At 45.0% G+C, this 230686-nt stretch carries 220 protein-coding genes, 4 tRNA genes, 12 pseudogenes, 4 riboswitches and 1 other annotated feature (2 of these 241 cut by a window edge); of the genes and pseudogenes, 82 read left to right on the forward strand and 154 right to left on the reverse strand.

Translation table 11 applies throughout. The features are described from left to right. Nucleotides 1–705, reverse strand: partial view of a PTS cellobiose transporter subunit IIC gene (celB, locus tag MKY10_RS20560; RefSeq protein WP_044052427.1) — the 5' portion only. Its footprint begins 618 nt before the window's first position; the window shows 705 of its 1323 coding nt (coding positions 1–705); it begins with the start codon at nucleotides 703–705; its stop codon lies beyond the left edge, outside the window. A 202-nt stretch (nucleotides 706–907) separates the two neighbouring features. Between celB and epr the strand changes: the two are divergent. The 3 genes and pseudogenes from epr to sacY all read left to right on the forward strand — a co-directional run bounded on the left by epr (nucleotide 908) and on the right by sacY (nucleotide 5554). Next, a pseudogene (gene epr / locus MKY10_RS20565) lies at nucleotides 908–2846 on the forward strand (minor protease Epr). 432 nt (nucleotides 2847–3278) lie between these two features. Further along, nucleotides 3279–4658 carry a SacY negative regulator SacX gene (sacX, locus tag MKY10_RS20570; RefSeq protein ID WP_015250926.1) on the forward strand — a complete coding sequence of 460 codons (1380 nt, stop codon included), beginning with the start codon at nucleotides 3279–3281 and terminating at the stop codon, nucleotides 4656–4658. Nucleotides 4659–4711: 53 nt separating this feature from the next. Further along, nucleotides 4712–5554, forward strand: a complete 843-nt coding sequence (sacY, locus tag MKY10_RS20575) for a transcription antiterminator SacY (protein WP_015250925.1) — start codon at nucleotides 4712–4714, stop codon at nucleotides 5552–5554. 52 nt (nucleotides 5555–5606) lie between these two features. Here the strand turns inward: sacY and MKY10_RS20580 are convergent, their stop codons facing one another. Both MKY10_RS20580 and MKY10_RS20585 read right to left on the reverse strand, forming a co-directional pair. Then, the gene (locus MKY10_RS20580; RefSeq protein ID WP_015250924.1) at nucleotides 5607–6467 is read right to left on the reverse strand and encodes a glycosyltransferase; all 861 of its coding nucleotides are present in this window, start codon (nucleotides 6465–6467) and stop codon (nucleotides 5607–5609) included. A gap of 109 nt (nucleotides 6468–6576) precedes the next feature. Then, nucleotides 6577–7290, reverse strand: a complete 714-nt coding sequence (locus MKY10_RS20585; protein WP_015250923.1) for a TIGR02206 family membrane protein — start codon at nucleotides 7288–7290, stop codon at nucleotides 6577–6579. Between the two features lie 150 nt (nucleotides 7291–7440). Here MKY10_RS20585 and ywaE point away from each other — a divergent pair, with 150 nt between their 5' ends. From ywaE to ywaD, 3 genes are all read left to right on the forward strand, one after another. Next, on the forward strand, nucleotides 7441–7956 hold the full coding sequence (gene ywaE / locus MKY10_RS20590; RefSeq protein ID WP_003227345.1) for a tyrZ transcriptional regulator YwaE: 516 nt from the start codon (nucleotides 7441–7443) through the stop codon (nucleotides 7954–7956). Next, nucleotides 7951–8165 (forward strand) — a binding site (T-box leader). Its footprint overlaps the gene before it by 6 nt. Nucleotides 8166–8206: 41 nt before the next feature. Then, nucleotides 8207–9448, forward strand: a complete 1242-nt coding sequence (tyrS, locus tag MKY10_RS20595; RefSeq protein ID WP_114523607.1) for a tyrosine--tRNA ligase — start codon at nucleotides 8207–8209, stop codon at nucleotides 9446–9448. 155 nt (nucleotides 9449–9603) lie between these two features. Beyond that, the gene (gene ywaD, locus MKY10_RS20600; protein WP_015250921.1) at nucleotides 9604–10971 is read left to right on the forward strand and encodes an aminopeptidase YwaD; all 1368 of its coding nucleotides are present in this window, start codon (nucleotides 9604–9606) and stop codon (nucleotides 10969–10971) included. A gap of 47 nt (nucleotides 10972–11018) precedes the next feature. Here the strand turns inward: ywaD and MKY10_RS20605 are convergent, their stop codons facing one another. The 6 genes from MKY10_RS20605 to MKY10_RS20630 all read right to left on the reverse strand — a co-directional run bounded on the left by MKY10_RS20605 (nucleotide 11019) and on the right by MKY10_RS20630 (nucleotide 15645). Then, nucleotides 11019–11858: a helix-turn-helix transcriptional regulator gene (locus tag MKY10_RS20605; RefSeq protein ID WP_048654805.1), complete on the reverse strand. Its 840-nt coding sequence runs from the start codon at nucleotides 11856–11858 to the stop codon at nucleotides 11019–11021. A gap of 67 nt (nucleotides 11859–11925) precedes the next feature. Continuing rightward, entirely contained in the window at nucleotides 11926–12309 is a 384-nt protein-coding gene (locus MKY10_RS20610) for a carboxymuconolactone decarboxylase family protein (RefSeq protein ID WP_019712843.1), read from the reverse strand. 6 nt (nucleotides 12310–12315) lie between these two features. Beyond that, nucleotides 12316–13509: an MFS transporter gene (locus MKY10_RS20615; protein ID WP_017697251.1), complete on the reverse strand. Its 1194-nt coding sequence runs from the start codon at nucleotides 13507–13509 to the stop codon at nucleotides 12316–12318. A 129-nt stretch (nucleotides 13510–13638) separates the two neighbouring features. Beyond that, on the reverse strand, nucleotides 13639–14271 hold the full coding sequence (gene ywaC, locus MKY10_RS20620; protein WP_003244564.1) for a GTP pyrophosphokinase YwaC: 633 nt from the start codon (nucleotides 14269–14271) through the stop codon (nucleotides 13639–13641). A gap of 141 nt (nucleotides 14272–14412) precedes the next feature. Next, nucleotides 14413–15348, reverse strand: coding sequence for a 1,4-dihydroxy-2-naphthoate polyprenyltransferase (locus tag MKY10_RS20625; protein ID WP_009968370.1), 936 nt, complete (start codon nucleotides 15346–15348; stop codon nucleotides 14413–14415). 162 nt (nucleotides 15349–15510) lie between these two features. After that, nucleotides 15511–15645, reverse strand: coding sequence for a hypothetical protein (locus MKY10_RS20630; RefSeq protein ID WP_003227332.1), 135 nt, complete (start codon nucleotides 15643–15645; stop codon nucleotides 15511–15513). Nucleotides 15646–15794: 149 nt separating this feature from the next. Here MKY10_RS20630 and MKY10_RS20635 point away from each other — a divergent pair, with 149 nt between their 5' ends. The 7 genes from MKY10_RS20635 (at nucleotide 15795) to MKY10_RS20665 (ending at nucleotide 22169) form a co-directional block, all read left to right on the forward strand. Continuing rightward, on the forward strand, nucleotides 15795–15944 hold the full coding sequence (locus MKY10_RS20635) for a teichoic acid D-Ala incorporation-associated protein DltX (RefSeq protein WP_003227330.1): 150 nt from the start codon (nucleotides 15795–15797) through the stop codon (nucleotides 15942–15944). Nucleotides 15945–15961: 17 nt separating this feature from the next. After that, complete coding sequence (gene dltA, locus MKY10_RS20640) at nucleotides 15962–17473, forward strand: D-alanine--poly(phosphoribitol) ligase subunit DltA (protein ID WP_003242511.1); 1512 nt, start codon at nucleotides 15962–15964, stop codon at nucleotides 17471–17473. Beyond that, nucleotides 17470–18657: a D-alanyl-lipoteichoic acid biosynthesis protein DltB gene (dltB, locus tag MKY10_RS20645; protein ID WP_003227327.1), complete on the forward strand. Its 1188-nt coding sequence runs from the start codon at nucleotides 17470–17472 to the stop codon at nucleotides 18655–18657. Before dltA ends, dltB begins: the two co-directional genes overlap by 4 nt. 16 nt (nucleotides 18658–18673) lie before the next feature. Beyond that, nucleotides 18674–18910 (forward strand): D-alanine--poly(phosphoribitol) ligase subunit DltC, encoded by a 237-nt coding sequence (gene dltC / locus MKY10_RS20650; RefSeq protein ID WP_003227325.1) that lies wholly within the window; start codon nucleotides 18674–18676, stop codon nucleotides 18908–18910. Beyond that, entirely contained in the window at nucleotides 18910–20088 is a 1179-nt protein-coding gene (gene dltD, locus MKY10_RS20655; protein ID WP_003227323.1) for a D-alanyl-lipoteichoic acid biosynthesis protein DltD, read from the forward strand. The genes dltC and dltD overlap by 1 nt, the downstream gene beginning before the upstream one ends. A gap of 90 nt (nucleotides 20089–20178) precedes the next feature. After that, nucleotides 20179–20937: an SDR family oxidoreductase gene (locus MKY10_RS20660; RefSeq protein ID WP_003242574.1), complete on the forward strand. Its 759-nt coding sequence runs from the start codon at nucleotides 20179–20181 to the stop codon at nucleotides 20935–20937. A gap of 140 nt (nucleotides 20938–21077) precedes the next feature. Next, the gene (locus MKY10_RS20665) at nucleotides 21078–22169 is read left to right on the forward strand and encodes a branched-chain amino acid aminotransferase (RefSeq protein WP_003244231.1); all 1092 of its coding nucleotides are present in this window, start codon (nucleotides 21078–21080) and stop codon (nucleotides 22167–22169) included. A 33-nt stretch (nucleotides 22170–22202) separates the two neighbouring features. On the opposite strand, the gene licH is transcribed toward MKY10_RS20665, so the two are convergent. The 7 genes from licH to MKY10_RS20700 all read right to left on the reverse strand — a co-directional run bounded on the left by licH (nucleotide 22203) and on the right by MKY10_RS20700 (nucleotide 28555). Beyond that, complete coding sequence (licH, locus tag MKY10_RS20670; RefSeq protein ID WP_003244285.1) at nucleotides 22203–23531, reverse strand: 6-phospho-beta-glucosidase LicH; 1329 nt, start codon at nucleotides 23529–23531, stop codon at nucleotides 22203–22205. Continuing rightward, a complete protein-coding gene (gene licA / locus MKY10_RS20675) occupies nucleotides 23528–23860 on the reverse strand; it encodes a PTS lichenan transporter subunit IIA (RefSeq protein WP_003227313.1) in 333 nt (110 codons plus the stop codon). The genes licH and licA overlap by 4 nt, the downstream gene beginning before the upstream one ends. 18 nt (nucleotides 23861–23878) lie before the next feature. After that, on the reverse strand, nucleotides 23879–25237 hold the full coding sequence (gene licC, locus MKY10_RS20680) for a PTS lichenan transporter subunit IIC (RefSeq protein ID WP_015250911.1): 1359 nt from the start codon (nucleotides 25235–25237) through the stop codon (nucleotides 23879–23881). 15 nt (nucleotides 25238–25252) lie between these two features. Further along, a complete protein-coding gene (licB, locus tag MKY10_RS20685) occupies nucleotides 25253–25561 on the reverse strand; it encodes a PTS lichenan transporter subunit IIB (RefSeq protein WP_339225988.1) in 309 nt (102 codons plus the stop codon). Between the two features lie 128 nt (nucleotides 25562–25689). Next, a complete protein-coding gene (gene licR, locus MKY10_RS20690; RefSeq protein ID WP_015250909.1) occupies nucleotides 25690–27615 on the reverse strand; it encodes a transcriptional regulator LicR in 1926 nt (641 codons plus the stop codon). Nucleotides 27616–27777: 162 nt separating this feature from the next. Continuing rightward, entirely contained in the window at nucleotides 27778–27936 is a 159-nt protein-coding gene (locus MKY10_RS20695; protein WP_009968374.1) for a hypothetical protein, read from the reverse strand. Nucleotides 27937–27964: 28 nt separating this feature from the next. Next, entirely contained in the window at nucleotides 27965–28555 is a 591-nt protein-coding gene (locus tag MKY10_RS20700) for a DNA-3-methyladenine glycosylase (RefSeq protein WP_003227303.1), read from the reverse strand. A 128-nt stretch (nucleotides 28556–28683) separates the two neighbouring features. Between MKY10_RS20700 and katX the strand changes: the two genes are divergently transcribed. After that, nucleotides 28684–30327, forward strand: a complete 1644-nt coding sequence (gene katX / locus MKY10_RS20705; protein ID WP_015250908.1) for a catalase KatX — start codon at nucleotides 28684–28686, stop codon at nucleotides 30325–30327. Between the two features lie 103 nt (nucleotides 30328–30430). Next, a pseudogene (locus MKY10_RS20710) lies at nucleotides 30431–31634 on the forward strand (MFS transporter). On the opposite strand, the gene MKY10_RS20715 reads toward MKY10_RS20710, so the two are convergent. From MKY10_RS20715 to sigY, 6 genes are read right to left on the reverse strand one after another with little or no spacing between them, the layout of a single operon-like run. Then, the gene (locus MKY10_RS20715) at nucleotides 31631–32407 is read right to left on the reverse strand and encodes an ABC transporter permease subunit (protein WP_339225989.1); all 777 of its coding nucleotides are present in this window, start codon (nucleotides 32405–32407) and stop codon (nucleotides 31631–31633) included. The pseudogene MKY10_RS20710 and the gene MKY10_RS20715 sit on opposite strands and share 4 nt — an antisense overlap. Then, nucleotides 32404–33291 (reverse strand): ABC transporter ATP-binding protein, encoded by an 888-nt coding sequence (locus MKY10_RS20720; RefSeq protein ID WP_015250906.1) that lies wholly within the window; start codon nucleotides 33289–33291, stop codon nucleotides 32404–32406. Before MKY10_RS20720 ends, MKY10_RS20715 begins: the two co-directional genes overlap by 4 nt. Before the next feature lie 6 nt (nucleotides 33292–33297). Continuing rightward, nucleotides 33298–33486, reverse strand: a complete 189-nt coding sequence (yxlE, locus tag MKY10_RS20725; protein ID WP_003227293.1) for a sigma Y negative regulator YxlE — start codon at nucleotides 33484–33486, stop codon at nucleotides 33298–33300. Next, nucleotides 33483–33689, reverse strand: a complete 207-nt coding sequence (gene yxlD, locus MKY10_RS20730) for a sigma Y negative regulator YxlD (RefSeq protein ID WP_003227291.1) — start codon at nucleotides 33687–33689, stop codon at nucleotides 33483–33485. The genes yxlE and yxlD overlap by 4 nt, the downstream gene beginning before the upstream one ends. Beyond that, on the reverse strand, nucleotides 33686–34006 hold the full coding sequence (locus MKY10_RS20735) for a YxlC family protein (protein WP_003227289.1): 321 nt from the start codon (nucleotides 34004–34006) through the stop codon (nucleotides 33686–33688). The genes yxlD and MKY10_RS20735 overlap by 4 nt, the downstream gene beginning before the upstream one ends. Beyond that, nucleotides 33999–34535 carry an RNA polymerase sigma factor SigY gene (sigY, locus tag MKY10_RS20740; RefSeq protein WP_015250905.1) on the reverse strand — a complete coding sequence of 179 codons (537 nt, stop codon included), beginning with the start codon at nucleotides 34533–34535 and terminating at the stop codon, nucleotides 33999–34001. Before sigY ends, MKY10_RS20735 begins: the two co-directional genes overlap by 8 nt. A 211-nt stretch (nucleotides 34536–34746) precedes the next feature. Between sigY and MKY10_RS20745 the strand changes: the two genes are divergently transcribed. Continuing rightward, complete coding sequence (locus MKY10_RS20745) at nucleotides 34747–36120, forward strand: cytosine permease (RefSeq protein WP_029726190.1); 1374 nt, start codon at nucleotides 34747–34749, stop codon at nucleotides 36118–36120. Between the two features lie 14 nt (nucleotides 36121–36134). Here MKY10_RS20745 and MKY10_RS20750 read toward each other — a convergent pair whose 3' ends face one another. From MKY10_RS20750 to cydA, 5 genes are all read right to left on the reverse strand, one after another. Beyond that, on the reverse strand, nucleotides 36135–36965 hold the full coding sequence (locus MKY10_RS20750) for an NAD(P)H-hydrate dehydratase (RefSeq protein ID WP_029726189.1): 831 nt from the start codon (nucleotides 36963–36965) through the stop codon (nucleotides 36135–36137). Nucleotides 36966–37050: 85 nt separating this feature from the next. Next, nucleotides 37051–38778, reverse strand: coding sequence for a thiol reductant ABC exporter subunit CydC (gene cydC, locus MKY10_RS20755; protein WP_041054180.1), 1728 nt, complete (start codon nucleotides 38776–38778; stop codon nucleotides 37051–37053). Further along, entirely contained in the window at nucleotides 38775–40478 is a 1704-nt protein-coding gene (gene cydD / locus MKY10_RS20760; protein ID WP_017697239.1) for a thiol reductant ABC exporter subunit CydD, read from the reverse strand. The genes cydC and cydD overlap by 4 nt, the downstream gene beginning before the upstream one ends. Next, nucleotides 40478–41494, reverse strand: coding sequence for a cytochrome d ubiquinol oxidase subunit II (cydB, locus tag MKY10_RS20765; RefSeq protein ID WP_003244559.1), 1017 nt, complete (start codon nucleotides 41492–41494; stop codon nucleotides 40478–40480). The genes cydD and cydB overlap by 1 nt, the downstream gene beginning before the upstream one ends. Further along, entirely contained in the window at nucleotides 41478–42884 is a 1407-nt protein-coding gene (gene cydA, locus MKY10_RS20770; protein WP_014481318.1) for a cytochrome ubiquinol oxidase subunit I, read from the reverse strand. The genes cydB and cydA overlap by 17 nt, the downstream gene beginning before the upstream one ends. 554 nt (nucleotides 42885–43438) lie before the next feature. Here cydA and cimH point away from each other — a divergent pair. The 3 genes from cimH (at nucleotide 43439) to MKY10_RS20785 (ending at nucleotide 46858) form a co-directional block, all read left to right on the forward strand. Then, complete coding sequence (gene cimH / locus MKY10_RS20775) at nucleotides 43439–44791, forward strand: citrate/malate transporter CimH (RefSeq protein ID WP_003227271.1); 1353 nt, start codon at nucleotides 43439–43441, stop codon at nucleotides 44789–44791. 123 nt (nucleotides 44792–44914) lie between these two features. Continuing rightward, entirely contained in the window at nucleotides 44915–46603 is a 1689-nt protein-coding gene (locus tag MKY10_RS20780; RefSeq protein WP_080348072.1) for a M56 family metallopeptidase, read from the forward strand. A 57-nt stretch (nucleotides 46604–46660) separates the two neighbouring features. After that, entirely contained in the window at nucleotides 46661–46858 is a 198-nt protein-coding gene (locus tag MKY10_RS20785; protein ID WP_029318634.1) for a hypothetical protein, read from the forward strand. A gap of 13 nt (nucleotides 46859–46871) precedes the next feature. Here the strand turns inward: MKY10_RS20785 and MKY10_RS20790 are convergent, their stop codons facing one another. The 3 genes from MKY10_RS20790 to MKY10_RS20800 form a co-directional block, all read right to left on the reverse strand. Beyond that, nucleotides 46872–47711 (reverse strand): polysaccharide deacetylase family protein, encoded by an 840-nt coding sequence (locus tag MKY10_RS20790; protein ID WP_003227265.1) that lies wholly within the window; start codon nucleotides 47709–47711, stop codon nucleotides 46872–46874. 106 nt (nucleotides 47712–47817) lie between these two features. After that, nucleotides 47818–48915, reverse strand: a complete 1098-nt coding sequence (msmX, locus tag MKY10_RS20795; protein ID WP_003227263.1) for a maltodextrin ABC transporter ATP-binding protein MsmX — start codon at nucleotides 48913–48915, stop codon at nucleotides 47818–47820. A 120-nt stretch (nucleotides 48916–49035) separates the two neighbouring features. Further along, complete coding sequence (locus MKY10_RS20800; RefSeq protein ID WP_003227261.1) at nucleotides 49036–49929, reverse strand: PucR family transcriptional regulator; 894 nt, start codon at nucleotides 49927–49929, stop codon at nucleotides 49036–49038. A gap of 183 nt (nucleotides 49930–50112) precedes the next feature. Here MKY10_RS20800 and MKY10_RS20805 point away from each other — a divergent pair, with 183 nt between their 5' ends. Further along, complete coding sequence (locus MKY10_RS20805; RefSeq protein ID WP_003227259.1) at nucleotides 50113–51570, forward strand: aldehyde dehydrogenase family protein; 1458 nt, start codon at nucleotides 50113–50115, stop codon at nucleotides 51568–51570. A 41-nt stretch (nucleotides 51571–51611) separates the two neighbouring features. On the opposite strand, the gene MKY10_RS20810 is transcribed toward MKY10_RS20805, so the two are convergent. Beyond that, complete coding sequence (locus MKY10_RS20810) at nucleotides 51612–52448, reverse strand: YitT family protein (RefSeq protein WP_003242615.1); 837 nt, start codon at nucleotides 52446–52448, stop codon at nucleotides 51612–51614. A gap of 76 nt (nucleotides 52449–52524) precedes the next feature. After that, a riboswitch (guanidine-I (ykkC/yxkD leader) is annotated at nucleotides 52525–52627 on the reverse strand. Between the two features lie 388 nt (nucleotides 52628–53015). Between MKY10_RS20810 and MKY10_RS20815 the strand changes: the two genes are divergently transcribed. Next, the gene (locus MKY10_RS20815) at nucleotides 53016–53558 is read left to right on the forward strand and encodes a DUF4352 domain-containing protein (protein ID WP_003227255.1); all 543 of its coding nucleotides are present in this window, start codon (nucleotides 53016–53018) and stop codon (nucleotides 53556–53558) included. A gap of 71 nt (nucleotides 53559–53629) precedes the next feature. Here MKY10_RS20815 and galE read toward each other — a convergent pair whose 3' ends face one another. Both galE and MKY10_RS20825 read right to left on the reverse strand, forming a co-directional pair. Continuing rightward, nucleotides 53630–54649, reverse strand: coding sequence for a UDP-glucose 4-epimerase GalE (gene galE / locus MKY10_RS20820; protein ID WP_003227253.1), 1020 nt, complete (start codon nucleotides 54647–54649; stop codon nucleotides 53630–53632). Between the two features lie 113 nt (nucleotides 54650–54762). Then, entirely contained in the window at nucleotides 54763–55269 is a 507-nt protein-coding gene (locus MKY10_RS20825) for a YbhB/YbcL family Raf kinase inhibitor-like protein (protein WP_003227251.1), read from the reverse strand. Nucleotides 55270–55398: 129 nt separating this feature from the next. On the opposite strand from MKY10_RS20825, the gene MKY10_RS20830 reads away from it, so the two are divergent. From MKY10_RS20830 to MKY10_RS20875, 10 genes are all read left to right on the forward strand, one after another. Then, nucleotides 55399–56274, forward strand: a complete 876-nt coding sequence (locus MKY10_RS20830) for a LysR family transcriptional regulator (protein WP_029726185.1) — start codon at nucleotides 55399–55401, stop codon at nucleotides 56272–56274. Nucleotides 56275–56352: 78 nt separating this feature from the next. Continuing rightward, the gene (locus tag MKY10_RS20835) at nucleotides 56353–56826 is read left to right on the forward strand and encodes a DUF1453 family protein (protein WP_029726184.1); all 474 of its coding nucleotides are present in this window, start codon (nucleotides 56353–56355) and stop codon (nucleotides 56824–56826) included. Nucleotides 56827–56843: 17 nt separating this feature from the next. Beyond that, on the forward strand, nucleotides 56844–58064 hold the full coding sequence (gene yxjM, locus MKY10_RS20840; RefSeq protein WP_003227246.1) for a two-component system sensor histidine kinase YxjM: 1221 nt from the start codon (nucleotides 56844–56846) through the stop codon (nucleotides 58062–58064). Then, nucleotides 58051–58707: a two-component system response regulator YxJL gene (gene yxjL / locus MKY10_RS20845; RefSeq protein ID WP_003227244.1), complete on the forward strand. Its 657-nt coding sequence runs from the start codon at nucleotides 58051–58053 to the stop codon at nucleotides 58705–58707. The genes yxjM and yxjL overlap by 14 nt, the downstream gene beginning before the upstream one ends. A gap of 49 nt (nucleotides 58708–58756) precedes the next feature. Beyond that, nucleotides 58757–59989, forward strand: coding sequence for a peptidase T (pepT, locus tag MKY10_RS20850; protein ID WP_003227243.1), 1233 nt, complete (start codon nucleotides 58757–58759; stop codon nucleotides 59987–59989). 104 nt (nucleotides 59990–60093) lie between these two features. Then, nucleotides 60094–60222: a hypothetical protein gene (locus tag MKY10_RS20855; RefSeq protein ID WP_003227241.1), complete on the forward strand. Its 129-nt coding sequence runs from the start codon at nucleotides 60094–60096 to the stop codon at nucleotides 60220–60222. 288 nt (nucleotides 60223–60510) lie between these two features. Further along, nucleotides 60511–60774: a hypothetical protein gene (locus tag MKY10_RS20860; RefSeq protein WP_010886640.1), complete on the forward strand. Its 264-nt coding sequence runs from the start codon at nucleotides 60511–60513 to the stop codon at nucleotides 60772–60774. A gap of 128 nt (nucleotides 60775–60902) precedes the next feature. Further along, nucleotides 60903–61391 (forward strand): LURP-one-related/scramblase family protein, encoded by a 489-nt coding sequence (locus tag MKY10_RS20865; protein ID WP_003227238.1) that lies wholly within the window; start codon nucleotides 60903–60905, stop codon nucleotides 61389–61391. Nucleotides 61392–61456: 65 nt separating this feature from the next. Next, nucleotides 61457–61563, forward strand: a riboswitch (SAM riboswitch). Between the two features lie 82 nt (nucleotides 61564–61645). Then, complete coding sequence (locus MKY10_RS20870; protein WP_003227237.1) at nucleotides 61646–62779, forward strand: 5-methyltetrahydropteroyltriglutamate--homocysteine S-methyltransferase; 1134 nt, start codon at nucleotides 61646–61648, stop codon at nucleotides 62777–62779. A 68-nt stretch (nucleotides 62780–62847) separates the two neighbouring features. Then, nucleotides 62848–62954, forward strand: a riboswitch (SAM riboswitch). Between the two features lie 77 nt (nucleotides 62955–63031). Then, nucleotides 63032–64168 (forward strand): 5-methyltetrahydropteroyltriglutamate--homocysteine S-methyltransferase, encoded by a 1137-nt coding sequence (locus MKY10_RS20875; protein WP_015250894.1) that lies wholly within the window; start codon nucleotides 63032–63034, stop codon nucleotides 64166–64168. 52 nt (nucleotides 64169–64220) lie between these two features. Here MKY10_RS20875 and MKY10_RS20880 read toward each other — a convergent pair whose 3' ends face one another. The 5 genes from MKY10_RS20880 to MKY10_RS20900 all read right to left on the reverse strand — a co-directional run bounded on the left by MKY10_RS20880 (nucleotide 64221) and on the right by MKY10_RS20900 (nucleotide 68812). Continuing rightward, nucleotides 64221–64994 carry a 3-hydroxybutyrate dehydrogenase gene (locus tag MKY10_RS20880; RefSeq protein ID WP_029318623.1) on the reverse strand — a complete coding sequence of 258 codons (774 nt, stop codon included), beginning with the start codon at nucleotides 64992–64994 and terminating at the stop codon, nucleotides 64221–64223. A 16-nt stretch (nucleotides 64995–65010) separates the two neighbouring features. Next, nucleotides 65011–65661, reverse strand: a complete 651-nt coding sequence (locus MKY10_RS20885) for a CoA transferase subunit B (protein ID WP_003227231.1) — start codon at nucleotides 65659–65661, stop codon at nucleotides 65011–65013. Then, nucleotides 65658–66374, reverse strand: coding sequence for a succinyl-CoA--3-ketoacid CoA transferase subunit A (locus MKY10_RS20890; protein ID WP_003227229.1), 717 nt, complete (start codon nucleotides 66372–66374; stop codon nucleotides 65658–65660). The genes MKY10_RS20885 and MKY10_RS20890 overlap by 4 nt, the downstream gene beginning before the upstream one ends. 23 nt (nucleotides 66375–66397) lie before the next feature. Next, nucleotides 66398–67810, reverse strand: coding sequence for a GntP family permease (locus MKY10_RS20895; protein ID WP_003227227.1), 1413 nt, complete (start codon nucleotides 67808–67810; stop codon nucleotides 66398–66400). Between the two features lie 153 nt (nucleotides 67811–67963). Next, a complete protein-coding gene (locus MKY10_RS20900) occupies nucleotides 67964–68812 on the reverse strand; it encodes a methyltransferase domain-containing protein (protein ID WP_015250893.1) in 849 nt (282 codons plus the stop codon). A gap of 386 nt (nucleotides 68813–69198) precedes the next feature. Next, a riboswitch (purine riboswitch) is annotated at nucleotides 69199–69300 on the forward strand. Between the two features lie 127 nt (nucleotides 69301–69427). On the opposite strand from MKY10_RS20900, the gene MKY10_RS20905 reads away from it, so the two are divergent. Further along, on the forward strand, nucleotides 69428–70621 hold the full coding sequence (locus MKY10_RS20905; protein ID WP_061890984.1) for a NupC/NupG family nucleoside CNT transporter: 1194 nt from the start codon (nucleotides 69428–69430) through the stop codon (nucleotides 70619–70621). Nucleotides 70622–70660: 39 nt separating this feature from the next. Here the strand turns inward: MKY10_RS20905 and MKY10_RS20910 are convergent, their stop codons facing one another. The 3 genes from MKY10_RS20910 to MKY10_RS20920 all read right to left on the reverse strand — a co-directional run bounded on the left by MKY10_RS20910 (nucleotide 70661) and on the right by MKY10_RS20920 (nucleotide 73876). Then, nucleotides 70661–71332 carry a DUF3298 and DUF4163 domain-containing protein gene (locus tag MKY10_RS20910; protein ID WP_017697295.1) on the reverse strand — a complete coding sequence of 224 codons (672 nt, stop codon included), beginning with the start codon at nucleotides 71330–71332 and terminating at the stop codon, nucleotides 70661–70663. A 143-nt stretch (nucleotides 71333–71475) separates the two neighbouring features. Continuing rightward, complete coding sequence (locus MKY10_RS20915) at nucleotides 71476–71766, reverse strand: hypothetical protein (RefSeq protein WP_014478421.1); 291 nt, start codon at nucleotides 71764–71766, stop codon at nucleotides 71476–71478. A gap of 49 nt (nucleotides 71767–71815) precedes the next feature. Next, nucleotides 71816–73876, reverse strand: a complete 2061-nt coding sequence (locus tag MKY10_RS20920; RefSeq protein WP_017697294.1) for a catalase — start codon at nucleotides 73874–73876, stop codon at nucleotides 71816–71818. 200 nt (nucleotides 73877–74076) lie between these two features. Between MKY10_RS20920 and citH the strand changes: the two genes are divergently transcribed. Further along, complete coding sequence (gene citH, locus MKY10_RS20925; RefSeq protein WP_003227205.1) at nucleotides 74077–75357, forward strand: citrate transporter CitH; 1281 nt, start codon at nucleotides 74077–74079, stop codon at nucleotides 75355–75357. 157 nt (nucleotides 75358–75514) lie between these two features. On the opposite strand, the gene bglS is transcribed toward citH, so the two are convergent. The 3 genes from bglS to MKY10_RS20940 all read right to left on the reverse strand — a co-directional run bounded on the left by bglS (nucleotide 75515) and on the right by MKY10_RS20940 (nucleotide 78148). After that, nucleotides 75515–76243 carry a beta-glucanase gene (bglS, locus tag MKY10_RS20930; RefSeq protein ID WP_339225990.1) on the reverse strand — a complete coding sequence of 243 codons (729 nt, stop codon included), beginning with the start codon at nucleotides 76241–76243 and terminating at the stop codon, nucleotides 75515–75517. 295 nt (nucleotides 76244–76538) lie between these two features. Next, nucleotides 76539–77372, reverse strand: coding sequence for a transcriptional antiterminator LicT (gene licT, locus MKY10_RS20935; protein ID WP_003242598.1), 834 nt, complete (start codon nucleotides 77370–77372; stop codon nucleotides 76539–76541). Nucleotides 77373–77467: 95 nt separating this feature from the next. Beyond that, on the reverse strand, nucleotides 77468–78148 hold the full coding sequence (locus MKY10_RS20940; protein WP_029726178.1) for a hypothetical protein: 681 nt from the start codon (nucleotides 78146–78148) through the stop codon (nucleotides 77468–77470). A gap of 206 nt (nucleotides 78149–78354) precedes the next feature. Here MKY10_RS20940 and MKY10_RS20945 point away from each other — a divergent pair, with 206 nt between their 5' ends. Further along, complete coding sequence (locus tag MKY10_RS20945; RefSeq protein ID WP_029726177.1) at nucleotides 78355–79641, forward strand: MFS transporter; 1287 nt, start codon at nucleotides 78355–78357, stop codon at nucleotides 79639–79641. An 18-nt stretch (nucleotides 79642–79659) separates the two neighbouring features. On the opposite strand, the gene dbpA is transcribed toward MKY10_RS20945, so the two are convergent. From dbpA to MKY10_RS20990, 9 genes and pseudogenes are all read right to left on the reverse strand, one after another. Further along, nucleotides 79660–81099, reverse strand: coding sequence for an ATP-dependent RNA helicase DbpA (gene dbpA / locus MKY10_RS20950; protein ID WP_029726176.1), 1440 nt, complete (start codon nucleotides 81097–81099; stop codon nucleotides 79660–79662). Between the two features lie 82 nt (nucleotides 81100–81181). Next, the gene (locus MKY10_RS20955) at nucleotides 81182–82330 is read right to left on the reverse strand and encodes a GDSL-type esterase/lipase family protein (protein WP_029726175.1); all 1149 of its coding nucleotides are present in this window, start codon (nucleotides 82328–82330) and stop codon (nucleotides 81182–81184) included. 371 nt (nucleotides 82331–82701) lie between these two features. Continuing rightward, nucleotides 82702–82830, reverse strand: a pseudogene (locus MKY10_RS20960) (hypothetical protein); the annotation flags it as partial. A 17-nt stretch (nucleotides 82831–82847) separates the two neighbouring features. Beyond that, nucleotides 82848–83300, reverse strand: coding sequence for a hypothetical protein (locus MKY10_RS20965; RefSeq protein WP_029726173.1), 453 nt, complete (start codon nucleotides 83298–83300; stop codon nucleotides 82848–82850). A gap of 15 nt (nucleotides 83301–83315) precedes the next feature. After that, nucleotides 83316–83613 (reverse strand): annotated as a pseudogene (locus tag MKY10_RS20970) (YxiJ family protein). 26 nt (nucleotides 83614–83639) lie between these two features. Further along, the gene (locus tag MKY10_RS20975) at nucleotides 83640–84128 is read right to left on the reverse strand and encodes a DUF2716 domain-containing protein (RefSeq protein ID WP_072692803.1); all 489 of its coding nucleotides are present in this window, start codon (nucleotides 84126–84128) and stop codon (nucleotides 83640–83642) included. Between the two features lie 17 nt (nucleotides 84129–84145). Further along, nucleotides 84146–84439, reverse strand: a pseudogene (locus MKY10_RS20980) (DNA-binding protein); the annotation flags it as partial. A gap of 327 nt (nucleotides 84440–84766) precedes the next feature. Further along, nucleotides 84767–85699, reverse strand: a complete 933-nt coding sequence (locus tag MKY10_RS20985; RefSeq protein ID WP_048654828.1) for a DMT family transporter — start codon at nucleotides 85697–85699, stop codon at nucleotides 84767–84769. 67 nt (nucleotides 85700–85766) lie between these two features. After that, a complete protein-coding gene (locus MKY10_RS20990; RefSeq protein ID WP_048654820.1) occupies nucleotides 85767–86510 on the reverse strand; it encodes an SDR family oxidoreductase in 744 nt (247 codons plus the stop codon). A gap of 167 nt (nucleotides 86511–86677) precedes the next feature. On the opposite strand from MKY10_RS20990, the gene MKY10_RS20995 reads away from it, so the two are divergent. After that, nucleotides 86678–87409: a 2OG-Fe dioxygenase family protein gene (locus tag MKY10_RS20995; protein WP_048654821.1), complete on the forward strand. Its 732-nt coding sequence runs from the start codon at nucleotides 86678–86680 to the stop codon at nucleotides 87407–87409. A gap of 33 nt (nucleotides 87410–87442) precedes the next feature. On the opposite strand, the gene MKY10_RS21000 is transcribed toward MKY10_RS20995, so the two are convergent. The 12 genes and pseudogenes from MKY10_RS21000 to deoA all read right to left on the reverse strand — a co-directional run. Beyond that, the gene (locus MKY10_RS21000; RefSeq protein ID WP_003227162.1) at nucleotides 87443–87889 is read right to left on the reverse strand and encodes a universal stress protein; all 447 of its coding nucleotides are present in this window, start codon (nucleotides 87887–87889) and stop codon (nucleotides 87443–87445) included. Between the two features lie 102 nt (nucleotides 87890–87991). Beyond that, nucleotides 87992–89401, reverse strand: a complete 1410-nt coding sequence (gene bglH / locus MKY10_RS21005; protein ID WP_048654829.1) for an aryl-phospho-beta-d-glucosidase — start codon at nucleotides 89399–89401, stop codon at nucleotides 87992–87994. A 22-nt stretch (nucleotides 89402–89423) separates the two neighbouring features. After that, nucleotides 89424–91253: a PTS beta-glucoside transporter subunit IIABC gene (gene bglP, locus MKY10_RS21010; protein ID WP_048654822.1), complete on the reverse strand. Its 1830-nt coding sequence runs from the start codon at nucleotides 91251–91253 to the stop codon at nucleotides 89424–89426. Nucleotides 91254–91676: 423 nt separating this feature from the next. Then, nucleotides 91677–92144 (reverse strand): annotated as a pseudogene (locus MKY10_RS21015) (T7SS effector LXG polymorphic toxin); the annotation flags it as partial. 183 nt (nucleotides 92145–92327) lie between these two features. Continuing rightward, on the reverse strand, nucleotides 92328–92645 hold the full coding sequence (locus MKY10_RS21020) for a hypothetical protein (protein ID WP_015250872.1): 318 nt from the start codon (nucleotides 92643–92645) through the stop codon (nucleotides 92328–92330). 21 nt (nucleotides 92646–92666) lie between these two features. Beyond that, nucleotides 92667–94295: a T7SS effector LXG polymorphic toxin gene (locus MKY10_RS21025; RefSeq protein ID WP_048654823.1), complete on the reverse strand. Its 1629-nt coding sequence runs from the start codon at nucleotides 94293–94295 to the stop codon at nucleotides 92667–92669. Between the two features lie 19 nt (nucleotides 94296–94314). After that, nucleotides 94315–94584 (reverse strand): YwqI/YxiC family protein, encoded by a 270-nt coding sequence (locus MKY10_RS21030; protein WP_003218942.1) that lies wholly within the window; start codon nucleotides 94582–94584, stop codon nucleotides 94315–94317. A gap of 11 nt (nucleotides 94585–94595) precedes the next feature. Further along, on the reverse strand, nucleotides 94596–94961 hold the full coding sequence (locus tag MKY10_RS21035; RefSeq protein ID WP_015714992.1) for a DUF5082 family protein: 366 nt from the start codon (nucleotides 94959–94961) through the stop codon (nucleotides 94596–94598). A 289-nt stretch (nucleotides 94962–95250) separates the two neighbouring features. Continuing rightward, the gene (abnB, locus tag MKY10_RS21040; RefSeq protein ID WP_339225991.1) at nucleotides 95251–96660 is read right to left on the reverse strand and encodes an arabinan endo-1,5-alpha-L-arabinosidase AbnB; all 1410 of its coding nucleotides are present in this window, start codon (nucleotides 96658–96660) and stop codon (nucleotides 95251–95253) included. Between the two features lie 70 nt (nucleotides 96661–96730). Then, nucleotides 96731–96919, reverse strand: a complete 189-nt coding sequence (locus tag MKY10_RS21045) for a hypothetical protein (protein WP_236833408.1) — start codon at nucleotides 96917–96919, stop codon at nucleotides 96731–96733. Nucleotides 96920–97032: 113 nt separating this feature from the next. Then, the gene (locus tag MKY10_RS21050; RefSeq protein ID WP_024572283.1) at nucleotides 97033–98163 is read right to left on the reverse strand and encodes a hypothetical protein; all 1131 of its coding nucleotides are present in this window, start codon (nucleotides 98161–98163) and stop codon (nucleotides 97033–97035) included. A gap of 103 nt (nucleotides 98164–98266) precedes the next feature. Beyond that, nucleotides 98267–98410: pseudogene (deoA, locus tag MKY10_RS21055) on the reverse strand (pyrimidine-nucleoside phosphorylase); the annotation flags it as partial. A gap of 387 nt (nucleotides 98411–98797) precedes the next feature. Here deoA and hutP point away from each other — a divergent pair. The 6 genes from hutP to MKY10_RS21085 all read left to right on the forward strand — a co-directional run bounded on the left by hutP (nucleotide 98798) and on the right by MKY10_RS21085 (nucleotide 106271). Further along, nucleotides 98798–99244, forward strand: a complete 447-nt coding sequence (gene hutP / locus MKY10_RS21060; RefSeq protein WP_048655061.1) for a hut operon transcriptional regulator HutP — start codon at nucleotides 98798–98800, stop codon at nucleotides 99242–99244. A gap of 112 nt (nucleotides 99245–99356) precedes the next feature. Continuing rightward, nucleotides 99357–100883 carry a histidine ammonia-lyase gene (gene hutH / locus MKY10_RS21065; protein ID WP_048655062.1) on the forward strand — a complete coding sequence of 509 codons (1527 nt, stop codon included), beginning with the start codon at nucleotides 99357–99359 and terminating at the stop codon, nucleotides 100881–100883. After that, nucleotides 100880–102538 (forward strand): urocanate hydratase, encoded by a 1659-nt coding sequence (gene hutU / locus MKY10_RS21070; protein WP_048655063.1) that lies wholly within the window; start codon nucleotides 100880–100882, stop codon nucleotides 102536–102538. The genes hutH and hutU overlap by 4 nt, the downstream gene beginning before the upstream one ends. Before the next feature lie 12 nt (nucleotides 102539–102550). Next, a complete protein-coding gene (hutI, locus tag MKY10_RS21075) occupies nucleotides 102551–103816 on the forward strand; it encodes an imidazolonepropionase (RefSeq protein ID WP_048655064.1) in 1266 nt (421 codons plus the stop codon). Next, complete coding sequence (gene hutG, locus MKY10_RS21080) at nucleotides 103809–104768, forward strand: formimidoylglutamase (RefSeq protein WP_048655066.1); 960 nt, start codon at nucleotides 103809–103811, stop codon at nucleotides 104766–104768. Before hutI ends, hutG begins: the two co-directional genes overlap by 8 nt. Before the next feature lie 75 nt (nucleotides 104769–104843). Beyond that, complete coding sequence (locus MKY10_RS21085) at nucleotides 104844–106271, forward strand: amino acid permease (protein WP_048655067.1); 1428 nt, start codon at nucleotides 104844–104846, stop codon at nucleotides 106269–106271. A 43-nt stretch (nucleotides 106272–106314) separates the two neighbouring features. Here the strand turns inward: MKY10_RS21085 and MKY10_RS21090 are convergent, their stop codons facing one another. The 18 genes and pseudogenes from MKY10_RS21090 to MKY10_RS21175 all read right to left on the reverse strand — a co-directional run bounded on the left by MKY10_RS21090 (nucleotide 106315) and on the right by MKY10_RS21175 (nucleotide 122823). Continuing rightward, on the reverse strand, nucleotides 106315–107616 hold the full coding sequence (locus MKY10_RS21090; RefSeq protein WP_048655068.1) for a pyrimidine-nucleoside phosphorylase: 1302 nt from the start codon (nucleotides 107614–107616) through the stop codon (nucleotides 106315–106317). Between the two features lie 29 nt (nucleotides 107617–107645). Further along, nucleotides 107646–108827, reverse strand: a complete 1182-nt coding sequence (gene nupC, locus MKY10_RS21095) for a nucleoside permease NupC (RefSeq protein WP_003244143.1) — start codon at nucleotides 108825–108827, stop codon at nucleotides 107646–107648. 80 nt (nucleotides 108828–108907) lie between these two features. Continuing rightward, a complete protein-coding gene (gene deoC / locus MKY10_RS21100) occupies nucleotides 108908–109579 on the reverse strand; it encodes a deoxyribose-phosphate aldolase (RefSeq protein ID WP_015385091.1) in 672 nt (223 codons plus the stop codon). A gap of 105 nt (nucleotides 109580–109684) precedes the next feature. Then, nucleotides 109685–110626, reverse strand: a complete 942-nt coding sequence (gene deoR / locus MKY10_RS21105) for a DNA-binding transcriptional repressor DeoR (RefSeq protein WP_014478458.1) — start codon at nucleotides 110624–110626, stop codon at nucleotides 109685–109687. Between the two features lie 133 nt (nucleotides 110627–110759). Further along, complete coding sequence (locus tag MKY10_RS21110; RefSeq protein ID WP_015385093.1) at nucleotides 110760–111587, reverse strand: DUF1206 domain-containing protein; 828 nt, start codon at nucleotides 111585–111587, stop codon at nucleotides 110760–110762. 72 nt (nucleotides 111588–111659) lie between these two features. Beyond that, nucleotides 111660–112772, reverse strand: a complete 1113-nt coding sequence (gene eutH / locus MKY10_RS21115) for an ethanolamine utilization protein EutH (protein ID WP_046161041.1) — start codon at nucleotides 112770–112772, stop codon at nucleotides 111660–111662. A gap of 69 nt (nucleotides 112773–112841) precedes the next feature. Beyond that, nucleotides 112842–114179: an MmgE/PrpD family protein gene (locus MKY10_RS21120; RefSeq protein WP_087614821.1), complete on the reverse strand. Its 1338-nt coding sequence runs from the start codon at nucleotides 114177–114179 to the stop codon at nucleotides 112842–112844. Next, entirely contained in the window at nucleotides 114176–115318 is a 1143-nt protein-coding gene (gene sndB, locus MKY10_RS21125; protein ID WP_021481016.1) for an N-acetyl-sulfur-metabolite deacetylase SndB, read from the reverse strand. The genes MKY10_RS21120 and sndB overlap by 4 nt, the downstream gene beginning before the upstream one ends. 16 nt (nucleotides 115319–115334) lie before the next feature. Then, nucleotides 115335–116084, reverse strand: a complete 750-nt coding sequence (locus tag MKY10_RS21130) for an amino acid ABC transporter ATP-binding protein (protein WP_049635769.1) — start codon at nucleotides 116082–116084, stop codon at nucleotides 115335–115337. Nucleotides 116085–116096: 12 nt separating this feature from the next. Beyond that, nucleotides 116097–116771: an amino acid ABC transporter permease gene (locus MKY10_RS21135; RefSeq protein ID WP_003227111.1), complete on the reverse strand. Its 675-nt coding sequence runs from the start codon at nucleotides 116769–116771 to the stop codon at nucleotides 116097–116099. A 22-nt stretch (nucleotides 116772–116793) separates the two neighbouring features. Then, nucleotides 116794–117588, reverse strand: coding sequence for an amino acid ABC transporter substrate-binding protein (locus tag MKY10_RS21140; protein WP_003227109.1), 795 nt, complete (start codon nucleotides 117586–117588; stop codon nucleotides 116794–116796). A gap of 24 nt (nucleotides 117589–117612) precedes the next feature. Next, nucleotides 117613–118110, reverse strand: a complete 498-nt coding sequence (gene snaB, locus MKY10_RS21145) for a sulfur-containing aminoacid acetyltransferase SnaB (protein ID WP_072175855.1) — start codon at nucleotides 118108–118110, stop codon at nucleotides 117613–117615. A 13-nt stretch (nucleotides 118111–118123) separates the two neighbouring features. Then, on the reverse strand, nucleotides 118124–119449 hold the full coding sequence (locus tag MKY10_RS21150) for an LLM class flavin-dependent oxidoreductase (RefSeq protein ID WP_003227105.1): 1326 nt from the start codon (nucleotides 119447–119449) through the stop codon (nucleotides 118124–118126). 185 nt (nucleotides 119450–119634) lie between these two features. Then, nucleotides 119635–119871, reverse strand: a pseudogene (locus MKY10_RS21155) (hypothetical protein). Continuing rightward, on the reverse strand, nucleotides 119858–120844 hold the full coding sequence (gene yxeI, locus MKY10_RS21160) for a penicillin V amidase (protein WP_339225992.1): 987 nt from the start codon (nucleotides 120842–120844) through the stop codon (nucleotides 119858–119860). The pseudogene MKY10_RS21155 and the gene yxeI overlap by 14 nt, the downstream one beginning before the upstream one ends. Before the next feature lie 154 nt (nucleotides 120845–120998). Further along, entirely contained in the window at nucleotides 120999–121811 is an 813-nt protein-coding gene (gene yidA, locus MKY10_RS21165) for a sugar-phosphatase (RefSeq protein WP_041850318.1), read from the reverse strand. A 39-nt stretch (nucleotides 121812–121850) separates the two neighbouring features. Continuing rightward, complete coding sequence (locus MKY10_RS21170) at nucleotides 121851–122408, reverse strand: hypothetical protein (protein WP_003242636.1); 558 nt, start codon at nucleotides 122406–122408, stop codon at nucleotides 121851–121853. After that, a complete protein-coding gene (locus tag MKY10_RS21175; RefSeq protein WP_064671732.1) occupies nucleotides 122389–122823 on the reverse strand; it encodes a DUF3255 family protein in 435 nt (144 codons plus the stop codon). Before MKY10_RS21175 ends, MKY10_RS21170 begins: the two co-directional genes overlap by 20 nt. 90 nt (nucleotides 122824–122913) lie before the next feature. Here MKY10_RS21175 and cotNE point away from each other — a divergent pair, with 90 nt between their 5' ends. Next, nucleotides 122914–123279, forward strand: a complete 366-nt coding sequence (gene cotNE / locus MKY10_RS21180) for an inner spore coat protein CotNE (RefSeq protein WP_003227093.1) — start codon at nucleotides 122914–122916, stop codon at nucleotides 123277–123279. 247 nt (nucleotides 123280–123526) lie between these two features. Then, nucleotides 123527–123879 (forward strand): annotated as a pseudogene (locus tag MKY10_RS21185) (hypothetical protein). A 43-nt stretch (nucleotides 123880–123922) separates the two neighbouring features. Here MKY10_RS21185 and MKY10_RS21190 read toward each other — a convergent pair. Next, complete coding sequence (locus MKY10_RS21190; protein WP_003227087.1) at nucleotides 123923–124321, reverse strand: hypothetical protein; 399 nt, start codon at nucleotides 124319–124321, stop codon at nucleotides 123923–123925. A gap of 177 nt (nucleotides 124322–124498) precedes the next feature. Here MKY10_RS21190 and MKY10_RS21195 point away from each other — a divergent pair, with 177 nt between their 5' ends. Next, nucleotides 124499–125464: an iron-hydroxamate ABC transporter substrate-binding protein gene (locus MKY10_RS21195; RefSeq protein WP_077670864.1), complete on the forward strand. Its 966-nt coding sequence runs from the start codon at nucleotides 124499–124501 to the stop codon at nucleotides 125462–125464. Between the two features lie 40 nt (nucleotides 125465–125504). On the opposite strand, the gene MKY10_RS21200 is transcribed toward MKY10_RS21195, so the two are convergent. The 15 genes from MKY10_RS21200 to iolA all read right to left on the reverse strand — a co-directional run bounded on the left by MKY10_RS21200 (nucleotide 125505) and on the right by iolA (nucleotide 141698). Further along, complete coding sequence (locus MKY10_RS21200; protein ID WP_003227084.1) at nucleotides 125505–125852, reverse strand: YxeA family protein; 348 nt, start codon at nucleotides 125850–125852, stop codon at nucleotides 125505–125507. A 13-nt stretch (nucleotides 125853–125865) separates the two neighbouring features. Beyond that, a complete protein-coding gene (gene yxdM / locus MKY10_RS21205; protein ID WP_114523594.1) occupies nucleotides 125866–127734 on the reverse strand; it encodes an ABC transporter permease YxdM in 1869 nt (622 codons plus the stop codon). Beyond that, nucleotides 127709–128482, reverse strand: coding sequence for an ABC transporter ATP-binding protein YxdL (gene yxdL / locus MKY10_RS21210; RefSeq protein WP_003243557.1), 774 nt, complete (start codon nucleotides 128480–128482; stop codon nucleotides 127709–127711). Before yxdL ends, yxdM begins: the two co-directional genes overlap by 26 nt. Before the next feature lie 143 nt (nucleotides 128483–128625). Continuing rightward, nucleotides 128626–129603, reverse strand: a complete 978-nt coding sequence (gene yxdK / locus MKY10_RS21215) for a two-component system sensor histidine kinase YxdK (RefSeq protein ID WP_024572300.1) — start codon at nucleotides 129601–129603, stop codon at nucleotides 128626–128628. After that, entirely contained in the window at nucleotides 129600–130289 is a 690-nt protein-coding gene (gene yxdJ, locus MKY10_RS21220) for a two-component system response regulator YxdJ (RefSeq protein ID WP_029318588.1), read from the reverse strand. The genes yxdK and yxdJ overlap by 4 nt, the downstream gene beginning before the upstream one ends. Nucleotides 130290–130396: 107 nt before the next feature. After that, the gene (gene iolJ / locus MKY10_RS21225; RefSeq protein ID WP_003242766.1) at nucleotides 130397–131269 is read right to left on the reverse strand and encodes a 6-phospho-5-dehydro-2-deoxy-D-gluconate aldolase; all 873 of its coding nucleotides are present in this window, start codon (nucleotides 131267–131269) and stop codon (nucleotides 130397–130399) included. A 20-nt stretch (nucleotides 131270–131289) separates the two neighbouring features. Then, entirely contained in the window at nucleotides 131290–132126 is an 837-nt protein-coding gene (iolI, locus tag MKY10_RS21230; RefSeq protein WP_015715014.1) for a 2-keto-myo-inositol isomerase, read from the reverse strand. A gap of 85 nt (nucleotides 132127–132211) precedes the next feature. Further along, on the reverse strand, nucleotides 132212–133081 hold the full coding sequence (locus MKY10_RS21235; protein ID WP_264240194.1) for a sugar phosphate isomerase/epimerase: 870 nt from the start codon (nucleotides 133079–133081) through the stop codon (nucleotides 132212–132214). A gap of 19 nt (nucleotides 133082–133100) precedes the next feature. Next, on the reverse strand, nucleotides 133101–134135 hold the full coding sequence (gene iolG / locus MKY10_RS21240) for a bifunctional inositol 2-dehydrogenase/D-chiro-inositol 1-dehydrogenase (RefSeq protein ID WP_003227066.1): 1035 nt from the start codon (nucleotides 134133–134135) through the stop codon (nucleotides 133101–133103). Nucleotides 134136–134157: 22 nt separating this feature from the next. Further along, a complete protein-coding gene (gene iolF, locus MKY10_RS21245; protein WP_032676943.1) occupies nucleotides 134158–135474 on the reverse strand; it encodes a myo-inositol transporter IolF in 1317 nt (438 codons plus the stop codon). Between the two features lie 14 nt (nucleotides 135475–135488). Continuing rightward, the gene (gene iolE, locus MKY10_RS21250; RefSeq protein ID WP_003227062.1) at nucleotides 135489–136382 is read right to left on the reverse strand and encodes a myo-inosose-2 dehydratase; all 894 of its coding nucleotides are present in this window, start codon (nucleotides 136380–136382) and stop codon (nucleotides 135489–135491) included. Nucleotides 136383–136397: 15 nt separating this feature from the next. Beyond that, entirely contained in the window at nucleotides 136398–138311 is a 1914-nt protein-coding gene (gene iolD / locus MKY10_RS21255; RefSeq protein WP_003227059.1) for a 3D-(3,5/4)-trihydroxycyclohexane-1,2-dione acylhydrolase (decyclizing), read from the reverse strand. Between the two features lie 32 nt (nucleotides 138312–138343). Then, nucleotides 138344–139321: a 5-dehydro-2-deoxygluconokinase gene (gene iolC / locus MKY10_RS21260; RefSeq protein ID WP_339225998.1), complete on the reverse strand. Its 978-nt coding sequence runs from the start codon at nucleotides 139319–139321 to the stop codon at nucleotides 138344–138346. Nucleotides 139322–139344: 23 nt separating this feature from the next. Continuing rightward, nucleotides 139345–140160 (reverse strand): 5-deoxy-glucuronate isomerase, encoded by an 816-nt coding sequence (iolB, locus tag MKY10_RS21265; RefSeq protein WP_003243247.1) that lies wholly within the window; start codon nucleotides 140158–140160, stop codon nucleotides 139345–139347. A 74-nt stretch (nucleotides 140161–140234) separates the two neighbouring features. Beyond that, nucleotides 140235–141698, reverse strand: coding sequence for a methylmalonate-semialdehyde dehydrogenase (gene iolA, locus MKY10_RS21270; RefSeq protein WP_032676940.1), 1464 nt, complete (start codon nucleotides 141696–141698; stop codon nucleotides 140235–140237). A gap of 416 nt (nucleotides 141699–142114) precedes the next feature. On the opposite strand from iolA, the gene iolR reads away from it, so the two are divergent. From iolR to MKY10_RS21295, 5 genes are all read left to right on the forward strand, one after another. After that, nucleotides 142115–142870, forward strand: coding sequence for a myo-inositol utilization transcriptional regulator IolR (iolR, locus tag MKY10_RS21275; protein ID WP_003227050.1), 756 nt, complete (start codon nucleotides 142115–142117; stop codon nucleotides 142868–142870). A gap of 53 nt (nucleotides 142871–142923) precedes the next feature. After that, entirely contained in the window at nucleotides 142924–143856 is a 933-nt protein-coding gene (locus MKY10_RS21280; RefSeq protein WP_003227049.1) for an aldo/keto reductase, read from the forward strand. 259 nt (nucleotides 143857–144115) lie between these two features. Beyond that, nucleotides 144116–144766, forward strand: coding sequence for a hypothetical protein (locus MKY10_RS21285; RefSeq protein WP_019712600.1), 651 nt, complete (start codon nucleotides 144116–144118; stop codon nucleotides 144764–144766). A gap of 3 nt (nucleotides 144767–144769) precedes the next feature. Continuing rightward, on the forward strand, nucleotides 144770–145078 hold the full coding sequence (locus MKY10_RS21290) for a DUF2653 family protein (protein WP_046161054.1): 309 nt from the start codon (nucleotides 144770–144772) through the stop codon (nucleotides 145076–145078). Nucleotides 145079–145319: 241 nt separating this feature from the next. Next, nucleotides 145320–146705, forward strand: coding sequence for a sugar porter family MFS transporter (locus MKY10_RS21295; RefSeq protein ID WP_046161055.1), 1386 nt, complete (start codon nucleotides 145320–145322; stop codon nucleotides 146703–146705). Between the two features lie 41 nt (nucleotides 146706–146746). Here the strand turns inward: MKY10_RS21295 and htpG are convergent, their stop codons facing one another. Beyond that, on the reverse strand, nucleotides 146747–148627 hold the full coding sequence (htpG, locus tag MKY10_RS21300; RefSeq protein ID WP_021481039.1) for a molecular chaperone HtpG: 1881 nt from the start codon (nucleotides 148625–148627) through the stop codon (nucleotides 146747–146749). Nucleotides 148628–148794: 167 nt separating this feature from the next. Then, nucleotides 148795–149046 carry a hypothetical protein gene (locus MKY10_RS21305; protein WP_014481429.1) on the reverse strand — a complete coding sequence of 84 codons (252 nt, stop codon included), beginning with the start codon at nucleotides 149044–149046 and terminating at the stop codon, nucleotides 148795–148797. A 116-nt stretch (nucleotides 149047–149162) separates the two neighbouring features. Here MKY10_RS21305 and MKY10_RS21310 point away from each other — a divergent pair, with 116 nt between their 5' ends. Beyond that, a complete protein-coding gene (locus tag MKY10_RS21310) occupies nucleotides 149163–149984 on the forward strand; it encodes an SDR family oxidoreductase (RefSeq protein ID WP_114523589.1) in 822 nt (273 codons plus the stop codon). Between the two features lie 29 nt (nucleotides 149985–150013). On the opposite strand, the gene MKY10_RS21315 is transcribed toward MKY10_RS21310, so the two are convergent. Beyond that, on the reverse strand, nucleotides 150014–151156 hold the full coding sequence (locus MKY10_RS21315) for a TetR/AcrR family transcriptional regulator (protein ID WP_114523588.1): 1143 nt from the start codon (nucleotides 151154–151156) through the stop codon (nucleotides 150014–150016). 142 nt (nucleotides 151157–151298) lie between these two features. Between MKY10_RS21315 and MKY10_RS21320 the strand changes: the two genes are divergently transcribed. Together MKY10_RS21320 and MKY10_RS21325 are read left to right on the forward strand one after the other, a co-directional pair. Continuing rightward, nucleotides 151299–152636: an aldehyde dehydrogenase family protein gene (locus tag MKY10_RS21320; RefSeq protein WP_114523587.1), complete on the forward strand. Its 1338-nt coding sequence runs from the start codon at nucleotides 151299–151301 to the stop codon at nucleotides 152634–152636. A gap of 188 nt (nucleotides 152637–152824) precedes the next feature. Then, a complete protein-coding gene (locus MKY10_RS21325; RefSeq protein WP_114523586.1) occupies nucleotides 152825–153292 on the forward strand; it encodes an RDD family protein in 468 nt (155 codons plus the stop codon). A gap of 42 nt (nucleotides 153293–153334) precedes the next feature. Here the strand turns inward: MKY10_RS21325 and MKY10_RS21330 are convergent, their stop codons facing one another. After that, on the reverse strand, nucleotides 153335–154567 hold the full coding sequence (locus tag MKY10_RS21330) for a PQQ-binding-like beta-propeller repeat protein (RefSeq protein ID WP_086344523.1): 1233 nt from the start codon (nucleotides 154565–154567) through the stop codon (nucleotides 153335–153337). 100 nt (nucleotides 154568–154667) lie between these two features. Next, on the reverse strand, nucleotides 154668–155093 hold the full coding sequence (locus MKY10_RS21335; RefSeq protein ID WP_024572867.1) for a DUF5391 family protein: 426 nt from the start codon (nucleotides 155091–155093) through the stop codon (nucleotides 154668–154670). 253 nt (nucleotides 155094–155346) lie between these two features. Between MKY10_RS21335 and MKY10_RS21340 the strand changes: the two genes are divergently transcribed. After that, nucleotides 155347–155802: an RDD family protein gene (locus MKY10_RS21340; RefSeq protein WP_015250840.1), complete on the forward strand. Its 456-nt coding sequence runs from the start codon at nucleotides 155347–155349 to the stop codon at nucleotides 155800–155802. A 29-nt stretch (nucleotides 155803–155831) separates the two neighbouring features. Here MKY10_RS21340 and MKY10_RS21345 read toward each other — a convergent pair whose 3' ends face one another. The 3 genes from MKY10_RS21345 to yxaF form a co-directional block, all read right to left on the reverse strand. Then, entirely contained in the window at nucleotides 155832–157040 is a 1209-nt protein-coding gene (locus tag MKY10_RS21345) for a DUF418 domain-containing protein (protein WP_024572866.1), read from the reverse strand. Between the two features lie 107 nt (nucleotides 157041–157147). Continuing rightward, complete coding sequence (gene qdoI / locus MKY10_RS21350; protein WP_003227025.1) at nucleotides 157148–158161, reverse strand: quercetin 2,3-dioxygenase; 1014 nt, start codon at nucleotides 158159–158161, stop codon at nucleotides 157148–157150. Nucleotides 158162–158254: 93 nt separating this feature from the next. Then, nucleotides 158255–158830, reverse strand: a complete 576-nt coding sequence (yxaF, locus tag MKY10_RS21355) for a transcriptional regulator YxaF (protein WP_024572864.1) — start codon at nucleotides 158828–158830, stop codon at nucleotides 158255–158257. 130 nt (nucleotides 158831–158960) lie between these two features. Between yxaF and MKY10_RS21360 the strand changes: the two genes are divergently transcribed. Then, complete coding sequence (locus MKY10_RS21360) at nucleotides 158961–160031, forward strand: SDR family oxidoreductase (RefSeq protein WP_086344524.1); 1071 nt, start codon at nucleotides 158961–158963, stop codon at nucleotides 160029–160031. Nucleotides 160032–160087: 56 nt separating this feature from the next. Here MKY10_RS21360 and MKY10_RS21365 read toward each other — a convergent pair whose 3' ends face one another. Then, on the reverse strand, nucleotides 160088–160519 hold the full coding sequence (locus MKY10_RS21365; RefSeq protein ID WP_003243994.1) for a MarR family transcriptional regulator: 432 nt from the start codon (nucleotides 160517–160519) through the stop codon (nucleotides 160088–160090). A gap of 226 nt (nucleotides 160520–160745) precedes the next feature. Here MKY10_RS21365 and MKY10_RS21370 point away from each other — a divergent pair, with 226 nt between their 5' ends. Then, entirely contained in the window at nucleotides 160746–161150 is a 405-nt protein-coding gene (locus tag MKY10_RS21370) for a CidA/LrgA family holin-like protein (protein ID WP_009968420.1), read from the forward strand. Further along, nucleotides 161120–161812, forward strand: a complete 693-nt coding sequence (locus tag MKY10_RS21375; RefSeq protein ID WP_014478506.1) for an LrgB family protein — start codon at nucleotides 161120–161122, stop codon at nucleotides 161810–161812. The genes MKY10_RS21370 and MKY10_RS21375 overlap by 31 nt, the downstream gene beginning before the upstream one ends. Nucleotides 161813–161851: 39 nt before the next feature. Here the strand turns inward: MKY10_RS21375 and MKY10_RS21380 are convergent, their stop codons facing one another. Together MKY10_RS21380 and MKY10_RS21385 are read right to left on the reverse strand one after the other, a co-directional pair. Next, nucleotides 161852–162883, reverse strand: a complete 1032-nt coding sequence (locus MKY10_RS21380; RefSeq protein ID WP_021481049.1) for a polysaccharide pyruvyl transferase family protein — start codon at nucleotides 162881–162883, stop codon at nucleotides 161852–161854. A 92-nt stretch (nucleotides 162884–162975) separates the two neighbouring features. Further along, nucleotides 162976–164124, reverse strand: coding sequence for a glycerate kinase (locus MKY10_RS21385; RefSeq protein WP_339226007.1), 1149 nt, complete (start codon nucleotides 164122–164124; stop codon nucleotides 162976–162978). 195 nt (nucleotides 164125–164319) lie between these two features. On the opposite strand from MKY10_RS21385, the gene gntR reads away from it, so the two are divergent. The 6 genes from gntR to ahpF all read left to right on the forward strand — a co-directional run bounded on the left by gntR (nucleotide 164320) and on the right by ahpF (nucleotide 171961). Continuing rightward, nucleotides 164320–165051 carry a gluconate operon transcriptional repressor GntR gene (gntR, locus tag MKY10_RS21390; RefSeq protein WP_014478509.1) on the forward strand — a complete coding sequence of 244 codons (732 nt, stop codon included), beginning with the start codon at nucleotides 164320–164322 and terminating at the stop codon, nucleotides 165049–165051. Then, nucleotides 165044–166585 carry a gluconokinase gene (gene gntK / locus MKY10_RS21395; protein ID WP_064671715.1) on the forward strand — a complete coding sequence of 514 codons (1542 nt, stop codon included), beginning with the start codon at nucleotides 165044–165046 and terminating at the stop codon, nucleotides 166583–166585. The genes gntR and gntK overlap by 8 nt, the downstream gene beginning before the upstream one ends. 28 nt (nucleotides 166586–166613) lie before the next feature. Next, nucleotides 166614–167960, forward strand: a complete 1347-nt coding sequence (gntP, locus tag MKY10_RS21400; RefSeq protein ID WP_003243139.1) for a gluconate permease GntP — start codon at nucleotides 166614–166616, stop codon at nucleotides 167958–167960. Between the two features lie 22 nt (nucleotides 167961–167982). Beyond that, nucleotides 167983–169389 (forward strand): decarboxylating NADP(+)-dependent phosphogluconate dehydrogenase, encoded by a 1407-nt coding sequence (gene gnd, locus MKY10_RS21405; protein WP_044052413.1) that lies wholly within the window; start codon nucleotides 167983–167985, stop codon nucleotides 169387–169389. A 465-nt stretch (nucleotides 169390–169854) separates the two neighbouring features. Then, entirely contained in the window at nucleotides 169855–170418 is a 564-nt protein-coding gene (gene ahpC / locus MKY10_RS21410; RefSeq protein WP_003243686.1) for an alkyl hydroperoxide reductase subunit C, read from the forward strand. Nucleotides 170419–170431: 13 nt separating this feature from the next. Then, nucleotides 170432–171961, forward strand: coding sequence for an alkyl hydroperoxide reductase subunit F (ahpF, locus tag MKY10_RS21415; protein ID WP_003226996.1), 1530 nt, complete (start codon nucleotides 170432–170434; stop codon nucleotides 171959–171961). A 111-nt stretch (nucleotides 171962–172072) separates the two neighbouring features. Here ahpF and MKY10_RS21420 read toward each other — a convergent pair whose 3' ends face one another. The 4 genes and pseudogenes from MKY10_RS21420 to MKY10_RS21435 form a co-directional block, all read right to left on the reverse strand. Beyond that, complete coding sequence (locus tag MKY10_RS21420) at nucleotides 172073–173425, reverse strand: polysaccharide pyruvyl transferase family protein (RefSeq protein WP_015385145.1); 1353 nt, start codon at nucleotides 173423–173425, stop codon at nucleotides 172073–172075. Nucleotides 173426–173713: 288 nt separating this feature from the next. After that, a complete protein-coding gene (gene bglA / locus MKY10_RS21425) occupies nucleotides 173714–175153 on the reverse strand; it encodes a 6-phospho-beta-glucosidase BglA (RefSeq protein ID WP_044052412.1) in 1440 nt (479 codons plus the stop codon). Nucleotides 175154–175238: 85 nt separating this feature from the next. After that, nucleotides 175239–175388, reverse strand: a complete 150-nt coding sequence (locus tag MKY10_RS21430) for a PTS glucose transporter subunit IIA (protein ID WP_224588604.1) — start codon at nucleotides 175386–175388, stop codon at nucleotides 175239–175241. Between the two features lie 23 nt (nucleotides 175389–175411). Further along, nucleotides 175412–175570, reverse strand: a pseudogene (locus MKY10_RS21435) (PTS transporter subunit EIIB); the annotation flags it as partial. Between the two features lie 157 nt (nucleotides 175571–175727). Here MKY10_RS21435 and MKY10_RS21440 point away from each other — a divergent pair. From MKY10_RS21440 to fbp, 3 genes are all read left to right on the forward strand, one after another. Beyond that, a complete protein-coding gene (locus MKY10_RS21440; protein ID WP_003226988.1) occupies nucleotides 175728–176438 on the forward strand; it encodes a GntR family transcriptional regulator in 711 nt (236 codons plus the stop codon). A 27-nt stretch (nucleotides 176439–176465) separates the two neighbouring features. Beyond that, the gene (locus MKY10_RS21445) at nucleotides 176466–176624 is read left to right on the forward strand and encodes a hypothetical protein (RefSeq protein WP_009968424.1); all 159 of its coding nucleotides are present in this window, start codon (nucleotides 176466–176468) and stop codon (nucleotides 176622–176624) included. A 206-nt stretch (nucleotides 176625–176830) separates the two neighbouring features. Continuing rightward, entirely contained in the window at nucleotides 176831–178756 is a 1926-nt protein-coding gene (gene fbp / locus MKY10_RS21450) for a fructose-1,6-bisphosphatase (RefSeq protein ID WP_142743350.1), read from the forward strand. Nucleotides 178757–179357: 601 nt separating this feature from the next. Here the strand turns inward: fbp and MKY10_RS21455 are convergent. Next, nucleotides 179358–180314 (reverse strand): type II restriction endonuclease, encoded by a 957-nt coding sequence (locus MKY10_RS21455; protein WP_114523579.1) that lies wholly within the window; start codon nucleotides 180312–180314, stop codon nucleotides 179358–179360. A 150-nt stretch (nucleotides 180315–180464) separates the two neighbouring features. Here MKY10_RS21455 and dcm point away from each other — a divergent pair, with 150 nt between their 5' ends. Then, complete coding sequence (dcm, locus tag MKY10_RS21460; protein ID WP_114523578.1) at nucleotides 180465–181667, forward strand: DNA (cytosine-5-)-methyltransferase; 1203 nt, start codon at nucleotides 180465–180467, stop codon at nucleotides 181665–181667. Between the two features lie 422 nt (nucleotides 181668–182089). On the opposite strand, the gene MKY10_RS21465 is transcribed toward dcm, so the two are convergent. The 4 genes from MKY10_RS21465 to MKY10_RS21480 form a co-directional block, all read right to left on the reverse strand. Beyond that, nucleotides 182090–182509, reverse strand: coding sequence for a very short patch repair endonuclease (locus tag MKY10_RS21465; RefSeq protein ID WP_339226011.1), 420 nt, complete (start codon nucleotides 182507–182509; stop codon nucleotides 182090–182092). A gap of 1600 nt (nucleotides 182510–184109) precedes the next feature. Continuing rightward, entirely contained in the window at nucleotides 184110–184475 is a 366-nt protein-coding gene (locus tag MKY10_RS21470; protein WP_114523575.1) for a hypothetical protein, read from the reverse strand. Nucleotides 184476–185333: 858 nt separating this feature from the next. Then, nucleotides 185334–185813: a 23S rRNA (pseudouridine(1915)-N(3))-methyltransferase RlmH gene (gene rlmH / locus MKY10_RS21475; RefSeq protein WP_003226975.1), complete on the reverse strand. Its 480-nt coding sequence runs from the start codon at nucleotides 185811–185813 to the stop codon at nucleotides 185334–185336. A gap of 80 nt (nucleotides 185814–185893) precedes the next feature. Next, on the reverse strand, nucleotides 185894–186064 hold the full coding sequence (locus MKY10_RS21480) for a CxxH/CxxC protein (RefSeq protein WP_003219122.1): 171 nt from the start codon (nucleotides 186062–186064) through the stop codon (nucleotides 185894–185896). Between the two features lie 184 nt (nucleotides 186065–186248). Here MKY10_RS21480 and MKY10_RS21485 point away from each other — a divergent pair, with 184 nt between their 5' ends. After that, the gene (locus MKY10_RS21485) at nucleotides 186249–186662 is read left to right on the forward strand and encodes a hypothetical protein (RefSeq protein WP_114523574.1); all 414 of its coding nucleotides are present in this window, start codon (nucleotides 186249–186251) and stop codon (nucleotides 186660–186662) included. Nucleotides 186663–186695: 33 nt separating this feature from the next. Here MKY10_RS21485 and fdhA read toward each other — a convergent pair whose 3' ends face one another. The 6 genes from fdhA to MKY10_RS21515 all read right to left on the reverse strand — a co-directional run bounded on the left by fdhA (nucleotide 186696) and on the right by MKY10_RS21515 (nucleotide 191046). Continuing rightward, nucleotides 186696–187922, reverse strand: coding sequence for a formaldehyde dehydrogenase, glutathione-independent (gene fdhA / locus MKY10_RS21490; protein WP_003226972.1), 1227 nt, complete (start codon nucleotides 187920–187922; stop codon nucleotides 186696–186698). A 62-nt stretch (nucleotides 187923–187984) separates the two neighbouring features. After that, nucleotides 187985–188155: a hypothetical protein gene (locus MKY10_RS21495; RefSeq protein ID WP_047183481.1), complete on the reverse strand. Its 171-nt coding sequence runs from the start codon at nucleotides 188153–188155 to the stop codon at nucleotides 187985–187987. Between the two features lie 103 nt (nucleotides 188156–188258). Next, complete coding sequence (locus MKY10_RS21500; RefSeq protein WP_029318550.1) at nucleotides 188259–188507, reverse strand: DUF2651 family protein; 249 nt, start codon at nucleotides 188505–188507, stop codon at nucleotides 188259–188261. Between the two features lie 15 nt (nucleotides 188508–188522). Then, nucleotides 188523–189686 (reverse strand): hypothetical protein, encoded by a 1164-nt coding sequence (locus MKY10_RS21505; RefSeq protein ID WP_029318549.1) that lies wholly within the window; start codon nucleotides 189684–189686, stop codon nucleotides 188523–188525. A gap of 10 nt (nucleotides 189687–189696) precedes the next feature. Continuing rightward, nucleotides 189697–190434, reverse strand: coding sequence for a YiiX/YebB-like N1pC/P60 family cysteine hydrolase (locus MKY10_RS21510; protein WP_003243470.1), 738 nt, complete (start codon nucleotides 190432–190434; stop codon nucleotides 189697–189699). 141 nt (nucleotides 190435–190575) lie between these two features. Beyond that, entirely contained in the window at nucleotides 190576–191046 is a 471-nt protein-coding gene (locus tag MKY10_RS21515; protein WP_029318548.1) for a GNAT family N-acetyltransferase, read from the reverse strand. Nucleotides 191047–191156: 110 nt separating this feature from the next. Here MKY10_RS21515 and rapG point away from each other — a divergent pair, with 110 nt between their 5' ends. Then, nucleotides 191157–192254, forward strand: coding sequence for a response regulator aspartate phosphatase RapG (gene rapG / locus MKY10_RS21520; protein WP_029318547.1), 1098 nt, complete (start codon nucleotides 191157–191159; stop codon nucleotides 192252–192254). Further along, the gene (locus MKY10_RS21525; RefSeq protein ID WP_003226961.1) at nucleotides 192255–192371 is read left to right on the forward strand and encodes a Phr family secreted Rap phosphatase inhibitor; all 117 of its coding nucleotides are present in this window, start codon (nucleotides 192255–192257) and stop codon (nucleotides 192369–192371) included. Nucleotides 192372–192607: 236 nt separating this feature from the next. On the opposite strand, the gene rocF is transcribed toward MKY10_RS21525, so the two are convergent. The 3 genes from rocF to rocD all read right to left on the reverse strand — a co-directional run bounded on the left by rocF (nucleotide 192608) and on the right by rocD (nucleotide 196402). Further along, nucleotides 192608–193498 carry an arginase gene (rocF, locus tag MKY10_RS21530; protein WP_003226959.1) on the reverse strand — a complete coding sequence of 297 codons (891 nt, stop codon included), beginning with the start codon at nucleotides 193496–193498 and terminating at the stop codon, nucleotides 192608–192610. Nucleotides 193499–193570: 72 nt separating this feature from the next. Then, nucleotides 193571–194974 carry an amino acid permease gene (locus MKY10_RS21535; protein WP_014481465.1) on the reverse strand — a complete coding sequence of 468 codons (1404 nt, stop codon included), beginning with the start codon at nucleotides 194972–194974 and terminating at the stop codon, nucleotides 193571–193573. Nucleotides 194975–195196: 222 nt separating this feature from the next. Next, nucleotides 195197–196402 carry an ornithine aminotransferase gene (gene rocD, locus MKY10_RS21540; protein ID WP_015250818.1) on the reverse strand — a complete coding sequence of 402 codons (1206 nt, stop codon included), beginning with the start codon at nucleotides 196400–196402 and terminating at the stop codon, nucleotides 195197–195199. 240 nt (nucleotides 196403–196642) lie between these two features. Here rocD and rocR point away from each other — a divergent pair, with 240 nt between their 5' ends. Next, nucleotides 196643–198028: an arginine utilization regulatory protein RocR gene (rocR, locus tag MKY10_RS21545; RefSeq protein WP_003244510.1), complete on the forward strand. Its 1386-nt coding sequence runs from the start codon at nucleotides 196643–196645 to the stop codon at nucleotides 198026–198028. On the opposite strand, the gene MKY10_RS21550 is transcribed toward rocR, so the two are convergent. After that, entirely contained in the window at nucleotides 198010–199476 is a 1467-nt protein-coding gene (locus MKY10_RS21550; protein ID WP_046381472.1) for a HAMP domain-containing sensor histidine kinase, read from the reverse strand. The genes rocR and MKY10_RS21550 overlap by 19 nt on opposite strands. Then, nucleotides 199473–200156, reverse strand: a complete 684-nt coding sequence (locus tag MKY10_RS21555) for a response regulator transcription factor (RefSeq protein ID WP_024573086.1) — start codon at nucleotides 200154–200156, stop codon at nucleotides 199473–199475. Before MKY10_RS21555 ends, MKY10_RS21550 begins: the two co-directional genes overlap by 4 nt. A gap of 211 nt (nucleotides 200157–200367) precedes the next feature. Here MKY10_RS21555 and MKY10_RS21560 point away from each other — a divergent pair, with 211 nt between their 5' ends. Both MKY10_RS21560 and MKY10_RS21565 read left to right on the forward strand, forming a co-directional pair. Next, entirely contained in the window at nucleotides 200368–201267 is a 900-nt protein-coding gene (locus MKY10_RS21560) for a PepSY domain-containing protein (protein WP_015250814.1), read from the forward strand. 160 nt (nucleotides 201268–201427) lie between these two features. Continuing rightward, a complete protein-coding gene (locus MKY10_RS21565; protein ID WP_015250813.1) occupies nucleotides 201428–201928 on the forward strand; it encodes a PepSY domain-containing protein in 501 nt (166 codons plus the stop codon). On the opposite strand, the pseudogene MKY10_RS21570 reads toward MKY10_RS21565, so the two are convergent. From MKY10_RS21570 to dnaB, 14 genes and pseudogenes are all read right to left on the reverse strand, one after another. After that, nucleotides 201925–202054, reverse strand: a pseudogene (locus MKY10_RS21570) (hypothetical protein). The gene MKY10_RS21565 and the pseudogene MKY10_RS21570 overlap by 4 nt on opposite strands. A gap of 20 nt (nucleotides 202055–202074) precedes the next feature. Beyond that, nucleotides 202075–203277 carry a serine protease HtrC gene (gene htrC / locus MKY10_RS21575; RefSeq protein WP_015250812.1) on the reverse strand — a complete coding sequence of 401 codons (1203 nt, stop codon included), beginning with the start codon at nucleotides 203275–203277 and terminating at the stop codon, nucleotides 202075–202077. An 81-nt stretch (nucleotides 203278–203358) separates the two neighbouring features. Further along, nucleotides 203359–204153 carry an MBL fold metallo-hydrolase gene (locus tag MKY10_RS21580; RefSeq protein ID WP_003226939.1) on the reverse strand — a complete coding sequence of 265 codons (795 nt, stop codon included), beginning with the start codon at nucleotides 204151–204153 and terminating at the stop codon, nucleotides 203359–203361. 21 nt (nucleotides 204154–204174) lie between these two features. Beyond that, on the reverse strand, nucleotides 204175–205017 hold the full coding sequence (gene walI, locus MKY10_RS21585) for a WalRK two-component regulatory system regulator WalI (protein WP_029318542.1): 843 nt from the start codon (nucleotides 205015–205017) through the stop codon (nucleotides 204175–204177). Next, nucleotides 205004–206371, reverse strand: coding sequence for a WalRK two-component regulatory system regulator WalH (gene walH, locus MKY10_RS21590; RefSeq protein ID WP_003226936.1), 1368 nt, complete (start codon nucleotides 206369–206371; stop codon nucleotides 205004–205006). Before walH ends, walI begins: the two co-directional genes overlap by 14 nt. Further along, complete coding sequence (walK, locus tag MKY10_RS21595; RefSeq protein ID WP_069703964.1) at nucleotides 206361–208196, reverse strand: cell wall metabolism sensor histidine kinase WalK; 1836 nt, start codon at nucleotides 208194–208196, stop codon at nucleotides 206361–206363. Before walK ends, walH begins: the two co-directional genes overlap by 11 nt. A 7-nt stretch (nucleotides 208197–208203) precedes the next feature. Next, the gene (gene walR, locus MKY10_RS21600) at nucleotides 208204–208911 is read right to left on the reverse strand and encodes a cell wall metabolism DNA-binding response regulator WalR (protein WP_003244363.1); all 708 of its coding nucleotides are present in this window, start codon (nucleotides 208909–208911) and stop codon (nucleotides 208204–208206) included. Between the two features lie 383 nt (nucleotides 208912–209294). Then, nucleotides 209295–209367, reverse strand: a tRNA-Phe gene (locus tag MKY10_RS21605). A gap of 35 nt (nucleotides 209368–209402) precedes the next feature. Beyond that, a tRNA-Asp gene (locus MKY10_RS21610) sits at nucleotides 209403–209479 on the reverse strand. Between the two features lie 81 nt (nucleotides 209480–209560). Then, nucleotides 209561–209632, reverse strand: a tRNA-Glu gene (locus MKY10_RS21615). 9 nt (nucleotides 209633–209641) lie between these two features. After that, a tRNA-Lys gene (locus MKY10_RS21620) sits at nucleotides 209642–209717 on the reverse strand. 224 nt (nucleotides 209718–209941) lie between these two features. Continuing rightward, entirely contained in the window at nucleotides 209942–211234 is a 1293-nt protein-coding gene (gene purA / locus MKY10_RS21625) for an adenylosuccinate synthase (protein WP_003226929.1), read from the reverse strand. 205 nt (nucleotides 211235–211439) lie between these two features. Next, nucleotides 211440–211859, reverse strand: a complete 420-nt coding sequence (locus MKY10_RS21630) for a VOC family protein (protein WP_061890971.1) — start codon at nucleotides 211857–211859, stop codon at nucleotides 211440–211442. A gap of 121 nt (nucleotides 211860–211980) precedes the next feature. Beyond that, nucleotides 211981–213345 (reverse strand): replicative DNA helicase, encoded by a 1365-nt coding sequence (dnaB, locus tag MKY10_RS21635; RefSeq protein ID WP_015715055.1) that lies wholly within the window; start codon nucleotides 213343–213345, stop codon nucleotides 211981–211983. Nucleotides 213346–213514: 169 nt separating this feature from the next. Between dnaB and MKY10_RS21640 the strand changes: the two genes are divergently transcribed. Beyond that, entirely contained in the window at nucleotides 213515–213715 is a 201-nt protein-coding gene (locus tag MKY10_RS21640; protein ID WP_003226922.1) for a DUF2188 domain-containing protein, read from the forward strand. A gap of 47 nt (nucleotides 213716–213762) precedes the next feature. Here MKY10_RS21640 and MKY10_RS21645 read toward each other — a convergent pair whose 3' ends face one another. Continuing rightward, nucleotides 213763–213966, reverse strand: coding sequence for a hypothetical protein (locus tag MKY10_RS21645; RefSeq protein WP_015250806.1), 204 nt, complete (start codon nucleotides 213964–213966; stop codon nucleotides 213763–213765). Between the two features lie 120 nt (nucleotides 213967–214086). On the opposite strand from MKY10_RS21645, the gene MKY10_RS21650 reads away from it, so the two are divergent. From MKY10_RS21650 to MKY10_RS21660, 3 genes are all read left to right on the forward strand, one after another. Further along, nucleotides 214087–214227, forward strand: coding sequence for a YycC family protein (locus MKY10_RS21650; protein ID WP_003242786.1), 141 nt, complete (start codon nucleotides 214087–214089; stop codon nucleotides 214225–214227). A 72-nt stretch (nucleotides 214228–214299) separates the two neighbouring features. Beyond that, nucleotides 214300–215508, forward strand: a complete 1209-nt coding sequence (locus tag MKY10_RS21655) for a CynX/NimT family MFS transporter (RefSeq protein WP_015250805.1) — start codon at nucleotides 214300–214302, stop codon at nucleotides 215506–215508. A 105-nt stretch (nucleotides 215509–215613) separates the two neighbouring features. Then, nucleotides 215614–217665, forward strand: a complete 2052-nt coding sequence (locus MKY10_RS21660) for a glycosyltransferase family 39 protein (protein ID WP_029318540.1) — start codon at nucleotides 215614–215616, stop codon at nucleotides 217663–217665. Nucleotides 217666–217700: 35 nt separating this feature from the next. Here the strand turns inward: MKY10_RS21660 and rplI are convergent, their stop codons facing one another. The 4 genes from rplI to MKY10_RS21680 all read right to left on the reverse strand — a co-directional run bounded on the left by rplI (nucleotide 217701) and on the right by MKY10_RS21680 (nucleotide 221466). Then, nucleotides 217701–218150 (reverse strand): 50S ribosomal protein L9, encoded by a 450-nt coding sequence (gene rplI / locus MKY10_RS21665; protein WP_003226915.1) that lies wholly within the window; start codon nucleotides 218148–218150, stop codon nucleotides 217701–217703. Continuing rightward, nucleotides 218147–220126 carry a cyclic-di-AMP phosphodiesterase GdpP gene (gene gdpP, locus MKY10_RS21670; protein ID WP_003242517.1) on the reverse strand — a complete coding sequence of 660 codons (1980 nt, stop codon included), beginning with the start codon at nucleotides 220124–220126 and terminating at the stop codon, nucleotides 218147–218149. The genes rplI and gdpP overlap by 4 nt, the downstream gene beginning before the upstream one ends. 36 nt (nucleotides 220127–220162) lie before the next feature. Beyond that, on the reverse strand, nucleotides 220163–221092 hold the full coding sequence (locus MKY10_RS21675; RefSeq protein ID WP_003226911.1) for a YybS family protein: 930 nt from the start codon (nucleotides 221090–221092) through the stop codon (nucleotides 220163–220165). 224 nt (nucleotides 221093–221316) lie between these two features. Continuing rightward, a complete protein-coding gene (locus MKY10_RS21680; protein ID WP_003226909.1) occupies nucleotides 221317–221466 on the reverse strand; it encodes a hypothetical protein in 150 nt (49 codons plus the stop codon). Nucleotides 221467–221611: 145 nt separating this feature from the next. On the opposite strand from MKY10_RS21680, the gene cotF reads away from it, so the two are divergent. Beyond that, entirely contained in the window at nucleotides 221612–222094 is a 483-nt protein-coding gene (gene cotF, locus MKY10_RS21685) for a spore coat protein CotF (protein WP_003226906.1), read from the forward strand. A gap of 31 nt (nucleotides 222095–222125) precedes the next feature. Here the strand turns inward: cotF and hypR are convergent, their stop codons facing one another. Continuing rightward, a complete protein-coding gene (hypR, locus tag MKY10_RS21690) occupies nucleotides 222126–222503 on the reverse strand; it encodes a transcriptional regulator HypR (RefSeq protein WP_014478546.1) in 378 nt (125 codons plus the stop codon). Between the two features lie 205 nt (nucleotides 222504–222708). Here hypR and MKY10_RS21695 point away from each other — a divergent pair, with 205 nt between their 5' ends. Beyond that, nucleotides 222709–223638, forward strand: coding sequence for a manganese-dependent inorganic pyrophosphatase (locus tag MKY10_RS21695; protein ID WP_061890970.1), 930 nt, complete (start codon nucleotides 222709–222711; stop codon nucleotides 223636–223638). A gap of 32 nt (nucleotides 223639–223670) precedes the next feature. Here MKY10_RS21695 and MKY10_RS21700 read toward each other — a convergent pair whose 3' ends face one another. Then, the gene (locus MKY10_RS21700; RefSeq protein WP_015250801.1) at nucleotides 223671–224117 is read right to left on the reverse strand and encodes a DUF6376 family protein; all 447 of its coding nucleotides are present in this window, start codon (nucleotides 224115–224117) and stop codon (nucleotides 223671–223673) included. A 433-nt stretch (nucleotides 224118–224550) separates the two neighbouring features. Between MKY10_RS21700 and MKY10_RS21705 the strand changes: the two genes are divergently transcribed. Both MKY10_RS21705 and MKY10_RS21710 read left to right on the forward strand, forming a co-directional pair. Beyond that, nucleotides 224551–225861 carry an MFS transporter gene (locus MKY10_RS21705; RefSeq protein ID WP_014478548.1) on the forward strand — a complete coding sequence of 437 codons (1311 nt, stop codon included), beginning with the start codon at nucleotides 224551–224553 and terminating at the stop codon, nucleotides 225859–225861. 159 nt (nucleotides 225862–226020) lie between these two features. Further along, nucleotides 226021–226758: a MerR family transcriptional regulator gene (locus tag MKY10_RS21710; RefSeq protein ID WP_029318538.1), complete on the forward strand. Its 738-nt coding sequence runs from the start codon at nucleotides 226021–226023 to the stop codon at nucleotides 226756–226758. A 37-nt stretch (nucleotides 226759–226795) separates the two neighbouring features. Here MKY10_RS21710 and MKY10_RS21715 read toward each other — a convergent pair whose 3' ends face one another. Together MKY10_RS21715 and MKY10_RS21720 are read right to left on the reverse strand one after the other, a co-directional pair. After that, complete coding sequence (locus MKY10_RS21715; protein ID WP_015250798.1) at nucleotides 226796–227584, reverse strand: hypothetical protein; 789 nt, start codon at nucleotides 227582–227584, stop codon at nucleotides 226796–226798. Between the two features lie 67 nt (nucleotides 227585–227651). Next, nucleotides 227652–228041, reverse strand: coding sequence for a nuclear transport factor 2 family protein (locus tag MKY10_RS21720; RefSeq protein ID WP_015250797.1), 390 nt, complete (start codon nucleotides 228039–228041; stop codon nucleotides 227652–227654). 145 nt (nucleotides 228042–228186) lie between these two features. Here MKY10_RS21720 and MKY10_RS21725 point away from each other — a divergent pair. After that, a pseudogene (locus MKY10_RS21725) lies at nucleotides 228187–229024 on the forward strand (pentapeptide repeat-containing protein). A gap of 32 nt (nucleotides 229025–229056) precedes the next feature. Here MKY10_RS21725 and MKY10_RS21730 read toward each other — a convergent pair. Then, complete coding sequence (locus MKY10_RS21730) at nucleotides 229057–230271, reverse strand: MFS transporter (RefSeq protein ID WP_339226019.1); 1215 nt, start codon at nucleotides 230269–230271, stop codon at nucleotides 229057–229059. Nucleotides 230272–230457: 186 nt separating this feature from the next. Between MKY10_RS21730 and MKY10_RS21735 the strand changes: the two genes are divergently transcribed. Then, on the forward strand, nucleotides 230458–230686 hold the 5' end (the start) of the coding sequence (locus MKY10_RS21735) for a LysR family transcriptional regulator (RefSeq protein WP_044052403.1). 650 nt of this gene lie beyond the right edge of the window; the window shows 229 of its 879 coding nt (coding positions 1–229); its start codon is at nucleotides 230458–230460; the stop codon falls past the right edge of the window.

Below are 230686 nucleotides of genomic sequence, written 5' to 3' on the forward strand. Positions count from 1 at the left end.
GCCGAGACTGCCGCCAAGGATGGAAAGCGGTGTGCCAAGCAGGTCTCCTACGACATTGTGCAGACTCTGAAAAGGTGTCATTTCAATCAGAAGACGCGCCAGCCACACGAGAAACACAATGATAAAGCCGGGAATCAGCGCGACAAACGATTTGCTTACCGCAGGCGGCACACCGTCTGGCATTTTGAAGACGATATTTTTTTGAATAATGTACCGATAGATTTCGGTTGAAAACAAGGCAATCAGCATGGCGACAAATAAGCCCTTGCTGCCAAGTAGCGTGATCGGGATTCCGCCCCCTACCATGATGGACTCCGTTGAGCCATCCGGTGTAAACGGCACCTCAAACGGCGTTGCCAATAGAAATGCGGCAATTGAAATCGCTCCGGCCGAAAGGGCATCAACACCATAGCTTTCCGCCAGCCGATAGGCGATCCCGAAAGCGGCGATCATCGCCATAATATCAAACGAAGCATTGACGGGATATCCGAGCTTATCAGCCCACTCCTTCCCAAACACACTCGCCATGAAATCAGCATACCCCGGAATCGGCAGGCTCGTTAAAATCAAGAAGACAGACCCGATAATAATCAGCGGCATGGTCAGGATAATTCCGTCACGCAAAGCGCTGAGGTGCCGCTGTCCGGCAATTTTCCCGGCGACAGGCATTATTTTTTCTTCCATTACCCGAGTGAATGCGCTCATCTTAAAAGCCCCCTTTTCACATTGCTTTGTGAACAACCTCCGCAATGTTTTCTTTATCTTATTTTGAAAACGCTTACAAATTCATTTGGAAAATTTCCTCTTCCTGCGGAAAAAATCTGCATTTTGCCAAACAATCCTAACTATTAATCTCTCTTTTTTCTCCGATATATATATCAAACATCATAGAAAAAGGAGATGAATCATGAAAAACATGTCTTGCAAACTTGTTGTATCACAGTCACTCTGTTTTTCAGTTTTCTCGCCGTAGGCCCTCTCGCTCATGCGCAAAACAGCAGCGAGAAAGAGGTTATTGTGGTTTATAAAAACAAGGCCGGAAAGGAAACCATCCTGGATAGTGATGCTGATGTTGAACAGCAGTATAAACATCTTCCCGCGGTAGCGGTCACAGCAGACCAGGAGACAGTAAAAGAATTAAAGCAGGATCCTGATATTTTGTATGTAGAAAACAACGTATCATTTACCGCAGCAGACAGCACGGATTTCAAAGTGCTGTCAGACGGCACTGACACCTCTGACAACTTTGAGCAATGGAACCTTGAGCCCATTCAGGTGAAACAGGCTTGGAAGGCAGGACTGACAGGAAAGAATATCAAAATTGCCGTCATTGACAGCGGGATCTCCCCCCACGATGACCTGTCGATTGCCGGCGGGTATTCAGCTGTCAGTTATACCTCTTCTTACAAAGATGATAACGGCCACGGAACACATGTCGCAGGGATTATCGGAGCCAAGCATAACGGCTACGGAATTGACGGCATCGCACCGGAAGCACAAATATACGCGGTTAAAGCGCTTGATCAGAACGGCTCGGGGGATCTTCAAAGTCTTCTCCAAGGAATTGACTGGTCGATCGCAAACGGGATGGACATCGTCAATATGAGCCTTGGCACGACGTCAGACAGCAAAATCCTTCATGAGGCCGTGAACAAAGCATATGAACAAGGTGTTCTGCTTGTTGCCGCAAGCGGTAACGACGGAAACGGCAAGCCAGTGAATTATCCGGCGGCATACAGCAGTGTCGTTGCTGTTTCAGCAACAAACGAAAAGAATCAGCTTGCCTCCTTCTCAACAACTGGAGATAAAGTTGAATTTTCAGCGCCGGGGACAAACATCACAAGCACTTACTTAAACCAGTATTATGCAACAGGAAGCGGAACATCCCAAGCGACACCGCACGCCGCTGCCATGTTTGCTTTGTTAAAACAGCGTGATCCTGCCGAGACAAACGTCCAGCTTCGCGAGGAAATGCGGAGAAATATCGTTGATCTTGGTACCGCAGGCCGCGATCAGCAATTTGGCTACGGCTTAATCCAATATAAAGCACAGGCAACAGATTCAGCGTACGCGGCAGCAGAGCAAGCGGTGAAAAAAGCGGAACAAACAAAAGCACAAACCGATATCAACAAAGCGCGAGAACTCGTCAGCCAGCTGCCGGGCTCCGACGCCAAAACTGTCCTGCACAAAAGACTGGATAAAGTACAGTCATACAGAAATGTAAAAGATGCGAAAGACAAAGTCGCAAAGGCAGAAAAATATAAAATACAGCAAACCGTTGATACAGCACAAACTGCCATCAACAAGCTGCCAAACGGAACAGACAAAAAGAACCTGCAAAAACGCTTAGACCAAGTAAAACGCTACATCACGTCAAAGCAAGCGAAAGACAAAGTTGCGAAAGCGGAAAAAAGCAAAAAGAAAACAGATGTGGACAGCGCACAATCAGCAATTGGCAAGCTGCCGGCAAGTTCAGAAAAAACGTTCCTGCAGAAGCGCCTTAACAAAGTGAAGAGCACCAATTTGAAGACGGCACAGCAATCCGTATCTGCGGCTGAAAAGAAATCAACTGATGCAAATGCGGCAAAAGCACAATCAGCCGTCAATCAGCTTCAAGCAGGCAAGGACAAAACGGCATTGCAAAAACGGTTAGACAAAGTGAAGAAAAAGTGGCGGCGGCTGAAGCAAAAAAAGTCGAAACTGCCAAGGCAAAAGTGAAGAAAGCGGAAAAAGACAAAACAAAGAAATCAAAGACATCCGCTCAGTCTGCAGTGAATCAATTAAAAGCATCCAATGAAAAAACAAAGCTGCAAAAACGGCTGAACGCCGTCAAACCGAAAAAGTAACCAAAAACCTTTAAGATTTGCATTCCAAGTCTTAAAGGTTTTTTACATTCTAAGAACACCACACACAACCTTTTTCCCATCCATTGTACAGGCTTTTCATACTATTGCTATACAGCCATGAACAGCATAAAATGAACGTTATTACAGTTATCACCACATATGGCGGGATTGTGACTGGGCAGGCAGGCAAGACCCAATGATGCAAAGGGAGTATTAATGCCTAAAAAGCAGGGCATTTTAACTCTTCTTTTCGTGTTGGGCTCATAACGGCGCCTTGGACAACCCCCTATTCTCATGCTCCGTCGTCGCGTCGACGCGGGCATTTTTGTCATTTTCAGCCGATATTTCTCACTTTTTTCATTTTGATTGTCAACTTTTCATTTGATACGATGAACAAGCCGACTTTTCTTCAGCAAAGGAGGTTTTGATTGCTTGCATAAAGAGATTGCAAAAGAATTACTGCTGCTCGCAGGAGGAAAAAACAATATTATCAGCATCAGCCATTGTACGACCCGTCTTCGTTTTGATGTAAAGGACGAGACGAAAATTGATATACATGCCATTGAGAACCTGCAAGGTGTGCAGGGCACCTTTTTCCGTTATGGGCTTTTCCAGATTATCTTCGGAGCAGGCGTCGTCAACAAAATATATAAAGAAGTCGTTCATGTATGGGAGAACGCGCCTTCTGAAGAACCTGTCCACCAGAAAAAAGCCAGCCGGAAGCTGAACCCTGCCGCAGCTTTTGCGAAAACACTGTCCGATATTTTTGTGCCGATTATTCCGGCAATAACAGCAAGCGGCCTGCTCATGGGGCTGATCGGCATGATTAAGGTGTTTCACTGGTTCGCTGCCGGCAGCCCATGGATTAAAATGCTCGACCTCGTGTCCAGCACAGCCTTTATTTTACTGCCAATTTTAGTCGGCTTCAGTGCCGCACGGCAATTTGGCAGCAACCCATACCTAGGGGCAGTGATCGCGGGGCTTTTGACGCATCCTGATCTGCTGGACCCGTCTATGCTCGGCAGCAAAACCCCGTCTTCTTTAGACATATGGGGGCTTCATATCCCGATGATGGGGTATCAGGGTTCCATTATACCGATTCTTCTCTCCGTTTTTGTCATGAGCAAAATTGAGAAGCTATTAAAATCGATTGTGCCGAAGTCACTTGATGTCGTGATTATTCCCTTTATTACGGTCATGGTGACAGGGTGCCTCGCGCTGATTGTGATGAATCCCGCCGCTTCTATCGTCGGCCAAATCATGACACAATCGATCGTCTATATTTATGATCACGCCGGCATTGCCGCCGGAGCTCTTTTCGGCGGCATCTACTCCACCATCGTCCTATCTGGATTGCATCATAGCTTTTATGCAATTGAGGCAACGCTGCTTGCTAATCCGCATGTCGGTGTCAACTTTTTAGTGCCGATATGGTCGATGGCGAATGTGGCCCAAGGCGGAGCGGGGCTTGCGGTATTCCTCAAAACGAAACAATCAAGCCTGAAAAAAATTGCGCTCCCCGCTTCTCTGACCGCGTTTTTAGGCATTGTTGAGCCGATTGTATTCGGGGTAAATCTCAAATTGATCCGTCCCTTTATCGGAGCAGCCATCGGCGGTGCTATTGGCGGAGCATACGTGGTTGCGGTACAAGTTGTGGCAAATTCCTACGGACTGACAGGCATTCCGATGATTTCAATCGTGCTGCCGTTTGGCGCCGCGAATTTTGTTCATTATATGATCGGTTTCTTGATCGCAGCCGTCTCTGCTTTTATAGCTACATTGTTTCTCGGGTTTAAAGAAGAGACAGAATAACTGGATTTATTCGTTTTCATTCATAAAACGGGGGATGAAAGGACAAAAAAGCTATGAAAATTAAAAGAATCTTAAATCATAATGCTATCGTCGTAAAGGATCAAAATGAAGAGAAGATTCTCTTGGGTGCAGGAATTGCGTTTAACAAAAAGAAGAATGATATTGTCGATCCGTCAAAAATAGAAAAAACCTTTATCAGAAAAGATACAGCTGACTATAAGCAGTTCGAAGAGATTTTAGAAACATTGCCTGAAGACCACATTCAGATTTCTGAGCAAATTATCTCTCATGCCGAAAAAGAGCTGAACATCAAAATCAACGAGCGCATTCATGTCGCTTTTTCAGACCATCTTTCTTTTGCAATTGAACGCCTGAGCAATGGGATGGTTATCAAAAATCCGCTGCTGAATGAAATCAAAGTCCTTTATCCAAAGGAGTTCCAGATCGGCTTATGGGCCAGAGCACTGATTAAAGATAAACTGGGGATTCACATTCCTGATGATGAAATCGGCAATATCGCCATGCATATCCACACAGCAAGAAACAATGCCGGCGATATGACACAAACGCTTGATATTACAACAATGATCCGTGATATTATCGAGATTATCGAAATTCAACTGTCTATTAATATCGTTGAAGATACCATCTCTTATGAACGGCTCGTGACCCATCTCCGCTTTGCCATTCAGCATATCAAAGCAGGCGAATCCATTTACGAGTTGGACGCAGAAATGATCGACATCATTAAAGAGAAGTTTAAGGATGCCTTCCTGTGTGCCCTAAGCATCGGCACCTTTGTGAAGAAGGAATACGGCTTTGAGTTTCCTGAAAAAGAATTGTGCTACATCGCCATGCATATTCAGCGGTTCTACCAACGGTCAGTCGCACGCTGAGACAAACAAAAAACGCTTTTGATCATCTCAAAAGCGTTTTTTTATATCTGTATTATTGGTTGATCGCCGGGTTGCTGATCGTATTCCACTTCGTATAAGACATGTAATGGAAATACTCATCGCGATACGGATGTTTTGTATTGGAGTTCCAAGGCTTTTCTCCGCCGCAGAAGTGCACGATTGCCGGGTTTTCTCTCGTTTCATTATATTGCTTCCGCCCTAACAGAGTCGATGGGGTTTTCAGCTTTAACATGATATAGGTTTGAGCGTTCCAGCGCGGATGAAGTTCATACCACTGATCATACAAGATCGCATTCAGTGCATCTTGGTCATGCAGCACAAGAAAGTCTTCGTCTGGGTGTTCATTGATAAAGTTGATGACTTTTTCTGTGATGTTTTGCTTTCTCCAAGACTCAAAATCAATAATCATGATACCTGAGTTAAAATACTTCCCTGTATCAGTGACGTTCATTTCTTTCAGGCGTTCATGCTGCCCCGCATCCTCAACAGCGGCTACGGTGTATGGCGCAATGTCTAAGTCCCATAGCTTAGAAATATCCTCTAGGACAAGCGCATCGCAATCGATGTAAATCATTCGTTTGATGCTTTCATCCTTAATTAAGTCGGGAATCGAAATGCGGTAATACGCGGCTTTTGTAATATGGCTGCTCTCTACCGCATGTTCATACATTTTGGTATCCACTTCTAAAAACTCAATCGGCACTCCGAATTTCAAAGTGGTTTCTTCCAGTCTTTTTTTGTTATCAGGCTTAATTCCGCCATCAATGACGTATAATTTTACCTCTCTCTCCTGATCCATGTTAGTCAATAAAGAAACGAACATCCCACCTAAATGACGAGCATAATTATCATCTGCGCATGATACGATATGCATGATTTCATCTTTCCTCAATGGTATTCATCTCCCTTTTTGTTGTACAAGTTACATACCCTTTTTCAAAAAAATAAACACGTTCTCCGACATTTTTTTAAACAGAATGTGTGATACAACAAAAAAGGTGTCATTTTTTGAAGATGCGATAAAGCAAATAAAGAATGAAAAAGCTGGCGATCGTGATGGCTTCAGCCGAGACGATATACCATGGCCATGGCCCGAGAACATCTAAGAGAGAGGATCCGCCCGGTTTTTTCGTCAAATACATATAATTCGCGCCAAGCCAGCGATCAATCAGGAAAATACAGACGCCGTACACATTAACAAGCAGGACTGTCACCCATAACGAGCGCTGGCCCATTCTGTAGGTGCCAATCACAGCCATCAGCAGACAGGATAAAAACACAGACCCGTGAGAAATAAAAAAGAGGATATATCGGATATGCGGAAATGAAAACATTCCGAGGTCAGGAGTGGCAAGAGCCTGAATCGAACTGCCGATGCCGACAAAAAACAAAAACACAAACAGCTTTCTGCTTTTTGTCACTAACATAATAGCTGACAAATACACCGACAGGTCACTAAGCTGGAGAGGCAATGAAGTGCGCACCGACCACCTGCCCGTGGCGACCATCCATATTTGATAGCCGATTTGCGAACCAAGCAAAAGAAACACAAACAGAGAACGTAAAAACCGGCTGGCCCTCGGCTGCTTGACCCCCTCTTGGAACAAAAACAACAGAATGGCCAAAAGGGCGATAATCGCTAACGTCACTACATGCTCTGTCGAAAACAGATGAAACGGATCATGCTTATAGACGGATTGAACATATTTTTGCAAAACTGCACCCCCGTTTGCGGGTTTTTGTTTATTTTGGCGTTGTTTGGGCTTTTTTTATTCAACCGATATATGGGCTTGAAGTTCACATCATCCTCTGTTACAATTCGTTTCATAGCTAATGATTCTGATAATTTAAGGCAGGCCTAAAAAATGGAACGTTCACATCAACATCAGCAGCTTCGGAAGGAAGAACACGATACACTTTCTAAGCTCAAACAAATGCCCGTCGAGTCACTCAACCTGGAAGCCATTTCGATCGCTACGAATCTGTATCGGTCTGCGCAAAGGCTCCGTGTCAAAATGGAGACTGAGGTTCTTTCTTCCTATAACCTTTCTTGGACCGCTTTCTCCATTCTTTATGATCTATGGGTATGGGGAGCGCTCGAAACGAGAAAAATCGCTGAGCTGTCAGGGATATCTACAGCTACAGCAAGCAACGTGATCAAAACGCTCGAAAAAAAGAGTTTTTGCCGTAAAAGCATCGACACAAGAGATCGGCGACTCGTGTTTGTCTCTATCACCGATTCCGGCAAACAAGCGATCGAAGAACTCTACCCGGAGTTTCACAAAGGGGAAACAGAGCTCATTGCGGGAATGACGAAGGACGAACAGAAAATATTGACAGGGCTGCTTAGAAAGGTAGCTGACAATCTTCATACAACATAAGCTTTGACGGGAATCCAGTAGCGGTTTGTCTCCCTGTTTCAGAGAGCCGGCGGAAGGTGCGAGCCGGCACACAGCAAACGTGAATTACCTCCCCGAGCTTTCTTTGTGAACCTTAAAGGTAGCAAAGAACGGGAAACCGTTATTCGAATGAGCGGAAGACGATGTCTTCAACCAGGGTGGTACCGCGTGCATTGAGCCACGTCCCTTATCGGGATGGGCTCTTTTTTGTGTTTGTAAAAAAGGAGGAAAAATGATGAGAACATTTGAGCAGCTCACAGCGTCACAGCAAAAAGAGGTAGAAAGACAGCTTCAGCTATACATGACAGGCGCCCACGAAGTCATACCGCCGGAGGAATTAAAGGCAAAGCTCGTGAAATCAATTTCCACGGGCACGCCGCTTAAAATTAAGCTCGGATTAGATCCGTCTGCACCGGATGTACATTTGGGCCATACGGTTGTGTTAAATAAGCTTCGCCAATTTCAAGAAAACGGCCACATTGTCCAGCTGTTAATTGGGGATTTCACAGGAAAAATTGGTGATCCGACCGGAAAATCGGCAGCCAGAAAGCAACTGACTGATGAAGAAGTTCAGCACAATGCCAAAACCTACTTTGAGCAATTCGGAAAAGTGCTTGATCCAGAAAAAGTCGAGCTTCACTATAACTCAAAATGGCTGAAAACATTGAATCTGGAAGATGTCATTGAATTAGCAGGGAAAATAACGGTAGCCCGCCTGATGGAGCGCGACGACTTTGAAGAACGCATCGCCATGCAAAAACCAATCTCACTGCATGAATTCTTTTACCCATTGATGCAGGGCTATGATTCTGTCGTTCTCGAAAGTGATATTGAATTAGGCGGAACGGATCAGCATTTCAATGTCCTCATGGGACGGCATTTCCAAGAAAGATACAACAAAGAAAAACAAGTCGTCATCCTTATGCCGCTCTTGGAAGGCTTGGATGGCGTCGAGAAAATGTCGAAGTCGAAACACAACTACATCGGCATTAACGAACATCCAAACGACATGTACGGAAAAACGATGTCACTGCCCGACAGCCTGATGAAAAAATACATCCACTTGGCGACAGACTTAGAGCTTGAAGAGAAAAAACAGCTCGTGAAAGACTTAGAAACCGGCGCCGTTCATCCGCGTGATGCCAAAATGCTTTTAGCCAAAACAATCGTCCGAATGTATCACGGAGAGAAAGCAGCAGAAGCTGCCGAACACTCGTTTAAAACAGTCTTTCAGGAAAACAGCCTTCCTGATGATATTCCGTCTGTCCAATGGGAAGGCGAGAAAACAATCGCGATTGTCGATCTGCTCGTTACATTGAAGCTCCTCTCTTCGAAGAGCGAGGCGCGCCGCATGATTCAAAACGGCGGTGTACGCATCGACGGAGAGAAAATAACAGATATTCACGCCAAAGCAGAGATAAGAGAGAATATGATCATCCAAGTCGGCAAACGCAAGTTTTTAAAGCTCCAATAGTTTGATATTCCGAAACGCTTATGACCCTTCATTCATAAGCGTTTTTTTGCAGGTATAAAGCACTGTCTTTTCAAAAACGCTCTTCATCTTGCAGGAAACTCCTTTAGCATCCCGAAATATTCCCCAACCATACATTTAGGGGAGGTTTATTTTTGATGAAAAAGCTTTTGACTGTCATGACGATGGCTGTTTTAACTGCCGGCACACTGCTCTTGCCGGCACAGAGTGTCACCCCTGCCGCGCACGCTTTACAAATATCAAATAGCGAGCGCGAGCTTCCATTCAAAGCAAAGCATGCGTACTCTACCATTTCTCAGCTAAGTGAAGCAATCGGCCCCAGAATAGCCGGAACTGCAGCTGAAAAAAAGAGCGCCCTATTGATCGCCTCATCCTTGAGAAAATTAAAGCTTGATGTGAAGGTTCAACGATTCAACATTCCTGACCGGCTTGAGGGAACACTGTCTTCAGCAGGACGCGATATTCTTCTCCAAGCGGCGTCCGGCTCAGCTCCGACTGAGGAACAAGGGCTGACGGCCCCGCTTTACAATGCGGGATTGGGCTATCAAAAGGACTTTACCGCTGACGTCAAGGGCAAAATCGCCTTGATTTCCAGAGGAGACCTGACTTATTACGAGAAAGCCAAAAATGCCGAAGCCGCCGGAGCAAAAGCTGTCATCATTTATAACAACAAAGAAAGCCTCGTGCCTATGACGCCAAACCTGTCGGGAAATAAAGTCGGCATTCCGGTCGTCGGCATTAAGAAAGAAGACGGCGAAGCACTTACCCAGCAAAAAGAAGCCACCTTAAAACTAAAAGCATTCACAAACCAAACCTCCCAGAATATCATCGGAATCAAAAAACCAAAGAACATCAAACATCCAGACATTGTGTACGTGACGGCCCATTACGACAGTGTTCCTTTTTCACCCGGGGCAAATGACAACGGCTCAGGAACCTCTGTTATGCTGGAGATGGCGCGTGTCTTAAAAAGCGTTCCATCTGATAAAGAAATCCGCTTTATCGCTTTCGGCGCCGAAGAGCTCGGCCTGCTCGGCTCCTCTCACTATGTAGATCATCTATCGGAAAAAGAGCTGAAACGAAGTGAAGTGAACTTCAACTTAGACATGGTAGGCACAAGCTGGGAAAAAGCGTCTGAGCTGTATGTCAACACATTGGATGGCCAATCTAACTATGTTTGGGAATCCAGTCATACGGCTGCTGAAAAAATTGGATTTGACAGCCTGTCTCTGACACAGGGAGGATCATCTGATCATGTGCCATTCCACGAAGCCGGCATTGATTCCGCCAACTTTATTTGGGGAGACCCGGAAACAGAAGAAGTTGAGCCGTGGTATCATACCCCTGAAGACTCGATCGAACATATCAGCAAAGAACGCCTCCAGCAAGCAGGCGATCTTGTGACAGCCGCTGTCTATGAGGCTGTGAAAAAAGAGAAGAAACCGAAAACCATTAAGAAACAAATGAAGGCGAAAGCATCTGACATTTTTGAAGATATCAAATAAAAAAAGACGGCACTTGGGTGCCGTCTTTTTTTATAATGATCAGCTGTTTAGCCGTCTATAAGTAAAGCTTTCAGTTTATCAACTGTATTTTCTTTTTCTAACGGGCGATAAATGGTCAGTTTCAAATCAGGAGAGTCATATATTTGTAATGTCATATGCTCCATCACCATTGTTCCGGCTGCCGGGTGATGAAGTACTTTTTCTCCTGCGTGTGTGCCTAATACTTCGTGGTGGTTCCACCATTTTTTAAATTCGGGGCTTCTTTCAGTTAACTCATCGATCAGCTCTTTTATCCATGCTTCCCCAAGAAAACGGCTGGCTGTCGATCGAAACTGTGCGATAAGTTTTTTGGCGTGGCTTTCCCAGTCGTCAAGCAGATTCCGATACTCCTTCGAGGTGAAACATCGCCATATGGCGTTCCTTTCCTTACTGCCCATTTGGCCAAAATTGCCGAACACAGCACAAGCTGCTGTGTTCCAAGCAATAACGTCCCACTTTTCGTCAGTCACATAAACAGGGCAATTGGTTAAATGATCAATAAAGTGCCGCACAGCCAGAGGAAGGCTCTTATTATCTTCATCCTGATCATCTAAAGGAACATGATGGCCAGCCAACAGAAAGACATGACGCTTTTCCTCATAATTCAATTTGAGCACTCTCGATATGCTTTCCAGTACCTGTGTCGATACCCGAATATCCCTTCCCTGCTCCAGCCATGTGTACCATGTGACACCTATACCGGACAGCTGGGCTAATTCCTCTCTTCTCAAGCCTGTTGTTTTCCTTCTGGTGCCCATAGGCAATCCAAACTCTTGCGGAGAAAGCTGTGCCCTTTTAAGTTTTAAAAACTCCCCTAGCTCTTTCCGTTTTTCTGCCATACTGTCCACATACACACTCTCCTTCTGCATAGAATTTCCTATTAGTATTCTACATAAAAAGGAGAAGGTTTTTATATTATTTGTTTCGTTCTGCAAATACTTCAGCGGCCACAGGAAGAATGGTATTCAGTGCATTCGGGAAACCTGAGTAAATAATCATCTGCATCATGACTTCTATGAGTTCTTCTTGTGTCCATCCGACATTCAGGGCTCCGTTAATATAGAATTTTAGCTGCTGGGTATTGCCCAATGCAGTCAATCCAGCAACGGTTGCTAATAATCTGGATTTCAGATCAAGACCTGGTCTTGAAAAAATCTGACCATAGTTAAACTCCACGGCAAGCACACCAAGGTCCGGAGCGATGGAATGTTTAAAATTGTCCACGATCGCTTCATAGTTCTCCTCATCAATTTGTTTCAGAATATCTAACCCTTTTTTATAACGTTCACTTGTTCGCACCAGCTTCTATCTCCCTTCCAATATCGTTTTTTTAGTAGTACGATTTATGGTAATCCTTGAACTGAAGGCAATACCGACCATGATCATCCCCAGAATACAAACACCGTTCCAATGAAACAGCATCCAGACTGCACCTCCTGCATACGATCCCAAGGCGCCGCCTAAAAACGTGCTGACCATAAAGAGGCCATTCAATCTGCTTCTCATTTCAGCCGACAATTGGAAAATCTCCGCCTGACACGCCACCTGATTCGCCTGAATGCCCATGGTGATGAATAAAGCGCCCAATACAATCACAATCAATGAAGTCTGGCCTGCCATTAATAAAACAAATGACAATAAGGTAAAAGACATACAAAGCTTGTTGGAAAAAGCAGCTCCTTTTTGATCAATAATCCGGCCGATCAGCGGAGTTGCAAAAGCCCCGCCAATTCCCACCAAACCGATTGTTCCGGCAGTCTGGCTGCCAAACGAGAATGGAGGTTCACTCACCATAAACACTAACGTCGTCCAAAATAAACTGAAGGCGCCGAACATGAAGCCTTGGTTTACACATGCTTTTCTTAACACTTTCTCCTTGATCAAAAGCGGAAATAATGAAGAAATGAGTTTTCCGTAATGAAATGCATGTGTCCCTTTGCTTTTCGGAAAGCAGAAGTGAATGATCAACATAATGATGACGGCTGCTGCACAGGCAATCCAATACATCACGCGCCAGCCATAATGGGCATCTATCGCCCCGCTGACCACTCTCGCCCCTAAAATTCCGCAAACCAAGCCGATGGCTACGTTTCCGAGTACTTTTCCTCTGTTCCTGTCATTTGCTAAACCTGCCGCAAACGGCACAAGGATTTGAGGAATAATCGTGAAGAATCCCAATAATAAATTTGTGATGACTAGCCATGGAAAGCTTACAGCTAACGCTGAAGCTGCCGAACAAACCCCCACTAAGAATAGCAGGCTCACAATTAAGCGGCGGCGTTCAAAAAGATCTCCCAATGGAACAAGCAGAAGGTTCCCCGCCGCATAGCCAATCTGCGCCAATGTAGCAATCATCCCAGCTTGTGCCGGCGTCACATGAAACGTGCCTGCCATGCTGACAAGCAATGTTTGATTGATATAGACATTAGCTACTGTAAACCCGCTAGTCACCGCGATAAGAAAAATCAAACCTCTCGATAATGAAATGGAATGGTTCATGTTTACCCCCTTTCTTCATGCATGATAAAGCAGGTTCAATCATGGAAACAGAAGTGAGTTTATACTGGTATAAAAAGTACTAGCAAGCAAAGCAAAAAAGCGAAACCCTGTCAGGCTTCGCTTTTGTTATCAATCCACTTCTTTCTTAATCCCCAGCATTTTCTCATCTAGGTAATGGGCAATCTCCGCGGCTTCTTTCAGCTCATCTGTTAATTGCTTAGGAACGTCATTGTTCAATTTATAATAAATTTTATGTTCAAGGCTCGCCCAGAAATCCATCGCGATTGTCCGGATTTGAATTTCTGCTTTGACGTATTCCACACGGTTCGTTAAATTCACAGGCATCTCAATGATCAAATGCAGGCTTCGATAGCCATTCGGTTTGGGTGTCTGGATATAATCCTTTACCTTTACGATTCTCAAATCTTCATGCTGCTTCAACACATTCACGACGTTATAAATGTCAGAAATAAAGGAACAGATGATGCGCACGCCGGCAATGTCGTGAATATGCTCCTTCATTTCCTTCGTCGTAATCTCACAGCCCTTTCTCATTAACTTATTCACGATGCTTTCAAAGCTTTTGACACGGGATTTTGTATGTTCAATCGGGTTGTGTCCGTGAATGAGGTTATATTCCTGGCTGATAATTGAGAACTTTGTATCGAGCGCATCTAGCGCAAATTTATAAACTAATAATTCATTTTTCCAATCTTCCATTACTGTTTTTAAATCGTCCATATGTGTTACAGATAAATCCATTTTCGTCATCTCCTTTAACGGAACTTTATCCGCTGTCCATGTACTAGACGTCCCTGTCTGCTGCAAGGTTCTATGAATTTTTTTACAAAATGCGGTCGATTGTAACAAAAAAAGACCGCACGAAACGAGCGGTCTTTTTTATTATCGGAAATAGCTGATCAATAATCCGATCGAGAGCAGGAATCCGAAAAATGTATTTGTTTGGGCTGTTGATTTCATTGCGACAATCATATTCATCGGCATTTCGTTCTGGACGAAGCCCTTCACTGCCTGAACCGGCTTAGGCACGCTCAAAAAGACGACAAACAGCCATGGGCTTGCGGCACCGGTAATAACCAAGCCGACAACCCAGATATAAGCGACGGCAAACGACGCAGCTAACAGAGTAACAGCTCCCTTATGCCCCATCAAAATCGCCAATGTTTTGCGTCCGCCTTTTTTGTCCTCTTCAATATCACGAATGTTGTTCGACAGGTTAATCGCGCCGACAAGAATCGCAATCGGGATGGAAATCAAAATGCTCTGCATATTGATCTTATCTGTCTGAATGAAAAACGAAATCAGCACAAACACCGAACCCATGCAAATGCCTGAGAATAATTCACCGAACGGCGTGTACGCAATCGGCAGCGGCCCGCCTGTATACAGGTAGCCGATCGCCATGCCGACAAGGCCGATCAGCGCAAGCCACCAGCTGCTGCTGGCACAAATATAGACACCGAGCAAAATGGCAATCCCGTATGAGGCAAGAGCTAATTGCAAAATCGTTTTAGGCTTCATTCCGTGGCGTACAATGGCCCCTCCGATTCCGACTGATTCTGCTGTATCTAATCCGCGTTTAAAATCATAGTATTCATTAAATAAGTTCGTCGCGATCTGGATCCATAGGCAAGAAAACAGCATAGCCAAAAACAGCAGCAGATCAACCTTCACATAAAACATCGCCAAAACGGTTCCGAGCAGCACAGGCACAAACGATGCGGTTAACGTATGAGGACGGGTTAACTGCCAAAGGATCTGCCCCATGCTTTCTTTTTGCGGCGCTGTCTGACCCTCACCCTTATTTGTTTGGTTCATCTTCCTCTTCCTTTCTATTAAAAAGCTTACTTTTTTTCAGCCGGCAGCTTAATAAAAAACTCCTTTTGCTTCCTTATCTATCATAATGACTTCTCCCTTATTTCACAAGATACCGCAAGAAGGCGTTTTCTTTCTTATTATACGCTTCTCGCCCTGATTTCATTAGGTTTCTGCTTTCACTTGAACGAACAGGTACAGAAAAATTTTTTTAAGTACATTACACTTTTTAAAAGTTAAAAAGATCTTTTGACTCCAGGTATCTTTTCCTTTATTATGAATCAGCTCGAAACATTCCATTCTTGCCCTTGCAGGTATAAAGATTCATTTTCAAAAACATACGCCGATATATTAATTTGAGGGAGATTAGGGAAAAAATGAAACTTTTTGAGCATCTGATCGTCAAATAATCATGTGATTGTCGAAAAAACGGGAAGGGAATTTTTGATATGCTGCAATTAATGAAACAGCTGTATGAAAAACCCGCTGTCAAGTGGACATGTCATACAGGCTTTTATTTGATGATACTGCTTGTTTTGTTTTTTATGTATGGTTTTCACACCGCGAATACCGGTTCATATATTTATAACGATTTCTAATTGGAGAGAGAATAACTATGAAACTTTTACATGCTATTCAAACACATGCGGAAACTTATCCGCAAACCGATGCCTTCCGCTCTCAAGGCCAGTCGCTCACGTATCAGGAATTATGGGAGCAGTCTGACCGCGCGGCTGCCGCGATCCAAAAACGCATTTCTGGGGAAAAGAAATCTCCTATCCTTGTGTACGGCCACATGGAGCCGCACATGATCGTTTCCTTCTTGGGAAGTGTCAAAGCGGGACATCCTTATATTCCGGTTGACCTGTCTATTCCGTCCGAACGGATTGCGAAAATTATCGAAAGCTCTGGAGCAGAATTGCTGATCCATGCAGCAGGACTCTCAATTGATGCAGTCGGCCAGCAGATTCAGACAGTTTCTGCGGAAGAACTGCTGGAAAACGAAGGCGGCTCTGTCAGCCAAGATCAATGGGTCAAAGAACACGAAACGTTTTATATCATTTACACTTCCGGGAGCACAGGAAATCCGAAAGGCGTGCAGATTTCCGCTGCGAACCTTCAAAGCTTCACAGACTGGATTTGTGCAGACTTTCCAGTCAGCGGAGGAAAAATATTTTTAAACCAAGCGCCGTTCTCATTTGATTTGTCTGTCATGGACCTATATCCGTGCCTTCAATCAGGCGGGACTTTACATTGCGTGACAAAGGATGCTGTGAATAAGCCGAAAGTCTTATTTGAAGAGCTGAAGAAGTCCGGGCTGAATGTGTGGACATCAACACCTTCCTTTGTGCAAATGTGCCTGATGGATCCGGGTTTTTCACAGGATCTGCTGCCTCATGCGGACACATTTATGTTTTGCGGAGAGGTTCTTCCGGTTTCTGTGGCCAAAGCGCTGCTTGAGCGTTTTCCGAAAGCGAAGATTTTTAATACGTACGGCCCGACTGAAGCGACAGTGGCTGTCACATCGGTTGAAATTACGAATGACGTCATCAGCCGCAGCGAATCGCTTCCAGTGGGCTTCGCCAAACCAGATATGAACATTTTCATTATGGATGAAGAGGGACAGCCGCTTCCTGAGGGAGAAAAAGGAGAAATCGTCATTGCAGGGCCGAGTGTAAGCCGAGGCTACCTTGGTGAGCCAGAGCTGACGGAAAAAGCGTTTTTCTCTCATGAAGGCCAGTGGGCATACCGAACTGGCGATGCCGGCTTTATTCAAGACGGTCAGATTTTCTGCCAAGGACGTTTGGATTTTCAGATTAAACTTCACGGCTATCGAATGGAGCTGGAGGAAATCGAGTTCCATGTCAGACAGTCACAGTACGTTCGTTCTGCTGTCGTGATTCCTTATCAGCCAAACGGAACAGTTGAGTATCTGATCGCTGCTATTGTGCCTGAGGAGCATGAGTTCGAGAAGGAATTCCAGCTGACAAGCGCTATTAAAAAAGAGCTTGCCGCTTCTCTTCCGGCATATATGATCCCGAGAAAATTTATCTATCAGGATCACATTCAAATGACGGCTAACGGCAAAATTGACCGAAAACGCATTGGCGAAGAGGTTCTTGTATGACGCCTTACAGCTCGTTTTTATTCTTTATACTGCTTGGCATTCTTCTTCTGCCGACGATCATTCTCGGCTTAAACGGAAAAAGATTTCAAGCATACAACATGTTCATATCTATCATTATATTGGCTTTAATTTTTTCGCACGACTTACACGGGGTCATCGCGCTGTGCCTGTTTACAATATGGCAGGTGCTCCTGATCAGCGGCTATCTGGCATACCGGCAGAAAGCGAACAGCGGCTTTGTCTTTTGCGGAGCTGTTATCGCGTCTATTCTGCCTTTATTTCTGTCAAAAATATGGCCGTTTCTTTCACACCCGCAGCCGCATCATCCGCCGCATAACCTGATCAGCTTTTTAGGGATTTCATATTTAACCTTTAAAGGCGTTCAGCTGATTATGGAAGCAAGAGACGGACTGCTGAAAGAACAGCTGCCATTGCACCGTCTGCTGTATTTCATCCTGTTTTTCCCGACGATTTCCTCCGGCCCGATCGACAGATACCGCCGGTTCGTCAAGGATGAACAGAAGGCTTGGACGAAAGAAGAATACGCCGACCTGCTGTATACGGGAATCCATAAAATCTTCATCGGTTTCCTGTATAAATTTATTATCGGCTACGCGATCAATACGTACTTCATCATGAATCTTCCCGCAATCACGCACAATAAGATTCTTGGGAACCTGCTGTACATGTACGGCTACAGCATGTATTTATTCTTTGATTTCGCCGGCTACACGATGTTTGCCGTCGGGGTCAGCTACATTATGGGCATTAAATCACCAGAAAACTTTAATAAACCGTTTATCAGTAAAAATATTAAAGATTTCTGGAATCGCTGGCATATGTCTCTGTCATTTTGGTTCAGAGATTATGTGTTTATGAGATTCGTATTTTGGATGACTAAGAAAAAGTGGATCAAAAACCGTATGGCCGTCTCAAACATCGGGTATTTCCTGCTGTTTATGCTGATGGGGGTTTGGCACGGGCTCGCGCCGCAATATATCATTTACGGCCTCTATCACGCCGTTCTGATGACGTGTTACAACTTTTTCGAGAAGTGGAATAAGAAATATAAATGGCTGCCGTCCAACCGCTGGACAACCATTCTCGCTATTGTGATCACATTCCATTTCGTTTGCTTCGGGTTTTATATTTTCTCAGGAAAACCATTTCATCACCACCATTAAAGGAGATTAGAAAGCTATGGATTTTAAACAAGAGGTATTAGACGTTTTAGCAGAGGTTTGCCAGGATGACATCGTAAAGGAAAATCCTGATATTGAAATTTTTGAAGAAGGTTTGCTTGATTCTTTTGGAACAGTAGAATTGCTGCTTGCGATTGAAAACCGTTTTGATATTTTAGTGCCGATCACTGAATTTGACCGGGACGTTTGGAATACACCTAACAACATTGTAAATCAGCTGTCTGAGTTGAAATAATGAAAAAGCGTTTTTTCGGTCCAATTATTTTGGCGTTTATTCTATTCGCAGGCGCCATCGCAATTCCATCTTCATGGCTGACAGGCTTCATCACCGATAAGCGTGTGAAAGAGTCAGCAACAGCCTTGAATCCGAGTATGTTTCAAGGGCTATATTTACAAGATCAGATGCTCAAAGATCCGACATATCTTCCGATTTACGGGTCTTCTGAGCTTTCTCGGCTGGACGAGTTCCACCCATCTAATTATTTTCAGGTAAACAATGAGGGATTCACGCCATACCTTGTCGGCAAAGGCGGATCCCAGTCATTGATTCATTCTTTAAACTTCGCTGCCCACATGGATCAGCTGAAGGGCAAAAAAATCGTATTCATCGTGTCTCCGCAATGGTTTATTAAGCGCGGGTCTGATGAACAGCATTTCGCGCCGAACTATTCTGCGCTGCAAGGGCTTGATTTGGCATTTAACGATCAGATCGATCCTGAAATTAAAAAGAAAATGATGAAACGCATGCTTCGCTTTAAGGCTGTGCAAAACGATGCCATTCTTTCTGAGCTGTACAAAGCAATGGTAAACGGTCAGACGTGGAAAGTGAACGCGCTGAAGCCGGCGGCGAAAGTGTATTACAGCATGCTGGAAAAGAAAGATCTGTATTATTCAACGACAGAATCATCCGGGCCAAAGCGCTATATCTCGCAGTCAGTAAAGGATAAGTCATGGTCTGAATTGAATAAACTAGCGGATCAATCGGGCAAACGCCACTCCGGTTCTAACGATTTTCACATCGACAACCCTGTCTATAAAAAGCTGAAGCCGAAAGTGCCTAAGCTGAAAGGGAAAAACAAAGGAAGATCGTATGCGGTGTCACCGGAATATGGCGACTTTGAAATGATGCTCGATATCCTGAAGGATGCGGGCGCAGAGCCTATGTTTGTCACCATTCCTGTTAACGGGAAATGGTACGATTACACGGGCTTCCCGAAAAAAGGACGCACTGACTATTACAAAAAGGTAAATAAACAAATCAGAGCGAAGGGCTTCCAGGTTGCTGATTTCTCAGGGCATGAATATGACCCGTATTTCATGAAAGACACCATTCACATCGGCTGGAAAGGCTGGGTGTATGTCGATAAAGCAATTGACGAATTTTATAAAACCGGAAAAGTCACTTCATCCTGAGCATCTCATAGGACGCGGCTGCATATTTCCTGCTAAGATTTGTAATAGTAAAGGAATCACAGCCAACTTAATTAAGAGGTGTTACATCCAATGAAGATGACAAATAATACGGTTTTAATCACAGGGGGTTCTGCTGGCATCGGGCTTGAACTGGCCAAGCGCCTGCTGGAACTTGGCAATGAAGTTATCATTTGCGGACGCAGCGAAGCACGTCTTGCAGAAGCGAAGCAGCAGCTCCCAAACATCCATACAAAGCAATGTGATGTTGCAGACCGTTCGCAGCGGGAAGCATTGTATGAATGGGCTTTAAAGGAATATCCGAACTTGAATGTTCTCGTCAACAACGCCGGCATTCAAAAGGAAATTGACTTTAAAAAAGGGACAGAGGAGCTTTTTGTGGACGGTGATGAAATTGAACTTAATTTCCAAGCGCCTGTCCATTTATCCGCCCTTTTCACACCTCATTTGATGAAGCAGCCCGAGGCGGCAATCGTTCAGGTCACATCCGGGCTTGCGTTTAACCCGTTAGCTGTTTATCCGGTGTACTGCGCAACAAAAGCGGCACTTCACTCGTTCTCGCTTACGCTCAGACACCAGCTCCGCGACACGAGCGTGGAAGTGATTGAAATGGCACCGCCTATGGTGGACACGGGCTTAAACCAAAAATCACGCGATAAACAAGGCCTGACGTACCGGGGCATTTCATCTGAAGAATATGTTCAATATTTCTTGGACGGCTTGAAGGAAGGCAAACAGGAGATTACAAATGAACGTGTTGAAGGTCTTCGGGATGCCACTCGCGCCGATTATGACAGGTTATTCGAGCAAATGAACACGCAGGAGAATTAATTTCTCCTGCTTTTTTCATATGAATTTCTTACAAATTTGAGCAAACCTATTGCGATTATTTGTTGAAGGTATACAATAGAATATAATTATTTTCAAATAAGTTTGATAATATAAACAATTTAACAGCAGGGAGATTGACCATGACTAAACAAACAATTCGCGTTGAATTGACATCAACAAAAAAACCGAAACCAGACCCAAATCAGCTTTCGTTCGGAAGAGTGTTTACAGACCACATGTTTGTAATGGACTATGCCGCAGATAAAGGTTGGTACGATCCAAGAATCATTCCTTATCAACCCTTATCAATGGATCCGGCTGCAATGGTCTATCACTACGGCCAAACCGTGTTTGAAGGGTTAAAGGCTTACGTGTCAGAGGATGACCATGTTCTGCTTTTCAGACCGGAAAAAAATATGGAACGCCTGAATCAATCAAACGACCGCCTCTGCATCCCGCAAATTGATGAAGAACAGGTTCTTGAAGGCTTAAAGCAGCTTGTCGCAATTGATAAAGACTGGATTCCAAATGCGGAGGGCACGTCCCTTTACATCCGTCCGTTCATCATCGCTACCGAGCCTTTCCTTGGTGTTGCGGCATCTCATACGTATAAGCTCTTGATCATTCTTTCTCCGGTCGGCTCTTATTACAAAGAAGGCATTAAGCCGGTCAAAATCGCTGTTGAAAGTGAATTTGTCCGTGCGGTAAAAGGCGGAACAGGAAATGCCAAAACCGCAGGAAACTATGCTTCAAGCTTAAAAGCGCAGCAGGTAGCCGAAGAGAAAGGATTTTCTCAAGTACTCTGGCTGGACGGCATTGAGAAGAAATACATCGAAGAAGTCGGAAGCATGAACATCTTCTTCAAAATCAACGGTGAAATCGTAACACCGATGCTGAACGGGAGCATCCTGGAAGGCATTACGCGCAATTCAGTCATCGCCTTGCTTAAGCATTGGGGCCTTCAAGTTTCAGAACGAAAAATTGCGATCGATGAGGTCATCCAAGCCCATAAAGACGGCATCCTGGAAGAAGCCTTCGGAACAGGTACAGCAGCTGTTATTTCCCCAGTCGGCGAGCTGATCTGGCAGGATGAAACACTTTCGATCAACAACGGTGAAACAGGAGAAATCGCAAAAAAACTATATGACACGATTACAGGCATTCAAAAAGGCGCTGTCGCAGACGAATTCGGATGGACGACCGAAGTCGCAGCGCTGACTGAAAGCAAGTAAGAAAAAAGCCGGCCCATTACAGGCCGGCTTTTTTTACGCTTCAATTTTGTTGAAAAACTGCGGCAGATACGCTTTGTGCGCCTCTAGCATTTCGTCTAAAATCTGTTTGGCCACAGTATCGGACGGGACAAGCGGGTTAATCGTCATGGCAAGGAGCGCAGTTTGATAGTCACCTGTAACTGCCGCTTCTGCCGCGACACGTTCAAAGGATTTGATTTGCTGGACAAGGCCGCGGACAGACACCGGCAAGTCGCCGACAGCAATTGGCTTAGGGCCGGTTTTCGTCATCACACAGTTCACTTCAACTGCGGAATCGTCTGGAATACTCGCTATTGCACCATTATTGATCGTGTTCACCGGCTGAATGTCATGTTTATCATTATAAATGGAGCTGATTAAGTTACATGCTGCATCACTGTAGTAAGCTCCGCCCCGTTTTTCCAGCTGCGGCGGTTTGATCGCAAGGTTTGGATCTTTATAAAGCTCGAACAGCTCTTTTTCGACCTTCTGTACGACTTCAGCGCGGGTGCCCTCCGTTTGTGATGCTTCCAGTTCGTGCTCCAGCATCTCTTTTGTTTTAAAATAGTAACGGTGATAGCCGCAAGGGATGACATTGAGCGCTTTTAAGAAATCCGGTTCCCATTCGGCGCCTGAGATATTTTTCATCGTCATCGCGTTTTTCGGGTCGCCCATCGCCTCGATGACTTGCTCCTTCACACTTACGCCGTCCAAGAAAACATCCAGCCCGAATACCATATGGTTCAGTCCGGCAAATTGGACTTCTACGCGGTCCACATCTACATCAAGCGCTTTGGCTACGCCCATTTTGATGCCGATTGGAACATTGCAAAGACCGACGACTTTCTTCAGGTTGGAGTAGCGAAGCAAGGCTTCTGTTACCATGCCGGCAGGGTTTGTGAAGTTAACAAGCCAAGCGTTCGGGCAAAGCTCTTCTATGTCCTTTGCGATCTCAAGGATGACCGGAATTGTGCGCAATCCTTTAAACAGACCTCCCGGGCCGTTTGTTTCCTGGCCTATCACTCCGTATTTTAGCGGAATGCGCTCATCCTTTGCTCTTGCCTGCAAAAGTCCGACGCGGAATTGGGTCGTGACAAAGTCTGCGTCTTTCAGCGCCTTTCTCCGGTCGAGCGTAAGATGAATGTCAATCGGGACGCCAGCTTTTTCAACCATCCGTTTGGCGAGTGTGCCGACAATATTCAGCTTTTCTTCGCCCTCGGGGATATCGACAAGCCATAATTCACGGACAGGCAGCTCATCATACCGTTTAATGAACCCCTCCACTAGCTCGGGCGTATAGCTTGAACCTCCGCCAATCGTTACAATCTTCAATCCTTTTGTCATATGCTTGCTCCCCTTTGCTCGGTGATTTTTTCATATAACTCAATGATCTCTGCAGCCATATCCTTCACTGTCATTGCATTCATTAAATGATCCTGTGCATGAACCATCAGAAGCGTCATTTCCGTCTTTTCTCCGCCCGCTTCATTTTGGATCAGCTCTGTCTGATAATGATGGGCTTTTGACAATTCTTCAGCAGCGTCTTGAAGCTTTTTCCGCGCTTCTTCTGCGTCACCGCTTTTCGCAGCGGCAATGGCCTCCATTGCGGAGCTCCTACCGTTTCCTCCGTGAAGGATGATTTGAAAAATGATTTGTTCCATTTCCTCATTCACGCGATTCACTTCCTTTCTCTACAGAGCCGCTTCTTTGTCATCTGATGCTGCAGGCGTTTGGACCAGCTCCAGATCGTTTTCTTCTTTCAGCTTCTGCTTATCCCACATTCTGAAGAATGGATAGTAGACAACAAAGGACACGGCAATATTAATGGCTTGCATGACCGCGCCTGAGACTTTTCCTCCTGTCGCCAAGTAGCCTGAAAAGATCGGCGGCATGGTCCACGGCACTGCGATACCCGCCGGTTTGGCGACAAGGCCGGTGCTCATTCCGATGTACGTGAGTGTCACTGTGACAAGCGGCGTGATGATAAACGGAAGTAAGAGCATTGGGTTCATGACGATCGGCATTCCGAATATAATCGGTTCGTTAATATTGAAGATGGCCGGGCCGACCGCAAGCTTCCCGAGCTGCTTCATTTGTTTGCTTCGGGCGCGCAGGAACATCGTGACAACCAGTGCCAATGTGGCGCCGCTTCCGCCAATATTGACCCAGATATCGAAAAATTGCTGGGTGAAAATCTTAGGAAGCTCCTCACCAGCTTGGAATGCGATCCGGTTGGCATCCATTGCGCCGTACCAAATCGGTGCCATGACGCCGCCAACAATGTTTGCACCGTGAAGGCCGCAGGCCCATAAAAGCATTTTGACGGCTTCGGCGACAAGGCTTCCTCCAAGGCTTCCTCCCAGAATGGAAAGCGGAGTCCCCAATAAAACGCTTACAATATTATGAAGGCTTTCAAACGGTGTCGCTTCAACAATCAGCCGGGCTGCCCAAATCAGGAAGATGACGGCAAAGCCGGGGATTAACGCGACAAATGACTTGCTTACCGCCGGCGGAACACCGTCCGGCATTTTGAAGACTAAATTGCGCTGGATAATGAGGCGGTAAATCTCTGTGGACACCATTGCGATAATCATGGCGACAAACAGGCCTTTGCTTCCCATGAGCGAAAGCGGAATCCCGCCGCCAACCATGATTTCTTTCGTCGCGCCATCCGGCATAAACGGCACTTGATAAGGTGTTGCTAATAAAAATGCCGCAAGGGAAATGGCTCCGGCCGACAAGGCATCAACGCCGTATTTCTCGGCGAGCCGGTAGGCGATGCCGAACGCGGCGACAAGACCCATAATTTCAAAGGTCGCGTCGACTGGGTAGGCCAGTTTTTCAGACCAGGAGCTGCCAAACGTTTTTGCCATAAACTCAGCGTATCCCGGGATCGGGAGGTTGCCAATGATGAGGAAAAAGGAACCGATGATAATCAGGGGCATCGTGAGGATGATACCATCACGCAGCGCCTGCAAATGACGCTGTCCCGCAATTCTTCCCGCTATAGGCATGACCTTTTCTTCTAAGATCTGATTGACTTTATTCACATAGCCCGCCCCTCTCTATAACACATGTCCAAGCTGTTCAGCTGATTTCAGCACTTCCGCCCCGTTGCACGTGCCATAATGGACGGTATTAATGACGTCTACCGGAACCCCCTTTGACTCTCCTAATTTTTTGAGCTGTGGAAGCATGTAACGGACTTGCGGACCGAGAAGCAATACATCCGCTTTATCGATATGATTTTGTACAGAATCGCCTGAAACTGCCCAAATGGTATAGTCTTTTCCCTGTTCCTGCACACTTTTTTCCATCTTGCTCACCAGTAAACTAGTAGACATGCCTGCTGCACAAACGAGTAATATATTCATGTAAAAGACCCCCTAAAGTTTGATCAATTTTGTAATGTCCTGCTGTTGCTATCATCATATTATGAAATCGCTTTCATAAACACTCAGGGTTTTTCCGCAGGCAACGGAAAAAAGGTATATACAGGCTGTCAGCTCAGCATTTTTTGGTCAAACACATTCGAAAGCTCTTGATACGAACGGCATTTGACCAGCTGGTTCACCGCCGCCGGGTCATCCAAAATGCTGCCAAGCAGTTTATACATGCTTTGCAAATCCGCTTTGTTCTCCTTTTCGACACAAAGCAGACAGACAAATTGAACTCGCTGACTCTCCCAATCGATCGGTTTTTTGAGCGTACAAATGGCCCAAAACGTTGTTTTCGTCTGCGGAACAAGCGGGTGCGGGATGGCAACAAGATTGCCAAAACACGTTGGCGACATGTCTTCTCTTTCAAAAATGGAATCTATGATTTCTTCATCGGCAAAGCCGCATTCGACCGCTTTCTGCCCTAAAAATTGAATCACTTCTTCTTTTGAGCGCAGATCCTCCTGAAAAAAAACGAGTTCTTTTTTTAGGTAGCGATTGGCTTTTTCCTTTTCATCACTCAGAATAGATTCTATTTTTGTAAAGTCAGTTCCGCCTAAGATGGTGTTAACCTTCAGTACTGGTACAGGGAGCTCTTTTTTAATCGGAATAGTGCTGATGACAAAATCAATTGATTCGTAGGACATTTGATCAAGACTATAATACTCAGCCGTTCCAAGAATATCGAGCCGCTTGCCGAAATGGGAACGCAGTTTTTCGCGCAGAAGCTGGGCGCTTCCGGCTCCCGATGCGCATACAATGATACAGCGTTTCGGCGGGCTTTCTGTTTTTTTTCGTTCAATCGCGGCGCCAAAGTGGAGAGCCAAATATCCAATTTCGTTTTCATGAATCTCAATACCCGTTTGTTCCTTTATCACGATTCCGGCAATGATCCCGGCTTCAAAAGCGAGTGGATAATGTTCCTTGATCGCTGCCAGCATCGGATTTCGAAGATTCATGCCGTATCGGTTGCGGCTGATCGCCGGCTTCATATGCAGTGCCAAGCCGATTTTCAGCTCTTTGTCATGCAGGATGCCAAGCTTCAGTTCACGATCAACAGCTTTGATCATGGCAAGTGTCAGCTGATCGGTTTCCTCTTCTATTGAAAATGTGTCCTCTCCGCATTGTGATTGTGTCATTCGTTTTGTGCCAAGGAGATGCATGGTGATGTAGGCCGTCTCGTCTTTCGGAAACGTAACGGCAAGCTTTGATTCCAGCTCTTTTACGATGGCTTCTGCAGCCTGGTACTCCTTTTGATGCAGGATATGATCCATATCTTTCGGGAAAAGAGAAACATAGTTTTCCGTTCTGATCCGTTTACAGGCGATAGCGATATGGATAATGAGGTTATTCAGTCCCATGTTGGACAGAGGGATGCGGTCGTTTTTCATTTTTTTCAAGATGGCGGAACGGATGATCTCAATTTCTTCTTTTGGCAAAATATCAGCCTTTTCATTTAAAACATCTATCTCCGTTTCTCTTTCATCAACAATGTACTCCGCCATGCAGTACCTCATCTGCACCTCGTCCCCGCGCAGCTTGAAGCCGTAATTCGGACGTGTTTCCATGACGATGCGGTAAGGCAGCAGACGTTTCTTGACTTCCTTTAAATCCGTTTGGAGTGTAGATTTTGAGATAAATAGTTCTTCAGCAAGTTCATCGAGCTTGAGATAATGGTCCGCCAGCAGCAGACGTTTCATAAGATAGGCCATTCTCTCCTCCGGCAATACCGGCAGGCCCTTTTTTTGCTGAAATACATCTTGCAGCAGTGTTCTGAATACTTGCTCGTCATCAATGCGGAGCTTGTAGCCGGAGCCTCTTACAGATTGTACAAAGGCACCGTGGCCGCTTAGCACACCTTGCAGTTCCTTTATATCATTGCGGACTGTCCGCGTCGTTACGTTTAATTGCGCGGCAAAAAACGAACTTGTCACCGGGGCTTCAGCCGCCATCAGCAAGCACAGAATATCACGAAGTCGCCCATGAAGCATGAGAAAAACCTCCTATCTAGTAGATGCAGGGATTCAGTGAATAGGCAGAAAGGATGATGAAGGGATGCGAAATGTATATAAATTCTATAATGGAGAGAATGGCAAGTCAATGAACATCCGGAGGACTAGAGGGAAAACTGACCTATAAAAAAACAGCCGGGATCAGCCGGCTGTTCTAGATGCGGACATATTCTTTTGTTTAGACGCCTTGCGGTCCTTCATGATTTTTCGAACAATCGGGTAAATGACCGGCGCCCATTTGATAACGGTTTTGATCATCTTTTTCAAAGCTCCGATTCTCCCTTCTTTTTTCTCAACCATTCCCCTGATTGCCTCTTCCTTAAACATGCTAACGCGACACGTACCTGTTTCCCGTCACCCAGAAACGCCATGGATAATCGCGTGCCTCCCCGCTGTTGTCAATGCCGATGCGCGGGCCGGTTGAAATTGCTTCCGGTGTGTACCCGCTTTCGATGTAAAGCGGCTGTTCCGTGATCCAGCGTCCGTAGTCATTCATCGTGACGCCAAGCGCTTTCGTCAGCTTTCCTGGTCCGTTTGTCCATTCCCTCGGACTCCTGCCCGGCCTTCTCTCCTCCATTAACAGCTGGCCTTCATGCGGCTCAATCGCCCTGATTAATACCGCTTGCGGGACATCCTCTTCCGCGGCAACGACATTCAGCAATGTATGGGTGTGCATCACGTATGTATATACCCGCCCAGCTTCTGCAAACATGATCTCAGTCCGCTTCGTCCGGCGGTTGTTAAAGCTGTGGGCCGCTCTGTCTCCAGCCCCCATATAGGCCTCTGTTTCCACAATATAGCCTGACGCTGTGCCTTCGTCTGTTTCTTTTACAAGAAGGCAGCCCAGAAGCGATGGGGCAAGCTCAAGAGCGGTTTTTTGATAAAACGTGATGGGCAGCGGATTTTTTTCTCTCGTCACGAATCGACCTCTCCTTTTACCGATTTTTGTACATTGTACCATTCCCGAAGCAGATCAAAAAAAACGGCTGTTTTAAAATCTTTCCATTCAGGGAATATTGTTACCGTTCAAAAAAGGAGGGCCAACCATTGAAAGATGATCATCAAAACAAGCAGCACCAAACAAATGCCCAAGGAAGCGAGGAAGCGCTTTCCCATAAGACATCCGGGAAAAACGAGTCAGAGGATACCTTAACGAATAGGCAGGGGCATCCTGTTACTGACAACCAGAATGTGAGAACCGTCGGGAATAGAGGGCCTACAACACTTGAGAACTATGATTTTCTCGAAAAGATCAGCCACTTCGACCGGGAACGCATCCCTGAGCGGGTTGTTCATGCCAGGGGAGCAGGTGCACACGGGTATTTTGAAGCGTACGGAAGCTTCGGAGACGAACCGATTTCAACATACACACGGGCCAAGCTCTTTCAGGAAAAAGGCAAGAAAACACCGGCATTTGTCCGTTTTTCAACTGTGAATCATGGAAAACACTCGCCTGAAACATTGAGAGACCCGCGCGGTTTTGCTGTAAAGCTATATACAGAAGACGGAAACTGGGATTTGGTCGGGAACAACCTAAAAATCTTTTTTATCCGCGACCCGCTGAAATTTCCGGATCTTGTACACGCATTTCAGCCTGATCCAGTGACAAACATCCAGGATGGTGAACGTATCTTCGATTTCATTTCTCAATCTCCTGAAGCGACACACATGATCACCTTCTTGTTTTCGCCTTGGGGCATTCCGGCCAACTACCGGCAAATGCAGGGTTCAGGCGTACATGCCTATAAATGGGTGAATGAGGAGGGCAAGGCCGTTCTCGTGAAATACCATTTTGAACCGAAGCAGGGCATCCGCAACCTGACACAGAAGGAAGCAGAAGAGATTCAAGGGAAAAACTTTAACCATGCCACACAGGATTTATATGACGCGATTGAAAATGGCGATTATCCAGAGTGGGAAGTGTATGCACAAATCATGAGCGATGATGAGCATCCTGAACTGGACTTTGATCCTCTTGATCCGACAAAACTGTGGTATAAAGACGATTTTCCATGGAAACCGATCGGCAAATTGGTTCTGAACAAAAATCCGGAAAACTACCATGCGGAAGTGGAGCAAGCTTCATTTGGAACGGGGGTGCTTGTCGACGGGCTTGATTTTTCAGACGACAAATTGCTCCAGGGGCGTACGTTTGCCTACTCTGATACGCAGCGCTACCGTGTAGGCGCAAATTACCTGCAGCTTCCGATCAACTCGCCGAAAAAGCATGTCGCCACCAACCAGGAAGGCGGGCAGATGCAATATCGGGTCGATAGAGCAGAAGGACAAAACCCGCACGTCAACTATGAGCCATCCATTATGGGCGGGCTGAAGGAAGCGAAGCAGGACGGAAAAGACCATACGCCGCATGTCGAAGGTGATGTAAAGCGTGAAGCGATTGACAGAACAAACAACTTCGGACAGGCTGGAGAAACGTACCGGAGATTTACTGAATTTGAGCGGAACGAATTGATTACGAATTTGGTGAATACGCTTTCTACGTGCCGAAAAGAAATTCAGGATCAAATGATTGAGAATTTCACAAAAGCTGATCCTGACTACGGAAAACGTGTAGCAGAAGGGCTAAAAAAGGTTTCCGAAAACAACAGCAACGGGCCGATCGGCACAACTGAAACGGAACAGGCTGCAAAGCAGGCTGAACAGGAGAGCCATCCATCTGATCCGTATTAACAAAAGCGAACAGGGCTTTTTTTGAAGCCCTGTTTTTTTATTTTTCTATTGAAACGTTTTCAACAATTGTGTTGTACTGGAAGGAAAGGGGTGGAGAGATACGATGGAATTACAGCAGGACTTGATTCCTCAGAAAAAAACAATCGGCGCCTTAGATCACGCCGTTTTTTTATGCATGGTATTTTGTTTCTGGTTTTCAGGCTATATTTACGTTCCTGTATTCAGTCTGTATTTGGAGGATCTGCACTTTTCATATGGCGCAATCGGCATCATTCTCGGCAGCTACGGGGTCACGCAAATCCTTCTGCGATTCCCGCTCGGCCTTTTGTCAGACATCCTGTTTTCCTTGCGCAAGCAATTGTTAATTGCCGGGTTCGGCCTTTTCCGTCCTCAGCAGCCTGCTTTTTCTGATGTTTGATTCTTTCTTCTTCGTGCTGGCCGCCCGGCTTTTCGCGGGAATCACTGCTTCTACGTGGGTGATGGCGACCATTTTATACGCACATTATTTCAACAATGGCAATGCATCAAAAGCAATGGGCATCATGCAGTTTTTTACCGTCATGCCTCAGTTTGCCAGCATTGTGTTCTGCGGGCTCGCCGCAGCCCATTTAGGGAGGCAGGTTCCTTTTTGGATGGCGCTGGCAGCTTCTGCCGCAGGTCTGGTGATCTGCTGCTTTATTCAGGATCCGTCTGCTCCTCCCGCAAACCGTGGCACCATTCGTGTCAATCAGTACATCAAAGATACATTGCGGCTGCCAAAGCTGAAGCTTTTCACCATCCTGTCTATGACGGCCCATGCCGTATTATTTATCACAGTGTTTGGTTTTACGCCGCTTTACATGAATCAGCTCGGAATGGGCGACGCGGAGCTTCTTTGGGTGATGAGCGCCTTTTTCCTCCCACACGCAGCCGCCACATTAAGCTTTGTGTTTCTGCGCTTTACAAGCCGTATCGCTTACTTCGTGATGCTCATTAGTTTCGCTGTCACCGGGGTCTGTTTGCTATACGTTCCTTTTTCAGCTGCATTGTTCACGGTTTGCATCACACACGCCTGTATCGGACTGGCGCTCGGCTTCGTTTTTCCTCTGCTGCTAAGCCATGTCGTCGAAATCAGTTCTGCCCGTTTAAAAATGTCAGTGATGGGGTTTTATCAATCATTTTATGCGCTAGGCATCTTCCTCGGGCCCCTTCTTGCCGGAAAAATCGCACAGCTTGTCGGGCTTGCGGGAGTTTTTTATGGAGCCGGGTCTCTGGCATTTGCCGCCTTTTTTGTGATGCTCGCGCAAAAACGTAACATGATCAATTAATAGCTTTCATACCGCCGGAAGCGCCACACAGAAAACACGGCCAGAAGCATGATGCACAGAATGGAGAAAGTGAGTGACCATCCGAAAAAATCTGCCCGCTCTCCATGAAGAAGGATATGCTCCGCCTGCTTGCAAATCTCAGCCGGAAGCCACTTCGCACCATCTGGAAATAATGAAACAGCAAAGGAAACGGCTGCTGTGAGCCCGATCCCGCAAGCCGCAGCTGCTCCGACAGACCGGAATATCGTACTTCCGGCAAGGCCGGCGGTCACAATAAATATCACCCAAAGCGCGTAAAGGCCAAGGCTTGCGGCAAAGCGGCTGAATGATGCGTCCTCAAACAGCAGCCGGACGTAATAGTAAGCAAGCCCGTATCCAGCTGCAAACGACATAATGCCGATCACGCTTTGGATGAGCCATTTACTCACGATATAATAGGCTGCCGTCACAGGCCGCGACATAATCAGCGCTGTTACCCCTTGATTTCTTTCATTGGCTACACTGCCCATCACGCTAAAGATGACCAAAGCCATGCCAAGCGTGTTGAATTGAGAAAGCGTGCTGACCATCACTTCAGACCCGGAGGGCATCGTAAAACTGATTTTCATGCCGTCAGGAAGGTTCCCTCCATGTGCGATGATTTCCGGCATATAATAAATGGTCAGCGGCTGTGTCAGCCCGACGATCATCATCGCAATCGGCAGCCAAATCAGCTTGCCGCTTTTCCATCCTTCCAGCCACTCCTTCTGCAATAGCGCCATCATCACCTTCATGCGTGCACCACCTTTAGATAGACGTCTTCTAGAGACTCCGTTTTCTGTTCAAAGCGGGTGACGGTCAATCCCTTTCGGATACAGTCACTTAATAATGACCGGCCAGCGTGTATATCAGGCAGCTCGAAAACCGCTTGGGACGGATTCTTATAGACAATAGCTGAGACGTAAGGCTTCTCTTCAAGCCAACCTTCCAGCTTCTCTTTCACTGAAAGGGTAAAAACGTTCGTTTGCTGCTGTTGTTTCAGCTCCTGTAACTCGCCTTTCCATGAAATTTCACCGTTTTTCATAATCACCACTTGATCACACACCTGCTCTGCATCGTGCAAAACATGTGTAGAAAACAGAACGGCCATATGCTTTTTCAGCTCCCGCATTATGTCCAGCACCTCGAACCGCCCTGTCGGATCAAGAGCAGACACCGGTTCATCCAATATCAAAAACTGCGGTTTATGGAGCAGTGCCTGTGCCAGACCGAGTCTTTGTTTCATGCCTCCTGAATAGCCCCCGATCCTTTTGTGCTCCGCTTCATGCAAACCCACAAATTCCAGCATCTCGCCGATTTCCTCTTGGCATTTTCTCTTCGAAAGGCCGGACAGTCTCCCCGCAAATGTCAAAAATTCATTTGCGGTCATCCAGGAATAAAAAGCTGGATACTGCGGGAGGTACCCAATCAAACGCCGATCCGGCTTTTTTTCTCCTAACAGCTTAATGTTTCCGGAGGTTGGCGAAAGCAGTCCGGCCAGCATTTGCAGAGTCGTGGTTTTGCCGGCTCCATTAGGTCCTAATAGTGCGACACACTCATTTTCATTCACGTGAAAACTGACATTCTTTACAGCTTCATGATGCCTGTACGATTTGCATAATGATTCAATAGACAGCATATCGGCTTACCTTTGCTTTCTGCCGACGGTAAAAAACAAAATCGGCCCAATAATATTGATACATACAATGATTGCAGCCCACATCCACTTTGGCCCGTTTGTCCGCTCTTCTTTTATACAGCTGATAAGGGCAAACACCGCCAAAGCCAGCTGTAATACAATCAGCGGCAAAATCATTTCCCAAGAAATATTCATTGCTTGATCCCCCTTTTCTTCCGATCCGGCCTAATGACAAAAAAGTAATAACAAATCAGAGGCATCGGTGCTTGAATCAATCCGACAATCCCCCAAACCCATGCCATGCGATTACGTTTTTTCGCATCAATAAATAAAAAGATTCCCTGCGCCAATACGATGAGACAAGCCGCAACCGTTATGATAATTTCTGTTTGTGTCATCCGCGTTTCACCTCGCATTCGCCGAGATGCCTTTTTTTCTCAGCCGCAATCAAAATCGGCAGCACCGCAAGCACACAAACCTGAAGCACAATAAACACAGCAGGAGCTTGAGTGAAAGCTAAGATTGCAGCACTCACAACCATCAGCGCGCAGAATACAAATAAAATGATCTCTTGAAGAAGTTTTTTTCTGTATTCAGCTTTCATTTGTGACAGCTGGTGAAGCAGTTCTTTTTGATTCGGTATAGAGGGATTGGCTGTTTGATCAATTTTTTTCCATTCTGACTTTAAATGATCAGAAAGCTTTTCTTTATTCATCATCCCACTCCTTTCTGATTTGCTGGAGCCCTTTATGAACTCTGGACTTTACAGTGCCTTCTTTGATTTGAAGCATCACCCCGATTTCAGCGTAGGTATAGCCGTAGTAATGCCTTAATAAAACCGGTGTGCGCAGTTTAGGGTCCAGCTTTGAAAACAGATCGAGCGTTTCGCTCCACTCTGCCCCTTTCGCCGACACGTCCCACTTGATCTTGCGGATTGTTTCCTCCGTAACTGTCTGATTCCGTTTCCATTCTCTCTTTCTCTTTTTCTGGTGATCGAGATAGAGCCGCGATGCAATGGAGATCAGCCATGTGGAGAATTTTGAACGGCCCTGAAAGCTTCTTAAATGGATGTACCCTTTCAGAAAGGTTTCCTGAACAAGTTCCTCGCTGAGATCGGGGTGAAGGGAAAGCTTTAACAAGTATTTATATAAGAAAGAATAGTGATAGTGGAAAAGGGCTGTAAACGCCTCGTCGTTTCCCTCTTTCGCCTGCTGGATCAGCCGCTGTTCTTCATGTGTATCCAATGACCGTGATCCCCCCTTTTTTGTTTTTCTGCCTTATGAGACGACACCGGATTCAAAAGCGTTCATCTTTTTTACAATTCTTTTCAGCCATTGACAGATCAGGCTTCCCGGCCGTTTGGCTGCATATCCTTATTTGTAAACCCCCTTATAGTCTGTTAAGCTATGACTTTATGTCGATTTCAAAAAAACATCCAATATGGAGGACGATGCATTGAAAGTAGAAAGGCGAACGATTGAATATATTCCGAATGAAGAAAGACATGGTAAAGCGAAAGATTTATTTCCCGTATGGTTCGGGGCTAATATGCATATCACCACGTTAGTGACCGGCACGATTCCCGTTGCAATGGGACTTAATCTGTTTTGGAGTGTTGCCGCTATTATTTGCGGAACCTTAATCGGTGCCATATTTATGGCGTCTCATTCCGCGCAAGGCCCTCAGCTAGGCATCCCGCAAATGATTCAAAGCCGTGCCCAATTCGGCGTAATCGGAGCGATTCTTCCCCTCTTCTTAGTCATGTTTATCTACCTTGGTTTCTTCGCAAGCAGCACGATTCTGGCGGCCGGAACCTTAAGCAGCTTTGTTCCCATCCCGGGATCATGGAGCATTATAGGCTTAAGCGCCTTATGTTTTTTACTCACCATTTTCGGCCATGATTTGATTCACAAAATGCAAAAAATCCTTTCTTGGACCTCTTTTGCTGTATTTTTTGCTGCAACGATTCTCATTTTTCAATTGCCGATTCCGGCAGGCAGCTGGATTCCCGGAGCGATTGATCTGCCAATTTTCTTGGTGGCAGTCAGCGCAGTTGCGACGTGGCAGCTTGCCTACGCGCCATATGTTGCCGATTATTCAAGATATCTGCCAGTTAAAACACCGGCTTCAAAAACATTTTGGTACAGCTATGCAGGTACATCTGTCAGCTCCATCTGGATGATGCTGCTCGGCGCATTGCTGACAACCTCACTTCCTGACTTTACGGCAAACTCAGGCAGCCAGATTGTCCAATTGTTCGGTCCCTTCTCGTTTATTATGCTGATCATTGTGTTATTTGGGCAAATGGCGATCAATGTTTTTAACCTGTATGGGGCTTTCATGTCCACGACAACAACGCTGGAGCCATTTCTGAAATTAAAAGTCACGCCCAAAGTCAGAATCATCATGATCCTGGGTGTCACGCTTGTCGGCACAGTCTTAAGCCTACTGGGACAGAGCAATTTTATGGAGCTGTTTTTGAATTTTATCTTTTTCATCAGTTATTTCTTAATTCCGTGGACGGCAATCAATTTAGTCGATTACTACTTCGTCCGCCACGGAAAGTATCAAGTCAAAGCCATGTTCGACGTAAACGGGCCTTATGGAAAGGTCAATTGGATCACCACAATTGCGTTCGTGCTGTCTATCTTGCTGGAAATTCCGTTTATCAATACAAGCTTTTACATCGGACCGCTTGCCAAAATGTTTGGCGGCGGAGACATCGCATGGATTATCGGCTTGGCCGTGCCTTCTGTGCTTTACTATGCATTAATGAAACCGCGTCTGAAAAAACGGGCGGGGTATCAAGAAAAGCTGTCTTCTCTCTGAAGACAGCTTTTTTATCATTCAAATCGTTTCCACACGCGGGGCAGGATGTCAGATAGCTCATGAGCGAGCAACGTATGAGCGGAGTGCTCGTCCGTCCAGAGCTCGGCGCACGCACCATGCAAATAGACCGCGTTTAATATGGCGTGCTTTGGATCTTCATGGCAGCAGAGCATCCCCAATATCATGCCCGTCAGCGTGTCACCGGTTCCGCCCTTGGCGAGCGCCCCGTTTCCAGTTGGATTGAGCCAGCAGTCTCCATCAGGAAACGCGATGACGGTTTGGTTTCCTTTTAACACAATGACAGTCTGCAGCTGAGCCGCCCATTCCTTTGCATATTCCGCTCTTTTTTTCTGCAATTCGTTCACGGGCACCCCTGTCATTCGGGAAAACTCGCCCGGGTGCGGCGTGAGGATGACGGGGGCCTCCCGTTTCGGATATGTGCGCTTCGCCAGCGCTCCGGCATCCAAAATAACAGGACAATCAGCCGTAAGCACATGATCGACTGCCTGCTGTACGCTTTCCGTTTGCGGAAGGCCCGGTCCGATGGCAATGGCCCGGTACGTCTCTTCAAGCTGAGCATCCGCCGCCTTTTTCCAGCCGTCACGCCAATAGGTCGCCTCGGGCAAAACAGGAACAATTAGCGGGATTACGCTTTCTGATGTACCGATGACAAGCTTGCCGAGACCGCTCCGCATGGCCCCAAGCCCTGCAAGCAGCGCTGCTCCCGGCATGTCGTCACTTCCAGCCAGCAGCAAAGCCGTACCGTACGTGCCTTTATGGCTCTCCGCATCTCTTTCAGGAAGCGTGGCCCTTACATGCTCTTCCGTCCAAAATGGAACATTCATCTCTATCCCTCCTCTGCTTTCTTTTCCTATTTTTCCTGTCCCTTTTCTTTTTCAAACAAAAAAGACAGCCTTTTAGGGCTGTCTTTTATTTTACAGGAACATCAAGGTGATACAGGCGGCGATATCGTTCGTTTGCCGCCAGCAGCTCCTCATGGGTTCCTTCCATTTCTGTTTTGCCGTTTTCGAGAAATACGATTTTATCGGCTGCTTCCACTCCCGCGAGATGGTGTGTAATCCATAAAATCGTTTTTCCTTTCAGCACCTCAAACACCGTTTCCATCAATTCACGTTCGGTAATAGGATCGAGGCCGACTGTTGGCTCATCGAGGATGATGATCGGTGTATCCTGCAGCAAAATCCTCGCAAGTGCGATCCGCTGGCGCTCTCCACCGGAAAAACGGATGCCGGTTTCTTGTACAGAGGTATGATATCCATCAGGCAATGACTCAATGTAGTCATGCAGCTTGACCTGCTTTGCGGCGCGGCGCACATCCTCGTCGCTTGCTTCTCCGTTTCCGAGCCTGATGTTGTTCAAAATGCTTGTATCAAACAGGTGCGGTTTTTGATTTAACACGGCCACCGCATCCGCAATCTGATCCTTTAACAGCGCTGTCTCCATTCCGTTTAACGTCACAGAACCGGAGTCCGGTTTCAAGGCGCCTTCGATTAATGCAAGCGATGTTGATTTCCCAGAGCCGCTTCGGCCGAGCAGCGCCATTTTTTCTCCTTGGCGCAGCGTAAAGGAAAAGTTGTGCAGCACTTGGCTGCTGTTGTCATAAGAAAACGTCACATCACGAAAGGCCAAGGTGACATCTTGAAGATCGAGAATTTGATCCCCTGATTCAGTTTGTGACGCCTCCGGCTGAGGAGCCACATTGTTCATGCGTCTGATAGAATCCTGATAGCCCGGCACTTCGCCTAAGGCATCCGAAAGCGGCAAAAAGGCTTCCGTCAACGGAAACACCACTAGCACAAAAGCGGCAATCATCGTTTTAGCGAGCTCGCCGTCCGCTTGCTGTCCCGCTGTCCAAAACAGCATCAGCAAAATAAGGCCAGCGACAAGGCATTGCGCAGCAAAGTCCCGCCATCTTGTAAAGCGTTGTTTTTTCCGTTCAAGCTCAAACCAATCACGTTCCTCTTTTTCATAAGCATCAATAAAAGCATGCCGGCGTCCGCTGAACATCCAGTCGCTGACACCCATCACAGCATCTGTCAGACGGCTGTACAGCACATTCCGTCCGCTTTTCAGCTTCGCATTCTTCGCTCTCGTCACGAGCAAAGACACAACCGGAAACAATACAACAAGAACAAACAAATAAAGCGCAAGCAATATGGCAAACGGCCAAGAGAAGAAGCCGAGCGCTATCACTGACACAGCATACAGGAGCAAGGCTGAGATCGCAGGAAAAATCGTTTTTAAGAAAGCATCCTGCAAATGCTCAATATCCTCAGACAAAATGCCGAGCATATCCCCCGTGCGAAAACGGGAACGCAGCATCAAAGCACCCGGCTCAAGCATATTGTAAAGGCGGACGCGCATGTCAGATACGATTTTCAAAATGATGTGATGGCCGACGAGCCGTTCCACATATCGCGACACAGAGCGCGCAATCCCAAAGGTGCGCACAGCGACAATCGGCACATAAATGAGCAGAATGTTTTCCGGCCTTGTCGCCGCTTTAGAAATCAAAAAACCTGAGGTGAACATGAGGAAAGCAGCAGAAAAAATCGTCACCGCACCCAAAAAGATAACCAGAACGAACAGGCGGGCATTTTGCTTGATATACGGCAAAATCCATTCTTCTTTCTTCATGCTCTTTCCCCCAGTTGTGCCTTCACGAGTTTGGTATACACACCGTTTTTCTCCAGCAGTTCATTGTGAGTCCCGATTTCCGCAACCCTGCCCCCGTCCAGCACGATAATTTCGTCCATATCGAGCATCCAGTGAAGGCGGTGAGTCGCGAGAAAGACAAGCTTATCCTCAAATAAATCCAGCATCGTTTCTTTTATTTCATATTCTGTTTCGATATCAAGATGGGCAGTCGGCTCATCCAGCAGCAGGATCGGACGGTTTCCCAAAAAGGCGCGGGCCAGCGCGACACGCTGTGCCTGGCCGCCGCTGAGCGCCCGGCCGCCTTCCCCGATCCGCCCCTCTAATCCTTCAGGAAGGCTATCCACCAGCTCCGCCAGTCCCGCCGCCGCAGCAGCACGGGCTGTATCCTCTGCCGAAGCGCTTGGGTGGTAGAAGCGAATGTTATTGCCAAGCGTATCATCAAAAATGTACGGATGCTGGGGGATGTACAGAAGGTTCTTCTGCCAGCTGCCGTCCTGCAAATGGGACCGGCTTGTACCATTAACCTCAATCATCCCGCCATCCGGCTCTAAAAATCCGCCGAGAATATCAATTAATGTTGATTTTCCGGCGCCGCTTGCACCGATAATGCCGATTTTTTTCTTGCCTTTGAATGAGAGATGAATATCAGACACCGAACGGCCGACTGACACGCCTGACAGCTTCAGCTCATCCTGATCGGACCAAGCTTCGAGCTGAAGCGGCGTCTCTTCTTTAAAACCAGGCTGCGACAAAATCTCTTGAATGGTTTTTCCTGCTTCCTGGCCGTTCAGCGTTGCATGATAATCATTCCCCACTTCCCGCACCGGCAAAAAATACTCAGGCGCCAGAATAAGCGCCGTTAAAGCAGGGCCAAGCAAAATATCGCCGTCAATGAGGCGCAGGCCCAGAAATACTGCGACTGTCGCCACCGACAGCATCGTGAAAAAATCGAGGGCGAATGATGACAAAAACGCCACCCGGAGTGTGCTCATCGTTGCCTTGCGATACCGCTCACTCACATAGAAAATATTTTTGCTGTGTGACTTGCTCAAACCTAGGAAACGCAATGTCTCCAGCCCGCGAAGAGAATCAACAAAATGATTGGAAAGTCTCTGATAGGATTTCCACTGACGATCCGCTTTTCTCTGCGCGACAAGGCCGAGGAGAATCATAAAGATGATCAGAATCGGCATAGCAGCGACTAAAATGATGGCTGATGTCCGATCCTGAAAAAACACATAAATGACAACTGCCGCAGGCACAATCGCCATGCTGACCATTTTCGGCAGAAACAGCTCCAGGTAGCGGCGGAACTGGCTGATGCCTTCCATCGCCAGCGTCACCATTTGCCCCGTCCCCTCTTTCTTTGCAAAGCGGGGGCCTAATCGGAACAGCTGATCAAGAAAACTTTTCCTCAAATCTGCTCCTGTCCGGGCGGCGTATTGATAGACGATTTTCTGTCGCGCCACCGTCACCCCGTGCCGGGCGATAAAAGCGATGAGGAAAAAGCTGATCATCGGAAAAAGGGAGGTAATGCCCTTCCCGTTGAACAGTCCGGTTACGGCCTCACTCAGCCACTCTGCCTGCATAATAATGGCGGCTGTCTGAATCAGCGTTAAACAAGTAATCAAGGTGAGAATCCGCTTCATTCCTTTATATCGAAACAGGTCTTTTCCCATTAATAAGTCATAGGCTCCTTATGGCTGACGCGCTTCCGGAAGACATAATAGCTCCAGATCTGGCTGCCGATGACGAACGGCAGTAGCGTTAATGCTGCAATTGACATGACTTTAAGCGAATAATCTCCGGAAGAAGCGTTAGCTACTGTTAAATCGTATGCGCTATGAAGCGAGCTGACCATTACGCGAGGGAATAGGGAAATAAAGATCATTCCCACGGTCAGCGCCAGACCAGCGCCTGTCATCCCAAATGTCCAGCCGTCTTTTTTCTTGCGAATAAATACAGCCGCGAGCATAAAGCAGATGACAATCAAAACAGCGAGCGGAATGGTAATCTCGCCGCGGCGTGTAAACATGTCTGTCTGATACGCAGAAAGGGCCGCGAAGGCAAGAACCGCTACAAAAACAACACCCATTATCTTTTGCGCCATTTTCCGGGCGCGGTTTTGCAAATCACCAATCGTACGCAGCGTGATAAACATTAATCCATGCTGGAAGCAAAGAAGTGTTACCGTCACACCGCCAAGTATAGAATATACATTGATATAATCAGATACATGTGCGTGAATGTTCATGTCGGCATCAATCGGCATCCCGCGGAATAATGTCGTGAACAGCACACCAAGCACAAACGGAGGAATCAGACTGCCGAAGAAAACGACCCAGTCCCAAACCTTTACCCATTTTAAATGATCCACCTTGCCGCGGAACTCAAACGCGACCCCGCGGCCCATTAACGCAAGCAGCACTATGACAAACGGAATGTAATAACCGCTCAGCATCGTTGCATACCAGTTTGGGAATGCCGCGAAAATGGCGCCTGCGCCAGTCAAAAGCCACACTTCATTCGCGTCCCAGAACGGCCCGATCGTGTTGATCAGCACTCTGCGTTCTAATTCATTATGGCCAAGAAAACGGGTCGCCATGCCGACCCCGAAATCAAAGCCCTCCAAAAAGAAGAATCCTACAAACAATACAGCAACGAGTATAAACCAAAGATCATGAAGAGATGCCATGGTATACCTCCTGACTAAATGGATCTGTTGATACAGGAACATCATGATGATCACTATGCTCCGCACCTTTTTTAATCTCACGGATAAACAAGAAGACAAGCAGTGCACCAAGAATCATGTACATCACACCGAATGCGATGATTGAGAATAACAAGGAGCCCGCTGTTACGTTAGGTGACACAGATTGAGCGGTTGTCATTAACCCCATAACCGTCCAAGGCTGACGTCCGATTTCTGTCATAATCCAGCCCGCGGAGTTCGCAAGAAACGGGAAGGAAATCAACGCGATCATGATGCGCAAATACCATTTGCTGTTTTCAAGCTTTTTGCGGCGGTTTAACCAAAGGCCGCCTAACGCAGCAAGAATCATGACAACACCTGCTCCTACCATGATGCGGAAGCTCCAGAATGTCGTTTTCACTGGCGGAATGTAGTCGCCTTTTCCGTATATTTTTTCGTACTCAGCCTGAAGGGTTTTCATCCCTTTGACACTTCCGCTGAATTTCTGATAAGCCAAGTAGCTCAAGGCATAAGGAACTTTGATTTCATTTGAGCTTTTTTCATTTTTTGTATCGATCGTCGCAAAAGCGGTCCAAGCAGCAGGGTCACCGCTGTCTTCCCATAGACCTTCACTGGCAGCCATTTTCATCGGCTGTGATTCCATCAAGTGCTCAGCCTGCATGTGTCCGCTAAGGCCGACGCCAAGACCGGCACAAAGGCCGACGATCATTGCGAGTTTAAAAGATTGCTTAAAGAACGGCACTTCTTTTTTCTTCAGCAGTTTAAAAGCACTCACTCCGGCAATAAAGAAAGCTCCAGTGGCAAGCGCACCAAAAATAACGTGCGGGAATTCAACCCAAAGCTGAGGGTTTGTAATCAACGCGCCAAAATCATTCATTTCCGCGCGGCCGTTTTTGATCGTAAAGCCGACCGGCTCCTGCATAAAGGAGTTTGCTGTTAAAATCCAGAAAGATGACATGATCGTTCCGAATGATACGAGCCATATGCAGAGCGCGTGAATTTTCTTCGGCAGGCGGTCCCAGCCAAAAATCCATAATCCGATAAAAATAGATTCCATGAAAAACGCCAATAATGCTTCAATCGCAAGCGGAGCGCCAAATACATCTCCGACAAAACGGGAGTAATCTGACCAGTTCAGTCCAAACTGGAATTCTTGCAAAATCCCCGTTACAACACCGACTGCGAAATTTATTAAGAATAAGTGTCCCCAAAACTTTGCCATTTTGAGATACAGCTCATTTTTCTTTACAAGATAAAGAGTCTCCATCAACGCAACCATAAACACAAGCCCGATAGACATCGGCACAAACAAGAAGTGAAACAACGTTGTTGATGCAAATTGTATGCGGGCTAATACCAATTCACTCATGCTTTCTCCTCCATTTCCGGTTAAAACTGTTAATTTGCTCACTACTTCACAAATAGAACCGAGACTTTGATCAGTGATTCACAAAATAGACGAAAAAAATATTGTTCAATATTTCACAAACGTGTCAAAAAGTCGTCCAATATGAGGCAAGATTGCCAGACTGACCAAATGACACAATCTCTGACTGGTTCATATTAAGTACTTTACAACGATTCATTTCAAAAATAAAGCCTAAAATACCTAAAAAGTCCCGCACTATGTGACGGATTTTTGTCTATTTTGTTGCTTATTTATGTCGGCTGCTAGGATAAATGACCCTTTATTATCGTACATCAACACATCGTTCCTTGCGAACAAAATGCTTGCCCTGCACCAGCACTCGTTTCTCCGCACTCCGTCATAAACAGATTTTAGGCAGGATGCCTCTTTTCATTTGAACCGGCAAGTGGAGAAAAGTTGAATAGTAAATTTTTAATATATTAATAATTTCAATTTTTTAGTATACTTAACATAGTGAACAATTTCACTGCATCAAGAATAGGGGAGGTTTTTCAATGGGAGAGCTTCAAACACACATGCAATTGCAAACGGATACAATTCACGAAGGGGTTCGAAAAGAGAATTGGTTTGCGAAAGCCATGAATATAAAAGTAGGCATCATACCGCTTCCTGTGTATGCCTTGCTGTTTATATTAATCACTGTTTTTGTTATGCATCACGATGTAAAAAGTGACATTTTGACATCCATTGCCGTCATGGCGTTTTTCGGATTTACCTTTGCCCAAATCGGCAAATCGATACCGATTGTTCGTTCTATCGGCGGCCCGGCCATCCTAGCTACTTTTATTCCGTCCGCTGTCGTGTACTATCACCTGCTGCCTAATGATATCGTCAAATCCACCACAGAATTTACAGAAAACTCAAACTTTCTATATTTGTTTATCGCCGGTATTGTCGTCGGAAGCATTCTCGGCATGAAAAGAGAAACACTCGTAAAAGCATTCATGAAAATCTTTATTCCGCTTATTGTCGGTTCTGTCACAGCCGCTATTGTCGGACTGGCTGTCGGGACATTGCTCGGACTCGGATTTCAGCATACCCTGCTGTACATTGTCATTCCGATTATGGCTGGAGGAGTCGGAGAAGGCGCTATCCCGCTGTCCATCGGATATTCTGACATCATGCCCATTTCTCAAGGGGAAGCGTTTGCACTTGTTCTGCCATCGATTATGCTGGGCAGCTTGTGCGCGATTATTCTAGCGGGATTGCTGAACCGAATCGGAAAGAAAAAACCGGAATGGACAGGCAACGGCAAAGTGGACCGCTCCGAAGAAGAGTCCCCTGCGCTGGAGGAATCACAAAGCGGGCAACAAATGTTCAACCTTTCTTTATTTGCGTCAGGCGGTATCCTTGCTGTTTCTTTATACTTAGTCGGCATGCTCGCTCATGATTTTTTCGGTTTTCCGGCACCCGTTGCCATGCTGTTACTGGCTGTTCTAATCAAGCTGTTCAGATTGGTGCCTGCCTCAATTGAAAATGGCGCGTTTGGAGTGTCCCGCTTTTTTTCAACAGCTGTGACCTACCCGCTTCTCTTTGCGATTGGGGTATCCATGACGCCGTGGGACAAGCTTGTCGCCGCTTTTAACCTCAGCAATATTATTACGATTCTGTCTGTCGTTGTGACCATGATGGCCGTTGGCTTCTTCACTGGAAAATGGCTGAACATGTATCCGATTGAAACCGCCATTATCAATGCGTGCCATTCTGGACAAGGCGGTACGGGTGACGTTGCCATTTTAAGCGCCGCTGAAAGGCTTGAGCTAATGCCTTTCGCCCAAGTGTCTACCCGCATCGGGGGCGCGATTACAGTATCCTTAACCTTATTGCTGCTGCACCAATTTTATTGATACACCTCGGAGCAAGTTCTTCGGAAAACGAAAGAGCTTGCTTTTTTGCATGTCCGTATTTTTGCAAGTTCCCATCCCATGCTATAGTAATAGTTGGAAATACTAGATAGAAAGGAATCTGGCATGCCTATGGGAACTCATCTATTTCTCTTTATGCTTCTCGGGCTTGGATTTTATTTGATATCAGCCCTGGCTGCAAAACTCATTCCGGCCATAGACTTCTGGATTGATATTGTTCTATGGGTCGGCGCTGCAGTTTACATCTTCTCTCATCTCTCATTCATGGACGGCATTGTCTCAATCGCGACAATGTTCTACTGCTATTGGACCGCAATGGATCTCATTGTTTCAGAGCGTGCGGAAAAACCTTCGGGAGACTGGCAGAAAATTGAGCTGGCCAGAAACAAAACACGTCTCCTGTCAGACATTACGCTGACCGCCATTGTGTTTGCGGGCGCTGTCATTTTTTTCATCTATGGACCTGACCCAAGCCCCCTCAAATATGTAATCCTTTTCGGCATGATCTCCGGCGGAGGGGCACTGGTGAAGCGTATACTGAATGTTTTCAGCGTAAAGGTTTTTTATTCAGCTGCCTTAGAAAAATTGCATATCAGCTCTCGCTATGAAACCCGTACATACCCGCTTTCCGATTTGAAGGACATTCAGCTTGAATCAACGGCAGATCTCTTAAAGCTCCATCCGCTTCTGACGATGTATTCATCCCGTTTAGATTTGACAACAAGCTTTCAGCAAGTCATTAAACTGTCTCTTCCCGGCGAAACACTGTTTCTGACGGTGAAGGAACCGCAAAAATGGAAAACAATTCTCCAGGAATACACAGATGCAGAAAACAATGTGGACAATGTGATTTCTGTTTTGCCGTTTTATCATAGAAAAAATGTGAAGCGGCTGCTCGGGAAGCTTTATTTTGCCGCCAGCGTAAAAGGGGTATCCGCTTACGCCTTATTGGTGCTCGCGTTATACGCATTACACGCCTCTCCATGGGTCATGGCTGTTGCCGTAATCCTATATTGGGTATTCAACATGTATATGTCAGACCGTGTGTTGCGGGCGGCAATGGACGCCAAGCCTTGTCATCATCCGCATGTACAGGCAGCGGCCGATAAGATTTTCCGATCGGCCGGCATTTCCCATGTCCGCATATACGAAACGGAGAGTGATGATTACAACGGAATGGCAGTAGGCATGAATGTCGGGAGGTCAATGGTCATCCTGACAAGCGCCACACTAACACTTCCACAGCGTGTCATCGAAGGCATTCTGGCCCATGAGGCAATTCATATCAAAAAACGTGACGTTCTGTCATCACAGCTTTTGCGTTTTCTATATCTTGGAGCTGTCGTTGGGATTTTCCTCTTGTTTGAGCAGCATATCACCCATCCCGAGGCCCACAAAATTGCGCTTTGGGCTTTCATTATGGCAATCATTATCCTATTCCAGCTCTATCAATCCTTTTGTTCACAATGGATGGAGGTGCGTGCTGACAACCTTGGCGCATCCTTGCTGGAGGGCGGTTACAAACAAATGGCTGAAGCCTTGAAAATCTTGGCGGTTCAGCAGGATGAGGACATACAGAAACAAAGTGCCTACAGCTCTGAAGCCGGTGAAGACGAGCTTCAAATTGACTCTCTCACCCGTGATAAAAGCTGGTTTTTCAGATTGATTGATTTTCAGTTCGCTCCTCATCCCCCTATGTATTGGCGTGTCGGCACTTTATTGTCAAACAAAGGACATGGGGTGCTAAAGCGCTGGCTCAGAGACCGCCTGAAAGAATCGATCACTTTGAAATGAAACCGGTCAGCGTTTCATCCGTATAACAGATATGGTGAAAAAAGGGAGTGACCAGAAGTGATAGTGATCTTATTGATAATAGCTATTATTGTTTTTCTTTCAGTCATTCAGCCGCAGCCATCGGATAATAAAATCCGCCAGCAGGCGGACAGCGGGTATTTCGGTTATTCAGATCATAGCTCGCACCATGATGGATTCGGCAGTGACGGAGGTTTCAGCGATTCCGGCTGTGGCGGCGGAGGGGGCGGCGATTAAACGCCGCCTTTTTTTATTTCATTGATTCGATGTACGCACCAAAAGCCGAGCCCGACATGCCTGGGGACACGCGCACACGATGGAGGGCATACATTCCCTGGTCTCTCGAAGCCGCGCCCGGTTCTGTCGTCACGCCCATTTGATAGCCTGTTTTTTCAGCGGCCTTCAGCGTCTCCTCATTGTAGCGCCCTACCGGATAGCTGATGATGGTGGTTTGCTGATGAAACATGTGGTCAAACAGCTTTTTCGAATCCGCCATCTCACTTTGCTGCTGTTGAGGCGTTAATCCGTTCAGCTCAAGGTGGTCAATCGTATGGCTTTCAATCGATATGCCGTGCTGTGCCATTTCCTTCATTTGTTCCTCTGTCAGATGATGCTTATGTCCGATCGATTTGCCGATCATAAAAATCGTTGCCTTCATCCCGTACTTTTTCAGCACCGGATACGCATCTTGATAATTGTCGGTGTACCCGTCATCAAATGTGATCAGCACGCACTTCTCACTCGGTTTTTTATCCTGCGTCAGCATGAGATATGCCTCTTTCGGCGTTAATGTCTGATAGCCGTTATCATGAAGCCACTTCATATGCGCCTCGAATTCTTTCTTTGGCACACGGAGGCTGTTTCCTGAAGAAATGCTGTGGTACATCAAAATCGGCAGCTTTGCCGGTTTCTCTGTTTTGATCCATGCGGATGTATCGTCTTCTTTTTTCTGAACTTGTACTGCCTTTTTTTCCGGTTTCTTTTGTTCCGCTTTTGGCATCGGCTGCTCTGCATTCGCCTCTTGATCAGCGCAAGCCGCAAGAGCCAAACAGCTGCCCAAAAGAAAGATGCTTAAAAACAATCGTTTCATCGTTCTCCTGCTTTCTGTCTATTTCTTCCTCCTTTTTCATCGGTTTGATTCTGAGATTTTCAATAGCAAAAAACCGGACATGTCTCCATGTCCGGTTTTTTTGATCCTATTGAATTCTCACTTCTGTCTCACTGTCAAAGAAATGGCCTTTATTCATATCAAATGCAACCGTCAGCTCATCGCCCGATTGAATATCGAGGCGGGCGTCGATCCGCGCAATAAAGTCTTGGTTGTCTATCTGCGAATAAATCATAATTTCAGAACCGAGCAGCTCTGCAACATTGATTTTCGCCTTAATCGAAGAGTTCTTATATGATTCCACGACAATCAATTCATCATGTATATCCTCAGGACGGATGCCGAAGATGACCTCTTTGCCGATGTAGCCTTTTTCACGCAGCACTTTCATTTTTCCTTCCGGGACGGTTAATGCCGCAGAACCGATTTTGATTAAGCCATCCGTGAGCTTTCCTTTGAAAAAATTCATCGCCGGTGATCCGATAAACCCGCCGACAAAGACGTTTTCAGGGAATTCATATACATCCTTCGGCGTCCCGATCTGCTGAATTTTCCCATCTTTCATGACTACAATCCGTGTCGCCATTGTCAGCGCTTCTGTCTGGTCATGCGTCACATAAATCGTTGTAGTCTGCAATCTCTGGTGGAGCTTAATGATTTCCGCCCGCATTTGCACCCTCAGCTTCGCGTCCAGGTTTGACAAAGGCTCATCCATCAGGAACACCTTTGCATCCCGCACGATTGCCCGGCCCAGCGCAACCCGCTGTCTCTGTCCGCCTGACAGCGCTTTCGGTTTACGGTGCAAATATTCCTCCAGCCCGAGAATTTTAGCAGCTTCCTCTACTCTTTTTTTGATTTCAGGCTTCGGCATTTTCCGAAGCTTGAGCCCGAACGCGATATTATCGTAGACCGTCATATGCGGATAGAGCGCGTAGTTCTGAAATACCATCGCGATATCCCTGTCCTTTGGCGCTACATCATTGACCCGTTTTCCTTCAATATAAAAATCGCCTTTCGAAATTTCTTCAAGTCCTGCGACCATTCGCAGCGTCGTTGATTTCCCGCAGCCGGACGGGCCGACGAATACGATAAATTCCTTATCGGCAATATGAAGGTTAAAGTCATCAACCGCCGGTTCCTTCTGATCATAAAATTTATAAATGTGCTCCATCCGCAATTCAGCCATCTAACATCCCCCTTTGTTATTGTAAACGCTTTCTTATATTGAGTGTAACAGCAATTCCCTCTCGCTAAAATGGGCAGCGTTCATAAAATCATCCAGCCATTTTTCGTGCATATTTCCAATTTATTCTGAACTTTCATTTTGCAGGCAGATAAAATAGGCAAGAAGCGCGCCTTTGTACGATTTGATATCTATCCCTGACCGCTCAATAAATTTATCAATCCGATATTGCAGGCTGTTGCGATGCAGATGCAGCTTTTTCGCTGTTAATGTGACGTTTGAGTTGTTTTCAATAAACAGCTTAATGGTCTTCCTTAGCTCAGCTTCACTTCCAAATAAAAGCTCAGCTTCTTCAGAGAGCAGCGTTTCCAGTTTTTCTTTTTCTGTTTCTAATAATAGAAAAGGAAAGATCATCTCAAAGGTCACACTCTGCACCTGAGGCAGCCGTTTTTCAGCAAACAGGAAATACGCCTGTTCACGAGTGTAATGTTTTCGCAGACACTCATCCGGCTCGTAAAATCTTCCGGCGTAAAAACGGACACTGAAGTAGAAATCACTTTCAAGAACTTTTGCGAGCGATTCCAGTTCGCCCTTCTTCGCCGCCGCTTCACTTTCCTGCTCGACAATCACGCCTCTGTCCTCATGAATCCACACAATCACAAAAGACACCGGCCAAAAATGGCGAACCGCTTCTGTAAAGGACGTCCTTTCTATTTTGCCGAATAAATGAAAGTGAACAAATCTCGTCCGTTTCTTTATGTACGCCGGCAATTCCCCTCTGGAAAAAAGGAACGAAAACCACTTGTTTTCCTCAGGTGATTTCATAGACAGTTGATTGCCCTCATCCGCAGGCGTCAAAAATGATTGCAGCACCAATACTTCTTTTTCACTGATCTCTGTTTTCGGAATGGAGATATACCTCTGATTGCTCTCATCAAAAAAACATAGACAGCCTTCCCTTATGCAAAGCTCCTCAGACACAATCGAACCGGGATAAATAGCCAGCAGCGATTTCATAGAGTCTCCTCTCTTATGTAAGGATCTGTATATTCAGTATAAGGCGAAACACACATGTTCTCCACTAAAAAAGAGTATATCCGGTATAGATAGACGAGAAACTGAAAGGGAAACCTCATTCGTTTACATATTGGCTTCAGCGGAAATAGAAGAGGATATGCAGGACCAAAGGAGGGCCATCTTATGAGTTTCGAAACGTTAAACAAAAGTTTTATCAATGGAAAATGGACTGAGGGAGAAAGCGGACGTACGGAGGACATTTTGAATCCGTATGACCAGTCTGTGATCACAACAGCATCTTTGGCAACGGGCAAACAGCTGGAGGATGCGTTTGGCATTGCACAGAAAGCCCAAAAAGAGTGGGCCAAGAGCACGACGGAAGACCGAAAAGCCGTCCTGCAAAAAGCGCGCGGCTATTTACAGGAAAACCGTGAAGACATCATTATGATGATCGCCCGCGAAACTGGCGGAACGATCATTAAATCAACAATCGAGCTGGAACAAACGATTGCGATTTTAGATGAAGCCATGACGTATACTGGTGAATTAGGCGGCGTCAAAGAGGTGCCATCCGACATTGAAGGGAAAACCAATAAGATTTACCGCCTTCCGCTAGGTGTCATTTCATCGATTTCTCCATTTAATTTCCCAATGAATCTATCCATGAGATCCATTGCGCCCGCAATTGCGCTGGGTAACAGTGTTGTTCACAAGCCTGATATCCAAACTGCTATTTCCGGCGGGACCATCATTGCGAAAGCGTTTGAACACGCCGGTCTTCCTGCCGGTGTCCTTAACGTCATGCTGACGGATGTAAAGGAAATCGGGGACGGCATGCTCACCAATCCAATCCCGAGATTAATCAGCTTTACAGGATCAACAGCAGTCGGGCGCCACATCGGTGAAATCGCCGGGCGTGCCTTCAAACGAATGGCACTTGAGCTCGGCGGCAACAATCCATTTGCCGTTCTTTCAGATGCGGATGTCGATCGTGCTGTGGATGCCGCGATTTTCGGAAAATTTATTCACCAGGGACAAATCTGTATGATTATCAACAGGATCATCGTTCATCAAGATGTGTACGATGAGTTTGTAGAAAAGTTCACCTCCCGTGTCAAACAGCTTCCGTACGGCGATCAAACCGATCCAAAAACCGTTGTCGGCCCGCTGATCAACGAGCGCCAAATCGAGAAAGCACTGGAGATCATTGAGCAGGCAAAGGCAGACGGCATAGAGCTTGCGGTTGAAGGAAAACGCGTCGGAAACGTGCTGACGCCGTACGTCTTTGTCGGTGCGGACAACAACAGCAAAATTGCCCAAACGGAGCTGTTTGCCCCAATCGCGACCATTATTAAAGCTGGCAGCGACCAGGAAGCGATTGACATGGCAAATGATACCGAATACGGCCTCAGCTCTGCGGTTTTCACTTCTGATTTAGAAAAAGGCGAAAAGTTCGCCCTGCAAATTGACAGCGGCATGACCCATGTCAACGACCAGTCCGTCAATGATTCGCCGAATATTGCCTTTGGCGGAAACAAAGCAAGCGGTGTCGGCCGCTTTGGCAACCCATGGGTAGTAGAGGAATTTACCGTGACGAAATGGATTTCGATACAGAAGCAATACCGCAAATATCCGTTCTAAATGAAAAAATCCCTCTGCTTCAAGTACAGAGGGATTTTTCTTTATTTAGATATATCCACAAACCCTTCGCCAAACACATCGCGTACGTCATGAACGATCACAAACGCTTTTTTGTCGCAGCTTCTAATGATTTTTTTCAGCATAGACAGCTCCTGTTTGTTAATGACGATATACAAAATCTCTTTTGATTGGCCCGTATAATTTCCCTTCCCTGATAAAATCGTCACGCCCCGATCCATCAAGGTATTTACCTGCTCTGCAATCTCACTCTTATTTTCTGAAATGACCGTAATGGCTTTTTTCGTATTCAAACCTTCAATAATGAAGTCCATCACTTTGGTACCGATATACAGCATCACGATCGTAAACATCATTTTTTCTGCACCAATAATAAAATAAGAGCTAAATACTACGATTAAATCAAAAAACAAGAGTGCATAGCTGATATTCCAGTCTAAATATTTATTAGCAATTCTGGCCAGAATCGCGGAACCAGCCGTCGTCCCGCCGACCCGGATAATCATGCCGATCCCGACTCCCGCAAATACACCTGCGAAAATCGTATTAATGATCAATTCATCAGACGGAATGCTCCACCCATGTGTCAGATGAAGAAAAAGCGAATTTGCCGCAACCGCAATGATCGTATAAACCGTTGTTTTTCCATCCAGAAACTTGTAGCCGATTAAAAGCAAAAACGCATTTAAGATAAAGTTCGTGACACCAGGAGACCATTGAAACAGATAATACAATATCAGCGTAATCCCAGTGACTCCGCCTTCCCCAAGATCATTGGGAATCGCAAATAAATTAACCGCAAGCGCGAAGAAAAAAGCGCCAATCACAAGCATAAGTACATCCAGCATTCTCTTTTTCATCACGAAAACACTCCTTCTCATTGTTCTGTTCTAGCAAATAAAAAAACCCAGGAGAACGCTCTCGAAAAAGAGCAGAAACTCCTGGGCTTTTATCCCACCGTGTCATAACAGCCAAGCTGCTATGTGTTTTCTCTCGGTCACAGTCCAATTTGCATTGCGGAACCCTAGAAAACCACTGTTTTTATCATATCCTTTTCACTTTCCAATATTAGCATTATAAGGGACGGTTCGAATTGGTTCAAGGGGTATTTGCGGAGTTTTCATCAGATAAGCTGGAAGAAAAAACGATTTATCTATTAAAAAAGAACAGATATAACCGATAAGAAAAAAAGCATATATTTTACAAGTAAATTTAACTATAAATGATAATAATTATGAGAAATTCATAATTTTATATTGACTAAGTGAAATAATATAGGCATTATAGTACATATGTTTCGTACATTTTATTACATAGGAGGAAATATAATGGCAGGAAAACTAGTACCCTGTAAAGCTTGCGGTCAAGAAATTGCAAAGGGTGTAAAAAAATGTCCTAACTGCGGTAAGGATCAACGTAACTTTTTTATGCGACATAAAATCATTACGTTTATTCTCGCAGTTGTTGTCATCATTATTATCGGTAATATGATTGGCGGCGGAGGCGGTTCAGAAGCCACTTCCAAAACATCAAGCGGAAGCAAAGCAGAAACTGAAAAAACATACAATATCGGTGATACTGTAAAAACTGAAAAAACTGAAGTGACAGTTACGAAGGTAGAGGACAGAGATACTGTCGGTACTCAATATGTTGAAAAGAAAGCATCTGATGGTGGTACAATTGTAGCTGTTCAATATACAATTAAAAACGTATCTAAAAAGCCAATAAGTTCTTTTTCAATTCCAACTGTTAAATTAGTTGATGCTGATGGTACTTCTTATGATTCTGATATTGATGCTTCTGTAAACTATGCAACTGAGACAAAAGTTGATAACTCTAAAATTTTGAGTGATCTAAATCCTAATATTAAAGTAACAGGTGTAAAAGCATTTGAAGTTGACAAGGAAGCTTATGCAAAAGGCACTTGGAAACTAAAATTCAGTAATGATGTTATTGTGAAAATCAAATAACAGCTAACAAGGGTGCCTGTTCAGGCACCCTTGTTCTTTAAAGGCCTTCTCTATTGAGAAGGCCTCCATTCTTATTCCGCACTCTTATACCCATTCACATTAGAAGACTGCCATCTCCAGGAATCAGCGCACATTTCCTCAAGGCCGCGTTTCGCTTCCCAGCCCAGTTCCCGCTTGGCTTTCGCAGGATCTGCAAAGCATGTGGCGATGTCTCCCGGACGGCGGTCCGCAAAACGGTACGGAACCTCTTTCCCTGACACTTTTTCAAAGGCTTTGACCATTTCAAGCACGCTGTAGCCTGTGCCTGTTCCAAGGTTGTATGCATCGGCTCCTGTAGAGTTCAATACTTTTTCCAACGCCTTAACGTGGCCTTCTGCGAGATCAACGACGTGAATATAATCGCGTACGCCTGTCCCGTCTTTTGTCGGATAGTCATTTCCGAATACGTTTAATTGCTCGAGCTTCCCGACTGCTACCTGTGCCACATACGGCATAAGGTTATTAGGGATTCCGTTCGGGTCTTCACCGATCCGTCCGCTTGGATGCGCGCCGAACGGGTTAAAGTAACGAAGCAGCGCAACGCTCCACTCATTGTCGGCTGTATGCAAATCACGCAATATTTGTTCAAGCATGAGCTTCGTCTGCCCATAAGGATTTGTCGCGCCTAATGGAAAGTCCTCCGTAATCGGCGATGTTTCCGGAACGCCGTACACTGTCGCAGATGAACTGAATACGATTTTCTTGACGCCGAATTTCTCCATGGCCTCGCATAAAATAAACGTTCCTGTCAGATTGTTATGATAATATTTGAGCGGAATCGCCACAGATTCACCGACTGCTTTTAACCCAGCAAAATGAATCACAGCTTCGATTTCATTTTCAGCAAAAACCGCATCTACCGCTTCCCGGTCCAATAAATCTGCTTCGTAGAACGTTAAATCTTTTCCCGTAATCTCCTTGACACGGTTCAGCGCCTCAGCCGAACTGTTGGACAGATTATCAAGAACAACAATCTCGTAGCCGCTGTTCAATAATTCAACACATGTGTGGCTGCCAATGTACCCGGCACCGCCAGTAACAAGTATTGCCATGATGTAACCCTCCTAAAAAATGACCTGTTTTCATTATATAGTGTTTAAAACCGGTCCACATCCATTTTTAAGAAGTTTAATCGTTTATTAATAGTTTTTTCATATTTTTTAGCTTAAACCCTTGCCAGCAATTCGATAGAGGCTTCAGCAAGAATGTGCTCTTTCATTTCTTGATAGAGCTCGTTCAAGTAAAAGCCCGGCTGAAGATTCAGCTCAGCATCTAAAGCATAGACCTTCAATGTATACGCATGATCCTTGTCAGGCGGTGTCGGCCCGCAATACTGGTGAATCACCTTTGGATCGTTGCTTCCCGCAAGCGGTGAAGCAAAGCTGTTTTGCCCTTGTATCATCAAGTCCTGTCTTTCCTCACTCGCATGTTCAGGAAGCTCTCCGATGTAAGCCGGAATGTTAGCCGCTGTCCAGTGAATCCAGCTGAATCCGCATACGGGAATGGCGTCATGATCGATGAAAGTAAGTGCGAGCGTCTTTGCTCCGGACGGGATGTCATCAAAATGAATCGGAAAGGAGACAAATGGGTTTCCTTCTCTCTTATATTTTTCATTCGCGTATTTTGAATACTTGTCATGTAAATATGGATTTGCTTCTACGTATATGTTCATATGAATCCCTCTCTCTATTTTCTCGTTCTATAGGTATACTAAACGAATGGATGTATAATCAGTGATAAACAAATGCGCATGTAAACTTAACAATTTGTTATGGATAACTTGCAGTGAAGGAGATATTTCATGGATTTAAAATGGCTGCAAACCTTTATTGCCGCAGCGGAATCAGAGAGCTTCAGGGAGGCGGCTGAGCATCTGTATCTCACACAGCCTGCCGTTTCTCAGCATATGAGGAAATTGGAAGATGAACTGGGCATGCGGCTGTTTTTGCATAGCGGAAGACGAGTCGTACTGACTGACGAAGGCAGGCTCTTTTTGCCTTATGCCAAAGAAATGATCCATGTTTACCAAGCTGGAAAGCAGAAAGTCAGCCAATGGAAACAGGGGTACAGCCGATCACTCACGCTGGCCGTACACCCCTACATTGCGTCCTATATCTTGCCTCGATTTCTGCCAGCCTATATCCAAAAACATCCGCATGTCGAGCTTTCAACTCATGTGGCTGGATCTGACGCTATTAAACAAGCGGTGGAACACAATGAAGCTGATATTGGTTTGTCGCGGAAAGACCCGAACACCAACACTCTTTATTATCAGCATATATGCGAAGGTACGCTTTGCCTGGCGGCTCCTTTCCAAGAAAGCAGGCCGGATGCTGCATCCGTCTTAACCCGCTATCGGCTGCTAACGCATGATCATCCGTCATATGGGGATGCCTTTTTAGATAACATCCGATCACATTACCCGTATCTTCAAATGATGGCTGTCGGGCAGACGGATACGGCTGTCCACATGATGAAAGCGGGAATGGGGGCATCTTTCCTCCCTACCTACATTATCAAACAGGAAGAAGCCGAAAAAAAGCTGATGGCTGTAAGCACGCCTGCACATCTAGAAATGCCTGCGTCCCAAACGTTTATGATGTGGAAAAGAAACAGCGAAGACATTCAGCATTTTCACGCCATGTTACATGACTTTATGCAGCGTGAACAAGTATAGCAGCTGAAAAATCAATCTGCCGGTTGACGTTTTTCTTTCCCTTTTTCGCTATGCTTAATGCAGAAAGGATTTGATGACATGGCGATGAGCCCATATATTTTTATTGTATTGATTCTTATTATTTTATCGATGTACCGAGAGAGAGCTGTCAGACCCGGGAAGTTGCTGATCATTCCGCTGCTGCTCTTATGGGGCGTATCAGCATCGTTTCAGCCGGCGTATTTTCATTCCGTATTACATGTGGCGATCAGCGGCATTTTATTATTAATCGGGCTGGCCTGCGGGTTTGGCATTGGAAAGATGGTAAACGTGCGGATTCACCCGGAAACCGGAAAGGTCACTTCACGCGGCTCCCTTGGAAGTGTTATTCTCATTCTAGTGATACTTTCTTTGCGCATGGCCGCGAGAACATGGCTGCCTGAGAGCAACGAGATGTTTATTGCCATTATTCATTCTATGTTCTTCATTCCCCTCGGCACCATCACAGCACGCAACATCATGCTTTACAAAGCATACCGACGGCTGACCGACGGCAAAGTATCCATTCAATAACCGAAAGAAGGATCAGCATGAACGGACAAACTCCGGCTCGGCACTACTACAAGAAGCTTGTGCCGAGCCTTATTCTCATTTTGAATTGCATACAATTTTTATCTCACCCAGCCAAAGCTGATCCCATTTTGTTAGCATTTGTATTTGCGGTATACTTAGCATTCATTTGGATCATTCCCTATGTGGCATCCACTGCTGTTAGTTTGTGCATATTCATCGGACTCTGGCTCCTGACCGATTTCTTTTGGGCTGTTTCCGGCCAAGAGCAGGGTGCCGCCTATTTTTTGATTGTATTTTTAATGATATATGCCGCCTTTAGACTCCCTTCACGGCTATCCTTGATCTTCACAGCATGTTTAATTGGAGGCAACATATTACTCCTATCCTCACAAGGGGGAAGCTTGAATACCATCATCAGCAACATCTCGATCATGCTCGGTCTGTACGTCCTCTTCTCCTCCATGCGTTTCAGACGAGAAGCGAGAAGGGAGGCTGAACGGAATCATGCTGAATTGGCAAAAATGCATGTGCAGCTGGAGCATGCTCATAAAGAACTCCAGAAAGCGCATGCAGAGCTGCAGGAGGCTTCTGTTCTTTCATTAAGGTACGCGGTCCTTGAGGAACGTACAAGAATTGCCCGCGACATTCATGACAGCATCGGTCACGAGCTGACTTCTGTGATTGTTCAGCTTCAATCCCTTCCCTATATCCTTAAAAGCAGCAAGGAGGATTCAGAAAAAGTCATTCAAAATGTACTGAGTGTCGCCAGGGAGTGTCTTCAAGAAGTGCGGTCTGTTGTTCACCAAATGGGCCGTAGTGAATCGATGGTGGGGCTTACCGCTTTGCGGGGGCTCATTCATCAAGTGGAGGAACGGAGCGGCTTGCACGTTTCTTTAGATACTGCCGGACTGTCAGAAGAGTCTTGGCCTCCAAACGTGAGCGAAACGATCTACCGCATCTTGCAGGAAGCGCTGACCAATATCATTCGTCACGCTGACGCTTCTCATGCGGCGGCCGTCATTTCTAATGACAAGTCCCATCTCTATGTCACAATCACCGACGACGGACAATTCACCGGCAGCCTTACTTATGGATTTGGCCTGACAGGAATGAAAGAGCGCGCAGAAAAAGCAGGCGGTTCCCTTACTTTCAGTGCCGTACAGCCGAGCGGCCTGAAAATTGAGCTGTCATTGCCGCTCATGACAACGCATAAGGAGCAAAAAGATGAACAAAGATAACATACGCGTCGCGCTTGCCGATGATCAGCCGCTTGTGCGTGAAGGCTTCCGCTACATCATCAACGCACAGCCGGATATGACGGTTTCTGGCGAGGCCGGCGACGGTCACGATATTATAGCACTCGCAAAACAAACAAAACCCGATGTCATCCTCATGGATGTCCAGATGCCGCATTGCTCAGGCATCGAAGCGGCGAAAGACATTATGTCCGCACTTCCAGATACAAAGATAGTCATTTTAACCACCTTTGACACGGAAGAATACGTATTTGAAGGCATCCGTGCGGGCGCAGTCGGCTATCTGCTGAAGGATACACTTCCTGAGGAGTTGATAGATGCGATTCGCGCTGCGGCGAGAGGCGAGGCGATTTTCCGTACAGTCACAGCTGCTAAAATTATCAGTGAGACATTTCGAGCGAAACAACAGCCTCATGCAGAAGAACTGGCAGAGCCGTTCACCAAAAGAGAGCTTGAGGTTCTTCAGCAAATGGCCTACGGACTGAGAAATGAGGATATTGCTGAAAAGCTTTTCGTCAGTGAAAGCACTGTGAAAACCCACGTGCACCGCATCCTGCAAAAATGCAATGCCCAAGACCGGACACAGGCAGTCGTTTTTGCCATTCGAAACGGTATTGTGCAATAGAAATCTCTCATCCCGCCATGCTAAAATAAGACAAAGGAGATGATTGGAAATGAAAGAAGAAATCATTGAACGGTTTACTACATATGTAAAAGTCGACACACAGTCCGATGAATCCGTTGACACTTGTCCTTCCACACCCGGCCAATTGACATTAGGAAACATGCTCGTTGATGAATTGAAGTCCATCGGCATGCAGGATGCAGCCATTGATGAAAACGGCTATGTCATGGCAACTCTTCCCTCCAATACTGAAAAAGACGTGCCGACAATCGGTTTTCTCGCTCACGTCGACACCGCTACAGACTTTACCGGCAAAAACGTGAATCCGCAAATCATCGAAAGCTATGATGGAAAAGACATCGTTCTTAACGAACAGCTGCAGGTCACCCTGTCACCTGATCAATTTCCTGAGCTGTCCGGCTATAAGGGCCATACACTCATCACCACAGACGGCACCACCCTTCTCGGCGCAGACAATAAGGCCGGTATCGCTGAAATCATGACAGCCATGGATTACCTCATCAAACACCCTGAAATCAAGCACGGCACAATCAGAGTCGCCTTTACGCCTGATGAAGAAATCGGAAGAGGGCCGCACAAATTTGATGTGAAACGGTTCAATGCTTCCTTTGCCTACACGGTTGACGGAGGGCCGCTCGGCGAGCTTGAATATGAAAGCTTCAATGCCGCTGCCGCAAAAATTACGATTAAAGGCAACAACGTACATCCCGGAACAGCTAAAGGAAAAATGATCAACTCTGCGAAAATCGCGATGAAGCTGAACAGCCTGCTGCCGGCAGACGAAGCGCCTGAATATACGGAAGGCTATGAAGGCTTCTACCACCTGCTGTCGATTCAAGGAGACGTAGAGGAAACAAAGCTCCACTACATTATTAGAGACTTTGACAAAGAGAATTTCCAAAACAGAAAAGAAACAATGAAACGTGTCGTTGAAGAACTTCAAAACGAATACGGGCAAGACCGGATTCTGCTGGATATGAACGACCAATACTACAACATGAGAGAGAAAATTGAACCTGTCATCGAAATCGTCAACATTGCCAAGCAAGCGATGGAAAACCTCGGCATCGAACCGAAGATTTCCCCCATCCGCGGCGGAACCGACGGATCACAGCTGTCCTACATGGGGCTTCCGACGCCAAACATCTTTACAGGCGGGGAAAACTTCCACGGCAAATTTGAATACATCTCAGTTGACAACATGGTCAAAGCCGTAAATGTCATCGTTGAGATTGCAAAGCAGTTTGAAGCGCAAGCATAACGCCAAAAGCCAGTCCAAAAAAGGACTGGCTTTTTTGTGTGAAAATGAAACATTTTAAACGCGTCCTCCGTAAAACAAGTATCAACAAATGAGGAGGAAAAACAATGACAAAACATGCAATCGCTGCAAAGAGTCTCTTGAAAAAATGGATCATTTCCAGGCCGCTTAACATGCAAAAGAAATCCAGCCCATTTCAAAAAATCAGAAAAATGTTCAAACGCTTCTTCAAATAAAACATTCAAATCCCTAAATACAATCCCTATTCACCCGTACCGCCCAAATGCTCCGTAATTTGGGTTTTTTGTGTTCAATTCCGCAAAATAGGGTATAAACCAAACAAGCAAGAATACAGCACCCAAAAACAGGCAATTCGAATTACGCAAACTTAGGTTAAAAGTTATATAAAGGAATTTATTTTATCGTCGATAGTAACTATAGAACCAATCATCAACGAGAGCAAACAGCGTAATTCAAGACTATTTTCAGGTCATCAGGTAATACTGTTTTAGAGGGACAGTTTCTTGTTATTTATTGATTTAGAATTTTTTGAATACTTTTTGGCATTTTATCCGTACAATAGAGAGTACCAAAACTTTTTTTGGGAGGTATGTAATATGATCCTATTTATTATCATCGCATTATGCGGCTATCTTCTTTTTTCTTTCAGCAAGGACAATCGCCGCAAACCGCAAAAGACAAGCCCTCTGCCAGCAGCCGCACCTCATCACAACAACCTAATCGACCTTGACGCCATCCGCCAAAAACGCCGGATGCATCTTTCCTAATTCTATATTTCAAACGAAAAGGCTGCTGAATCACGCAGCCTTTTAAAATTGTTTTGATTTAGAGCCTGAAACCTTTTCGCCACATATCCGTAATTTCATACAAGGCAAACCCAAAGGAGACTTCAGCAATGATCGAGTTATTTATGAAACAAAAAATGTTCTCATTTAAAGATGCATTTCACATTTATGACCGGGATGAACAAGAAACATTCAAGGTGGAGGGGCGTTTTTTCTCGTTAGGAGACTCATTACAAATGACAGATTCATCTGGGAAAACGCTCGTTTCCATAGAACAAAAACTAATGTCTTTATTGCCGCGCTATGAGATTTCAATTGGCGGGAAAACAGTTTGTGAGGTAACGAAGAAAGTAACGTTTTTCAAACCGAAATTTGTGATTTCCGGGCTTAACTGGGAAATTGATGGTGATTTATGGAGGGATGAATTCCAGCTGACGGACGGGGAAAATGTCCGGATGTCAGTGAGCAAAAAGTGGCTCAGTTGGGGTGATTCCTATCACTTGCAGATTGCAAACGAGGAAGATGTTCTGATTTGCACTGCCATCGCTATCGTGCTTGATATGGTTTTATATAACGATGAAGATGAAGGTATTTTCTAAAAAGCATTGACAATTGATCCAAAAGTAATAATATTAAGATAATTGAAATCTGAATATGAAGTTATACCTTATCAAGAGAGGTGGAGGGACTGGCCCTATGATACCCGGCAACCGCTGTTTCAAACAGAATGGTGCTAAATCCTTAAGAACATTGTGTTCTTGCAGATGAGGCGGAGATTTGATCGTTCAAGCTCTTCCTTACACAAAGGAAGAGCTTTTTACATGCTCAATATTTCAGAAAAGAGGCGAATAACATGGCTCAACAAACGAATGTTGCAGGACAAAAAACAGAAAAACAACGCAAAGCACCTTTCCGCGCCGATCATGTCGGCAGCTTGCTTCGTTCCGTTCCGGTAAAGGAAGCCCGGCAAAAAAAAGCGGCTGGTGAGATGACAGCGGAACAGCTTCGTGATATCGAAAATCAAGAGATCACCCGCATCGTGGAAAAACAAAAAGAAATCGGTCTCGATGTGGTAACAGACGGGGAATTCCGGCGTTCCTGGTGGCATTATGACTTCCTGGAAGGGCTTGACGGTGTGGAACCGTTCATTCCGGCTGAGGGGATTCAGTTCCATAACACAAAAACGAAAGCGCGCAGCATCAAAGTGACGGGAAAACTCGATTTTACGAGCCACCCAGCGCTTGCTGATTATCAATTTTTACATGAGATTGCCGGTAACGCGACGCCAAAATTGACCATTCCCAGCCCAAATATGCTGTTTTTTGGCGAAAAGGCGGATAAAGGGATTTATGACGATCAAGAGGAATACTTTCATGATCTGGCCCAAGCGTACAAAAAAGCAATCAAAGCCTTCTATGATGCTGGCTGCCGTTATCTCCAGCTCGATGATACGTCATGGTCTCTCTTCTTTGAGGAAAAAGGCAGAGAGGTTGTCCGGGCGCTCGGCGGCGATCCAGAAACATTGCCAGCCATATTTGCCAAAACAATTAACGATGCCGTCGCAGACCGGCCTGACGATTTAACGATCACAATGCACATTTGCCGCGGCAACTTCCGCTCAACCTGGGCGGCATCAGGAGGGTACGACGCTGTAGCGGAAACGATTTTGGACGGCTTAAACCTTGACGGCCTTTTCTTGGAGTACGATGATGACCGCTCCGGAAACTTTGATCCGCTCCGTTTTGCGAAGCGCAAGGATCTGCAAATTGTGCTCGGCTTGATCACATCGAAATACGGCGAGCTTGAAAATCCTGAGGATGTGAAACGCCGTATCAATGAAGCCGCGCGTTTTGTCAGCTTGGACCAGCTATGCCTGAGCCCGCAGTGCGGTTTCGCCTCTACAGAAGAAGGCAACCTTCTGACAGAGGAGCAGCAATGGGCAAAGCTTCGCCATGTCATCGACATTGCCAACGATGTGTGGAGATAATCTATCATTGACAGAAATAGAAAATGTGTGAATAATAGATACTATCAGAAAATTTCATAAAAAGGTTTTCCTTATCAAGAGAGGTGGAGGGACTGGCCCTGCGATACCCGGCAACCGCTGTTCAACAGAATGGTGCTAAATCCTTTAGAGCAATGATTGCTCTTGAAGATAAGGTTGAGATTGTCACGCAAGCTCTTCCTTATCCAAAGGAAGAGCTTTTTTATATTTGAATGGAAAGAAGGAATGGACAACATGTCACAACAAACAACACCCGCAGAACAAAAATCACTTCAAAGAAAAAAACCGCCGTTTCGCGCGGATCAAGTCGGAAGCTTGCTGAGATCTGAGCCCGTCAAAAAAGCGCGGCTGCAAAAAGCGGCCGGCGAAATTACGGCTGCGCAGCTTCGCCAAATCGAAAACGATGAAATCATCCGCATTGTGGAAAAACAGAAGGAAACCGGCCTGAACGTCGTGACAGACGGTGAATTCCGCAGAGCATGGTGGCACTTTGATTTCCTGGAAAACTTAGATGGCGTTGAGCCGTTTACTCCTGAGCAAGGCATTCAATTCCATAACGTACAGACAAAAGCACGCGGCATTAAAGTCACAGGCGATATCGACTTTTCAACTCACCCAATGCTTGAAGATTACTCATTTCTCCATAGCATTGCCGGTGACGCGACGCCAAAGATGACCATTCCAAGCCCGAATATGCTGTTTTTCCGCGGAAAACTGGAAAAGGATGCGTATAAAAAAGATTATCACCTTTTCCAGCATGATGTATCCAAAGCATATAAAAAAGCGATTCAAGCGTTTTATGACAGAGGCTGCCGCTACCTCCAGCTTGATGATACAGCGTGGGCCGTTTTCTTATCTGAAAAAGGCTTAAAACAAATCGAAGCGTTCGGAACAACGCCTGACGAGCTTCGCCAGCTGTTTGCGAAATCCATTAACGACGCGATTGCAGACCGCCCTGATGACTTGACGGTAACCATGCATATTTGCCGCGGCAACTTCCAGTCCACTTGGACAGCGGAAGGCGGCTATGACGCAGCAGCCGAAACCATTTTTGACGGCTTGAATCTTGACGGACTTTTCTTAGAGTATGATGATTCACGCTCAGGCGGATTTGAGCCGCTCCGTTATGTAAAACGGTCTGATCTTCAGCTTGTTCTTGGCTTAGTGACATCTAAATTCGGTGAGCTTGAAAATCCGGATGACGTGAAACGCCGTATCGAAGAAGCATCCCGTTATGTAAGCTTAGACCAGCTTTGCCTCAGCCCTCAATGCGGATTTGCTTCAACTGAGGAAGGCAACAAGCTGACTGAAGAACAGCAATGGGCGAAGCTCCGCCATGTGGTTGAGATCGCTAATGATGTTTGGAAATAAGCAAAGAAAAAAACACACTTGATTCCCTAGCGGAGCAAGTGTGTTTTTTATGTCATTGTGCGGTGTAGCCCCCATCAAGGACGACAGCCTGCCCAGTGACGCCCTTCGCCTTCTCGCTTGCCAAAAACACGGCATAATCCGCAATTTCCTTGACGGAAAGCAGTCGCTTTTGCGGCACAAGCGGAAAAATGACTTGTTCAAGTACAGAGTCGTAAGGGACATTTCTAGTTTTCGATAGATCGCTAAGCTGATTGCGTACAAGCTGGGTATCGACATAACCCGGACAGAGCGCATTGACTGTTATGCCGTGGGGCGCGCCTTCCAGCGCCCCTACTTTTGTGAGTCCAATGACGCCGTGCTTGGCGCTATTATAAGCGGATTTCCCTGCAAAGCCCACTAATCCATTAACAGACGCAATATTAATGATTCTGCCAAACTGCTGTTTTTTCATGATCGGAAAAACATGCTTCATTGCAATAAAGGGAGCCGTCAGCATGACCTTGATCAGCTGTTCAAAGGTGTCTGTCGGAAACTCTTCAATCGGAGCGACGTGCTGAATACCGGCATTGTTCACCAGAATATCCAAGCGGCCGTATCGTTTTTGGATGACGTTTACCGTATCAGCAACTTGCGCTTCCTTTGTCACATCATACGGAATGGCCGCCGCGTCAAAGCCTTCTTCTGCAAGCTTGGAGGCTGCTTGTTCACATGCTTCCGGACGGAGGTCTGAAACGATGACGCTAGCGCCTTCACGGGCGAATTCTCTTGCCATTTCGAATCCGATTCCGCCGGCAGCCCCTGTCACCAAAGCGACTTGTTTTCTCATGTCAAACACCTTCCCATTAAGAATTGAGTACAGACTGGCTTACAGCGAAATCAGCTTCTGTTTTTTCATAAACCTCTTTAATTGTGACACCATCCTGAAGCTCCGTCAGTGTCATGCGGCCGTTCACAAAATCAAATACAGCCAAATCCGTAATCAGCCTGTGTACGACTTTCTGGCCTGTCAGCGGAAGGGAGCATGTTTTTTTCACCTTTGATTCACCATGCTTATTGACGTGCTCCATGATGACAACGATTCGTTTCGCCCCGTTGACGAGATCCATGGCGCCGCCCATCCCTTTTACCATTTTGCCCGGGATCATCCAATTGGCCAAATCCCCCTGCTCCGAAACCTCCATTCCGCCGAGAATAGCCAAATCGATATGCCCGCCTCTTATCATCGCGAATGACTCAGCGCTGTCAAAATAAGAGGCGCCCGTCACTTCAGTGATCGTTTCCTTTCCCGCATTGATCAAATCCGCGTCTTCCGTTCCTTCCAGAGGATAGGGGCCGATTCCGAGCAAGCCGTTTTCCGACTGAAGCATGACGTGAACGCCATCGGGTATCTCATTTGCGACAAGCGTCGGCATGCCAATCCCGAGATTCACATTCATGCCGTCCTTGATTTCTTGTACAGCCCGTTTGACCATTCGTTTTCTCGCTTCCTTCACTTGGCCTCACCCTTTCCCGATGCTTGCTGAACTGTTCGTTTTTCAATCCGTTTTTCTTGGCTCGCGCCAAGCACGACATGTTGTACGTAAATTCCCGGCGTATGGATGTGATCTGGATTGAGCTCTCCTGCTTCCACGATTTCTTCCGCCTCGGCAATCGTGATCTTGCCTGCCATGGCGGCAATGGGATTGAAATTTCTCGCCGTTTTCCTAAAAACCAAATTGCCCATGGTGTCCGCTTTCCACGCTTTGACAATCGCCACATCGCCGGTAATGCCTCGCTCCAGCACATAAGTCCGGCCGCCGAATGTTTTATGTTCTTTTCCCTCGGCTATGGAGGTGCCGACGCCTGTCGCCGTATAAAATCCCGGTATGCCTGCACCGCCTGCACGAATTCTCTCAGCGAGCGTTCCTTGGGGAACAAGCTCGACCTCAAGCTCTCCGCTTAAAAACTGCCGCTCAAAAATTTTATTTTCACCGACATAGGAAGCGATCATTTTCTTGATTTGCTTGTTAGCCAGAAGCAAACCAAGCCCCCAGTCATCGACTCCGCAGTTATTGCTGACAACGGTTAAATCCTTTACTCCCTGATCTCTTATAGACAAAATGAGCTGTTCAGGGATGCCGCACAGCCCAAACCCTCCCGCGATCAGCGTATCCCCATCATGAATCAGTTTCGCAGCTTCCTTGCTTGATGACAGCACTTTTCCCATATTGATGCCCCTTTCGTTTTCTTCTACACTAGACCAGTCAGGCTGTAAATCGCGATCACAGCAAATACGGCAGCCGTTTTAATGAGCGTGATCGCAAAAATATCGCGATAGGATTGCCGATGGGTCAAACCCGTCACGGCCAGAAGCGTAATAACGGCGCCATTATGCGGCAGTGTATCCATCCCGCCTGATGCCATTGAAATGACCCGATGCATCACCTCTGGCGGAATATTGTAAGCCTGAATCGCCTGTAAGTATTGTTCTGACATCGCGCTTAACGCAATGCCCATTCCTCCTGAAGCCGAGCCGGTGATTCCCGCCAGCGCAGTTGTCGTAACGGCGCCATTTACAAGCGGATCGGTAAAAGTATGTGAAATTCCGCTGCTCAGCTTATGAAACCCCGGCAGCGCGGCGATAATGCCGCCGAACCCGTACTCGGCACCCGTATTCATAGATGCCAGCAAGGCGCCGCCAATTCCTTCATTCAGCCCTTCCTTCAATTGGGCAAACACACTTCTCCAATCAAATAAAATCGTTGTGATGATGCCAATCACTAAAGCAATCTCCACCGACCAAATAGCAGCCGCTGAAGAAATATCAAGCCTGCCGAACTCCTTTAATCCTATGGAAGAAAAATCAAATCCATTCGGATACCACTTTGGCAGGTAAATGGTGAAATATTTATTCACTGCACCGACGAGAATAAGCGGGACAAAGGCAAGCGAGTGCCGAATCGGGCTTTTGTCCGGTTCAGCCGCGGACTCAATCGATTCAGGAGCATTCTGCGAATCAAAACCGCCATAGCCTTCGCCAGATGCCTGCGCTTTCTTCCGCCTTGATTCCAAATAGAACATCCCAGCTGCCAGCACAATCACTGCGCCCATCAAGCCCAGCCAAGGGGCGGCATAAATGTCTGTTTTGAAAAACGACGTCGGGATGACATTTTGGATTTGCGGCGTTCCCGGAAGTGCGTCCATCGTAAACGTAAAAGCCCCTAAAGCAATCGTTCCCGGGATGAGGCGTTTCGGTATGTTTGCTTCTTGGAACATGTTTTTCGCAAAAGGATATACGGCAAATACGACAACGAACAGGCTGACACCGCTGTACGTCAAGACAGCACCCATCAACACAATGGCAAGTATCGCTCTTTTTGCCCCGACAAGCCGGACAATTGTTTTCGCGATTGTTGCCGCAAGCCCGGCCATTTCAACGACCTTTCCAAAAATGGCACCGAGCAAAAACACTGGGAAATACAATTTAATAAAACCCGCCATCTTCTCCATAAAAATTGATGAGAAAAAAGGAAGCACATGGCTTGGATCTGTCAGCAGCACCGCGAATAACGCGCAAATCGGCGCAAACAATATGACAGAAAATCCCCGATACGCCGTAAACATCAGCAAACCTAACGCCAATAGAATGATGATCAGTTCCACACACACATCCCCCGTTTCCGCGAATCAGAAAGCGTTTACATAAACCTGTCCGCATCGGCTGTTTCCGTCCCCTTTCCATATGTACGAGAAGCGTGGGCCAACTATTCCGATTAAAAAAGGAAAGCTCCTTTTTTCGGAGCTTTCCTCTGCCATTCATTTCATTCCTATTAGGATATCAACATCAACCGTAATATCGGCTGATTTCATCTCTTTCAGGAGGCTGACTCGATCTTTCGGCGCCGACCAGGCAAGCGGCGTCATCTTGAGAAGCCAGTGGATCGCCTGCTGGTCAAGCGTTTTAACATAGCGCAGCCTGAAAGGACGGCTGTGTGCTGCATTTGCTGTAAAACGCTCAACAGCTGCCGCATTGGAATACGTGCGCCTTGGTGAATCATTATATAAAAATTGCCTTAATTCTATTAAATAGTCGCTTCGCGGCACTACTTTTACGAGCATGCCATCATTCTTCAGCAGTCTATGAAACTCTGCATAATTGGACGGCGAAAAAATAGACAGAACAACATCAAATTGGCGATCATGAAAAGGAGCATGCGCCACATCGGCAACCGCCCACATCTGATCTTTGAATGCCTTAGAAGCTTTTAAGATCCCATCCTTCGAAAGATCTATGCCGGATCCTATCGCTGCTTTCCCTGCATAATCAAACCCGCAAAGCGCATTCAAATGAGAACCCTCACCGCAACCGCTGTCCAGGATGGTGAATGCCTCATGACCAGATTTGGGATGACTGATGAGTTCTGCAATCGCATCATGGAGCGGGTCAAAAAAACCACATTCTCCAATCAGCCTGCTCCTCGCTTCAAAAAGCTCAGCACCGTAACTGGTTTTGACCGGCTTCGTCAGAAAGTTCACGTAGCCGTGCCGAGATAGATCAAATGTATGTCCTCGTTCTGTACAAATCAAGCTTTTCCCTGATGCCGCATCCATAGAAGAATCGCAGAGCGGGCATCGAAACATGCTGAAATCAACTGTTCGCTTCATGATAAAAAACACCCCATTCATTCATTTTTAGTTAAATGAAAAAGGCATAGACAAATAAACCTAGGCCTATCTCAAAAATTGGCCAGGTTTGGCAGTTTGTCTACACCTGTCATTATCTATAACGAATGAATTGGATAATCATGAAAAAAACTCCCTTTCTGCTGTATGGGTTTCCCCATTTCCATCATACAACAAATCTCCAGGAGCTAGAACCTTATAGTGAAGAAAAATCAGTACTGACATGCTGGTATCCCGCCAACATCATATCAGCATAGCAATCCAGCATGTTTTTCCTTTATTTTCTCATTTCAGAATATAAATTTTATTATTGTGAAAATAGTTAAAAAGGTTGATTTTCAAAAAGTGAAAGGATAAAATACTGCTATCATCTTAGAAAAAGACATTCTTGTATATGATCAGTAATATGGTCTGATTGTTTCTACCTAGTAACCGTAAAAAACTAGACTACAAGAAAGTTTGAATAAATTTGAACGAGTTGAAAAGGACAAGTTCTTTTCTGTTTGCTCTTATTTTTCACACTTTCTGCACTTCCAGAATTTGTGAAGGATAAGAGCTTTTTTTGTTTCCATAATAACCCTCATAGGAGTTGCTATCATGTACTTTTTACTAAACCTTGTCGGTCTCATTGTGATTATGGCAGTTGTATTCCTATGTTCTCCGCAGAAAAAGAAAATCAAGTGGCGCCCGATCATGACGTTAATTGTTCTGGAATTGCTGATTACTTGGTTTATGCTGGGAACAAAAGTCGGAAGCTGGGCTATCGGTAAAATCGGTGATTTCTTCACTTGGCTGATTGCTTGCGCCAGTGACGGTATCGCGTTTGCCTTTCCGTCAGTAATGGCGAATGAAACAGTAGACTTTTTCTTTAGTGCGCTTCTTCCAATTATCTTTATCGTCACATTCTTTGATATTTTAACGTATTTCGGCATTTTGCCTTGGCTGATTGATAAAATCGGATGGGTGATTTCAAAGGCTTCCCGCTTGCCGAAATTAGAAAGCTTTTTCTCTATTCAAATGATGTTCCTGGGAAATACCGAAGCACTTGCGGTTATTCGCCAGCAGCTAACGGTTTTAAGCAACAACCGCCTGCTCACATTCGGCTTAATGAGCATGAGCAGCATCAGCGGCTCCATTATCGGATCTTATCTGTCAATGGTGCCTGCGACATACGTGTTTACAGCCATTCCTTTGAACTGCTTAAACGCGCTGATTATCGCAAACCTGCTGAATCCTGTTCACGTGCCGGAGGATGAAGATATCATCTATACACCGCCTAAAGAAGAGAAGAAAGACTTTTTCTCTACGATTTCTAACAGTATGCTTGTCGGCATGAACATGGTTATCGTTATTTTGGCAATGGTGATCGGATATGTCGCATTAACGTCAGCAGTTAATGGCATTCTTGGCGTTTTCGTACACGGCCTGACCATCCAGACGATTTTTGCTTATCTGTTCAGTCCGTTCGCATTCCTGCTTGGACTGCCAGTGCACGATGCGATGTATGTTGCTCAGCTGATGGGCATGAAATTAGCAACGAACGAGTTTGTTGCGATGCTTGACTTGAAAAACAATCTCAAATCCCTTCCGCCTCACACCGTTGCGGTGGCGACGACATTCCTGACGTCCTTTGCAAACTTCAGTACGGTCGGCATGATTTACGGCACGTACAATTCGATCCTTGACGGAGAAAAATCAACGGTCATCGGGAGAAACGTGTGGAAACTGATCGTAAGCGGAATTGCGGTATCTTTATTAAGTGCTGCGATTGTCGGCCTGTTTGTGTGGTAGAAACATTGAGCCATATCCTTTTCGGATATGGCTCTTTGATTATTGATAAATAGAGGCTGGCACCTGCACATCCCGGATTCCCGCTGCATAAGGCCCCAAGTCATACTGGCCAAAGACGATAGCGATTCCGTTTGCCGTAAAGTAAAACATTGTGTCTTTGTTTAGGGTTATATCCTCTTTCTTTACATCAGGGAAAAACAGCTCATCGTGTTTTTTGATATAGCTATATAGGTAATCTCTCGTTTTGCTGACTTTTGTTTTGGTGCTCAGAATCTGATCCAGCGTCACCCGCTTTTGTGCTTTCAAGTCATAGTTGAAGGACTGGACAGACGTTAAACCGTGGGCGCCGCCTGAATAGATATAATTGAGTGTTTGAATGCTGAGCTTGCCTGCCGCATTGTATTTGACGCTGAAGGATGTTCGATATTCCGTTTTAAAGCCCTGCTGTTCGCCTGCTTTTTTGTTTTTCAGATATTCCTGATACGATTGTTCAATGTAGGCTTTCAGCTCTTGATTGATTTTCTTTTCAAACGCGGCATTCCCGATGTGATGCACTTGTGGATACGTTAACTCCTTGATCTTTTTGTACGTATGGGTGCTGACAGTCGGTGTTTTCGCTTGAACTGCTTTTAAAGATGGGGCCGCATATGCTAATACGGAAAAAAACAAGACTGCAATCCCCGCAGCTTTCAGCATTTTATTCCATTTCATATAATATCCTCCTTTGATGTCGTTGTTTAACATTCCCTTATTTAAGCAATACACACTTTTATAGACTGATTAAATTGAAAGAAGTTTCTAGGTCTAACAGCATGATTTTTCCAATAAAAAAAGAGACACAGGATGTCTCTTTTTTACTGTTTGCGCCCAGAAATCGCTTCATGAACGGCCTGTGCCAAATCTGTATTTCCGAACATCTCTAATACCGCAATGACAGTCTGGTCCGGAATGTGCTCTGCTTCGTGTTTTGGCACGACCAGATCGTCCATGGTTTTTTTCAAGCTTTCATTCAGCTTTTGCTGCGGATACGCTTTGGCGTACAGCTCCATCGGATCAAGATCATGGTTCACGCACCATTGGGCAAACACCAAAATCATCATATTTTCATCGCGTTCGTAAGCTTCAGCGAGCTGTTTTTCGTTCATTTGTCATGCTCCTTATGAAAAGTATCTTCCTTAAAGATACAGGAGCAGGTCAAATTCGTCTATCCCAATGGCGATGAGCAGCAACCGCATTGATAAATGCCTTGCTGAAAGCGGTGTAGTCAGGTTCATCTTTAGCCGTTACGATGCCTGGCCCCTCTGTTGTCCCGACAGAGGATTGAAGAAGGTCAATTCCTTCATTTGCTGCACCGATCGCCTTGTAGTGATTGTAAGCTTCTCTGATAAACGCCATCGCTTGTTTGTTGTCTTTTAACTCCAGCCCTCCTGCGGCATAGACAGCATCATACAGAACAGAATCAACCGTCAGGAACGTGCCGTTGGCCTCAAGCTGCTGTCCGCTGCCGCTTGTCATATACCCCAGATTTTGACTGATGATATCCACTGTGATTCCTTCTTGCTTTAAGGCTTCCAGCACTGTTTGCAGCTCTTTTTCATGAAATCCGTTTCCGGCCAGTACAGCGACTTTTCTTGTTGACGCGGCTTTCACTGTACGGGCTTGGCTTAACGCAGGCGAAGTAAGAATTTCTTTAGATGCTTTACGCTTCGCGGGCGCCGCCACGCCTACTCCTTTGGCGATTTCTTCTGCTAAATCTGCATCGACATTGCTGAAGACATCAACGACCTGCCGCTGTACGTCTTTGCTTTTGACCTTCCCGACCTCGAAGCAGAAAGCAGAAATGATATGCTGTTTCTCGACAGGAGACATGCTGTTCCAGAAAAGCTTCGCCTGTGAGTAATAATCGTTGAAGCTGTCGCTTCGCTGGCGGATTTTTTTGCCCTCGACTTTTTCCTGATAGTGGACGTAGCCGCCTTCTTCAGCTGTCGCAGGCGACGGATCATTGTTTTGCAGTGAGTTTTTATGATAAGCGACAGGTCCCTTATTGATCGTCATCCGGTGATAGCCGTCATATTGATTGTTATGGAATGGACATACCGGCCGGTTAATCGGAATCTCATGGAAGTTCGGACCGCCAAGACGGATGAGCTGTGTGTCTGTATAAGAGAAAAGCCGCCCCTGCAATAGCGGGTCATTGGTAAAATCGATGCCCGGCACGACATTTCCCGGGTGGAATGCGACTTGTTCTGTTTCCGCAAACACATTATCCTGGTTGCGGTTCAGCGTCATTTTCCCAATGATCTTCACCGGCACAAGCTCTTCCGGCCACAGCTTAGTCGGATCAAGAATATCAAAATCAAACTTGAATTCATCTTCCTCATCAATCATCTGCACGCCGAGCTCGTATTCAACCTTGCCGCCGTTTTCAATTGTTTCCCACAGGTCACGGCGATGGAAATCCGGATCTTTCCCGGCAATTTTCTGCGCTTCATCCCATACGAGAGAATGCACGCCGAGCACCGGCTTCCAGTGAAATTTCACGAAACGTGCCTTTCCTTGTTCATTGACAAAACGGAACGTGTGAACGCCGAAGCCCTCCATCATTCTGTAGCTGCGCGGGATGCCTCTATCTGACATCGTCCACATCACCATGTGAGCCGACTCAGGGTTATTGGCGACAAAATCCCAAAACGTATCGTGAGCAGTCGCGGCCTGAGGCATTTCATTGTGAGGTTCAGGCTTAAACGCATGAACCAAATCCGGAAATTTGATTGCATCCTGAATGAAAAACACCGGGATGTTATTTCCCACAAGGTCATAGTTTCCTTTTTCAGTATAAAATTTAGTCGCAAAGCCTCTGGCATCCCGCACCGTGTCTGCGGAGCCTTTAGAACCCGCGACCGTAGAAAAACGGACAAATACCGGTGTCTTCACTGAAGGGTCCTGAAGAAATTTGGCCCGAGTATATTCCGTCATTGGTTCGTAAACCTGAAAAAAGCCATGCACGCCAAATCCGCGCGCATGCACAACACGCTCCGGAATCCTCTCATGGTCAAAGTGCGTCATTTTCTCCCGGAAGTGAAAATCCTCCATCAGCGTCGGGCCGCGAACCCCGGCTTTTAACGAATGCTCATCCTCTGACACCCGCAAGCCTTGGTTTGTCGTCATTTTCTTCCCGCTGTTATCGGCCCTGTACTGCTCAAGCTGCTCGTCCTTTGAGTGTTCATTTACACGTTTGTTTTGGTCTTCACACATGTCTGCTCCCCCTTTTTAAAACGAAACATTCTACAGCACATTTACCCGTGGCGTTCTTCATATAAACTGCTAATCCGCTCATTAGGATTTTTGGTCTACATATAGATATGCGGTCATACACATTTGAAATAAGCCTTCTTCACAGAAAGAAAGGATGGAAGCGCTTACCAAAAAAGCTGTTGAATAGGGGAGGTCATATCATGCTTGCCATACTCGGTTTTGTGATGATGATTGTCTTTATGTACCTTATTATGTCTAACCGGCTTTCCGCTCTTATTGCTTTGATTGTCGTTCCTATTGTGTTCGCCCTGATCAGCGGATTTGGCAAAGATCTCGGCGAGATGATGATTCAGGGCGTTACAGACCTCGCCCCTACCGGTATCATGCTGTTATTCGCCATCCTGTATTTCGGCATTATGATTGACTCGGGCCTGTTTGATCCTCTCATTGCCAAAATCTTATCGTTTGTCAAAGGAGATCCGTTAAAAATCGCCGTAGGCACAGCGGTTCTGACCATGACCATTTCGCTGGACGGAGATGGGACAACAACCTATATGATTACCATTGCAGCAATGCTGCCTCTCTACAAACGGCTCGGCATGAACCGTTTGGTGTTAGCGGGAATAGCGATGCTCGGTTCGGGGGTTATGAATATTATCCCGTGGGGCGGGCCGACTGCGAGGGTTTTGGCCTCCTTAAAATTGGACACGTCAGAGGTTTTCACGCCGCTGATTCCCGCTATGATCGCCGGCATTCTCTGGGTGATCGCCGTTGCTTATATCCTCGGAAAGAAAGAGCGGAAGCGGCTCGGCGTCATTTCGATTGATCACGCACCGTCTTCCGATCCGGAGGCCGCACCGCTCAAGCGTCCCGCTCTTCAATGGTTTAACCTGCTGCTGACTGTCGCTCTGATGGCCGCACTGATCACCAGCCTGCTGCCGCTTCCTGTTCTTTTTATGACTGCGTTCGCCGTTGCCTTGATGGTTAACTATCCAAATGTCAAAGAGCAGCAGAAACGAATCTCGGCGCATGCGGGTAATGCGTTAAACGTTGTCTCGATGGTGTTTGCTGCGGGCATATTCACAGGCATTCTCTCCGGCACAAAAATGGTGGATGCCATGGCGCATTCTCTCGTTTCACTCATCCCTGATGCCATGGGCCCGCACCTGCCGTTGATCACTGCGATCGTCAGCATGCCCTTCACCTTTTTCATGTCGAATGACGCCTTTTACTTCGGTGTCCTTCCCATCATCGCCGAAGCCGCTTCCGCTTACGGAATAGACGCCGCTGAAATCGGAAGGGCCTCCTTGCTGGGGCAGCCTGTGCATCTGCTCAGCCCGCTTGTGCCTTCCACCTATCTATTGGTAGGAATGGCAGGCGTCAGCTTTGGCGACCATCAAAAATTCACTATTAAATGGGCCGTAGGAACAACGATTGTGATGACGATTGCCGCACTTTTGATTGGGATTATTTCTTTCTAAATGTATGAGCTTGATCGTAGCATTGAGTGAGTACGTGATTTACAGAGGGGAGAAGATCAAATAGGATATTATGAGTGAATAGAAGATTCACGCCAACAACTTCTCATTACAATCATAAGAGCCTGCTATATTGCAGCAGGCTCTTTCACATTTGGCATTATTTTTTTGTATAGCGCACCCAGTCATAATGAGCGTATAGCGGATTTACACCATTGTAGGAGCCAAGCCATTCATCGACACCCGTGCCATTCCACAAGTTCATCATGATCTTTCCAGGTGTTGTCGGAATTTGGTTTGTTGCAGTATGTTTTAATTGCCCGTCGACATACCATTTAATAGAGTTTTGCTGCCAATCGAATGCATACGTATGATAGGCATTGGCTGCATCAAACCCGAGATCAACAATCTTCTCATGGTTTCCTGCACCATTTGTATAATAGTTAAATTGAACCTTCGTTGTGTCTTTTCCTAAAAATTCGATATCAATCTCATCCCAAGGAGTTCCATCTGTTGGACCTGTGTAAGTGAAGAACGATGAAACGATCCCTGTGTTTTTAGCTGGTTTCATTCTGACTTCATAAAGTCCATAGCCATATGTTTGAACAGAACGGTTTTCCCCGCAGTCAAACTTGTTATAAGCTGGGCTTGTTAGCGCTAAACGCATTTCACCCAATGACGTCATTGATACGTTATTAGCCCGCCACGTGCAGTTGAACATATTTCCATTCGAATAACCATCTGCTTTTTGCCAAAAACCGGAGTTATAGCCGTTAAAAGGGTCAAAAAACGATCCACCTGTTTGAGCCGAGGCAGTAGAAGTGACTGCAAACAAACTCATAAACAATCCAGTGACAAGAAGCAGCAACACTCGTTTCAGATAAGGCATATTGGCATTCCCCTTTCATCGAAAGCGTTTTCTATGTTGATCTTACATGATTCTTTTAAAAGGGAACATCGGTCAAAATAATGATAATACCGAATCTTACTTACTTGAATCCTGTAACTATCATCATCTTCCCTCTGAAAAAAATAAAAACCTAAATTACCATCAGCACAGACAGAGATGATCCGCACTCATTGTAATTTAGGTTTTGCCTGCTTTATCAGTAACAATCCTAGCATTTTCATATGTGAATGTAAGAAAAAGTGAACACAAGGAAACAAAAATGTCAGCGCTCTCATTATGCTTGTTTAACTACCCTTTCTATGTGAATGGTTAAATACAGCAGCTCGTCACTTGTGAGCTTGTGCTCATACTCCCGCTCAATGTAGGTTTGGATTTTCTTCGTGCATTCATACGCGCGATGATACTTCTCTTTCACTGTATCCAGCAAAAAATCGTCCTGGCTTTCCATGTGAGTGCCGTTAAATAGACGCTGCGCGAAAAATTTTAAGTGGGTGACGAACCGATAATAGTGAAGCGATTCTTCGTTGAATTCAATCTTAAAATGGTATTTTACAATACTCAAAATCTCTTGCATGACTTTTGTAATGTTGATAATATTGGGCATCTCTTCATTCAGCTCGGCATTTACAATATGCAGAGCAATAAAGCCCGCTTCATCCTCTGGCAGAGACACACCAGTCTTGTTTTTTACCATAACCAACGCTTCTTTGCCGATCGCAAATTCGTCTTTGTACAGCCGTTTTGTTTCCCACAGCAAGGCGTTTTTGATATCAAGCCCTTTCTGGTTGCGCTGGATGGCAAAGTTAATATGGTCGGTCAGCGACACATAGATGCTGTCGTTGAGCTTTTTGCCGAGCTGTAATTTTGCGTAGCTGATAATCTCTTCGGATACTTCCATACACTCGATCGGTATATCATACAAAAGGGTTTTGAACTTTTCTGATACATCCTTGTTATCGAGCGTGAACACTTTCTCAATGCGGGCTTCATCGACATCATCGCCGGACTTTTTCTGAAACGCGAGCCCCCTGCCCATGACGACCAATTCTTTCCCCTGTTCATTGACCACGCTGATCACATTATTGTTGATCACCTTCGCAATTTTCATGGCATGTCCCTCCAAATCTACTGAGAACAGACTATATCTTGATTGTACATTCTTTTTGTACTAGGTCAATATCATCAGGGAAAGACGGAAGCGGGTCAGTACAATTCACTCCGTACCTGCTGCCCGGGCTGTTTTTGAAGCAGCGCCTCCAGATGGCGTTCAAATGATGCCTTGTCAGCTTTCTGCTTTTTGACAATGCTGTTCATGATTTTAATGCTTTCAGCGTTGTATTGTGTATATTGTTTTTTCAGCTGATCCAGCTGCTGTCTTGTCTTCTTCGCGTTTTTCGGTGTGACTTGGCCGATGAGTTTGATCATACTGTCTGCGGTCTCAAAAAAAGCGGCTCTATTTTCTGTCAGCTGCTGAATTTCGATGCGGCTCATGTCTTGATTACGCGTTTTTTGAAGCAAGGCAACCGCCTCGCTGTTTTGTTTTTTGAGCGATTTGTTCTCAAGCTTAATCGATTCGAGATTCTCCTTCGCAATGTCTGCTTCTTCTTCAGTCATGCTGATTCGCACGAAGTATTCTGGATTGCCGATTCCATAATCAAATGCTTCGCTCACTTGTATCATGGAACTGAACACAATGGCCAGCTGCCTGTCGCTTGTGAGGGCTTGGAAATCCTGCTTTTTCTTACTGCTCATCGGTTTGGCTGCGGTTTGTTTTACTGTCTTTTGATCACAGTCTACGAACATCTGAGCCTCACCTTCACTTTCGCATGCGCTCATCACAAGAACTGTGACCAGCAGGCTTATACACAAGCCTATTCGCCTCATGCTCTGTCTCCTCTCTGCTGAATCCCTTCTGGAAAATACCATAAAATATAGTTAAATGGTACCAGATGCACCTAACCCCAGCAATAAATCAAAAGTATGATTTGAAGCGAAAAAACATAAATATTTTGTAAAAATTGACGTGCATTCCATTCTTTTCAGGCCCATTTCTCGTACAATAGAAGTATCGTTACCGGAGAGGGGCTCTGATGATGAAACGTTTTACGAAACAAGAAAACAGCTGGGTGTTATATGACTGGGCAAATTCTGCTTACTCAATTGTCGTGACCACCGCGGTATTTCCGTTATTTTATAAATCAGCAGCTGCGGAAAGCGGTGTCAGCGCCGCTCAATCGACTGCCTATCTGGGCTATACCATTGCGATTTCAACGTTTATTCTTGCGATGCTCGGCCCTATTTTAGGCACAATCGCCGACTATGAAGGGTGCAAGAAAAAGTTCTTCGGTTTCTTTGTGTCAGCCGGTGTCGCCAGTACCGCGATGCTCGCCTTTATCCCTAGTGAACATTGGCTGCTATTGTTGCTGTTTTATACGATATCGGCTATCGGTTTTTCCGGCGCCAATGTGTTTTATGATGCCTTTCTCGTGGACGTCACGCCTGAGAAGCGGATGAATCTCGTCTCGGCACGGGGATTTGGCTTAGGATACATCGGAAGCACGATTCCATTTATCATCAGCATTGCTGTCATCCTGCTCGCGCAAGCAGAGACTATTCCAGTGTCTGTATCGGCCGCAAGCCAGCTGTCCTTCTTCATAACGGCTGCCTGGTGGGGGCTGTTCACCATCCCAATGATTAAACATGTCCATCAACGCTATTACATCAAAAAAGAACCTCATATTGTCATCAACAGCTTTAAGCGGCTCGGCCAAACGATGAAACGGATCAGGCAATACCGGGCACTTTTCCTCTTCTTGCTCGCTTATTTCTTTTATATCGACGGAGTCGGCACAATTATTACGATGTCGACATCCTATGGATCAGATTTAGGGATCGGTTCCTCAAGCCTTCTGATCATCCTATTTGTCACTCAGGTGGTCGCTGCACCGTTTTCGATTATATTCGGAAAACTGGCAGAACGCTTCACGGGGAAGACCATGCTGTACGTCGGGATCGTCATTTATATGATTGTTTGCGTGTATGCCTATTTTATGAAGACAACGCTTGATTTCTGGATACTGGCTATGCTTGTCGCCACCTCGCAGGGCGGCATTCAAGCCCTCAGCCGTTCCTATTTCGCCAAGCTTGTGCCAAAGCGCCACGCCAATGAATTCTTTGGCTTCTACAACATTTTTGGAAAATTCGCCTCAATTATGGGGCCGCTGCTCATTGCCGTTACCGCCCAGCTGACCGGGAAATCCTCGACTGCGGTGTTCAGTCTGATCATTTTGTTTGTAATTGGTATTGTGATTCTTGCCTTTGTTCCGGAGGAGACCAGCGCCGATGTCAGCCAGCAGCAAAATGACCTGCCCCTTTAACTGGGAGCAGGTCATTCATTATTTATTCGCTTTATTCACCTTCAGCTTTTTCCCTTTGACGGTTGTGTTCTTCATCACTTTGAGAACATGAGGGCCTTTACCATTTAAAATCTCAACGTATGAGGCGTTATCCATGATCGTAATGATGCCGATGTCGTCAGCTGACACACCGTCAATTTTGGCAATCGTTCCTACAAAATCAACGGCTCTGATTTTCTTTTTCTTTCCGCCGTTAAAATACAGCTTCATAATGTCTTTATTCAGCTCTTCGCTTTTGTCCTTTTTGCTTTCCGGACGGTCATTCAGTTTAGCTAGAAATTCTGGTTTCTTCCTTGCTACTTCCTCTTGAGAAGGTGCTTCTATTTTTTGGATTTCAAATCCGATATATTCTTCAATGTCGGCTAAAAACCGTTTTTCGAAGGCCGTGACAAACGAGATGGCCTTTCCTTTGTTCCCTGCGCGTCCCGTTCGGCCCGTGCGGTGGACATAGCTTTCCTTTTCAAGCGGCAGATCATAGTTGATGACAAGGGAGATATTTTCAATATCAATCCCGCGCGCGGCGACATCCGTCGCGACTAAATAACGGTACTCGCCACGTTTAAATTCATTCATGACGTCGAATCGGTCTTCCTGAATCATTCCGCCGTGAATTTTATCGCATGGATATCCTAAGTCATCCAATTCATCGGTCAGCTGATTGACGTGCTCTTTCGTTCGGCAGAAAATGATGCAGCTGTCGGGATTCTCCGTCATCAGCACATCTTTCAGCAATGAAAATTTATGCTCTTCTCTTACTTGAATCACCGCATGTTCAATATTTCTTGTGGTAAGCCCGGCCGCTTTGATTTCGATATGCTCCGGGTTTTTCATATATTGACGGCTCAGCTTCTCGATATCCTGCGGCAGCGTCGCCGAAAACAGCATCGTCGTACGCTCAGTCGGAAGATGCTTGATAATCGCCTCCACCTGCTCAATGAAGCCCATATTCAGCATCTCATCCGCTTCATCAATGACCAAATAAGAGAGACGATCCAACGGCAGCGTGCCTTTTTCGATATGATCCAGAACACGGCCCGGCGTGCCGACAACAATGTGGCTTTTTTGCTTAAGCTCAGCTTTTTGTTTATCAAAGGAGGATTTTCCAAATACGGCTGTCGCTTTGATCCGTTTAAATCGTCCGATGTTCGTGATATCTTCCTTTACTTGCACCGCAAGCTCACGGGTTGGAGTTAAAATAAGCGCCTGCGGCTTGTTTTCATCCCAATCCGTCAGCTCACAGAGAGGAATCCCGAACGAAGCCGTTTTCCCGCTTCCCGTCTGTGATTTGACGACAAGATCCTTTCGTTCAAGGGCAGCGGGGATCACGCTCTGCTGCACCTTGGTCGGTTCTGTATATCCTAGTCCTTCCAGTGCTCGTAAAATGTCATGACTGATTTGATAGTTTTTAAAATGACTCATGTATAAACTCCTGTCTCTTGCAGATGTTCTCATTATACTCTAATTGACGAAGGCATATGTGTTTTGTCGAAAATATGATGTGTTAAAAGCCATCGATTCCCTGGCGTTTTAGCTCCTGAACAGCCAATCGTGCCAGTGCGTCGGCCCCCGCGCGGTTCGGATGCAGCGTATCTCCATCCATATAAAGCCCGAGTGTTCTTTCCGGACCGATCGATGTAAAGTATGCCGAGCTGAGGACATTTAAGTCAATGAGATGTGTTTTTTCCTCTTCGGCCAAAGCCAAAATAGAGGCCCTGTACCATCTGTTTACAGACGAATGGATGCCTTCAGAAGTAAAATCGGTCGCCCGGCCCTGAGGCGTTGACAGGATGACGTCGGCTCCTTTCGCTTTCACCTGACGAATCATATCACGCATCATATCTTTAAACTCCGCTTCAGATTCATTGTGCTTTGGATTTGTGTCATTAATTCCAAGCTGCAACATAAAATAATCCCCCGGTTTAATATACTTCAGGATCGCCTCAAGCTGTCCATCATTTCTGAACCCTCTCGCGATCTGCCCGCCGGACGCCATGTTTCTCACTTGAAAGGTGTGTTTATCGATATAGTGAGGCAGCATCTGCCCCCAGCCCGCCTGCTTGCTGCTGTTGAGCGGATAATAATTGCACACCGTCGAGTCGCCGCCGACATAAATGGTTCGGTTCGTCACCGGCTGATCAGACAATTTCTTTATTTTCAAGGCGCTAAGCGTAAAAGCGGTGCCGGCTTTCCCCTCTGTCACCAGTAGATTCAGCTGCCCGTCGGTGACAGGAATTTGGAACGTATCCTCCGCGCCATCCCCTGTCATATTGATGACCTGAAACACGCCCTCCGCCGCCACACTGGCCCTTGCCGTATTGCCAAGCGTCACCTTCACCTCATAAAGGCCATTCGGGAGATCCACATTAAACGTGTTATTGCTTTTCGTCCCATACGCTAAAAACTGAACCGCATCACTCTTCACACCAGCCCCGGATGCCGCCACATCCCTCATATTCTCCGATGTTTGAAAACCGTAGCCCTTTGACCGGTCATACCGATCAGATGCCCTGACACCAATATAACCAGGCTCCACCGAACCGATTCCAAAGTCAAATTGATACACCTTCGGCTCCGCCGCCTTCACACTCTCATTCCCGCCAAAACACAGCATCAGCATCATCACAAAAACCGCTGCCATCCATTTTTTCATCAAGACTCCCCCTCTATGAAAACGCATACATTAATGCATACTCGATGATTGTTTCTTTATGATGACTGAATGCAGAAAAAAATGGCGTTGAAAAATAAAATTGATGTGCCATATTTAAAAAGGGGGTCTCAAGCAAAAAAAGGGGAAAATCAGTGTGACTTCTTGTCACACTTGATCACATCCCAACCTCCGCAATAGAAACTCATCTGATCTTCTTGATCATACACATAATAACGGAGTCTTTCCCATTGATCGTCAGTCGGTTCAATCTCCAACTCAACCGCATCGATGGATTCAAGGTCATCCAGCTTTGATACACTAATGTCTTCAAACCGCAAATGAATGTCACAGGTTTGAGCTGATAGTTTTAATTCAAACACAGGAATTTGAATATAACGATCATCTTCTTTCATATAGAAAGAAAACTCGTTTAATGTAAATGGACCTGTATCCTCATCAGAAAGATGCTTTTTCAATTTCTCGTATTGTGTGATATTCAAATGAATTCCTCCTATTTTTAGTTACCTCCAACCATATAGATCTCCGCAGCATCGTATTCAAACCATATGATCCGTTCGCCTGAGTCCGTTAGGCATTGGAGCTTCCCTTCTGAAAAATAGCTTTTATCCGGTTGAGGATCAGTGATCAGAAAAACATCATCATTGATGGAAGCTAACAGAAAGAGAAGTCCTGCAATGTCACAATCTGCTCTCTGTAATATGGATTGGAAATGGAGTTCTCTTTTCGCTAGTTTTATCACCTTGTAAGCATAACCTTCAAAGTACTCGGACAGGTCTTCTATAAATGAACCAGTCGTTATTACCTGTATCATGATTCGATCGTAGGCAAGCCCTGCCCAAAAACGATAAAACGACTCTGCATCTTCAAGTTCGCATGACATAACGGTTTGGTCAGACTTAAGCTCGATCATGTCCAAATTGCCAATACTGCTTATAGAGGTTATTTCCATAAAATCTTCCCCTTATCAGTTGGATAGCGCAACGCAAATCTCTTGTCTGACTTGTTCATACAAGAGAATGTTGATGATACAGATCCTTATCGTTTTTGATCATATCCGGAAGTATGTCAGGATACAGCTCAAAAAAGCTTTTCTCCAACGAACGCCGCTGATGCCCGGACATCCTTTTATTCGCCAGCACATAATCCAAACTGCCATCAACTAGCATAAAAAACTCATAGATTTCCGTTTCAAAGCCGTACAATTCATCAGGATACGGCTTTTCTTCAAGCACTTGCTGTCTTTTTTTCAGCTTTTGAAGCACGTTGATCCTCTCCCTCCGCAACAAACTCATTTATCTTGAAACAGGATAGGCGGATTATTATCTATCGCCTCCAACAGCTCTTCACCAAACACAGTGATTGTCAATTTCCACGGGTCTCCCAAAAGTCCCCAGGAGAAGTCCTGATGAAAAAAGAAATAATAGTCTCCATTTGGAAATACGGGAACAGGCCATTCGCCAAATTCATCCTTAGGCATTGCCTGATGAGGACTAAAGGTATATCCGTCATGCTGCCAATCTAGTGCGTACATTACATCGTTCTTTCCAGTACCTAATTGAAATGCTTTTAAAATAGAAGTCTCTAAATCACTTAGCACTCCGCTCACATCATTATGACCAGCTTTACTGCTCATCGCGCTTGAGATATCAAACACTCGATATGGATCAGGCGGGATGATGTGATGACATCTGCTTCCGGGCTTCCATTTTATGATCTTGTTCACTTCTGACCAGATGCGGTCTTGTTTTGTCTGACTTAAAGCGCGCCAATTCATCATAATCTCATCCCTACACCTTATTGGATATCCTGCTTATAAACACCAGAAGAGGCCACTGCGTAAACAGCGTTGCTTGTCAGTTTCAGCTGTTGAATGTCTAGGGCTTCACCGTTCGAGTCACAGCATGTTATCTCTTCCATCTCTTGACTCACATCGGCAGAAATCAAATAAAGAGACGACTCAAGCTCTTCACTGTAACAATTGAACGTCCCAACCAAAAAACCTTCTTCAGATATCGCAAGCTGATAAAATGCTTCTGAGTTCGGCTCTTTATCCGACAGAATCCATACCCGTCTCACGACCGTGTCGTCTTAGTTTTTAAATTTGCAGAGTATATATAATCATTACTATCGCTTTTTAATACCAACTAAGTTTTCAATATATTATATGCTCTATTGTTTTATATTTTTTTTAAGCCAATCATAGTCATTAAGAGTTGATATTTCATCAAAATAGTACATTCACTTTTCCTTTTACTAATTGAGAAAGCTTTTTTCCGTACCAATAATTTGAAATAACTGTATTATTGATTTAACATGTTAGCTTCATTGGAATAGGATTACAATATTTTTCTGGAATGTTTATGTTATTTTAAGAATCAAAAAAAGGCCGCATAGGCCTTTTTACATTTTCTATTATTACATTTGTTCAATATCCGTACCCTCAGCTGTCACATTCGCCTTCCCCTGCCTCCTGACAAGCGTCAAGGCCATGCCCGCAAAGATCAGCACGATGCCAAGCGTTTGATAGAGGTCAGGGCGGAAGCCTGTGAATACGGTATCGAGCACGATCGCGACAGCGGGGTCGAGAAATACAATGATTGAAATAAATTTCGTTGATAAAAATCGTAAACTGTCAAAAAACAACAAATATACAATACCCGTATGGATGATGCCGGTAGATACCACCATAATCCAGTTTCCCTGAGATAGGTCAGCAAAAGCGCCAAAGTGAATAAACGGAATCAGGATGATAACCCCTAAACCCGTCTGCAAGAAGGTGGTCGTGTAAGGACTGAGATTGTGAATACCTTTTCCCAATAAAGTGGTGAACGCATAAAACAGTGCGGCGAGAACGGCCCATATGATCCCTGATCCCATCAGCTGTGTCAATGAAGTGCTGCCGTTAATCCCTGAAATCAGCGCAGTTCCCAGAAAGCAGATGATAATGGAGCTGACGGAGATCACATTTAATTTCTCTCTGTAGAAGAAGCTCCCCAGAAGAAGAACAAGCACCGGCGCTAGATGATAAACGGAGATGGCAATTGTAACAGACGTTTCTTCAAAAGACTTAAATAAAAACACCCAGTTGAATACAAGAAAGAAACCGCACGCCAATGTTTGCAGCACGTCTCTCTTGCTCCATTTTTCAGTTTTATACTGGCCGGACGCCAGCCAGCAAAGGCCTAAAAACAGCGTCGCGCAAAGGCAGCGGACAAAGACCAATTCAAATGACGGCAGATTGGTATGCTCTGAGAAAAAGCCGATGGAGCCGAAAATCACCATAGAGATGACCATTTTGATTACGGCTGTTGATTTTTGTTTTGGTGTGATTGAGAGATCTTGCTGCATCAAGCGTATTCTACCTCCAATTATGTATAGGGAAAAGCACCCCAACTGCAAGGTGCTTTTCCTTTTTTTATAGTTTCTTGCCGGCCGTCCAGCCGCCGTCTATGACAAAGTTTGAACCTGTAATAAAGTGCGCCTCATCAGAAGCCAAATACTTCATACAGGAAACGATATCACTCGGCTGCCCCCACGTATGAAGGGCATGGTTATCCTTGATCAGCTGAACCATTTCATCGTCTTGAAAATACTCTTCCGTTAATTCTGTTTGGATCACGCCCGGTGAAATGCTATTCACCCTGATCCCCTTTGATCCGAACTCCATAGCGAGCTGCTTCGTCAGTCCGATGATCGCATGCTTGGAAGACACATAGGCAGCCCGCGCAGGCTCTGCCATCAGCCCGGACACAGAGGCGATGTTGATTATACAGCCTCGTTTTCCCAGCTTTGACCACAGCCTTGCCGCGTCCCGAGAAAGAATAAAGGCTGCCGTGAGATTAATGTCTATGACTTTTTTGAATGATTCTGCTGATAATTCAAGAACAGGGGTGATTTCCCTTATCCCTGCTGCATTAATTAAGATGTCCGGAATCAATTGGCTTTGTTCTAGCTTTGGCATCAAAGATTCCGCCTGCTGAACATCAGACAAGTCTGCTTTTTCCATGTAAAAGTCACTGTTTACTATAAATTCTGACATTTTATTCGTTTGAATATCTACTCCTACAACCCGAAAGCCTTCTGCTAAAAATTGCTTTACCGCTGAAAAGCCGATTCCGCTATTTGCCCCAGTTATCATTATATTCTTTTTCTTCATCATTTTACATTCTGCCTTTTTTCATTTTGGTAATTTGTAATAATCTGAATATTATTATTTGACAATATATTACAAATAATTTAGCATTGCACTACATCCTCTATTTTCCACATTTTCTATCATACAGGAAATTACTAAAAAAATCATCTACTTTTTAAGGAGAGATTCATATGGTTCAAGTTTCAAACGTACAAAAAGAGTTGACATCCGATATTTCTAAATATGCTTCTTTTTTAAAGGAAAACGGCTATTCGTATATCCCAGCAGATTTCTACCGGCAAAAAACTACAGACGCCGCAGTCCGCAAATTACAGCTTACATATGATGCTTTGAAAGCTGATCCTAAAGGAGGCGGCCGTTACAGAGCGCATTCCCGCTACATTTTGGCTCCTCACTCCGACACTCTTGAATTAGATCCGGATAATGGATATTTCCAATCAAAAGAATATAATTATGATGATGGCGGTATCGTCAGACAATTTGAAAAAATATCAGATGAGTTTCTACAGCATCCTGTAACGCGGCAAATGATACATTCAAATGTAGAAATGGCCCGCCAAACCGATTTTGTAGATTGGGAGAAAGAAGTGATCGTCGGGCTTCACCAAGTCAGATATCAAGTGACACCTGACGCGCCTTCATACAGCTCACCCATTTGGCTGCATCGTGACGATGAACCGCTTGTTTTCGTCCATCTGTTTAAACTGAGTGAGGATGCCATCGGAGGAGACAACTTAATTGCTCCGTCTGTTAAGCAAATTGATAAAGTGCTGCGGCTGACAGAACCGCTTGAGACACTTGCTCTCGGGCAAAAGGTCTTTCATGCGGTTACACCGGTCGGCACTGCCAATGCAGATGGCGCGCATCGAGATATATTATTAGTTACATTTTCTAACAGATAAAAAAAAGCGCCCAAGGGCGCTTTTTTTACAAATCTATCGAACAATCAAAACCGGGCATGTTGATAATTGAGACACTTTATGGCTGACGCTTCCAAGCATCATTTCTTTCAGGCCGCTGATCCCCCGGCTGCCAACTACAATCAGGCTGACGCCTTTCTCTTTTGCGTGATTTAGTATCTCATGCGCCGGCTCGCCATTCGCGTAAATGGTTTCAGCTTGAACGCCTTTTTCGGCTGCTTTTTCTTTTGCATTTTCAAGGATTTTCAGGCCCTCTTTTTTAACCTCGTTCCTGATTTCATCAATAAAGTGTTCAGGCACATAGACAATTCCCGTCAGAGAAGAAGTCGTGACGACGGCTTCTCTCCCCACATGAAGAATGCTTAGTTCCGCTTGCTGCTCTTTTGCCAAATGCACTGCGGCATCAAGCGCTTTTGCACTCATGTCTGATCCGTCAATCGCTACTAACATTTTGTTAAACATGCTCTTCCCGCCTTTCGGACTGTGGGTGGTTCATCTTTCTTTTTTATTGTCCGCCTGCATTTCGTTATTGTCAATTGAAGTGCATGAGCTTTCAAAAAATTGTCAGAGACTCTCTCCGTTTGTGGCGATGACCTGCTGATACCAGTTGAAGCTTTTTTTCTTGATGCGATTAAATGTTCCATTTCCTTCATTGTCCCGGTCCACATAAATGAAACCGTAGCGTTTTTTCATTTCCGCAGTAGATGCGCTGACAAGGTCAATTGGCCCCCATGATGTGTATCCGATTAATTCAACGCCGTCCGCAATGGCTTCGCGCACTTCAATTAAATGATCACGCAGATAGTTGATTCTGTAATTGTCCTGAATCGTGCCGTCCTCTTCAACCTTGTCTACAGCGCCAAGGCCGTTTTCAACGATGAACAGCGGCTTCTGATAACGGTCGTATAAGGTGTTGAGCGTGATGCGCAAGCCTTTCGGATCAATTTGCCAGCCCCATTCTGATGATTTGAGGTAAGGGTTTTTGACTCCGCCCAGCAGGTTGCCCCCTGATTTTGCAAGCTCTTCCGGATCTGTGCTCGCCGCCATCGACATGTAGTAGCTGAATCCAATATAATCCACAGTATGTTCTTTCAAGAGCTCTTCATCGCCTTCAGCCATTTCAATTTCAATATTGTTTTCTGCCAGATAGCGTTTTATATATCCCGGGTATGCGCCTCTTGCCTGAACATCTGAGAAGAAAAGTGTTTTGCGCTCATTCTCCATTGCCGCGAAGACATCCTCCGGCTTAGAAGTCATCGGATAGGTTGTCGTTGCCGCTATCATACAGCCGATTTTCGAATCCGGAATGATGTCGTGGCCCGCTTTGACAGCAAGAGCACTGGCCACAAATTGGTGATGTGCCGCCTGGTACATCGCGTTTAATTTGTTTTCTCCTTCTTCAAAGACAAGACCGCCTCCGGTAAACGGCGCATGGAGCACCACGTTAATTTCATTGAACGTCATCCAATACTTCACTTTGTGTTGATAGCGTTTAAAAACCGTTTTGGCATAGCGTTCATAAAACTCTATGACTTTGCGATTCTTCCAGCCGCCATAATTTTTCACTAAACCGAGAGGCATTTCATAATGAGAGATGGTTACGACAGGCTCAATATGATGCTTTAACAGCTCATCAAACAGATCATCATAAAAGCTGAGGCCTTCTTCATTGGGCTCCTCTTCATCGCCATTCGGAAAAATTCTCGTCCATGCAATCGATGTGCGGAACGCCTTAAATCCCATTTCTGCAAATAAGGCGATGTCCTCTTTATAACGATGATAAAAGTCAATCCCGTTGTGATACAGATTCAAGGAAGTCATTGATTCATCAAATGGAGACATGATCCCGTTCGGCGATACGTCAGCTGTCGAAAGCCCCTTACCACCCTCGTTATAAGCACCCTCCACTTGGTTGGCAGCAACTGCGCCGCCCCATAAAAATCCTTCTGGAAATCGTTTTGCGTTTGAACTCATATTGATCACCCCATTAGTTTTTTCAAGATAAAGCAAGCAGCGCTTCTTTTGTCTGTACTTTACCGATCTCTTTTACCGGCGAAAATGAATATTGGTCTGTGTTGGTCACGATCACCGGGGTAATGACGTCATATCCCGCGGCTTTGATTTGCTCCAGATCAAAGGACACGAGCGGATCTCCCGGTGCGACCTTGTCGCCTTCTTTGACGTGAGCCGTGAACCATTGTCCCTCCAGCTTCACCGTGTCCAATCCAATGTGTATGAGTATTTCAGCTCCCTGATCACTCGTAATGCCAATTGCGTGTTTTGTTTTAAAAATGGTGGTAACGCTTCCACGAACAGGCGACACAACTTCTCCTTCTTCAGGCTCAATGGCGAATCCTTTTCCCATGATCCCGGCAGAAAACACTCCGTCTTTGACTTCACTTAATGCTTTCACTTCTCCCTTAATCGGGCTGTGAATGATCTCTCTGCTGCCTTCATGCACTGCCGGCTGCTGGCTGCCGTCAGAAGGCACATCCTCGAATCCAAGCAAATACGCAGCTGCTGTTCCCGCCGCAAACGCAATCACAAGGCCGATCATCGCGTAAATAAACGTTGGGCCGATAAAGACAGGGATGCTCGGGAGACCTGCATTACCCCCGACGATATAGGAAGCAACACCCGTCATGCCGTAAAACGCGCCACCGGCTGCACCGCCAATCAAAGCGGCCGCAAACGGCTTTTTCAGTCGCATATTCACGCCGTACATCGCAGGTTCTGTAATCCCCATCAGCGCCGTGATGCTTGTGGTAAGCGCGAGTGATTTAAATTTTTTGTTTCTGGAGCGAAGGAAGACGGCAAATGATGCTCCCGCCTGCCCCATATTCGCCAAAAACATAGCCGGCAGTAAATAATCGTGGCCGTTTTGAGCGATGTTGTTGATCATGATCGGCACAAAGGCATAGTGCATGCCCGTCATAATGATTAAAGAGAACGTTCCCGCCAGCAAAATCATCGCCAAAAGCCCTGCATGATCAAACAAATAATTGACCCCAGAAGACAAGTATTCTCCTAAAATAGCGCCAAGCGGACCGACTGTAATCAATGTCAGCGGCACGACAATCAATAGCGTGAATGTCGGAACCACAATCAATTTGAGAGATGCGTGTGTAAAACGGTCAATCCATTTTTCTACGTACGAAGCAATCCAAATCGCCAGCAAAATCGGGATGACCGTTGACGAATAAGTGGCAGCGGTTACAGGAAGCCCGATAAAGGAAATCGGTTTCCCCGCACCGAGCAGGGCTGTCAAATCCGGATGCAGGATCGCCGCCGCAATGGCTGCCGCGACGTACGGATTGCTTCCGAATTTTCTCGCCGCACTCATCGCTAGCAGGAGCGGCAGGAAGTAGAACGCACCGTCACCGACAGCCGTCAAAATGACATGAACCTGGCTCTTCTCCGCCATCCAGCCAAACGTGACTGCCAGCGCCACAAGCCCTTTGATCATTCCCGCTCCCGCAATCGCAGGCAGAATCGGGGTAAACACACCAGAAATCACATCAAAGACCGCACTCAGCACATTCTTTTTCTGAGAGGATGAACCAGCGCTCTTTTCATCACTGAGATTGCTGTGCCGCACAATCGCCTGATACACCTTCGGCACATCGTTTCCGATAATGATTTGAAACTGCTCGCCGCTGATATTGGTGCCCATCACTTCAGGCAGCTGCTCCAGCTGACTGCGATCCGCCTTCGCGTTTTCATGAAGATTAAAACGCAGCCTCGTCATGCAGTGGATCACGCGCTGAACGTTGTCTTCACCGCCTACGAGTTGTAATATGTCCTTCGATAATTTATCATAATCCATGTGTATACCTCCTTTTTATGGGGGACTGCTGGATGAAAGGTGGCCGCCTTTCACCAGCTTTTTTTCTATCAAATGCTGCATCACCTCCTAAAAGAGAATAAAAAAAACCTAAATGACACAGATTGCGAGAGTCTCCTCCTGCACCTGCACCATTTAGGTTTTGCCTGCTTTCGCAGTAACAATCCTGACGGGTCGTTTTATTTGTTTGTAGGTATACTTTAGCACTAGATTTATCGGATGTCAACGCTTTCATTTTTGAGTTTTGACTAAAGGGAATTACTTATTGAGGACTGCTTTGTTATAGAGGGAAGCCATTTTGTATATTTTGTTTTATTTTTCTGAAAATACTATCAAATATATCAGCTGACTTAATATAAAAGTAAAAAACCTTGAAAGGCAATTTAGCCCATCAAGGTATATGTTTTATTTTTGACTATCCCTTTTCCATATACTTTCTCCGTCAGTTAAAAAAACTGCACTTGGCGGATCATCATAAAGTGAAATTTCAACTAATGAACCTTTCTTTTGTATTAACCAATTATATAAACTACTTTCTTCACTAGTAGGATGAGCTAAAATATCATTTACTTGAAATGTAACTGCATAATATTCGATAAAATTCACATCATCGTCATCCAACCCATTGTCTGTTTCAAAGAGTGTGTCTGGTTCACCAATAATCTTTAATCCACTATCCCACTCTATTATCAAGTCACTATCTTTATACTCTTTTAACGCTTTTATTAAAGGATCATATTCCATGTATATCCTCCTCAAGAGAAAAGTCTCTGCAATCATGCCGTGAGAGTCAGATTCTACAGAGGAAATCGCATGCTGTGTTTGTTTCAGTACTTTTTTGTATTCGTCGATAAACATGCCAAAGAAAAGGAGAAGGGTTTATGAATTAGCTTTATAAAAGATTATTTTTATTAAAAAACCTTGAAAGGCATATAGCCAGTCAAGGTATGATAACAATAACATTATATTTAGAAGTATCAACTACTTCACCTACTGATTTATCTGAGAGAATATCATAATTGTTTTATATATTCTTTCTAATAAAATAAGGCTATTTTAAAGTAACTCCACTCCAACTTGTTTGCAAAATTTAACTTTAAGTCTCTCTTCTTGACCCACATTCATTACCATAACTTTGTCATCTTTTTTTATACTTGTTACATTATTAAAATCACCTGTAAATACTATAGAATCATTAAATGTAATACTTAGACTACTCGTTTGCTTATATACATCTAAAGTTAAAATCACCTTGAAATTTTGGTCATCTTTGTAAGTATAAATTAATTCTCCATCATCTATATTGCCTGTTATACTCACCGGCTCACTTTGAAAAAGTTCTAATAGATCATATTCATCATACTTTATAAACATTTGTATTCATCCTTTTATTAATTATTTCGGTATAACTGTGATAACATCGCCTGCTTCATTTATTATTACTTTGACATCCAGTGTTTCATGAACAAACGTTCCGCTTCTATTACCAGGTATCTTTTTCGTATTCATTATAGCGTCTTCAATAACTGAAGGTGAAATATTTCTTGGGTCAACATATTTTTTGATAAAATCACTAAATTCTTTTGTTTGTGGTTTATATCCTAATTCTTCAGCTTTTTTAATTGCTCTACTTGTTAAAGTAGCTTTTACTTCAGGAATATCAGGTGCCATTCTTTCCAAAGCATGCTGAGAATACTTTCTTCCATTTATTTCTCCTCCGCCTTTTGACATGTTCCAACCAATTTCACCCTTACCCTTAGAAGCAACTTTATTAACCTCACCCTTACTTTCCTTCTCCGCAACATGTTTAGCCACATCTGTGACAACACGCTTCCCGCCTCGGACCGCCAATTTTTTAATAGCGCCCTGAGGACTTACCCACTCAATAAATTCATATTGAGTTCCGGCAAGAAACGAATCAATTGGCTTAGCTCCGCCTACTTTATCCTCTGGTATGTAAGACACTTCTTCTAGCCGCTTTTTCCCTCCAGCATAGAATTCTCTTACGATCTGGCCGTTTTCATAAACATAATATTTGCCGCCGACATAGTCGATGCTTGCAGTATTGCGAGTTAGTTCGTCAATCACTTCTATCGTATCTATCTTTTTTAATCTTTTATTATTATATAGTTTATCATTTATCACCCGTATGTCTCCATAGACTTTCGGGTGAGCTGCTGCTTCTTTCTGTAATACAGTTACGTTACTGTCATCAGCATGAATCTCACGCTCGATCTTCTGTTGTTTGCCATCCTTCATCACGATATCAACGTTGGACTGCTTATGTTTCTCTATTTTCTTCAGCATCATCTCCATCGGTGAATCATCCGGCTGCTTCATTTGCGAGTTAATGCCGCCGAAGGTTTGGTTGATGTTTTCTTCTTCCTGTGATTTCAGGATAGAGCCGCTTTTGTAGCCTGTGATTTCAATTTTCGGACCGGTATACATGGTTCCGAGCTGGTCTATATATTTTTTCATCGTTTGAAAATCTGATTTTGCGGTTTCTAATGCTTGGGTTTGCTGGCCGTCAAATTGAAAGAGCTTATTCAGGGTGTCTGAAATCAGCCGCTCAGCCTGTTCTGTTTCCATCCGAAAAAAGGAATCATTGACTGTCGGCAGGCTGACGATGTGATCGATGGCTGATGTTTGGCGATTGACTGCGTCAGTGAGCTGCTCTGTCACTTCTCGTGCATGCTTGACCCCATGTCTCGCATCGTGTGAGAGAAAAGCCTCTGCGATCATGCCGTGGGAGTCAGATTCTACAGAGGAAATCGCATGCTGGGTTTGTTTCAGCACTTTTTTGTATTCGTCGATAAACATGCCAAAGAAAAGGAGAAAAGGCTTGTGGCACTCCTCGTAAAAGGTCCGGATGGCATCTCCGCCTTTTCCTTTCAGCGCATCCTTCATGCCTGCCAGATGCTCAACGCTTTTTTCCAGCTTCTCCAGCTGTTGTTTTTGCTTGTCCAGTTTCTCAATCGTATGCTGAATGCCCTCGTGAAGAGCGTGGACATCTAATGTTTTCAATCCCTTGTCCTCCCGCGCTTTATTTCATGGAAGATGATATGTTTTCGTCCGTTTCCTTCATGGCGTTTACCGCGCTTTCCGTTTGTGCGATATGCTTGGCCAGAACAGACGCATATGCTTCAGTGAGCTCTTTGATGTCCTTATTTAATTGCTCGATGGACTTCACAACATTCAAATGGTTTCTGCCTGAGAGATGGCCGGGTAAGGAGGACTTGAGTTCAGCTGAATTCTTGAGCTGAGAAAGCCCTTGCTTCACTGTGCCATACACCATTTTAATTTCCTGTGCCATTTGTGCTCACCTCACTTTTTATGTTTTTCCTTCTCTATTTCATGCTCTATCCTCGTAATTTGGCGTCTTATGGAATAGACATCGCCCTCTAATGAGTGGATTTTTCCTTCTATGCTTTCGATGATTCCGTTGACTTGATCGCTTTTGATTTGCTGATATGCTTTGTTCATTCCTTCACGAATATCTTCAAACCGCTGAGCATGTGTTCCTCTCCATGCCTCCCGGTTAAGATGAGGCCGGTGAATGAGATGCTGGGCCTCGGAGAATTCGTGTTTGATTTGCCTGATTTCGTGCAGCACTCGTTTTAATTGATGGATCTGTTCCTGCTTTTCATGTAAGTCGGCTTTTACCGAATGTAACAACATTTCACTATGCATGCCGCAACACCTCGTGTTTCTATCAAACTGTGTCAATTCTTTACAATACAGACTATTTTCATATTACATGATGGGTCATATTGGATAAATAGGTAAAAAGGATTGTCTTGAGGAACTTTATACCGGTTCTAAATAGCTAAAAATTCAATTTCATAACTTTGTAAGAGGGAGAATCATCATAATGGGGACTTTTCGTTTAGGTCTTGAACCCCGCAATCACTTCTGTTTTTTCTCTCGCTCAACCATTTCTTATAGTCAATAAAGCTCATAAAAAAGCGCCTTCTCCATCTTATTTAGATCCCCATACAGCCTCACCGTTGCCATTCAAAACACTAAACGTCATGACGTTCTTCTCTCTCACCGAATCCCACTGGCGTAAAAATACCCCGTTATACTTCTTGCCAGCTAACGTGATGTCGGCTGTGTTTTTTCCGGTTTTCTGCCATGTTCCGGTCATTTCCCCGGAAATGGTGTGGTTTTTGTTGAGCTGGATAATGATGGTTTGTTTGATGTCGGCTGAGATGTCTTTTCCGTGCTGGATGAGTTTGTATGTTCCTGTGATATCTTTTTGTTTTACTTCTTTCAGTGTTTCGCCCGCATAACGATAGGGCGCTGCTACCGGCCAGCCGTCTTTATTCATGAACAATTGGTGGACTCTGACTTCGTGTTCCTCACCCCTGCCCGGGAAGCGGGTGTGGAAGATTAAATAGGAACGCCCGGTTTTTTCGTCATAGTATGCGGAGTTGTGGCCTGGTGAGACGTACCCGGTGCCTTTTTCATTTTCTGTTTCAAAAGTGTAGCTGCCCATGAGTTTGACGCCGTATGGTTCGATGGAACGGTCGTCGAAGAATGTGCCTTCTTTGCCGCGGACGTCGAGCATTGGATTGCCTTCTGCATCATAGTAAGGGCCGTCTGGTTTCTTGGAGCGGGCCACACGGATGTTATAGCCGCCTGTTGCATCAAGACCGCCATATGATAGGTATAAGTAGTAGTATTTGGTGTCTGGATTGTAGAGAACATACGGGCCTTCGATTCTGCTGTGGTTGCCGCCGAGCAGTTTTTTGCCGTAGCCCTGCCCAGGAAGCGGGAAGCCCGTTTTCGGATTCATTTCAAGTATGAAAATGCCGCCTGAGTATGATCCGTACACCATCCACAGCTTGCCGTCTTTATCAAAGAAGGTATGCGGGTCGACGACATTCGGGTGTTTGGTTGCGTCATACGGTGTTCCATCGCTGCTTGTGCCTTCCATTCCTGATTTCAAAAAAATGCCTTTGTTTTTGTATGGGCCTTCGATGTTGTCAGCAACGGCAACACCCATGGCGGATCTTGGCGAATCGCCGCGGCAGGCGTTGTAGTACATGTAGTATTTGCCGTCCGCCAGCTGCGTGACGTCAGCAGCCCAAAGAGTATCGGATTGCGCCCATTCGAAGGTTTCTTTTAATTCTTCATAGACATTCGGGATCAGTGGGTTGTCATTGCTTACGCTGGTGGTCAGCTGCTGCCATTGCATGAGGTCATTCGATTTCGCTGAAGCGAGATGAGATCCAAAAACATAATAGGTGCCGTTTGTTTCAATGATGGAAGGATCATGAACGCTGACTTCTTTAAATACGGGTTTTTGTGCATTGGCGGAGTTTGGCAGGGTGAAGGCCATGATAAGAGCTGCAAGAAAACATACATGAAACAATCGGTTGAACATCTAAACAATTCGCCTCTCTTTTTTATTAAATTTTAAACGCTTACATTTTCTATGAAGAAACACCGGCCCTTTAGGAAGGCCGAATGTTTTCATATTCAAACGGATAGGTGATTCCCCACTGTTCCCTTAAATTGTCCATGATGCTCATGACATCCAGGGAGAGACTGATGGTCTGGCTGTCTGTTTGGTGCAGGACTGCTGCTTGTATATCCTCTACTTCATAGTTCAACCCTTTTACAGTTTCTCCTTCTTCAATCAACTCTGTTTTTCCATTGGCATAATGAATCCTTTGACCAAACATTCTGGATTAATAGCATAGATGCTTTTGACTCTCAACGAGTGACACAATCTAAAGAGAGCTATATATTAGTTTTATTTGTTTCTTATATAGGATCTTACTTCCTTTTGGTATTCTAGCCTTTTTACTATACTTTCTGTTTTAGGATTACTGTAAAACAACAATATATAATTATCCCCACCAAATACACAGCATTTTTTCATTTCTAAAACTAAGGTATCAACATTAAAACTAGACTTTTTTTGCTTGTCACTTATTTTTCTAAGCACATTTATAAACAATTTTTTTGCAACTTTTTCTCTTTTTCTTTTTTGTTGGTCTAGTACATTCCTTACTATCATAATACTTGTAACTATTGGGAAACTAATAATCGCAACATGCACTGAAAGCCCTTCTAGGTGAATTTTATTAAATTCAAATATATTAACAGTCATATTAGCTAAATTAACAAGTACAATAATTGAATTAAACATGCTAAGAATATTTATGTATTTATTCAAATTAATTGACGGTTGAAAGATAACTATATATACAAGCAAAAAAACTAAAAGTATTGATGTAAAAAATATTGTGTTTATAAGAACTTCGATTGAAATAACCAGATTCTCATTGTGAATTTTTAAATATTCTATTACAAAAGGAAGAATAAAATCTTTTAGCTTTTCCGATATTTGACCTAAGTATTCAAAAAATTGCAGAACTAATAGAAGCTGAAGCAGTGGCTCGAATATTAGTCTAAATGAAATAATTATTATTCTTTCCATATTACCTTTACTTCTTTTTTGCATGTGCCTAAAAAAGGTAACTAATAAATAGAAACACAAAAAGCCTTCAATGTATTTCATAAATATATGATCTTGATGAAAATATAATATAATTACATTAATAATAACCAAAAAGGTTGTCGTAATAGAAAGTTTAATTTCTTTAAATTTTTTTTGGTACTCCTTAGTGTTATCAATAAAATAATAATCAAGTAATTTGTTACTTGTTGTATACATAGTATAGATATATTTACAACGAAAAAAGATTAATAAACAAACAATCAGGATTAATATTACACTAATAAACAATTTTAAGAGAGCCTCAAAAAAGTTGCTCTGAAAATCAGGCACAAAATAATTTTCAATTATTACTGGTATAAACAAAATATAGAAAAATCGGAGATCTGAGACTATTGTTAATATTCTGGCTAAACTATTCAAAACTAAAAAACTCCTTTAATCCTTAGTTAATAACATAATTATACAATAAAATAAAAGACAGATCGTTACAAATTATGATCTGTCTTTTAGTCTTATCTTTTAATTCCTTAATTAATGTATGAATCAGCTTCGGCACCTTCAGCTCTGCTGCGATACGGATATTGTCACATACTTTCGCGATGACTTCATCGACATTTTCCTGGTAGGCATAAAGCGTAACGAGAGGTTCGCCTTTTTCAACCTTGTCGCTATTCACAAGATTGATAGTCTTGTTACGAAAGTCCCACGTGAAAGAAACCCTTTTAATAGCTTCCAGTTTGTCAATTGTTCCTCCCGTATGTCCAAGACCGCGGTCGGAGTTTTTCGAATTCAAACGGATAGGTGATCCCAGCGCGGCTATTGTAATCTCCGCATGAACTTCAGAAACGATTAGATCAGGTGCCAATCTCGGGGGCATAGATCAGTTCGATGATGTTGCGGACTTTTGGAATGTTGTATGGTGAAGCTTCTATATCACATTACCAATCTACCATGATAAAGAATGTAAAAAAACTTTTGACTTCTGTGAAATAAACACTTAATATAATACTCAGTTAATAGTTATCAGAATATTTCAGAATTGAGTGATTCATATATGACATTACACAAAGAGCGTCGGATCGGCCGGCTGTCTGTTCTCCTGCTGCTGAATGAGGCGGAAGAAAGTACGCAGGTTGAGGAGCTGGAGCGAGACGGATGGAGGGTCTGTCTTGGCAAGGTAGGATCAATGGACGCGCATAAAGTAGTAGCCGCAATTGAAACCGCTTCCAAAAAGAGCGGTGTCATTCAATCTGAGGGTTATCGGGAGTCACATGCGCTTTATCATGCGACGATGGAAGCTTTGCATGGCGTGACCAGAGGTGAAATGCTGCTGGGATCGCTGCTTAGGACGGTGGGCTTGAGGTTTGCCGTTTTGAGGGGAAATCCTTATGAAAGTGAAGAGGAAGGCGATTGGATTGCTGTCTCGCTTTACGGAACAATCGGGGCGCCGATTAAAGGTCTTGAGCACGAGACATTCGGTGTTGGAATTAATCACATATGAAACAGCCCATAGATCTTAGACGATAGGGGGCTATGCGTGAAAACAGAAGTTCACAGCATAGCTCCTTTTTGTATGGGCGCTTTACCAAAGTAAAGAAAAAGGAGTTGGGCTTATGGTGACTTTAGACGGTTCTTCATTGACAACAGCCGACGTCGCTCGTGTGCTGTTTGATTTTGAGGAGGCAGCGGCTTCTGAGGAAAGTATGGAGCGCGTGAAAAAAAGCAGAGCAGCAGTGGAACGGATTGTACGCGACGAAAAGACAATCTACGGCATCAACACCGGATTTGGCAAATTCAGCGATGTCCTGATTCAGAAAGAAGACTCGGCGGCGCTGCAGCTGAATTTAATCCTTTCTCATGCCTGCGGAGTCGGCGACCCTTTTCCTGAGTGTGTTTCAAGGGCAATGCTGCTTTTGCGCGCCAATGCGCTGTTAAAAGGCTTTTCCGGTGTCCGCGCTGAGCTGATCGAACAGTTGCTTGCTTTTTTAAATAAACGCGTCCATCCTGTCATCCCCCAGCAAGGATCACTTGGCGCAAGCGGAGATCTGGCGCCGCTTTCCCACCTGGCGCTTGCGCTGATCGGACAAGGAGAAGTCTTTTTTGAGGGGGAAAGAATGCCGGCAATGACAGGCTTGAAAAAAGCAGGTATTCAACCGGTAACGCTGACATCCAAGGAAGGGCTTGCCTTGATTAACGGGACTCAGGCCATGACTGCAATGGGGGTGGTCGCCTACATCGAAGCTGAGAAACTAGCCTATCAAACAGAACGCATTGCCAGCTTAACGATTGAGGGGTTGCAGGGAATTATCGATGCATTTGACGAGGATATTCACTCAGCCCGCGGCTATCAGGAGCAGATCGATGTCGCAGAACGAATTCGCTTTTATCTATCTGATAGCGGCCTGACAACCTACCAGGGAGAACTGCGGGTTCAGGATGCCTATTCATTGCGCTGTATTCCGCAAGTACACGGTGCGACTTGGCAGACACTAGGCTATGTCAAAGAAAAATTAGAGATTGAAATGAACGCAGCTACAGACAATCCCCTCATTTTCAATGACGGTGACAAAGTGATTTCCGGCGGAAACTTTCACGGACAGCCGATCGCCTTTGCCATGGATTTTCTGAAAATCGCAATATCAGAGCTTGCGAATATCGCAGAGCGCCGGATCGAACGACTTGTGAATCCGCAGTTGAATGACCTGCCGCCGTTCCTGAGCCCTCATCCCGGTCTGCAATCCGGTGCAATGATCATGCAGTACGCCGCGGCCTCACTCGTTTCTGAAAATAAAACACTGGCCCATCCTGCAAGTGTGGATTCCATTCCGTCATCCGCCAACCAAGAGGACCATGTCAGCATGGGAACCATCGCCGCTCGGCATGCTTATCAGGTGATCGCAAATACAAGGAGAGTCATTGCGATCGAAGCGATTTGCGCATTGCAGGCTGTTGAATACAGAGGCATAGAACATGCAGCGTCCTATACGAAACAGCTTTTTCAGGAAATGAGAAAAGTCGTGCCGTCCATTCAGCAGGACCGTGTTTTTTCCTATGACATTGAACGCTTGACTGACTGGCTGAAGAAGGAATCTTTAATACCTGATCATCAGAATAAAGAACTAAGGGGGATGAACATATGACTGATGTAAAAAAATCAATCCGTGCCAACAGAGGAACAGAGCTTGAATGCTTAGGATGGGAGCAAGAGGCAGTGCTTCGGATGCTTCGAAACAACCTTGATCCAGAAGTCGCCGAGAAGCCGGAGGACCTCATCGTATATGGCGGGATCGGCAAAGCCGCACGGGATTGGGACGCTTTTCACGCCATTGAGCATTCCTTGAAAACATTAAAAAATGATGAAACATTGCTCGTGCAATCCGGTAAGCCTGTTGGCATGTTCCGTACACACCCGCAGGCCCCGCGCGTGCTCCTAGCAAATTCTGTTCTTGTTCCGAAGTGGGCAGACTGGGAGCATTTCCACGAACTTGAGAAAAAAGGGTTAATGATGTACGGACAGATGACGGCTGGCAGCTGGATTTACATTGGCTCACAAGGCATATTGCAAGGAACCTATGAAACCTTCGCTGAGCTGGCGCGACAGCACTTTGGGGGCAGCTTAAAAGGAACGTTGACGCTGACAGCGGGTCTCGGCGGAATGGGAGGCGCACAGCCGCTGTCTGTCACGATGAATGAAGGCGTCGTCATTGCTGTCGAGGTTGACGAGAAACGCATCGACAAGCGGATGGAAACAAAATACTGCGATCGAAAAACAGCATCGATTGAGGAAGCCTTAGCTTGGGCTGAAGAGGCAAAGCTGGCAGGAAAACCTTTGTCCATTGCGCTTCTCGGAAACGCGGCTGAGGTGCATCACACACTTTTGAACCGAGGCGTCAAAATTGATATTGTGACAGATCAGACATCTGCCCATGACCCTTTAATCGGTTATGTTCCCGAAGGCTACTCCCTTGATGAAGCTGACCGTTTGCGTCAAGACAATCCAGATCTTTACGTGCGCCTTGCGAAGCAAAGCATGAAAAAACATGTCGAAGCCATGCTGGCCTTTCAGCAAAAGGGCTCTATTGTATTTGACTACGGCAACAATATCCGGCAAGTCGCAAAGGATGAAGGGCTGGAGAATGCCTTCGATTTTCCTGGGTTTGTCCCTGCCTACATCCGCCCCTTATTCTGTGAAGGAAAAGGGCCGTTCCGCTGGGCGGCGCTTTCCGGAGATCCGGCAGATATTTACCGTACGGATGCGTTATTAAAAGAGCTGTTCCCGACAAATAAAGCCCTTCACCGCTGGATTGATATGGCACAGGAAAAAGTCACCTTCCAAGGCTTGCCGTCCCGTATTTGCTGGCTTGGATATGGAGAACGAAAAAAGATGGGCCTCGCCATTAACGAGCTGGTTAGAACCGGGGAGCTAAAAGCGCCTGTCGTTATTGGGAGAGATCATTTGGACTGCGGGTCTGTCGCCTCTCCAAACCGGGAGACAGAAGCGATGAAAGACGGAAGTGACGCTGTTGGTGATTGGGCTGTGCTAAATGCGCTTGTCAACACGGCGGCGGGTGCAAGCTGGGTTTCCTTCCACCATGGCGGCGGCGTCGGAATGGGCTATTCCCTGCATGCCGGCATGGTTGCAGTGGCCGATGGAAGTGAGCTGGCTGACGAGCGGCTCGCGCGGGTCTTAACGAGCGACCCAGGAATGGGCATTATCCGTCATGCGGATGCGGGTTATGAACGTGCCGTTGAAGTAGCGAAGGAACAGGACATTATCGTGCCGATGCAAAAATAAAGGAGTGATGACATGCCAAAGCAAATTGATACGATTCTCATCAACATCGGTCAGCTTTTGACGATGGAAAGCAGCGGTCCGCGGGCAGGCAAAAGCATGCAGGATCTTCATGTGATCGAAGACGCTGTTGTCGGCATCCATGAACAGAAAATTGTGTTCGCCGGACAAAAAGGGGCTGAAGCCGGTTACGAGGCAGACGAAATCATTGACTGTTCGGGACGCCTTGTAACGCCTGGCCTCGTTGATCCGCACACCCATCTTGTATTTGGCGGATCTCGTGAAAAGGAGATGAACCTTAAGCTTCAGGGCATTTCATATTTGGATATTCTGGCGCAGGGCGGCGGGATTCTGTCTACAGTCAAGGATACCAGGGCGGCTTCAGAAGAAGAGCTGCTGCAAAAAGCCCATTTTCATCTGCAAAGAATGCTGTCCTACGGCACAACCACAGCAGAAGTGAAAAGCGGCTACGGCTTGGAAAAAGAGACAGAGCTCAAACAGTTGCGTGTCGCAAAGAAACTGCATGAAAGCCAGCCTGTTGACCTTGTTTCCACATTTATGGGAGCCCATGCGATTCCTCCCGAATATCAAAACGATCCAGATGAATTTCTGGATCAAATGCTTTCCCTTTTGCCGGAAATCAAAGAGCAGGAGCTCGCCAGCTTTGCTGATATTTTTACAGAAACAGGCGTTTTTACAGTCAGCCAATCCCGCCGTTATTTACAAAAAGCAGCTGAGGCAGGCTTCGGATTAAAAATACACGCAGATGAAATCGATCCGCTTGGAGGTGCTGAATTAGCAGGTGAGCTAAAGGCCGTCTCAGCCGACCATTTGGTAGGTGCATCGGACGAAGGCATAAAGAAATTGGCTGAGGCAAGAACGATCGCCGTCCTCTTGCCGGGCACGACATTTTATCTTGGCAAAAGCACATACGCCAGGGCTAGAGCTATGATTGATGAAGGTGTATGTGTCAGCTTGGCAACGGATTTTAATCCTGGCAGCTCGCCGACTGAAAATATCCAGCTGATTATGTCCATTGCCGCGCTTCATCTGAAGATGACTGCAGAAGAAATATGGCACGCGGTCACAGTCAATGCCGCATACGGCATAGGGAAAGGAGAAGAAGCCGGTCAGCTCAAAGTCGGCCGCTCAGCTGATCTAGTCATTTGGCAAGCCTCGAACTATATGTATATTCCGTATCACTACGGGGTCAATCATGTACATCAAGTCATGAAAAACGGAACAATTGTTGTCAACAAGGAGGGAGCCATTCTTGGATAAGTACCCTTTTCTCAGAGAGGCCGGATCTTCGTTTAAAGACCGGGATGTCACAAAAATGAGCGACCTGATCGCAACATGGGACGGCCAGGACATTAAGGGACCGGCGTTGATAGGTGTCCCCCTATCAAAATCCTCCATCAGTCATTCAGGCGCTTCCTTTGCACCCGGAACAATACGCCAGGCTCTGAAACATTCATCAGCCTATTCTGCTGAGCTTGGAGAGCACGTCGTATCAGAGCTTCTATATGATCTGGGGGATATCGATATTCATGTCACTGATATCGTAAAGTCACATCATCACATTTTCCAAACCATGCACGCTCTGCTTTCGGATCATCCGGATTGGGTGCCGCTCATACTTGGGGGAGATAACTCTATCAGCTACTCCACCATAAAAGCGATAGCACAAACGAAAGGAACGACAGCGGTGATTCAATTTGATGCCCATCACGATGTACGCAATACGGAGGACGGGGGGCCGACAAACGGCACCCCCTTCCGCCGCCTTTTGGATGAAGAGATCATTGAAGGTCAACATTTGATCCAGCTGGGTATCAGAGAATTCAGCAACAGCCAGGCCTATGAAGCATATGCAAAAAAACATAGCGTGAACATTCACACGATGGACATGATCCGCGAAAAAGGACTAATCCCAACGATAAAAGAGATTTTGCCTGTTGTTCAAGATAGAACAGATTTCATTTTTATATCTGTTGACATGGATGTCTTAGACCAGTCCCATGCACCCGGCTGTCCAGCGATTGGCCCGGGCGGCCTCTATACAGACGAATTGCTTGAAGCAGTCAAGTACATCGCACAACAGCCCAATGTTGCCGGGATTGAAATTGTTGAAGTCGATCCTACCCTCGATTTTCGAGATATGACAAGCAGAGCTGCAGCTCATGTTCTGTTACACGCATTAAAAGGAATGAAACTCTCCCCATTCAAGTGATCTTCTGGCAGGTTGTATTTTGGGTATAGGAAACTCATCTGCCTAATGAATGGCAGCTAAAAGGAGGGCGAGACAGTGAATCTTCAGGAGAACAGCAGCCAACAGCTAAAACGCACAATGAAAAGCAGGCACCTATTTATGATCTCATTGGGAGGCGTCATAGGCACAGGACTTTTCCTCAGTACGGGCTATACGCTACATCAAGCCGGACCCGGCGGTACGATACTCGCTTATGTAATCGGCGGGTTGATGATGTACCTCGTCATGCAATGTCTCGGCGAATTGTCGGTTGCCATGCCGGTGACCGGCTCTTTTCAAAAATATGCTACAACATTTATCGGTCCATCTACCGGTTTTATGGTCGGCATCATGTACTGGATCAATTGGGTGGTGACGGTAGGCTCTGAGTTTACCGCATCCGGTATTCTCATGCAGCGCTGGTTCCCTGACAGCAGTGTATGGATGTGGAGTGCGATTTTTGCAGCCCTTCTTTTTATATGCAACGCATTTTCAGTTAAGTTATTTGCGGAAACTGAATTTTGGTTTTCCAGCGTAAAGATTGTCACCATTATTTTATTTATCATTTTAGGAGGAGCCGCCATGTTTGGCCTGATCTCTTTAAACGGAACGGCGGATGCTCCTATGTTGTCAAACTTCACAGATCATGGCGGGTTGTTTCCAAATGGCTTTCTCGCCGTTTTTATCGCGATGATATCTGTGAGCTTCGCCTTTTCCGGTACAGAGTTAATCGGCGTTACAGCAGGAGAATCAGCAAATCCTCAAAAGGATATACCGCGATCCATCCGTAATGTCGCATGGAGAACCGTGATTTTTTTCATTGGCGCTGTCTTCATATTATCCGGGTTGATTTCTTGGAAGGACGCAGGCGTGATTGAAAGCCCGTTTGTAGCCGTATTTGCGGAGATCGGAATCCCTTACGCTGCTGATATTATGAATTTCGTGATATTAACAGCCTTGCTGTCCGTCGCCAATTCAGGCCTATATGCTTCAACCCGTATGATGTGGTCGTTAGCAAATGAAAACATGATCAGCTCCCGTTTTAAGAAAGTGACCTCTAAAGGCATTCCTTTAAATGCCTTAATGATCAGTATGGCTGTATCTTGTTTATCTCTCGTTTCCAGTATCGTGGCCCCTGGAACTGTCTATGTGGTGATGGTCGCAATTGCTGGATTTGCAGGAGTCGTGGTCTGGATGAGCATTGCCTTGTCCCAGCTCTTGTTTCGAAAGAGATTTTTGAAAAAAGGGGGGAATGTAAAAGATCTGACATTTCGCACGCCGCTTTATCCTCTTATGCCTATAGCCGCTCTCTTATTATGTTCTGCTTCTTGTATCGGTCTTGCTTTTGATCCCAATCAAAGAATCGCACTTTTCTGCGGAGTTCCTTGTATCATCCTTTGCTATCTGATCTACCATTTCAAAAGAAATGTTACAAAAGCGAAAAAAATCAACCAAGAGGAATATCAGGCTGATCACATCCTGTAATCAAAAAAGCACACCCCGCTCAGGATGGGATGTGCTTTATTTTTTATTCTGTAATTAACGTATGAATCAGCTTCTGCGCCTTCGCTTCCGCAGCGATGCGGATGTTGTCATAGACTTTTGCGATGACTTCATCAACGTTTTCGCGGTTGGCGTAAAGCGTCACGAGCGGTTCGCCTTTTTCTACTTTGTCCCCGACCTTTTTGCGGAGCATGATGCCGACGGCTAAATCGATCTCATCTTCTTTTGTGGCGCGACCGGCACCTAACAGCATCGCTGCGACGCCGATTTCGTCCGCAACGATTTCAGAGACGACACCCACTTCTTTGGCGGGCACATCAATTTGATATGCGGCTTGCGGAAGCTTAGACGGATCGTCAACAATTGAGCTGTCGCCGCCTTGGTTTTTCAGGAAATCCTTGAATTTCTCAAGTGCTTTGCCGTTTTTCATGACTTCTTCCAGCTTCGCTCTTGCTTCGTCCAATGTATCGGCTTTTTTCGCAAGCACAACCATCTGGCTGCCGAGCGTTAAGACAAGCTCATGAAGATCCTCAGGTCCCTCGCCTTTGAGTGTGTCGATCGCTTCTTTGACTTCAAGCGCATTTCCGATCGCAAAGCCCAGCGGCTGGGACATGTCTGAAATGACAGCCATTGTTTGACGGCCGACGTTATTTCCGATGCGTACCATCGCTTTGGCAAGTTCAGCTGCGTCTTCTTCTGTTTTCATGAAGGCGCCCGCACCCGTTTTTACGTCAAGCACGATGGCGTCCGCCCCGGCAGCGATTTTTTTGCTCATAATCGAGCTTGCAATGAGCGGAATGGAATTGACCGTTCCCGTTACATCACGAAGCGCGTACAGTTTTTTATCAGCCGGCGTTAAATTGCCGCTTTGGCCGATGACCGCAACCTTGTCGCGGTTCACAAGTTTAATAAATTCATCCTTCGTCAGTTCCACGTGGAAGCCGTCGATTGCCTCTAACTTATCAATCGTGCCGCCCGTATGGCCGAGGCCGCGGCCGGACATTTTGGCAACCGGCACATCAAGAGCCGCAACAAGCGGGGCGAGAACGAGCGTTGTCGTGTCGCCGACGCCGCCGGTGGAGTGTTTATCCACTTTAATTCCTTCAATGGCAGAAAGATCAATCGTTTCACCGGAGTTCACCATAGCCATCGTCAAGTCCGCGCGTTCACGGTCACTCATATCCTGGAAGAAAATCGCCATAGCAAGCGCGCTTGCCTGATAATCAGGAATGCTTCCGTCTGTATAGCCGTTCACGAAAAATTGAATTTCTTCAGTGGTGAGTTCTTTTCCGTTTTGTTTTTTGATGATGATATCTACCATTCTCATGTTTGGTCACCGATCCTTTTCGATTAAGTTCAGTAAATCAAGCCCACAATTGCTGCTGATAAAAAGCTGACAAGCGTAGCACCGTATAATAATTTCAAGCCGAAACGAGCGACGACATTTCCTTGCTTTTCATTCAGTCCTTTTACGGCACCGGCAATGATTCCGATTGAGGAGAAGTTCGCAAATGACACAAGGAATACCGATACGATCGCTGTTGTACGGCCGCTGAAATGGAAACCGTTTTGCGTAAGCGACGTCATGGCGACAAATTCATTCGATACCATTTTTGTTGCCATAATGCTTCCCGCATTAACAGCTTCATTCCATGGGATACCGACAAGAAAAGCGAATGGAGCAAACACATATCCAAGAATGCCTTGGAACGAAATACCGAATACTGCATTAAAAATGCCATTGATCAAGGCAATAATCGCGACAAATCCAATCAGCATCGCAGCGACGACAACCGCTACTTTGAAACCGTCAAGGATGTATTCTCCGAGCACTTCGAAGAAAGATTGTTTTTCTTCTTCCTCAACACGAAGCATATCCTCTTCTTTTGCAACCTCGTACGGATTAATAATAGAAGCAATTATGAAACCGCCAAATAAGTTCAAGACCAGCGCTGTTACAACATATTCCGGTTTCAGCATGGTCATATACGCGCCGACAATCGACATTGACACAGTTGACATCGCAGATGCGCAAAGCGTGTACAAGCGCTGCTGATTTAAAAGACCGAGTTCTTTCTTCAAGGAGATAAATACTTCTGACTGCCCTAAAATCGCAGAAGCCACTGCGTTATACGATTCCAATCTTCCCATACCGTTTACCTTGCTGAGGGCAAGGCCGATATATCTAATGATAAACGGGAGGACTTTCCACTTTTGCAGAATCCCGATCAGAGCGGAAATAAACACGATTGGCAAGAGAACATTCATAAAGAATGTCGTTTGGTCCGCATTCACCAAGCCGCCAAACACAAAGTTAATTCCCTCAGCCGCGTATTCAAGCAGATAACCGAATCCTTTTGCAAATCCTCCCACGAGAAAATTCCCTATCCCGGTATTGAGGAGAATGTAGCCAAGAATAAATTGCAAAATGAGCATAACAACAATTGGGCGGATCTTAATTCTTTTTTTGCCGCTGCTCGCGATCCACGCGAGGCCTAAAAACACGATTAAACCGATAATCCCAATCAAATACTTCATATGTGTTTCTCCTTTATTTGTATTCGCTTACAATCACTGTTTCCTCAGAAAACGGAAAGCAGTCTGCCTTCCGTCAGCTCTTAATAGTTGTCTCCGCCTGATGCATTTTCTCCTTTTACGATAGAAACGCCTGCGCTGGCGCCAATTCGGCTTGCTCCGGCCTCTACCATTGTGTCTACATCTTCTTTCGTTCTGACGCCGCCAGATGCTTTCACGCCGATATCAGGTCCTACTGTTTTGCGCATTAAGGCGATATCTTCCTTCGTTGCGCCGCCTGTAGAAAAGCCTGTTGATGTTTTTACGAAATCCGCTCCCGCAGACACCGCTAAACGGCATGCACGTTCTTTTTCTTCATCAGTCAGAAGGCACGTTTCGATAATGACTTTGACAAGCGCTTTTCCGGCTGCAGCTTCCACTACACCGCGGATATCAGCTTCCACCACATCGTCTTCCTTGTCTTTTAAAGCGGCAATATTAATGACCATATCCACTTCAGTGGCGCCTTTTGAAATGGCGTCTTTTGTCTCGAACGCTTTTGTTTCAGTTGTATTGGCACCGAGCGGGAAGCCGATGACCGTACAAACGTCGACTCCAGTTCCCTTAAGCTCTTTTGCAGCAAGCTCCACCCATGTCGGATTGACACATACTGAAGCAAATTTGTATGTTTTCGCTTCTTCAATTAGTTTTAGAATTTCCGCTTTTTGTGTATGCGGTTTCAAAGCTGTATGATCAATTATGTTGGCTAATGACATCCTTCGCACACTTCCTTTTTTGTTAAGATATTTTTTAGCATAACCGACTTTTGAACATATGTAAATTGGTAATTGAAATTTTGTTCAACGAAAGGTTTGAACGTGTCACAAATCATTAACAAGCGCCCTCGCGGTATGCTGGTCAATGATTAAAACGTTGGCATATTTTCCGGTTAATGCTCCGTGAATGGAAGATACTTTTCTGCTTCCGCCGGCAACTAAAATGGAGCGTTCCTTCAGCCTGAGGTCTTCAAGCTCAACACCGATGGTCCGGTCATTGATGGCACTGCTGCAAATATTCCCTTTCGCATCAAAAAAGCGTGAACAAATATCGCCAACGGCCTGTTTTTTCAGCAGGGCTTTCTCTTCTTCGTTAAAATATCCGAGCCGGAACAACAGCGCTTCGTCACGGACAGTCCCGACCGTGAAGAGAGCGATATTCGCCTGCTTGCCCATCTCAATGATCCGTTCAATATGACGGTCTTTCTCCACCATTCGCTTCACATCCGCATTATCAAACACGACGGGAAGCGGGAGATAGCGCGGCATCGTTTGAAAAGCCTCTGCAAACAGCTGAATCGTTTCAGCCGAATACGTGTTTACCCGGGAATGGCTGATGCCGCCTTTCAGCTGGACGACCTCGACGCCTTTTACTTGCTTCGGCTGCATGTTTTGTGCGATTTGATACATGGTGGTTCCCCAGCTGACGCCGACAATGTCGCCGTCTTTTACCGTTTCATGCATATATTCTGCACCATAGCGGCTTAGGTCATGTGTAATTCCTGCATAATCGGGTGTCGGGGAAAACACAACATGCGCCTCAAGGAGCCCGTATTTCTCTTCAAGTATGGAACCGAGCGCATCCAAATCCTCAAAAGGGTCCATGACGCGAATCTGGACATACCCTTTTTCCTTTGCATATTGCAGCAGCCGGGAAACGGTTGGCCTTGAAATGTTGAGCTGCTCAGCAATTTGCTGCTGACTGTAGTCAGACTGATAGTAAAGCCTTGCCGCTTCTATGCTTAATTGTTGTTTTTCCCGATCCATTCTGCACCTCCCTGTGGATCAGTCCTGATAAAACTGCTTTTGATTTGCTTTTATTATACAGGCTGGCGCCAACTTTCATCCACCTGATTTCTAAGAAACTGAAAAACGCTCTGGGCGCGGACCTGCCCAGAGCTTACTTCTCCCAGGTCATATGCTGATAAATGCCTTTCATAATGGCGTACATTCCATATAGGATCAGGCCTAATGCCAATATAGACAGAATCAATTTGCCATGCGGCTGCTGCGCGAGTTCGGCGAGCGCGCCGTCAAAGCCTCTTGTGTCGTCGGGATCAGCGGTCATGGCTGTCTTGATGAGAAAGTAGCCGATAGCAGAGAAAATAATGGCCCGGGCGATATTGCCTGCGCGTCCGGTGTTTTTCGTGATGCATATCATTTGTTTGTTCATTTTTGACGTATCAAATTCTTTCATAAAAGCAGCCCGAACGCCTTTCATAAATTGAACAATCGCAAATACGATAAAACCCGCACCCGTAAGCCCTGTGAGCCATTGGCCGAATGGCTGCGCCAATACATAAGCGGACCACGTCTGTTCTGAAGTGCCGCCGTCCCCTTGGCCAAACACAAATCGCAAGGCATTCCAAGCGATGGATGTGTAAACGGCGGCACTGAAAAAGTTTCCTATTCTCCGTGACAGGCCTCGCCTGCTGTTTCCGTGCCCCTCTGTGTCCTTGATCGCGCTTAACACCATCCAGATCACATAGCCGATAAGGCCGATGCCTATAAGAAAAAGCAATAGTGACCCATACGGCATGCGTGATAGCGTTTGGAGAGCTCCGCTCGAATCTTTGGCGCGGCCTGCCCCGGCAGCCGTCATAAAAGCCAAAACCCCAAGCAGAATAAAAACGCCGCCGAATGCAAAATAACCAAGCCTCCCGAATCGTTTGATCCAAGGCTTGGTTTCCTGTTTTATTTTTGACATGTACCGGTCTTTCACCGCCATGTGTCCAACCCTCTTTCACAGAAATCTTTACTGTAACATTCCCGATTGGACAAAGTTGAAACAGCTTCTGCCTCAGCTATGGCTGGCTGAGATACGTTTTTGCTGTTTAGCTGATTGTGCAGGTGTCATCCAAGCAGCCGCTGCGGCAGCTGTGACTCCGCCTGCTAATTTCCCAATGATCATGGCCGCCGCCATTTCTTTTTTCATTCCAGCTACAAAACCGAGATGGCTGCCGAGTACAAAGGCGCCGCTGACCGCAAACGCGACATTGATGACCTTTCCTCTCGGCGTCATATTCTTTAATGAAGCCAGCATCGGGATATGATGCGCCAAAGAGGTCACTAATCCTGCTGTTGCTGTCTCATCTAAATGAAGGTGTTTCCCCAGGGCCTGAAGCGGTTTTTTAAAGGTTTTTGTAATAAAAGCCGTCATTGGAAACGCCCCTGCCAGGGCAATGGCGATGGTCCCTGTCGTTTGTATCCCTGTCTCGACATTCTCCATTCCCGGAATCAGCACAATGCCGGTCATCGTTTCAACTGAAACAGCTGCAAGCCCGATAATCGCAACCACACTGACCGCTTTCCCGAAGAGATGAAACAACTGAATCATTCTGTCGGTGTATCGCCATAACCCAAAAGCGATCACAGCAGATAACAGACTCGGGATCAGAAGGTTTTTACCTATCATGCCGATGTCAAAGCCCGCGCATAATCCGCCGATGAAACAACCGATCGGCACTGTGCACAGCCCGATTAATATGCCTTTCGCAAAATACGGATGATCCTCTATTTCGATGATGCCAAGAGCGACGGGAATCGTGAAGACGATTGCCGGTCCCATCATTGTTCCTAAAAACACCCATGAAAACAGCCCGGCCTGCGGATCTTTCGCCATTTCTCCAGCCAGCGCATATCCTCCCATATCAATCGCCAAAATGGTGTTAGCAAAGGAAGAAGGGTCCGCGCCAATCGCTGTGTAAAACGGAGCAACAATGGGAATCAGGATTGCTGCCAGCACGGGCGCCAGCGACACAATTCCGATCATGGACAGCGCCAGCGGCCCCATAGCCTTAAAGCCGTCCGCAAACCGCTCGCCTAGCCCCCATCTGTTTCCCAAACAATAATCCGCCGCTCCCCATAGTAAAAAGGCAGCCAAAATGAATACAACCGCGTCATTCACCGTCATGGTTTTCTCCTTTTTCAAACGTATAATTGGTTTTATCATATCATCTGAAATCATCGAATAGAGTTGATCTTATTCAATATGAGCTAAAAATTCTTTTATATCGGCTTTTTCAACGGCTGTTATGATTCTCCGCGCTTTTTCTTGCGGGACCGTTAATGTCAATTTTTCTTTTATGTCTTCTTCAGACAGCTCATTTCCTGGCGCCCCTTTTGGGCAGTCCACACGCGCTTCGCAAATCCGGCCGTCTGATAAATAGGCCCGGACAATCGTGAAACGGCCTTTTGGAACGGCATGAGGAGCCGGCTGAATAGCATTGTCATATACGCGCTGAATATGCCTTATTGTCGTTTGAACGCCGTTTGGGATCGGCTGGCTGTTGAAATGTTCAACGGTCAGGCCGTGTCCATGCAAAGCAAGAGCAATCACATATTCAACGCTGAAACGGCCTTCCTCTCCAGTTTTCGGAGATCTTTCCGTCAATGCAGCATCTCCGCCTGGCGGAAAAATCACTTCAATACGTTCGGTATTGGTCGCAGAAATGGTTTCTTCGGAGATAAGCTGTCGTACCGCATCTGCAGCATGGTGTGCCGCGGAACAAAATGGATAGATTTTAAACCATAGACCCGGCTGCACAATTCTCCACGGTGCCCCCCAATCGTTTAGCAAAGTATGTTGTGCTTTTTCAACGTCACCGTACAGACTGAAGAAACCAGTTTCTCCATCAAGTGCCGTGCGGGACCCGCCAAATTCTGATTGGGCCAGCTTAACGGCCAGCAAGCCAGCCTGAGCCGCCAAACCGGCGTGCAGTGGTTTCATTTCTGTTCCAAATTGCACCCTCATCCCAGCAGATTGTGTAGCCGCAAAACCAATTGCTTTTTCCAGCTCTTCCTGAGTCAGCGCCTCAGCATAACCTACGGCGCAGGCAGCAGCGATGGCACCAAGCGTTCCTGTATTATGCCAGCCCTTTTCATAGTGGCGGCTGCCAATTGATTCTCCCAGCCGTGCCATCACTTCAACACCAACAATATAAGCGCCAAGAAGCCGCTCGTCATGTCCGCGAGCGGCAGATGCAATAAGGGCCGGTACGATGACGGCACTGGGGTGTCCTCTTACATCGGAGTGGACATCATCAAAATCCAATGCATGGGCGATAAATCCATTCAGCATCACGGATTGTAATGGCGCGGCCTTTTTGCCCTGTCCGATAATAGGAACAAGGGGCCGGCCTCCTTCATCCTCTATCAGACGGAGGAGCTTTTGAATTCCTTTATCTTCTCTTCCTGCGAATGAAGCGGCAGTAAAATCAAGTAATCCTTTTTTTGCTTCGCGAATCGCGTCAACTGAATGCTCAGGTTGTGATGTTCTCACAGCCGCTGCAAGACCTGCTGTCAGCCCTTGTTTGCTCATTTGATGGTCTCCAATACAATAACCGCCAGCTCCGCAAAGTATTGAGAGGCAACCGTAAGGGCTTCTTCATCCAGTGTAAAGGCCGGATGATGCCACTCCTCCGTCCCGTTCGTTCCCATCCAGACAAAAAATCCCGGAATCTTCTCTTGATACAGAGCGAAGTCTTCTCCGCCCGGAGACTGCTCAGCGTGAACGGTTTGATAGCCAAGCCGTGCCGCAGCTTCGGATGCCGCATTCAAAAATGTGCCGTCATTCTGAACGGAAGGCAAATAAGGAAACCACTTGAATTCTGCTTGTGCCCCATAGCCCGCTGCAATTCCTTCAGCCACTCGTCTCATATGCTCCGGAACAGCCTGCCGCGCTTCTTTTTGAAAGGTTCGTACCGTCCCCTCCATTTCAGCTTGGTCTGGAATCACGTTCCACGACGTGCCCGCCTGTACTCTTGTGATACTGACGACTGCGTTTTGCAGTGAGCTGATATTGCGGCTGACCACAGATTGCAGCCCGCTGATGATTTGTCCGGCTGCAGCGATTGGATCAATACTGTTATTTGGGATGCCGGCGTGTCCGCCTTTCCCTTTGATGACGATCTCAAACCGGTCAACACTTGCCATAAGCGGACCTTCCTTTACACCAATGGTTCCGACAGGCAGATCCGGCTTATTGTGCATGCCGAAAATCGCGGAAATGCCATCAAGTACACCAGCTTCTATGACCTTTCTTGCTCCTGCGGCAATTTCTTCGGCCGGCTGAAAGATAAAGCGGACTGTACCTTTCAGCTCGGCCTTTCTTTGATTCAGCAAAATCGCTGTGCCAATAATAGAAGCAGTATGAAAATCGTGTCCACATGCATGCATTGTGCCATCAACCTTAGATGCAAATGGGAGATTCGTCTGTTCTTGGATCGGGAGCGCGTCAATATCCGCTCGTATTGCTATCACGGGGCCGTCTTCCCGTCCTTTGATTTCTGCAATCACGCCAGTCTCCAATTGAGGAACATCAAGTATTTCGATTTGCTCCTCCTCAAGCCAGCGGCGGATTTTTTTCGTCGTTTCAATCTCTTGAAATGACAGTTCAGGATGTTCATGAAGATCACGCCGCATATTGATTAAACGGGTATGAAACGTTTTGTCGGCCATTGTTCTTCTCTCCTTCTTATATAAGCTCTGCAGGCTCTCCCACCTGCTTGATAAATCGTTTCGTCCGTTCGTTTTTCGGATGGTCAAACAGTTCTTTTGGCGTTCCCTGCTCGATAATATGGCCGTCTGCCATAAAAATCACTTGATCAGCGACCTCTTTTGCAAACGCCATTTCGTGTGTAACAATGATCATCGTTGTTTGTTTTTCCGCAATGGACTTGATGACCTGAAGCACCCCTGTGACGAGCTCAGGGTCAAGCGCTGACGTTGGTTCATCCAGCAAAATCGCATGCGGATTGACCGCAAGCGCCCGCGCAATGCCGATTCGCTGCTGCTGGCCGCCGGACATTGTGATTGGATAGCTGTCAGCCTTATGCTCCAGACCGACTTGTTTCAGAATCTCCATTCCAATACGTTTCGCTTCGTCGCGTGGTTTATGTTGAGCCACGATTAAAGCTTCTGTAATGTTTTGCAGAGCCGTTTTATTTTTAAACAGATTGTAGTTTTGAAAGACCATGGCCGTTTGCTGGCGAAGCCGATGTGCTTCCTTGCGTGTAAACTTTTCCGCATTCAGTTTGGCTTCTCCGATTTCAATAAGGCCTTGATCCGGACGCTCTAATAGATTTAAGCACCGGAGAAGCGTTGATTTTCCGGAACCGGACGGACCGATGATTGCCACCACTTCTCCGCGTTTCACTTCTAGATCGATTCCGTCGAGCACGACGAGATCTTTAAACGCTTTGCGAATATTTTTTACTGTTATCAACTGATTTCACCTCTAAGTCCGGTATGGCTTGCTCATGGCACGTTCAAACAAGTCCTGCAACATGCTGTAGATCATGGTAAGAACCCAATAGACGATCGCAACCGCCAAGTACGTCTCAAAATATTTGAGGTTTCCTGAAGCGTACATCTTCCCTTGGGCGAACATCTCCATGACCCCTAATGTAAAGGCCAGTGACGTTTCTTTCAGGAGCCCGATAAATGTATTGCCCGTTGCCGGAATCGCATTTCGGATCGCTTGCGGCAAAATAATCCGTCTGTATGCCTGAAATTTTGTCATACCGACAGACAGGCACGCCTCCAGCTGCCCGTCATCAACAGAATTGAGGGCGGCCCGGAAGATTTCTGCCAAATATGCTGCATTTTTTAAGCTTAACCCGATGATAGCGGCTGTGAGAGCTGTCATTTTGCTCATCTCTGGAAACAGCTGCGGCAGCCCGTAATAGATTAAGAACAGCTGCACCAGTGTCGGCACGCCTCGGAAAAAGGATATATACAGCTTTGACAGCTGATGAAGCACTGGAATTTTGTTCTTTGTAATGAGTGCGAGAATAAGTCCTCCGATAATGGCAAAGATCATAGCTGCTATGGCCATAAACAACGTGATCGGAAGGGCCTGAATTAAAGTCGGGAACGCTGATATCATGAATTCCCAATCAATCGTGTTCATTCTGGTGAGTCACCGCCGTTTCTTAATGCTTCTGTTCTACTGTGATATCTTCATTAAAGTATTTTTCAGAGAGTTTTTTCAGTGTTCCGTCTTTACGCAATTCATCTAGGGCCTTATTGACTTTTTTGCGGAGCTTGTCGTGCGCATCGTCCTTGGCAAATGGGAATGCAACCTGTTCGTAAACAATCGGATCTCCTGCAAGCTTTAATGGCAAACCGGTCTTCTTGATTTGCGCGATCAATACAGTTCGGCTGTTGACATAAGCGTCTACACGGCCGTACGCAACATCCTTCAGCGTACCCTCTTGTGTTTCGTACGTTTTGATATTGATTTTTTTATCAGGATCTTTGCTTTCAAGGTTTTTCGCGTGATTTGAACCGAGAACGGCTGCGACTGTCTTGCCTTTTAAATCGTCTACTGATTTGATGTCTGTATTGTCTTTTTTGACGACAATCTGTGTTCCCGCATAAGCGTATGGTTTCGTAAAGTTATACGTTTCCTTACGTTCGTCTGTCACAGCTACCTGGTTGGAAATGGTGTCAAGCTTGCCTGTTTGAAGTTCTCCCATCAGCCCGCTGAATTCAAGCAGCTTCCAGTCCAGTTTCATGTCAATTTTCTTAGCGACTGCTTCCATCACTTCCACGTCAAAACCTGTCAGCTTTCCGTTTTCTTTATAAGCAAATGGGTAACTTTGTCCTGTCGCACCGACATGAAGCACATTGTCATCCTCTTTACTGCTGCTGTTTCCATTGCCGCAAGCTGAGAGCACCGCTAATAATGCAGCAACGACCAGCACTGTCCATTTTTTCATCTTCATTTGATTTTCCCGCCTTTTCTATTTTTATAGATCATGTCGCAATTGTTTTTTCATATAAACTGTGATATGCCCTTTTCCAAGGTCTTGTTCACCTGAGCGGACATATCCTTTTCGTTCGTACATCTCAATCAGCCACGGATGCTTATCCGCTGTTCCGAGTGAGACAAACGGAACCTTTAACGTATCACGAAGGATTGTTTCCTCCAGCCATTGAAGCAGCTTTGTTCCGATTCCTTTTTTTCCGGTGTCGGGGTCCACAGCAAACCACCAGATATGCGGAACACCATACGGTCCCGGCTGTTTTCCCCAAGGCATTCTCAAGGTGATGGTCGCGATGATCCGCCCGTCTTCTTCCATGACGTAGCAAGCATTTTGCCGAATATTTTTCAGCACCAAATCCAAATCCGCATGAGCGGCAGCAAAACGAATGCCGAGCTTTCGAATCGGTTCATAAGCCCGCAATGTCAGCTCGAGAAGCTGTTCGGCATCACGTTCAACTGCAAGGCGGTATTGTGGCTTCATCTAGCGTTCCTCCTTACTTTGCATAGCGGTTTACCGGCTTTTCCAAACCGAAGTGCTCTCGTAATGTTGTGCCTTCATATTCTTTTCTGAACACGCCGCGCTCCTGTAAAATCGGAACCACTTGATCAACAAACACTTCAATTCCTTCTGGAAGAAGCGGAGGCATGATGTTAAACCCGTCACACGCTTTCGTATCCACCCATTCCTGCATCTTGTCGGCGAGCTGCTCCGGCGTGCCGACGAAGATATGGTGGCCTCTGGAGCCTGCAACGTATTTGTAAAGCTCTCGTATCGTCATATTGTCACGTTCAGCCATCTCCTGAACAAGCTTGAAGCGGCTCTTCACCGCATTGGAAGCTTCTGCGTCAAGCTTCGGCAGCGGCCCATCAAGCGGATATGCCGACAAATCAATTCCGCCTAAGTAATTTTGGAGAATTTGCAGACCGACAGATGGGATAATCAGATCTTGAAGCTCCTTGTATTTGGCTTGCGCTGCTTCTTCTGTATCGGCAATGATTGGGAAAATACCCGGCATGATGGCAATTTTTTCTGGATCACGTCCGAATTCCGCAGCCTGTTCTTTAATGGATTGATAAAATTCCTGAGCTGATTCCAGGTGGTTTTGTGCTGTGAAGATCACTTCGGCTGTTTTGGCAGCCAGCGCTTTTCCGTCTCCTGATGATCCTGCCTGGATAATGACCGGCTGGCCCTGCGGGGTTCTTGAAACGTTCAGAGGTCCGCGAACCGAGAAATATTCTCCTTTGTGATTCAGCTCGTGCATTTTTTCTTTGTCAAAGAATTCACCCGTTTCTTTATTACGGATAAAGGCGTCCTCTTCCCATGAATCCCAAAGCCCCTTTACAACCTCGACAAATTCCTCTGCCCGCTGATAGCGCAAATGGTGTTCAAGGTGCTTTTCACCGCTGAAATTCAGTGCTGTTGATTCAATAGATGAAGTGACGACGTTCCATCCGGCACGGCCATTGGAGAGATGATCCAATGACGCAAACTGTCTGGCAATATGGAATGGCTCGCTGTATGTAGTGGAGGCTGTTGCTGTCAGTCCGATTTTTGATGTGACCTGCGCCAAAGCAGAGAGCAGGGTGAATGGCTCAAACCTTGTTAATACATTTGGATGTGATTTGCTGTCAATTGAAAGGCTGTCCGCTAAAAACAGCATATCCAGCTTGCCCCGCTCCGCTGTTTTCGCAAGCTCTTTAAAATAATCCAAATTCATGCTCGCATCTGAGGGCGCGTCCGGGTGCCGCCAAGACGCAACATGATGGCCTGTACCTGCTAAAAATACCCCTAATTTGATTTGTTTCTTTTTGCTTGTCATGACGATACTCCTTTTATCATGTTTTTAGGCTGAATAATCCGAAAAATAAACTCCTATATTCCTAGTCGTTTAATATGAATAAATCAAAATGTACCTTTGTCTTGGACGTTTGTCAATGAGTTAAGATTAATTTTTTCTATTCAAGCGAAAAGACCCTTGCGTGACCATGATGGAACGGCATTGATTCATTCAACTAGTGCAACCTCTATATCGGCAAGAAAACTGAGTCTAATGAAGCAAAGACTCAGTTTTCATCCAAGAATTTCATATAAGATTTCGCCATTTCCTTTGCCTTTTCTTCCTTTTCTTCGCTTTTGCAAACCGCCTATCCATTCAGACGCCGTAACGATTGTATAAAAAAACAGCTGACTCCAGATATTCAAACCGGAATCAGCTGATTGATGTGAATTAATTAAGCTCATGAATACTCTCTTCTGCTTTAGCAGAAAACACTTTAGGCTCCAAACAGTCAAGGTCTTCATGAAATAAACTCACTTTTTGGATTTGCCGATTGTCATAGTGGTGGAAATAGTAGTTTCCAGTTTCGTTGCACATCACGGAAGTATATTGCGTATAATGAATTTCGTCTTCTTCCGTTATCACTGCGCCCTTTGGTATCGTCATATTTGCCAAAATTTGAAAAGCGGCTGTTACACCTTTCGTTTCATCGGCCGCCGGCTCTAGATGTTCTTTCAAATAAACAGCTCTGACAAACCGGGAAGGCGGTGTATAATCCCCCGGCAGACCAACAGTTCCTAAGCCTTGGCCAAAAGCGGAAAGGGCTAATCCGCCCATCTCTTTGCTCTCTAATTGCTTCGGTCTGATTCCTGTATATTGCTGCAGATTGGTTACATGCCATATAAAGTCGGGGCTGTTCGTCATGACACCAGGTTGATTATCATAGACTTTGAGGCCGTCTGCTCTCGGTTCTATCGTCAGGCTTCGGCCCGTCCGGTCTGACAATATCCAGTGAAGCGGTAAAACTGTATCCAATAGATCTAATTTTTTCTCTACAATCGTTAAAGATCGAATCTTTTCTTTTACGTCTTCCAAAGACTTACAGACTGACAGCACCCATGTCACAAACTCATGCGGGGCAATGTGAACGGTATCTTCCCGTATCGTTTTTTCGTACTCCGCATAGCCAGGAAAATAAAGTGCAGCACACGATAAACCGCTTTCATTAACACCGTCGGCAAATAATATATTTCCAAGTTTTCTCCCCATACCGATAAACGCGTACTGTGTCTGATGGGCCTTTCCGTCAGCTTCACTCTTCCAGCTGTAACGGCGCGGATAGAGAATGACCTCCGTCCCCAGCTGAAATGCAAAATCCATTGTTCTCGCTAATACATGTTTACGGTCAGCAGTTTCCAATGTAAGACTTGTGCACATTTGATCAGTCCCCTTTTCAATTCAGATTAATATCATACATATTGTGAACGAATTGGTTTTATCAGCATAACGAAAGTCAAATCGGTTCGTCAAAGAATTGACATTACATCAAATAAAACGAAAAAATCCAGCCTTTAGAAGGCTGGATTTTTTATTATTTAGCCAAAACAAGCTCGTGAATCGCATGCGCAACACCATGTTCATTATTGGAGCGTGTTTGAAAGTTTGCGGCTTCCAATACTTCTGGGATGGCGTTTGCCATGGCAACCCCGCAGCCCGCCCATTCGATCATTGTCAGGTCGTTCCCATTGTCGCCTATGCACATGACTTCCGCCTGTTCAATTCCAAGCAGCTGAGCCAGCTGGCGTACAGCATTTCCTTTGCTGGCTTCCGGGTGCAGAATCTCATAAAAGAAAGGCGCGCTTTTGACCATTGAATATTTTTCTCTCACGTCTTTTGGAATCGATGTAATGACGCGGTTTAAGTTCTCCGGTTTATCAATAAACATCACTTTCGGGATGAGGATATCTTTTGGCACCTCGTCAATCTTGCGGAAATGAAGCGGCACCTGTGTCACATAGGATTCGTATACGGTAAATTCGCTAATATCCCGGTTAGGCGTATACAAATTAGATGAGTCAAAGAAATGCATCGGCGTCTTCAGCTCTAAGCTCAGGTCATATAATGAAGTCAAATCATCATAGCCGAGAGACAGCTCCGAGACCACTTCATTTGTATGCGTATTTTGAACAAGCGCTCCATTATACGCAATGACATAGTCGCCTTCTTCAATTAAATTCAGTTCATCTAAATATCTCTGCACACCCCCGATAGGCCGGCCGGTGCAAAGCACAATTTTGACACCTTCCGCTTTTGCCGCGTGAAGGGCGTCGCGGACCTCCTCTGTTACTTCATGATGATCATTTAAAAGTGTTCCATCCATATCAATTGCAATTAGTTTGTACATCCTGCATCTCCTTCATGTCGTTTTCAGGCTATAGTCCCATCATATCGTTTTTTCTTTTTGATATTCAACCGGAAGAGATGGTTTTCTCCGGATTCTGTTTAGACGCCGCCCTTGTCTTCGGATACGCAAGCGCGGTTTCCGTTTTCTTTCTGCCTTGACGCCGTTTTCTGCTTTTTTCTGTTTCATCAGCAGAAAGCCGGCAGCTAGAAAAGGAATGCCGGTGATATTCAAGATGGCAAGCTTCACACCCGCCGCGATGAAAAAGAACCCCCATGAAGATGATGGATTCCGTCTGATCATGACGTAAGCCGCCATTTCCAGAACGATCAGGATGGCATGAAGCACTATGCCATAAATCAGCAATACAAGGGCAAAAAACAACACATAATTCACGATTGCCCCTGAGTACATCATAGCGCGCATCATTTGTATAAACGATAAGGACTGCATGGAGCCGCTGATGACATTAGGGTTATAGATCGTATAGTCACTAAATAAATGTTTGACTTTGAGAAAAGCCCATAATATAAATATCCATTGAATGATATGTAAAACAAGCCCCGCTGCCACCAGTCTTTCAGCTTTTTGATTTCTCATCTTTCTCCTCCCTGCCGTTCTTTGATTCGATTCTTGTCATCGTTTTTGTCTGGCCATTTTGCTCCCATATCAATGTCCCGTTTTCTCCTCTTTTCAGCGTGCTTTTGAGCGGATAATAGGGGCCGAGGTACTGAATCTCGATAGACCCGTCAGTGCTTTGGGAAATCACCTTGTATGCCATAAAAGGCAGCTGTACCTCTCCTCTTCCTTCCATCACTTCCGTTTCCACAACCTCGTCTTCGGTAAATGTGACTGTTGCTGATTTCACGCCGTCCGTTGGCCCGGGGGCAAGCCCCTCATCCCACGTTCCGTAATAAAACGGCGTCTCTTCTTTTTGCTGCTGGCAGCCCGATACCATGATGCATACAGCAATTAAAAACAAAATGCCATATTTGTTTCTCAAGGGGATCACCATCCTTTCCTCCTCTTTTTGGGCGAATGCCGTGCCACTGTGCCAATGACTACATAAGTTATAAGGAAATCACCCACAAGGAGATTGATCATAATGAACCCTTATCAATATTACAGCCCTCAGCTGCCTCAGCAGGAACCTTACTATAGCCACTATGAGTACAATCCTTATCCGCAGCAGGATGTATACGATCCATACCAAATGGACAGACAGCCGGCATTGGAAAGAAGAATCGCAGCACTTGAACGGCAAAATGAACAGCAGTCAAGAGAATTAACCCGTCTGACAAACGAAGACCGCCGTCAAAATCGGGAAATTGCACGGATTGCCGAACAGGTCAATCAGCTAAGCCAGGCTGTTGAACGTCATACACGCCGCTTAAACCGGCTCAATCAGCGCCTCCGTACAGTAGAAAACCGGCTGAATATCCCATTTACTGCAGGGGAAGGCGGTTTCTGAGCGAAACAAAGAAAAAAAGCGGAATACGATTCTCCCATCTCAGGGTTTCGTTTTCCGCCATTCTTATATGTTAAAACGGAACATTTACATAAAAAGGGTTTGTACCCAGTATACAATCTTTACCGTTTTCATTCAAAGACAGAGGGGCTGAGGAAAATAATTGTAGTTCCTCATTTGCAGAATTTCTTTTCATTCAGGTTGCATGATAATACCGACTCACGTCAATCGATACATGGAGGGATCATTCATGCATAATACACAACACGGCTTGCAGCAGCTGAATCAATGCCGCCAGACTGCTCAGCAGCTCATTCAGCAAACACAGCAAAGCAGCCAGCAATATCGCCACATGCTTCATCAGGAACAGCAAAACATCCAAATGCTGCAGCAGATTCTAAACCACGAACAACAAGCTGCACATACCATTCAGCAAGCACTGCACGGGCATGACATGGCGATTCAAAAGTGCCAGCAGGTTGTCAACATGTGCAACCAAATGCAACAGGAACTTACTGGCAATCCAGCGTCATGAATACGAATGTGTCTACACTTCCATTCGGCCAAAACACGCCATTTCAGCAGCAATCCTATCAGCAGTAACATATAAAAAGCTCAACACAATGCGAGTGTTGAGCTTTTTTTCTTACTGTTCTTTGCGAATATGTATATCCTGAATAGACTGTTTCGGTGCATGAAATCTGCTCTCGGCTTCACTTCTTGCCTCGGCAAAAGCCCGCGCCTCCACATGATCTTTGTAGACATCCAGCTGAATCAAATACAGCGGGCGCACTTTAAATCCATGAATAATGGTCACCGCCCATAACGGGACCACAATAAAAACACCGGGCAGATCGGGCAAAACAAAACCAAACGCAAAAATGAAAAAATAAATGATGCCGTACATGATCCACTTTCTATTTCTAACCTTGATGCCAATAAATAAAAAGGCAAAAAAACTGGTAATGGCAAAAGGCATGAAAATAAACAGCATCCACCAGCTATGCAGCCATTCCCAAGCGGAACCTCTTTTTGTAATTCCCATATTTTTCTCCTCCTATTTACCTATAATAATCGATTAGGCATACCGCGTCACCCATAAACGGGAAAAACTTTCTCCTTTAAAAATAGTGATAGACGGAGAACAGGTTTCTTGCTATATTATTAATTGATAATGATAATCATTACTAATCTATTGAGATACATAGTGGGAGGGTTCTTGATGAAAAAGAACATATTGCTCGTGGGCATGCTTGTGCTGCTTCTCATGTTTGTCAGCGCTTGCAGCGGCACGGCTTCTAAAGGGAGCTCAAGCGATTCTGCTTCCGAAAAAACAGAAATGAGAACATACAAATCACCAAAAGGGAACGTCAACATTCCTGCACATCCGAAACGCATCGTCACTGATTTTTATGCCGGTGAATTGCTGTCTGTCGGGGCCAATGTGGTCGGCTCAGGCTCATGGTCATTTGATAATCCGTTTTTAAAATCAAAGCTGAAAAATGTGAAGGATGTCGGTGATCCAATCAGCGTTGAAAAAGTGATGGAGCTTCAGCCTGACTTAATTGTTGTCATGAATGAAGAGAATGTTGATAAATTAAAGAAAATCGCTCCGACTGTTGTCATACCTTATAACACAGCGAAAAACGTAGAGGACACAGTCAGCATGTTCGGAGATATCGCCGGAGCGAAAGACAAAGCAGAATCATTTATGGCTGACTTTAACAAAAAAGCGGAAGCAGCTAAAAAGAAAATTGCCGGCGTCATCGACAAAGATGCGACCTTCGGCATTTATGAAAACACAGACAAGGGCGAATTCTGGGTGTTCAATGACAATGGCGGACGCGGCGGCCAAGCTGTATACAATGCACTTGGGTTAAAAGCGCCTGAAAAAATTGAGCAAGATGTCATCAAAAAAGGAGAGATGAAACAGCTCTCTCAAGAGGTTATTCCTGAGTATGCCGCAGATTATATGTTCATTACGGATTACAACCCGAAAGGCGAAAGCAAAACACTCGACAAGCTGGAGAATTCCTCTATTTGGAAGAACCTTGACGCTGTTAAACATAATCGCGTGTTTATCAATGACTTTGACACGTTCTACCCGTACGACCCGATTTCTGTCAGCAAACAGGTGGATATCATCACCGACATGCTGATCAAACGGGCCGAAGAAAATAAAAAATAAAAAAACGGCACAGTCATGACGCTGTGCCGTTTTTTATGGTTCACTTTAATTTTGACTGTACGGAGTCCGGCATATCTTCAAACTTGACTTCTTCCCAAGTCTCGACATACTTTCCTTTCGCCTTCACCTTCAAATACGCGTTCTTCCGAAGCTCTTTGCCGGCGAAAAAGGTCACTTCTTCTTTTTTCCCGGATGCATTATATCCGTCTAATGTATATTCAGTACCGCCCGGACTAAGATGTCTGCCATCTCGATCAATCTGAACATAGACATCTTGCTGGTGAATAAACGGATTAAATCTGTCTGTAACATCGTTATGAAAAAAGAGAAGCCCGCATATTACGGCAGCAGCCGCCAAGACGGCCAGGATTGCCATTGCTTTTTTCATCTTTGCACTCCCCTTACTTGTTCATTTTTTTCAAATAGCTTGACCGCACCGCGAGGAAGAATAGAAGCTGAAAAATGAAAAACCCTCCGATGGTGAGACTGAGCGGCCCCGCGACATCAGAATAGCCTTCCACAGCCAATGTTCTCAAGGCAAACAGTGTATGCATGACGGCAATGACAAATGGAAAGAAGAAAAGAATCGCCAATTGTATTGTCACGCTTTGTGCCATTTCACGCTCACTCAGGCCGATTTTGGCCAGTGAACGGTAGCGCTCCCGGTCTTCATCTAAATCAGTGAACAGCCTGAAATATAAGAAACTTGCTGCCGCGACAAAGAATACAATTGCGATAAACAGGCCGATAAATAAACTCAGGCTCGGCAGCTGCACCGTATCATAGTAAGTCCCGGCTTTTGAAGCAAAGTCAGAATGCACGTCGATATAATTGCCGTAAATCTCATTTTGCAAGGATTGGCTGATCTCAAGACTGTCTTTCCAATGATCATAGCTGTAGCCGTATAATGACGCTTTATCACCGAGTGATTTCAGCTGATCAAAGGTTTGATCATTCACCGCGATGATGGCATTCAATGAGATCAGCGGTTTTTTGACTTCTTTTACCGACAGTTTTTGATCAGACAGCTCCCCTTTTTGGTTCAGCAGCTTCAGCTGATCCGGCGCTTCGTTTTTGAAATTGCGGTCATACGTTCCCGGGAAATAGACAGCCTCGTCTTCTTTCAGGCCGTTCACTTTGACATGGAAGTATTTTGCCGCATCCGATTCACTGATCATGTAAACAGGGGGAACAGTTTCTCCTTCCTGATAGCGAACATAGGAAACATCTATTTTGTCTTTCTTATACGTAAAGCCGTGTGTTTTCAGTTCATGGTCAATATCTTTCAAATGAGTCTGTTCTTTTGGATTGTTGCTGTAAGATAAATACTCCATTTCATAAGCGGACTCTTCCGCCCCGACGGTCGATTTGTACATCGCGAGCACGCCTGTCGCAGTAAACGCAACCGCGGAAATAATGCTGACAATAAAGAACAGGCGGGCGTTGTCTTTTAAACGATAGACAAGGTCAGAAACCCAGATGACGTTTTTCCCGCGCAGATAAAAGGTTTTCCACTTCTTCAGTGCGCGCAGAATCCATATGCTGCTTTGGCTGAAAAAGAAATAAGTTCCGATGACGGTGAGCAGTAAAATGATAAACGGTTCGGCCCCGTGGACATTGCCTTTAAGAACCATGCCGTACCCGCCGCAAAGACAGGCGATGCCGAATAAGGACAGAAGCACGGACGGCTTAGGCTCCGGCTTAATCTTGTCAGTGCCCTTTATTAATTTGATAACCGTATTTGATCTGACAAAAAGGATCGTAAACTGCGATAAAAAGAAAAATAAGAGCAGAAATCCGCAGGCCGTAATACCGAGCGCTTTCCAAGGCATATACAAAGGCAGCGCGTCCATTTCTAAAATATAAGCGCCGACCGTAAAGAACGTCTTTGAAAAAATGAATCCTCCGATAATGCCGGCTGCAATTGACATGACGCCGATGATCATATTTTCCGCCGTAATGAGCTTTCTCAGCTGACCCGGCGTGATGCCCTGCATGAGCAGAATGCCGAATTCTTTATTTCTCGATTTCAAAAATGCGTTAACCGAATACAGAACAAATAAGAAAGAAAAAACAAAGATCATCCATTCCGCAGCGGTTAAGCCTTTTTTGGCGATGTTATTCAGGTAGCCTTCCTTTAATGCCGGATGAAACAGGAACATCGCAAAGGTAAAGAAAATCAAAACGGAAAAGGCGCTGCTTAAAAAGAATGCAAGATAGGCCCTTTTGTTTCTCGTGACGTTTTTATAAGCGAACTGAAGAAAGGTCATTTGCGTTTCCCCCCAGCATAGACAGCACATCAAGAATTTGTTCATAAAAGACTTGGCGGTTTTCCCCGCGGTAAATCTCATTAAACAATTCGCCGTCTTTTATAAAGATGACGCGGCGGCAGTAGCTTGCCGAAACCGGATCGTGGGTCACCATCAAAGCCGTGACATGATCATCCCGATTCAGGCTCTGCAACGTTTCCATGACGTCTTTTGTCGCTTTGGAATCAAGGTTTCCAGTTGGTTCATCGGCCAGAATGAGTGACGGCTTATGAATGACCGCTCTTGCGATGGCGGCCCGCTGGCGCTGGCCTCCGGATACTTCAAACGTCCGCTTGTTAAGCAGGTTTTCGATACCGAGCTTTGCCGCGATGCCGTGCAGTTTTTCTTCCATGACAGACGGCGCTTCTTTTTCAAGCGTTAACGGCAGCATGATATTTTCACCGATTGTCAGCGTGTCCAGAAGGTTGAAATCCTGAAACACAAATCCGAGCTGCTTGCGGCGGAAATGAGCGAGCTTTGTCCGCTTCAGGCGATGCGGGTTTTCTCCGTTAATCAGGATATCGCCTGAATCCGGACGGTCAATCGTTGAAATGATATTCAAAAGCGTTGTTTTTCCGGACCCGGACGGCCCCATCACCGCCGTGAACTCGCCTTCTTCTATTGAAAATGAAATTTGCTTTAAGGCTTGATAGGACACTTGTCCTTTATAGGTTTTATTTATATGTTTGACTTCAAGCATATTCGCCATGAAAATCCTCCTTATGGTTTTATTCTTGTTGATCTGGGCTGCTTTCATGTAGTGCCGGGACGTTCAACATAAAAATCCCCTTGACATAAATCCATGTTATCAAGGGGAAACAAAGCGGGCTATGTTGTTTTCTTAACGCAGCCTTACATTTTTGTAAGAAATGAAAATCGAACTGATGTCCCTTCACCGGGAGACGAGCTGATGTCTACCGTATGATTGAGCTTATCTGTAATTTCTTTGACGAGATGGAGGCCGATTCCCGTAGATTCTTGGAAACGCCGCCCGTTTTCACCGGTGTAATAAGGGTCAAACACCCGCTTGATGTCTTGCGAGGGAATCCCGACACCGTAATCTTTGACTTCAAGCACCGTCCTGTCTTCATCGCGGAAGACATTCAGCTCAAGTCTGTCACTCTTGCCCGCTGAATACTTGACCGCATTTGTGACCACTTGGCCGATCGCAAATTTGAGCCATTTTGCATCGGTGTAAATTTGATGATCATCGCAAACGTTCATTTTCGGATAAACGCGATATTGAATAAAAAATCGTTTATAGCTTTGAATGACTGATTGGAGAAGCTCGGACAGGGAAACCGCTTCGATTTTAAAATCCCGTTCAAACAGGTCGAGCCTTGAAGAATAAAGAAGCGTCTCCAGCCCGAATTCAATCTGCCGGACTTCTTTTTTGATTTGTTCAAAAACGGGCTCGTCCTCTTCTTGAATGATTAAATTAATGACCGACAGCGGCGTCTTTACTTGGTGCACCCATTGATTCATATACGTCACCCGCGCGTCAAGCTTGGCTTCGGTCTCATGGAGCTTCTGGTGCTGCAGCCGGACCAGCTCCATCTGCTTTTCATACAGCTCTGAACAGAACACTGAAGAACCGAGATACGGGATATCCGTCCCTTCCTGCCCCGAGCTGAGCCAATGATACACGCCGCGGTCTTTGTACCAGCGATAGGCAAGATAGCCCGCCAAAATAAGAAGCTGCACGCCCAATATGTAAAACAAGTGAGAAAAAGAATGAAGACCCGCAAACCAGTAATAAAAGAAGACAAACAGCCCTTGAAGGAGAAAAAGCAGAATCAGCACTGCATGAGACCGGAGAAACAGCTTCATGACTGCGCCCTCAGCTGGTAGCCTTCGCCCCGCACCGCTTCAATAGAAACAGGCGCATTCAGCTCCCGCAGTTTTTTTCTGAGCCGCGTGATATACACGTTAAGTGTATTATCATCGATGAATATGTCGGTGTCCCACGTCTTTTCCATGAGACGGTCCCGACTCGTCACCTTTTCTCCCCGCTCAAGCAGCACTTCCAAAAGCTTGCTTTCTTTTTTAGAAAGCAAGCTTTTTTCATCCTGAAAACGCAGTTCAAACCGTTCCACAAAGAGCTGAACGCCGGCATATTCAACCACTTTCTCTCCCTGCTTTGCGGCGTACTCCCCGTACGCCCTCCGGATCTGGCTTTTGATTTTCGCCAGCACAATATCATAAGAAAACGGTTTTTCGATATAATCGTCTCCCCCATTTTCAATCGCCATCACCTGATCCATTTCCCCACTTCTGGCAGAAATAAAGATGATCGGGCTTGTGGAGTGCTGGCGGATCTGCCGGCACCAATAATATCCGTCATATGCCGGCAAATTGATATCAAGCAGCACCACATCGGGCTTTTCCCGCAAAAAGACATCAAGAACAGCTGTAAAATCCGCGGCGACCACTGTTTGATATCCGTATTTTTCAAGGTAATTCTGCAATAGTCCGCGAATGTCTTCACTGTCTTCCACAATCATGATTTTATTCAAACTGAACCACTCCCGTTTCTTACACTGCTGCCATCATCATAATCGTTTTGGGCGTATGGACGCAACACCGCACAAAAAAACCGCCATCTCGGCGGTTTTTGGTCTCTTTAGCCGACCTGCTGCTTAGCTGCTTTACCGGCTGATCCGAACTCTCTCATTTTGCTTCGCACTGTCTCTTCCACGGCTTCAATGCCGGGTGTCAAATAGCCGCGCGGTTCGTACAGATCGCTGTTTTCCTGAAACATGCGGCGTGTTTCGTCTGTCCACGCTACCATACATTCCGTATTGATATTGATCTTCGCGTGGCCGAGCGTGATAGCTTTTTTGATCTGATCCTGCGGAATCCCGGATGCCCCGTGAAGAACGAGGGGAATATCAGTCATGCGGGAGATAGCCTCCATTTCCTTAAATCCGAGATTCGGCTCACCCTGATATTTGCCGTGTACAGAGCCGAGGGCGGCGGCCAGCGCGTCGATATTGGTTTCTTTAACGATCCGCTCACATTCCGTGATATCCGCATAGCGGACCCCGCCGACCAGTCCGTCTTCCATTCCGCCGACCGTGCCGACTTCGGCTTCTACTGATACGCCGTGTTTTGCGGCATAATCGGTGACTTCTTTTGTCATCGCGATATTCTCGTCAATCGGCTGATGGGAGCCGTCAATCATCACTGAGCTGAATCCGGCATCAATGGCCTGTCTGCAGCGTTCCGCACTGCTGCCGTGATCGAGATGAAGCACGACCGGAACGGTAATTGCCATGTCCTCTATTAACGCCCCTACCATGGCGGCAATCGTTTTAAATCCGCCTAAATAGTCGACCAGGCGATCGGAAGCCGCGGCGATGACCGGTGATTGCTCCTTTTGCGCCGCCTGCAAAATCGCCTTCGTCCATTGCAGGCCGTTGATATTAAACTGGCCAATTGCATATTGCTCCCGCTTTGCATCTTCAAGAAGCTCTTTCATCGATACAAAAGCCATGTCCACCCCTCCTTTATCCATTACATGTTGAAGTATTTTGATACGACGTCCACTGTTGTTTTTTTCGCTGTTTGAATGGCTTCCTCAGCAGTCAGCTTATAGTATTCAGGCCGGAAGAGCTCAACCGATACAACATCAGAGAAGCCGATTTCCTTCAGTGCTGATAAGTGGGCATCTAAGTCAATTGCCCCTTGTCCCGGCCATACACGATCCTCATCTGTTAAAAAGCCGATTGGGAAATCTTCTGTATCATCAATATGATAGATGAAGATTTTCTTTCCGTCCGCCTGCTTTAAGCTCTCAATATTTGAACCCATTGCATGGAAGTGAAAACTATCAAGGACAAGCCCGACATTGTCACGGTTAACTGTGTTTACGATCTCATACGCCTGTTCAAACGTATTGACCGTACATTGCGGATGGCCGACAAATTCAAGCGCGATTTTTACGCCGTACGGCTCCGCGATATCTGACAGCTCAGTCAGCACCTCTACACTGCTCTTTTTGATCTCTTCTTTTACAATCTTCTGCTCTGTCACAAGCGGAACGGCCACCACATATTTCACACCGAGGGTTTTGCATGTTTCCATCATGCCTTTAAATTCAGTGATGATCTCGTTGTGGCCCTTTTCATCACGGTTGTTGAAGAAAACGAGTGCGTTTAAGGCAAGCGGTTTGATGTGGTGGGTTTGAAAATATTCCGCAAGGTCATCCAATGAATGGTCTTTTAAGTACTCCGGCAGCTTATCCATTGTACGGATTTCAATATAATCATAGCCATGCTTTTCGCATAGTTCTAAATCCAGTTTAAGGTTTGAATTTTCCAATGTTGTCGCTTCATTAAAACAAAGTTTCATGCCAGACTCCCCCATCTGCGTTTTAGATATGAAGGGAGTTCGGCAGGAAGGCTGTCGCCATATCCCGCCGAACTCCATGCTCAGCTTATGCCAGACCTAATTCTTCTTTCATTTTCTTAAGCATAAATCGGCTTGATTCATCCGCTCTTTCATCGACCCAAGCAAATACGGCATTCGTCGCAATTCCGTCGAACTTCATCTCTCTCAGTTTTCTGAAAATCGTATCAAAATCAACCTCGCCTTGGCCAATGTCCAAATGCTGGTGAACCGTTACTTTCGCGTCAGGCGGATTGACGATGTAGCGAAGGCCATGAGCCGCTTTATGATTATAGGTATCTGCAAATAAAACATGTGTGAGGCGGTCGCCGGCTTCGTCAAACATGGTCTCGATGTCGCCTTTGCCGTCATCATAGAAGAACGTATGCGCAGTCGAGTAGACAAGATTGATCCAATCCTTGTCAAGCGCGCGGATCATATCCATCGCACCTTTGTGCGTTTCGATAAAATCGTATGGGTGGGCTTGAAGATTGAGTTTCACGCCTTCTTTTTCAAAGACTGGCAGAAGCTCATCCATGGATTTGATAAATTTTTCTTCACTTGTTAAAGGATCATATTTCGAACCGCTGAATTCGCTGTTCATCAAATCCACTTCAAGTTCAACCGCAATTTCGATTGCCCGTTTCCAATTGCGCACCGCTGCCTGCCGGCGGTCTTCATCAGGACCCGCCCAGTGGTAAAGAGGAAGAAGCGATGAAAGCTTAACACCTGTATCTCTTAAAAGGCGCTTTAATTGTTTGATCTTTGCTGAATCGACTTTCGGATATTTATAAAACGGGCAAAAATCCTCACGCGGAGACAATTCGATATATTCATAGCCAAGCTCCGCCGTTTTATAGACCGTTTCCTCTAAAGTTAAATCATCACGATACATGGATGGATCCAATGCTAACTTCATATTTTCACTCCTCTGTTTTTTAGTTTTGAACTGTTGTAAAAGATTGATAGAATTCCGGTTTTTCCTTCAATTCAACCTTTTCTTTTTGTCCAGATTCCTGGGCTTTTACACACGCGTCAGTCGTGACAGCAGCAATATAGCCGTCCCATGCCGTCGGTCCGCTGACCTCGCCTTTCTTTTGAATCGAATCAATAAAGTCTTGGATTTCCACATCGTACGCAGCAACAAAGCGTCTCTGCCAATCCATCAAAATATCTGTGCTGAATTTGCCTTCTTTTCTCAAGCTGATGCTTGATGGTTCAGGAAGCTTGATGATGCCGTCTTCTCCGACGATTTCACATTGAATGTCATAGCCATATTTACAGTTCACATAGATTTCAGCATTGATGACGATACCGCCTTTTGTTTCAATCACGACGATTTGCGGATCTTTTAAATGCGGCAGCGCGTTTTTCGATTTTTTCGGGTAGATGACTTGAACGGACTCGTAGTCATCGTTGACGAGCCAGTGCAGCACATCAATTTCATGAACGAGCGTGTCGACTACGGCCATATCGGTTGTGTAGTTATCTCCTACAGTCGGGTTGCGGTGCGCGCAGTGAATCATAAGCGGTTCGCCAATCACATGGTTATCAAGTGCTTCCTTCAGCTGTACGTAACCGCTGTCATAACGGCGCATGAAGCCGACTTGAACAAGGCGTTTGCCCACTTTGATTTCTTCTTCGACAATGCGCATGCATCCTTCAGCCGTTGTCGCGAGCGGTTTTTCACAGAACACATATTTCTGGGCTTTAATCGCTTTCAGCACGCTTGACTCATGCGCAGGCCCCCAGCTTGTCACTAAAACAGCGTCTACATTTTCGTCTGCAAGCAAGCTGTCATCATTCGGATAAAACGTCGCGTTTAATTGGTATTGCTCAACGACCTTTTGTGCAGCTTCTTGATTAACATCCGTTACAGCTACAATTTCCGCGCCTGACAGCTTGTTCGTGATACGGTTAATATGTTCTTTTCCGATTGCTCCAGTTCCAATTACGCCAATACGTAAACTCATTGACAGCCACTCCTTCTGTTGATTACATAATTTTGCTTTCTGTTTCTTGCTTTACTTGGCTCTGAGGAGATCCGTAGAGTTCCTCTTGAATTTGCTCAAGCGACTTGCCAGACGTATTCGGCGCAAAGAGCAGCCCGATGATCATACTGGCCGTCACACATCCGAGAAGAATTGCAGCCATCGTTCCAATGCCGAAATTGGTGATAATCATTGGGACAAACAGACTCCAAATCCCTATTGAAATACGGACAAGGAAAAACATCAGTCCTTGTGCGGAAGCACGATATTGCGTAGGAAAGATTTCACTGGCCCATAACTGATAGTTCGCTTGCTGCCCTGCTCCGTTATTGATGCCGATCACGACAATAAACAGGAGCAGAATCGGCAGGCCTTCAACTGGCAGCAGAAACAGTGTCCACCCGATCACCGCCATGAAAGCGGCGATTCCAAATACGGTTTTTCTATATTTGTCGGCAAAGGGCATGAAGATCAAGGCGACCCCCAATCCTGTGAAGATAAACAGCCCCATTTGCAAAAGGTTGGCCATGTTGGCAGATACACCGCCGACCTGCTGATAAATGTATGGCATAAAGAAGCCCATGACCCCGGCGGCTAAGTTCCAAACCAAATACACACCCATCAAAAACAGTATGCTTTTTAGATACATAGGCTTGAGCAAATCAAAATACGATGTCTTATTCAATACAGCCGGCTTCTCTGCCTGAGCTTCCTCCGGCTGATTTTTTGTCTGCCAGGCGTCTGATTCCGGAAGCCTGATTCTCAGGATGTACGTAATCAGCGCAATCACAAGCAGATGGGCAAATACGATTTTATTCCCCAAGAGTCCCAAGTCACCGGCCAGTACGGAGAGGAGCAGTACAACGACAGCGCCCGCGGCCCAAGCGACTTGTGCTACGCCGCAATGCCTGGCCCGATTCTTCTTTGGCGCATTTTCCGCAATAATGGTCCATGACGCGGTTATGTCAGCCCCTACTGATAAACCGATAATGATGTAACCGCTTAACAACATGGGGAAATTAACCCCGAACAAAACCAAACAAATCCCTAGTGCATAAACCAGCATACTATTGGTATAAACAGCCTTCCGTCCGACTTTATCAGCCAGAAACCCGCCAAGCAGCGCGCCGACAGCGGCAGAAATCGCATTCGCGCTCAGCGCGCCGAGCAGCCCGATTTGTGTATCGGATAGCTTAAGGTAACTGACCCATAATGATAAACCGGCGGAGCCTGCCACAATTGAACCGGCATCAATATAGTTGGCCAATGCTGCCGCGATTGTCCGTTTATTGAAGGCTGAATCTCCATTGGTATTGCCCATATGTTCATTCCCCATTAAGCCAGATCCAACAACTGCTGATCAATATAGTTTCTCGCAATCAATGCATACTCCAGCGGGTTTGCAACATCGGGGTCTTGTTCAGCTTCAATGACAATCCATCCGGAATAACTGTGCTTCAACAGCAGCTGATATACTTCTCTAAAGTCAATGCAGCCGTCACCGGGAACCGTAAACATGCCTTTTAAAAATGATTGCCGGAACGATTGTCCTTCGAGCCTGCATTGTTCCATGACATTCAGGCGGGCATCCTTAAAGTGCACATGCTTAATGCGGCCGATATGCTTCTCAAGCATCCCCATGTAATCGCCGTCAGAAATATACGCATGGCCTGTATCATAGAGGAGGTGTACATGCGCAGGGTCTGTTCCTGCCATCAGGCGGTCCACTTCTTCCGCTGTTTGGACACCAGTGCCGAGATGATGATGATAGACAAGCTTCAAGCCATGCTGAGCGGCAATTTCGCCAAGGTGATTCAGCCCTTCGCAAAGCCGCTCCCATTCATCATCCGTAAAGTGCGGCTTCTCTGTGAACACGTTTTTCTCCAAGCTTTGCACGCTGTACGTTTGTTCAGAGACAACTGCGACATCCGCGTTTACTTGCTGCAAATACTCACAATGCAGGGTAAATGTCTTTGCCGCTTCACCAAGTCCGTCACGCAAAATAAAACTGCTGAACCATTTTCCTGCAATGCGTAAGTTCCGAAGCTTCAGCTCTTTGTTCAGGATGGCAGGTTCGGGGAAAAAGCCCCCGACCTCCGTGCCTTGAAAACGTGCGACAACGATATCACTTAACAAATGCTGAAGTGTATTTCCCGCTCCAATTTCAGGCATGTCATCATTCCGCCACCCAATGGGAGCGATTCCCCACAGGATTTCATTTTTGCCCATCTTGGTGCCTCCCCTCTAATACTGCTTCGCAGATTCCAGCTTTTTCTCTTTTGCTTCGTATGCCTTCTGAACGCTTTCTTGTTCAGATACCTCTGCCACCCCGACATGCCACCAGCTGTCATAGCCGTCCGTCATTGTTTTAGGCAGCACCTTCATTTCAATTAATGTTGATACATCCTGTTTCTTCGCATCCTCTAACGCTGCTTTTAATTCTTCTACTGTGTTTGCGCGGTAGGTTTTCGCGCCGTATCCCTCAGCGACTTTCGCGTAATCGACATTCAGGATTTGGTTGTCATCTGTGCGGAACTCGCAATAGTAGCTGCCGCTGCCGTGATCCATTTGCAGGTTGTTGATGCATCCGAATCCTGAGTTGTCAAAGAGCAGCACATTGATTTTCTTGTTGTATTGAATCGCCGTGATCAATTCAGAATGAAGCATCAGGAAGCTGCCGTCTCCGACGATTGAATACACTTCTCTGTCAGGGTGGGCCAGTTTAAGACCGAGTGTCCCGGACACTTCATAGCCCATGCAAGAATACCCATACTCCAGGTGATACGTATTCGGAACATTAGAATGCCACAGACGCTGCAAATCTCCTGGGAGTGAGCCTGCTGAACAGATGATGACACTGTCTTCAGGAATCGTCTCGTTGATTGTCAGCAATGCCGTTGTTTGCGGAAGCTCCGTATTCAACGCGTCAGCATATTCATTCAGGACCTCTTGAGAAAAATGATGTTTGATTTCCGGATCAAATGCTTCCCGCTTAAACGTCACTTTGCTGAGACGCTCGCGTTCAGCTAGCCATTCGTCCTTCAGCTCCCGAATCGTTGTGCCGAACTCGCTCTCATAGCCTTCAAGCAAGGCATGCAGTTTGCCAAGCGTCACTTTCGCATCCGCTACCACTTGGAATGCATCAAGTTTATACGCCTGCATTCGGCTGACGTTAATGTTCAAAAACTTCGCCTTATCAAAATCAAAAGCGGTCTTAGAGGATGTCGCAAAATCTGTATACCTTGTGCCGATGCCAATAATCAAATCAGCTTGGCGGGCCGCTTTGTTTGCCGCAAGTGTACCTGTGATGCCCATTCCGCCAAGGTTGTTCGCAAAATCAGCCTCAACAGTAGACTTTCCTGCCTGCGTTTCAACTAACGGAATGTTATAGGCTTCAGAAATGGCGACCAATTCATCGCGCGCACCGGAATATTTTGCGCCTCCGCCGACGAGAATCACAGGTTTTTTGCTGGATTTAATCAGCTCCGCCGCTCCTTGAAGCTCGCGCTCGCTCGGCTGCATGCGATCAATATAGTGAACCCGTTTGACGAAGAAACTTTCATCAAAATCGTATGCTTCCCCTTCAACATCCTGAGAAATACAAATCGTTGCCGGACCTGCTTTTGCCGGATCAGTCATGACTTCAAACGCGCGCAGCAAACTGCTCATCAGCTGCTCAGGGCGCGTAATGCGGTCCCAGTATCTCGATACAGGCTTCAATGCATCGTTTGTCGTAATCGCCGCACTGTATTCTTGCTCCATTTGCTGCAGTACAGGGTCTGGCTGTCTTGTCGCAAATGTGTCTGCCGGAATCAAGAGAACTGGGATATTGTTTGCCAATGCAGTGCCGGCTGCCGCCACCAAGTTAGCCGCTCCAGGTCCGACGGATGTAGACACCGCATATATTTTTCTTCTCAGCATTTGCTTGCTGTACGCCATGGCCGCATGCGCCATTCCTTGTTCATTTTTCCCTTGATAGACTTTCAAATGGCCTGCATCCTGCTCAAGCGCCTGCCCGATCCCTAATACGTTTCCATGACCGAAAATCGTGAAGATCCCTTCGACAAAAGGCTCTTCCTTTCCATCTACATGGATGTACTGCTGGTTTAAGAATTTAATCAGCGCCTGTGCTGTTGTTAAGCGAATTTTCTTGCCCACAAACGATCCCACCTTTACTCGATCTTTTTCAATTATGACTGTGCTTCAATAAGCTGTACGATTTCATCAGCAGTCGGCATCGATTCTGACGAACTGTGCTTGCTCACCACAATGGAAGCTGAAGCACTGCCGTATTTCAATGCCGTTTCGATGTCTTTTCCGGTGACAAGGCCATAGATAAAGGCTGACGCATAGGAGTCACCGGCTCCAAAAGTTTTCAGCACTTTTGTCTTGTACGCTTGAGCGCGGAATACCTCGCCGGATTTGCTGTATGCGTAAGAGCCTTCGACGCCGTGTTTGATGACAACGAGGTCGGCTGAATGGCCAAATAAATGATTGACGGATTCTTCATTGCTTCCGCCTGTGCGGTTTTCCATCACATCAAATTCATCGCGTGTGCCGATGACGATATCAGACTGCTCGGCAACCAAAGAATAATAAACGGCTGTTTCATCTGATGACTGCCACGTATACGGGCGGTAATCCAGTTCGAACACCACTTTAACCTGATGCTTCTTCGCGTATTGAACAGCTTTTAATACCGCTTCCCGTGACGGGCTTTTGGCGAGCGCTGTCCCGGAAACAAGCAGCATTTTCGCATTTGCGATATAGTCTTCGCTTACCTCTGAAGGCTCAAGATAAAGATCCGCCACATCATCGCGATACATTAAAATGCTGCATTCTTCAGGGCTGAGGATTTCTGTAAATGCAAGGCCTGCTTTGTGTCCATCTTGATCAACAACCATCTGTGTTGTATCAACGCCGGTCTTTCTCATATAGGACTCTATGAATCTTCCATGCTGGTCATCCGGAATTTTGCCGATGAAGCCCGCTTTTAAGCCAAGCTTCGCGCTGCCGATCGCGATATTCGCAGGTGAACCGCCGACATATTTCGAAAATGTCATCGTTTCTTCCATTGGGCGGTTGTATTCGACTGCGTTCAGATCAATACATGCCCGGCCGATGGCAACAATATCAAAAGCCTTCTCTTCATTGAATGTATACTTCATCGTAAACAGCCACTCCTCACTTGTTAGCGTTCTAAAATCCATTCATGCGCCGGGTCGTTATAAAACTTCCATTTTCGCGTCGGCCCTGCCATGACATTTAAATAGTAGGATGTGTATCCGTCCGGAACGCCTACCGGGTGGTATCCCGCAGGAACAATGACAACGTTTTCATTTCCCACAGTCATTGTCTCGTCAATAGAACGGTCATCTGTGTATACGCGCTGAAACACAAAGCCCTGTCCCGGGTCTAACTCATGGTAGTACGTTTCTTCTAAGAAAGATTCTTCCGGCAAGTTGTCTTGGTCATGTTTGTGAGGCGGGTAGCTGGACCAGTTGCCGCTGTCTGTATAGACTTCAACTACTAATAGACTGTTAGCTGAAGGGTCTGAATCCGGAAGAATGTTATGAACAGTACGTTTGTTTGAAAATTGCCCGCGATGCTCAATTCCGTTGTCTTCCGCTTTGATCAGCTTTGTCGGAAGCTGCTTTTCCGATGGAGAATAGCAAAGCGCCACTCTTGCGTCGCTGACCGCTGTGATCTCAAATGCACGGTCATTTGAAATATAGACGCTGTCTGTCGGTTTTCGTTCAAATACGCTTTCGCGCGTGCCGATATTCTCAAAAGTCGACTCATGATCTGTCACTGTAATTTTCCCCGTTACCGCCACAATACAGATTTCTTGTTTTTTCAATTCTTCTGTATAGCTTGAACCTGATGCAAGATCTAACACTTTAAACTCTACATAAGTGAGATCAGAGTTGGATGTCGTTACTTCGTGCACGAGTTTGACCCCATTAGACACTTCATGCGACTGCGGCTTACGCAACAAATAACTCATAGAGAAGCCCTCCTCTTTCTATTGGCAGAATGAGTCCGAACAGCGCACATGGACGCCGTTCGGCTGTTCGTCGTTTAGTTGAAATCAGGTGCCGGATATCTTGCCGTCACCACTTTTTTACGTGTATAGAAGTCGACGCTGTCTTTTCCGTTCGCATGCAGCGTTCCAAAGAATGAAGATTTCCAGCCTGAGAATGGGAAGAACGCCATTGGAGCCGGCACACCAAGGTTGATGCCTAGCATTCCCGCATCAATGTTTTCACGGAAGTAGCGGATTGCGTTTGAGTTGGATGTGAACAAGCAGGCGCCGTTCGCAAACTCAGACTTATTGGCGATTTCAATCGCTTCTTTCAGGTTTTTCACACGGATGACAGATAAGACCGGAGCGAAAATTTCATCTTTCCAGATCGTCATTTCTGTTGTGACATTGTCAAAGATCGTCGGGCCGACAAAGTAGCCGTCGTCAGACACATTTTCACGTCCGTCACATACGAGTCTGGCACCTTCTTCAAGACCTTTTTCGATATAGCTGAGCGTGCGCTTCTTGTTGTCTTCGCGAATCACCGGTCCTAAGAACACGCCGTCATCAAGGCCGTTACCGATTTTAATGTCCGCCACTTTTTCCTGCAGCTTCGCCATAAATTCATCGGCGATTCCTTCTTCAACTGTCACAACCGCACAAGCCATGCAGCGTTCACCGGCAGAACCGAAGGCAGCTCCAACGATGTTTGTAACCGTGTCTTCAAGATTCGCATCGTTCAAGACAATCGTATGGTTTTTCGCGCCAGTCAGAGATTGAACGCGTTTTAAGTTTTCGCTTCCTTTTTTGTAGACGTATTCGCCTACTGGCTTGGAGCCTACAAATGAAATCGCTTTAATTTCGGGATGCTCGAGGATGCCGTTCACAACGTCATGCGCACCGTATACGACGTTGAACACCCCTTTCGGAAGGCCCGCTTTTTCAAAAAGCTCAACCAATTTCTCTGTTAACAGCGGAGTCCGCTCAGATGGCTTTAAAATAAATGTGTTGCCGAGCGCGATCGCCATCGGGAACATCCAGCAAGGAACCATCATCGGGAAGTTGAATGGCGCGATTCCGCCGACAACTCCGATTGGGTAACGGTAGTTCGCCGCTTCAACGTCCGTTGCGATGGAAGCAAGTGAGTCACCCATCATCAGGGAAGGTGCTCCAGCGGCGAACTCTACGTTTTCAATCCCGCGTCCCACTTCACCTAAAGCTTCTTTCGTGTTTTTTCCGTTTTCAATGGTAATTAGATGAGCAAGTTCTTCTCTATGCTGGGACAGCAGCTGCTGGAAGTTAAATAGAATTCTGGCGCGGCGAGGAACCGCCACCTTTGACCATGTTTTAAATGCTTCAGCCGCTGTTTGCGCTGCGTAATCAATATCCTCTTTTGTAGAAATCGGCACTTGGCATAGCACTTCTTTCGTCGCCGGATTGACGACATCTTCATATTGATCTGTTTTGCTTTCAACCCATTCACCGTTGATGTAGTTTTTTAATTTTCTGATTTCTGCCATTCTTATTGCCTCCTTCATTAGTAAACACATACACTTGTATGGATGGTTCCGGATAGATTCATATCAATATCCACTTTTCAGCAAGCCAAGAATTAAACGCTTTCAAAAACACCAAAAAAATAAATGGCGGATGCATATTTACATACAAGCAACCATTTCATGCACAACAGGTTACTTTTTGGTTATTTCTTGGTTATATTCTAATCGCATAATACCCATAAGTCAATCATAAACACTACATTTTTTCATTATTTTTATTATATTAATCTTTTAATCAAGTAATAGAGGTAAGAGAAGCCCGTCGAATCTTGCAAAAGATATACACCGATGTTATCATTTTTTAAGCAACTATTGATTAACTTTTGGTTTTTATTATATATTTATGTTACGTAAAGATTCAAGAAGGAGTTTTTTATATGAAACTGATGCGGATTCAGGAAATGGAGGAGTACATTTTATCGCATGGCACTGTTTCCTTAGATGAGCTGTGCCAGGTGTTCAATGTCTCCAAAAACACAGTCAGACGTGATATCAACAAGCTAACAGAAAAGGGTGCGATTGAAAAAGTATACGGCGGCGTAACATCTATTGAAAAAACCGCATTAGTTCCTTTTGAAAATCGCACCATTCAGCACCAGGATGAAAAAACAAAAATCGCCCATTATGCTTCCCGATTTATTGAAGATCACGATTTGGTCTTCATTGATTCAGGAACGACGACAAAGTCTATTCTTGATACGCTTGATCCAGCCAAAAATGTCACCATCTTAACCAACAGTTTAGACATTATCAATGCGGCGTCAGCTTTGAAGAATATCAACTTAATCATTATCGGAAACAACTATAAGAGAAAAACCCGCTCCTTTGTCGGCATGGACGACCCGGCTATGCTTGATAAGTACAATATCAACAAAGCCTTTATGTCCGCTACCGGAACGACGCTGACTCACGGATTGACCAATTCGGATCTGCTGGAGTATGAAATTAAAAAGAGGATTTCAGAAAAAGCAAAAGAAGTGTATCTATTGGCTGACCATTCTAAATTCGGAAAATCAACGCTTCTGACGTATGCACCGTTTGACAGGCTGCATTGCATTGTGACCTCTCAGCCATTAGACGACGAGTACACGCAGTACTGCAATGAGCATCAAATCGGCATTCATCTGGCCTAACGTTTACAATAGTGTTGAGAGTCTATCATCCATTTTATTCTAGGAGGCAGATCATGAAAAAAGCGAAGCTCGGAAAATCAGACTTGCAGGTATTCCCTATCGGATTAGGAACAAATGCTGTCGGAGGACATAACCTCTACCCGAACCTAAATGAAGAAACCGGAAAAGAATTGGTGCGCGAGGCGATCCGTAATGGCGTGACAATGTTAGACACCGCTTATATTTACGGGATCGGCCGTTCCGAAGAATTAATTGGTGAAGTGCTGCGTGAATTCAACCGTGAAGATGTTGTCATCGCTACAAAAGCCGCTCACAGAAAACAAGGCAATGACTTTGTCTTTGATAATTCACCAGAATTTCTTAAAAAATCAGTTGATGAAAGCCTGAAGCGCTTGAATACCGATTATATCGATTTGTTCTACATTCACTTCCCTGACGAACATACGCCTAAGGATGAAGCCGTTAACGCGCTGAATGAGATGAAGAAAGCCGGAAAAATCCGCTCCATCGGTGTATCCAACTTCTCTTTAGAGCAATTGAAAGAAGCAAACAAAGACGGTTTGGTAGATGTATTGCAAGGCGAATACAACCTGTTAAACCGTGAAGCGGAAAAAACATTCTTCCCGTATACGAAGGAGCATAATATTTCATTTATCCCTTACTTCCCGCTCGTATCAGGTTTATTGGCAGGAAAGTATACAGAAGATACAACGTTCCCAGAAGGCGACCTGCGAAACGAACAGGAACACTTCAAGGGCGAGCGTTTCAAAGAAAATATCAGAAAGGTCAACAAGCTTGCGCCGATTGCCGAAAAACACAACGTGGATATCCCTCACATCGTATTGGCCTGGTATTTAGCAAGACCGGAAATTGATATTTTAATCCCTGGAGCAAAACGTGCCGATCAGCTGATTGATAACATCAAAACAGCCGACGTGACGCTTTCTCAAGAGGATATTTCATTTATTGATAAGCTGTTCGCATAAGAAGAAAACAGCCTTCTCCATTGGGGAAGGCTGTTTTCTTGTGCAATAAATTTCTAGAAGCAAAATCTTACAAAAAGAGCCATACATCCGATAAAATAAAGGTAGTTTATCTCAGAAAGAAAGTGATGAAAAAGTAAAAGCATGCAATGTTAATCTCACCTAGAAATATAGACTCATAACAAGCAAAAAAGCTGATCCAGCTTCTTTGATTCGCAGCTCAGATTAACGGGCCGTTTCGGCGGCCTATGGAGGAAACAGAATGAAACTTAAATATGTAAAAGCCTTAGTTGCAGTAACCGTTGCTTTAGGTGTACTGCTGCCATCAACGATTTCTCATGCAAAAAGCTTTAGCGGCCGCTCATCATCTAGTTACAGCAGCCGAAGTTCAAGCTCGTCATACAGCGGAAGCTATAAATCAAGCCCGAAATCAAGCTACAGCTCAGGATCAAGCTCTTCTAGCAAAAAATCCAAGACGCCTGACGATTCATCATCATCGATTTCGCTTAAAAAGAAGCCTTCGGAAAAGGCAAGCTCATCAAGCTCTAAAAAATCGTCAGGCACCTTTTCCGGCGCTACATCAAAAGTAACCGGAAAGACATACAGCGGAAAAACGTCTAAAGCTTATGTTGGCGGACGTTATGTTTCAGTCAATCATTACTATCACGCAGGTTTCGCGCCATCAGGATGGTTTGGATATTATAGCGGATTTACAATGGGTATGTTCATGATCAGCATGATGCACCCATGGGGTTACACCTATCATCCAGTCGGAGGCCCAGGCTATGTTTCTTATGGCGCTTCACCCATTGCCTGGATCGTTGATATCATCGCTTTGATCATTATTTTAATCATTGTCATCGCATTGATTCGCGCATTTAAAGCACCGAAGACGTACAGAAGGAGATTTTAGGCAATGAGATTAATATTAAATGAGCAAGAAATTGTAGACGGAATTTGCGTGTATATTTCCAATGAAGAAGATATCTACCCTGAAGACGTTGAAGTAAAGGAGCTATCTTACAACAAGCGTACAGGGTTCTTCGCTGAAGCCACATTTGGCCTGCACCACAAGCAGCTTATGGCAGATGACATTTCAGAAGGCATTATTCAGTTCTTAGAGGAATACCACAACTTCAATCCGGACGTTACCGTCGTTGAATTGCAATTTGATAAGAAAAAAGGCTTCTCCGCCTTGGTTTTCGTCAACGAAGCAGAAGAATAAAAATGTCTTAATCAAAACCTTACTCCGCGCGGGTAAGGTTTTTTAATGGTTTCTCTGAGCATATCTCGAAGTTATTTCGTTTTTCCTAAACTCAGCGGATCTGTGATCATCTCTTTAAGCTTTAATGTTTCCGTTTTTTCAAAACAAATGTTTCAAATGAGATAGGAAATGGGTACTAATCTATTAACTTTGTTACATATTTTAGATACTCATTGGCTCAACAACTGAGGAGGAGACATTTGTGAAGAAAGACACAAGGAAATATATGATCTACTTTTTCGGCGCTTTAGGGGGACTGCTATATGGTTACGATACAGGTGTTATCTCCGGAGCACTCCTGTTTATCAATAACGATATTCCTTTAACGACATTGACAGAAGGATTGGTTGTCAGCATGCTGCTCCTTGGCGCGATTTTCGGTTCTGCCTTGAGCGGCACATGCTCAGACCGCTGGGGCAGGAGAAAGGTTGTATTTGTCCTTTCCATCATTTTTATTATCGGTGCGCTCGCTTGCGCATTTTCTCAAACAATCGGCATGCTGATTGCATCTAGGGTGATACTCGGGTTGGCCGTCGGCGGTTCAACGGCACTTGTGCCCGTGTATCTTTCCGAAATGGCACCGACGAAAATTCGCGGGACACTCGGCACAATGAACAACTTAATGATTGTCACCGGGATTTTGCTCGCCTATATCGTTAACTACCTGTTCACACCGTTTGAAGCGTGGCGCTGGATGGTCGGTCTGGCTGCAGTGCCTGCCGTGCTTCTATTAATCGGCATCGCCTTCATGCCGGAATCGCCAAGATGGCTCGTGAAGCGCGGCCGCGAAGAAGAAGCGAGACGCATCATGAACATCACTCATGACCCCAAAGACATCGAAATGGAATTGGCAGAGATGAAGCAAGGGGAAGCGGAGAAAAAAGAAACGACACTTGGCGTGCTGAAAGCCAAGTGGATTCGCCCTATGCTTCTGATTGGCGTCGGCCTTGCCATTTTCCAGCAGGCAGTCGGCATTAACACGGTCATCTACTACGCGCCAACCATTTTTACGAAGGCCGGTCTTGGCACATCAGCTTCGGCGCTCGGCACAATGGGGATCGGCATCCTCAACGTCATCATGTGTATCACTGCCATGATCTTAATTGACCGTGTCGGCCGCAAAAAACTTCTGATCTGGGGAAGTGTCGGCATCACACTGAGCCTTGCTGCTTTATCAGGCGTGCTCCTGACACTGGGGCTTTCCGCATCAACAGCGTGGATGACAGTAGTCTTTCTCGGTGTCTATATCGTCTTTTACCAGGCGACATGGGGTCCGGTAGTGTGGGTGCTCATGCCTGAGCTCTTCCCGTCCAAAGCACGCGGAGCCGCGACAGGGTTCACGACTTTGGTGTTATCGGCAGCTAACCTGATCGTGTCGCTTGTCTTCCCGCTGATGCTAAGCGCGATGGGCATCGCATGGGTCTTTATGGTTTTCTCAGTCATTTGTCTTCTCTCATTTTTCTTCGCGTTCTACATGGTACCGGAAACCAAAGGGAAAAGCTTGGAGGAAATTGAAGCAAGCCTGAAAAAACGGTTTAAAAAGAAGAAAAGCACCCAAAACCAAGTGCTGAATGAGCGTACATTATAAAAAAAGGAATCGTCTCCTTATGGGACGATTCCTTTTTCTGTTTACACCATGACCTTGCAAATATTGTTCGTAAATTCCACAGGGTCCTGAATCGGCAGGCCTTCGATGAGAAGCGCCTGATTGTACAGAAGGTTTGTGTACAGGCTCAGCTTCTCTTTATCTTGTTCAAACGCGTCCTGCAGCGTTTGGAATACCTCGTGATTTGGGTTGATTTCCAGCACTTTTTCCGCCTTCACATTTTGGCTGTCAGGCATCGCGTTTAAGATTTTTTCCATCTCAATTGTCACTTCGCCGTCAGCAGCAAGGCAGACTGGATGTGATTTAAGCCGTTTTGAGATTCTGACGTTTTTCACTTTGTCTGACAGAATGTTTTTCATTTCCTCAAACAGATCCTTATACTTGCTTTCCTCTTCCTCGGACTGCTTTTGATCCTCATCCGTGTCTATGCCAAGGTCTCCGCTTGATACGGACTTGAATTCTTTTTCCTGATAAGAAGCCAGCATTTTAATTGCAAACTCATCGATGTCCTCAGTAAAGTAGAGGATTTCATAGCCTTTGTCCGCCACCATTTCCGTTTGCGGCAGTTTCTCAATGCGGTCGTAAGAATCACCGGTCGCGTAATAAATGTATTTTTGCTCCTCTGGCATTCTGGAAACATACTCGTCTAAGCTGACCAGTTTTTTCTCTTTTGAAGAGTAGAATAATAGGAGATCCTTCAATTGATCCTTATTCGCGCCAAAATCATTATACACGCCGAATTTCAGCTGTCTGCCGAACGACTTGTAGAACGTCTCGTATTTCTCGCGGTCTTTTTTCAACAGGCTTTGCAGCTCGCTTTTGATTTTCTTGCTGATGTTTTTCGCGATCAGCTTCAGCTGGCGGTCATGCTGCAGCATTTCTCTGGAAATGTTCAGCGATAGATCCTCAGAATCGACCATGCCCTTCACAAAGCTGAAGTGGTCCGGTAGCAGGTCTGCGCACTTATTCATGATCAGCACGCCATTGGAATACAGCTCCAAGCCTTTCTCATATTCCTTGGAATAGTAGTCAAACGGCATGTTTTCAGGGACGAATAGAATCGCGTTGTAGCGAACGGCTCCATCCACACTGATATGAACGTGTGTGAGCGGTTTATCAAACCCGTAATGCTTTTCAGCATAGAATTTTTCATAATCCTCATCTGTCAGCTCGCTTTTGTTTTTTCTCCAGATCGGCACCATGCTGTTGACTGTCTGCTCTTCCTGCACCTCTTCAAATTCATTTTCGCTGCCTTCCTTCGGCTTATTAATGGTTGTATCCATTTTGATCGGGTAGCGAATGAAGTCGGAGTACTTCTTGATGATCGCTTTTAAACGATATTCCTCTAAAAACTCGTCATAGCTGTCATCTTCTGTGTTCTCTTTGATTTTCAGGATAATGTCTGTACCGACAGAATCCTTTTCACACGGTTCAATTGTATAGCCGTCTGCACCCGCAGACTCCCATTTATAAGCCTCTTCGCTGCCAAGCGCTTTACTGATGACTGTCACGACATCGGCAACCATAAATGCCGCGTAAAAACCGACACCGAACTGCCCGATAATGTCATGTCCGTCTTTCAGCTCGTTTTCCTTTTTAAACGCGAGGGAACCGCTTTTTGCAATTGTTCCAAGATGCTGTTCAAGCTCATCCTTTGTCATTCCGATCCCCGTATCAGAGATGGTTAATGTTCTCGCATCTTTGTCAGCTGCGACCTTTATGTAGTAACTGTCTTTATCAAACGTAAGCGCATCGTCCGTAAGCGCTTTGTAATAGATTTTGTCAATCGCATCACTCGAATTGGAGATTAACTCGCGCAGGAAAATTTCTTTTTGGGTATAAATGGAGTTAATCATCATATCCAGCAAGCGTTTAGACTCTGCTTTAAACTCTTTTTTCGCCACTCTTGATCGCTCCTTTACCATTATGTAAACCCTTTTCAGCATCTATTTATCACATAAGATGACAATTGTCAATTAGATTGATAGATGCATATATATGTAAATTTAACATTAGTTGGATTTTTTTTCACTCTTTTTCTCACTCATTCTCATAAAAAAGAGAGGCTTCATCATCCTCTCTTTTTTTCTGTGTCATTCCAGCGGCCAAACTCCCGCTTCATCCATATATGCACCGGGTAGAAAAACAAACCGAACGGTATCAAAAACAATAGATTATGCCATGAAGCATTCAGAAATGCGCTTGCAGTCACCGGAAACGTAATCTCTTGCAATAAAAAAGAGATGACAGTCAGCACAACAAATGCAGATGGAATGGTAATGAAGCAATAAAACTTGAGCTCTTTCTTATGCTGTACCTTCAAACATACAAACCTCCCAACAATTTCTAATTCATCTTAACATATGCCGGCCTTTCTTTTCTCGCATGTTTATCACTGCACATAGCGGGAAGACAAATAGAAAAAGGAGGTCTCGTATCATGGGAAGACTTGAAAACAAAACAGCAGTGATCACAGGCGCCGCGACAGGCATTGGTCAAGCGACGGCAGAGGTTTTTGCCAATGAAGGCGCGCGTGTGGTCATCGGAGATATCAATAAAGATCAAATGGAAGAAACAGTTGACGCAATCAGAAAAAACGGAGGACAGGCCGAATCCTTTCACCTCGATGTGTCAGATGAAAACAGTGTGAAAGCATTTGCTGATCAAATCAAGGATGCATGCGGAACGATTGATATTCTGTTTAATAATGCCGGCGTTGATCAGGAAGGCGGAAAGGTGCACGAATATCCGGTTGACCTGTTTGACCGCATTATCGCCGTCGACCTGCGCGGCACGTTCCTTTGCAGCAAATATCTGATTCCGCTCATGCTCGAAAAAGGAGGCTCCATCATCAATACCTCCTCCATGTCAGGCCGTGCCGCGGACCTTGACCGCTCTGGCTACAACGCCGCAAAAGGCGGCATCACCAACCTGACAAAGGCAATGGCAATCGACTACGCACGAAACGGCATCCGCGTCAATTCCATTTCACCGGGTACGATCGAAACCCCGCTGATTGACAAATTAGCAGGCACCACAGAACAGGAAATGGGTGAAAAGTTCCGCGAAGCCAACAAATGGATCACGCCGCTCGGCCGCCTCGGCCAGCCGAAGGAAATGGCGACAGTGGCGCTGTTTCTCGCGTCAGACGACAGCTCATACGTCACAGGAGAGGACATCACCGCAGACGGTGGCATCATGGCATATACATGGCCTGGGAAGATGCTGATTGATGAGAAATGGAAGGAAGAAACGAAATAAGAGAGGGGATGCCCCTCTCTTTTCGTCTTTCAAAGCAATACAACCTTATATTTCTTCACATCCAAAAACTGCAAAAACTCCCTCGCCAGCACTTCAGGCGGATGCACCTTTCCTTCATCCAGCCGATACAAAAGCAACCCGATAATCATTGCGGATACATAATGGGCATAAAGCTTTTTCTCTGCGTGAATATCAGTTTGCTGATGCAGATAAAACGATTCCAGCGCTTTGAACATATCAGGTATCACATGGGGAACACCCCATTCCCGATTGAGAAAATGGACAATGGGCATGTTTGACAAAGCAGAAAGCAGACTGGCGAGCGCCTTCTCCGCTTCCTTTAAGGAAAATTCATTCGGGCTGGAGGCAATCGTCAGGTGATCAATGATCTCCGCACATGATCGCTGTATCATGGTTTGGAGCAATTCCTCCTTATTGGCATAGTGATCATAAAAGGTTGCGCGGCGGATATTGCTTTTCCGGGTAATATCCGAAATCGTGATGGCTGCGTAGTCTTTTTTCTCCGCCAGCACGTCCAGAAATGCCTTCTGGAGCGCCTCTCTCGTTCGAACCACACGCCTGTCGATTTGCTTGTCCTTCTCTCGCTCTCCTGGCACAGCTTGTCCAAACAGCCAATAAAATCTCTTTTGAGAAACAAGCTCCCATACCTTTTGGCTGATAGCTTCCGGAGTCGCGGCCGCATCCTCATTCAGCCAATACAGGATAATCGCGTACGTGTACAAGGCCCGGTAATGTCCGTAAATTTCCCGTTCAATCGGCGTCAAATTCACATGGACCGGAGTCAGCAGCACATCCTGCTGAAACACATCCCTAAAAAAACGATGGAAATGCCCTCTGTTCATCATCACAGAAAAAAAGGATCGATGCTCATGAACAAAGGACAGCGTCGGATGCACCGTTTGCCGTTTTTTGTTCAAATGAAGGGTATCCATATGACTGAAGGCGTCAAAAAGCGCTTTGCCCAGTCCTTCCTTCATGTCTTCGATCACATCCTCAATGATTGAAAACTTATCCTCATAATAAAGGTAGAGCGATCCGCGGCTCACTTTGGCCTTCTCAGCGATTTCTTTCATTGTGATGTGTTGAATATCTCTTTCTTTCAATAAAGCCAGCAGCGCCTCTTTCACTTGAGCTTCGGCAGATTCCGGCACAAAAGACACCTCCAATCATTAGACAGATCTTAGATATATGTACGGTAACGTATAGATGGTTCACCGTTGTCTTTCTTACAGAAAAGGTACCACCTTATAATAGGTCCGAGAAAAGAAGAAAGCAAATGAGGGGGATTTTACAATGGAACAGCAAGTAAAGGACGACATCCAGCGTGTCTTTCAGCTTCAGAAAAAACAGCAAAAAGCCTTGCGCGCTTCAACAGCGGAACAGCGGAGAGAAAAGCTTCAACGCTTTTTAGATTCCGTCATCGCCCATGAAGAAGAAATCATCGAAGCGATCCGCAAAGACGTCCGCAAACCATATCACGAGGTCAAAAAAGCGGAAATCGAAGGAACAAAAAAAGCGATCAGAGATAATATGAACAACCTGGAACAATGGATGGCGCCTAAAGAAGTCGGTTCATCGTTAAGCCCTGACGCAAACGGGATTCTTATGTACGAGCCTAAAGGCGTCACACTCATCCTCGGCCCGTGGAACTATCCGTTTATGCTGACGATGGCGCCGCTTGCCGCTTCTCTCGCAGCCGGAAACAGCGCGATTGTGAAGCTGTCCGATTTCACGATGAACACGAGCAACATTGCCGCTAAAGTAATAAGAGACGCTTTTGATGAAAAAGAAGTCGCGATTTTTGAAGGAGAGGTTGAGGTGGCAACCGAACTACTTGATCAGCCGTTCGACCATATTTTCTTCACTGGAAGCACAAATGTCGGGAAAATTGTCATGACAGCGGCTGCCAAACACTTGGCATCTGTCACACTTGAGCTTGGCGGCAAGAGCCCGACGATTATCGACAGTGAATACGATCTGATGGACGCAGCGAAAAAGATCGCCGTCGGGAAATTCGTAAACGCCGGCCAAACCTGCATCGCACCTGATTACCTGTTCATTAAAAAAGACGTTCAGGACAGGTTCGCAGGGATTTTACAAACAGTCGTCAACGCTGGATTTATGGAAGATGATCATACCCCAGACCGCAGCAAATTTACGCAGATCGTCAATGACCGCAACTTCAACCGCGTCAAAGATCTGTTCGACGATGCCATCGAAAAAGGGGCGGAAGTGGTGTTCGGCGGCGTATTCGATGCCAGCGACCGCACGATCTCGCCAACCGTTTTGAAAAACGTCACGCCTGACATGAAAATCATGCAGGAGGAAATCTTCGCACCGATCCTGCCAATGATGAACTATGAAGACATCGACGAGGTCATCGATTACGTAAATGACCGCGATAAACCGCTTGCACTTTATGTGTTCAGCAAAAACCAAGACCTGATTGACAACGTCCTTCAGCACACGACATCAGGAAATGCCGCCATCAATGATGTCGTCGTCCATTTTAGTGACGTCAACCTGCCATTCGGCGGTGTCAACACAAGCGGAATCGGCTCCTATCATGGGGTATACGGATTCAAAGAGTTTTCTCATGAGAAGGGTGTCTTTTTTCAGGCCTCTAAATAATCGTAATGAAGAGAATCTGCATCATCTTGCAGGTTCTTTTTTTATCTTTATATCACCTAAATAAAGAGATTAAAAGTGATAAAATACCATTTTTACTACGAGACCAAATTCCTCTAGTCTATCTCATTGAAACCCTGCAGCCCCTAACGTATAATATCCCAGAAAACTCCAAAGGAGTAAAATGATACATGGAAAAACCAGCAGGATTTTGGATTCGGGCAGCCGCCTCTATTATTGATGTATTTATTATAGCTATATTCTCTTTCATTATGATTTTCATTAACACCTTCATTGTGTTGCCACTCATTGATGCGGCAGGTACACACATGTCAGAAGCCCAATATGAGTTTTTCATGTTGATCATTGGCACAATCCCTGTTTTGGCCATCATATTTATTTTCGCTATTCTTTACTATAGCTTGCTGACTTCTTCAAACATGCAAGCAACATTGGGAAAAAAACTCATGGGCATCATCGTTGTCAATCAGCATGGTGAGCGTATTTCTTTTTGGCACAGCTTCGGCCGTTTCTTCGCTTACACATTATCTAAGATCTTATATATCGGTTTTATCATGGCGGCCTTTCCCTCTAAACTGGCATTACATGATTATATTTGCGGGACAAAGGTTGTCTATAAAAATAAATATCTTGATTGATCAAAAAACAGGCTGCCGAGTTAACCTCGCCAGCCTGTTTTACTATTTCCCAAAAGCCATCAGCTTCGTATAACTTCCAATATAAAGCGTTCCGTCCTCAGCGAGCTGAGGAGATGACACGACGTTGCTGTCGGTTTGATAGCTCCATAATTCATTGCCGTTTGCGTCTGCCGCATAAACCTTCATATCATCTGACCCGAAATACACCGTTCCCTTCGCGTCAATCAGCGGCGCCGTTCTGACAGGGCCGTCTGTATAGAATGACCAGTTCATATCCCCGTTTTTGCTGATGGAAAACAGCTCGCCGCTTCCTGAGCCGATGTAGATATTGCCATTATGATCAATCGCAGGAGATGAGCTGGAGAACCCGTTTAGCGGGAATGTCCATTTCAAACTGCCTGTTGATGTATAAGCATACAGCTGTCCATCTTGGTTGCCGGCATAAACGTTGCCATCCTTATCAATCACCGGATATCCTTTAAACGCATTTGACGTCGTTCTGGACCATTTCACCTGTCCGGTTCCGGAGTTGATCGCATAAAACACGTAATTATATGTGCCGACATACACGGTGCCGTTTTTGGCAAGCACCGGCACAGAGCTGACGACACCATTTGTTTTCAACTTCCAGCGCTCTGTCCAAGTTGATTTTGACGTCGGTTTGATCGCGTGAACATAATTATCAAGTGTTGAGAAATACAACGTCCCGTCTGAACCGATCACCGTTTCAGAGCTTGGCCCGCCGCTTAACGGAACCGTTGTTAAAATTTCTCCCGTTTCTTTGTCAATAAAATAAATCTTTTTGTCATAGGATGCCAAATAGATAACGCCGTTGGTCCCAAGTACAGGAGATTGCGTATATGTTTTTCCAAGATTGCCCGTCACCCATTTGACTGAGCCGTCTGGATTAAAGGCTTTCATTTCCCCGTCTCTGGAATGAAGATATACTGTGCCGTCTCCGTCAATCACAGCCCCCGCTCCATTTTGCGGAGTCGTTCTGATGTCGTTTTGCCATTTCAGCGTCCCGTCTGTATTTCCGGCGAACCGGCTTTCGCGTGACCAGTTAAACATGGCAGGCGCCATCGCTTGTACCTCATATCTTCCTGTCAAAAAGCCAGATGCTCCATTATTTTGAGAAAATACCGTTTCCGCCGCATAAGCAGCTGTCGGCTGAAACACTTTGGCAGCGGGCACATCAGAAACAGCACCGGCCGAAACAGCCGCCGCCACCGCAGCTCCCGCAATCAAAGCTTTCATACGAAATGACTTGACCATCATTGAGACCCCCATTATATGTAACTTCTAATTTGTGACCATCATAACATATTCATCCATTTTATAAATATATTTCACAAAAACATCACAAACTAGAAAACTATGTAAGAGTATTCACGGACGTTTTTTCAGCACCCGGCCGAAATGCAGCCACAAACCAAATGACGTTGACAGCAGCCGCAGCGAGACTAATTCCGAAAACAAAGATCACCTCAGAAAGCAGATGGTCACTAAAGAAACTAAACATCAAGATAAAACCGGCCGAAGACAAATGAATCAAAAGCCCGAAGCCGCAAAGCACCGCCATGACATACCTCATTGCATCGACTCCGAGCATATAAACGAGAAATGGAATGAAATACAATACAAGGATCATACCGACAGCTGACCACATGCCAACCGAATTAAACTGATTGGCCGCCGCTCCCGTTCCGGCCAGCGGCGAAAGTGAAGCCGCCACAATCACGGCGCAAAAAAGAAACGCAGAAATGGTTGTCATGATCGCCACGCTATTTTTTTTAGACATCAAACTCCTCCTTTAATAGAAATATTAACCTTTTTTATTATAAGTAAGTTGAAAGTTATATTCATTATATTTTTTAAAAATCCAGAACATACAGAAATGATATGATTATTTCTAGTATATTTATATAGTAAAAAACAAAGGATAAAAGACTCATTTTTCTGTAATATCAGGATTTTATCACCATACTATATTGCATGTACTTGTTTTTCAAAGTATACTATTCCAGATTAATTCAGAGGAGAGAGAAAAATACATGGAAAAACCAGCAGGATTTTGGATTCGTTTTTTAGCTTATTTTATTGATGGCATTATTGTATCTGTTCCTAGTTATATTATTCTATTTGTGATCAATTCTGTTTTTGTAGCTGGGGCTGTGGCAACAAACCCTTACATGACGGAAGAAGAGTATTTAGTGAAATACATGACGCTTGCATTTTTGCCTACTATGCTGATCATGATCGTCATCAGCGTGTTATATTACGGGCTGCTCACAGCTTCTAAAATGCAAGGCACACTTGGCAAAAAAATTCTTGGCCTGAAAGTGGTCAATGAACAAGGTGAACGGGTTTCTGTCGGACAGGGAATTGGCCGTTACTTTGCCTATATCTTATCTGGAATCATCTTTTATATCGGGTTTATCATGATCGCCTTTGGAGAGAAAAAAGGCCTGCATGACATCATTTGCAAAACACGTGTCGTGTATAAATAATAGAAAAAAGTCTAGACGCCAATAGGCATCTAGACTTTTGTTTTCTTTACAATAGGCTGCCACGACAGATACGTAGCGCTTCTCCACAGCCACTCAAACGGCCCCATCCGAAAGACACGAAGCCAAAGGTGGCTGAAGACCATTTGAACGGCACAAACAGCAATTGTAATGAGCACACCGGCAGCAGGGTACACTTTTCCATACAGGCCCAAGCCGTAATGATAAAAAATCCAAGTACATACAATAGACTGCATCAGATAATTGGTAAATGCCATCCTCCCAACAGCGGAGAATGATTGCAGCACTGTTCTCACTCTTGTTTTATGATAAAGATAGACAACCGTTGTAACATAGAAAAACATGAGGAAAGGCGCGCCAATCAGCAAACATATTTCTTTATCCGTTACACTGTACAGCACCTGGGCGCCGATGCCGATGACAAGCCCAGCCATCCACAATCGTTTTAGTCCTTTGCGATGCTTTTCTGGTTCATGCAAGTACCGAGATTTCGCTGCCGCAGCTCCCAGCAAAAACATGCTGAAATATGGAATGGATGCAAAGAAGAAGTTGAGCGGATTATACGTAAGCATGCCATTCGAAGACATGTAAACAAGACGGTCGTGGATCCGCTGTTCTGCAATATCCTTCAGGCTGCCGCTTCCATAAACATGAATCGCTTGTTTTGCCTGCTGTGTTACCGCTTGTACCCATTCCTGTCCATTTGATTGATCAAAACTTGTCAACATGAACGGAATGGAAAACAGAAGATACAAAGAGACCGCCCATATCAGCAGTGTTTTCGGCTTTGCTTTTCGAAACAAGAGCAGGACAAATCCGAGCAGGGCATATTCTGTTAAAATATCCCCGTCCCATATCAAAAAGGCATGAATCGTTCCAAACAAGAGAAGCGCCATTAACCTTCTCACATATAACGGAACAAACCGTTTCCCTTTGTTTTCTGCTCTCTCCATCATGACAACCATGCCAAATCCAAATAAAAAGGAAAACAATAAAATACATTTTGTTTGAATGAAGAATTTCAGTATGTCTGCGGCGGCAAAATCAGCTTCAGACCACTTATCCATGAAAAAATTCTCTTTTCCAAGCATAGACAAATACATATCCGGATAACTGAAATGTGCCAGATTGACAAATAAGATGCCGAAAATCGCCATTCCTCTCAGCACATCAAGCACACCGATCCGCTCATTTGCCAAAGTCGGCTGTAATGAAGACATAGCCATCACGCTCCTTTTTTCTGTACCTTAAGGGTATGAAAAAATGAAGCGCGGAAACATCGATTTAGGTGTCAGGCCGGCATGAAAACCTTACAATCTTGTCATCTTTATGGTTTCATCACCTTTAAATCTAATGCTTCGATATTCTGCAAAACGCGATCAAAACGCAAAGCCTGAGGCTCACATGGGAAGATGTGGCCTTCATACGGGTCGCCCAACGTCCGGAAAAACGGTTCAAATAAACCAGGAACCAATACGCCCACCATCTTTGTATAGTGAGAATCAAGGCGATAGGAGTGAACGGTATTTGCAGGGACATGCAGGAAATCTCCCGGATTCAGCTGAATTTCCTGGCCATCTGCCCACATCGTCATCTGGCCTTCAAGGCAATAAAATGTTTCTGTATGATGTTCATGGTAGTGATCAACGATTCGGTCACCTTTAGGGCCTTCAGATGATACGACGATAAACTGGCCATCTGTATTTTTTTGTGCAGCCACAATGCGGTGAAGCTGATCTCCAGTCAACAGGCGATCTCCTTCTCCAGATTCAAGAACGTATGGAACGGCTCCATCTGGCAGCTCTGTAAGTTCCGCTAATTTGGCCGAACATGCAGGCTTTTCTTCATCTAGAAATACAATGTCCGCTACAGCGGCTGCTTCTGCAAATCGCTCGTTTGAGACTTCTTCGCTTGCGTACGGCGGATGTTCAGCGTGATCATACGGATTCCCAATAACGGAATACAAGTGCGCTACGTTTCCTTTCATCGTGTAAGATACCAGTCTTGTTCTGTGGCTCTGCATCCGGTAGCTGTGCGGTGTTCCCGCCGGAATGTTGGCATAATCACCTGATATTAATAAATAGCGTTCACCATCAAGTGTCAGTTCCAGTTTCCCGTCCAAAACGAGAATTCCTTCATGTGTGTCCTTGTGGACGTGAAGCGGAAAGGCATCTCCTTTTCCCCCGGAAAGAAGCACGATCTCAAACAAATCACCTGTGCTCCTCCCATTCGCCATCACCGTGGCAACCTGTCTGCCGAACAGATAGCGCTCGCCTTCTCCGCTCCGGAGCAAATAAGGCATTTTTTCTTTAGGCAATGAATGTGTACATAATGTTTTCATATTATCGCTTCCTCCAATTTAGACCAGTCTATATATTATCATTTATTTGTCTAGACCGTTCTATATAATTGTAGGAGAAAGGATAACAAAATGCTACCCTTTTTTTCTCACCAGCACTGGTATTTGTTCGGCAATGAGAAGAAGGGGCGTTTTGTCTTTATTCGTTAACGAAAGCATGATGCCGCCCTCAATCATCGAATTAATCAGCGTTCCAAGCTGATTTGCTTCTTCTTCTGCAAATCCGTTTTCCATTAATTTTCTGGCAAAAACCGCTTCCCAGCTTTTAAACACCTTCATGCAAACCGTCCGCAGCGGTTCACTGATTAACGCTGTCTCACTCGCCAGCAAACCGACTGGAATACCTTTAATGCTTTCTGTGTTATCAAATTGGCTGGCTGTTTTTTTGATAAAAAGCTGAATCGCTTCTGTTGGATCAGAGGACTCATCCATGCTTTGCTGTATCAGATGTTCAATCAATTTCCCTGTATATGTAACCGCTTCAATTGCTAATTCTTCTTTGCCATTCGGAAAAAAGTGATAAAGCGATCCCTTAGGAGCACCGCTTTCCTTTACAATCTGGTTCAAACCTGTCGCGTGATATCCTTGCAGCTGGAACAGACGTGACGCCGTGTGAAGGATTTTTTCACGTGAATCTCCTCTGCTAGTCATTAAAACATTCCCTCCTAGGTATGGTAGAGCGACTTATATAATATAAAAAAGAACCCTGTGATTGTCAAAAGGGGTAAGACCCTTCCGGATGGGGTAATGTACAAAAACAGCGTCTAGGAGGGATCTCTCAATGACAATCGATCATTCAGTCACGAATACAGAACAGCTTGAACGACAAAACCCAGCCGTAAAAACAAAGCTCAAACTGAAAAAGCTTAAGGATCAGGTGATCGTCATTACCGGCGCTTCAAGCGGAATCGGACTTGTCACGGCGCGAATGGCAGCTGAAAAAGGCGCAAAGGTCGTGGCAGCAGCGCGAAATGAAGACGCGCTGAAGGAGCTCACTGATGAACTAAAGAAAAAAGGGCACGACGCCATATGGGTAAAGGCGGATGTCGGAAAAGAAGAGGACGTCAACCGCATCGCAGAAACCGCGATCAGCACATTCGGCCGCTTTGACACATGGGTCAACAATGCGGCCGTCTCGACTTTCGGACATGCCATGGACGTCACCGTCGAAGACATGAAGCGCATGTTCGACACAAATTTCTGGGGACCTGTTTACGGAACAAGAGCGGCTGTCAAACACTACACCGGCAGAGGTGTGCCGGGCGCACTCATTAATGTAGGAAGCCTGTTCGGAGACAGGGGAACAGTCATTCAATCCACATATGCGTCTGCCAAATTTGCGCTTCACGGCTGGACGGAAAGCATCCGAATGGAGCTTGAAAAGGAACAGGCGCCCGTCTCGGTAACGCTCATCCACCCGGGCAGAATTGACACACCATATAACGAGCATGCGCACAGCTACCTCGACAAACAGCCGGCTCATTACCGCTCCATGATCTATCCGCCGGAAGCGGTCGCCGAAGCGATCCTGTTTGCCGCCGAACACCCTAAGCGCGACATGTACATCGGCTCACAGGCCAAAGCTATCGCCATGCTGGGCGCGCTTTTCCCTCGTCTGACCGACAGACTGATGGAAAAAATCATGTATCACAGCCAGCATGCCGAAAGACCGTCCAAACCGCGAGAAGAAAGCGCTCTTTATGATGCGGGCTGCGGTATGCATGACAGAGGCACAAATAAAGGATGGATGAGGTCAAGAAGCTACTACACAAAAGCGACGAAGCGCCCCATTGTATCGGCGGCTGTTGTTGCCGGACTAGTGGCTTGGGCTGCCGCCAAACGATGCAGATAATCTCTGACCATAAGAAAAACCCATGCTGTTCCAGCGAACCATGGGTTTTTCAGCAGTTAATCGATAAAAGCCTTGTTCATACGCTGCAGCAGCTCGCCAAACATCTCTTTTTCCTGTGTTGACCATTCTTTCAGCATCTGTTCATAACGTTCAAGGCGCTTTTGCTGATCGGCTTTTAATAGTTGTTTGCCGAGTTTTGTAATGGTAAACAGGCTGACTCTCCCATCAGACGGGTCTGAGAAACGATAGATGAGCTCCTTTGCCTCTAATGCAGCTGCTTGTCTTGAAAGAGTAGAAATATCAAGCTTAAACGATTCTGCCAATTCCTTAACACGAGCAGGGCCAAACTCATCCAATTGTCTCAGTAATAAGTACGAAGATCTCTCCAAATTCCCTGTTCTTTTCTCTGATTGATCCAGATAAACAGCTCTCCTGATAAAAGTCGTCAGCTCATATTCAATTAATTCAACTGGATTTTGATTTTGCAATCGCTCTCGCTCCCTATTCCAATCTCCGGCATTGACAACATCATATATACTTGTATAATACAAATGTACATTAACTGAATAAATACAAGTCGTTATATGAATAAATCAATCATTATACTTGTATAGTACAATCATATAAAAAGAAAGTAAAGCGATTCCTCAGAACCATCCTAGAAGCAAGCACCAGAAAGGAGGAAGCTGTTCTGATTGGAGAGCAGCACTTGATGTGAAAGTCATACGAATTATCTTGCAAGTGTTGATATTATATGTATTTTTTATGATCGGGGAAGCCATTCAGCATCTGTTTCATTTACCCGTGTCAGGAAGCATCGTTGGATTGGTATTGCTTCTGATCTGCTTGGGCCTCCGTATTGTTCCCGTCTCCATCATTGAAGACGGAGCAGGGTTTTTATTATCCTTCCTTCCATTGTTGTTCATCCCGGCAATGACAGGAGTGATAAACTATCCGTCTCTCATTTCATTCAATGGCCTGATGCTGCTGATTACAGTCGTTCTGAGCACCATCGTCACGATCATTGCGGCTGGATTCGCCAGCCAGCTATTAGAGAAAAAAGCTAAAAAACGGGAGGAGAAAGAGAAATGCAGCAAGCATGTATCGCGATCATTATAATTCTTTTAACAGTTGCCGCTTATTTAGCGATGGTCAAACTCTATAAGCGATTCCCGCTTCCATTTCTGATCCCTGTTCTGACAACGACCATTTTGATTGTAGCGGTTTTGATGATGTTCCATGTTTCCTATGAAGGCTATATGATCGGGGGGAAATGGATCAATTCTTTGCTTGGGCCGGCTGTCGTGGCACTGGCCTATCCGCTTTATAAACAATGGCATATCATTGTCAAACATTGTGTTCCCATTTTAGGCGGCGTCCTGGTCGGATTATGCATGGGAATGATCAGCGGGCTGATCTTCGCAGAAGCATTCGGGATTGATCATGATCTCTTATTATCCATTCTGCCAAAGTCGATCACAACCCCTGTCGCTATTCAGATCGCCGCCGGTCTTGGCGGCGTCCCTTCCATGACAGTCGTATTTGTCATGATTGCGGGCTTTTCAGGCGTCATCCTCGGGCCTCTTTTCCTAAAATGGCTTCGCATACGCAGTTCCCTTGGACAAGGCATTGCATTAGGCAGCGCCTCCCATGCACTGGGTACCTCCAAAGCGTTGGAATATGGGGAATTGGCCGTATCCATGAGTTCCGTCTCCATGACGCTTTGTGCGGTGCTCGGCTCATTCTTCGGCCCGCTCGTCGTCTGGCTGTTTCATATTTAACAAAGAAAGACTGCCCCGGGGGAGGGCAGTCTTTTTCGTTTAAGAAGCAAAAAAATCAATCAGCGGCTGAAAGTCCTTAGATAAATCAACGTCATTCGGCTCTGCTTGAAGCAGGCGGTCAATCATGCGCTCCAGCTCCTCAACATCATTCTTATCTGTATATTCAATGAAGTTTAAGCTTTCAAGCCAATCCCGGTATGAATGTTTGGCTTTGCCATAGCTGTTTCCAAAGACAAGGCAAGGTGTTTTGGTGATAATCGAGAAAATCATCGCGTGAAGGCGGTCGGTAATCACCAATTTACTGGAGCCGATGCGGTCCAGCATCTCCATAAAATGCTTTTCACGATCAGCGTAATCGATGGTGTCTACCGTATCCAGCACCGTATCGGTACGCTCTGTGTAAGTTGTTTTTTCTGCCCATTGCTTCATCTGTGAAATAAAATCTTCGTCAGTCACTTTCTCCTTATCCGCTCTTAAAATAAAGAGAACGCCGTCCCGCTCGAGCTCTCGCGGCACAATATCCAAGGAAAGCACCATGTCCGGTGTAAAGATCACATTGGAGTTGAAGGTCTCTTTCACAACATCCAGTGTTTGCGTCTCACGCGCAGCAATCGTTAAGTTTGTATTTTGATGGTACGCATCCTGTGTTTTTTTCTTTTCCTTCTGTCCTTCCTCTGTATCCTCAAAATAAACGGATTGTGGCAGAGAAATTGATTTGTAGTCTTTAAACGCCGAAAAGACCTTTCTTCTGTCTTCCTCAATATCAAGATAAAGGTTTCCTAAATTCCCTCCGCCTGTAAAGCAGACAATATCGTCTTCACGAATGATCTCCTTCACCAGTTCAATGCCCTCATCCGTCGCATAATCCATAATCTCAATGTATTCATAATACGGAAAATGATTTTTGACAAATTTCTCTTCCGCATACGCAATCGCTTGGTCGCCAATGTTTGTGTAACTAGGGGAACCAAACAAAAATACTTTTCGTTTATCATTTAACAGAGCTTCCGGCTCCACATTTGGCGCAATGCCTTTTACTAGTTTTTTGCCTTTGATTTCTTGTACAGTCATATCTGCGTCCTCCTTCTGGGATGAATTCCTCATTGTGTGTTAACTGTCTCTACCCAAAAAGGAGGATGGCTATGCATTGGCATGTGCATCGGCTATATCAGAAACATCGTTTTCGCCAATTTGATAGACGCTGCAATGTCCCGCGCCGTTCTTTCCATATATTCCGCGGCATGTTCAAACGCGTCTTCTAGCGGCACGGCTCCGGGGACGATGCTGAAAAGCGCATCGATCCCGTGTTGATAGACGGCATTACTGTCTCGGGAAATTGATCCCGCAATGCCGATAACGGGCACATCGTATGATTTAGCCGCCTTGGCCACCCCGATCGGTGTTTTTCCATGAACCGTTTGGCTGTCGATTCGTCCCTCGCCGGTAATCACAAGATCTGCATCCTGAACGATACTTTCAAAATCAATCGCATTAAGGACAATATCAATGCCTCTTTTCAGGTCAGCCTGAAGATAAGTCAGCAGGCTCCATCCAAGACCGCCCGCTGCACCGGCACCCTCTGTATCTCGGAAGGTTGATCCGAGCTCTTTTTCTGCCATATCAGCGAAATGGCTTACGTTCTGTTCTAGTACATCCAGCATGTCGGCCGTCGCGCCTTTTTGCGGTCCGAAAACAGCCGTAGCACCCTTTGGTCCTGTTAACGGATTGTCCACGTCACAGGCAACTTCCAGTTTGACATTCCGCAATCTGGAATCAAGCCCGCTCACATCTATTGATGCAAGCTGAGATAACGCGCCGCCCCCTGGACCAATCTCGCTGCCTGAGTTATCAAGAAGCCTTACGCCCAATGCCTGAATCATCCCGGCTCCCCCGTCGTTCGTGGCGCTTCCGCCGATTCCGATAATCAAACGCTCCGCTCCTGCATCAAGAGCCGCTCCGATTAATTCTCCCGTTCCCCTTGTTGTAGTGATGAGCGGATTTCGCTTATGAATAGGCACCAGATGCAGCCCTGAAGCAGCAGCCATTTCAATCACAGCTGTTCTCCCATCTCCCATCATGCCAAAGAAAGCTTTCACCGGTTCCCCCAGCGGCCCTGTGACAACTTGCTCTATGATCCTTCCGTTGGTCGCATCGACCAGAGATTGAACGGTTCCCTCGCCGCCGTCCGCCACCGGCAATTTTCTGTAATCAGCACCCGGAAAGACCGATTTGAAACCTCTTTCTATCGCTTCGGCTGCCTCCAGAGCTGATAAGCTTTCCTTAAAAGAATCAGGTGCAATGATGATTTTCATCCAAATCGCCTCTTTCAAAACATGATTCACTTATGCTAGTTATCTCCAATGTACCATATTCCATTTAGAAATAAATACCATAATGATTGGGAAAAATTTTATTAAAAATTAGAAATGAAAGTGTTTGCATAAAAGAAATATTCACGTTATCATACTTGTATACAAGTATACTTCTTGAGTGAGGAAGGTGAGTGTATGCTAGACTCCAAAGACCTGTTGTATCCCGCAAAATGGCTCTCAAAAGCGTCAACCGGAGTTCGTGTCGCATACGAGCTGAGAATGCGGATCGTTTCAGGCCTGATTGAAAGCGGTACCATTTTATCAGAAAATACAATCGCCGCCGAGTTTTCAGTAAGCCGTTCGCCGGTTCGCGAAGCGCTAAAAATACTCGCATCCGAAAAAATCATCCGCTTAGAACGAATGGGAGCGGTCGTAATTGGTTTAACTGAGAAGAAAATCGCGGAAATTTATGATGTGCGGTTACTATTAGAAACATTTGTCTTTGAACGGCTTGTCAAAATAGACATTGAGCCTTTAGTTAAGGATCTCAGCAAAATTCTTGAAATGATGAAAGTCTCAATCAAATATGAGGATGCTGACGAATTTTCATTTCAAGATGTGCTGTTCCATGAAACGATTATCCGAGCGATTGATCATTCATACATTCAGATGATCTGGAACAATCTAAAACCCGTCATGGAAAGCTTTATTCTTTTATCGATGCGGGTACGGTTAAAGGAAAAGTATGAAGACTTCACAAGGATTTTAGATAACCACGAGCTTTATATTCAAGCCATCAAAACAAAGGATAGGGCGCTGATGATTCAGTCTCTTCACCAAAACTTTGATGATGTGCAGGATAAGGTAGAAGACCTATGGCTCTCACAACAAATGCTGGCAAAAGGAGCTGAATACAGCAATGACTAGTTATATGTTAGGAATCGATATCGGCACGACAAGCACAAAAGCTGTGCTGTTCAGTGAAAACGGGGATGTGGTACAGAAAGAAAGCATCGGCTACCCGCTCTATACACCGGACATCTCAACAGCAGAACAAAACCCGGAAGAGATTTTTCAGGCAGTCATCCATACAACAGCGAAAATTACAAAACAGCATCCCGAAAAACAGATCTCTTTCATTTCATTCAGCAGCGCCATGCACAGCGTCATTGCAATCGACGAAAATGACAAGCCGCTGACGCCATGCATCACATGGGCCGACAACCGAAGTGAAGGCTGGGCGCATAGGATCAAAGAGGAATTGAACGGACATGAGGTGTACAAACGGACGGGAACACCGATTCATCCGATGGCACCGTTAAGTAAAATTGCCTGGATCACGAATGAAAGAAAAGAAATCGCTTCCAAGGCAAAAAAATATATCGGCATCAAAGAATACATTTTTAAACAGCTGTTCAATGAGTATGTCATCGATTACTCCTTGGCATCAGCGACAGGCATGATGAACCTGAAAGGCTTGGATTGGGACGAAGAGGCACTGCGCATCGCAGGCATCACGCCGGATCACTTATCCAAACTCGTGCCGACAACCCAGATCTTTCAGCACTGCAGCCCGGAAATAGCGATCCAAATGGGAATCGATCCGGAAACGCCTTTTGTCATCGGCGCCAGCGACGGCGTGCTGTCCAACCTCGGCGTCAACGCCATTAAAAAGGGCGAAATCGCCGTCACCATCGGAACAAGTGGTGCCATCCGGACGATTATAGACAAGCCGCAAACCGATGAAAAAGGGAGAATTTTCTGCTATGCCTTGACGGACAAGCATTGGGTTATTGGGGGACCTGTGAACAATGGGGGCATCGTCCTTCGCTGGATCAGAGACGAGTTTGCCTCCTCCGAAATCGAAACAGCGACACGGCTGGGCATTGATCCATATGACGTGCTGACGAAAATTGCCCAACGCGTCAGACCCGGTTCTGACGGTCTGCTGTTCCACCCATATCTCGCCGGAGAACGCGCTCCGTTGTGGAATCCGGATGTACGCGGCTCATTTTTTGGCCTGACCATGTCGCATAAGAAAGAGCATATGATACGCGCGGCATTGGAAGGCGTCATTTACAACCTGTACACGGTGTTCTTGGCGTTAACTGAATGCATGGATGGCCCGGTAACCCGCATCCAAGCGACAGGGGGTTTTGCAAGGTCGGAGGTTTGGCGCCAAATGATGTCGGATATCTTCGAATCAGAGGTTGTCGTTCCGGAAAGCTACGAAAGCTCATGTCTCGGCGCCTGCATTTTAGGCCTGTATGCAACAGGAAAAATCGATTCTTTCGACGCCGTGTCCGATATGATCGGCAGCACATACAGACATACGCCGATCGAAGACTCAGCCAAGGAATACAGAACATTAATGCCGATTTTCATCAATCTATCAAGATTATTAGAAAATCAATATACACAAATTGCAGATTATCAGAGGGGCTTAATCACACACAAATAGTACATGACATGAAGGGGAGGGCATTACCATGCCGTTAATCATCGTTGCACTTGGGATCTTAGCATTACTATTTCTGATTATGGGCTTAAAATTAAACACATTTATTTCCCTGCTGGTCGTATCGTTCGGCGTGGCACTGGCACTCGGGATGCCGTTCGATAAAGTTGTCAGCTCCATCGAAGCAGGAATAGGGGGGACTCTTGGCCACATCGCGCTCATCTTCGGACTCGGTGCGATGCTGGGCAAGCTGATCGCGGATTCAGGAGGCGCACAGCGCATTGCGATGACGCTCGTCAACAAATTCGGTGAGAAAAATATTCAATGGGCCGTTGTCATTGCCTCATTTATTATTGGGATTGCGTTATTTTTTGAAGTAGGACTGGTTCTATTAATTCCGATTGTCTTTGCGATTTCAAGAGAATTGAAGATTTCTATTTTATTTCTCGGAATCCCGATGGTCGCGGCACTATCCGTTACACACGGTTTCCTGCCGCCGCACCCGGGACCTACGGCGATCGCCGGTGAGTATGGCGCTAATATTGGAGAAGTGCTGCTGTACGGCTTTATCGTTGCTGTTCCGACAGTGCTCATCGCAGGGCCGTTATTTACAAAGTTCGCGAAAAAAATCGTTCCTGCATCATTTGCGAAAAACGGCAATATTGCATCACTCGGCACACAAAAAACGTTTAACCTTGAAGAAACACCCGGCTTTGGAATCAGTGTCTTTACTGCAATGCTCCCGATTATCATCATGTCGGTCGCAACCATTATCGACCTGCTTCAAGAAACAATCGGGTTTGCAGATAACGGAGTTTTAGCTTTTATCAGATTGATTGGAAACGCATCGACTGCTATGATTATTTCGTTATTGGTCGCAGTCTATACAATGGGCATCAAGCGCAACATTCCAGTTAAAACCGTGATGGATTCTTGTTCAACTGCCATTTCACAAATTGGCATGATGCTTTTGATCATCGGAGGAGGCGGCGCCTTCAAACAAGTGCTGATCAACGGCGGTGTCGGCGATTACGTAGCAGACTTATTCAAAGGAACGGCATTATCGCCAATCATTCTGGCATGGCTCATCGCGGCGATCCTGCGCATTTCTCTAGGATCAGCGACTGTTGCCGCACTAAGCACAACAGGTCTGGTCATCCCGTTATTGGGCCATTCTGATGTTAACCTAGCGTTAGTCGTGCTCGCAACAGGTGCCGGAAGTGTCATCGCTTCACACGTCAATGATGCCGGCTTCTGGATGTTCAAGGAATACTTCGGATTAAGCATGAAAGAAACATTCGCCACATGGACATTGCTGGAAACCATTATTTCCGTTGCTGGACTGGGATTCATTTTATTGTTAAGTTTAGTTGTATGAAATTAAGAAGGAGCTGTAACACATGTTCAATTCGATTGGTGTCATAGGCTTAGGCGTAATGGGAAGCAACATCGCCTTAAACATGGCAAATAAAGGCGAAAACGTCGCTGTCTATAATTACACCAGAGATTTAACGGACCAGCTTATCCAAAAGCTGGATGGACAATCTCTCAGCCCGTATTACGAGCTTGAGGACTTTGTTCAATCGTTAGAAAAACCAAGAAAAATCTTTTTGATGGTCACAGCGGGAAAACCCGTAGATTCCGTCATCCAATCATTAAAGCCTTTGCTTGAAGAAGGCGACGTCATCATGGACGGAGGAAACTCCCACTATGAAGACACAGAAAGAAGATATGACGAGCTGAAGGAAAAAGGGATCGGCTACCTGGGAATCGGCATTTCCGGCGGTGAAGTCGGTGCGTTAACAGGGCCTTCCATCATGCCGGGCGGAGATCGCGACGTCTATGAGAAAGCCGCTCCTATCCTGACGAAAATCGCAGCCCAAGTCGGAGATGACCCTTGCTGTGTCTATATCGGACCAAAAGGGGCAGGGCACTTTACAAAAATGGTGCACAACGGCATTGAATATGCCGACATGCAGCTGATTGCAGAAGCTTATACGTTTCTAAGAGAAACGCTTCGTCTGCCGCTAGATGAAATTGCATCTATTTTTGAAACATGGAATCAAGGTGAGCTGAAAAGCTATTTAATAGAGATTACAGCTGAGATTTTACGCAAAAAAGACGAAAAAACAGGACAGCCTCTGATCGATGTCATCCTTGATAAAACCGGCCAAAAAGGCACCGGAAAATGGACGAGCATGCAGGCGATTGATAACGGCATCCCGTCCACGATCATCACAGAGTCCTTGTTCGCCCGCTACTTGTCATCTTTAAAAGAAGAACGGATGGCAGCTCAAGATGTATTAGCAGGCCCGGAAGCCGAAGAAAAACACTTGGATAAAGACACTTGGATTGAATACGTCAGACAGGCTCTTTACATGGGGAAAGTATGCGCCTATGCACAAGGCTTTGCCCAATATAAGATGTCATCTGAGCTTTACGGCTGGAATCTGCCGCTCAAAGACATCGCCTTGATTTTCCGAGGCGGCTGCATCATCCGCGCTGATTTCCTAAACGTGATCAGCGAAGCATTCAGTGAGCAGCCAAATCTGGCTAACCTGCTGATCGCGCCTTATTTCACAGATAAGCTCCATGCCTATCAAACAGGCCTGCGAAAAGTCGTTTGCGAGGGCATCAGCACCGGAATCTCTTTCCCATGCTTAACTACCGCGCTCTCTTATTACGACGGCTACCGCACAGGGCGTTCCAATGCGAACCTCTTGCAGGCGCAGCGCGATTACTTTGGCGCTCACACGTACGAACGGACTGATATGGACGGCGTTTTCCATACGAATTGGTCTGAATAACCTGTCATCAAAAACACGGTCAGTTTTCAACTGAACCGTGTTTTTTTCTTCTATCCCAAACAACAGAAGACATAAGTTATGTTTTAAATATCATAAACAGTGATACAATAATAGCTAGAAACAATCCCCAAGATCATCATGTGACAGCAGCTTGCTGTTCCGTTCTATTCTGCTTTTGGCCATTGTCCTTTGCCCTTGACCATGATGTCATAAAATGTTCAAATGCCAAAACGGCCTGTCATTCTGATTTACAAAAGTCCCTGAAAACCTTGTCTAATTGAGAATCAGCCTCTCATTTGTTATAAAAGAAATGCATAAATCCTACCTGTCACACCTTTAGTAAGATGAAAAAAAGTAGGTTATGGCTTGACAAAAAATATATATTAATTAATAATTCATATATAATTAGAATTATTATTGAAAGCGATTATGCTTTCTAATACATTTTTAGGAGGAATATACATTATGTCTTTAATCGGTAAAGAAGTACTTCCATTCGAAGCAAAAGCATTCAAAAACGGTGAATTCATCGATGTAACAAACGAAGATTTGAAAGGCCAATGGAGCGTATTCTGCTTCTACCCAGCAGATTTCTCTTTCGTATGCCCAACTGAGCTTGAAGATCTTCAAGAACAATATGCTGCTCTTAAAGAATTAGGTGTTGAAGTCTACTCTGTTTCTACAGATACTCACTTCGTACACAAAGGCTGGCATGACAGCTCTGAAAAAATCAGCAAAATCACTTACGCAATGATCGGCGACCCATCTCAAACGATCTCTCGCAACTTCGATGTTCTTGACGAAGAAACTGGCCTTGCTGACCGCGGAACATTCATCATCGATCCAGACGGCGTTATCCAAACTGTTGAAATCAATGCAGGCGGTATCGGCCGTGACGCAAGCAACCTTGTAAACAAAGTAAAAGCAGCTCAATACGTTCGTCAAAACCCAGGTGAAGTTTGCCCGGCTAAATGGGAAGAAGGCGGCGAAACTCTTACACCTAGCCTTGATCTAGTAGGTAAAATCTAAGGAGTGCATTCAATTGGTACTTGATGCAAACATCAAAGCACAATTAAATCAATATATGCAGCTAATTGAGAATGACATTGTTCTCAAAGTTAGCGCAGGCGAAGATGACACTTCTAAGGACATGCTGGCTCTCGTTGATGAGCTGGCTTCCATGTCATCGAAAATTTCAGTTGAAAAAGCTGAATTAAACAGAACGCCAAGCTTCAGTGTCAATCGTGTCGGAGAAGACACTGGCGTGACTTTCGCCGGTATCCCTCTGGGCCACGAATTCACATCATTAGTGTTGGCGCTGCTCCAAGTGAGCGGCAGACCGCCTAAGGTGGACCAAAAAGTCATTGATCAGGTGAAGAAGATCAGCGGTGAATACCACTTCGAATCTTATATCAGCCTGACATGCCACAACTGTCCTGATGTTGTACAAGCTTTAAACATGATGAGCGTGCTGAACCCGAACATTACGCACACGATGATTGACGGTGCAGCATACAAGGCAGAAGTTGAAAGCAAAAACATCATGGCAGTGCCGACCGTTTACCTGAATGGCGAATCCTTCGGAAGCGGCCGTATGACGCTTGAAGAAATCCTTGCGAAAATGGGCAGCGGCGCAGATGCATCTGAGTTTGCTGACAAAGAGCCGTTTGACGTTCTTGTTGTTGGAGGCGGACCTGCTGGTGCAAGTGCAGCGATCTACACTGCACGTAAAGGCATCCGCACTGGGGTTGTCGCTGAACGCTTCGGCGGACAGGTTCTCGACACCATGAGCATCGAAAACTTCATCAGCGTCAAAGCGACGGAAGGACCGAAGCTTGCGGCAAGTCTTGAAGAGCATGTGAAGGAATATGATATTGATGTCATGAACCTTCAGCGTGCGAAACGCCTTGAGAAGAAAGATCTGTTCGAACTTGAACTCGAAAACGGCGCTGTTCTGAAAAGTAAAACAGTGATCCTTTCAACAGGTGCACGCTGGCGCAATGTCAACGTACCAGGTGAACAAGAGTTCAAAAACAAAGGTGTCGCATACTGCCCGCACTGTGATGGGCCATTGTTTGAAGGCAAAGACGTAGCGGTAATCGGCGGCGGAAACTCTGGTATTGAAGCAGCGATTGACCTTGCAGGTATTGTCAATCATGTTACTGTGCTAGAGTTCGCACCGGAACTGAAAGCAGACGAAGTCCTGCAAAAACGTCTCTACAGCCTGCCTAACGTTACTGTTGTAAAAAACGCACAAACAAAAGAAATCACAGGTGATCAGAGTGTTAACGGCATCACATATGTAGACCGCGAAACAGGCGAAGAAAAACACGTTGAACTTCAAGGTGTATTCGTCCAAATCGGTCTCGTGCCAAACACAGAATGGTTAGAAGGAACGGTTGAACGCAACCGCATGGGCGAAATTATTGTCGACAAACACGGCGCAACAAGCGTACCAGGCTTATTTGCTGCCGGCGACTGCACAGACAGTGCGTACAACCAAATTATTATTTCTATGGGATCAGGTGCAACTGCCGCCCTCGGCGCGTTTGATTACCTAATCCGTAACTAATATAAGAAAGCCGCTATATTGCCAGATTGGCAGGATAGCGGCTTTCTTTTTTATTCCAATAATATTGCAAGTTTTATACAACTGTAATATAGTTGTAATGTTAGTGAATGGTCACTTCACACTCAGCATATTTGCTGTTTTTAAAGCGATACGCACTGATTTTCTATTTAACGTGCCCTGATACTTTTTGACCTTTTTTTTCAGATCTTTAATGGTTTTTTCCTTTTTGGCATTTTCTAATGCCATCAGCGCTTCCCAGCGTTTCGCTGTTTCTGTGGAACTGCAGCCGCTAACTGTAGTCACAGGCGGAAGAAGCTTCGTGTTAGATAGTTTTTCGTCAAAAGGAACGGTATCAGGAATCGCTTTCTCTTTATAAATATGGTCTAATTCATTTTGATTCAAGAAGCTGATGAAATGGTCAAAGTTTTGCGCTTGCCGTTTCTCAGGCTGATGAAAATCAAGTGTTTCAATTAATTCTGACAGTTTTGTCTGATCGGTTATCTCATTTGCCATGACATGCGTTAATTGATGGTACTCAGCTAATTCACGCATTCTGGCATCTTTCGGAAGCAACAGGCTCGGTGTACCGGCAATCGTCGCTGCGATATTTCCATGCAGCCTTGCGCCAAAGCTCAAATCAGCTTTTCTCAGGAAATCCAGCCAAGTCGGCACATTTAAAAAGAATCGGACTCTATCATTCTGATAAGCCGGGTCTTCCATGCTGACCGGATAATTATCAGCAGGCTTCGCTAGCGCAGGCGCACCCGCATACGTCAGAATCATTTCTTTTCGCCATTGCGGGATAAAGTAATGATTCGGGAACTCTTTCATGCTTCTCGTAATAAAGTCCAGCACATGCTTTGGAGACAGCCTTGATGAGTTAACCGTCACCATAGATTCTGTTGTGATATTAGTTTCTCTTATCTTCAGTTCTCTGCCAAACGCATACATAGAAGGACACCCAATCACCGTATGGTCAATGCCTTCACGGAAGCCTAATCTGGAAAGGTATTTCGCTGTAATTTCACCCCGGACACCGATCATATTTGATCTCTCCAGCACAGCACTTACAAACGCTTTTACATCCTCATCAAAAGGAAAACCTTCATTTAATTTTGGTTCAAACGGAGCCCGCAAACCAACACCAATCACAACAACCGGAATGGTTAGTTTCTTAATTAATTGGGTATATTTCCGTAAAGAAGGCACGAAATCCTCGCGGAATGCATCTGCCAGCGGAATAATATACATATCATAATTTTTATTAATTTGTTCAGCATCCGCTGGATTAATCCGATAATAATCAGGAGTAATCGTCGTTCCTTCTGTCATCAGCGTGCGAAACACACTGTAGGCATATACTAGGTTTCCTACGTTGCCGCCAATGGAGTTGCGAACAATCATTTCAGCTGCATTAAATGTATCAAATGGTGATATGCCAGCTCTTATTAAAATGTTTTTCAATGTGATGTTGCCCCTTCCTCGCCAAATTTTTTTCAGGAGATTTGCTTAGGGAACTCTATCATGATCTTAAAACTTCAGCCGGACACCCGCTTTCATCCCTTTTTACTCACAAACTCTCTCCCTTTCTTCCATTCTAATATTAAATTATACAAAAAAGGATCTTACAGGTGAAATCATAACATAGCAATCAGCGCTAGTAATCTATTCCCATTATTGGATATCGGGTCTGGTCATGCCAAAAACCCGAACCAGGCACTCCGGTAAAAGTGCTCGATTCGGGCCAGCTTCTTATAGTTCCTCGCCATTTGTTTGAATGACATTTTTGTACCACTCAAAGGAATCTTTCTTATACCGCTTCATGGATCCGTTTCCTTCATTGTCACGATCAACATAGATCATGCCGTAGCGTTTTTTCATTTCGCCAGTTGTGAAGGAGACAATATCAATAATGCCCCACGGCGTGTAGCCGATTAAATCAACACCGTCGTAAGTGACCGCTTTTTCCAATGCTTCAATATGCGATTTTAAATATTGAATGCGTTCCGGATCATGAACTTTGCCGTCCTCCCCCAGCGTATCCACTGCGCCAAAGCCATTTTCAACGATGAATAACGGGATTTGGTATCGGTCATAAAAACGATTTAACGTATATCTCAGCCCGGTTGGATCAATCGCCCATCCCCAGTCACTCGAAGTGATGTACGGATTTTCGACACCATTCGGCAAGCCGCCATTTACAATATCGCCAGTGTTATCATTTTTCACATCGCTTTTAACAGTTGTTGACATGTAATAGCTGAAGCCTAAGTAATCGACGGTTCCGTTTCTCAAAATCTCATCATCGCCGTCTTCGAATGTGATGTTGTAGCCTTCGCGTTCAAATTCCTTCAACGCGTAGCTTGGATAATAACCGCGAACCTGTACATCAGGGAAGAAATAGCGCTGCCTCATTTCTTCTTCAGCCAGCATCACATCTTCAGGATTGGAGGAGAAAGGATAAATCGGCACGTGTGATACCATGGCCCCGATCTGGAACTCTGGATTGATGTCTTTTCCTTTTGCCACAGCTAATGCGCTCGCCACTAATTCATGGTGCGCCGTTTGATACATGACTTCCTTGGCGTTTTCGTTTTCGTCAACCACAACACCTGAATTCGTCCATAGGAACAACGGATTGTTCACATCCATTTGGTTGTTAATCTCGTTAAATGTCATCCAGTACTTCACTTTATCTTTGTAACGGGTAAAGCAAGCCTCTGCGAAGTTGACGAAGAAGTCCACGACTTTCCGGTTTCTAAAGCCGCCATATTCTCTTGCCAGGTGCAGCGGCATTTCAAAGTGAGACAGGGTAATGACCGGCTCGATCCCATGCTTCAGCAATTCATCAAACACATCATCATAAAACTGCAAACCAGCTTCGTTCGGTTCAGCCTCATCGCCTTTCGGAAAAATCCGGCTCCAGCCGATGGACGTCCGCAGACATTTTAATCCCATTTCCGCAAACAAAGCGATATCTTCCTTGTATCTGTGATAGAAATCAATGGCTTCATGGTTTGGATAAAATTCGTTTTCTTCAATCGTGTCCGTGATTTTTCTCGGCACGCCGTGCGCACCCGCTGTCATCACATCGACGACACTCGGCCCTTTACCGCCTTGATTCCATCCGCCTTCAAATTGGTGGGCAGCTAAAGCACCGCCCCATAAAAAATCCTTTGGCATGTTTCCCATGTTTAATTCCTCCTCAGCTTACGACTGTAAATATTTTTTGATGTAATGCACTTTCCTCAATCTCTTCAATGAAAGCTTATCAAACTCAACAAGCACTTCGCCTTTTTTCGGTATCGCCTTCTTTTACCTTCAAGGAAAAAGACGTGCCGTCTAATGTCACTCTATCCAGTCCGATGTGCGCAAGCAATTCGACGCCGGACGCTGAACGCAGGCTTTGTAGGCGCCACCATGACAACCGTAATGACGCCGGGATGGTAGCATCGATTTCACGATATCCTTCGCTTTAGGGGTAGACCGCTTCAGCACCAATCGAAGTCTGGTAGCGCAGCGAGAAGCCCCAATCACATTCTCTTCCCCGCCTACGGCCTCTAAAATGTCTTTTGCTAGTCTCGTATAATCTCTCACTTTCCCCGACATTTTCACCCACCCCTTTGTTTTGGTTACGCTTTCATTATAATTGTACCGGTATAATTTATCAATGCCGAAACAAAATATTAACGCACTAACTATCATTGTAAGCGGTTTATGCTATAATTTTGACAAGTGAAACTAAACGAATAAATGAGGAATGCGTATGTTAAAATACCAGCAAATCGCAACGGAAATTGAAACATATATAGAAGAACACCAGCTTCAGCAGGGAGACAAACTGCCAGTCCTAGAAACCCTCATGGCCCAGTTTGAAGTCAGCAAAAGCACCATCACAAAGTCCCTCGAGCTATTAGAGCAAAAAGGCGCGATCTTTCAGGTCAGAGGAAGCGGCATTTTCGTCAGAAAACATAAACGAAAAGGCTATATCAGCCTTCTGTCGAATCAGGGATTTAAAAAAGATCTCGAGGATTTCAACGTCACCTCAAAAGTCATCGAACTGGACGTGAGAAAGCCAACACCGGAAGCGGCGGAAAACCTGAACATCGGAATGGACGAGGACATCTACTATGTCAAAAGGGTCCGCTACATCAACGGCCAGACCCTTTGCTACGAAGAATCCTATTACACCAAATCCATCGTGACGTATTTAAACAACGAAATCGTCTCCCACTCCATCTTCCATTACATCCGGGAAGGACTGGGGTTGAAGATTGGTTTTTCTGATTTGTTTCTGCACGTGGGCCAGCTTAATGAGGAAGAAGCGGAATATTTGGGATTAGAGGCTGGACTGCCGAAGCTGTATATAGAAAGTATTTTTCACCTGACAAATGGGCAGCCGTTTGATTACTCGAAGATTTCGTATAATTATGAGCAGTCGCAGTTTGTGGTACAGGCTAATAGTTTTTTATTATAGGGCTCTTCACTACGGTAGGTGGTCGACATGTACAAAATTATCATTCCTGCCATACTAGCCATCTTTGCGCTCTGGATACTCTTACAGATTTCACTAGAGATGAGCATCGTTAAGAATCCAATGAACTACTTTATCGTATTCATTATCTTTTTCCTCTTTGTAAAGATGGTGAAAGAAAAACAATAATAGTTTGCTTTGAACAGGAAACCAGATTTAACATCTGGTTTTTTTGTGTTTCACTTTATTCACTCGTTTCAATTGTCTATAAAAGCAGTTATGCGGTACTATCATATAAAGGTCCAATGATGAAAAACAATGACATACTTTTAAATTCACCTTATCATGCACATGCTCATAAAGAGGGGTTTATTCTAAAAAGGGGATGGACGGTTTTGGAAAGCAAGTACCTAGATCTACTCGCACAAAAATACGATTGTGAAGAAAAAGTGGTAACAGAAATCATTAATTTGAAAGCGATATTGAACCTGCCAAAGGGCACTGAGCATTTTGTCAGTGATTTGCACGGGGAGTATCAGGCATTCCAGCACGTGCTGCGTAATGGTTCAGGACGAGTCAAAGAGAAGATACGCGACATCTTCAGCGGTGTCATTTACGATAGAGAAATTGATGAATTAGCAGCATTGGTTTATTATCCGGAAGACAAACTGAAGTTAATCAAACATGACTTTGATGCGAAAGAAGCGTTAAACGAGTGGTATAAAGAAACGATTCATCGAATGATTAAGCTCGTTTCATATTGCTCCTCCAAGTATACCCGCTCCAAACTGCGCAAAGCACTGCCTGCCCAGTTTGCTTATATTACGGAGGAGCTGTTATACAAAACAGAACAAGCTGGCAACAAGGAGCAATATTACTCCGAAATCATTGATCAGATTATTGAACTTGGCCAAGCCGATAAGCTGATCACCGGCCTTGCTTACAGCGTTCAGCGATTGGTGGTCGACCATCTGCATGTGGTCGGCGATATTTACGACCGCGGACCGCAGCCGGATAGGATTATGGAAGAACTGATCAACTATCATTCTGTCGATATTCAGTGGGGAAATCACGATGTCCTTTGGATCGGCGCCTATGCCGGTTCCAAAGTGTGCTTGGCCAATATTATCCGCATCTGTGCCCGCTACGACAACCTGGATATTATTGAAGACGTGTACGGCATCAACCTGAGACCGCTGCTAAACCTGGCCGAAAAATATTATGACGATAATCCAGCGTTCCGTCCAAAAGCAGACGACAACAGACCAGAGGATGAGATTAAGCAAATCACCAAAATCCATCAAGCGATTGCGATGATCCAATTCAAGCTTGAGAGCCCGATTATCAAGAGACGGCCGAACTTTAATATGGAAGAGCGGCTGTTATTAGAGAAAATAGATTATGACAAAAACGAAATCACGCTAAACGGAAAAACATATCAACTGGAAAACACCTGCTTTGCGACGATTAATCCCGAACAGCCTGATCAGCTATTAGAAGAAGAAGCAGAAGTCATAGACAAGCTGCTATTCTCTGTACAGCATTCCGAAAAGCTGGGCCGCCATATGAATTTCATGATGAAAAAAGGCAGCCTTTATTTAAAATATAACGGCAACCTGTTAATTCACGGCTGTATTCCTGTCGATGAAAACGGCAATATGGAAACGATGATGATTAAGGATAAATCATATGCGGGCCGTGAGCTGCTTGATGTATTTGAACGATTCTTACGGGAAGCGTTTGCCCACCCGGAAGAAACCGATGATCTGGCGACAGATATGGCCTGGTATTTATGGACAGGCGAGTATTCCTCCCTCTTCGGAAAACGTGCCATGACGACATTTGAGCGGTATTTCATTAAAGAAAAGGAAACACATAAAGAAAAGAAAAACCCGTATTATTATTTACGCGAAGACGAGGCAACCTGCCGAAACATCCTAGCAGAATTCGGCCTCAATCCAGATCATGGCCATATCATCAACGGCCATACACCTGTAAAAGAAATCGAAGGAGAAGACCCAATCAAAGCAAACGGAAAAATGATCGTCATCGACGGCGGCTTCTCCAAAGCCTACCAATCCACAACAGGCATCGCCGGCTACACGCTGCTATACAACTCCTACGGCATGCAGCTCGTCGCCCATAAACACTTCAACTCCAAGGCAGAAGTCCTAAGCACCGGAACCGACGTCTTAACGGTGAAGCGATTAGTGGACAAAGAGCTCGAGCGGAAGAAAGTGAAGGAAACGAATGTTGGTGAGGAGCTGTTGCAGGAAGTGGCTATTTTGGAGAGTTTGCGGGAGTATCGGTATATGAAGTGAGGGGTGTGGGGTTCAGAGATGACTTTCTCTGGGCTCTTTTTTGCGGTTTTTCAATATCTCATTCAACTAAGTCTGGTTGTCCGCTCATTCAACAATAAGAAAATATTTCAAATGCTCAAATGAACTTTTGAAATATTTCGATAAGTTGATTTTTCGTATTCATTTTCTTTCCCCTTATCTAAGATAAAGTGATAAAAAATAGTTTACTTTAAAACAATAGCTTTATGACCAACCGTATATTCCCAAAAATTCTAGTACAACAAATCCATGGTAACGTATTTGAACACGAAATCGTTTCCCACTCAACTTCCATTATATCTGGGGAGGATTGAAAGTGAAATTGATTTTTCTGATTTGGTTCCGCATTTTGTACTCGCATTCACTCAATTATAAGTCAAAAAAACAGAGTGTCATGCAAATGACAATTATTGGTGCCAGAATAAGAAATGCTAATTTATAAGACCCTCACGTAAGCCATTAGATCTACAGACCTCATCTAAACCAATAACCAAATAAGTGTATCAAGTGAGGTAAATGAATAAGGTAGATCCCATAGAAAACGAGGAGCGTACCAATTGATACGCTCTTTTTTTTACTCTTCTTAGATCTTAGCCATGAAATAGTCCTTTAGGGAGATTAAAGAATCTTTTTCATATTCGTCAGTAACTTTTTGCAAGTGTTTTTCAATACTTAGAACCTTTTTTTTATAGAAGTCTTGTCCTAGATCTTCTTGAGAAAGCCAGTACTGGTTTAACTCCTTTAATTCAAACAAAAATTTAGTTAAACCATAAACACTGCGGTAAGCTACATATTTTTCAGCTTTCAAGCAATCTGGTACAACTAAAGTAATATTGTGTGAAGACAAACTTTCAACAGTATTACTTGATATCTCTTTATCCAATGTGAGTAAAAACATCTCTTGAGCGCCTGTACGTTTCATTTCTTCAGGTACTTCCTGCCATCTTTCCCTTAGGGTTGTTTTCATTGACACTAACGCACATTTTCTTCTTTCAGTGTTATACTCAACAACCCCAGGAATTACAAAGTCTACTAGTTTTCCTAATCTTTCAGTGTTAAACAATTTTGAACCAATTACACCTTGGTTATCAAACATTATCCCACAACGTGTCAATATCGTTTCCATGATAAATTCAAACTCATTACCTGCTCTAGACCTTCTTGAATTTGTATGACTCTTTGATAACTCAAATAAATGACTCCCATGATGATCTAAAAAGTTGGCTAGAATGTCTTGGACATCCTCAACTGTTAACACCGCTTCATCACCTTGTTGGGAGAAATACTTCATAATGCTCGGATCTTCTTTAATCAAAGTACCCATCAGCACCTTATCTAGCTCTTTTTCTAGCAACTGGTATTTCTCCCAACATTCTTTTCTCAAATAAAACAAAATTTCATTTGCATTTTCTAAGAAAAAAGAAGAATCCTTTTCATTATACGGTGATTCCTTCATCACTAAATTTAAAAGAACATCAGAACGAGGAATCATGGTGCCCCTGTTCGATTTAATAATATTTTTAAACTCGCTTATATTCATTTGATCATTCCTATCTTAGGTATTTATTCTTATTTTGTTATATTTATGTAACTATTTCAATCTTTTATCAACAAAAATCTAGACTTATACAACTGTTTTATGTATAATTTGTGATAAAAACAGGACAAGATGTCCGAGGAGTGACACTTATTGTATAGTTTAGAAATAAAAAACAAAAGACAAAGACTAGGCTTAACACAAAAGGAGTTTGCTGATGCGCTAGGTTTATCCAAAAACGGTGACCGTACATTAAGAAGATGGGAAAATGGAGAATCCGAACCCTCTATGCTTGAGTTCCAATCAATTTTAAACTTTCCAGAAGAACCACCATTTACGAATCCCAAAAAAGTTAAATTCAAGACAATCGATTTGTTTGCTGGAATAGGCGGTATTAGATTAGCTTTCCAAAAGCAAGGTGGACAAACTGTATTTACTTCTGAATGGGATAAGTTTGCAGCAAAAACTTATAGAGTGAACTATGGCGAAGAACCGCATGGTGACATTACTCAAATTGACGAAAAGGAAATACCTGTACATCATATACTATTAGCGGGTTTCCCTTGCCAACCATTTTCTCAAGCAGGTTTAAAAAAGGGATTTGAAGATACTCGTGGAACTCTATTCTTTGATATAGCAAGGATCATTAAAGAAAAAAGACCTCAAGCTTTTCTTCTTGAAAATGTGAAACAGTTAAAAGGACATAATAAAGGACAAACTTTGCAAGCAATTTTAAGAATCTTAGATGAACTCAATTACACTGTTTACTACCGTGTTTTAAGAGCAGCGGATTTTGGTGTACCACAAAATAGAGAACGAATTTACATTGTAGGATTTAACAACGACCATAAAGGTGCTGAGGTTCCATTTGAATTCCCTACACCAACATTAGAGCCAACCCGTGTAGGTGATATCCTAGAAAGAGAAGTAGATGAAAAGTACACCATTTCAGATAAATTATATGAGGGTCATCTGCGACGAAAGAAAGAGCACCAAGAAAAAGGTAACGGATTTGGTTTTTCCTTGTTTAATGAAGATAGTCCTTATACAAATACAATAAGTGCTAGATATTACAAGGACGGCAGTGAAATCCTAATTGACCAAGGTGCGAATAAAAACCCACGTAAATTAACACCTAGAGAATGTGCAAGATTACAAGGTTTTCCCGAAGAGTTTATTATACCAGTATCTGATACTCAAGCATACAAACAATTTGGTAACTCTGTTGCAGTTCCAGTTGTTGAAGCCATCGCCAAACAAATGGTTAGCTCCATTGAACAAGTAGGGGGCTTTGTTGAATTAAAAGAAGATTTTTCAAATGAAAAAGACAAACAACTAGAGTTCTTCCTTGTTTAAATAATTTCATTGTTTCATGATTATAGTGAGAGAAGCACTTCCTATCAAGTAGAAAACAAGACATTAAACTTTTAAATTTATAACAAAAAATATACTTGAATGATTTTAAGAGTCATTGTAGTGGAATTTACTATAGAAGAAAAAAAGAGGGGCTTTATATAATCAGATTCATTAAAGAGTATTTAAATACAATTAAAAGCTCGTGATACTATAAAGGATTAGTTTAATAAAGCTTTAGATCAAGCACTCTCAGCGTGTTAAAGTTAAGTAATGAATGTGGTAGGATAGAACCAACGTATTCAGAAAGGCTCACAGAAAAATTACCAATTTGATAATGATTATAAACAATAATAGTGGATGTGTTGGAGTGGAAAAGAAAGTTTGAATAAGTGATAAACATAGGGCTTCCATTTGGGAGCTCTTTATTTTTGTTGCTTCGCTTTTTCAACAAATTCAATAATACCATCGATGACCTTTTCAAAATCCTCGTTAACTTGATGTTCCCAAATTCGCAAAATTTTCCACCCTTGTTCATAATAATAGTTATTCACTGTATAATCCCGTTTAACATTTTTGTATAGTTTAGTCTGCCAGAATTCAACATTACTTTTTGGGAGGTGACCATGCACTGGGCAGTTATGCCAGAAGCATGAATCAAGAAAGATTACGACTTTGTACTTTTTAATTGCAATATCCGGTTTACCAAATAAGTCTTTAACGTTTCTTCTGAATCGAAGCCCTCGTTGCCATAATTCTTTACATATTAATTCTTCAAGCTTACTTGTTGAACGTATTGACTTCATTATTTTACTGCGTACTTTTGGAGGAAATTTATCTGCCACAGAGAGACCCTCCCTGATTATAAATATTGTTATTCCCTGTATAGCCTTTTTTCAAAAATTCGAAACGATATGCATACTATAAACCTGCGGAAAGGAATATACGTTTCGTTTGGGCAATAAATTTTAAGGTGAAATGCCGTATTTAATATGGTAGGAAAAGATAATCTCAAATCAATCAATTGAAAAAGGATTTCCAAATTAAAAGTCTCTTTTTGAAGTTAAATTTCATAAATTATACTGCTTTTTGTAGTAAAATACTTAATGTACCCTTTCTTTACTTGTGATCCTCCTTAAGCTTCTGTTAATTCTCTTTTTAGTCTCAAATAAAGTGTTGATAATGTTCTTGTTTCGAACCTAAATAAAGTGACCTCCAGTAAATTCACCATACGGTCAATATCAACATGATAGTAGACTTGAATAAACAGCTATGGCGAATTTAAATTTTCACTCTTAGTAACTGGGTTATAGTTTAATTATCTCTTCTTGACATAGCCAAATTAAAGGGTATTCTTACATTATTATCTATTGTTAATCTTATTAACCTGCAAGTTCTGCTGTTCTAAAATCACTAATAGATTCTCTTTACTAAAACCTCTTTTACTTATGTAAGGCTCAGCGTGGTCTAAACTTATTAGGAATAAATCTATCTACATATAGTCAAATCAATACTGCTTTTGGATCAAAGCAAAAAGTTTATTTTGAAATATTTTTTTAGAAGCTCCCTCTCTACTTTTAAGAATATGCCAATTTTTGGTCTAAACACTTTAAACTATTATTAATCTTAGATATATAAGTATAGTTTACTTCCTTTTTATAGTTAAATACTTAAGTATTTAGAAATATAAAATTTTTCTATTATTTTATTTAGGCAGCTTGGTTTCAAAATTCTATGTTTTTAACAATTAACCCCTGAAACACTTATGAACTTATAAAGAAATACATGTTAAACAATTAATTAACCATCTATTAAATCTTGATTTTCGCAAACGGATTTTTTTAGCATCTCGTATTTTATCTCTTCAACTAAATCAAGTATCTTATTTATTATGGGTTTGATTTGATCAAACATTTTTAGTATTTCCTTACCATTAAGGTAACTAAATTTGCAACTTTTTTCTTCATATAGCTTACCTAGGGACATATTCCATAGCCAAGTCAGTATCCCCATTATCCACTTCATAAAATCTATCAAAGACATTTCCAAGAAAATAAATATTCAGCAAAGGAATCTAACTGTGATATAAAGGAGTTTAATTGATTTTAGTTCTACTTTCAAAACCTCAGCCTCTGTGTTATCAAATACTTGATCATATTCATCACTAATATTATCGATAATGTCGAATAAGCTCCCATCTACTCTTTAAACTTAGCCCATTCTTCCTGTGGAAAAATAGCCTGTTCAATATTAAATAATTCAACTTCAGGGAGTATAGGGTGGTTCTCCAATAAAAGTAAAGAGATTATATCGTAGGATTTCTAATATATCCCCCATAACACTCGTATTTCTTCCATCTTTAGAATATAATCTGATGTAGCATATCTAATAGATTTAGATTTTATAGTTTCAAAAATATTATTATTTATTCTTGTTACATGATCATTATCCTGCGATCCTATATATGCCCTTATTATTTGTCATTACTAACTTGACGTGATTAGAAAAATTAAAGTAAATATTTAAGGCATTGAATTTTTGTCTTTCGAGAGTATTCAAATACCAGTTTATTTGTTTATATGCATCAGGGCTACCAAAAGAATTCTTTGGGATATTTAAAACTATATTCACTGGAATGTCATAGGGTATTTCCTTTATAAAACTTAATAGCTCTCCGTGGGTTGTAATGTTATAAGTAACAATATTTATGAAATTGGCATTCTTAAAATCATCAATTACAGTTTGAAAACCGTACTCGTCAACTGACAAAACGACATCCGCTGATATAGAATTTAATATATAATTAGCCATACCTTGCTCCTTCAGAATTTTAATAAACTATGAGGAAAATGGTGCTCTTAAAATTTTTCATATCAGATCTATATTCTGCTTCCATTTCTGCTAACAATTCTTTTTGAGCAGATATCATTATCCATATACCTCTTAAAAAATATGTAATTTAATCGAAAAAGTTAGATACATTCTCTATATCAAGTTTTTTTGAAGTTTTAAAATGTAAATTCAGAACTAATCTGTTGATACCTAAATTTGTCTGAATTTCCACCAATGTTATGAAGTTGATTAGTATAGTTTCTACATTAAGGTTAAAGGGTATCCTCTTCTGGAGCCTAAGCATGTTTTCTAATGTCAGATTTTATTAAGTTCCATAAAGCTAAAATACTATGTTTCTTAGCATTTAATATGCCTACAGCCTCTTGAAAGCTATATGAGCATTCATTTAGATAACCCCGTCTATAATGGAAAGATTAGTTGGTTAAAATTTAAAAACAGGGATAAGAAGCATAAATAGGTAGTCTATTGAGTGCTTTCCCCAAAAATTCTAATAAGTTATTTGGTTTGCTCTCTACTAAACACTCGATTGACTCTTACCAAAATTAAAAAGGATCTGAGAGATGTTGATATAAAGTTAAGGGAAGTAGTTGAACTTCAAATACAAAAGTTATTCCTCCTGATTGGTAAACATTCTGTTAGAGAAAACAAAAACACTTACTGCTGCTTTTAGTAAAGCAAATCACCATTAGATTAAAAAATGATAGTGAATGTCAAATCATAAAATTGAACTTAAATTATTGATTCGAGAACATTTACACTTATCCACTTGTTTACATGCTCCTAATAATATCCACCTTATCTTCAGATTTTTTGCCTCTATTTATGATACGGCTCCCCACGATTAATCCGAAAAGCCCGATAAATCTGCTCCACCAGAATAAGCCGCATCAACTGATGAGGGAACGTCATTTTCGAGAACGACAGCTTTTCATCCGCTCGCTTCATCACTGCGTCGCTCAATCCGAGTGATCCGCCGATGACGAAGGTGACTTTGCTTTTTCCATATGTAGCCAGCTTATCTATTGTATCGGCTAGTTCTTCGGATGTTTTCATTTTTCCTTCGATGGCGAGGGCGATGACGTGGGCGTCGGGGCTGATTTTGGATAGGATGCGGTCGCCTTCTTTGTCTTTTATGATTTTCATGTCCTGGTCGCTTAGGTTTTCCGGCGCTTTTTCGTCCGGGAGTTCGATGATGTCGATTTTTGCGTAGGCCGAAAGACGTTTGGTGTATTCTTCAATGCCTTGCTTGAGGTATTTTTCTTTTAGTTTTCCGATTGTCACAATATTGATATTCACAGGTCATCCCCACTTTAAAAACAAGTTATTCATATATGTTGTCCACAATTGTGGATATCTTTTCTGTATTTTGTGTAAGATCATTCGTTCCCCACTATATATACTGCGGGGTCTCCACATAATTCACAGGCTGTGGATAAACTGTTAGTATGTTCGATTTTTCTGATTTCGGGCGGCAGCTCGTGGTCGTCTATGTACATATCCAGCACCGTTTCGATGTGTTCTTCACAGGAATAATACGCTTGTTTCATGTTCAAATCCTCCGATGTTTTCTTCCATTTTTACAAATGTTCTCTTCTCAATATAACCTATTTATTCACATGTTAGTAGTGCTTCGGGCTGAGTTTTATCCACAATTCGACAAACAAGCTGTTGATGACTCTATTTCGCCCGTATGTTAGTTTGGATGTAACCGATGTGTGGGGAGGTTTGCATTTGCGCTTTAGATGGGTTTGGCTTTTTGTGATCATGTTGCTGCTTGTTGGGTGTCAGCCGTCTTATTGGGTGTTGGAGAAGGATCGAATCGGTGAAGGCAGTCCAGACTTAGAAATATACGCTAATTACCTTCAAATACATGATGATGTAAAAGGATATCAAGTCTTCACCATTTTAGAAGGGAGAAAAATGGTTATTGTGTCTCTCGGAAGCAGCGAGAAAGATAAGAAGCTTGAAGTGTCAGACGTCAAATTCTCATCTAAAGAAACGATTGTAACTGTGAAACGAAAACCTGCTCCTACGGCAAATGAGAAAAACCCTTATATTTTGATTGGACTGGACAAAATCGAAGGGGAATTCATTGTACAGGATGAAAAGGGAAACCGCTTTGAAGAAACGGATTATCAGCAATAAAGCCGGCGTTCTGAGAACGTCCGGCTTTTTCTTTTACTTCAATGTCCCATGCGGGTCGATGACGAATTTTTTGGCTGCGCCTTTGTCGAAGTCGCTGTAGCCTTTTGGCGCGTCGTCCAGAGAAATGACGGTGGCGTTGACTGCTTTTGCGATCTGCGCTCTGCCGCTCAGGATCGCTTTCATCAAATTGCGGTTGTATGTCATGGCGGGCGTTTGTCCGGTGACGAAGGTGTGGGCTTTGGCCCAGCCGAGTCCGAAGCGGATTTTTAATGAGCCTGTTTTGGCGTCCGCATCCTTTGCGCCGGGATCTTCGGTCACGTATAAGCCTGGAATGCCAAGGCTGCCTCCGACCTGGGTGACGTCCATGATCGAGTTCAGCACGGCGGCAGGCGCTTCTCCTTGATTGCCGTGCCCAGACGCTTCAAAGCCGACACAGTCCACTGCGGCATCAACTGTCGGTTCACCTAGTATTTGTTCAATTTGCTCGCCGAGGCGGTCGTGTTTTTGTACGTTGACCGTTTCACAGCCGAAGCTTCTCGCCTGTGCCAGTCTGTCTTCATTCAGATCGCCGACAATCACGGTGGAGGCGCCTAGGAGCTGAGCGGAATGTGCAGCTGCCAAGCCAACAGGCCCCGCTCCCGCGATATAAACGGTTGAACCTGTTTGCACGCCCGCTGTGTAAGCTCCGTGGAAGCCGGTCGGGAAAATGTCGGACAGCATGGTCAAATCGAGAATCTTTTCTAACGCCTGTTCTTTATCAGGGAATACCAAAAGCTGAAAATCAGCGTATGGCACCATGACATATTCAGACTGGCCGCCGACCCAGCCACCCATATCGACGTAGCCGTAAGCAGATCCCGGCCGGTCCGGATTGACATTCAGGCACACATGCGTTTTCTGCGTTTTGCACATCACACAGCGTCCGCAGGCAATATTGAAAGGAACGGATACGATATCTCCTTTTTTGATAAATTCAACATCACGCCCCGTTTCAATGACTTCTCCCGTAATTTCATGCCCGAGCACCAAGCCTTCTGGCGCCGTTGTGCGGCCTCTGACCATATGCTGGTCGCTTCCGCAAATGTTGGTTGTAATGACTTTGAGAATAACCCCATGCTCACATTTTCGATTCACATTCGCCTTCGGGACGCCGGGCCCGTCCCTCAAGATTAACTCCGGATAACCGATATCCTCCACCGCTACAGTCCCTTTGCCTTTGTACACAACCGCTTTGTTTCCTGTCAACGCCATTCCTCCCATTCATGTGTTTGGACTCTCCGTCCTTGAACATGACTTCGGTTCGGCATGACTCTTTCCCTTTCTCACGACTGTTTTTTCTGTATTCTTATAACAACAAATATGCCAAGAAAGCAGCCAATAATGGTTCCGCCGATGTCTAAGAAGTCGACTTTACATCCATTTAACAAGAACACAGTAATGGCCGAAACCAGGCAGATCATAACTGCCAGAAGAATAACCCGTTTGGTTTTCATGTAATTCCTCCTTTAGATTCGTTTCTAAAACATACCCAAAATCTCTGCAAACTTCGGTTCAACAAAAAAAGAGACTTCATACCAGTCTCTTCATAAACAGAGATCACTCAAAAAATTTCCTGAGAAATAATGTGACAATACTGGTTACTAACGCAATCCCCGTATACATAACAACCCAAAACATGAATGAGCTATTGCCCGAAGCTAACGTAAATAACAATATCAAGCTCGCGATAAGGACGATGAGCGGTGCCACCCAAAACCTCTTAAATAAAAAATGACCCGCTATACCAAATACACCTGCGCTGATCGGAAAACCAAAAACGATAAATAAAACGGCGATGGCTCCCATACTAACCTCCTTGCCTTAAAACCTCTTCATCACCTCAACATCATACAGCTTCAAATGACTCTTCGGCGTCACGACATCCTTTACCTTCCCAATCTCTTTTTCTTTCATTTTCTTTCCGGTTTTCAGATTGTACTGTTCAATGTAGGCAGGCTTGTGATACGTGTATGTGAAGAAATAGAGGCTGCTGCCTTTTTGGGTGATTTCTTTGAAATCGGCTTTCATTTTGTCCGGGGAAAGGGTGAAGGCGATGCTTGTTTTTCCTGTCTTGGCATCGATTTTGTGTACCTTTCCGAAGCCGTCAATGAAATACAGGTTCCCGTCATAAGGGAAAAAGCTGTTTTTAAAGCTGAAGGGCATGGAGCTGTATATCGTTTGTTCGTCGTTTTTGTATTCGGCGATATCGTGCAGCTCTACTTTGCCGCTTTTTTTGTTGATCTTGACCATTTGATAGAGATTGTGGGCTTTTTGGCCGCGAACCATAACATAAACAGCTTGGTCGTCCACAGCAAGCTGGGATTCGACTGAGGCTCCTTCCCGGTACTGCCATTCCGTTACTTTGTGATAAGTGAGCTTCTTTTGATCTGCTTGAATCTGAAGGAGCTGATAGCCTTTTCCGTCAGCTGTCGGGACGAGTGCGTAAATGGCGCCATCATGAAAACCGGAGGCTCGGATGTAGTAGGGGATGACGTCTTTTTTCCACTCTCCGTCCATTTGGCGGTACAGCTCTGAGCGGTATCCTTCTTTCTTTTTGTCGTAGCCGGAGTTGTATAAGGTGTAAAAGCCGTCCGTGTTTTGCAGAAAGCCTGCGCTGTCCCCTGTGTGCTGATAGGTTCTTTTATGAGATCTCAGGCCGTCTTTAATCGTATAAATCGTGTTTTTGTCCTCCAGCATCACGCTGTCGCCGTGAACCTTGGCTGATCCCAGCTCAAGGCCCTTCATCTGAAATGAAGACAGCGACCCATCCTGGCTGATAAACAGGGCGTAGCTTTTCCCGCCGCCAAATGCATCTTGATCTGCAGAGGATGAGAAATACAGCAGGACTTCTTTGTCATCCAGGAAATCGGGGTTTCTGAGATCCTGCTGACTCACGGTTTTATGGCTTTTGAGAGGAGAAATGAAGACAAATAGTGCGATTCCTGCGAGAATCAGCATGGCGATGGTAATCATCCACTTTTTCATATCCTTCTCCTTAGTAAATGGTCATGATGGTTGTCGTATACGAAGAACTTGTGATGTCGCGCGGATACACGCCTAAGCCTCCGTTGCTGTCTATATCAATGCCTGCTTTCAGCAAAAAGGCAGACCATAGGAGCTTTGAACAGTTTTTGGCGCCGTCATGGCCGGTATTTCTGTTATTGACGAAGTTAAATGAGTATGGGTCGCCCACTTTTGATACCGCCCAGTCGGCAGCAGCTGTTTTTTGAGATGAGGATACGCTGACGGTTTGCACAATGGAGTTGTCTTCCACGTCTCTGGCATTATAAGCGATCTGCCTGACGCCGTCGCTCGGGACAGATTCAACAATTTTGTCAGCAGCGGAGTACATGCCGACGTGGCCGTGATTGTAGTAGGCTGTGTAGGAGTTCGTGTAATAGATATTGCCTTTCGCGCTTGTCGGGAGTTTTTTCGTGCCGGACGAGCCGCCCATGATAGACATGCCGCTTTCCTTCGCGAGCCGGTCTCCCTCTGCTTTATCAGCCGTGATTTCCTTATAGAACTGTTTTAGGATAACGTCCTGCTTTACGTGCTGCTGTTTGGCAATCTGGCTGGCAGATTTCATGATTTCTTCCGGTGTCGTGCCTGGCTGCAGTGCGGCGATTTCTTCAGCATAATTTGTGGTCTTTACGGCTTTGGCGGGAGTAACAAACAGGCCGCCGCACATTGTAAGCGCTACCAAAAACATCGACACTCGTTTCTTCAACTTCATTACATCTCCTCTTTTCTTGTGAGTGTAGGAAAGGTAATTTCCTCACCCACATTATATTAGGAAAATAAGGAAAGTAACTAGGTTATTTACAGAATTTTTAGAAATTGTTTACAGAAAAAGGCCTTTATCAGGCCCTTTTCGTTAAATCTTCTTGCTCATCACTACGTCTGTTTCTTGAAATCCGGTTTGCTCATATAGCTTTCGCGCCGTCTGATTATGGGCAAAGACATGAAGGGACAGCTTGCGGATTCCCATGCTGCGTGCCGTTTGATCTAATGCCGCCAATGCTTGCTTTGCGTAGCCCTTTCCCCGATACGGTTCATATAACCCAAAATCATAAATAAACGCTTCCTGCTGCGGATGCTCCGGTTCAGCATGTATCCAGAGCCAGCCAACGGTATCCTTTTCATTCAGCTTGAGGCTCCACAAATGGTGATGGGGTGTTTCCAGCCCTCTCGGAAGCAGATCAGTAAACGCCTGCTTAGACAAAAGCTGTGCATCTTCAGGTAGCCATGTTCCCGCTTTTACCTTTTCTTCCGCGTAATGCTTTGTTGTGTATGTGAGATAAGACCGAAATTCTTCTGACTGCATTGGGGTCAGCATGATTGTCATATCATCTCTCCTTCATATATTGACTAGAGGATTTTACATAAAATAGAAAGAGGTGTTACTATCAGAATAAGCAACTGAGATTGATAAGTCACTAGAGAAAGGAGTTTCACATGAATAAGATCGCACCCGCAGAAATCGCTAGCATGCTCAACGATTGGTACCTTGCTATCAAGAAACATGAAGTGGAAGAGTCCTCCCGTTTATTTGAAGAAGTGAAGCCTTTATTGGATGACATGGAAGAGGATCAGGAGGTGCTTGCCTACTTCTCCTTATTGGAACTGCGCCACAAGGTTTTGCTTCACGAGGCGAGAGGACAGGGCTTTCAGCATGAGGAGCCTTCTCATATGAATGCTACGTCTGACATGCTGAAATATTACTTTTTTCTGTTTGAAGGCATGTATGAGGCCTATAAAAATAATTATGACATTGCCATTGGGCTGTATAAAGATGCAGAGCAGTATCTCGACAACATTCCCGATCCGATTGAGAAAGCTGAATTTCACCTGAAGGTCGGAAAGCTCTATTATAAGCTGGGACAAAATATTGTGTCCCTCAATCATACACGGCAAGCGGTCAAAACGTTCAGGGAAGAAACCGATTATAAAAAGAAGCTGGCTTCAGCCCTGATTACCATGTCAGGCAATTTTACAGAGATGAGCCAGTTTGAAGAAGCTGAGGCTTATTTGGACGAAGCAATTCGGATCACGAGTGAATTAGAGGATCATTTTTTTGAAGCCCAGCTTTTGCATAACTTCGGCCTTCTTCATGCGCAAAGCGGCAAATCAGAAGAAGCGGTTTCGAAATTAGAGGAGGCTCTACGGAACGAAGAGTATGCCCGCTCCGCCTATTATTATCATTCTGCCTACCTGCTGATACGAGAGCTGTTTAAGATCAAAAAGAAAGAACAGGCCTTATCTTATTACCAAGAAGTGAAGGAAAAATTGAATACTGAGCCGAATAGAATATGTGAGGCAAAAATAGACATTTTATATGCCATTTATGCAGAAGGGGGTCATGCGGAAACGTTTCACTTATGCAAACAACATATGGATGACTTGTTGTCCAAGAAAGAGTATGACAGTGTAAGAGAACTTTCCATTTTGGCTGGCGAACGGTATAGGGAACTTGAGCTTTACAAAGAAGCTGCCCACTTTTTTTATGAAGCATTACAAATTGAAGAACTGATTAAACGAACGGAGGTTATATAAATGAAAAGATTTCTGATTGGCGCAGGCGTCGCAGCGGTGATTTTATCAGGTTGGTTTATTGCAGACCATCAAACCCATTCACAGGAAATGAAAGTCGCTGAGAAAATGATTGGATAAATGAAAAACCCCCGCGGGTGCGGGGATTCAATTTAACGAAAGAATCCTAAAACGGTTTGTAGTTTTAGGATTCTTTCATCTTTTCAGCGTGATTGAAAACCCTTGAAGTCTAGGAAGAACGAGCATTGGAGCGCAGCGAATGTTTGGAATTCGTGAGCACCGAAGCGCAGGCCTGACAACGAATGCGAGGGTTTGTCGACACGCTGAAACCCCCGCGGGATGCGGGGGTTTTCTTATTACAGCAGCTTCTTCCCTAACAGGGATTCTACGAGCTCTACTGCTGTTTTGCCTGTTTTGTTTTTGTGATCAAGGATCGGGTTAACCTCAACGAATTCGGCTGAGGTAATGATGCCTGCGTCATACAGCATTTCCATAGCCAGATGGCTCTCCCGGTAGCTGATGCCGCCGACGACAGGGGTTCCGACACCCGGTGCGTCGTTCGGATCAAGTCCGTCCAGATCAAGGCTCAGATGGACGCCATCACATGCTGATAAATAATCAAGGGTTTCTTCAATGACCTTTGTCATGCCAAGACGGTCGATTTCGTGCATTGTGTACACCTTCATGCCGCTTTCCTTAATGTACTTGCGCTCCCCTTCATCAAGTGACCGGGCGCCAATGATGACGACGTTTTCCGGTTTGATTTTAGGCGCGTAGCCTTCAAGGTTAACCAGTGACTCGTGGCCAATGCCGAGGCTGACCGCGAGCGGCATGCCGTGAATATTGCCCGATGGTGAAGTTTCAAGTGTATTTAAATCGCCGTGCGCGTCATACCAGATGACGCCGAGATTATCGTAATGCTTAGCTGTGCCTGCAAGCGTGCCGATCGCAATACTGTGGTCACCGCCCAGGACAAGCGGGAATTTTTTCTCTTCAATGACTTTGTTGACCTTTTGCGCGAGTTTTTCATTTCCCGCCAAAACGGAATTCAGGTTTTTCAGTTCCTCGTCATTTTTGATTTTTTCGCGGTTGATCGGAATGTCACCGAGATCTTCAACCGTATACCCCATGTCTGACAGCCGCTCGATCAGATGAGCGTACCGGATGGCACTCGGGCCCATATCTACTCCGCGTCGTGCTTGTCCTAAATCCATTGGCATTCCAATAACCGAAATCGTTTTATCCATCTGTGATTCCACCTCAACATTTAAGATAATGTCCTATGCGGGTTCTAACAAAGATGACTTACGGACAAGGTTTTAAAGCTCTAGCTGACGATTCGCCTGCTGGCGTTTTTTAATGACAACATGATAAATGATGTAGCAAATGACCATAAATGGTACGCCGCAATACAGCGCGATACGCTGCTCCGGATCAAATGCAAGACTGATGAGCACGACCGTATTTAATGTTAGGCCGATCAGCGGAAGCACCGGGTACAGCGGTGTTTTAAATTTCAAATCTTCTATCTTCCCGCCTTCGCGGATATATTTGCGTCTAAACATGATTTGGGAAAGCGAGATCGTAATCCAGCCGACCTGCGCGCTCATACCCGCCAAAGATAACAGTACCATATATACAGTTTCAGCCTGCGCAAACTTTGTCAGAAGTGATAGGCAGGCCACAGCCATCGTTACGATTAACGAGTACATCGGTACACCGCGCTGATTTGTTTTTCCGAGCGCTTTGAAGGCCTGTCCTTCATTCGCCATCGCGTACAGAATACGTGTCGATGCGTATAAACCTGAATTCGCAACAGATAACAGCGCGATTAAAATAACAAAGTTCATGATATCAGCTGCATATGGGATTCCGATTTGCTCAAATACGGCAACAAATGGACTTTCCACGACTCCAGCCTGTTTCCACGGAATCATGCCGGCAATGACAATGATGGAAAGCACAAAGAACACAAGCGTTCTCCATACTGTCTGTTTGATTGACCGTGGAATCGTTTTTTCAGGGTCTTCACTTTCTCCTGCTGCAACCCCGATCAGCTCAGTCCCCTGAAACGCAAAGTTCACAGTAATCATCGTAATCAGCATTGCCTTTATGCCGTTCGGAAATAACCCGTCTTCATAAAAATGTGTCAAAAACGGCGCCTGCTCTCCACCCTTCAGATCAATCAGGCCAAACATGGCAGCTCCGCCGAGAATAATAAATAAAAGGATAATCAAAATTTTAATGCCTGAGAACCAGAATTCAGATTCCGCAAAGGCTTTTGTGGTGATCGCATTTAAAATAAACATCAGTGCCGCAAAGACCAGACACCAGATCCACACGTCTATATGCGGAAACCAGCGTTGCATCAGCTGCCCCGCTGATAAAAATTCAATGGCGCATGTAACCGCCCAGCCGAGCCAGTACAGCCAGCCGAACGCAAACCCGAAGGCCGGGCTGATAAATTTTGTCGCATAGGTCTGGAAGGACCCCGACACAGGAAAGGCGACTGCCAGCTCTCCTAAGCAGAGCATCGTCAAAAACATGATAAAGCCGCCCACTAAATAGGACAGAACCGCGCCGAGCGGTCCCGCTTGGTTAATGGTAAACCCGGTTCCAAGGAAGAAACCGGTTCCGATCACTCCGCCCAATGAAATCATGAACAAGTGGCGCGATTTCATTGTCCGCTGGAGCTGATTTCCGTTATCTTGGTTTGTATTCACATTCTGCACCCCTTCAGCAACTTGTATTGGATCTAAGCTGGAACATCTGCATGGTGCTATCCCAGTTTGCTGTCCAAAGAGTCTCTATCTATTTAATATAAAATTCACTTCTTCTCATAAAGATACATTATACTAAAATACTGTAGCTGAGCAAATAGGGAGTGCTGATTTTTCTGTTGTAAATTTATACAAACGAAGTGAATATCCCGCCATGGTGCAGATTTATGCGTTTTGCAGCACGTGCTTAATTTTCTCTATTGCCCAATCCAAATCCTCTTTGGAAATGATTAATGGCGGTGCAAAACGAATGACTGTATCATGCGTTTCCTTGCATAAAAGCCCTTCTTCCTTCAAACGCTCACAATACGGACGTGCGGCTTCCGTCAATTCCACACCGATAAACAGCCCTCTGCCGCGGACTTCTTTAATGACAGGGCTGTCAATGCTCTCAAGCTCGCTTTTAAAGTATTCTCCAAGCTCAAGAGAACGATCCGCCAGCTTTTCATCCTCCAGCACTTCTAATGAAGCGATAGACACTGCACATGCAAGCGGGTTTCCTCCAAATGTGGAGCCGTGTGAGCCAGGGTTAAACACGCCTAGGATCTCGCGGTCCGCCGCAATGCATGAGATCGGGAACACACCGCCGCCAAGCGCTTTGCCCAAGATATACATATCCGGAACAATGCCGTCCCAGTCACAGGCAAACGTCTTGCCTGTACGTCCGAGACCCGTTTGAATTTCATCCGCAATAAACAAGACATTCTCTTCCTTACAAATCGCCGCCGCTTCCTGTAAAAATCCTTCAGGCGGAATCACAATGCCCGCTTCGCCTTGAATCGGTTCAAACAAGAATGCCGCTGTATTCGGCGTAATGGCCTGTCGAAGCGCTTCCACATCGCCGTAAGGAATGAGTTTGATTCCCGGAAGCATCGGGCCGAATCCTCGTTTATATTCCTCTTCAGAAGAAAGAGATACCGCCAGCATCGTGCGGCCGTGGAAGTTCCCGACACATGCGATAATTTCCGCTTGATTGTCAGCTACTCCCTTCACTTCATACGCCCAGCGTCTCGCCGCTTTCACCGCGGATTCAACCGCTTCGGCTCCTGTATTCATCGGCAGAATCATCTCTTTGCCTGTCAGTTTAGCTGTTTTTTCGTAAAACGGCCCAAGCTGATCGTTATGAAACGCGCGTGACGTGAGGGTGATTTTATCAGCCTGATCCTTTAATGCCTGAATGATTTTCGGGTGTCTGTGCCCCTGGTTTACCGCAGAATAAGCACTCAGCATATCCATATATTCATTGCCTTCCGGGTCCTTTACCCAAGAACCCAGCGCTTCAGAAATAACAATCGGGAGCGGATGATAATTGTTGGCTCCGTAATGAGACGTCTGATCAATAATTTCTTTAGATTTAGATAAAGCTGGCATATTTGAATTCCCCCTTGTTTTCTGTTTCAACATGTTATCCTGCTTTCCCTTTATATAAATGCAAGTTCTGTGCCAAATCAAGAATTCGTGTGTTTTCTACAATTTTCGAGGACAAGGTGCAAAAACATTCTGATATTTCGAGCAAAAATTCCAGCAAGTGCAAAATTCTTTTGCATACCCTCTCCATTTTTTTATAAAATAGAAGCAATATTAAGAAAATAATTGAGGGAGGTTCATACAGTGGTCAAAGACAGCGAATTCCTCACATTGGTTTTTCAGAGCATTTTAGATGAAATCGATGTTGGCCTGCACGTGGTAGACGAGCATGGAAACACAATCGTTTATAACAATAAAATGATGCAGATTGAAGATATGGAGAAGCATGACGTCTTGAATAAAAACCTGATGGATGTGTTTATGTTTTCAAAGCAGCAGGACAGCACACTGGTACAGGCTCTTCAGGAAGGCAAGACGATTAAAAACGTCAAACAGAGCTATTTCAATAATAAAGGCCAGGAAATTACGACGATCAATCATACATATCCCATCGTCCAAGACGGCAAAATCAGGGGCGCTGTTGAAATTGCCAAGGATGTGACAAAGCTTGAACGGCTGATCAGGGAGAATATGAACAAAAAAGGCAGCACAACCTATACGTTTGACAGTATTCTCGGCACCAGTCCGGCCATTCAAGACGTCATCGAAAACGCCAAGCGGGCAACCCGTACGTCATCATCTGTCCTTCTAGCAGGCGAAACCGGCACGGGAAAAGAACTGTTCGCGCAAAGTATCCATAATGGAAGCGATCGTTCTGGCGGCCCGTTTATTTCGCAAAACTGTGCGGCACTGCCAGACAGCCTTGTGGAAAGCATCTTGTTCGGAACGAAAAAAGGCGCGTTTACCGGCGCTGTCGACCAGCCCGGCCTGTTTGAACAAGCCCACGGCGGCACGCTGCTGTTAGATGAAATCAACTCGCTGAATCTCAGCCTTCAGGCGAAGCTGCTGCGCGCCCTTCAAGAACGGAAAATCAGGCGCATCGGTTCGACAAAGGATACACCGATTGACGTACGTATTATTGCCACGATGAATGAAGACCCAATTGATGCAATTGCAGGCGAACGAATGCGGAAGGACTTGTATTACAGGCTGAGTGTCGTCACACTGATCATCCCGCCGCTTCGGGAACGAAAAGAAGACATTTTGCTTCTCGCGTCGGAGTTCATCCAGAAAAACAATCATCTATTCCAAATGAATGTTGAACACATCAGCGATGACGTGAAGCAATTTTTCCTTTCTTATGACTGGCCGGGAAATATTCGCGAGCTTGAGCATATGATCGAAGGCGCAATGAATTTCATGACGGACGAGCAAACGATTACGGCTTCCCATCTGCCCTATCAATACCGCATGAAAATCAAGCCGGCTGACATCCCAGAGCCGGAAACACCAAGACACCAGCCAGCCGCGGACTTAAAAGAAAAAATGGAAAGCTTCGAAAAATATGTGATAGAGAACGTGTTAAGAAAACACGGCCATAACATCTCGAAAGCTGCTCAGGAGCTTGGCATCAGCAGACAAAGCCTCCAATATCGGCTGAAGAAATTTTCTCACTCGTCTAACGAATAATCCGGAGCAGGAAGCCTGATCAGAAAAACAGTGCCTCTGCCGATTTCACTTTTCACGTCAATCGTCCCATTGTGACTGTCGATAATCGATTTCGTTATGGCAAGGCCTAATCCCGAACCTCCATATTTTCGGGAGCGGGATGGGTCTGCCCTGTAAAACCGGTCAAATAAATGCGGCAAATGTTCCGGCGCGATGCCTGTGCCATTGTCTGCTATCATCAGCATCACGCCGGAACTGCCTTTTTGCAGAGAAATGGTGATGGCACCGGTTCTCTCATTTGTATACTGCACCGCGTTATAAACCAAATTCAGAATGACCTGTTTCATCTTATCCCGGTCAAACACCGCTTTAGCGTCATCCTCAAGCAGCAGCTGCAGCCTTCTTTCTTTCGCAAGCAGACTGAGCTGCGGCTCCATCTCCCTTATGAGCGCATCGAGATTTCCTCTCTTCATTTCAAAGCTCGGCACCCGATCAATTTTTGCTAAAAACAACAGATCCTCAATCAGCCGAGTGGCTCTCTTCGACTCTTCATACATACTATTCAGCGCCCTATCTCTCTGCTCCGGCTGAAGCGCGGCGCCACGCAGCAGCACTTCGATAAAGCCGTGTATGGACGTTAAAGGCGTTCTCAATTCATGTGAAGCGTCTGATACAAATTGCCGGATGCGCTCCTTCGCTTCTTTTTCTGCTTTAAATGACGTTTCAATCCGCTCCAGCATGCGATTAAACGAAATAGCGAGCGTGTCGATTTCCATTTGTTTTCGATATACAGGAAGCCTTTTATTCAAATTTCCTGCATTGATTTCTCCCATCATATGTACCATTTGTGATAACGGTTTAAGCGTATGTCTGACCACAGGCAAGAACGTGAAAAGCCCGAGCAGGAGCGCAACCAGCGAGAGCGTGGAATAAATGCTGATTTGCCGGAGCAGTACGTCCTTCAGTGGTTCTGTTAAAGTACTCATTTGGATCACGCCTGCTTCTTTTCCATCAATAGTAATAGCCTGAAACACAATCAGCACTTCCTCGCCGGATTCATTTTTCGTGATTTTGTAATGCAAGGCCATCGTATCTTTTAATGCCTCATCATATACACTTTTTTTCACTGTTGGCGGTGCTCCCGCATATGGATCGGTCGACAATACCGTACTGTCTTTTGTTTTCTTATCGATAAAAACAATGGTCACGCCCGGATAGATAAAGGCGGGACGGACAGCACCATCTGACTTTTCCGAGCTGTCGGGATGGCTTTTGTATGTTTTAATATTATTCCAGATGGTTGGCTCCGTTGAGTTGATATAACTTTGAATGCTGACAGCTCGGTTTTCATATAAGAGGCGTTTTCCAAACACATATTGCATAGCGCCGACAAACACCAATAGAAGAACGAGAATGCATAATGAACGGAATAAAAGCTGAAAGCGCAGTGTTTTGAATCGTTTTTTCATTCAATATCCACCCGATAGCCCGCACCCCGAACCGTTCGGATCACTTCATGCTTTTTGTCATTCAATTTTTCCCGCAAGGATCGAATGTACACTTCAACAATATTCTCTTCTCCGTAAAAATCATACCCCCATACTTTATCCAGAATCCTTGCTTTACTGAGCACAAGGCCGTGATTCAGCACCAAAAACTTTAAAAGCTCGTATTCTGTTGCTGAAAGCTTGAGCACCTCTTCCTGATAGCGGATTTCTCTGCGCCGATCATCAATTCGAAACGGACCGAGCGCGAATTCTTCAAACAGGTTGGGAAAGTGATCCCGAATTCTCGCATAGATTCGCGCCAGCAGCTCTTCAAAGCTGAAGGGTTTGATCATATAATCATCAGCGCCCTCTGTCAGCGCTTTTACCCGAACCCCCACCTCATCCTTGGCCGTAAGCATAATAACGGCGGTATGGCCGGTTTTTTTCATCATCCTCGATACTTCCAGTCCATCCATTCCGGGCATCATCACATCCAAGATGGCCACATGCGGCTGAAATGTCTTTACGGTGTTCATCGCTGTCATTCCGTCAGCTGCTGTCTTCACTTCAAAGCCTTCATTTTCAAGACCCATTGTCAAAAAATCTAATATCGCCGGTTCATCGTCCACGAGCAAAATCTTGATGCCTTTCATCCTATTCATGCTGTGCTCTCTCCTTAGTTGGCATAAACCTCTGATTAGTTTTTTCCCTTCCCCTCCTATTATTCGTTTTTAACTGAAAACAAACTGAATCTTCCCTAAAAATCAGCTGAATTCAGCAAGTTTTCAGCCAGCCCTCATTTGATTTTCAGCTTCGGCCTATACAATTGCCTTAGTTGGTACAGCCAACAATGAAATAAAGGAGGAATCTCACATGAATATCACTAAAGTTTTATCAGGAGCTGCACTGGGAACGATTATTTCAATCAGTTCTTTCACTTCTGCTCACGCCGCTGTCATTCAAAAGGATGATACATCAACGAAGGTTGAGACGAAGCAACAGGCTTCCATCACAATAGCAAAGGCAAAACAGGTTGCTTTGAACAAATGCAAAGGTACTGTTCAAACGGCCCAAATGAAGAAAGTGAATGGCACATACGTATATGTTGTGAAAGTTCTCGGTGAGGACGGCAAACAGCATACGATGAACGTCAACTGCAACAGCGGCAAAGTTGTGAAACATGATGTTCAAAAGAAACAAAGCTATATCAGCAAAACAAAAGCCCAATCGATCGCTTTGAAAAACTGCAAAGGTGCGGTTCAATCTTCTGAGCTGAAGCAAGAAAACGGTGTTTACGCTTACGTCGTGAAAGTAATGGGTGAAGACGGAAGCCTTCACACGTTCCATATCAATGGAGAAAACGGCAAAGTCGCAAAACACGAGCAAAAGAAACAAGCACATCTTTCTAAAACAAAAGCGCATCAAATCGCACTCAACAAATGCAAAGGCGCAGTTCAATCTTCTGAACTGAAGAAAGAAAACGGCGCATACATCTACGTTGTCAAAGTGCTTGGCGAAGATGGAAGCACTCATAAAATTCATGTCAACTGTGACAGCGGTAAAATCGTAAAACAAGAAGTGCAAAAGAAAAACGCAGCCGTTACAAAAACAAAAGCACATCAAATTGCACTAAATAAATGTAAAGGCACAGTGAAATCTACTGATTTGAAGAAAGAAAACGGCACATTCGTTTACGTGTTTAAAATCACTGCCCAAAACCACACTGAACATACAGTGAAAGTGAACGCTGAAAACGGAAGCATTTGCAAATAAAATAACTGCTTGCCAGCAGTAAAATAACTGAAATTCAACGTATAACACCAGTCTTGTTTTAACACAAAGTTCTAAGTTCATGTCTACCTTTTTCTAAATACTCTTTTAAACTGAACGTGTGTGACCCGCGTTCAGTTCTTTTTCTAAGGAGGACCTACAAATGAATATGAAAATATGTTCTGCAGCTGCTTTAGGCGCGGTCATTTCAATCAGTTCTTTATCATCCGCACACGCGGCTGTTCTGCATAAAGAGGACACTGCTAAAGTTCAAACCCAGCAGCAGGCTTCTATTACGCTCTCTAAAGCAAAAACTGTCGTTTTAAAGAAGTGCAAAGGCGCAGTTCAATCAGCACAAATGAAGAAAGCAGATGGCGTTTATGTCTATGTCATTAAAGTGCTTGGTGAGGATGGCAAAATTCACACCTTTAACATTAACTGCAGCAGCGGAAAAATCGTCAAGCATCACGTTGAAAATAAACAAGCCGCGATCACAAAAGCAAAAGCACAAAGCATTGCGTTGAACAAGTGCATAGGCACCGTCACATCTTCTGCATTGAAGAAAGAAAATGGCACCTATGTGTACATCATCACCATCACAGCCAGCAACCACACGGTACAAACCATTAAAGTGAATGCTGAGAATGGAGGTATTTGCAGTTAACAGCCATTTGCTGCTGTTTCACGTGTAACATTCATCTTGTATTTTTCTTCATATTCGATATATCCTTTTCAACTGAACGGGCGTGACCCCCGTTCAGTTTTTTTGCATATCAAAACAGCCTGGCAAACGATGCCAGACTGTTTTGATTAACTTCCTAATTGGTCTGCGGACGACAGCTTGATGTCAACAGATTTTTCTTTTCCGCCGCGGTAAAACTTCACCTTCACCCGGTCACCGACTTTTTTCTGATAAAGCCGTTTTCGCAGGTCAACAATATCATTTACTTTGTATCCGTCAAATTCCGTGATGACATCCAGTTCCTTCAGCCCCGCTTTTCCGGCAGGTGAAAAGGCATCTACACCCATCACAACCGCTCCATTGGTGACATTCTTAGGAAGCTTTAATGTTTCATCCCAATGATAGCTTGCAATGTCGCTTAGCGATTTCATCTCAATGCCAAGGAACGGGCGTTTGACCTTTCCGTATCTCTCTAAATCCTCTATCACAGGGATCACGAGCTTAGATGGAATGGACAGGCCAATCCCTTCAACCGCTGACTCGGCAATTTTCATTGAATTGATGCCAATGACCTTCCCATCCATATTTAACAAAGCGCCGCCGCTGTTCCCAGGGTTAATGGCCGCATCTGTTTGCAGGACTTCTGCGTTCCAGTCAGGCTGTCCATCACCGTTTGAATCTACTGGGATCGCCCTCTCCGTACCCGAGATGACGCCTTGTGTGACAGAGCCAGCAAACTCAAGGCCTAACGGGTTCCCGATCGCAATAACCGGCTCCCCAGACTTCACTTTATCTGAATTTCCGAAATCAGCGACTGCTTTAATTTTATCGCTTTTCACCCGTAAAACGGCCAGATCCATCAGCTGGTCGCTGCCGACAAGATCAGCTGATACACGCGATCCGTCTTTCAAGCTGATTTCAATTTGGGAAGCGCCTTCGATGACATGATGGTTGGTCACGACATAAGCGGAATGGTCATTTTTCTTATAGATGACGCCAGAGCCGCTCCCAGCCTCGCCGCTCTCTCCCCGTATATCTGATTTTTGGATGTTCACCACACCCACAACGGCGGGCGACACATTGCTGACAATCTTGGTGACCGTATTGTTGACACTGACATTCACCGTCCTGATTGATTCCCGTCCGTTATTGTTCTGCTGCTGATCTAAGGCGCCTGTATCTAGCCCTTCATTTGAAAGGTACGGCATGATAAACGCCATTAATACGGCACCGACAATCACACCAATCAGGCTTGAAAGAAAATATCCTTTTTTGCTTCTCTTTGGCTGTTCAGGAGTAGTATGTTCTTCCTCACGTTCGTAATCCACCATATTCCATCCTTTCCAAGAACGTTAATATGGTTATATTGTGGGTTAGAAGCTCCTAGAATAGTCATGATTTACATAGAAAAATTATACAGCGCAAAGCGGAGTGGCCTTCTTCGGATCAGTGTCGTATAAGTCAAATGTCTCACCCGTCACAAATCCTTTAGAAGCCAATGTCTGCTGCACAGACATTCTTGCCAGCTCCTTCATGTTGTTGTCCTGGCTCAAATGCGCCAGGTAAATACGAGACGTCTCATCGCCAATGACATCCGTCATCGCCAAGGCAGCATCTTCATTTGAAACGTGCCCGACGTCACTTAAAATCCGCCGCTTAATGCTCCATGGGTATCTTCCCATTTGCAGCATACCGACATCGTGATTGCTTTCAAACACAAACACATTCGCTGAACGGATAATGCCTTTCATTCGGTCGCTGACATATCCCGTATCTGTCATTAACGCGAGCTTTCGGCCGTTATAATGGAACACATAAAACATCGGTTCCGCCGCATCGTGGGAGACGCCAAACGATTCAACATCAAGTCCGCCGAACGACTTTACCGTCTCCATCGGAAATACAAACTTTTGATCGGTGTCAATTTTGCCGATTTGATTCTCCATCGCTTTCCAAGTCTTCTCGTTCGCATAGATCGGAAGCTTGTACTTTCTGGCGACGACACCAAGGCCCTTAATATGGTCACTATGCTCATGCGTCACAAAAATGCCGTCTACATCATCCAGCTTACGCCCGATCTGCGCCATCAGCCCATCCATGGCTTTCCCGCTCAAACCGGCGTCCACTAAAAATGCGTGATCCTCTGTTTCGAGGTAAAACGCATTTCCCGTACTCCCGCTCGCAAGTACGCTAAATTGCAAGCTCATGTTTGTCTCACTCCATTATTTTCATTGATCTGTATCTAAAATCGTACTCTCCAAAGCATTCACAGTAAAATACTCTTGTACTGTCTTTTTCTCACCGTTCACTTTTTTCTCGTACTCGACCGTAATTCTCCATACCGGCGCCAGCACCTGCGTACTTGTCAGTGGATATTGTGCTACATAGCCGAATTTACAGCTCTTCACAGTGCTGTATTCTTTTAATTGATTTTGATAGTACAATAGCTCAACCGCATCCATTTCAGTAATTAAGCTTTCTTTCTGGATTTGCTTGAAGGTCTCAAGCGTTGTCTGGTCGTACGACACAACCTCGTTTTTACCGTTTAAGTGCAATACCACTTGCCCGATCATATTAGCGGGATTATCGGTCTTTTGGTAAATATAATGGCCTTCGTACGTTTGGAAGAAAATAATTTCTTTCTTCGATTTATTAACCTTCCAAAGCTTATATTTTTCGCCATCTTGAATCTTTGAAGAAACAAGTGCCTGAGCATCGTCCTCGATATCCTTCTTTGATAGGGCTATTGGATTTGCAAACTTCATTTTCAGGCTCGTTACTTTATGATCATCACTAGGCATGTCCATCAAAGGCTTTTGATCCTTCAGCGCCTCAATTTCCTCCTTGGTGAAGGCTTTTTGATTTGCCGTGATCCGATAGCCTTCTGTCGCTTCCTTATTCAAGCCTTCATACGTGATATGATCGGCCTTCATGTCATGCTCGACATCATTTTTAATGACTTCATATTCTTTGCCGGTAGCCTGCCATTTTTGAAAAAACTGATAGCCTAAGAAAATATCTAAAATGAGGAAGGCAACGATGAAGATTGATTTTGTCTTATTCCACTCCACTGTTAGCCCCCTCCTTCCTCAATAAATCCTTTGTAATCGGCACAATTTTTCCATTTACTTTCATCGCCCAAACCGGTTCCAGTTCAACGAGAGGATCATCGTTGGTTGATGTTGATACCAATTGATAAGCAAGGAAGATCTGATCAATTTTGTCCGTATCATAAGCGGTTTGTTTAGAAAGCAGCATCTTCACTTCGCTGCCGCTCATGAGCTCTGTTTCACTTGTTTTAATTGGATTCGTTCCGAGACTGTAATTCGGCCGCTTATAGCTGAGAATATCATCATTCGCCCATTGCACCGTAATCGCCGATGTCGCTCCGAAAGGTTTGGCGGTGCTGTTAATGACCGGGATCTGATCCATAAAGATATAGAAGCTCAGCTGCTGGCTGTCATTGATATTGAAAAATTGATAGTGATCCGTCCAGCTTCCGGTATCCTCAAGGTATTTTTGGCTCTTTTTGATTAATTCACCTGTTTGATAGGATGTGCTCTGCACCAAATTGCGCTGCTGAAATTGCACCTGTCGCTGACTTAGATTCACATCTAACCGGCTGATCCCATCTGTCAGCACATTTCTGTTGTTGTAATTCGAATCTTCTCTTACAATGCTCGGATCACTAAACAAAGCCTGCTTAAAGGTATTTGTTTTAATCGATTCTGTGACAAATTCTTTTTTGTCCATCGTAAGCGGTTTGTTCGGCAGCAAGAACTCTTTCTTTGAGCCAATGGAGAACAAACTGAACGCCGGCATATTTGATTGCCTGTTTTTCAAGTCGTTCATAATGTTCCGGTAGTTTGCTGACTCAACCGTCACTTCAAGAATGAGCTGTTTGCTGTAAGACACCAAATAGATTTTCTTGTTCGCTTTTGTTTCATTGAACGGGATCAGAATATGGTCAAACGAACTGTATTCAAACGACTGATTAGACCATTTAAACAGCGTTTGGAAAATATCAATCGGAATCGTATCGCTGAATTGCAAGTCAAGCTTGGCTTCAGAACCGCCTATTCCATAAAACCAGCTTTTGAATCCAGCCTTGTCATACTGATCCGAAATATCTTTAATTCCTTTCACATCCCAATGTGGCAAGTCAGACCAAATTTCTTCATAGAGGGCATTGTCATCCACTTTGTAATGAGCGCCGTCATCATGGATAAACATGTCCCTTGGCCTTACCGTTTCAGACAGCTTTTGAGTGGTTTTTTCGATTTTATGTTTCACACGAACAGTAGACTCTGTTGAGGATGAGCCTTCAGAAAAGTTTGGCTGGAACGTCCATATCCCCCATGTAAAAACAAGACTGATGACGACGAGTACCGTAAGTAATATCGTTTTTATATTTTCACGCTTCATCCCAATCATCCTCTTGTTCCTCTTTATATGGAAGAGTAAATGTAATCGTCGTGCCTTTTCCTTCTATGCTGTCCGCCCAAATATCTCCGCCGTGCGCCTGTACCATTTCCTTGGCAATCGCCAATCCCAGACCGGTGCCGCCAAGTTTTCTCGTTCTCGCTTTATCCACCCTGTAGAAGCGGTCAAAGACTTTTTCGACATCTTTTTTCGGAATGCCGATCCCTTCATCCTTCACGCTGATATAGAGAAGTTCTTCCTCTTCAATGACATCAATCGAGAACGTGACATGTCCGCCTTCCGGTGAATATTTTAAAGCGTTAGAAATAATATTATCGAGCACCTGCGTAATTTTATCCTGGTCGATCTCGACGTACAGATCTCTGTCCGGCAGATTACGGATAAACTCCACATGCTGCTCTTTTGTCATTTCAAAACGGTCAATAATAAGCGACATAAACCGGACAATCTGAATCCATTCCCGGTTAAATTGATAATCCTTACTGTCAAATTTCGACAGCTGAAGCAGATCATTGACAAGTCGGATCATACGCTCTGTTTCATTTTGCGTCACCATTAAGAAGCGCGGAGCAATGTCTTTATTTTCCCACGCGCCTTCAGCTAACGCTTCTAAATAGCTGCGCATTGTCGTAAGCGGCGTCCGCAGCTCATGTGATACATTCGCAACGAATTCTCTGCGTTCCTGATCCATTTTCTCTTGTTCGGTTACATCGTAAATGACAGCGATTAAACCATCAATTTTGCCGTGTTCCCTTTGAATCACAGAGAAATTCACGCGAAGCACCGTTAATTCATCATCGCGCTCAATTTCAAGCAGCATAGAATCCTGCTGCTCCACTAAATCTTCAAAAGTATAATTCTCTTGAAGCCCCAGCAAACTCGTAATCGGCATTTCTAAGGCTGTTTCACGTGAAACGTTCAACAGCTCCAGCGCCGGGCTGTTTAAGAGAATAATCGCTCCATTTCGGTTTGTAGCGATTACGCCGTCTGTCATATAGGCAATGACAGAGGCTAGCTTTCTGCGTTCTCCTTCAGTCATCGCCTGGGCATCTTCAAGCTCTCTCGTTAAGTGGTTAAACGTTGTGGCCAGCTGCCCAATTTCATCATGCCCGTACTTTTTAACCTTCCTAGAGAAATTCCCTTTCGCAAGCTCCATCGCCTGCTTTCGCATATCTGAAAGCGGGTGGGTAATGGTTCTTGCTAGAAAAATACCGAGAAGAGCCGTCAAAACAAGTGCCAAACCTGTGCCGGACGCCAATATCGTGTTGATCGTCTTCATTTGATTAAAGACATCTTCCATACTCGCGACAACATAGATCGCGCCGACAACCTCTTGGTTTTCAGTCATGACGGGCTTCGCGGAAATAAGAACTCTGATTTTGCTTTTCGGGTCATAATATTTTCTTAAATACGACTGTTTGGTAGAAAAAATTCTTTTGAAAATCAGATCGGTCGTTTGTTTCCCAGCCACTTCCTCACCGTACGGCTTTGAAGAACCGACCACTTCATAGCTTTTATCTACAAAGCTAATTTCCCGAACCTCATCACTTTTCGTGAAGTCATTCAAAATACGGCTGACGTCATCCTTTATGACGGTACTGTCGTTATCGCTCTTATATTCTTGTTCGATATAATAAGAAAGGTTGTCGATTCGCTGATTCAGCGATTGTTCATAAGAGCTGATCAGCGACTTCTCTACCTGATTGACAAAATACACACCAATGATTTGCATGGCAATGATAATCAAAAGCACATAAATCAAGGTAATCTTAAATTGGATCGACCGAAAAAAACCAACCTTATTCATATGGGCATTAGTCCTGTTCTGGGTTTCTCAAGTAATAACCTACACCGCGGCGTGTGACGATCCAATTTGGATGGCTCGGGTTGTCCTCGATTTTTTCACGAAGCCGGCGGACTGTTACGTCAACCGTTCTGACATCGCCGAAGTAATCATAGCCCCAAACGGTTTGAAGCAAATGTTCACGGGTCATCACTTGTCCGATATGTTTTGCTAAATAATGAAGCAATTCGAACTCACGATGAGTCAATTCGATTGTTTCGTCTCGTTTTGATACAACGTACGCGTCAGGGAAGATAACGAGAGAGCCGATATGAATCTCGTTAGAGGAAGGCTCTTCCTCCGCAGGCGCTGTTGTCAGCTGGCGACGCAGGTTCGCTTTTACACGTGCCAAGAGCTCGCGTGTGCTGAATGGTTTTGTGACATAGTCATCAGCACCGATTTCAAGCCCGATAACCTTGTCAATTTCTGAATCCTTAGCCGTCAGCATAATGATTGGCATATCGTATTTCTTTCTGACTTCGCGGCATACTTCAACGCCGTCTTTATTCGGGAGCATAATATCTAAAAGAATTAAATCAGGCTGAAGCTCTTCTACCATTTCAACGGCTTCGTTTCCGTCGTGGGCACAGTGCACTTCATAGCCTTCTTTTCTTAAGTTAAATTCCAATATATCTGCAATCGGTTTTTCATCATCTACTACAAGGATCTTTTTATCCATCATTTTGATTTTCCTCCTGCCGAATGACTTCATTTCATCTATATAACATTCGTTTCATCACTTATGGCCCATGTAAAGAATGGGTCCTTGTCTATTATAACGGTTTAAGGTCAAAAGATAAAAAAAATAAAGGTTTAGAAAAAAAACACATGTTTCACCTTTATCGCCAGTTGTTTATCTATTGTCATGCTGGTCAACTTTTTTTAAAAAAGATAACTTTATTGAAACCTCCCCTCACCGGAGTGCGTCTTTATCAATGACGTCTTCTTCTTTGAACCGGCCGCAGGGCCGGTTCTCCCTTTTTCTTCTATTATAACACTCCTCATGTTTGCCTTTTTCCTAAAAGAAAAAACGCACCTACGATTGCAGATGCGTTTGGTAAGTGGCTCGGGACGGAATCGAACCGCCGACACACGGATTTTCAGTCCGTTGCTCTACCAACTGAGCTACCGAGCCAAATGTTTTATTTTTCTCTACTAAGTAAAGTAAAATGGCGGTCCGGACGGGACTCGAACCCGCGACCTCCTGCGTGACAGGCAGGCATTCTAACCAACTGAACTACCGGACCTTACAGTAATTGCCCGGAGAGCTGTCGTGTCAGCTCTCACAGACAAATAAGGAATTTAGCAATAACGCTAAAGTAAATCAATGACCCGTACGGGATTCGAACCCGTGTTACCGCCGTGAAAGGGCGGTGTCTTAACCGCTTGACCAACGGGCCTTCACGAAATGGTGAGCCATGAAGGACTCGAACCTTCGACCCTCTGATTAAAAGTCAGATGCTCTACCAACTGAGCTAATGGCTCTTAAAGATGTCGGAATTTCTATAGAGCAAACGACTTAGATCTAGTTCTCATCTTGTACTCTATTGAAGCAGTTTCCGTAACAACGAGATTTATAATATCACGAACAAATAGAAGTGGCAATAACTTTTTTGGTTTTTTTTCATATTTTTTTCTCAGACCAACTTATATGCAGCTTTCAAACAAAAAACAAGCCCCTTATATAGGGGCTTGCAGACATATTCTATTTAGTTCGCACGGTACACACTGCGAAGGACATTTGTTTGTGAGCGGTCTGGACCGACAGAGAAAATAGAAAGCGGAATGCCTGTCAGCTGAGACACACGCTCAAGATAATGGCGCGCATTTTCCGGAAGCTCGCTCAAGCTCTTCGCACCTGTAATATCCTCAGTCCAGCCTGGCATTTCTTCATAAACCGGCTCACATTCAGCAAGTGCCTTAAGACTTGCTGGGAATTCTTCAATGATTTCGCCTTTGTAGCGGTACGCCACACAGATTTTCAACGTTTCAATTCCTGTTAGGACGTCAATTGAGTTCAGAGAAAGATCTGTAATTCCGCTCACACGGCGGGCGTGGCGGACAACAACGCTGTCAAACCAGCCGACACGGCGCGGGCGGCCTGTTGTTGTTCCATATTCGCGTCCGACTTCACGGATTTGATCGCCGATTTCATCTTTCAGCTCAGTCGGGAAAGGACCGTCGCCGACACGAGTCGTGTATGCTTTTGATACACCGACAACGTGCTTGATTTTGGTCGGGCCGACACCAGAACCGATCGTGACACCGCCGGCAACCGGGTTAGATGACGTAACAAACGGGTATGTTCCTTGGTCGATATCGAGCATAACCCCTTGTGCGCCTTCAAATAATACACGGCGCCCTTCATCAAGAGCATCGTTTAAGACAACAGATGTATCGCAAACATATTTTTTAATCTGCTGGCCGTACTCATAATATTCGTCTAAGATATCCTCAAGTTTAAACCCTTCTGTCTCGTACATTTTCTCGAGAAGACGGTTTTTTTCTTCAAGATTGCGCTCAAGCTTTTCCGCAAACGCGTCACGGTCTAACAGATCCGCGATGCGAATTCCGATGCGGGCTGCTTTATCCATGTAAGCAGGGCCGATTCCTTTTTTCGTTGTGCCGATCTTGTTAGCCCCTTTACGCTCTTCTTCCACTTCATCCAATTTCAAATGATACGGCAAAATGACGTGAGCTCTGTTGCTGATTCTCAGGTTATCTGTACTCACGTTGCGCTCATGAAGATACGCAAGCTCTGTGACTAATGCTTTCGGATCTACAACCATTCCGTTTCCGATTACACACGTTTTATCCTTATAGAAAATTCCAGACGGGATTAAGTGAAGCTTATATGTGATTCCGTCAAACTTGATTGTATGCCCTGCGTTATTTCCGCCTTGATAACGGGCGATCACTTCTGCATTTTCTGATAGGAAATCTGTAATTTTACCTTTTCCTTCATCGCCCCATTGCGTACCTACTACAACTACTGAAGACATGTCCGTGCACCTCCGTTAACCTTTCAAAACGATTCTATTCAAACAAATCAAGTTTATCAGTGAAGAAACAGAAAGTCAATTGTAAATCCGAACATTAAATTATTGTAAATCTATATTCGTTCGCTTTCATTCGTTTTATAAGCGTTTTCTCACGGTTTTGTCATAAAAAGCTTGCGAAACTTTCATCCTTTAGCATAAGAAAGAATCACTTGCCTGATATCCCTTTTGAATTCATAAAAACGACCCGCCAGCCGTCCGGGTCCTCTATCGTCACGCCCCCATTGCTCCAGTACGGGTTCTCTGATTCGACCTCTTGATAGCCCATGTGCTTTAGCTTTGAAGTGATCGCTGCCAGTTCAACTGCATTCGGCACATAAAAAACAAGAAGGCTGTCGGAATGGGGAACGGGGGCAGTGCTTCCCCCTTCATACTGGGTGAATTCCAAATGATAATCGGCATGAGGAAGGCCGAACATGACACCGTCATACCCGTTATGCTTTGAAAATTCTCCTATTCGTTTCAAACACAGTCCCTCTTCGTAAAAACGAATAATCTCATCAAGCTGGCCCGTAGGACGCGCAATTCGGATTTGTGCTGCTTGAAAAGACGAAAAACGTTTTCCCATATTGTTACCATCTCCTTTTTGCACCATTTTATTAAAACGCTTTCAAATTTTCATCCGCTGAGCGAACGGTATTTCTTCCATCTTTCGAATGAAAAAAAACCCCAAGAGCAGCTCTTGGGGCCTATGCGCCGGGCGGAACGCCTGCTTCATCAAAACGCCGTTCCAGGTTGACGAATTTGTTGTATTCTTTTACGAACGCAAGAGACACGGTTCCTACCGGGCCGTTACGCTGTTTGGCGATAATAATTTCGATAATATTTTTATTCTCGGTTTCTTTGTCATAGTAGTCATCACGATAAAGGAACGCGACAATATCCGCGTCCTGCTCGATACTTCCTGATTCCCGGATATCAGACATCATCGGACGTTTATCCTGACGCTGCTCAACACCCCTGGAAAGCTGAGAAAGGGCGATAACAGGGACTTGCAGCTCCCTGGCAATCGACTTCAGTTCACGGGAAATTTCAGATACCTCCTGCTGACGGTTGTCCTTTGAACGACCGCTTCCCTGAATCAATTGCAGGTAATCGATCAAAATCATGCCCAGCCCGCTTTCCTGCTTTAAGCGGCGGCACTTGGCACGGATTTCACTCACTCGAATACCCGGTGTATCGTCGATGTAAATCCCGCTGTTCGACAGGCTTCCCATTGCCATCGTCAGCTTGCCCCAATCCTCTTCGGTCAGGTTACCTGTACGGAGATTCTGGGCATTGATATTTCCCTCGGCACAGAGCATACGCATAACGAGCTGCTCGGCACCCATCTCAAGACTGAAAATTGCTACGCTCTCATCGGTCTTTGTCGCCACGTTTTGTGCGATGTTCAGGGCAAAGGCTGTTTTCCCTACTGACGGACGGGCAGCCACAATGATCAAGTCGTTGCGCTGGAAACCCGCAGTCATCCGGTCAAGCTCCGTAAACCCTGTTGGAATTCCCGTGATATCACCTTTTCGATTATGAAGCTGTTCGATATTATCATAGGTCTGGACAAGGACGTCCTTAATATTTTGGAAGGCACTCGTGTTTTTGCGCTGTGCCACTTCCATAATCGTTTTTTCCGCTTCACTGAGCAAATCCTCGACCTCATCCTCACGGGTATACCCGTCTTGAGCAATCGTTGTCGCAGTTCTGATTAATCGGCGAAGAATCGATTTTTCCTCAACGATTTTCGCGTAATATTCTATGTTAGCCGCTGTCGGCACCGAGTTTGCGATATCTGTCAAATATGAAATGCCGCCTACTTCTTCCAGCAGGTCTGTGTTCGCAAGCTCTGATGTTACTGTCACCAGATCAACCGGTTCACCTCGGTCACCGAGCACCAGCATCGCATTATAGATTTTTTGGTGGGACATTCTATAGAAATCATCTGGAATCAATACTTCTGAAGCCAGTGTTAAAGCAGACGGCTGTAAAAAAATAGCGCCTAACACGGCTTGTTCGGCTTCTATATTTTGCGGAGGAAGCCGGTCATTCAGAAGGTCTGTCATGCTAAGCACCGTCCTCTCATTAAAAAATCTCCAACCTCCATTCTACCATTTCTACAGAAAAAAAATAGAAAAATTGTCTGTTTCCTGTTTTTTTCAGTTAGCAGATTGGATCGTTTCGGACAGTAACAAGGCGGGAAAAATGCAATAAAACATGAGGGAGGAATGAAAGATGATAAAGAAATATGCGATTACGCCTAATGTTGATGCGGACGGCTGGTTTATTGAGGTGGAGAATGTAGCGCCGACAGCTTTGTATACGTCTAAAGACGCCGCTATTGAAAAGGCCAAACAGGTGGCTAAGGAAAACAGTCCGTCTAAGCTTGTAATTTATGACCAGTTTAAAAATGTGGAAGAAGAACACTCATTTTAATGAATGAAAGCCTTCGCTGCAGCGAGGGTTTTTTAGCGGTTATCGGTTTATTTCATCCATTGGATGCCTATGTGCATCATCAAATCTGCCGCTTTTTGATACAGATCCCACTCCCCGATCGAAGCAAATTTCCCCATCAGCTCCTGAAGCTTTAGCCTCACTGCTATATATTCTTCGAAAGTGACAGCTTTTTCAGTGTCTATTTGGTGTTCCTTCAGCATTTGTTTTAATAAAGACAACGGTGCGTGCATAAGAACCCTCCTTACCTCTTTTATAACGGTCATTTTCCGATTGCTCTATTCCTTTGTGACATCTTCTTACATTTCACATCTGATTCTTGTACAATGGACAGAAGAGAGGAGGGATCTTTTGTGAGACCTTTGCAAATTTCTGCTGAAACTGCACAAAAGCTTGCAGAGTCCTTGAATCTGCCGCTTGAACAGATCATGCATATGCCTCAGCATATTCTGCTTGCCAAAATGGCTGAACTGCAAAAAGAGGACAAATCATAGCCTTCATTCACATACTTGCTTACCTGTTTCGGGATAATATCATGTATATGTTAGAAAAGAGGAGTAACTGCTTTGCCACATCCACATAATAAAAAAATCCAATCATTTTGGCTGATCACCGGCATTATCTTTATCGCCTTTAACTTACGGCCCGCGATCACTTCAGTCGGTCCGGTCATCAGCTCTATCCGGGCAGAGCTGCACATGTCCAATGGGGCAGCCGGTTTTTTGACCGCACTGCCGCTGCTTTCGTTTGCAGTTCTTTCTCCGCTTGCACCTAAGGTTGGACAGCGCCTCGGAAATGAGCGAACTTTATGGCTAGGTCTCGTGATACTGCTTATCGGTGTTTTGACTCGTTCTACCGGTTATACTGCCGCTTTGTTTTTCGGAACGGCACTTATCGGCGTCGGGATTGCGATTGGTAACGTACTTTTGCCAAGCTTAATCAAACATAAATACCCTGAAAAGCCAGGGATCATGATCAGCCTGTATACGACATCAATGAATATATTCGCAGCTTTAGCATCGGGTGTCAGCGTTCCTTTAGCGACCCAGATGAATGGCGGATGGAAACAAGCCTTTCTCTTATGGGGCGGGCTGGCTTTGCTTGCATTGCTGATCTGGATACCTCAGCTGCGCCATCGAGATACGGCAAACCAGACAATGAAGCTGCAATCCAGTTCCATTTGGGCTTCCAAAATGGCATGGTATGTCACCATCTTTATGGGCCTGCAATCGTTTTTATTTTACAGCAGCATCGCTTGGTTTCCTGAAATCCTCCGTTCACACGGGATTGACACGGCAACAGCCGGATGGATGGTATCACTCATGCAATTTGCGAGTCTGCCTTCCACTTTTCTGACACCAGTTTTAGCTGACCGTGTGAAACAGCAGCGCGGTATCGTTGCGGCGCTGGCCTCAGTTTATCTGATCGGCCTTTGCGGATTATTAGCGGGCGGAAGCCATACATTGCTTGCCATCTGGATGATCATTATCGGTATCGGACAAGGCTCCAGCATTAGTCTGGCGCTCACTTTGATTGGTCTCCGCAGTGAAAATGCCCAACAGGCCGCTGCGCTGTCAGGCATGTCTCAGTCATTCGGCTACCTGCTGGCAGCAGTCGGGCCAATCTTTGTCGGCTATCTCTTTGACCAGACGCATTCTTGGACGATGCCGATTGTGCTTCTCATTGCTGCCCTGATCGTAATGGGAGCAGCCGGACAGGAAGCCGGACGAGATCGATACATTTTCCAGTCAGAAAAACAAAGAAATTCAGCATAAAAGCGGGGAAAATATCTCCGCTTTTTTCTTTGAATATTTATGGTTTATTCATAAGTTTTTCATATTTGTTTTTTACAATTAGACACCATAAAGAGGTGAAAAACGATGAAAACCAAACGATTCGACGCAGCCCTTATTTTTATTTTGCTGGGAGCAGCTTTTTTGAATACGTATCACATTTGGCAGGATGATACAGCGAACCAGTACTATTTGGCGGCTGTAAAAAGCATGACGCAAAGCTTCCATAATTTCTTTTATGCGTCATTTGACCCTTCTGGATTTGTGACAGTAGATAAGCCTCCTGTCGTGTTATGGATTCAAACGATTTTCGCACTGATTTTCGGTGTTCACACGTGGAGTGTCATCATTCCCCAGGCTCTTGCCGGAGTTGGGTCTGTATTCCTTCTCTACAGAATGATTAAGCCGACTTTTGGAATTGGAGCGGCCCGCATTGCCGCACTTGTCATGGCACTGACCCCTATCGCAGTAGCTGTCAGCCGGACAAACAATATCGACAGCATGCTTGTTTTTACCTTATTGCTCGGTTCAGCTTGTCTGCTTAGGGCAGTAAAACAAGGTAAGCTGGTTTGGCTGCTGACAGCATTTGCCCTGATTGGGCTCGCCTTTAATATGAAGATGATGCAAGCGTTTATGGTATTGCCTGCATTTGTGTTATTCTACCTGATTGCATCTCGGGTTTCTCTGAAGAAAAAAATCGGGTCCCTGCTTCTGTCTCTTGTCCTTCTGACAGGCCTTTCACTCTCATGGGCGATTGCAGTGGATTCAGCCTCTTCCTCAAGCCGGCCTTATGTAGGAAGCAGCCAGACTAACTCAGTGCTAGAACTGGCCTTTGGCTACAACGGCACAGAGCGTCTGCTTGGGCAAACTACGGGCCTTGCAAAGGGTGATATGAATGCTGCTGGCGGAGGGAACATGCAGAATCAAGACAACATGCAAGCGCCAAATGGCAACGGTTCATCTTTTTCTCAGAACGGAAATCAATCATTCGGAAACCATTCACAGGCGCCTCAGCCGCCTAACGGACAAACCGGCGCTCTCAATGGAGGCGGAGGCACACCTCCCACAGGTGGCAACGGGCCTGGAAATGGAGGGCCTGACGGCGGAAAAAGCATGAATATGTTCGGCACCGGTGATCCTGGCCCGCTTCGTCTTTTCCAATCAGCACTTTCCGGCCAAATCAGCTGGATGCTTCCATTCTCATTGATCGGATTACTGGGCGCAATCGTCAGCTGGTACCGTGATCGCCGCGGACATGCTGCTAAAATGAAAGAAACGCTATTCTGGGCGGCTTGGCTTGTTCCCGTGGCTGGTTTCTTCAGCATCGCAGGATTCTTCCACCAGTATTATTTGATTATGCTGGCACCGCCGATTGCCGCCCTTTCTGGTATCGGATGGTATACGATGCACCGCTTATACAAAAATAATAAAGACTGGTCCAGCTATCTTCTGCCGGCAGCCGTCTTGATCACAGCCGTGTTTCAGATGTATATTCTGAGCGCTTATACAAGCCAAATCGGCAGTGTATGGATGTATGTCCTGGGGCTCTTAGGGCTGGGCATCACCCTTGCACTTCTGATGCTTAAACGCAGCCATCCGTTCAGTAAGCTGCTGACCATCATCAGCTTGTGCGTTCTGCTTCTCACACCTGTTTACTGGTCAGCAACGCCGCTTCTATACGGTGGCAACAGCGTCCTTCCTGAATCCGGCCCGCAGCTCAAAGGCTCAGCAAACGGCGGGAACATGTTCTCTTCAGAGGTCGACAGCGGGCTCCTGTCCTATCTGAGAAAACACAATACCGGCGAAGAATACTTATTTGCTACTTTGACAACCGTAACAGCTGCGCCATACATCATTTACGAAAATGAATCTGTTATGGCAATGGGCGGATTTAACGGCACGGATCCCATTCTGAGTGTGTCGGAACTGAAAAAACTGATCAAAGAAGGCAAAGTGAAATACTTCCTTCTGTCAGAAAACAACTCAGGCAACAGCGAACTTGTTTCCTGGATTAAGAAAAACGGAAAAGAAATAACATCTGACGAGTACAGCGGTTCCTCCAGCAGCACGAACAGCGTGCAGGGAATGCGAGGAGGACCTGGCGGAGAAAGCCAGCAAACTCTTTATCTCGTGGAATAAAAAAGAGGCTTGGATGAATCCAAGCCTCTTTTCTATTAAGCTTCTTCTTTTACATGTACCTTTAACACAGCCTGCACTTCAGGATGCAGCTTCACAGGCACGTTTGTATATCCTAATGCACGAATGCCGTCCGGCAGTTCAAGCTTCCGCTTATCTACTTTAATGTTATGGTCTTTTTGGAGCTGTTCAGTGATTTGCTTGCTTGTCACTGAGCCAAATAAACGGCCGCCCTCACCTGATTTTGCGCTAAGCTCAACAGTCAGTTTTTCTAATGTCTCTTTCAAGCTCTTAGCCTGCTCAAGCTCAGCAATGGCTTCTTTTTTCTCTTTCTGCTTTTGTCCGTTTAGCGCGCTGATGTTTGACGCGTTCGCTTCAACCGCGAGGCCTTTTTTAATTAGAAAGTTATGCGCATAACCGTCTGCTACGTTTTTGACTTCGCCTTTTTTTCCTTTTCCTTTTACATCTTGTAAGAAAATAACCTTCATCTCTGTACGCCTCCCTCAAAATACTCATCTATGGCGTGCTTCAGCCGTTCCAGCGCTTCAGAAACTGAAATGCCGGACAACTGAGTCGCCGCATTTGTTAAATGCCCTCCGCCTTCCAGGGCCTCCATGATGATCTGAACATTTACCTCGCCAAGCGACCGCGCACTGATACAAACCGTTTGTTCATCCCGTCTCGCCACCGCAAATGAAGCTTCAACCTCACTCATCGACAGCAGCGAATCGGCAGCCTGCGCAATCAGCACTTGATCGAAGTATTCCTCTTCATTTTCAGGAAGAGAAGCAATCGCAATGTTATCTTTATAGAGGACCGTATGCTGGATCAGCTTCGCCCGTTTAATATAGGAATCAACGGTTTCTTTCAGGAACTTCTGCACCAGCACCGTGTCGGCGCCTTTTGCCCTTAAATAAGAAGCCGCATCGAAAGTCCGCGAGCCCGTGCGGAGAGAAAAGCTCTTTGTATCCACTATTATACCAGCTAATAGGGCTGTTGCTTCAATCATATTGATTTTTAAACGCTTCGGCTGATATTCAAGCAGCTCTGTCACCAATTCCGCTGTGGAAGAAGCGTATGGTTCCATATAAACAAGCAGCGGATCTCTGATAAACTCCTCACCTCTTCGGTGATGGTCGATGACCACGATATGTTCAATTTTATTGACCAGCCGTTCCTCCATGACGAGTGACGGCTTATGTGTATCAACGATCACAAGCAGTGTGTCATCATTGGAAATCTCCATTGCTTCTTCAGGCGTAATAAATCTTGACCACAGTTCTTCATATTTTTTGATTTCCCCAATCAAACGCTGCACACTTGATCCGATTTGATTTGGGTCAATCACGATAAAACCATCTTTGTTATTTGCCTGAGCCACCTTTAAAATCCCGATCGCTGCGCCGATAGAATCCATGTCGGGGAATTTATGCCCCATGATAATCACATTGCTGCTTTCGGTGACGATTTCCTTTAAGGCGTGAGAAATCACGCGGGCCCGCACCCTTGTTCGTTTCTCCATTGGGTTTGTTTTACCGCCGTAAAACTTCACCTTGCCGTTTGGCAGCTTAATGGCTACCTGGTCTCCGCCGCGTCCCAGTGCTAAGTCCAAGCTGGATTGCGCCAAATCGCCAAGTTCTTTCAGGGAAGAAACTGAAGCCCCGACACCGACGCTTAACGTCAGCGCTACACCGTCAAACGAGGTTTTTTCCCGCACTTCATCAAGAATCGAAAACTTTGAATTTTCGAGTTCAGTTAAGATGTGTTCATTAAGTACAGCAATAAAGCGTTCTGAAGACGTCCTTTTCAAGAAGATCCCGTACTCCTGCGCCCAAGCGTTCAGCAAAGATGTCACCTGGCTGTTCATCGTGCTTCTCGTCTGGTCATCCAATCCTTGTGTCACATCATCATAGTTATCAAGGAAAATATATGCCAGGACGGTTCTTTCGTTTTCATATAGCTTTTCAATCTGGATTTGTTCTGTTACATCAAAGAAATATAAGAGACGTTCATCCCGTTTGATGACAACCCTAAACTTGCGGTCATTCAATGTAACCGTTTCCGATTCCACCTCTTGTTTGATAAGCGGCACTACCGATTCACAAGTATCGTAAAGTGATCTCCCCACTAAAGTGCTTTCATTAAAGCAAGAGGAAAGAAACGGATTTGCCCATTCTATATAATATTGGTCATTAAAAAGCATGATTCCAATCGGCATTTCCATCAATGCCTCTTCACCGACTTTTTTCAACCTGTAGGACAACGTAGAAATATAAGCATCAATCTCTTGTCGAATAAGAGAATCAGCACGCTTAATAAAAAACAAAATAACTGCCAGCAGCAGCACTTCGACGGTTCCTAATATCCAGTTAAAATAAAAGCTGATGAGGATTGTAATAATTGACAGAGCAATCAATGCATAGATGGGATACCGAAACAGCGGTTTTTCATAAAAGCTTGGCATTTCTATCACTCCCCACCATGTGAGTAAAACTCATGTTCACTTCACCTTATTCCTTATATGAAAGCCCATATCTAAAACGCCTAAAATGCGAATGGCTGCCATGAAGACCGGATGCACAAACCCAAGTATGACAGCAATCACAGCCGCAGCCTTTGGATATTGTTTCTTATGGCAATAGAAAAAGATAAATGATAAACCTTGGATGAAAATCAGAAACCCGAGTATAAACTCCCCATTTAAAGCGATAGAGTACAGCATTTGGCCTTTTTCTAAAGGCAAAAATGAAAGCATGACAATAATCAAATACAGTACTACAACACTTTGCGGAAACTTCAACTCTCTAAAAGGCTTTAGATTAGGAATATCGGGGGAGAATCGCCTTAAGAGCGGCTTAGCGATAAGGTAACTGAGGAAAGAAAAAATAACTCCTACCATCACAATAGCTGTTGGAAAAAGATATTGAACGATACCCAATTGTTCTTCCATCAGTTTTAATTGCTTCTCAAACTGTCCAGCATTGCCCGACTGCTTCGCTACAGTTTCTACCATATCAAGAGATTGCCGGTATTGTGTCATCGCCTCATCAATGATATTGATACCCAAAAACTGAATGCTTATCACAAAATAGAAGACAATACTAAGCATATAAATAAGAGCGCCCGAAATAATGGCGTGCCCGGGCTCTTTCCTTTTGAAAAAATGTCCCATGGCAATGCCGGCGCAAGCTGACATAAAAGCTACAATAAGCCCGTTAAAGGACCCGACAATAAAAACAACCGGAAGACTGACAGCGCCCATCCATATCCCTAGCTTCAATCCATGTCTGATCGTATACAAGATCATTGGCAGCGGCAGTGCAAATAACAGAATTGTTCCAATCACAGGAACATAAACGACCAGAAGCGTGATGATCGCAAACAGACTGATTAAAATAGCACCTTCCATTAAAGCTCTCGTTTGTTTCACTTAGTCACCTCGTATCATCCTGAACATACGAATAGAAAAGAGCAGCATAAACGACTGCTCTTTTTCATCGCTGCAACATACGTTACACCGAATGTTTTTATATCATCTCTAAATTTTACTTTTATATTTTAACATAAGTCCAAATCGCAAGTAAAATGACGCTAATGTTTCATGTGAAACATGAAAAATGAAAAGACATTCTTTGAAAAGAATGCCCATCACAATTAATGTTTATCATCCATAAAGCCAGAAGATTCCTTGTTTTTCTTTTTCGTTTTTCTGACATACATAAAAATTAAGATCACCAGTAAAAGGGTTGTTGCTTGCAGAACGCCGCTGCTAAACAAGAAAAAGTTCTTTATCATGTCCCACATTGTGTTTCACCTCTTTGTGCATGTTCTCAACACGTATCCTATATAAGGTGAATTTCCCTTTTTAAAAACTTCAAAACATCATGAACAACATTGAGCGTTGGGCATATGCTGATATGGAATCTGATCGATAAAGGAGAATTTTCACATGGATGAACGCAGAACATTGGCTTGGCATGAAACATTAGAAATGCACGAGCTGGTTGCTTTTCAATCAAACGGACTCATTAAACTGAAGAAAATGATAAGAGAAGTAAAAGACCCTCAGCTCAGACAGCTTTATAACGTGTCTATTCAGAGCGTTGAGCAAAATTTGAGAGAGCTTCTTCCGTTCTTTCCACAGGCTCCGCACAGAGAAGATGAGGAAGAAGAACGCGCAGATAACCCATTTTACAGCGGTGACCTGCTCGGTTTTGCTAAAACATCTGTCCGCAGCTATGCCATCGCAATTACAGAAACAGCAACACCTCAATTAAGAAACGTACTGGTCAAACAGCTGAATGCTGCCATCCAGCTGCACGCCCAAGTTTATCGATACATGTATCAGCATGGATATTATCCGTCTTACAACCTTTCTGAACTGTTGAAAAACGATGTCAGAAACGCCAACAGAGCCATTTCAATGAAATAAAACAAGCAGCAAAGGAGTTTTCCCTTTGCTGCTATTTCTGCTGATCCTTCAGTAAGCCGTTCGAACGATAAGATTCCAGCACGTCTCTGTTGGATTCTCCCCATTCTTTCATTTGCAAAACAATCGGTTCAAGCGTTCGCCCGAATTCCGTCAGAGAGTACTCAACCTTGGGCGGCACCTGTTGATAAACCTCACGATGCACGATGCCGTCCGCTTCCAGCTCCCTCAGCTGAAGAGTAAGCATTCTTTGAGTAATACTCGGGCAGATTCGCCGAAACTCATTAAATCGTTTCTTGCCATCTATCATGTGATAAAAAAGAATTCCTTTCCACTTTCCGCCAATGACATCTAGAGTAAATTCAACTGGACAGCCTTCTTTGTTCGGGTATATATTCTTTTTTCCACTCATTCTTGACCCTCCAATAGTACCTTTTTTGATACTACATTACATTTTGCAACTAAGCTACCCAGTATTTTACACACCTTTTCTCCTTAGCTCAAAGAAAATGCTTCTTATTCACATCAATTTTTAAGGGTTTGCATGATTACACCTGCAGCAAGACGTGTTAAACTATATAAAGATTACACTACTTAAAAAAAGGATAGGAGCTATCATGGAAAAGATACTTATTTTCGGACACCAAAACCCAGACACAGATACGATTTGTTCTGCGATTGCTTATGCTGATTTGAAAAACAAACTCGGCTTCAATGCTGAGCCTGTCCGTCTCGGACAAGTCAACGGCGAAACACAATACGCGCTTGACTATTTCAAACAAGAAAGCCCGCGCTTTGTTGAAACAGCTGCAAACGAAGTAAACGCCGTTATCCTGGTTGACCATAACGAACGCCAGCAAAGCATCAAAGACATTGAAGAGGTTCAGGTTTTAGAGGTTATCGACCATCACCGCATCGCTAACTTTGAAACAGCTGAGCCGCTTTACTATCGTGCTGAGCCTGTAGGCTGTACGGCTACCATCTTAAACAAAATGTACAAAGAGAATAACGTGAAAATCGAGAAAGAAATTGCCGGCCTTATGCTGTCTGCGATCATTTCTGATTCCCTGTTATTTAAATCTCCAACTTGCACGGACCAAGACGTAGCAGCAGCAAAAGAGCTTGCGGAGATCGCTGGCGTAAATGCTGAAGAATACGGCTTGAACATGCTGAAAGCAGGCGCTGATCTAAGCAAAAAAACAGTGGAAGAGCTCATTTCTCTTGATGCGAAAGAATTTACGCTCGGCAGCAAGAAAGTCGAAATCGCACAAGTAAACACAGTGGACATTGAAGATGTAAAAAAACGCCAAGCTGAATTAGAAGCTGTGATCTCAAAAGTTGTGGCTGAGAAGAATCTTGATCTGTTCCTTCTCGTTATCACTGATATCTTAGAAAATGATTCACTTGCTCTTGCAATCGGTAACGAAGCAGCGAAAGTGGAAAAAGCGTTCAACGTTACATTAGAAAACAACACAGCCCTCTTAAAAGGCGTTGTTTCCCGTAAAAAACAAGTCGTTCCTGTCTTAACAGACGCAATGGCTGAATAAGCAAAAAGCATCCCGCATCGGGATGCTTTTTCTTATTCACCCATCTTCTCAATTTGTCCCATCATATCAGTAATTTGCTTTGCGTTTTGGACCAGGTCTGACTGCTCCAATTCTTTAAGCGATACCTTGCCTTCCTCGGCTTGTTTCAACACCTCTTCAGCGCTTTTCTGCAAGGTTTCGTTATGCTCCTGAATGGTTCGATGAATCTCCGCTGCGGCATCAGGCGGCGTTAATTCATTAAAATCAGCGGCATCCTTCTGAATCGATTCAAGCTGCGCTTCAAGTTTTTCTTTCGCCTCGGTGTCATTTACAGCTTTCTCAGCCAATTCAGGCGCTTCCTCTGCAAATGTCTTCACCTTCTCCACATACCCCGCTGCTTCACTCGTATAGTTCAATCCGTCGTTCACCTGATCAAGCATGCCGCATCCGCCTGCACTCAAAAGTCCCACTCCGGCAAGTATTGTCAAAATGATCTTCATCTTCAGCCTCCTCATCGTTTCTTTTTCATTTTTTCTTTTAAGATCGGAATCAATTTCTCTTTCGCTAACGGCAGCCCTTTCCTCACCAATTCACGCTTCAGCCACTTTTTCAGCTTAGACATTCTGATGCTCCTCTCCCTTTTTGGTAAAAATGAAAAAACTCCACCAATTTGGTGAAGTTCCTGAAACAAAAAGACCTTCACCAAATCAGATTTGGCAAAGGTCTCGCTAACAAATGAGATTGCCAGCAAAGCCGAGGACAACTTGTCCCGTAATGACGACTTTACTGTGAAAGCTACTCCCCTTTGGAGTGTTCATTTTTATTACTTTCATTCTAAAGCACCGATCTGTTCCAGTCAAATTCCTGCCGTTTATATAAAAGCGCGCTGTGGTATTTAAAATTTGAATGGTTTTTCTATCAGGAGATCATGCTATGACAGAGGAGGTTTTCATCATGAGTCAAGAGCGCGTGAAACGGCCTGGGCATACCAGATGGTACATATCTTCGTTACTTAGCGGCATTATTATTCTTAATTATTTTGACCGAGTGGCCATCTCGGTAGCGGCCCCTGCGATACAAGATTCGTTTCACCTTACTGCAACTGAACTCGGCATCGTGTTTTCCATTTACACCTATTCCTATACACTGATGCAGCTGCCTGTCGGAAGTTTGCTGGACCGTTTTGGGGTCGCATGGGTCACGAGGGTTGGAATGACAATATGGAGCTTTTTAACGATCCTTCTTGCTTTTTTGCAAGGAAAATTGCTGTTGTATCTGTTCCGGTTTCTCATTGGGCTGACGAGCGCCTCTGCGTTCCCTGCTGCCTCTAAAGCAACCGCTCTCTGGTTTCCTCCAAGTGAGCGGGGATTGGCAAACTCACTGTTCGATTCGGCCGCCAAGTTTTCAAATGTAATCGGCGCGCCATTGGTCGCTTTTCTTGTCACAACATTTGACTGGCGTGTCGCTTTTTTGACGATTGGATGCATCAATGTGCTGTTTACGATCTTTTTCTGGCAGTATTATGAACAGCCTGAACGGCACAAACGCATTTCTAAAAGTGAACTAAACTATATTCAAAAACACAATGCCATTACAACAGAGCAAATCCCTTACAAAACGGGCCCGCTTTTAAAAAAGCTTTTCACCAATCGGAAAGTATGGGGCTTAATGATCGGATTTACAGGGTACGGGTATACATTCAACCTGCTGCTCACCTGGCTTCCGACTTTCTTTAAACATACATACGGTATGGATCTCATGTCGTCCGGTTTATTTACGGCAGTGCCGTGGCTGATCTCAACCATTTCCGGAATTGCCGTCGGCGGCTGGCTCGTCGATTATTTTATTAAGAAAGGCTATCCTAACACCAAGGTGTACCGAACCGTAATCATAGTCGGAATGAGCTTTGGCTTTTTCTTTTTAGGCTCCATTCTGACGAACAATATTACCGTAGCGATTATTTGCATTTCCATCGGACTCGCCGGAATTTCCGCAACCGCTCCGGTCGGCTGGTCCATCTCCGCAGAACTCGCGCCGATCGGTTCCGTATCCATGCTGAGCTCCATGGTGAATCTCGCAAACAACCTGTTCGGAGGCATTATTGCTGCGTCACTGACAGGGTATTTGTTTGATGTGACAGGCTCCTTTACCCTCAGCTTTCTGGTAGCTGGTTTTGTGCTGTTGCTGGGATTGGTTTTTTATGTGTTTGTATTAGGGGATGTAAAACGAATTAAACTGGAATGAAGAGTGCTTGCTGAAAAGCACTCTTTTCTTTGAATCCGCCAGGTGTTATTTTCTTTCTCCCACATTCACTAGGCTGTCTTCGGACGAAAACACCACCATTTTATCCTTGACTCCAACCAAAGGTAAGGCCTCATAGTGAAAGAAGAAAGGAGGAGTCGGATGGTGAAATTAACAGTAAAAGAACTATCCAATATTGCGAATGTCACAATCAAAACGCTTTATCATTACCACAAAATCGGCTTGCTAGCCCCAAAAGAAATAAGCGAAGCCGGATATCGGTACTATGGTGCTGACGAACTAAAAAGACTGCAGGAAATCCTTTTTTACAAAGAATTAGATATTCCTTTGTCAGAAATCAAAAGATTATTAAATGAGGATGCTGAAAGAACAAGTACATTAGAAAAACAAAAAAAGCTGTTTGAAAAGAAAATTGAAAAGTATCAGCGTCTCATTCAAACAGTCAACACATCTTTAGAATACACGAGAAAAGGCGAAAACATGGATCATAAGGTAATGTTTAAAGGATTTGAAAGCGCTGAAGAATGGAAACAATCTTTAGCAGAACAAAATGGGTATTTAAAAGAGCGTTACGATTTTGAATTGGATACACATACAATCAATGTCGATGAAATGAACAAAATGGCAATAGAGGCTAAACATTTTCTTGATAGGATGGCTGATTTTTTAAGAAATGGTGTAACGTATCATGACCCTTCCGTGCAAGAGCATGTCATGAATCATCTTAAGTTCCTAAATCAGAAAGGGCATCCGACAAGTAAAGAAGATTACGTAAAACAAACACGTTTTTTTATGCAAGATGATTTCCATAGAGGAATGTTAGAAGAGCAGCAAACCGGTTTATCTTATTATTTGGTTGTCGTTGCAGAACACCTGTAGTGTTTTGTCACCCTTTATAGGGTGACAGCCATCAGGATTACGAGACAGCACCGCCAACAATCGAAACATTCTGCCGGTCAACGGCAAAACGCCGTCCGTTCCATTTCAATACGGTTTGAACATATCCCAATGAGTCGGCGTTATACCTTCCCGCTATCCGCTGGTACGCCAATAATTCGTATACGCCGTCTCTGTCAAAATCAACCGGATACAAGCCCGATAAAGGATTCACCCATCCTTCTATCGGCATTTTTAACACACCTTGGCTGTTATAAATCTCATTCAAATATTCCCTGCCCTTGTAAGTAAGGTCGAGGATATACGTTTCGTTTTGCTGATGACTGATGACGCTCGCTTTATATTGATTTTGATACCTCACACTGTACTTTAATTCATCATTCAATACATCTGAATTGAAAATTCGCCGGAACTGCCTGTTTAGATAGGCAAACACATATGCATAAATAGCACCGCCACTTCCCCCTGTATCCATTACCACTGCCACATCCTCAATCTTGTCGCCCGTCATATCCCCCAGAAAAAGTGACGGATTGTATCCCATATTGTTTTGAAGCTGAATCTGCTGCTCCTGATGGGTTCTGCCATCACGGATCACCAATGTGATATCTCTCCATAACGGGCTGCCGGGCATTTGATTTCCAGTTAGAAAGACCTCGTCAATAACGCCGTCTCCCGTTACATCGCCGCGGGTAGATGCAATGATTGCACGTGAGGAGACAGGCTGCCGAAATACGTATGGATGTTGAACAAGTCCTCTGCCTTCATAAAACCAATAAGGAGCCATTCTGATGTCATACACATTCAATTGTGTCACCTTCCCTAATCAGCTGAATGAATCATTATATGCAGGAATGGCACATCAAAGACATATCTTACACACCAATTAAATCCGTACCATATGAATTATCAATTACACAAAGCCACTCGCCTTGCGCATTCTTTTTAAATACATAGGTCGCCCTTCTTTCCATCGCATACTCGGAGCCCTTTATATCCGAATCAAGCAGTGTCTGAGAAAGAACGAGTACCCTGTCACCTGCTTCCAACAGGATCATTTCCCCTTGTGTCGGGACAATATGATGATTGAAATAGTTCGCAATCGTAATAAACGCTTTTTTGATTTCTTCTTTGCCTCGCGCGATCATGCCCGGCTTCACAACTAAAATGGCATCTTCCGAATAATAATTCATCAGTGTATCAAAATCTTCATTTTGGATTGCCAAATCACACGCAGAGATGATGTCTTTCAATTGCTGTTCCAAATGAATTCCCCCAATCATCATGATTGGATATATTATACATCGTTAGTTCACTGAAACCGTGAAAACAAAATGAAAAGTATCCTATTTTCCTATATAATCAAATAGATATATTTAACAAAGTACCCAAGTGAAGGGGTGGACATTATTGTCTGCGGAAGTAACGTTACATGACAATATACATCATGATTTAAGTGCGGATTGCCAGCACTGTTTTGGCCTGTGCTGTGTCGCCTTGCCTTATGCGAAGTCGGCAGATTTTGCTTTTGATAAAGACGGGGGCACACCTTGCCGCAACTTACAATCAAACTATCAATGTTCTATACATAAAGATCTCAGAGAAAAAGGATTTCGAGGCTGCTCTGCATATGAATGCTTTGGCGCCGGCCAAAAAGTATCCCAAATCACTTATGAGGGAAAGGATTGGCGAAACAGCCCCGAAACGGCCAACCAGATGTTTGACGTTTTTCCTATCATGCAGCAGCTGCACGAAATGCTCTGGTATTTACATGAAGCTCTTTCTATAGATATAGCCAAGCCGATTCATCCTGAACTGAGAACCAGTTTCGAAAAAATAGAAAGGCTCACCAGGCAGCAAAGAACGCTTGCTGACACTGCAGGTGGACGAGCATCGAGCTGAGGTCAATGAATGGCTGTTAAAAACGAGTGAGCTGGTGCGTGCCCAAGCCCGCCATCCAAAACTCCCGAAAAAAGTCAGCCGGGGAAGTGTCCTGATCGGCGCGAAACTGAAAGGGCTTGATCTGCGAGGAGCAAATCTAAGAGGGGCGCTGCTCATAGCCGCCGATCTGAGAAATGCCGATTTGAGAATGACAGACTTTATCGGTGCAGATATGAGAGACGCTGATCTCAGCGGCGCCGACCTGACCGGGAGCATCTTTTTGACACAGGCACAGGTGAACGCCGCCAACGGCGATTCGAACACAAAGCTGCCGCTGTCTGTACGAACCCCTGCCCATTGGAAATAAAAAAGGACCCGCTAACGGTCCTTTTTTACTGATCAATTCAATCCTTTTTCGTTCCTTTTATCCGGCATTTTCACACTTCTTGCCAAGTATCCCGACAGCCATAACGCAACCAGCAGCATGAAGGTGATCATACCGACGACGCCCAGCCAGTGAAAAGCAGACCAGAATAGCCCTCCGGCTGTTCCGCAAACACTTGAACCGGCGTAATAAAAGAACAAATACAGCGATGAAGCCTGTGCTTTGTTATGAAGGGCTCTCCTGCCCACCCAGCTGCTGGCAACTGAATGTCCGCCGAAAAAACCGAATGTAAAGAGGGCAATCCCCAGAATTTTCACTGCCAGCATACTGTTTATCGTGAATAAAGCACCTGCAATGACGATGAAAATATTCATCACCAGTATTTTTGGATAGCCATATCGATCAACCATTCTTCCAATGAAAGACGAGCTGAAAATGCCTACAATCATCACAATAAATATCCAGCTGGCAAATGCTTTATTAAGCGAATACGGCGGGCCCAACAGCACATACACAATGTAATTAAACAATGCAACATTGCTTCCGAGCAGCAAAAAACCAATGAGAAACAAGCTGAATAGTTTACGGTCCCTCAAGTGGCCGATCAGAGACATTCCCAATTTCCCGAGCTTCAATTTTCTTGGCGTAAAATGCCTGGATGGCGGCAAATTCATAAAAAATATAACACTAGCAATCAAACTAATGACACCAATTGTCCCCATCGCCATATGCCAATTCAAGTACTCGCTCAGGAGCCCGGAAACGATCCTTCCGAAAACGGCGCCGATTGCATTTCCGCTGATATATAGCCCCATCGCTGATCCAAGACTTCCGGGTTCAATTTCTTCCCCAAGATAAGCCATCGCAATCGACGGAAGGCCTGCGAGCGCAACGCCTTGAATGGTTCTCAATACGAGCAGTGTATGAAAGCTCGGACTAAAGGCCGATGCCAGACAGAGAACCGATGCGGCCAGCATGGAAATACCCATAATAGGCTTGCGTCCCCACACCTCGGATAATGAACCAAAGACAAGCATGCTCACAGCTAACAGCATTGTGGTAACAGATAAAGAAAGACTCGCCGCAGTAGGCGTCACATGAAATTCCCGCGTGAATTCCTCCATGAGCGGCTGTACGCAATATAGAATCGCAAATGTATTGAAACCCGCAGCGAAGAAAGCAAACGTAATTTTTCGAAAAACCGGTGTGCCTTTTCGAATGTATGTCATCGGGACTTTATCGGTCCCTCATCATGTTGTGGAGCACTGCCATTCATAAACAATCATCCTTTATTTCTTCCGAATTCAAACATCCTTGAGTCTGTTTATATTATTATCTTAGCACCGTTGATATATGTTGTATAATGCATATAAAATATCGTTTTCATGCTTATATGTAATAAGGAGAGATGATAATTGGAATGGGAACAACTTGAATATTTTCAAACACTGGCCCGGATGCAGCACGTCACGAAAGCCGCAAAAAGCCTCTCCATCACACAGCCTGCACTTTCACGCTCTATCGCCAGGCTGGAAAATCATTTGGGCGTCCCGCTATTTGACAGGCAAGGACGATCCATCAGCTTAAATCAATACGGACACATTTTTTTACGACGGGTTCAGGCGATGATGAAGGAGTATACCG

Origin of the sequence: Bacillus sp. FSL P4-0290 (genome assembly GCF_037975435.1) — a bacterium.
In the GTDB taxonomy this organism is placed as follows: domain Bacteria; phylum Bacillota; class Bacilli; order Bacillales; family Bacillaceae; genus Bacillus; species Bacillus subtilis.

Bases quoted from the DNA above. Each gene is read 5' to 3' on its own strand.
- sacY (WP_015250925.1), top strand. From the start codon at position 4,712: ATGAAAATTAAAAGAATCTTAAATCATAATGCTATCGTCGTAAAGGAT.
- ywaE (WP_003227345.1), top strand. From the start codon at position 7,441: ATGGAACGTTCACATCAACATCAGCAGCTTCGGAAGGAAGAACACGAT.
- tyrS (WP_114523607.1), top strand. From the start codon at position 8,207: ATGATGAGAACATTTGAGCAGCTCACAGCGTCACAGCAAAAAGAGGTA.
- ywaD (WP_015250921.1), top strand. From the start codon at position 9,604: ATGAAAAAGCTTTTGACTGTCATGACGATGGCTGTTTTAACTGCCGGC.
- MKY10_RS20615 (WP_017697251.1), bottom strand. From the start codon at position 13,509: ATGAACCATTCCATTTCATTATCGAGAGGTTTGATTTTTCTTATCGCG.
- ywaC (WP_003244564.1), bottom strand. From the start codon at position 14,271: ATGGATTTATCTGTAACACATATGGACGATTTAAAAACAGTAATGGAA.
- MKY10_RS20625 (WP_009968370.1), bottom strand. From the start codon at position 15,348: ATGAACCAAACAAATAAGGGTGAGGGTCAGACAGCGCCGCAAAAAGAA.
- MKY10_RS20630 (WP_003227332.1), bottom strand. From the start codon at position 15,645: ATGGAATGTTTCGAGCTGATTCATAATAAAGGAAAAGATACCTGGAGT.
- MKY10_RS20635 (WP_003227330.1), top strand. From the start codon at position 15,795: ATGCTGCAATTAATGAAACAGCTGTATGAAAAACCCGCTGTCAAGTGG.
- dltA (WP_003242511.1), top strand. From the start codon at position 15,962: ATGAAACTTTTACATGCTATTCAAACACATGCGGAAACTTATCCGCAA.
- dltB (WP_003227327.1), top strand. From the start codon at position 17,470: ATGACGCCTTACAGCTCGTTTTTATTCTTTATACTGCTTGGCATTCTT.
- dltC (WP_003227325.1), top strand. From the start codon at position 18,674: ATGGATTTTAAACAAGAGGTATTAGACGTTTTAGCAGAGGTTTGCCAG.
- dltD (WP_003227323.1), top strand. From the start codon at position 18,910: ATGAAAAAGCGTTTTTTCGGTCCAATTATTTTGGCGTTTATTCTATTC.
- MKY10_RS20660 (WP_003242574.1), top strand. From the start codon at position 20,179: ATGAAGATGACAAATAATACGGTTTTAATCACAGGGGGTTCTGCTGGC.
- MKY10_RS20665 (WP_003244231.1), top strand. From the start codon at position 21,078: ATGACTAAACAAACAATTCGCGTTGAATTGACATCAACAAAAAAACCG.
- licH (WP_003244285.1), bottom strand. From the start codon at position 23,531: ATGACAAAAGGATTGAAGATTGTAACGATTGGCGGAGGTTCAAGCTAT.
- licB (WP_339225988.1), bottom strand. From the start codon at position 25,561: ATGAATATATTACTCGTTTGTGCAGCAGGCATGTCTACTAGTTTACTG.
- licR (WP_015250909.1), bottom strand. From the start codon at position 27,615: ATGCTTCATGGGCGACTTCGTGATATTCTGTGCTTGCTGATGGCGGCT.
- MKY10_RS20695 (WP_009968374.1), bottom strand. From the start codon at position 27,936: ATGGTTGAGAAAAAAGAAGGGAGAATCGGAGCTTTGAAAAAGATGATC.
- MKY10_RS20715 (WP_339225989.1), bottom strand. From the start codon at position 32,407: ATGAAGGTGATGATGGCGCTATTGCAGAAGGAGTGGCTGGAAGGATGG.
- MKY10_RS20720 (WP_015250906.1), bottom strand. From the start codon at position 33,291: ATGCTGTCTATTGAATCATTATGCAAATCGTACAGGCATCATGAAGCT.
- yxlE (WP_003227293.1), bottom strand. From the start codon at position 33,486: ATGAATATTTCTTGGGAAATGATTTTGCCGCTGATTGTATTACAGCTG.
- yxlD (WP_003227291.1), bottom strand. From the start codon at position 33,689: ATGACACAAACAGAAATTATCATAACGGTTGCGGCTTGTCTCATCGTA.
- MKY10_RS20735 (WP_003227289.1), bottom strand. From the start codon at position 34,006: ATGAATAAAGAAAAGCTTTCTGATCATTTAAAGTCAGAATGGAAAAAA.
- MKY10_RS20750 (WP_029726189.1), bottom strand. From the start codon at position 36,965: ATGAATGTTCCATTTTGGACGGAAGAGCATGTAAGGGCCACGCTTCCT.
- cydC (WP_041054180.1), bottom strand. From the start codon at position 38,778: ATGAAGAAAGAAGAATGGATTTTGCCGTATATCAAGCAAAATGCCCGC.
- cydD (WP_017697239.1), bottom strand. From the start codon at position 40,478: ATGGGAAAAGACCTGTTTCGATATAAAGGAATGAAGCGGATTCTCACC.
- cydB (WP_003244559.1), bottom strand. From the start codon at position 41,494: ATGGCATCTCTTCATGATCTTTGGTTTATACTCGTTGCTGTATTGTTT.
- cydA (WP_014481318.1), bottom strand. From the start codon at position 42,884: ATGAGTGAATTGGTATTAGCCCGCATACAATTTGCATCAACAACGTTG.
- cimH (WP_003227271.1), top strand. From the start codon at position 43,439: ATGGGAGAGCTTCAAACACACATGCAATTGCAAACGGATACAATTCAC.
- MKY10_RS20780 (WP_080348072.1), top strand. From the start codon at position 44,915: ATGCCTATGGGAACTCATCTATTTCTCTTTATGCTTCTCGGGCTTGGA.
- MKY10_RS20790 (WP_003227265.1), bottom strand. From the start codon at position 47,711: ATGAAACGATTGTTTTTAAGCATCTTTCTTTTGGGCAGCTGTTTGGCT.
- msmX (WP_003227263.1), bottom strand. From the start codon at position 48,915: ATGGCTGAATTGCGGATGGAGCACATTTATAAATTTTATGATCAGAAG.
- MKY10_RS20800 (WP_003227261.1), bottom strand. From the start codon at position 49,929: ATGAAATCGCTGCTGGCTATTTATCCCGGTTCGATTGTGTCTGAGGAG.
- MKY10_RS20805 (WP_003227259.1), top strand. From the start codon at position 50,113: ATGAGTTTCGAAACGTTAAACAAAAGTTTTATCAATGGAAAATGGACT.
- MKY10_RS20810 (WP_003242615.1), bottom strand. From the start codon at position 52,448: ATGAAAAAGAGAATGCTGGATGTACTTATGCTTGTGATTGGCGCTTTT.
- MKY10_RS20815 (WP_003227255.1), top strand. From the start codon at position 53,016: ATGCGACATAAAATCATTACGTTTATTCTCGCAGTTGTTGTCATCATT.
- galE (WP_003227253.1), bottom strand. From the start codon at position 54,649: ATGGCAATACTTGTTACTGGCGGTGCCGGGTACATTGGCAGCCACACA.
- MKY10_RS20825 (WP_003227251.1), bottom strand. From the start codon at position 55,269: ATGAACATATACGTAGAAGCAAATCCATATTTACATGACAAGTATTCA.
- MKY10_RS20830 (WP_029726185.1), top strand. From the start codon at position 55,399: ATGGATTTAAAATGGCTGCAAACCTTTATTGCCGCAGCGGAATCAGAG.
- MKY10_RS20835 (WP_029726184.1), top strand. From the start codon at position 56,353: ATGGCGATGAGCCCATATATTTTTATTGTATTGATTCTTATTATTTTA.
- yxjM (WP_003227246.1), top strand. From the start codon at position 56,844: ATGAACGGACAAACTCCGGCTCGGCACTACTACAAGAAGCTTGTGCCG.
- yxjL (WP_003227244.1), top strand. From the start codon at position 58,051: ATGAACAAAGATAACATACGCGTCGCGCTTGCCGATGATCAGCCGCTT.
- pepT (WP_003227243.1), top strand. From the start codon at position 58,757: ATGAAAGAAGAAATCATTGAACGGTTTACTACATATGTAAAAGTCGAC.
- MKY10_RS20855 (WP_003227241.1), top strand. From the start codon at position 60,094: ATGACAAAACATGCAATCGCTGCAAAGAGTCTCTTGAAAAAATGGATC.
- MKY10_RS20865 (WP_003227238.1), top strand. From the start codon at position 60,903: ATGATCGAGTTATTTATGAAACAAAAAATGTTCTCATTTAAAGATGCA.
- MKY10_RS20870 (WP_003227237.1), top strand. From the start codon at position 61,646: ATGGCTCAACAAACGAATGTTGCAGGACAAAAAACAGAAAAACAACGC.
- MKY10_RS20875 (WP_015250894.1), top strand. From the start codon at position 63,032: ATGTCACAACAAACAACACCCGCAGAACAAAAATCACTTCAAAGAAAA.
- MKY10_RS20880 (WP_029318623.1), bottom strand. From the start codon at position 64,994: ATGAGAAAACAAGTCGCTTTGGTGACAGGGGCTGCCGGCGGAATCGGA.
- MKY10_RS20890 (WP_003227229.1), bottom strand. From the start codon at position 66,374: ATGGGAAAAGTGCTGTCATCAAGCAAGGAAGCTGCGAAACTGATTCAT.
- MKY10_RS20900 (WP_015250893.1), bottom strand. From the start codon at position 68,812: ATGAAGCGAACAGTTGATTTCAGCATGTTTCGATGCCCGCTCTGCGAT.
- MKY10_RS20905 (WP_061890984.1), top strand. From the start codon at position 69,428: ATGTACTTTTTACTAAACCTTGTCGGTCTCATTGTGATTATGGCAGTT.
- MKY10_RS20910 (WP_017697295.1), bottom strand. From the start codon at position 71,332: ATGAAATGGAATAAAATGCTGAAAGCTGCGGGGATTGCAGTCTTGTTT.
- MKY10_RS20915 (WP_014478421.1), bottom strand. From the start codon at position 71,766: ATGAACGAAAAACAGCTCGCTGAAGCTTACGAACGCGATGAAAATATG.
- MKY10_RS20920 (WP_017697294.1), bottom strand. From the start codon at position 73,876: ATGTGTGAAGACCAAAACAAACGTGTAAATGAACACTCAAAGGACGAG.
- citH (WP_003227205.1), top strand. From the start codon at position 74,077: ATGCTTGCCATACTCGGTTTTGTGATGATGATTGTCTTTATGTACCTT.
- bglS (WP_339225990.1), bottom strand. From the start codon at position 76,243: ATGCCTTATCTGAAACGAGTGTTGCTGCTTCTTGTCACTGGATTGTTT.
- licT (WP_003242598.1), bottom strand. From the start codon at position 77,372: ATGAAAATTGCGAAGGTGATCAACAATAATGTGATCAGCGTGGTCAAT.
- MKY10_RS20940 (WP_029726178.1), bottom strand. From the start codon at position 78,148: ATGAGGCGAATAGGCTTGTGTATAAGCCTGCTGGTCACAGTTCTTGTG.
- MKY10_RS20945 (WP_029726177.1), top strand. From the start codon at position 78,355: ATGATGAAACGTTTTACGAAACAAGAAAACAGCTGGGTGTTATATGAC.
- dbpA (WP_029726176.1), bottom strand. From the start codon at position 81,099: ATGAGTCATTTTAAAAACTATCAAATCAGTCATGACATTTTACGAGCA.
- MKY10_RS20955 (WP_029726175.1), bottom strand. From the start codon at position 82,330: ATGAAAAAATGGATGGCAGCGGTTTTTGTGATGATGCTGATGCTGTGT.
- MKY10_RS20965 (WP_029726173.1), bottom strand. From the start codon at position 83,300: ATGGAAATAACCTCTATAAGCAGTATTGGCAATTTGGACATGATCGAG.
- MKY10_RS20975 (WP_072692803.1), bottom strand. From the start codon at position 84,128: ATGATGAATTGGCGCGCTTTAAGTCAGACAAAACAAGACCGCATCTGG.
- MKY10_RS20985 (WP_048654828.1), bottom strand. From the start codon at position 85,699: ATGCAGCAAGATCTCTCAATCACACCAAAACAAAAATCAACAGCCGTA.
- MKY10_RS20990 (WP_048654820.1), bottom strand. From the start codon at position 86,510: ATGATGAAGAAAAAGAATATAATGATAACTGGGGCAAATAGCGGAATC.
- MKY10_RS20995 (WP_048654821.1), top strand. From the start codon at position 86,678: ATGGTTCAAGTTTCAAACGTACAAAAAGAGTTGACATCCGATATTTCT.
- MKY10_RS21000 (WP_003227162.1), bottom strand. From the start codon at position 87,889: ATGTTTAACAAAATGTTAGTAGCGATTGACGGATCAGACATGAGTGCA.
- bglH (WP_048654829.1), bottom strand. From the start codon at position 89,401: ATGAGTTCAAACGCAAAACGATTTCCAGAAGGATTTTTATGGGGCGGC.
- bglP (WP_048654822.1), bottom strand. From the start codon at position 91,253: ATGGATTATGATAAATTATCGAAGGACATATTACAACTCGTAGGCGGT.
- MKY10_RS21020 (WP_015250872.1), bottom strand. From the start codon at position 92,645: ATGTTTATAAAGTATGATGAATATGATCTATTAGAACTTTTTCAAAGT.
- MKY10_RS21030 (WP_003218942.1), bottom strand. From the start codon at position 94,584: ATGGCACAGGAAATTAAAATGGTGTATGGCACAGTGAAGCAAGGGCTT.
- MKY10_RS21035 (WP_015714992.1), bottom strand. From the start codon at position 94,961: ATGCATAGTGAAATGTTGTTACATTCGGTAAAAGCCGACTTACATGAA.
- abnB (WP_339225991.1), bottom strand. From the start codon at position 96,660: ATGTTCAACCGATTGTTTCATGTATGTTTTCTTGCAGCTCTTATCATG.
- hutP (WP_048655061.1), top strand. From the start codon at position 98,798: ATGACATTACACAAAGAGCGTCGGATCGGCCGGCTGTCTGTTCTCCTG.
- hutH (WP_048655062.1), top strand. From the start codon at position 99,357: ATGGTGACTTTAGACGGTTCTTCATTGACAACAGCCGACGTCGCTCGT.
- hutU (WP_048655063.1), top strand. From the start codon at position 100,880: ATGACTGATGTAAAAAAATCAATCCGTGCCAACAGAGGAACAGAGCTT.
- hutI (WP_048655064.1), top strand. From the start codon at position 102,551: ATGCCAAAGCAAATTGATACGATTCTCATCAACATCGGTCAGCTTTTG.
- MKY10_RS21090 (WP_048655068.1), bottom strand. From the start codon at position 107,616: ATGAGAATGGTAGATATCATCATCAAAAAACAAAACGGAAAAGAACTC.
- nupC (WP_003244143.1), bottom strand. From the start codon at position 108,827: ATGAAGTATTTGATTGGGATTATCGGTTTAATCGTGTTTTTAGGCCTC.
- deoC (WP_015385091.1), bottom strand. From the start codon at position 109,579: ATGTCATTAGCCAACATAATTGATCATACAGCTTTGAAACCGCATACA.
- deoR (WP_014478458.1), bottom strand. From the start codon at position 110,626: ATGGATCGGGAAAAACAACAATTAAGCATAGAAGCGGCAAGGCTTTAC.
- MKY10_RS21110 (WP_015385093.1), bottom strand. From the start codon at position 111,587: ATGGCGGTGAAAGACCGGTACATGTCAAAAATAAAACAGGAAACCAAG.
- eutH (WP_046161041.1), bottom strand. From the start codon at position 112,772: ATGACGGTGAATGACGCGGTTGTATTCATTTTGGCTGCCTTTTTACTA.
- MKY10_RS21120 (WP_087614821.1), bottom strand. From the start codon at position 114,179: ATGAGCAAACAAGGGCTGACAGCAGGTCTTGCAGCGGCTGTGAGAACA.
- sndB (WP_021481016.1), bottom strand. From the start codon at position 115,318: ATGGCCGACAAAACGTTTCATACCCGTTTAATCAATATGCGGCGTGAT.
- MKY10_RS21135 (WP_003227111.1), bottom strand. From the start codon at position 116,771: ATGAACACGATTGATTGGGAATTCATGATATCAGCGTTCCCGACTTTA.
- MKY10_RS21140 (WP_003227109.1), bottom strand. From the start codon at position 117,588: ATGAAGATGAAAAAATGGACAGTGCTGGTCGTTGCTGCATTATTAGCG.
- snaB (WP_072175855.1), bottom strand. From the start codon at position 118,110: ATGAAGCCACAATACCGCCTTGCAGTTGAACGTGATGCCGAACAGCTT.
- MKY10_RS21150 (WP_003227105.1), bottom strand. From the start codon at position 119,449: ATGACAAGCAAAAAGAAACAAATCAAATTAGGGGTATTTTTAGCAGGT.
- yxeI (WP_339225992.1), bottom strand. From the start codon at position 120,844: ATGTGCACAAGTCTTACATTGGAAACTGCTGACCGTAAACATGTATTA.
- yidA (WP_041850318.1), bottom strand. From the start codon at position 121,811: ATGTACAAACTAATTGCAATTGATATGGATGGAACACTTTTAAATGAT.
- MKY10_RS21170 (WP_003242636.1), bottom strand. From the start codon at position 122,408: ATGAGAAATCAAAAAGCTGAAAGACTGGTGGCAGCGGGGCTTGTTTTA.
- MKY10_RS21175 (WP_064671732.1), bottom strand. From the start codon at position 122,823: ATGGTGATCCCCTTGAGAAACAAATATGGCATTTTGTTTTTAATTGCT.
- cotNE (WP_003227093.1), top strand. From the start codon at position 122,914: ATGAACCCTTATCAATATTACAGCCCTCAGCTGCCTCAGCAGGAACCT.
- MKY10_RS21190 (WP_003227087.1), bottom strand. From the start codon at position 124,321: ATGGGAATTACAAAAAGAGGTTCCGCTTGGGAATGGCTGCATAGCTGG.
- MKY10_RS21195 (WP_077670864.1), top strand. From the start codon at position 124,499: ATGAAAAAGAACATATTGCTCGTGGGCATGCTTGTGCTGCTTCTCATG.
- MKY10_RS21200 (WP_003227084.1), bottom strand. From the start codon at position 125,852: ATGAAAAAAGCAATGGCAATCCTGGCCGTCTTGGCGGCTGCTGCCGTA.
- yxdM (WP_114523594.1), bottom strand. From the start codon at position 127,734: ATGACCTTTCTTCAGTTCGCTTATAAAAACGTCACGAGAAACAAAAGG.
- yxdL (WP_003243557.1), bottom strand. From the start codon at position 128,482: ATGGCGAATATGCTTGAAGTCAAACATATAAATAAAACCTATAAAGGA.
- yxdK (WP_024572300.1), bottom strand. From the start codon at position 129,603: ATGAAGCTGTTTCTCCGGTCTCATGCAGTGCTGATTCTGCTTTTTCTC.
- iolJ (WP_003242766.1), bottom strand. From the start codon at position 131,269: ATGGCTTTTGTATCGATGAAAGAGCTTCTTGAAGATGCAAAGCGGGAG.
- iolI (WP_015715014.1), bottom strand. From the start codon at position 132,126: ATGAAACTTTGTTTTAATGAAGCGACAACATTGGAAAATTCAAACCTT.
- MKY10_RS21235 (WP_264240194.1), bottom strand. From the start codon at position 133,081: ATGAAGTTAGCATTGGATCCATCCATGTATCGTGATGATTTAACTTTA.
- iolG (WP_003227066.1), bottom strand. From the start codon at position 134,135: ATGAGTTTACGTATTGGCGTAATTGGAACTGGAGCAATCGGAAAAGAA.
- iolF (WP_032676943.1), bottom strand. From the start codon at position 135,474: ATGGGCAATACCAATGGAGATTCAGCCTTCAATAAACGGACAATCGCG.
- iolE (WP_003227062.1), bottom strand. From the start codon at position 136,382: ATGGGCAAAAATGAAATCCTGTGGGGAATCGCTCCCATTGGGTGGCGG.
- iolC (WP_339225998.1), bottom strand. From the start codon at position 139,321: ATGAAGTATACATTCAATGAAGAGAAGGCTTTTGATATTGTTGCCATC.
- iolB (WP_003243247.1), bottom strand. From the start codon at position 140,160: ATGAGTTATTTGTTGCGTAAGCCGCAGTCGCATGAAGTGTCTAATGGG.
- iolA (WP_032676940.1), bottom strand. From the start codon at position 141,698: ATGGCAGAAATCAGAAAATTAAAAAACTACATCAACGGTGAATGGGTT.
- iolR (WP_003227050.1), top strand. From the start codon at position 142,115: ATGAAACTGATGCGGATTCAGGAAATGGAGGAGTACATTTTATCGCAT.
- MKY10_RS21280 (WP_003227049.1), top strand. From the start codon at position 142,924: ATGAAAAAAGCGAAGCTCGGAAAATCAGACTTGCAGGTATTCCCTATC.
- MKY10_RS21285 (WP_019712600.1), top strand. From the start codon at position 144,116: ATGAAACTTAAATATGTAAAAGCCTTAGTTGCAGTAACCGTTGCTTTA.
- MKY10_RS21290 (WP_046161054.1), top strand. From the start codon at position 144,770: ATGAGATTAATATTAAATGAGCAAGAAATTGTAGACGGAATTTGCGTG.
- MKY10_RS21310 (WP_114523589.1), top strand. From the start codon at position 149,163: ATGGGAAGACTTGAAAACAAAACAGCAGTGATCACAGGCGCCGCGACA.
- MKY10_RS21320 (WP_114523587.1), top strand. From the start codon at position 151,299: ATGGAACAGCAAGTAAAGGACGACATCCAGCGTGTCTTTCAGCTTCAG.
- MKY10_RS21325 (WP_114523586.1), top strand. From the start codon at position 152,825: ATGGAAAAACCAGCAGGATTTTGGATTCGGGCAGCCGCCTCTATTATT.
- MKY10_RS21330 (WP_086344523.1), bottom strand. From the start codon at position 154,567: ATGGTCAAGTCATTTCGTATGAAAGCTTTGATTGCGGGAGCTGCGGTG.
- MKY10_RS21335 (WP_024572867.1), bottom strand. From the start codon at position 155,093: ATGTCTAAAAAAAATAGCGTGGCGATCATGACAACCATTTCTGCGTTT.
- MKY10_RS21340 (WP_015250840.1), top strand. From the start codon at position 155,347: ATGGAAAAACCAGCAGGATTTTGGATTCGTTTTTTAGCTTATTTTATT.
- MKY10_RS21345 (WP_024572866.1), bottom strand. From the start codon at position 157,040: ATGTCTTCATTACAGCCGACTTTGGCAAATGAGCGGATCGGTGTGCTT.
- qdoI (WP_003227025.1), bottom strand. From the start codon at position 158,161: ATGAAAACATTATGTACACATTCATTGCCTAAAGAAAAAATGCCTTAT.
- yxaF (WP_024572864.1), bottom strand. From the start codon at position 158,830: ATGACTAGCAGAGGAGATTCACGTGAAAAAATCCTTCACACGGCGTCA.
- MKY10_RS21360 (WP_086344524.1), top strand. From the start codon at position 158,961: ATGACAATCGATCATTCAGTCACGAATACAGAACAGCTTGAACGACAA.
- MKY10_RS21375 (WP_014478506.1), top strand. From the start codon at position 161,120: ATGCAGCAAGCATGTATCGCGATCATTATAATTCTTTTAACAGTTGCC.
- MKY10_RS21380 (WP_021481049.1), bottom strand. From the start codon at position 162,883: ATGACTGTACAAGAAATCAAAGGCAAAAAACTAGTAAAAGGCATTGCG.
- MKY10_RS21385 (WP_339226007.1), bottom strand. From the start codon at position 164,124: ATGAAAATCATCATTGCACCTGATTCTTTTAAGGAAAGCTTATCAGCT.
- gntR (WP_014478509.1), top strand. From the start codon at position 164,320: ATGCTAGACTCCAAAGACCTGTTGTATCCCGCAAAATGGCTCTCAAAA.
- gntK (WP_064671715.1), top strand. From the start codon at position 165,044: ATGACTAGTTATATGTTAGGAATCGATATCGGCACGACAAGCACAAAA.
- gntP (WP_003243139.1), top strand. From the start codon at position 166,614: ATGCCGTTAATCATCGTTGCACTTGGGATCTTAGCATTACTATTTCTG.
- gnd (WP_044052413.1), top strand. From the start codon at position 167,983: ATGTTCAATTCGATTGGTGTCATAGGCTTAGGCGTAATGGGAAGCAAC.
- ahpC (WP_003243686.1), top strand. From the start codon at position 169,855: ATGTCTTTAATCGGTAAAGAAGTACTTCCATTCGAAGCAAAAGCATTC.
- bglA (WP_044052412.1), bottom strand. From the start codon at position 175,153: ATGGGAAACATGCCAAAGGATTTTTTATGGGGCGGTGCTTTAGCTGCC.
- MKY10_RS21440 (WP_003226988.1), top strand. From the start codon at position 175,728: ATGTTAAAATACCAGCAAATCGCAACGGAAATTGAAACATATATAGAA.
- MKY10_RS21445 (WP_009968424.1), top strand. From the start codon at position 176,466: ATGTACAAAATTATCATTCCTGCCATACTAGCCATCTTTGCGCTCTGG.
- MKY10_RS21455 (WP_114523579.1), bottom strand. From the start codon at position 180,314: ATGAATATAAGCGAGTTTAAAAATATTATTAAATCGAACAGGGGCACC.
- MKY10_RS21470 (WP_114523575.1), bottom strand. From the start codon at position 184,475: ATGGCTAATTATATATTAAATTCTATATCAGCGGATGTCGTTTTGTCA.
- MKY10_RS21480 (WP_003219122.1), bottom strand. From the start codon at position 186,064: ATGAAACAAGCGTATTATTCCTGTGAAGAACACATCGAAACGGTGCTG.
- fdhA (WP_003226972.1), bottom strand. From the start codon at position 187,922: ATGGGAGGAATGGCGTTGACAGGAAACAAAGCGGTTGTGTACAAAGGC.
- MKY10_RS21495 (WP_047183481.1), bottom strand. From the start codon at position 188,155: ATGAAAACCAAACGGGTTATTCTTCTGGCAGTTATGATCTGCCTGGTT.
- MKY10_RS21500 (WP_029318550.1), bottom strand. From the start codon at position 188,507: ATGGGAGCCATCGCCGTTTTATTTATCGTTTTTGGTTTTCCGATCAGC.
- MKY10_RS21505 (WP_029318549.1), bottom strand. From the start codon at position 189,686: ATGAAAAAGTGGATGATTACCATCGCCATGCTGATTCTCGCAGGAATC.
- MKY10_RS21510 (WP_003243470.1), bottom strand. From the start codon at position 190,434: ATGAAGTTGAAGAAACGAGTGTCGATGTTTTTGGTAGCGCTTACAATG.
- MKY10_RS21515 (WP_029318548.1), bottom strand. From the start codon at position 191,046: ATGACAATCATGCTGACCCCAATGCAGTCAGAAGAATTTCGGTCTTAT.
- rapG (WP_029318547.1), top strand. From the start codon at position 191,157: ATGAATAAGATCGCACCCGCAGAAATCGCTAGCATGCTCAACGATTGG.
- MKY10_RS21525 (WP_003226961.1), top strand. From the start codon at position 192,255: ATGAAAAGATTTCTGATTGGCGCAGGCGTCGCAGCGGTGATTTTATCA.
- rocF (WP_003226959.1), bottom strand. From the start codon at position 193,498: ATGGATAAAACGATTTCGGTTATTGGAATGCCAATGGATTTAGGACAA.
- rocD (WP_015250818.1), bottom strand. From the start codon at position 196,402: ATGCCAGCTTTATCTAAATCTAAAGAAATTATTGATCAGACGTCTCAT.
- MKY10_RS21550 (WP_046381472.1), bottom strand. From the start codon at position 199,476: ATGAAAAAACGATTCAAAACACTGCGCTTTCAGCTTTTATTCCGTTCA.
- MKY10_RS21555 (WP_024573086.1), bottom strand. From the start codon at position 200,156: ATGAATAGGATGAAAGGCATCAAGATTTTGCTCGTGGACGATGAACCG.
- MKY10_RS21560 (WP_015250814.1), top strand. From the start codon at position 200,368: ATGAATATCACTAAAGTTTTATCAGGAGCTGCACTGGGAACGATTATT.
- MKY10_RS21565 (WP_015250813.1), top strand. From the start codon at position 201,428: ATGAATATGAAAATATGTTCTGCAGCTGCTTTAGGCGCGGTCATTTCA.
- htrC (WP_015250812.1), bottom strand. From the start codon at position 203,277: ATGGTGGATTACGAACGTGAGGAAGAACATACTACTCCTGAACAGCCA.
- MKY10_RS21580 (WP_003226939.1), bottom strand. From the start codon at position 204,153: ATGAGCTTGCAATTTAGCGTACTTGCGAGCGGGAGTACGGGAAATGCG.
- walH (WP_003226936.1), bottom strand. From the start codon at position 206,371: ATGAAGCGTGAAAATATAAAAACGATATTACTTACGGTACTCGTCGTC.
- walK (WP_069703964.1), bottom strand. From the start codon at position 208,196: ATGAATAAGGTTGGTTTTTTTCGGTCGATCCAATTTAAGATTACCTTG.
- walR (WP_003244363.1), bottom strand. From the start codon at position 208,911: ATGGATAAAAAGATCCTTGTAGTAGATGATGAAAAACCGATTGCAGAT.
- purA (WP_003226929.1), bottom strand. From the start codon at position 211,234: ATGTCTTCAGTAGTTGTAGTAGGTACGCAATGGGGCGATGAAGGAAAA.
- MKY10_RS21630 (WP_061890971.1), bottom strand. From the start codon at position 211,859: ATGGGAAAACGTTTTTCGTCTTTTCAAGCAGCACAAATCCGAATTGCG.
- dnaB (WP_015715055.1), bottom strand. From the start codon at position 213,345: ATGACAGACCTTCTGAATGACCGGCTTCCTCCGCAAAATATAGAAGCC.
- MKY10_RS21640 (WP_003226922.1), top strand. From the start codon at position 213,515: ATGATAAAGAAATATGCGATTACGCCTAATGTTGATGCGGACGGCTGG.
- MKY10_RS21645 (WP_015250806.1), bottom strand. From the start codon at position 213,966: ATGCACGCACCGTTGTCTTTATTAAAACAAATGCTGAAGGAACACCAA.
- MKY10_RS21660 (WP_029318540.1), top strand. From the start codon at position 215,614: ATGAAAACCAAACGATTCGACGCAGCCCTTATTTTTATTTTGCTGGGA.
- rplI (WP_003226915.1), bottom strand. From the start codon at position 218,150: ATGAAGGTTATTTTCTTACAAGATGTAAAAGGAAAAGGAAAAAAAGGC.
- gdpP (WP_003242517.1), bottom strand. From the start codon at position 220,126: ATGCCAAGCTTTTATGAAAAACCGCTGTTTCGGTATCCCATCTATGCA.
- MKY10_RS21680 (WP_003226909.1), bottom strand. From the start codon at position 221,466: ATGTGGGACATGATAAAGAACTTTTTCTTGTTTAGCAGCGGCGTTCTG.
- cotF (WP_003226906.1), top strand. From the start codon at position 221,612: ATGGATGAACGCAGAACATTGGCTTGGCATGAAACATTAGAAATGCAC.
- hypR (WP_014478546.1), bottom strand. From the start codon at position 222,503: ATGAGTGGAAAAAAGAATATATACCCGAACAAAGAAGGCTGTCCAGTT.
- MKY10_RS21695 (WP_061890970.1), top strand. From the start codon at position 222,709: ATGGAAAAGATACTTATTTTCGGACACCAAAACCCAGACACAGATACG.
- MKY10_RS21700 (WP_015250801.1), bottom strand. From the start codon at position 224,117: ATGAAGATCATTTTGACAATACTTGCCGGAGTGGGACTTTTGAGTGCA.
- MKY10_RS21705 (WP_014478548.1), top strand. From the start codon at position 224,551: ATGACAGAGGAGGTTTTCATCATGAGTCAAGAGCGCGTGAAACGGCCT.
- MKY10_RS21710 (WP_029318538.1), top strand. From the start codon at position 226,021: ATGGTGAAATTAACAGTAAAAGAACTATCCAATATTGCGAATGTCACA.
- MKY10_RS21730 (WP_339226019.1), bottom strand. From the start codon at position 230,271: ATGACATACATTCGAAAAGGCACACCGGTTTTTCGAAAAATTACGTTT.